Below are 227189 nucleotides of genomic sequence, written 5' to 3'. Positions count from 1 at the left end.
GGAAGCGGACCCCGCGTGGGATCAGCGCCACATGGCCCGGCTCCGCGTGCAGCAGCCCGAACTCCGTGCGCAGCAGCAGCCCGCCGCGCTCCGGGACGATCAGCAGCTCGCCGTCGGCGTCGCTGAAGACGCGGTCCATGTCCGCGTTGGCGTGGTAGAGGTGCACGGCCATGCCGGTGCGCTGGGTCGCGTCGCCGTTGCCGCCGAGGGTCCACAGACCGGCGAGGAAGTCGGTACCGGGGGCGGGCTCGGGCAGGGGGTTCCAGCGCAGCCGGTTGGGGTCGGGCACCGACTCCGTGAAGGGCGCGGTGCGCAGGGCGCCGTTGTCGGTGCGGGTGAACGCCGGGTGGGCCGCCGAGGGGCGGATCCGGTACAGCCAGGAGCGGCGGTTGTGGGCCCGCGGCTCGGTGAAGGCGGTGCCGCTCAGCTGCTCCGCGTACAGCCCGAGGGGCGCGCGCTGCGGTGAGTTGCGGCCCTCGGGGAGGGCGCCGGGCACCGCCTCGGACTGGTGCTCGTTGCCGAACCCGGAGAGATACGACAGCCCCTCCGCGGTCTTCCGCGCGTCCCCGCTCATGATCGCTCCCTTGCGACTGGAATCCTATGCATCACCGTAGGATTCTGTTCCGGCAGGCGCAAGAGGTCCCCCGCCCCCATCCCTTCTCCTCCCTTCTCCTCCCTCCTCCTCCCTTCCTCATCACTGCGGACGATCTGAACCCGACTCCAGGGGGATTCGAGTGTCGGACCCGTGTTCTAGGCTCCGGGGCATGTCGTGGACGCGGGGGCCTCTCGCCGCGCTCGCGGTCTGTGTCCTGCTGCTGACCGGATCCGCGGGCTGTGGCGCCAAGGGCACACAGGACGAGAAGAACGGCGGGTCGCCCTCGCCGGTCGGTGAGCTGCTCGACGACTCCGACGAGCAGGGCCGGCTCTACCGCGAGGTGGACGAGGACCAGGCGCCGGAGGTCCGCGTCGAGGTGCAGCCCAACGCCGACGACAGCTGGGACGTCCGCCTGACCGTCCGCGACTTCCGCTTCTCGCCCGCCGGTACGAAGGAGTCCCCGGTGGCGGGGCGGGGCCTGGCGCACCTCTACCTGGACGGCCGGCTGATCGCCCGGCTGCGCGGCCCCGAGTACCGTCTCCCGGCCGAGCTCGTGCCGCGCGGTACGCACCATGTCACCGCCCGGCTGTACGCCGACGACGGCACGGTGTGGGCGGCGGACGGCGAACCGATCGAGAGCACGGCCGACCTCACGGCATCGCAGGCATCGGGCTCCACGGCGCCCTCGGGGGGCGGCGGCACGGGCTCCACGGCGCCCTCGGGAGGCGGCGGCACGGGCTCGGCCGCGCCCACCGAGGCCGGCGGCACGGGCTCCGCCGCGCTCTCCGAGGTCGGCGCGACGATGAGTGCAGGGGCCACCGGTGTCCGTACTGGAGGGCAAGGTTCACCGGACCGCGCCGGAAAGGCATCATGAAGCCCGTGCCCCACCCGAACTCGCTCCGCCGCGCGCCCGTACAGCGGCGCAGCGCCGAACGGCTGACCAGGATCCTCGACGCCTGCGCCGCCCTCCTCGACGAGGTCGGCTACGACGCGCTGAGCACCCGCGCCGTCGCCCAGCGCGCGGGCGTCCCGATCGGCTCGGTCTACCGTTTCTTCGGCAACAAGCGCCAGATGGCCGACGCCCTGGCGCAACGCAACCTCGACCGCTACGCCGAGCGCGTCACCGAGCGCCTGGCGGTGGGCGGCGTACGGGACTGGCGTACCGCCATGGACGCCGTACTCGACGAGTACCTGCACATGAAGCGGACCGCGCCCGGCTTCTCCCTCGTCGACTTCGGCAACCAGATACCCGTGGGCGCCCGCCGGGCGGAACCCAACCACCGGGTCGCCGACCGCCTCACCGAGCTGCTGTCCGGCTACCTCGACCGCACCCCCGACGAGGATCTGCGCCGCGTCTTCCTCGTCGCCGTGGAGACCGCCGACACCCTGGTCCACCTCGCCTTCCGCGTCTCCCCGGAGGGCGACGAACGGATCATCGAGGAGGCACGGGAACTGCTGCGGGCCTATCTCGCACGCGTCCTGGACTGAACGGCTCCCCGGCGGCGGCCCGTTCGTTGATCGTCGGCACCCGCAACGGCCCCATCCTCTTCGACCGGCTCTGACCCCTCGCCAGCATCCATACCGGTCGGTATGCTCCCCGAAGACAGGCACCGCTGCCCCCGGGAGGACCCGTGTCCCGCACCGCTCTGCGAATCTGCCCCCTGTGCGAGGCCACCTGCGGGCTCACGCTCTCCATCGAGGGGACCCGGGTCACCAGTGCCCGAGGTGACCGTGACGATGTGTTCAGCAAGGGGTTCATCTGCCCCAAGGGCGCCTCCTTCGGGGCCGTCGACGGGGATCCCGACCGGCTGCGCACACCCCTCGTGCGCAAGGACGGCGTGCTGCGCGAGGCGACCTGGGACGAGGCCTTCGACGCCGTCGCCCAGGGCATCCGGGGCGTCGTCGAGCGGTACGGGGCCAACGCCGTGGGGGTCGTCCTCGGCAACCCCAACGTGCACACCATGGCCGGCGCCCTCTACCCGCCCGTCCTGCTCGCCGGCCTCGGCACCCGCAGCGTCTTCTCCGCCTCCACCGTCGACCAGATGCCCAAGCACGTCTCCAGCGGGCTCCTCTTCGGTGACGCCAACGCCATCCCCGTCCCGGATCTCGACCGGACCGATCACCTCCTGCTCATCGGCGCCAACCCCCTCGAGTCCAACGGCAGTCTGTGCACCGCCCCCGACTTCCCCGGCAAGCTCAAGGCGCTCAAGGCCCGCGGCGGCACCCTTACCGTCGTCGACCCCCGCCGCACCCGCACCGCCAAGCTCGCCGACCGGCACATCCCGATCCGCCCCGGTGCCGACGCGCTCCTGCTCGCGGCCATGGCCCACGTCCTGTTCGAGGAAGGGCTCGTCGCGCCGAAAGAGCTGACTCAGCACGTCCAAGGGCTCGACGAACTCCGCGCAGAGCTGGAGGACTTCACTCCCGAGGCCGTACAACGAGCCTGCGACGTCGACGCCGCCACCATCCGCACCCTCGCCCGCGACCTCGCCGCCGCCCCCACCGCCGCCGTCTACGCCCGCATCGGCAGCTGCACCGTCCCGCACGGCACCCTCGCCAGCTGGCTGGTGGACGTGCTCAACATCCTCACCGGCAATCTCGACCGGCCCGGCGGCGCCCTCTTCCCGCAGGCCGCCACCGACCGCACCCCCCGGCCCGCCGGACCCAGCCACGGCTTCGCGCTCGGCCGCTGGCACTCCCGGGTGAGCCGGCACCCGGAGGCCAAGTCGGAGCTGCCGATCTCCGCGCTCGCCGAGGAGATCGACACCGCCACAGACGAGGGCGAGCCCGTCCGCGCGCTCATCGCCATCGCCGCCAACCCCGTCCTCTCCGTGCCCGACGGCGACCGGCTCGACAAGGCCCTCGACGCGCTCGACTTCATGGTCAGCGTCGACCCCTACCTCAACGAGACCGCCCGCCACGCCCACGTCGTCCTGCCGCCGCCCCCGCCCTCCCAGAGCCCGCACCACGACTTCGCCTTCAACACGCTCGCCGTGCGCAACCAGGTCCGCTACTCCCGCCCCGCGGTCCCGCTGGAGCCCGGCCGGATGGCCGAGACCGAGATCCTCGCCCGGCTGATCCTCGCCGCGACCGGAATGCACGGCGCCGAGCCGTCCGCCGTCGACGACATGGTCATCGGCCAGACCCTCGGCAAGGCGGTGAAGGAGGCGCACTCCCCGGTCCACGGCCGCGACCCGCGCGAACTCGCCGCGCTGCTCTCCGGCGACACCGGCCCCGAGCGGCGGCTCGACATGATGCTGCGCCTCGGCCCGTACGGCGACGGCTTCGGCGTACGACCCGACGGGCTGACCCTCGACAAGCTGCTCGCGCATCCGCACGGCATCGATCTCGGGCCCCTGGAGTCGAGGCTGCCTCAGCCGCTCAAGACCAGGAGCGGCAAGGTCGAGTTGCTGCCCGCCCCCATCGCCGAGGACCTGCCCCGGCTGCGGGAGGCCCTGCGGGAGCGTCCCGAGGGGCTCGTCCTCGTCGGGCGCCGCCATCTGCGCTCCAACAACAGCTGGATGCACAACGTGCCCGCCCTCACCGGCGGCACCAACCGCTGCACGCTGCACATCCACCCCGACGACGCGGAACGCCTCGGCGTCCGGAACGGGTCGGCCGTACGGCTCAAGGGGGACGGCGGCGAGGTCGTCGCGCCCGCGGAGGTCACCGACGCCGTGCGCCCCGGGGTCGTCAGCCTGCCGCACGGCTGGGGCCACGACCGGCCCGGGACCCGGATGAGCCACGCCCTGAAGGACCCCGGCGTCAACGTCAACCAGCTCCTCGACGGCAGCCTGCTGGACCCCCTCTCGGGCAACGCCGTCCTCAACGGATTCCCCGTCCAGCTCACCCCCGTGACCTGAGCAAAGCTCTGACCTGGAGTTTTGCGCTTATTGCTCGCATGTCAACGTCTTGTTAACGCGGTTTGAGGGGACCTAACGTCAACGCACCGCCGTCCCTGGTGGGATGTTCAAGGGCGAACGTTAGGTATCCACTCATGCTGACCATCCTCGGCTTCGCCATGATCGCGACCTTCCTGGTCCTGATCATGATGAAGAAGATGTCGCCGATCGCGGCGCTGGTGCTGATCCCGGCACTGTTCTGCGTCTTCGTCGGAAAGGGCGCCCACCTCGGTGACTACGTCATCGAAGGCGTCACCAGCCTCGCCCCCACCGCGGCGATGCTCATGTTCGCGATCGTCTACTTCGGTGTGATGATCGATGTCGGCCTCTTCGACCCGATCGTGCGCGGGATCCTGAAGTTCGCGAAGGCCGACCCGATGCGCATCGTCGTCGGTACGGCCGTCCTCGCGGCGATCGTCTCCCTCGACGGCGACGGCTCCACCACCTTCATGATCACCGTCTCGGCGATGTACCCGCTGTACAAGCGCCTGAAGATGAGCCTGGTCGTGATGACCGGTGTCGCCGCCATGGCCAACGGCGTGATGAACACCCTGCCGTGGGGCGGCCCCACCGCCCGTGCCGCCACCGCGCTGAAGCTCGACGCCAGCGACATCTTCGTCCCGATGATCCCGGCGCTCCTGGTCGGCCTGCTCTTCGTGTTCGTCCTCTCGTACGTCCTCGGCCTGCGCGAGCGCAAGCGGCTCGGCACGCTGACGCTGGACGAGGTGCTGGAGCCGCGGGAGGCCGAGCCGGTGCTCGTCGGGGCCGGTGGCTCCGGCGAGGCCAAGGTCTCCATGACCAAGGCGGCCGGCGGCTCCGGTACCGACGCCGAGACCGGGGCCGACGACTTCCAGGGCCTCGACCCGAACCGCGACACCCTGCGCCCCAAGCTGTACTGGTTCAACGCGCTGCTCACGGTCTCCCTCCTGACCGCCATGATCATGGAGTGGCTGCCGATCCCGGTGCTGTTCCTGCTCGGCGCCGCGCTCGCCCTCACCGTCAACTTCCCGCGCATCCCCGACCAGCGGGCCCGGCTCGCCGCCCACGCCGACAACGTCCTCAACGTCTCCGGCATGGTCTTCGCCGCCGCCGTCTTCACCGGCGTCCTCCAGGGCACCGGCATGGTCGACAGCATGGCCAAGTGGATGGTGGACGTCATCCCCGAGGGCATGGGCCCGCACATGGCCCTGGTCACCGGTCTGCTGAGCCTCCCGCTCACCTACTTCATGTCCAATGACGGCTTCTACTTCGGCGTCCTGCCAGTCCTCGCCGAGGCCGGTGCCGCCCACGGCGTCTCCCCGCTGGAGATGGCCCGCGCCTCGCTCGTCGGCCAGCCGCTGCACATGTCGAGCCCGCTGGTCCCGGCCGTCTACGTCCTCGTCGGCATGGCCAAGGTCGAATTCGGCGACCACACGCGGTTCGTGGTCAAGTGGGCCGCGGCCACCTGTCTCGTCATCCTCGCTGCGGGCATCCTCTTCGGCATCATCTGACCCACGTTCTCGGAGGACTTGAACCATGACGCCCGGTGGGAACCGCGGCTGGCTGCTCCGCCTCGTCATCGCCTTCAGCTTCGCGCAGGGGGCGGTGTCGATGGCCCGGCCCGCCGTCTCCTACCGGGCCCTCGGCCTGGGCGCCGACGAGGCGGCGGTCGGTGTCATCGCCGGTGTGTACGCGCTGCTTCCGCTGTTCGCGGCCGTGCCCCTCGGCCGCCGTACCGACCACGGCCGCTGCGCGCCGCTGCTGCCCGTCGGAGTGGTCCTGATCTCCGGCGGCTGCGCGCTGAGCGGCCTGGCCGACTCCCTGTGGACGATGGCCCTGTGGAGCGGGGTGATGGGCCTCGGCCACCTCTCCTTCGTCATCGGCGCCCAGTCCCTCGTCGCCCGACAGTCCGCCCCGCACGAACAGGACCGCAACTTCGGCCACTTCACCATCGGCGCCTCGCTCGGCCAGCTCATCGGCCCTGTCGCGGCGGGCGCGTTGATCGGCGGCCATGACATGGCGGGCAGCAGCGCGCTGGCCCTGCTGGTCGCGGGGGCGGTCGCGGCGGTGGCGGTCACCTCGCTGTGGCGCATAGAGGACCGTCGTACGACGCCCAAGTCCCGTACCGGACAGGGCGACCGCGTCCCCGTGCACCGCATCCTGCGCACCCGGGGCGTGCCCGCCGGCATGCTCATCAGCCTCTCCGTGCTGTCCGCGACCGACGTGCTCACCGCCTACCTCCCGGTGGTCGGCGAGCACCGGGGCATCGCGCCCTCGGTGATCGGCCTGCTGCTGAGCCTGCGCGCGGCGGCCACCATTGCCTGCCGGCTGGTGCTGACCCCGCTGCTGCGGCTGCTCAGCCGCCCCGCCCTGCTGACCGTCACCTGTCTGCTGGCGGCCCTGCTGTGCGCCGCCGTCGCGCTGCCCGTACCGGTGTGGGCGCTGGCCGTGATGCTCGCCGCGCTCGGCTTCTGCCTCGGTGTGGGCCAGCCGCTGTCCATGACGACGGTCGTCCAGGCCGCCCCCGACGGCGCCCGCTCCACCGCGCTCGCCCTGCGCCTGACCGGCAACCGCCTGGGCCAGGTCGCGGCGCCCGCCACGGCGGGACTGGTCGCGGGGGTCGCGGGCGTGGCGGCGCCGTTCGTGATGCTGGGCGTGTTGTTGCTGGCCTCGGCGGGGGTGGCGGTGCGTTCACCGGCGAAGCCGGACGCGGGCGGCGGCGACACGGGCGCGCCCCGCCGCCGGTCCCGGGCGGGTGTGAGCCGTAGGAGGGTGTGAGCCGGGCGGCCGTACGACGCTGTGAGCCGTAAGAGCGATGGCTGACGGGTCGTAGGGCGCGGCTTCGCGTGTTCGCGGCGGACATGTGACAAAGAGTCAGATCAAGTGCGATTTGTACGACAATCTGACTCGGAGGATCTCGCATGCCCGCCACCACACTCCCACGTCGCGCCGCAGCCCTCGCGGCCCTGACCCTCGCCGGCACCGCCGCCGGGGCGCCCGCCGCCTTCGCCCAGCCCGACAACGGGGACGTCCGGATCCACTCGGTGGGCACGCCGTTCGACGACGCGCGCCACGAGCGCAGGGTCTGCGACTTCTACCTCTCGGCGTTCAACTTCGCCCCCGCGGAACGGGTCATCTGGACCATCAGGACCCAGCCCGTGGTCCCGGGCGGCACCGAACTGCCCGGCGAAGGCGGGCGCGACAACATCATCACCATCGAGGCGGACGGTACGGCCCACAGCATCCCGCTCGCCCTGCCCAACGGGCAGTACCGGCTCACCTGGACCACCTCCCTGGGGCATGGCGCGGGCAAGTTCAAGGACTTCACCATCAACTGTCCCGTGTCGCGGGCGCCCCACGGCGGTCCGCCCGCGGGCGGCGGCGGTATCGCGCGCGACGACGCCTTCGCGCCGGTCGCCGGGGCCGCGGCGGTGGGCCTCGCGGCCGTGACCGGGGTGGTGTGGTTCCGGCTGCGTCGGCGTGAAGCGTAGGCGCTCCGCTGGGTTGGCCGAGTCCGGTAGTGCCGGTTCGGGTAGGCGGTCGGGTGCGGCGTCGCGGGGGCTGGTCGCGCAGTTCCCCGCGCCCCTGGAGGGAGTTGACCGGCCCAGGGTTGCTTCGCAGCGTTCGTCCACGCGTCGTCGGCCCTGGTATCGGACTCGGGGTTATCGGCTGGCCAGGACTGCTCTGGCCGTCGTCGCGCTCGTGAGTGGTGGGGTGTGGTGGGGGCAGGACGAGGAGTCCGGTGGGGCGGTCGAGGCCGCCCCGCCGGGTTCCCCGGTGACTTCCGGGGCGGCGGTGGGCGGGGCCGGGGGGACGGATGTGCACGGAGTCGGTCTTCCGGAGTTCGACCAGGTCGCCGCCGTACGTCCCGCCCCCAAGCCCACCCCGGCCGACAAGCGCCCGTCCCCGCAGCGGCCGTCTCCACAGCGCCCGTCCCCGCAGCGCCCCTCCCCGAAAGCGAGCCACGCACCCGCGCCGCCCCTCCCGCGTTCCCGGGCCACCCGGCTCGCCGTCGACTACCTCGAAGTCGACGCGCCGGTCATGGATCTCCGGCTCGACCGGGAGGGGAAGCTGCCCGCGCCGCCCGACGACGATCCGAACCTGGTCGGCTGGTACGCCGAGGGGCCGTCGCCCGGCGAGCCGGGCACCGCGGTCGCCGTGGGGCATCTCGACACCGACTCCGGGCCCGCCGTCTTCGCCGGGCTCACCGAGCTGGACCGCGGGCGCCGGGTCGAGGTCCGGCGTGCCGACGGGCGGACCGCCGTCTACGCCGTCGACGCGGTCAAGAAGTACGAGAAGGACCGGTTCCCCAACCGGGAGGTGTACGGCGCCCGGGGGCGCCCCGAGCTGCGGCTCATCACCTGCGGCGGAAGCTACGACCGCAGAACCGGCTACTCGGGCAACGTCGTGGTCTTCGCCCACCTCGTGGAGGTGCGCGAGGCGTCGGCCACCGGCCGTCGGCGCTGAATTCGGGCGTCCGCTTTCTCACCTGCTGGACGGCGGCGGCAGATCCCGCCCATTCCCTTCCCTCGCCCGCACACATTCCGTTAACTTCCGTGACTCACAGGCCCCGTGCGACCCGGACGGGGCATCCAGCCGCGGAGCACCCTGGCCGCCGACGTAGCCCCCGGGGGCACCCCTCATGACACGCGCCATCTCTCTGCACGACGTGAGCAAGTGCTACACCAAGGGCGTCCGCGTGGTGGACCGGCTCACGTTGGACATCGAGCCCGGTGAGTTCCTCGTCCTGCTCGGTCCCTCGGGGTGCGGCAAGTCGACCGTGCTGAGGATGATCGCCGGACTCGAGGAGATCGACGAGGGCGAGCTGCGGCTCGACGGCGAGTTCGCCAACGATCTGCCGCCGTCCGGCCGGGACATGGCGATGGTCTTCCAGAACTTCGCCCTGTACCCGAGCATGACCAGCCGCGGCAACATCGGCTTCCCGCTGCGGATCGAGGCACCCGACGAGGACCCCGGCCCGCGCGTCGACGCCACCGCCCGGATGCTGGGCATCGAGGACCTCCTCGACCGGCTGCCCGCGCAGCTCTCCGGCGGTGAGCGCCAGCGCGTCGCCATGGGCCGGGCCATCGCCCGCCACCCCTCCGCCTTCCTGATGGACGAGCCGCTGTCCAACCTCGACGCCAAGCTCCGCAACCACCTGCGGGCCGAGATCACCAAGCTCACCCGCGAACTGGGCGTCACCACGGTCTACGTCACCCATGACCAGGCCGAGGCCATGTCGCTCGGCGACCGGGTCGCCGTCCTGCGCGGCGGGGTGCTCCAGCAGATAGGCACCCCGCGCGAGGTCTACGCCCTGCCCCGCAACGTCTTCGTCGCCGCCTTCATCGGCATCCCGCGCATCAACCTGCTGCGCGGGCTCGTACGCGCCCCGCTCGACGGGGCGATGACCATCAGCCTCGGCAAGCAGTACCTCCGGCTGCCCGAACCGCTCTCCCAGGACCACCAGTTGCTCCGGGTGCAGCAGGGCCGCGAGGTCATCGTGGGCCTGCGCTCGGAGTCGGTGCGGATCGGTAAACCGGCCTCGGCCCGGCCGGGAGAGGTGCTGATCACCGGTCTCGTGGAGCACGTCGAGTTCCAGGGGCACGAGGTGCTCGTGCACTTCAACACCGGCTCCCGCCCCGCCTTCGTGCCCGAGCTGGAGGCGCCGCGCCCGCTGCGCCGGGTGCGTCGCCGCAGGCGCGAGGGCGGCACGGTCCTGGACCGGCTCCGGGAACGGGCGGGCGCGCTGCGGGCGGGACCGGTCGTGGTGATGGAGGACCCCGAGCCCGCGTCGGAACCCGCCCCGCCCGAGGGGCGGCTCCCCGGCGACCTGATCGTGCGCACCACCCCCGACATCGACCTCCGGCACGGGATGCAGGTGCCGCTCCTGGTCGACATCGCCCATCTGTTCGTCTTCGACCAGCACGGCGAACGGATCTGCCCGGCCCCGGCGCGGCTGCCGGATCTGGAGGAGTGACCGCCGTCATGGGTGGGGCATGAAGCTGCCACCCTCGACGACGGCGAGGAAGGAGCGGTCCTACGAGCTGATCCCGCTGTACCCGGTCGCGGCGGCGAAGAGCGCCGACGACCGGGCCAGGGTCGACTTCTGAGCGGCTTCGGGGGAGGGTGAGCTGTGCCATGCGGGCGGTGGCTGGTGCCGTAAAACTAACGGCGCTAGTTTAAGGGGGCCCGCAGACGCAGGACGCCCGGAAGGAACCCGATGAAGGCACACGACGGCTTCTACATCGATGGCGCATGGCACCCCGCCGCCGACCGAGACATGATCGACGTCGTGAACCCGGCCGACGAGCAGGTGATCGGCCGGGTGCCCGCCGGTACGGCCGCGGACGTCGACACCGCCGTACGCGCCGCGCGCGCCGCGCTCCCCGGCTGGGCCGCCACCCCGCCCGCCGAACGCGCCGCCCGGCTGACCGCCCTGCGGGACGTCCTCGCCGCCCGCAAGGACGAGATCGCCGAGACGGTCACCGCGGAGCTGGGCTCACCCCTCAACTTCTCCCAGGCCGTCCACGCCTCCGTACCGATCGCGGTCGCCGGCTCCTACGCCGAGCTGGCCGGGACGTACGCCTTCGAGGAGAAGGTCGGCAACTCCACCGTCGTGCACGAGCCGATCGGCGTGGTGGGGGCCATCACCCCCTGGAACTACCCGCTCCACCAGATCGTCGCCAAGGCCGGTCCCGCGCTCGCGGCAGGCTGCACGATCGTGCTGAAGCCCGCCGAGGACACCCCCCTGACCGCCCAGCTCTTCGCCGAGGTGGTCCACGAGGCCGGGATCCCGGCGGGCGTCTTCAACCTCGTCACCGGCCTCGGGCCGGTCGCGGGGCAGGCCCTCGTCGAGCACCCGGGCGTCGACCTGGTCTCGTTCACCGGCTCCACGGCCGTCGGCCGGCGGATCGCCGCCACGGCGGGTGCCGCGATCAAGAAGGTCGCCCTCGAACTCGGCGGCAAGTCCGCCAACGTGATCCTGCCGAGCGCCGACCTCGCCAAGGCCGTCAACGTCGGCGTCGCCAACGTCATGTCCAACTCCGGCCAGACGTGCAGCGCCTGGACCCGGATGCTCGTCCACCGGGAGCAGTACGACGAGGCCGTCGCGCTGGCCGCGACCGCCGCCGCCAAGTACGGCGACCGCATCGGCCCGGTCGTCAACGCCAAGCAGCAGGAGCGGGTGCGGGGTTACATCGACAAGGGCGTCGAAGAGGGCGCCCGGTTGGTCGCGGGCGGCACCGAAAGCCCGCGCGAGCGGGGCTGGTACGTCAGCCCGACGGTCTTCGCCGACGTCACCCCCGAGATGACGATCGCGCAGGAGGAGATCTTCGGCCCGGTCCTGTCGATCCTCCGCTACGACGACGAGGACGACGCCCTGCGCATCGCCAACGGCACGGTCTACGGCCTCGCCGGCGCGGTGTGGGGCGACGAGCCGGACGCCGTGGCCTTCGCGCGCCGGATGGAGACCGGCCAGGTCGACATCAACGGAGGCCGCTTCAACCCCCTCGCCCCCTTCGGCGGCTACAAGCAGTCCGGCGTCGGCCGGGAACTCGGCGCGCACGGACTCGCCGAGTACCTCCAGACCAAGTCCCTCCAGTTCTAGAGGAGTTCATTCCCATGGTTCGCGCCGCCGTCCTGCCCGCCGTGGGCGCTCCGCTGGAGATCGCCGACATCGAACTCCCGGACCCGGGCCCCGGCCAGGTCCGCGTCCGGCTCGCCGCAGCGGGCGTCTGCCACTCCGACCTGTCCCTGTCCAACGGCACCATGCGAGTACCGGTCCCCGCGGTCCTCGGCCACGAGGGCGCGGGCACCGTGGTCGCCGTGGGCGAAGGGGTCGGGCACATCGCGCCCGGCGCCGAGGTCGTCCTCAACTGGGCCCCCTCCTGCGGCGGTTGCCCCGCCTGCGCGCTGGGCGAGGTGTGGCTGTGCGCCAACGCCCTGAACGGCTCCGCCGAGGTGTACGCCCGTACCGCGGACGGCACCGACCTCCACCCCGGCCTGAACGTGGCCGCGTTCGCCGAGGAGACGGTCGTCCCGGCGTCCTGCGTCCTGCCCGCCCCGGACGGCGTCCCGCTCGCCGAGGCGGCCCTGCTGGGCTGCGCGGTCCTCACCGGCTACGGCGCGGTCCACCACTCGGCGCGGGTGCGCGAGGGCGAGACGGTGGCCGTGTACGGCGTCGGGGGAGTGGGTCTCGCCGCCCTCCAGTCGGCCCGGATCGCGGGCGCGTCGAGGATCGTCGCGGTGGACGTGTCCCCCGCCAAGGAGGAGCTGGCCCGCGCGGCCGGCGCCACCGACTACGTCATCGCCTCGGAGAACACCGCCCGCGAGATCCGCGCGCTGACCGGCAAGCAGGGTGTGGACGTGGCGATCGAGTGCGTGGGCCGCGCCTCGACGATCCGCACGGCCTGGGACTCCACCCGCCGCGGCGGCCGTACGACGGTGGTCGGCATCGGCGGCAAGGACCAGCAGGTCACCTTCAACGCCCTGGAGCTCTTCCACTGGGGCCGCACCCTCTCCGGCTGCGTCTACGGCAACACCGACCCCGCCCGCGACGTCCCGGTCCTCGCCGACCACGTCCGCGCGGGCCGCCTGGACCTCGGCATGCTGGTGACGGAACGGATCGGCCTGGAGGGCATCCCGGCCGCGTTCGAGAACATGCTGGCGGGGAAGGGCGGGCGGGCCCTGGTGACGTTCTAGTCGGCCCGTCCGGCGGTCGGGGACGCGGCCTGTCCGGCGGTCGGGGACGGCGCCCGTCCGGCGGTCGGGGTGGCCGCCTGTTCCGCGGTCGAGGGCGACGCCCCTTCCGGGCCGAGCGGGGTGCTGGGGACGGAGCCCCCGGCACCACCCGCACCCGCGCTCGCACCCGCGCTCGCACCCGCACCCGCGCTCGCACCCGCACCGGCGCTCGCACCCGCACCCGCACCCGGAGCCGTCGGCCGCGACCGCGACACCGCCACCCCCAGCAGACACAGCGCCCCGCCCGCCAGGGTGAGCACCCCCGGAACCTCACCCAGCGCCAGCCACGACATCAGGACGACCAGAGCGGGCACGGCGTACGTCGTCGCCCCCATCCGGCTCGCGGTCGTACGGGCGAGGGCGTACGCCCATGTCGTGAAGGCCAGCGCGGTCGGAAAGACGCCCAGGTAGACCATGTTGAGCGTGGCCGACGCCGGCGCGTCCGCGGCCTCCGTCACCAGCTGCCCGGCGAACGGCAGACAGGCCACCGCGCCCACCAGGCACCCGAACGTCGTCACCTGCAGCGCGCTCGCTCCCGCCAGCGCGGGCTTCTGCGCGACCACACCCCCGGCGTACCCGACCGCCGCCAGCAGGCACAGGACCACACCGAGCAGCGAGGAGCCGCCCCCGCTCGACATCGACAACCCCACGGTCACCGCTCCCGCGAACGACACCGCCATCCCCGCCAGCAGCCGCGGCGGCATCGTGTCACCGAGCAGCCTGGCGCCCAGCAGCGCGACGAGGATCGGCCCGATGTTCACCACCAGCGCCGCCGTGCCCGCGTCCACCTGCTGCTCGCCCCAGTTCAGGGCCACCATGTAGAACCCGAACCACAGCAGCCCGGATATCAGGATCCCGCGCCAGGACGACCGTGGCGGCCACCCCTCCCGCCGTACGAGACAGATGGTCCCGAGGACCAGCACCCCGGCCAGCAGCCGCCCTAGCGCCAGCGCGCCCGGCGAGTACACGGCACCCGCGCTGCGGATCGAGACGAAGGCGGAGGCCCACAGCACCACGGTGACCGTGGCGGCCCCGGCGGCGAGCAGCTCCGTACGACGGACGGCGGCATTCATCATGCTCCAGAGGCTAGGAAGGAAGAGGTCGGAAAGCTCGCGGATTTCGGACGGCGGCCGGGGGAGAGGTCAGCGCAGGGAATCGGCGGGCACACCGAGCAGCTCCGACAGCGCCCGCTCCCCGGCGGCCGTCACCTTCACCGCCCGCTCGGACCCGATCCGCACACACCATCCGGAGTCCAGCGCGTGCCGACAGATCGCCGCCCCCGCGACGCCGGCCAGATGCGGCCGCCGCTCGGTCCAGTCCAGACAGGCCCGCGCCAACGGCCGCCGGCCCGCCCGCTCCAGCGGAATCCCGAGCGAGTCGAACCACGAGAGCCCCGCGTCGGTGAGCGCGAACCCGGTGTCCTGGCGCAACAGCCCGCGCGCGGTGAACGCGTCGGTCACCGCGATCCCGAGCCGCCCCGCCAGATGGTCGTAGCAGGTCCGCCCGCGCGCCATCGCCGACCCGGCACTGGACTGCCGCAGACTCCGCGGCCGTACGACGGTCACGGGAGCGATGTGAGCCGCCAGGTCCTCGACCAGCTGCGCGGCCCGCGCGTCGGCGAGCCGGACGTACCGATGCCGCCCCTGCCGCTCCTCGGCGAGCAGTCCACCGGCCACGAGCTTCCCCAGATGCTCACTGACGGTGGAAGCGGCAACCCCCGCATGCCGAGCCAACTCCCCAGCGGTCCAGGCCCGCCCGTCGAGCAGAGCCAGCAGACAGGCGGCCCGAGTCTCGTCGGCGATGAGCGAGGCGAGCTGGGCGAGGTGGAGTGCGCGGGGGTCGCGATCGGACATAAGGACCAGCATGGGCCAAGGAAACTTCGGTCACGGCCGAAGAATGGAGGACGGCAGCGAACCTCAGGGGCGCGTGGCTCCGGCCCGCAGACTCAAGACGACCGGAGAACCCCTTCGTACTGCCGCTCCAACCCGTCCAGCAGCGCGGCGAGCCCCGTCTCAAACGCCCGCTCGTCGATCTTCTCCTGCCGCTCGGCAAGCAAATGCGCCTGCCCCAGATGGGGATAGTCGGCAGGATCGTACGCACTGACGTCATCGACAAATCCCCCCGCGAACGACCCCAACGCCGACCCCATGATGAAGTACCGCATCAAGGCCCCGATGGACGTCGCCTGCGCAGGCGGCCACCCCGCGGACACCATCGCCCCGTACACCGCGTCGGCGAGCCGCAGCGCGGCCGGCCGCCGCCCGGGCCCGCGCGCGAGGACCGGGACGATGTTCGGATGGTCCCGCAGGGCCGCCCGGTACGAGACCGCCCAGTCGTGCAGCGCGGTCCGCCAGTCCCGGCCGTCCTCGAACATCGACAGATCGACCTGCGCGCTCACCGAGTCGGCGACCGCCTCCAGGATCTGGTCCTTCGTACGGAAGTGGTTGTAGAGCGACGGCCCGCTGACCCCCAGCTCCGCGGCGAGCCGCCGGGTGGAGACGGCCGCGAGGCCCTCCGTGTCCACGAGCACCCGCGCCGTCTCGACGATCCGGTCGGTGCTCAGCAGGGGCTTGCGCGGTCGGGCCATGGCGCACATAGTAGGGCTGCGACCAGAAACTAGCAGTGCTAATTTAAATGTACGGCATTCAAATGGGGTGACTCGGTATGAACCTGGAGCTCAGCGAGGAGCAGACCGCCGTACGGCAGCTGGCCCGGGACTTCGTGGCCGGAGAGGTCGCCCCGCACGTCGTCGCCTGGGACCGCGCCGAGGAGGTCGACCGGGGCATCGTCAAGAAGCTCGGCGAGGTCGGCTTCCTGGGGCTGACGATCGATGAGGAGTACGGCGGCTCCGGCGGCGACCATCTCGCGTACTGCCTGGTGACGGAGGAGCTCGGCCGCGGTGACTCCTCGGTGCGCGGCATCGTCTCCGTCTCCCTCGGCCTGGTCGCCAAGACCATCGCCTCCTGGGGGAGCGAGGAGCAGAAGCGGCAGTGGCTGCCGGGGCTGACCTCGGGGGAGCAGGTCGGCTGCTTCGGGCTCACCGAGCCGGGCACCGGCTCCGACGCGGGCAGCCTCGCCACCCGGGCGGTCCGGGACGGCGGTGACTACGTCATCAACGGCACCAAGATGTTCATCACGAACGGCACCTGGGCCGACGTCGTGCTGCTTTTCGCCCGCTCCACCGACGCCCCCGGCCACAAGGGCGTCTCCGCCTTCCTGGTCCCCACGGACACCCCGGGCCTGACCCGCCGGACGATCCACGGCAAGCTCGGCCTGCGCGGCCAGGCCACCGCCGAGCTGGTCCTGGAGGACGTGCGCGTGCCCGCCTCCGCGCTGCTGGGCGAGGAGGGCAAGGGCTTCTCGGTCGCCATGTCGGCGCTGGCCAAGGGGCGGATGTCGGTGGCGGCGGGCTGCGTGGGCCTCGCCCAGGCCGCGCTGGACGTCGCCGTGAAGTACGCGGGGGAGCGGGAGCAGTTCGGTAAGACCATCGCCCACCACCAGCTCGTCCAGGAGCTGATCAGCGACATCGCGGTGGACGTGGACGCGGCCAGGCTGCTGACCTGGCGGGTGGCCGACCTGATCGACAGAGGGCAGCCCTTCACCACCGAGTCGTCCAAGGCCAAGCTCTTCGCCTCCGAGGCAGCGGTGCGGGCCGCCAACAACGCCCTCCAGGTCTTCGGCGGTTACGGCTACATCGACGAGTACCCGGCGGGCAAGCTGCTGCGCGACGCCCGCGTGATGACCCTGTACGAGGGCACGAGCCAGATCCAGAAGCTGGTGATCGGGCGTGCGCTGACCGGGGTCTCGGCCTTCTGAGTACGACGCCTGAGTACTTCGGCGGATGTGGCGCGGCCCACGTCCGCCGAAGCTTGTCCCCATGAGTGACACACCGGGCAAGCAGCAGAACACGGCCGCCTTCTACGGCCAGTCCGTCGCCTCCTTCGCGGTCGCCATGGCGGCGACCGCCATCGGCATCTATCAACTGGAGGCCGACCCCTGGGTCCGCGCCTTCCTCGGCGTCGCCGTCCTGTACCTGGTCACCAGCGCCTTCACGCTCGCCAAGGTGATCCGGGACCGCCAGGAGGCGGCGACGGCACGCTCGTACAGCCCCTTCGAGAAGCTCTGAACGGCTGCTCTAAGCGCCCGCTCACTGTCGGCGGTATGGTGGTGACCCTGTCAGCGAGAGGGGCGAGCGAGCGATGAGTACGGCGGAGGAGACGGCCGGCGACGAAGGGACGGCGTGGGGCGAGGTCACGCCCGACGCGGCCCGGCGGCTGCTGATCGCCGCGGTGGAGGCCTTCGCCGAGCGTGGCTACCACGCCACGACGACCCGTGACATCGCGGGCCGGGCCGGGATGAGCCCGGCCGCGCTCTACATCCACTACAAGACCAAGGAAGAACTCCTTCACCGGATCAGCCGGATCGGCCACGAGAAGGCGGTGGAGATCCTGCGCACGGCGTCCCGGCGGGAGGGCACCGCGCCCGAGCGGCTCGCGGACGCGGTCAGCTCCTTCGTCCGCTGGCACGCGGGGGGCCGTACGACCGCCCGCGTGGTGCAGTACGAGCTGGACTCCCTCGGTCCCGAGGCCCGGGCGGAGATCGTCGGGCTGCGACGGCAGGTCGACGCGGAGGTCCGCGGGATCATCGAGGACGGGGTGGCGACCGGCGAGTTCGAGGTGCCGGACGTCAAGGGCACGACGCTGGCGGTGCTGTCGCTGTGCGTGGACGTGGCCCGCTGGTTCGACGTCTCGGGTCCGTGGACGCCGGACGAGGTCGGCGAACTGTACGCCGACCTCGTGCTGCGGATGGTGGGCGCGAAGTAGCGCCGGCCCGCTAGAGGTAGTAGCGGGAGACGGACTCCGCGACGCATACGGGCTTGTCGCCGCCCTCGCGCTCCACGGTGAACGCGACGGTCACCTGGACACCACCGGTGACGTCGTCGACGCCGGTGATCGTGCCGGTGGCGCGCAGCCGGGAGCCGACGGGCACGGGAGCGGGGAAGCGCACCTTGTTGGTGCCGTAGTTGACGCCCATCTTCACGCCTTCGACCCGGATCAGCTGGGGTCCGAAGAGCGGGAGGAGGGAGAGGGTCAGATACCCGTGGGCGATGGTGGTCTTGAACGGCCCCTGGGCGGCCTTCTCGGGATCCACGTGGATCCACTGGTGATCCCCGGTCGCCTCGGCGAAGAGATCGATCCGCTTCTGGTCGACCTCCACCCAGTCGGTGTGGCCCAGCTGCTCTCCGACGGCTGCCTTGAGGTCGTCGACGGAGGTGAAGCTCCTAGGTTCTGCCATGTCCGAGGCCTCCCAAATGATGGCTAAGCGACTGCTTAGCATGCTAGGCGGAAAGGCCCCTGTCAACGGATCGGGCACGTTGCGGGGTGGGTAGTCTTCGAGGGGTGCCCAAGATTCCTGAGAAGATCCACGAGCTGTCGGTAGGCCAGTTGGCCGCGCGCAGCGGCGCCGCCGTCTCCGCCCTGCACTTCTACGAGTCCAAGGGCCTGATCAGCAGCAGCCGTACGGCCGGCAATCAGCGCCGGTACGGCAGGGACACACTGCGCAGGGTGGCCTTCATCCGGGCCGCCCAGCGAGTGGGGATCCCGCTGGCGACGATCCGTGACGCCCTGGCGGAGCTCCCGGAGGAGCGCACGCCCACGCACGAGGACTGGGCCCGGTTGTCGGAGGCGTGGCGGGCGGAGCTGGACGAGAGAATCACCCAGCTCAACCGACTGCGGGACCACCTGACCGACTGCATCGGCTGCGGCTGCCTCTCCCTGTCCACGTGCGTCCTGTCCAACCCGGACGACACCTTCGGCGAACACCGCACGGGCTCCCGCCTGTTGGTGGAACACCGCCGGCCCAAATCCAAGAACGAGTAGCGCCCCGGCTGTTTTTCAGCCCGTCCGGCGTTTGAGGACGAGGCCGTTCAGGCCGAAGCGGGGGTCTGGGGGCGCAGCCCCCAGGGACGGGACGGGCAGGGGCGGCGGGGGCGAGAAACACGCCACGCCCGCCCCCGCGCACCGGTCACTCGTACTCCGTGCCACCCTTCCGCGTCAGATACGCCGGACTCACCGCCTTCGCGATCGCCCGACCTCCTGTCACGGCGCTGTACCGCTCCACCGCCGGCCGGATGACCACGCCCTCCCGCAGATGCAGCTCCCGCCCGGACACGGTCTCCCGCCCCGTCGCCAGCTCCAGCACCCGCTCACTGTCGTAAGGGCCCGCATACAGCCGAGGCACCAACGGCAGCGCGGACTCCAGCACCTCGGCCGCGTCCAGCCACCGCACGGAGCCGTCGATCTCCGCCGACACGTCGAACACGGCGTACCCCAGCGTCTCCCGCCGGCCGTCCGCTCCGTATGTCAGGTCCTGAACCCCCGCGCCGTACACCTCCCCGAAGATCCCGACCCGCCGCGCCCCGAGCCGCTCGGCGACCCGCGCCGCCACTTCCGCGACCCCGTGCCCCCGCACCGCCCGCCAGTACAGATTCCGCGGATCCTCCCGCAGCGCCAGCGACTTCGAGCCGAAGCCCTTGGAGGAGACGAACACCCGGTCGCCCTCGGCGACATACGTCACCAAGCACGCCGAACCGTGCAGCTTCTCCGTCACCACGACCGGCTCACCCGCCGTGAAGATCCCCGGGTACCGCTGGATGTTCTCGATGTCCACCCACGGCAGCAGATCCGGCGCCGCCTCCACGTCCCCGGACATCGTCGGCGGTATCGGCGGCACCCACTTGGTGATCCCCAGCCGCTCCGCGAAGTCCGTCCCGTCCGACGCCGCCCGGGCCAGGTCCACGCCTGCCAGCTCCGCCGGCCTGCACACGATCCCCTGCGACAGCTCGCCCCGCAGCCGGACCGCCTTCACCCGGTCGGAGTTGCTCCCCGCCAGCCGCCCGGTCAGCCCCAGCTCCTCGACCAGCGCGGCCGGCAGCACGGACTGCTCGGGGATGTAGACGGCGACATCGCCGGTGCGGTACGCACCCTTCGCCACCACCGCCCGGTACAGGCCCACTTGGGCCAGTTCGAGGGCGTCGGCATTCGGATGCTCATGGACGGTCAGCACTTCGGCGGTGACGCGCAGCGTCGACATGGGTGACTCCCGGATCGTTCGTCAGCTCGGTTTCATCACCGCCAACTGTCCGGACGGGAAACGGGTGGAGCGACCCGATTAGTGACTGCTACCGTCACCAACTGCGCGTTCGACAGCGCCCGTTCGCCATCGGGCAGCAGCAGGGTGTCCTCGAGCCCGATCCGGGTCGCGAGCCCCAGATGCCCCGCCAGCCGCAGCACCGGCCACGCCCCGCCGTCCTCGCCGTGCAGCAGCACCGGGCGGTCGGCGGCGGACCCCAGCTCGGCCAGCAACGCGCGCGCCTCGGCCTCCGCCGTGTCCGGCGAGGTGTCCGTCACCTCCGCCAGCACCCGCAGCACCTTCGGGGCGAGCGGCGACCGGGTGAAGCGCGCCGCCCCGTCCGTGCCGGACCAGATTCCGGCCTCCACCCCGACGCCCCGCTCGATCAGGGCCGCGGCCACTTCCTCCGCCCCCGGCTCGTGCCAGTTGACCGAGGCGTGATCCGGCAGCACGCTCCACGACCGGATCCGGGCGGCCCGTGCCGCGGGATCCGGCTCCGCCCACGCGCCCGTCGTCACCCCGACCGGCACGGACACCCGTGCCCGGATCGCCTCCAGCGTGGCCGCCACCACCCGCGGGGACAGACTGTCCCGGCCGCAGGGTGTCTTGGGATGGACATGCACATCCGTGGCACCGGCCGCCACGGCCTCGGACGCCGAGTCGGCCATGGCCCGCGGCGTCAGCGGGACCATCGCCCCGTCGGCGGCTCCCCGGGGCCCGTTCAGACACACCTGCACCATGGCTCGATGGTGCCAGTCGCCACTGACAACGCCGTGCCGAGCGTCATGTGGGGGGTGCGGCATCCCCGGCGCACCCCCGTCGTACTAGGCCGACACCAGCAGCCGGTATTCGCGCCGGGAAGCCGCCAGGGCCTCCGGTGTCAGGACGGGGCGCGGCACCACGATCCCGCACTCCGTGCAGACCGGGCCGGAGGAGGGTTCATGGGCCAGGTCGTACTTCCAGGTCAGCCGCTCCCCGCCGCACACCGGGCACTCGGCGCCCGGCTCTCGTTCCAGCGCGGAGATCAGCTTGCGCAGTACTTCGGCCAGCGGCTCACGGGGGTGTACCCGCGGGTCGTCGCACCACGCCACTCCGAAACCGCCCCAGGTCAGCCGGTGCCAGTCGTCGACACTTCCCGGCCTGCGCAGTCCGTCGTGCTTCTCCCGCTTGCGCCGACGGGCGAACTCGACCTCGTAGGCGAGCCAGACCGACCGCGCCTCCTCCAACTCCTCCAACGCGGCCACGAGCCGCGCCGGATCAGGGGACCGGTCCTCCGGACCGAATCCCGCCCGGGAGCACAAGTGGTCCCAGGTCGCCCTGTGCCCGTATGGGGCGAACCGCTCAAGGCACTTGCGCAGCGAGTAGCGCCGTAGCGCCAGATCGCAGCGTGGGTCTCGCACCTGTCTCGCCAGACTCCGGAAACCGGCCATCGCCCTGCACCTCCGTCACACCTGCACCTGTACTTCGGTCACTTCGGCGTCGTCGTACATGGACTTCGTACGGCGTTGACGAATAGACGTATCGACACGTGATTCGGCTCCCTCTCCGACTCCATCCGATCCATTCGATTTCCGATGTCGTCCATCAGCCGGCCCGCGACCGGTCCGCGCACCGGCCCCCAACCTCCTTGAAAGTGACGCATGTTCACCTTCGATCCCGGGGATACCGGCGGTAACGTCCGGCTCACCCCCGTCGGCAGGAGCTGCCATGCCTCGGCGCATCCCCCGCACCGCGCTCGACAGACAGAGAACTCCCGGCAGGTTCCCCGGGTTCCTGAAGACAGCATCCGTATGCGTGCTCATTGCCGGTCTTTTGTCCCCGCTTTCCCATGCGGTCGCGGCCGGGGAGGCGGACGCGGACGTCACGGCGGTGACCGACCACTGCGGGAGCCAGTGCTCCGACATCCTCCCGCCCGGCGAGAACGGCAACGCAACCCTGGCCCAGATCCTGCTCAACCAGGCCTTCGGGACGATGCCCGCGCACGCCTCCGACCAGCTCGGTCCGTACGCCGGTCTCGCCACCGGCTACCCGACCCTCACCAACGCCACACTCACGAACTTCTTCAACGACGCCTCCTTCGGTGTCCCCGCCGACCAGGTCGCCTCCACCGTCAGACCCGCCGGACGCACCGACGTGACGATCGTCCGGGACAGGAAGACGGGTGTGCCGCACATCACCGGTACCACCAGATACGGCACCGAGTTCGGAGCGGGCTATGCGGCCGCCGAGGACCGGCTGTGGCTCATGGACGTCTTCCGGCACGTCGGCCGCGGTCAACTGACCTCCTTCGCCGGCGGCGACCCCGCCAACCAGGGCCTGGAGCAGGAGTTCTGGCGCCAGGCGCCCTACACCGAGGCCGAACTCCAGGCCCAGATCGACAACGCCGCGGCGAACAACGGCGCTCGCGGGCAGCAGGCCCTCGCCGACGTGAACGCCTACGTCGCCGGCATCAACGCCTACATCGACGCCTCCGACAGCGGCCGCTACTTCCCCGGCGAGTACGTCCTGACCGGCCACAAGGACTCGATCACCAACGCCGGCACGATCGAGCACTTCAAGCCGACCGACCTGGTCGCGCTGGCCTCCGTCATCGGCTCCCTCTTCGGCTCCGGCGGTGGCGGCGAGGTCGACAACGCCATCTCCCTGCTGGCCGCCCAGGAGAAGTACGGCGTCGTCGAGGGCACCAAGGTGTGGGAGTCCTTCCGCGAGCGCAACGACCCCGAGGCCGTCGTCACCGTCCACGACAAGAGCTTCCCCTACGCCGGGAAGCCCGCGGACCCGCAGGGCACGGCGCTGCCCGCCGCCGGTTCCGTGACCACCGAACCCCTCGTGCACGACCGTACGGGCAGCGCGGCCGGCGCAACCGCCGCCGACACCTCGGCCACGGCCACGAAGGCGGCGATGAGCTCGGCCAGGCGCGGAATGTCCAACGCCCTGGTGGTGAGCGGCGAACACACCGCGAGCGGCCACCCGGTCGCCGTCTTCGGCCCGCAGACCGGCTACTTCGCCCCCCAGCTCCTGCTCCTCCAGGAGATCCAGGGCCCGGGCATCAGCGCCCGAGGCGCCTCCTTCGCCGGCCTGAGCATGTACGTCGAACTGGGCCGCGGTCAGGACTACTCATGGAGCGCGACCACCTCCGGCCAGGACATCATCGACACCTACGCCGTCGAGCTCTGCCAGGACGATCACCACTATCTCCACCGCGGCACCTGCACCGCGATGGAGAAGGTCGAGCGGAAGAACGCCTGGAAGCCGACCACCGCCGACGACACCCCCGCGGGCTCCTACACCCTGCGTGTCTGGCGCACGAAGTATGGACCCGTCACGCACCGCGCCACCGTCGACGGCAAGCGGGTCGCCTACACCACGCTGCGCTCGTCGTTCTTCCACGAGGCCGACTCGATCATCGGCTTCCAGATGCTCAACGACCCCGACTACCTCAAGAGCCCCGAGACCTTCCAGACGGCGGTGCGGCACATCAACTTCACCTTCAACTGGTTCTACGTCGACTCCGAGCACACCGCCTACTACAACAGCGGCGACAACCCGGTCCGCGCGACCGGCGTCGACGCCGAGTTCCCGGTCTGGGCGCGGCCGTCGTACGAGTGGCGGAACTGGAACCCGACGACCAACACCGCCGACTACACCCCGCCCTCGGCCCACCCGAACTCCATCGATCAGGACTACTACATCTCCTGGAACAACAAGCAGGCCGCCGACTACACCACCGCCCCCTGGGGCGACGGCTCGGTCCACCGCGGCAATCTCCTCGACGACCGGGTGCGGAAACTGGTCACCCAGGGCGGGGTGACCCGCGCGGCCCTGGTGAAGGCGATGGCCGAGGCGGGGCTCGCCGACCTGCGGGCCGAGGACGTCCTGCCGGACCTGCTGAAGGTCGTGGGCAGCTCACCGGTGACCGACACGGCGGCGAAGGCGGCCGTCGACAAGCTGTCCGCGTGGGTCACGGCGGGCTCACGGCGCACCGAGACCTCGGCCGGATCCAAGACGTACGCCCACGCCGACGCGATCCGCATCCTGGACGCCTGGTGGCCACTGCTGGTGCGGGCCGAGTTCGAACCGGGGCTGGGCAGTGGGCTGTTCACCGCCTTCACGAACAACCTGCCCGTCGACGAAGCTCCCTCGGCCGCCCACGGCCCGACCGGCGCCCACGCCGGAAGCTCTTTCCAGTACGGCTGGTGGAGCTACGTCGACAAGGACCTGCGGTCGGTCCTCGGTGAGCCGGTGCGGGGACCGCTGGCCCGCCAGTACTGCGGCGGCGGCAGCCTGAGTGCCTGCCGGGACGCCCTGATCAGCACCCTGAAGACGGCGGCGGGCAGGACCGCGGCCCAGGTCTACCCAGGCGACGCGGGCTGCTCGGCGGGCGACCAGTGGTGCGCCGACTCGATCGTGCAGCGCCCGCTCGGCGGCATCAACCACGGCCGGATCAGCTGGCAGAACCGGCCCACCTACCAGCAGGTCGTGGAGTTCACCTCGCACCGGTGACCACGGGGTTGGCGGCGGGTCAGCGGACGCGGCCCGCCGCCAGCACCAGCCGGGCCAGCTCCCGGTGCACGATGTCGCTGTGCGCCCCGGCAGGCGGTCCGCCCCGCCGTACGACCGACGCGGCGTCGACGTTCACACAGCCCGCCGCGGGCAGCGGCCCGCGCAGAGCGTCGGCGAGCTCCAGTCGTCTGGTGCCGGGCACCGCCTGCACCCCGTCGAAGCCCATCGCGCCCCACTTCGCGCCCAGCGCCCGGCCGATGCCGAACTCCTGGAACTCCCGGTCGTGGCCGGCCATCCTGGAGGCCAGCGGGTAGATCGTGCCCAGGGCGTCGTCGTGCTTCGAGAAACAGCACACCAAGGGTCCGTCGATCCGGTTGTGCTGCCCCTGGAGCACGCCTCCCGCGCGCGGGTCGTGCGGCAGCCGGGCCGCGAACGCGTAGTGCGAGAAGGCCCCTTGGAGCAGCGTCACGGACTTCACGGTGTGCACGCCCTTCGGCAGACCGCGCAGCGCGAACGAGACCAGCCGTCCGCCGAAGCTGTGCCCGACCAGGTGCACCCGCACCCCGGGCGACCGCGTCGCGAGCTGCCCGATCACCCGCCCGAGCCCTCGCTCGCCCACCGTGCCGGCCCGCCGCTTCATCGCGTAGTACGTCGCCTGGCGCAGCAGTTCGTGCGCCCCCTCCCAGGGGTTCGGCAGCGAGAAGGAGGCGGGCTCCCCGGAGACGACCTCCTCGGGGGACCGCGGCCGGGCCAGCGCCCGCCCGAACTCCTCGCAGATCACTGCCGCCGGACCCCGGAACATGGCGGGGTCGTCCTGCGGTACGCCCTCCGCCAGGGTGTCCGCCGCGAACAGCGCCTGCGGACCCGGCGGCACCAGATCCACCAGCAGCCCCACCAGCCGTCCGAACTCCTCCAACTCGGCCTCTTCGCGGGACTGCTGGTCCAGGAGCCGGGCGAGCTGGTCGACGACCGTGGCCCGTCCCGGGAACGTCTCCAGCAGCGCGTGCCGGGTGTCCTTGTCCAGCGCCGGACGCGGCGGCGCCTCGTCGGCGACGGCGCGCGGGAAGTCGGGGATCTCCTCGTCCGAGAACCGCATCGACGGCCATACGACGCCCACGTACCCGATCCGGGCCTTTGGGGCCAGCTCCGGCATCGGCGCGAAGAAGCGGTCGTAGAGGCGGGTCGCCCCGGACCGGTCGTTGTTCCAGCCGTGCGCGAAGACCAGCAGATCACGCACCTCGTGGTGGGCCACCCCGGTCAGCAGCCGGTCCCGGGCCCGGGCGTCGGGGTCGCCGTCCGCGTCGAAGGTCAGCTCCCAGTAGGGACTCACGCTGACTGCCGGTCGTGCCATGACGGACCCCTCCGTCCCCCGTAGCGGTGCGATGTGCGCGTATCGTCCCGCCACGGGGCAGAGTTGGCCATACAGTGCGGCTCATCGGTAGAGGAGGTATTCCTTTCGAATCCGCCGGAACGCCGCCAGCTCGTCCTGCCAGCCGGCCACCACCTCGTCGGTGCTCGCTCCCGCGTCGATCGCCGTACGGACCTGGGTGGATCCGGTGAGCTTGTCGATCCAGTTGTCCGCGCGCCAGGTGAAGCCGCCGTACGTCCGCTTGGCGGTGACGAGGAGGGCGATCCCGGTGCGGACGGGGTCGTAGGCGGCCCGGTCGTGGACGTGGACCTGCACACCGCCGACCGTCTTGCCCTGGAACTTGGAGAAGGTGGGCGTGAAGTACGCCTCCCTGAAGTGCACGCCCGGCAGGCCGAGCCGGTTCGCCTCGGCGGCCCAGCGGCGGTCGACGCCCTCGGCGCCGAGCAGCTCGAAGGGGCGCGTGGTGCCACGGCCCTCGGAGAGGTTCGTGCCCTCGAAGAGACAGGTGCCCGAGTACACGAGAGCCGTCTCGGGGGTCGGCATGTTGGGGCTCGGCGGTACCCAGGGCAGCTTCGAGGCGTCGTAGAACTCCGAGCGCCGCCAGCCCGTCATCGTCACGGTGTCCAGGGGGGCGGGGGTCTGCAGGAACTCGCCGTTGAACAGCAGGGCCAGTTCGGCGACCGTCATCCCGTGCGCCTGCGAGATCGGCTGCCTGCCGACGAAGGTGGCGAACTCCCTGTGCAGGACCGGGCCGTTCGCCGCGCGGCCCGTCACCGGGTTGGGCCGGTCCAGCACGACGAAGCGCTTGCCGGCGAGCTGGGCCGCCTCCATGCAGTCGTACAGCGTCCAGATGTAGGTGTAGAAGCGGGCGCCCACGTCCTGGATGTCGAAGACGACCGTGTCGACGCCGGACGCGGTGAAGATGTCGGCGAGCGGCTGTCCGCTCTTGAGGTAGGTGTCGTAGACGGGGAGCCCGGTCGCCGGGTCGTCGTAGCGGCCCTCGGAGCCGCCGGCCTGGGCGGTGCCCCGGAAGCCGTGCTCCGGGCCGAAGACGGCGGTGAGGTCGACGCGGGGGTCTTCGTGCATCACGTCGACGATGTGGCGGACGGTTCGGGTCACTCCGGTGGGGTTGGTGACGATGCCGACTCGTTGGCCGTCCAGGGCGGAGTAGCCGGTGGCGACGAGGCGTTCGAAGCCGGTTTGGAGGCGGCGGCCGGTGTCGTTGTCTGCGGCCGCCGCGGAGGTTGTGGTGGCTGCGAGGGCCGGGGTTGCAGCTAGGAGAGTTCTTCTCGTCAAGCGCATGGAGGGCACGGTAGGGGGTGGTTGGGGTGGTTCGTAAGCTGCCGGTCGAGTGTGGCTGGTCGCGCAGTTCCCCGCGCCCCTACCGGCGCGTCCCTGACTCTTCTCTCTTACATACCGACCGGTTAGTCTGGCCGTCGCAGTGCCGTTTTGCCGAGCCGCGATCGAAGGAGACCGATGGTGGAAGCCTTGCAGGGTGCGTCTGTGGTTGTCACGGGGGCCGGGGGTGGAATCGGGGCCGCGTTGGCTCGGCGGTTCGCCTCTGCGGGAGCCAGAGTCGTCGTGAACGATCTCGACGCCGCCAAGGCCGAAGCCGTCGCCTCCGAGATCGGGGGGATCGCCCTGCCCGGGGACGCCTCCGGGGTCGTCGGGCCCGCTCGGGACGCGCTCGGTGGGGACATCGACGTGTACTGCGCCAATGCCGGGGTCGGGTCCGGGGGGTCCGAGGCCGCTGGGGAGGACGTCTGGGCGCTGGCCTGGGACGTCAACGTCATGGCTCATGTGCGGGCCGCCCAGGAGCTCATCCCGGGGTGGGTCGAGCGGGGGCGCGGGCGGTTCGTCTCCACCGTGTCCGCCGCCGGGCTGCTCACCATGATCGGGGCCGCGCCCTACAGCGTCACCAAGCACGGGGCGTACGCCTTCGCCGAGTGGCTGTCGCTCACGTACCGGCACCGGGGGATCCAGGTGCACGCGATCTGCCCGCAGGGCGTGCGGACGGACATGCTCGCCGCCACCGGGAGCGCGGGCGACCTGGTGCTGCAGCCGACCGCCATCGAGCCGGACGACGTGGCCGCCGCCCTGTTCAAGGGGATGGCGGAGGACCGGTTCCTGATCCTGCCGCACCCCGAGGTCGCCGGGTTCTACGAGCACCGCGCGGCGGATCCCGACCGCTGGCTCGGCACCATGAACCACATCCAGCAGAAGTGGGAGGCCGCGCGGTGAGCGCCGGGTACGCGGACAAGCCCTGGCTCGCCCTGCTCGACGACGCCCAGCGCGCCCCGATCGACCCCGCCGACTCCCTGGTGCACGCCCTGCGCAGGGCCGCCGCCGAGGTGCCGGAGCGGGACTTCCTCGCCTACTTCGACGGGCGGCTCAGCTACCGCGAGGTCGACGAGCTGAGCGACTCGGTCGCCGGACACCTGGCGGAGCGAGGGCTCCAGCGCGGGGAGCGGGTGGCCGTGCTGCTGCAGAACTCCCCGCTCTTCGTGCTCGCCGTGCTCGGGGCCTGGAAGGCGGGGGCGACCGTCGTGCCGGTGAACCCCATGTACAAGTCGGGGGAGATGGCGCACGTCCTGCGGGACGGCGACGTCGCCGCGCTGATCTGCTCAGACCGGGCCTGGGAGTCGTACCTGCGCGAGACGGCCGCCGACTCGCCGGTGCGGATCGTGCTCACCGGCTGTGAGCTGGAGTTCCAGACGCGCGGCGACGCGCGCGTGCTCGCCTTTGAACGGCTGCCGCAGGCCGGCGACGCCGGTGACCTGGGGGCCGTCGCCCGCGCGGGGCACCCGGCGCCCGAGGGGTGTGACCCGCTGCCGTCGGACATCGCGCTGATCAGCTACACCTCCGGGACCAGCGGCACGCCCAAGGGCGCCACCAACACGCACGGCAACATCATGCACAACGCCGAGCGGCAGCGGACCGGGCTGCCGCTGCCCGAGGCGCCGGTGTACTTCGCGATGGCCCCGCTGTTCCACATCACCGGCATGGTCTGCCAGCTCGGCGCCTGTCTGAACAGCGCGGGCACACTGGTGCTGGCGTACCGCTTCGAGGCCGGGGTCGTGCTCGACGCGTTCGCCGAGCACCAGCCGCACTACACCGTCGGACCGTCCACCGCCTTCATGGCGCTGGCCGCCCATCCGTCCGTCACCCGGGAGCACTTCGCCTCCTTCCGGATCATCTCCTCCGGCGGCGCCCCGCTGCCGCCCGCGCTCGTGGAGAAGTTCCGGGCCGGCTTCGGGCCGTACATCCGCAACGGCTACGGGCTGACCGAGTGCACCGCGCCCTGCGCCGCCGTGCCGCCCGCCAGGGAGGCGCCCGTCGACCCGGTCTCGGGGACGCTGGCCGTGGGCGTGCCGGGTCCCGACACGGTCGTGCGGATCCTCGACGACGAGGGCGCCGAGGTGCCCTTCGGGGAGCAGGGCGAGATCGTGGTGAGCGGGCCGCAGGTCGTGCCCGGCTACTGGCGGCGCCCGGAGGCCACCGAGGAGACCTTCCCGGGTGGCGAGCTGCGCACCGGCGACATCGGGTTCATGGACTCCGAGGGCTGGCTGTACGTCGTCGACCGCAAGAAGGACATGATCAACGCGTCCGGGTTCAAGGTGTGGCCGCGCGAGGTCGAGGACGTGCTGTACACCCATCCGGCGGTGCGCGAGGCGGCCGTCGTCGGGGTGCCCGACGGGTACCGCGGGGAGACCGTGAAGGCGTACATCAGCCTGCGTCCGGGCGCCGAGCCGGACCCGGATGAACTCGCGGTGTACTGCAAGGAGAGACTGGCCGCCTACAAATACCCGCGCCAGGTGGAGATCCTGCCCGACCTGCCGAAGACGGCGAGTGGGAAGATCCTCCGGCGGGAACTTCGTTCCCGCGCGCAGAACAGCAAATGAGAACCTCGGAAGGCAGGTGGCGGCACAGTGCCCAGGACGACGGACGGAGACGGCACCCCCGTCCCGCAGCGGCTGCTGGCCGCCGCCACCCGGCTCTTCGCCGAGCGGGGCTACGACCGCACGTCGGTGCAGGAGATCGTGGAGGCGGCCGGCGTCACCAAGGGGGCGCTGTACCACTACTTCGGCTCCAAGGACGACCTGCTGCACGAGGTGTACGCGCGCGTGCTCCGCGTCCAGCAGGAGCGCCTGGACGCCTTCGCGGACGCCGACGAGCCGGTGGAGAAGCGGCTGCGGGCCGCGGCGGCCGATGTCGTCGTCACCACCATCGACAACCTCGACGACGCCTCGATCTTCTTCCGCTCGATGCACCATCTGAGCCCCGAGAAGAACAAGCAGGTGCGCGCCGAGCGCAGGCGCTACCACGAGCGCTTCCGCGCGCTCATCGAGGAGGGCCAGCAGGCCGGGGTGTTCTCCACCGCGACCCCGGCCGACCTGGTGGTGGACTACCACTTCGGCTCGGTCCACCACCTGTCGACCTGGTACCGCCCCGACGGCCCGATGAGCCCCCAGGAACTCGCCGGCCACCTGGCCGACCTGCTCCTGAGGGCCCTGCGTCCCTGAGGCGCCTACAGGTACTTCTTCAGCTCCCGCCGCGCCAGCGACCGCTGGTGCACCTCGTCCGGGCCGTCCGCGATCATCAGCGTGCGGGCGCTCGCGTACAGCTCGGCGAGCGGGAAGTCCTGGCTCACCCCGCCGGCGCCGTGCAGCTGGATCGCGCGGTCGATGATGTCGACGACCGCGCGCGGGGTGGCGATCTTGATGGACTGGATCTCGGTGTGGGCGCCGCGGTTGCCCACGGTGTCCATCAGCCAGGCCGTCTTCAGCACCAGCAGCCGGAGCTGCTCCACGGTCACCCGCGCGTCGGCGATCCAGTTGTGCACCACGCCCTGCTGGGCCAGCGCCTTGCCGAAAGCCGTACGGGACACCGCCCGGCGGCACATCAGCTCGATCGCCCGCTCGGCCATGCCGATCAGTCGCATGCAGTGGTGGATCCGGCCGGGGCCGAGCCGGGCCTGCGCGATGGCGAAGCCGCCGCCCTCCTCGCCGACGAGGTTCGCGACCGGCACGCGCGCGTGGTCGAAGACCACCTCGGCGTGGCCGCCGTGGGAGTGGTCCTCGTAGCCGAAGACCTGCATCGCGCGGCTGACCGTCACGCCCGGGGTGTCGCGGGGGACCAGGACCATCGACTGCTGACGGCGGATGTCCTCGCCGTCCGGGTCCGTCTTGCCCATCACGATGAAGATCTTGCAGTCCGGGTTCATCGCCCCGGAGATGTACCACTTGCGGCCGGTGATGACGTACTCGTCCGTGCCGTCCGAGGACCGCTCGATGAGCGTGGTGATGTTGGTGGCGTCCGAGGAGGCCACCTCGGGCTCGGTCATCGCGAACGCCGAGCGGATCTCACCGGCCAGCAGCGGCTCCAGCCACTGCTTCTTCTGCTGCTCGTCGCCGAACTGCGCCAGCACCTCCATGTTGCCGGTGTCCGGCGCGGCGCAGTTCAGCGCGGTCGGCGCCAGGTGCGGGGAGCGGCCGGTGATCTCGGCGAGGGGCGCGTACTGGAGGTTGGTGAGCCCGGCGCCGTACTCGGAGTCCGGCAGGAAGAGGTTCCACAGGCCCTGCCTGCGCGCCTCGGCCTTCAACTCCTCCACGACCGCGGGGGTGTCCCACGGGGACGCCAGCGCGGCCCGCTGCTCCTCCGCCACCGCCTCGGCCGGATAGACGTACTCGTCCATGAAGGCGAGCAGCTTGCCGCGCAGCTCCTCCGTGCGCGCGTCGAACGCGAAGTCCATGGTGGGTCAGCCTTCCTGAAGAGTGGTCAGACCGTGGTCGATGAAGACCGGGACCAGATCGCCGATGCGGTCGAAGCCGCGGCCGACGGTCTGGCCCAGCGTGTAGCGGTAGTGGATGCCCTCCAGGATCACGGCGAGCTTGAACCAGGCGAACGCCGTGTACCAGGAGACCGCGGAGACGTCGCGCCCCGAGCGCGCGGCGTACCGCTCGATCAGCTCGGCCGGGTCCGGGTGGCCCGGTGCCTCGGCGGTGGTGGAGACGGGGGAGTCGGGCATGCCCAGCGGCAGGCTGTACATCACCAGCAGGCCGAGGTCGGTGAGCGGGTCGCCGAGCGTCGACATCTCCCAGTCGAGGATGGCCTCGATCCGGTCGTCGTCGCCGATCAGGACGTTGTCCAGCCGGTAGTCGCCGTGGATGACCGTCGGCGCGGGGGACGTCGGCAGCCGCCGGCCCAGGGTGGCGTGCAGTTCGTCGATTCCGGCCAGCTCGCGGTTGCGGGAGGCGTCCAGCTGCTTGCCCCAGCGCCGCAGTTGGCGGTCGAGGAAGCCCTCCGGGCGGCCGAAGTCGGCGAGGCCGACCGATGCCGGGTCCACCGCGTGCAGGTCCACCAGGGTGTCCACGAGCGAGAGCACCGCCTGCCGGGTGCGCTCGGCGCCGAGCGGGACCAGCTGGTCGGCGGTGCGGTACGGGGTGCCCTCGACGAACTCCATGACGTAGAAGGACGCCCCGATGACCTCTTCGTCCTCGCACAGCAGGATCGGACGGGGGACGGGCACGTTCGTCGGGTGCAGCGCGCTGATCACCCGGTGCTCGCGCTTCATGTCGTGCGCGGTGGCGAGGACATGGCCGAGCGGAGGCCGCCGTACGACCCAGCGGGCCGTGCCGTCGGAGACGGCGTAGGTGAGGTTCGACCGTCCACCCTCGATCAGCCGACCGGTCAGCGGGCCGTGCACCAGGCCGGGGCGCTCACGGTCCAGCAGGGCGCGCAGCCGGTCGAGATCGAGTCCGGGCGGGTGGTCGGGGCTCATCGATGCTCCTACGGGCAGGTGAACAAGTCCCGACCAATGATGCCGACCGGTCGGTATGTCGTCCAGTGCGCGAGCCCAACGTGATCGGAGCCACGATAGGCCGACAGCTCCCCGCGCGGGGCGCGAGGAGCTGTCTTTCCGGTCGTGGCCAAGGTCGTGGCCGGGGTCTGCGTCAGTGGTCGTCCCAGTGGCCGTCGTGGGCCGCGTGCCGATGGCCGTCGTGGAGGTAGTCGACGTGGTCGCCGTGCAGGACGCTCTCGTGGCCGCAGGCCTCGCCGTGCTGGTGGTCGTGGCCCGCGTGGGTGGTGTGGTCGCCCGGCTCGCACTCGTCCCAGTGGCCGCCGTGCTCGCGGTGCAGATGCCCGCCGTGCGCGTAGTCGACGTGGTCGCCGTGCGGCACCTCGGTGTGCCCGCAGCCGGGGCCGTGGGTGTGGGCGTGGGAGGCGTGTTCCTGGTGGTAGGTGGTCATATTGCTCACCTTCGAACGTCCGGGTGATGACGACGGACAGGCTGCCACGCGAAGCGGACATATTCCTTCATTCGGGCTGCGTGGCGTTCCGGGTACCCCTGCGCCGCCCGGTCCGCGTGCCGTTCCGGCCTCAGAGGATCAGCGCCGCCCCGCACACCGCGAGCCCCACCGTGCACAGCACCGCCGCCGTCGCGTGCCGGGGTGCGAGAGGCCGGGGTTCCGGTCCCGCGGCGAGGGACTGGATACGGCGGTTGGCGACCGCCAGGAAGCCCAGCCACAGCACGACGATCAGGGCGCACACGACGATCCGGGGCGCCGAGACCCCGCCGTGCAGGGCCGCCCGCACGGCGAGCACCGCGGCGACCGTGCCCGCCAGCGTCGTACGGCGCCACGCGAGCCGGGTCCGCTCGGGCTGGAGCCCCGGGTCCCGGGCCGGCACCGGCTCGGGGTTCACCCCTCCCACCCGACGAGCACGACCACGACCATCGCCAGCGCCACGACCGCGATCACCACGCTCAGCAGCGCCGGGAACCGGGAGAGCGGCAGATCCTCGCCCCGGCGCATCGCCCGCTCGCAGCGCACCCAGTGGTTGACCGCGCGCAGGGAACACAGCACGCCCGCCGCGAGCAGGGCGAGGGCGAGCCCGACCCGCCAGCCCCAGCGCAGGTCCGGCAGGAACTGGTCCACCGCGAAACCCCCGCCGACCAGCGCCATCGCGGTGCGCAGCCAGGCCAGGAAGGTGCGCTCGTTGGCCAGCGAGAACCGGTAGTCCGGTGTGCTGCCCTCGCGCCGGACCTCCTCGGGCGCGAACCACAGCCGGGCGTTCCGTACGAATTCGATCACGTCCCGGACATTACCCGGCCCTACCGGGGGCCCTCCGCCGCCCGGTACGCGCGCAGCCGCTCGTAGGCGGCGAGCCCGTCCGGTACCCACTCCCAGTCGGCGAGGCGGTCCCGGATCTCCTCCTCGGGCAGGAAGGCGTGCCAGGCCACCTCCTCCACCTGCGGGCTGACCGGCAGCTCGCAGCGCACCTCGTACACGGCCGACCACCAGCCGTGCCCGGCGCCGTCCTCGTAGAGGAACTTGAACAGGAACTCCGGCGCCGGCAGCCCGGACACCCCCAGCTCCTCCTCGGCCTCCCGCAGGGCGGCCACGTCATAGGACTCGCCCGCGCCGACGACTCCGCCGACGAACATGTCGTACAAGGAGGGGAAGACCAGCTTGGTCGGCGTGCGGCGGTGGACGAAGAGGCGGCCCCGCGCGTCCCGGGCCTGGACGAACACGCACCGGTGCCGCATGCCCTCGGCGTAGACCCGGCCGCGGGGCGCCCGGCCGATGACACGGTCGTTCTCGTCGACGACGTCGAGGATCTCGTCAGCTGCGCTCATACGGGCCATCCAAGCAGGCCCGGAGGGTCAGCTCGGCTGGAGCGCGCGGGCCGGTTCGCGGACCGTGGCGCCGCACGGCATCGCCGGGTGCATGCCGAGCACGATGATGCCGACCACGATCGCGGCGAGCCCCGCGGACTCCCAGGCCAGGGCGCCCACGTCGGTGCGCAGCCGGTCGCCGAGGAAGCCGACGCCGCAGAGGATGCCGGCCAGCGGCTGGGCGGCGGTCAGGGCGGGCAGCGACATGCGCAGCGACGCGGTCTCGAAGGCGCTCTGCACCAGCACCAGACCGGTCACACCGAGAGCCAGCACGGCGTACGGCTGCCAGCCGGTCAGCACCTCGCCGAGGCCGCCCTCGCTGAAGCGCTCCCCGGTCACCCGGGTCAGGGCGTCCTGGACGCCGTAGAGGAGACCGGCCGCGGTGGCCAGCAGGGCCGGGCCCGCGCTCAGCCGGGAGCGCTTGGCGTACGCCGTGAGCAGCAGGGCCGTACCGACCATGGCGCCGATGATCAGCCACTGCCGGAAGGGGTCGCTGAGGGCCTCGCCGCCGGTCGGCTGCCCGGCCACGATGAACGCGGTCACACCGCCCGCGAGCAGCAGCAGACCCGTCCAGCCCTGGCGGCCGAGTGGCTGCTTGGTCTGGCGCCGGGACAGGGCCATGGCGAAGAGCAGGTTGGTCGCCAGCAGGGGTTCGACCAGGGACAGCTCGCCCTGGCCGAGGGCGACGGCGCCCAGCGCCATGCCCGCCACCATCAGCGCGATACCGCCGAGCCAGCGCGGCACCCGCACCAGGTCCAGCAGGATCCGGGGGGACAGAAAGTCACTGAGGGGCGCCTTCTGAGCGGCGTTCTGCTGCAGGACGAATCCGAAGCCCAGGCAGCAGGCGGCGCTCACGGCGAGTATCAGAACCTGAAGCGACACGCGACGTTCCTCGATCGTTCGGCCGGGGCTCGGGGGGCGTACTGCGTAAGGGCCGACTGTAGCGGCCCGGGGCCCGACGCGCCTCCGGGAGAGCCGAGGGCGATGGGCTTCATGCCATGGTCCGTGCCCGGTGCCATCGACGCCATGGCGTACGCCACAGGTACGGTCCAATGTGCCATACCGACTCCGACAACATGCCACAAGTGCCCCACCAGTCACAGGAGTTGACGCGTGTAACGCTCGGGCGGCCCTTGACGCGAAGCATTGGCGGGGGGTTGGCTGTGCGTGATCGCTCGATGGCAAACCGAAACCGGACGACGACTCGCGTCGCGTGAGGATGTACCCGAGGTGTCCCCACCCCCGCCACCCCTCGGTCGTGGCCGCAAGCGCGCGGACCGGACCCTAGATGGCGCCCTCGACGACCTCGACCTCGCCGCCGCCCGTGCGGCCCTGGCGCAGGGGCGGTGGCAGGCGGCCCGTTCCCTGCTGGCCCACACCGGCGACGACTGGGACCGGCGCGGCCACCGGATCACCGTCCTCGCCCAGGAGCCCTACAGCGCCCCCTGGGCCCGGGAGTGGCTGCTCGCCGAGCCCGAGTCCGCCGACGCCCGCGTCCTGCTCGCCCTGGCCCAGGTCCAGCGCGTCCTGCGCGGCAAGGAGAAGCCGGACCGCGCCCGCGAGGCCTGCCGTACGGCCGCCGTGCACGCCCCCGCCGACCCCACCCCGTGGCTCGGCCTGCTCATGCTCACCCGGGGGACGGGCACCGAGGACGAGGCGCTGAAGCACTTCGAGGAGCTGGGCCACCGGCACCCCGACCACCACCACGCCCACCACCTGATGGTCGCCCGGCTCGCCGAGCGCCACCCGGCCGTCGGCCCGGACCCGCTGCACGAGGTCTACGACTTCGCCAACGGCGCCGCCGAGCGGGCCCCCGCCGACTCCCCGCTGGCGATCCTGCCGGTCATCGCGCACGCCGAGCGCTACCGCGTGCTGGCCGCCGCCGGGCACGAGCCGCCCGACCCGGCCGCCTCCGGGCACTGGGTCGGACGGCGGGCCCGCCAGGTGCTGAAGGCGGCCTTCGACTGGTGGCTGGAGTGGGAGCAGGAGGGCCATCCGCGCCGCCTGGTCGACCTGAACTTCCTCGCCCACGCCAAGTTCTGCGAGGGCCGGGGCGCCGAGGCCGCCGCCCTGTTCCACCGCATCGGCGAACACGCCACCCCCGCGCCCTGGTCCTACCCGGACCGCGACCCGTACCCCGCCTTCCGTGCGGCCCGCGACAGCGCGCTCGGCACGGTCTGAAGCACGCCCGCCTCACCTGGCACGACCCGCCTCACCTGGCACGACCCGCAACACCCGGCTCCACCCCGCAGCACCCCGCTCCACCGGGCGGGACGCCGTAGCACCCGCAGCACCCCGCTTCACCGGGCGGGACGCCGCAGCACCCCGCTTCACCGGGCGGGACGCCGTAGCACCCGCAGCACCCCGCTTCACCGGGCGGGACGCCGTAGCACCCGCAGCACCCCGCAGCACCCCGCTCCACCAGGCGGACCCCGCAGCACCCGGCGCCACCTGGCAGGACCCCGAACCACCTGGCAGTACCCCGCACCACCCGTCAGGACCCCGCACCGCGAAGCACCCCCGAGCACTCCCGAGCACCCCCGAGTACTGAGAAAGGACGCCCCGCGATGACGATGGGCAGCTCCAGAACCGTCGGCGACGCCGCCGGCATCAGCACCTTCAAGGGCCAGGACCGCGCCCTGCGCGCCGACCGGCTCGGCACGGTCGGCCTGTTGCTGTCCGTGCTCGCCGCGACGGCACCCCTGATGGTCGTCGCCGGTGTCATGCCCACGACCTTCGGGGTGATGGGCATCGTCGGACAGCCGCTGCTCTTCGTGATCCTCGGCGTCGTGCTCGCCCTCTTCAGCGTCGGGTACGCCGAGATGAGCCGGCACGTGCACAACGCCGGCGCCTTCTACGCCTACATCTCCCGCGGCCTCGGCGGCACCGCCGGCGCCGGCGCGGCGCTGGTCGCGCTCGTCGCCTACAACGCCCTCCAGGTCGGCATCTACGGCATCTTCGGCTTCGAGGTCTCCACCCTCTTCGCCACCTATCTGGAGATCGAGCTCGCCTGGTGGATCCCGGCACTGCTGGCCGTGCTGTTCGTCGGCGCGCTCGGCTGGCTGAAGATCGACCTCAACGCGCGCGTGCTCGGCGTCCTGCTCCTCATCGAGGTGGCGCTCGTCGTGATCTTCGACGTGGCCGCCCTCGGCGACCCCGGCCCCGAGGGCCTTTCTCTGCACGCCTTCAACCTGGACACCCTGAGCGGCGCCGGCATCGGCACCGCCCTGTGCTTCTGCGTCGCGGCCTTCCTCGGCTTCGAGCAGGCCCCCGTCTACGCCGAGGAGACCAGCCGCCCGCACGTCCTCGTGCCCCGCGTGATGTTCCTGGCCATCGGCGGCATCGCCGTCTTCTACACCATCAGCTGCTGGGCGATCACCGTCGCCACCGGCCCGGACGCCGTCGTCGGCACCGCCCAGGAACAGAGCGCCGGAATGCTGTTCTTCCTCACCGAGGGCCTGGTCGGGGAGACCTTCACCGACGTTCTGCACGTGCTCTTCGTGACCGGTATGTTCGCCGCGATGGTCAGCTTCCACAACGTGGTCGCCCGGTACGCCTTCGCCATGGGCCGCGAGGGCCTGCTGCCCTCCGCCTTCGGCCGTACCACCAGCGCCAGCGGCGCCCCCGGCACCGGCTCCCTGCTCCAGACCGTGATCGCCCTGGTGGTCGTGGCCGCCTTCGCGCTCACCGACGACAAGCCGACCGGCGACCCGACCGCGCCGGTGCTGCACCTGTTCACCTGGATGGGCAACGTCGGCGCGCTCGGCGTCACCCTGCTGATGTCCGTCGCCTCGGTGTCCGTGGTGGTCTTCTTCGTCCGCCGGGGCGCGGCGGCCACCCAGTTCTGGCGCCTGGCCGCGGCGGGCCTGGCCACCGTCGCCCTGCTCTTCATCGTCGTCTACACCGTCAAGGACTTCGACGTCCTGGTCGGCTCGGGCCCCGGCTCGTCCCTGAACTGGATCCTGCCCGGCATCATCGCCCTCGCCCTCGTCGGCGGCCTGGTCCAGGGCCTGGTCCTGCGCGCCCGCGACCCCGAGGCGTACGCCCGCATCGGCCTGGGCAACGAGGCTTTCCAGCTGGAGAAGGCGGCGGAGACGTCGCACTGAGATTACGGAACTCTGACGGGCACCCGCGGCCCCTGGCCTACCCCGGGTCGCGGGTGCTCGAATGAAGACGTGAACCCCGAACAGCCCGAACAGCCCGAACAGCCCGAACAGCGCGGAACGCCGATCGGCCGCCGCGTCTTCCTCGGCACCCTGGGCCTGGGCGCCCTCGGCGTGGCCACCGCGCCGGTCCTCCAGCGCGGAATGGAGTCGTTCCTCGCCGGCGCCGCCGAGAAGGACCCCACGGGCCTGACCGGACTGCTCCCCAACGGCGGCGGCTTCCGCTACTACTCGGTCGCCTCCTCCGTGCCGCGCAAGAACGCCGGGAACTACCGCCTCACCGTCGACGGCCTGGTAGACCGCCCCGGCTCGTACACGCTCGCCGATCTGCGGGCGCTGCCCCAGACCCGCATGGTCCGCGACGTCCAGTGCGTCACCGGCTGGCGGGTGCCCGGCACCCCCTTCGAGGGTGTGCGCCTGTCCCGGCTCCTGGACGCGGCGGGAGTGCGCCCCTCGGCCGGGGCGGTGCGCTTCACCTGCTTCGACGGCGTCTACACCGAGAGCCTCACCCTGGACCAGGCCCGCCGCTCCGACGTCCTGGTCGCGCTGCGCATGCAGGACAAGGACCTGGGCCACAGCCACGGCGGCCCGGTCCGCCTGTACGTGGCGCCGATGTACTTCTACAAGTCCGCGAAGTGGCTCTCGGGCATCACCGTCACCGAGGACGTGCGCCCGGGCTACTGGGAGGAGCGCGGCTACGACGTCGACGCCTGGGTCGGCCGGTCGAACGGACGTGACGATGAGCCTACGAGCTGAGGCCCCGCCGACGGCCCGGCTGCGCCGCTTCGGCCGCGCGACGAGGTGGGTCCACCGCACGACGGCGCTCCTGATGGGCGTCTGCGTGGTGACGGCGGCCTGTCTGTACGTCCCCCAGCTCGCGGAACTGGTCGGGCGCCGCGAGCTGATGGTCCGGATCCACGAATGGGCGGGCCTGGCCCTGCCGGTCCCGCTCCTCGCGGGCCTCGCCTCCCGCGCTCTGCGGGCGGACCTGGGCCAGGTGAACCGCTTCGGCCCGCACGACCGGCGCTGGCTGCGGGCGGCGCTGCGGCGGGACAGGAGACCGTCGTCCCGTCCGGCGGCCAAGTTCAACGCCGGCCAGAAGATCTACGCGTCCTGGATCGCCGGCGCCACGCTGGTCATGCTCGGCACCGGCCTGATGATGTGGTTCACCCACCTCACCCCGCTGATGTGGCGTACCAGCGCGACCTTCGTCCATGACTGGCTGGCCCTGACCATCGGCATCGTGCTGGCCGGCCACATCGGCATGGCCCTGGCGGACCCGGAGGCACGACGCGGGATGCGCACGGGTTCGGTGAGCCGGGAGTGGGCGGAACGCGAGCATCCACTCTGGCGGCCGTGAGGGTCAGCGCGGCCCCGGGTACCTTGGGCCCGCCCTCTCCTCGGGGCGAGGACAGGACGGGCCCAGGGGTGTCGTACGACCGCTACATCAACAGCGACAGCAGCAGCACGATGCCGCCCGCGACCACCGAGATGATCGTCTCCATCACGGACCAGGTCTTGATGGTCTGGCCGACGCTGAGGCCGAAGTACTCCTTCACCAGCCAGAAACCGGCGTCGTTGACATGGCTGAAGAAGAGCGAGCCGGCGCCGATGGCGAGGACCAGCAGGGCCGTCTCACCGGTGGACATGCCTGCCGCGAGCGGCGCGACCAGGCCCGCCGCCGACACCGTCGCCACCGTCGCCGAACCGGTCGCGAGCCGGATCACCACCGCGATCAGCCACGCCAGCAGCAGCGCCGGGATCGACCAGTCCTCGGAGATCTCCAGCACCATCTGACCCACACCGGAGTCGATCAGCGTCTGCTTGAAGCCACCGCCCGCGCCGACGATCAGCAGGATGCCGGCGATGGGGGCGAGCCCCTTCTCGACCAGACCGGAGACGCGCTCCTTGCCGAACCCGGCGGGGCGCAGCAGCGTGAAGATGCCGAGCAGGACCGAGGCCAGCAGTGCGATCAGCGGGGAGCCGATGACGTCGAAGACGCGCTGCGTGGTGTTCTCGGGGTCGTCGATGACGATGTCGACCAGGGCCTTCGCCAGCATCAGGACCACGGGCAGGAGGATCGTGGCCAGCGTGGCGCCGAAGCTCGGGCGCTTCTCCAGGTCGTCCGAGACGCGCTGCGGAATCATCCGCTCCGGCGCCGGCACGTCCACCCAGCGCGCGGCGAAGCGCGAGAACACCGGACCGGCGATGATCACCGTCGGTATGGCGACCAGGACGCCGAGCGCCAGCGTGACGCCCAGGTTGGCCTGCACCGCGTCGATCGCGACCAGCGGACCGGGGTGCGGCGGAACCAGACCGTGCATCACCGACAGGCCGGCGAGCGCCGGGATGCCGATGCGCATCAGCGAGTAGTTGCCGCGCTTGGCGACCATCAGCACGACCGGGATCAGCAGCACCACGCCGACCTCGAAGAACAGCGGCAGACCGATCACCGAGGCGATCAGCACCATCGCCCACGGCATCGAGCGGCCGCCGGCCCTGGCGAGGATCGTGTCGACGATCTCGTCCGCGCCGCCCGAGTCGGCGAGCATCTTGCCGAGGATCGCGCCGAGGGCGATGAGCACGCCCACACCGGCCACGGTGGTGCCGAGCCCGGTGGTGAAGCTGGCGATGACCTTGTCCAGCGGCGCGCCGGCGAACGCGCCCAGCGCCAGCGACCCGATGGTCAGCGCCAGGAAGGCGTGCAGCTTGAACTTGGTGATGAGCAGGACGATGACGGCGATGCCCGCCAGCACGGCGATGCCCAGCTGGGCATGACCGGCCGAGGTGATGGGCTCGACGGTGTCCGCTGCCAGCAGCTCGACATTGAGTCTGGTCACGGGGGGTTTCCCTTGCGGTTACGGGGGGGGGTGGGGAGGGGGGTGCGTGGGGGGTTACGGCGTCGGGGCCGACGGCGTGTCGAGGGCGTCCAGCGCGGCCGCGGCGCGCGCGGTGATCTCCTCGGGCGAGCCCGAGACGTCCACCACGACGCCCGCCTCGTCCGCCTGGAGCGGCTGGAGCGTGGCGAACTGCGAGTCCAGCAGGGCCGTCGGCATGAAGTGGCCCTGCCGCTGCCGCATCCGGTTCTCGATCAGCTCGCGGTCGCCGGAGAGGTGGACGAAGACCACCCCGGGCGCGGCGGCCCGGAGCCGGTCGCGGTACGACCGCTTCAGCGCGGAGCTGCTGACCACCCCACCGAGCCCGGCCCGCCCGTGCGCCCAGGTGCCGATGGCGTCGAGCCAGGGCCACCGGTCCTCGTCCTCGAGCGGGGTACCGGCCGACATCTTGGCGATGTTGGCCTGCGGGTGGAAGTCGTCGCCCTCGGCGTACGGGACACCGAGCCGGGCGGCGAGCAGGGGACCGATCGTGGTCTTGCCCGTTCCGGCGACGCCCATCACGACGACGACGTGGGGGGTACGCATCACTGCCTCGCTGTCTTCCTCGACATACGACGTCGACATCTGACGTCGGCCACACTGAAACTCATTAGGTACGACGAATTCAAGAGTCTGTGACAAATAAGTCTGACTTTTTCTTCGCGTGAGCTCCCCCGTACGCTGTGTGCATGAGCACCACGGGCCGAGGGCTGCACGGACATGTACTCGAAACCCTCGGCCCCGCGATCACCGCGGGCGAGTACCCCCCGGGGAGCGTCCTGCGCACCGATGAACTCGCCCAGCAGTTCGACGTCTCGCGCTCCGTGATGCGCGAGGCCGTGCGCGTCCTGGAGTCGATGTACCTCGTCGAGTCCCGCCGCCGGGTGGGCGTGACGGTCCGCCCGAAGTCCGAGTGGAACGTCTACGACCCCCAGGTCATCCGCTGGCGCCTGGCCGGCGCCGACCGGCCTCACCAGCTGCGCTCCCTCACCGTGCTGCGCTCCGCGATCGAGCCGGTCGCCGCGGGCCTCGCCGCGAAGAACGCCACCGCCGCCCAGTGCGCGGAACTCACCGAGTGCGCCCTGGGCATGGTGGCCAACTCCCGAGGCCACCAGCTGGAGGGGTACCTCTTCCACGACGTCGCCTTCCACCGGGTCATCCTCAACGCCTCCGGCAACGAGATGTTCGCCCGGCTCGGGGACGTCGTCGCCGAGGTCCTCACCGGCCGCACCCAGCACGAGGTCATGTTCGAGGACCCCGACCCGGCCGCCGTCACCCTGCACGTCCAGGTCGCCGAGGCGGTCCGCGCCCGCGACGCGGCCCGCGCCGAGCGACTGGTCCGCGAGATCACGGTCGGCGCCCTCCAGGAGCTGGACATCCTCGCGCCCTGAAATCCCTTCGCGGCGGCCCGGCCGCCGGCGGTACCGTCCCCGAGTGCTTGATGAAGACGGCTACTTCGGAGAGAAGATCGCGTCCGGCTACGACGACGACTCCGCGGAGATGTTCCAACCGCAGGTCGTGCAACCGGTGGTTGACGTCCTGTCAGAACTGGCCGGTGACGGCCCCGCGCTCGAACTCGGCATCGGCACCGGCCGTATCGCCCTGCCGCTGGCCGCCCGCGGAGTCCCCGTGCACGGCATCGACATGTCCCGCGCCATGGTCGCCCGACTGCGCGAGAAGCCCGGCGGGGACACCGTCGGCGTGACCATCGGCGACTTCGCGACGACCCGGGTGGAGGGTGAATTCACCCTCGCCTACCTGGTGTTCAACACCATCAACAACCTGACCACCCAGGACGCCCAGGTCGACTGCTTCGGCAACGCGGCCGCCCATCTGGCCCAGGGCGGCTACTTCGTCGTCGAGGTGGGCGTACCGGAGCTGCGCAGACTCCCGCCGGGACAGAGCGCCGTGCCGTTCCGCATCACCCCGACCCAGTGGGCGTTCGACACGTACGACCCCGCCACCCAGGCGATGAGCAGCAACTACGTCACGATCGTCGACGGACGCGCCGAGCACTGGTCGCTGCCGTTCCGGTACGTGTGGCCGTCCGAGCTGGACCTGATGGCGCGGCTCGCCGGACTGCGCCTGCGCAGTCGCTGGGAGGACTGGAACCGGGCGCCCTTCACCGGCGAGAGCACCCGCCACGTGTCGGTGTGGGAGAAGCCTGCCCCCTAGGGCTGCCCTAGTCCAGGAACTCCCCGTCCACGTACACCCACGCCCCGTCCACCCGCTCGAACCGGCTCCGCTCGTGCAGCGAGCCGCCCCGGAAGGACGCCCGGAAGGTCACGGTCCCGGTGGAGTGGAACGCGGAGCCGTCGCAGGTCGCCAGGACCTCCAGGCCCGTCCAGCGCATTGCCGGATCCAGGTCGAGCCGCGCCGGCCTGGTCCGCGGATGCCAGGTCCGCAGCAGATAGGGCACGTCGCCCTTCACGAACGCGCTGTACCGGGACCGCATCAGCGCCTCCGCGGTCGGCGCGGCGGCGGCACCGATGGGGGTCCCCCCGGTCGAGCTTGTTCGAGACTGGGGGAGGTAGCGGCCGCAGCACTTCTCGTACGGCTCATCAAGGCCGCAGGGGCAGTTCCTCATGCCGACGCCCCCGCGCTCGGCGGGTACGGCGGCTTCACCGGCAGCGCGGTCACCTGGCTCGGCAGCGGCGGCAGCGCCGTGCCGTACAGCCAGGCGTCGAACAGGTCCTCCAGCGGCTCGCTCGCGAACCGGGCCACGTGCGCGGTGAACGTCGTCGTGGTCACCGCCCCGCCCCGGTGCAGCCCGGTCCAGCCGCGCAGCATCCGGAAGAAGGCGTCGTCGCCGAGCGCGCAGCGCAGGGCGTGCACGGTCAGTCCGCCGCGCTGGTAGAGGCGATCGTCGAACATCAGCTTGCGGCCGGGGTCGGCGAGCTTCAGATCCTGCGGCTGCCCGGACAGCAAGCGGTGCGCGGTGGCGGCGAGTTGCTGCGCCGTCCGGCCGCCGGACCGCTCCGACCACAGCCACTCGGCGTACTTCGCGAGCCCCTCGTTGAGCCAGATGTGCCGCCAGTCGGCGATCGAGACGCTGTTGCCGAACCACTGGTGGGCCAGCTCGTGCGCGACCAGCCGCTCCGAACCCCGGGCCCCGTCCACGTGGTTGGCGCCGAACAGCGACAACCCCTGTGCCTCCACGGGCACATCGAGTTCCTCCTCGGTCACCACCACCGCGTACTCGTCGAACGGGTAGGGCCCGAAGACCTCCTGGAACAGCTCCATCATCTGCGGCTGACGGGCGAAGTCCCGGGAGAACTGGGGGAGCAGATGCGCCGGGATGTGCCCGTGCTGCGGCACCCCGCCCGGGCCGGGGTCGCCCAGCAGCACCGTCTGGTACTTGCCGATCGACAGCCCGACGAGATAGCTGGAGGTCGGCGCGGACTGCTCGTACACCCAGGTCGTCGTCGACGCCTTCGTCGTACGCGTGAGCAGCCGGCCACCCGCCACCACCGCGTACGAGGACGGGGTGGTGATCGAGATCTGGTACGACGCCTTGTCCGCCGGGCGGTCGTTGCACGGATACCAGGAGGGGGCCCCGACCGGCTGGCTCGCCACCAGCGCCCCGTCCTCCAGCTCCTCCCAGCCGAGCCCGCCCCACGGGCTGTTCACCGGCTTGGGGTTGCCCGACCAGTGCACCTCGACGGTGAAGGCGGCCCCGGGCCGGATCGGCTTGGCGGGCTTGATCCGCAGCCGTCCGCCGCGATGCGTGTAGTGCGGCTGGCGCCCGTCCAGCCGGACCCGGCCGATCTTGAAGTCCGCGAGGTTCAGCTGGAACTCGGCGAGCGGCGACCGGCCCGCGATGGCGTTGATCCGGGCCGTCCCCGACAGCCGGTTGGGGCCCGGGCGGTAGTCCAGCGCGAGTTCGTACCGGTGCACCCGGTAACGGGGATCACCGTTGTCGGGAAAGTACGGGTCCGCACCCGCGGACTGCTGAACTGCCACTGCTGCGTCTGCTCCTTGCGCTGCGCTCGTACGACGTGCTCCGTCCCCCGACGTCGTCCGGGCGGTCAACGCCGCCATGCCTCGATCGGGTTGCCCAGCCAGCGCGTGTCGTCGGGAACGGACTCAGCGGCCATCACCAGCGACGCGGGACCCAGCGTGGTGCGGGCCCCGACCGTGCTGCCGGGCAGGACGATTCCGCCAGGACCCAGCGTCGCGCCCTCACGGAGGACCACAGTATCCGTCCGCAAGATCCGGTCGTGGAAGAGGTGCGTCTGGAGCACACAGCCCCGGTTCACCGTGGCCGCGTCCTCCAGGGTCACCAGATCCGTCTCCGGAAGCCAGTAGCTCTCGACCCACACGCCCTTGCCGATCCGTGCGCCGAGCCCGCGCAGCCACGCCGTCATCAGCGGCGTGCCCGGCACGGATCCGGCCAGCCACGGCACGGCAAGCACCTCGACGAAGGTGTCGGCCAGCTCGTTGCGCCACACGAACCCGCTCCACAGCGGGTGCTCCCCGCTGCGGTGCCGCCCCACGAGTACCCACTTGGCGAGGATCGAGACCAGCCCCGCGACCCCACCCGCCGTGAGCAGCACGATTCCGGCCAGCGGCCAGGCCCAGCCGCCCAGCGCGGCCAGCGCCGCCACCGTCAGCGCGGCCAGCGCCGCCGAGCAGAACACCGGAAGGAGCCGGCACAGCTCCACCAGACCGCGCGCCCACAGCAGCCGGGCCGGCGGGTCGTACGTCCGGCTCCGGTCGCCGTCGCTCGCGCTGCGCGGCAGCTTCACCGGCGGCAGGCCCAGGTACGAGGTGCCCTTCTTCGCCTTCTTCGGCGTCGCCGAGAGCACCCCGACCAGACCGTCGTCCGGCACGCTCCGCCCCGGCCCGGTCATCCCCGAGTTCCCGAGGAACGCCCGCCGCCCGATCTCCGCGCGTCCGATCCGCACCCAGCCGCCGCCCAGCTCGTACGGCGCGGTCAGCGTGTCGTCGGCGAGGAAGGCGCCCTCGCCGACCGTGGTCAGACTGGGCAGCGCCAGCACGGTGGACACTTCGGCGCCCCTGCCGATCCGCATCCCGAGCAGCCGCAGCCACAGCGGGGTGACCAGTCCGGCGTACAGCGGGAACAGCGTCTCCCGGGAGCGGTCCATGAGCTGCGTGACCGTCCAGGCCTGCCAGCCGACGCGGCTGTGCGTGGCGTACGTGCCCTCGGCGAGGCCGAGGCTGAGCAGCCGTACGGCGATCAGGATCAGCAGCGCGTAGCCGAGACCGAAGGCCAGCGTCGCCGGGACCAGCGCGAGCGCGGCGCCCGTGAGGGGCGCGCCGCCGTCCACGAAGGGGTACGCCACCGCCAGCGCCGCCGCCCCGGACAGCACCGGAAGCGCGCTGAGCGCGAGGCCGCTCACGCCGTACATCCCGCGCCAGAGGGCGCTCCGGACCGGTCGTTCCTTCGGCCAGTTCCGCTTGGCCTTGCCCAGCTTCACCGCGGGCGCGCCCGCCCAGCGCTGACCGGTCGGGATCTGCCCGGTGACCGCGGAGCCCGGCGCCACCTCGGCCCGCTTGCCGACCCGGGCGCCCGGGAAGAGCAGGCTGCGGGTGCCGACGACGGCGTGCGCGCCCACCTTGACCGGGCCGATCTCCAGCCGGTCGCCGTCCAGCCAGTACCCGGACAGGTCCACCTCGGACTCGACGGCCGCGCCCCGGCCCAGCTTGAGCATGCCGGTGACCGGCGGCAGCGAGTGCAGATCGACGTCCTGCCCGACCTTGGCGCCCAGCGCCCGGGCGTACCGCTCCAGCCAGGACCCGGTCAGCGAGGTCGCGCCGCTGAACTCCGCCAGCCGCTCGGCGGTCCACAGCCGCAGGTGGACGCTGCCCCCGCGCGGGTACCGGCCCGGCCGTACGCCCCGCAGCAGCAGCCGGGCGCCGCCCGCCGCGATCCCGAGCCGCCCCGGCGGGCTGAAGAACACCAGCGCCGCGGCGCCGAGGAGCCACCAAGGGGCGGTCGGCAGCCAGGACAGCGGCAGGACATTGCCCGCCGCGGCCAGCGGCACCATCCAGCGCAGCCCGAGCAGGGTGAACAGCGGCAGCAGCACCAGGAGCTGGACCGCCTGCGCGCGCCTGGGCACCGGGGAGATCGTCCGCTCGGCGCCGTCGTCCTGCGCGGACCGCTCCAGGTGCCGGGCGAGCTTGCGCAGCGTGGGCTGCTGGTAGATGTCGAGGACGGCGGCGCTCGGATAGCGGGTGCGCAGCCGCGTGGTGAGCTGGGCGGCGCCCAGACTGCTGCCGCCGATCGCGAAGAAGTCGTCGGAGGCACTGGTCACCGGGATGCCGAGGACTTCCGTCCACTGCTCGGCGAGCCAGGCCTCGGTGCCGTACAGCTGCTCGGCCTCGGGGGTCTCCAGGTTCTCCAGCGGCCAGGGGAGCGCGTTGCGGTCGACCTTGCCGGAGGTGCGTGTCGGCAGGTCCGCCACCGGTGCCAGCAGCGGCACCAGTGCGGCCGGCAGCTCGGCGCGCAGCTTCTCGACGGCGGCCGCGTGGTCCCAGCCGTCCTGGGTGACGACGTACCCGACGAGGAGCTGGTTCCCGCTGCGCGCGGTCCGTACGGCGGCGGCCGCGCCCGCGACGCCGGGCAGCGCCTGGAGCGCCGCGTCCACCTCGCCCAGCTCGATCCGCCGCCCGCCGAGCTTGATCTGCTCGTCGGCCCGCCCGAGGAAGATCAGCCCCTCCGGCTCCGCCTTGACCAGGTCACCACTGCGGTACGCCCGCTCCCAGCCCAGGGAGTCGAGGGGCGCGTACTTCTCCGCGTCCTTCTCGGCGTCCAGGTACCGGGCGAGCCCGACCCCGCCGATCACCAGCTGGCCGCTGTCGCCCATCTTCACGGGCTGCCCGGCCTCGTCGACGACGGCGAGCTCCCAGCCGTTGAGCGGCAGCCCGATCCGGATCGGCTCCTCGCCGGACATCAGGGAGGCACAGGCCACGACGGTCGCCTCGGTGGGCCCGTAGGTGTTCCAGACCTCACGGCCCTCGGTCACCAGCCGCTGCGCCAGCTCCGGCGGGCAGGCCTCACCACCGAAGATCAGCAGACGGACGTCGTTGAGGGTGTCCGGCTCCCACAGCGCGGCCAGGGTGGGCACGGTCGAGACGACGGTGATCTCCTGCTCGACCAGCCACGGCCCCAGATCGGCGCCGCTTCTGACCTGCGAGCGGGGCACGGGCACCAGACAGGCGCCGTACCGCCAGGCGAGCCACATCTCCTCGCAGGACGCGTCGAAGGCGACCGACAGACCGGCCATGACCCGGTCACCGGGCCCGATCGGGTCCTCGGTGAGGAACAGTGCCGCCTCGGCGTCCACGAACGCGGCGGCACTCTCGTGGCTGACGGCGACGCCCTTGGGCCTGCCGGTCGAACCGGAGGTGAAGATGATCCAGGCGTCGTGCTCGACTCCGGGCCGCCCCGCCGGGGCCCCGGACCCGTCGCCGTGGACGGTGATCTCGTGCCCGGCCCCGACGACGGCCCGGACGTCCGCCTCGCCGAACACCAGCTCGGCCCGTTCGTCCGGGTCCTCCGCGTCCACCGGCACGTAGGCGGCACCGGCGGCGAGCACGGCCAGAACGGCGACGTACAGATCGTTGGTCCCGGAGGGCACCCGCACGCCCACCCGGTCACCGAGCCCGACGCCCGCGTCGGCGAGCCGCCGCCGCACCCGCGCCACCTCGGCGGCGAGCGCACGGTAGGTCAGCCGGGTCGTGCCGTCGTCCAGGGCGAGCTCGTCGGGGAACGACCGTACGGACGCGTCGAGGATGTCGACGAGCGTGCGCGGAGAGGCCGCCGGGCCCCCGGAGAAACGTGCCGTATCGCCGAACCGCTCGCGGATCTCTTCGTCGAGCAGACCGAGAGCGCTGCTCTCGTGTATGGCTGCCATCGGGTCCTCGCGTCTCGATCCCGGAAGCCTCCGGGGCGCCGGCGGGCCCGCAGGGTTGCCTGGGGTTGTCCGGTCCAGCTCCGTAACAAGCCGGAAATTTTAGTACGACGCTAGGTCCGCCCCCTTCGAACTGCCACCCGGAACGGATCTTGCGGGCCGTCCGGGTGACATGAGCACCGCGATGACCTGGCGTTTTGCCGGGGCGGGAGAGATGCCCCACACAGAGCGCCAGGACGACTGCGCAGCGTGTTACTCGGCGAACCGCCGGATGAACGTCAGGGCGGTGTCGGCGACTTCACGCCAGCCGCTGTCGATGGTGAGGGCGTGCCCCCGGCCCGGCATCTCGACGATCTCCGTCACCGCGTGCTCGTTGTGCAGCTGCTTCTTGTACGAGGCGTTGGCGATGGCCCACGGGACCGTGTTGTCCTTCTCGCCGGAGATGATCAGCAGCGGGCCCCGGCCCTTCGCGGTGGTGTCGACCTTCACCTCGGTCCACGGGTTGAGGTTGGCCACGGCCGCCTGGAACAGCGGCTCGCCCGGCGCCGGGACGGCGAAGGTGTCGTACAGCTCGCGCGCCTCCTCCTCGGTCACCGCGTTGGCGAACGAGTAGCGGAACTGCTCGAACGTCAACGGCACCGCCCGGTGGAAGTTGGCCGGGTTGCCGAGGACCGGCCGCGCCGCGCGCAGCGAGGACAGCGGCAGCGGCAGCACTCCGCGGAACGGCGCCGGGTCGATGGCGACGGACGCCCGGGACAGCTCGCGCCCGGCGATGATCTGGGTGATCAGACCGCCGAAGGAATGCCCGACGACGACCGGCTTGCGCTCCAGCTTGCCGATCAGGTCGCAGAAGTGGTCGGCGACCTGTCCGACGCTCTTGCCCGCGAACACCTCGGGATGCGCCTGGGCCTCCTCGACGGTCGCCGGGTCGTCGGGCCAGCCGGGGGTGACCGGGGCGAACCCGGCCTCCTCGAAGACGGTCGCCCAGCGGTCCCAGCTGGTGGGCAGCAGCCACAGCCCGTGCACGAACACGGCGGGGGTGCGACCGGTGGCGTTGGCCCGCTCGATCCGTTCGAGATCGCGGGCGTAGGAGGTGGAGTCGGGCGATGACATGGGCGTGCTCCTGCTCGTCGACGGGGCTGCTCCCGGGACCGTAGGACGGGCCGCCGGGACCGAGTTGACCCGCAGCGCACACCCGCCTGCCCCCGAGCGCACGGCCGGAAGAGCCGAGACGGGCAAACGCGAAGTGCCGACCGGGATCGCTCCCGGCCGGCACTCGATGCTGTAACAGCTGGTGTCCGAGGGGGGACTTGAACCCCCACGCCCGATAAAGGGCACTAGCACCTCAAGCTAGCGCGTCTGCCATTCCGCCACCCGGACAAGGTGTCCGTCGCGCGGGGTTTCCCTCGCGGCGACAGAGAAAACATTACCAGGCTTTCGAGGGTGGCCGATCACCCCCCGTCCCCGCGTGAACGGCGTGTGACCGGCCGGGGGGCGGTCTTGGGCGCGGGCCGCCCGCGGGAGGAGGATGAGGGGGACCACCAGCAGTGACAGTGGGAGGAACCAGCGTGAGCGGGACGGACACGACCAGGAGCGTCACCGGCGAGGACGAGGTCGTGGACCTCTGCCGCGAGCTGATCCAGATCGACACCAGCAACTACGGCGACCACTCGGGCCCGGGAGAGCGCAAGGCCGCCGAGTACGTGGCCGAGAAGCTCGCCGAGGTGGGCCTGGAACCGCGGATCATCGAGTCGCACAAGGGGCGCGCCTCCACGGTGGCCCGGATCGCGGGCGAGGACCCCTCGCGGCCCGCGCTCCTCATCCACGGCCACACCGACGTGGTCCCGGCCAACGCCGCCGACTGGACCCACCACCCGTTCTCCGGCGAGATCGCGGACGGCTGTGTGTGGGGGCGGGGGGCCGTCGACATGAAGGACATGGACGCGATGACGCTGGCCGTCGTGCGCGACCGGCTGCGCAGCGGCCGCAAGCCGCCGCGCGACATCGTGCTCGCCTTCCTCGCCGACGAGGAGGCGGGCGGCACCTACGGCGCCAAGTACCTGGTCCAGAAGCACCCCGAGCTCTTCGAGGGCGTCACCGAGGCGATCGGCGAGGTCGGCGGGTTCTCCTTCACCGTCAACGAGAAGCTGCGCCTGTACCTGGTGGAGACCGCCCAGAAGGGCATGCACTGGATGCGGCTCACCGTGGACGGCACCGCGGGCCACGGCTCGATGACCAACGACGACAACGCCATCACCGAGCTGTGCGAGGCCGTCGGCCGGCTCGGACGGCACACCTGGCCGGTGCGCGTGACGAAGACCGTACGGTCCTTCCTCGACGAGCTCTCCGACGCGCTCGGCACCGAACTCGACCCCGAGAACATGGACGAGACGCTCGCCAAGCTCGGCGGCATCGCCAAGATGGTCGGCGCGACCCTGCGCAACTCGGCCGCGCCCACCATGCTCGGTGCCGGCTACAAGGTCAACGTCATCCCCGGCCAGGCCACCGCCCACGTCGACGGGCGCTTCCTGCCCGGCCACGAGGAGGAGTTCCTCGCCGACCTCGACCGGCTGCTCGGACCGCGGGTGAGGCGGGAGGACGTGCACGCCGACAAGGCCCTGGAGACCGACTTCGACGGAAAGCTCGTCGACGCCATGCAGAGCGCGCTGAGCGCCGAGGACCCGATCGCGCGGGCCGTGCCGTACATGCTCTCCGGCGGCACCGACGCCAAGTCCTTCGACGACCTCGGCATCCGCTGCTTCGGCTTCGCGCCGTTGCGGCTGCCGCCCGAGCTGGACTTCGCGGGCATGTTCCACGGCGTCGACGAACGGGTGCCGGTGGACGGTCTCAAGTTCGGTGTGCGGGTGCTCGACCGATTCCTGGACGCGTCCTGACGCCGTCCTGAATTGGCCCACTGAAACGAAACTTCAACAATCGCCCGCCTGTGCGGAATTGACTGAGAAGAGTGAATGCGACGATAAGCTCGTAGCTCCATTACTCCCTCCTCGTTACTGGTGATGCGATCCGCTACCTGGGATCGCATTGCCAACAAGGAGGAATAATGATCAAGAAGATCGTCGCCGCTGCGGCTGCCACCGGTGGTCTGGTTCTCGCGGGTGCGGGCATGGCCGTCGCCGACTCCGGCGCCCAGGGTGCCGCCGTGCACTCCCCGGGTGTCCTGTCCGGCAACGTCATTCAGGTTCCCGTGCACGTCCCGGTGAACGTGTGCGGCAACACGATCTCCGTGATCGGGCTGCTGAACCCCGCCTTCGGCAACACCTGCGTGAACAAGTGACGCTGCCTTTCTGAGGTTTCGGCCTTTAGGGGTTTCGTTCGACACCGTCGGTCCCGGAGCGCGTGCCATGCGCTCCGGGACCGACCGGTCTTTTCGCGTGGGTCACGAGGGGGAAGGCAGGAATTCAGCAATGCGACAGGTCACCCGCAAGGGCCTGATGACCGTGGCGGCCGCGACCGGCGTGATCGCCGCCGCGGGAGGGACCGCCCAGGCCGACTCGGGCGCGAGCGGTTCCGGCTCGCACTCGCCGGGAGTGCTCTCGGGCAACACGGTCCAGGCACCGGTGCACGCACCGGTCAACGCCTGCGGCAACACGGTCGACGTCGTCGGGGTCCTGAACCCGGCGGTCGGCAACACGTGCGTCAACCACGGGGGCGGCCCGTCCTCGCACGGGGGGTACGGCGACTCCGGCGGCCACGGAGGCTCCGGGGGCGCGCACTCCGGGGGGCACGCCTCGCACTCGCCCGGAGTGGGCTCCGGCAACCATGTCGAGGTGCCGGTCCACGCGCCGGTCAATGTCTGCGGCAACAGCGTCAATGTCATCGGCATCGGCAACGGCGTCACGGGCAACGACTGTGCGAACGGGGGCGGCTCCGGCGGACCGGGTGTACCCGGAGGGCCGGGCGGACCCGGTGGACCGGGTGGTCCCGGTGGCGTCCACCAGCCGCCCGGGGGCGGGCAGGAGAACCCTGGCAACCCGAACGGTCCCGGCAACCCCGGCAACCCGGACAACCCGGGCAATCCAGGCAACCCCGATGAGCCCCCGCGCCACGGGAGCCCCACCAGCCCCACCGCACCCAGCGGCACACCTGGCACCACCCCCGGCACCCCGCCCGCCTCGGGCACCGTGACGCCGGACGGTTCCCCGCAGGTCGGCCTGCCGGGAGCCGGATCCGTCGCCCAGCCCCAGGGAAGTGGCCGACTCGCGGCCACGGGCAGCGAACTGCCGCTCGGCTACGCCCTCCCCATGGGCGCGGGCGCGCTGCTGGCGGGCGCCGTGCTGTACCGCAAGGCGCGGGCCTCGGCCTGAAACCCCCGCGCACAACGGAGCGGGCCCCGCCCTTCAGGCGGGGCCCGCTCCGTCTCCGTCCGCTCTCACCACGTGGCGCGCACCTGGCGGATGATCCTCCGGCGCAGCCGCACCCTGCGGCTTCCGTCGCGCAGCAGGCTCAGGCGGTCCAACTCCCAGTGTCCGTACTCGGCATGGTCGGTCAGCAGACGTGTGGCGTCCTTGCGGGAAACCCCGCGCGGTACGTACACGTCGACAAATTCGTATTCCGGCATCGCATCTATTGTGCGGGCTGGGGCTTGGTACGGATAGCGTCTGCACTATGTCTGATGCTGCGCAGCCCACCGCTGCCGAGGTACGCGCCGCCGCCGAGGCGGTCAAGACCGCGCTCGACCGCCATCTCGCCGCGGTCGAACGCAGGTCGGGTGAGGACGACCCGGCCGTCTACGAGGCGTTCAACCAGCTGGCCACGGCCGCGGAGGCGTACGACGAGCTGCTGTACGACCGCTACGACGAGGTCACGCCCTTCGAGATCCCCGGCACGGACGACGGACTGCCCCCGTACACCGGGCCGGAGGAGCCGAACGCGCTCAGCGTGCTGATCCGCCGCGACTACACCGTGGTGGAGCAGCAGCGGCTGCTGGCGCAGGCGCAGCGGGTCGAGGCGGCGGACTACGACGCGGACGCGGACTCGGAGGCCTCCGGCACGGTCCACGGAGCACTGGGCATCCTCTTCGGCGAGTTCGAACCGGACGAGATCGCCTCCCGGCACAAGGAGTTCGGTCTGGAGGAGGGCGACTCCACGCTGTGGGTGACCGCCGCCGACGAACCGGCCGACCCCGGTGACTGGCTGGAGGCGCCGTTCGAGCAGGTCGACCCGCAGACGGTGGTCTGCCGCTTCGACGTCAGCGCGGTGTTCGACGACGAGGCGGACGACGACCTCGATGCGGAGCTGGAGGACGACGAGGACCTGGAGCCGCTGGACGCGGAACGCTAGCGCCGGCCGAAGCGGGAACGGCGGCGGTCACGGAATGTTGCGTGACCGCCGCCGTTCTGTGCCGACGCTGACCGGCGCCCTCAGACGGGCCGGCCCGGCTGTGGGCTGATCAGTGCCGAGAGCCGGGTCGTGCGAGGCTTGGCCTGCACCTCGGCGACGGCGCGGGGGAGGGCCTGCTCGACGCCGTGGACCACGGACAGGTGCCGCTCCGCCCGGCCGAACGCCGTGTAGACCCAGGGGCGGCTGAGCGCCTGTGCCGCGTCGCCGGGCAGGACGACCACGACCGCGGGCCACTGACCGCCCGCCGCCTGGTGCGCGGTGAGTGCCCAGCCGTGCCGTACGGACTGCTCCACCCGCTCCTTCGGTACGACGACGTCCTCGCCGGCGCAGGACAGGTGCAGCCCGTCGGCGTCGGCCTTCACCACGCGGCCCGGCAGCGTACGTCCCGGTGCGGGGGTGTAGGCGATCCGGTCACCGGGGTCGAAGCCGCCGAAGCGGCCGGGGCCGGGGTTGAGCCGCTCCTTGAGCGCGACGTTCAGCGCGCGGGTGCCGGCCGCACCGCCGTGGCCCGGAGTGATCACCTGGGTGTCCTCCGGCGGCACCCCGATGGCCCGCGGCACGGAGTCGGCGACGAGCTGCACGGTCCGGTGCACGGCCTCACCGGCGTCCCGGACCGGCACGATCACGACCTCCTTGCCGGGCGCCTCGACCTGGTTCAGCTCGCCGATGCCGATGCCCGAGACCAGCTCACCGAGCGGACCGGGATCGGGCCGCCGCGAGGCGACCTGCGGACACACCCGCGCGGCCAGCAGATCCGCGAACACCCGCCCCGGACCAACGGACCACAGCACTCCCGGGTCCCCGGCCAGCACCAGCCGGGCCCCGTCCGGCAACGACTCCGCGACCAGCGCGGCCGCCTCGACGTCCAGCTGAGGGGCGTCGAGCACGACGAGCAGGTCGAGATCCAGCGCCCCCTCGGCGTCCCGCCCGGGCCCCTCGGCCCCGGCGAGCAGTCCGGCCAGGGTGGCGACACCGGGCCCGCCCTCCTCCAGCAGTGCCCCGAACCGCCCCCGGCCCAGGGGACTGTGAGCGGCGGCCCAGGCGCGCAGGCCCATGGCGTGTGCCGCGCGGAGCAGGGCCGCCGGTTCGGCGAGCGATGCCGTTCCGCCGGTGTGCAGGACCAGGGCGTGACCGGCGACCGCGCGGATCAGCTCGCCCGCGGAGCCTCCGGCAGCGGCGGCGGCCTCCTCCCAGGCCTGCGTCGAACCGTCCTGCTTGGGAACGGAGTTGATCAACCGGCCGAGACCGTCGGCGAGGCTCTCCTCGGCGAGGGCGTACCGCTCCAGTCCGACCAGCACCCGGACCGGTCGCTCCTCCTCGCCCTCCCCGTCGTCCGCCGCCGTCGCCGGAGCCTCGTCGAGGGCGTCCTGGAAGGCCAGCGCCTCGCCCTCGGCGAGGGTGTTCTGTACGGCGGTGTCGGCGTGGGGCACCCCCTGGCGGGCCAGCGCCGCGGTGAGGGCCGGCAGCTCCAGTGCCGTGTGCCCCGCCACGGCCGCCTGTTCCAGCAGCCAGACGGTCAGCGCCCGTCCCCGCCGCTCGTCGTCCGGTCCGCACTCCGCGCCGAGCAGCGCCCGCGCGAACCCGTCGGCCTGCTCGGGCCGTACCCCGGAGACCCGCAGCAACTGCCAGGGGTCCGTCCGCAACTGTTCGTCCGCGCCCTCCCCGAGCACGGCCGCGACCTGCGCCGCGAGCGTGTCCGGGGCGCCTCCCTCGGCCAGCACCTGCCGCGCGCCCGCCACGGCCTCGGCCGCGGGTGCCGCAGGTGTTCCGGCCACCACCGGCTGCGTCCGCCGTGCCGGTTCCGGGGCCGGCCGCCGGCGCTCGGGCTCGGGCTCGGCGAAGACGGTGGCCGCGGGCTTCGCGCCGCCCTCGACGGCCCGCACCGCCGCCAGCAGATCCGCGGCCGTCCCGCTGAGCTTGGCCCCGGCCTCGATGGGCCCCGCCTTCTCCGCCTTGCGCCGCGCGATCCGCTCCCGCTCGACCCGCTGCGCGGCCAACTCGGCCTCGGCCTCGGACGGCTGAGCGGCACCCTCGGCGGCCCCGCCACCCGCACCGCCCTCGGCACCCGCACCGCCCTCGGCCGCCCCCGCGCCGTCCTCGGCACCCGCACCATCCTCGGCCGCCCCCGGGCCGTTCGCCGCGGCCTCGCCGCTCGTGGTGGTGTCGGCGGTGCCCTCGGGCTCGGTCCGGCCCCCCTCCGCCACCGACTCCCCGTCCTCCGGCGTGGTCTCGGGCTCCGTGCTCACAGCGTGCTCCAGTCGTGATCGGGATAGCGGTGCACGGGCGCCGACACATCGTCGAGCGCCCGGCAGATCTCGTCAGGAAGACTAAGGGCCTCCACTGACAATGCCGCCGTGAGCTGCTGCGCGTTGCGCGCGCCGACGATCGGCGCGCTCACTCCGGGGCGGTCCCGGACCCAGGCGAGGGCCACCTGGAGCGGGGTCACCGCGAGTCCGTCCGCCGCGGTCCGCACCGCGTCCACGATCCGGCTCGCGGTGTCGTCGAGGTAGGGCGCGACGAAGGGCGCCAAGTGCTCCGAGGCGCCCCGGGAGTCGGGCGGCGGCGCGGCGCCCCGGTACTTGGCGGTGAGCACCCCGCGGCCGAGCGGCGAGGAGGGCAGCAGCCCGATGCCGAGATCCAGCGCGGCTGGCAGCACCTCGCGCTCCACGCCCCGCTGCAGCAGGGAGTACTCCAGCTGCGTACTGGCCAGCCGGGTCCGTGTGCCCGGCGCCGCCAGCTGCCAGGTCGCGGCCTTGGCGAGCTGCCAGCCGCAGAAGTTGGAGACGCCCGCGTACCGCGCGCGGCCGCTGCTGACCGCGATGTCGAGGGCCTGGAGGGTCTCCTCCAGCGGGGTGTCGGGGTCGAAGGCGTGGATGTGCCACAGGTCGACGTAGTCCGTGCCGAGCCGGGCCAGCGAGGCGTCCAGCGCGGCGAGCAGATGTCCGCGGGAGCCGTCGAACCGGCGGTCCGGGTCCGGCACGCTGCCGGCCTTGGTCGAGATGACCAGCTCCCGGCGCGGCACCAGGCCTTCTATGAGCTGTCCGAGCAGATATTCGGCCTCCCCGTCGCCGTACACGTCCGCCGTGTCGACGAGCGTGCCCCCGGCCTCCCAGAACGTCTTCAAGAGGTCCGCGGCGTCGTGCTCGTCGGTGTCCCTGCCCCAGGTGAGGGTGCCGAGTCCGATACGGGACACACGAAGGCCGGTGCGGCCGAGATGCCTCTGCTCCATGGACGCCGAGATTACTGGCCAGAACCTGCCGCGTGGGTGCCTGTGGATAACCAGTTTGCCGCTCAACGAAAACAGCCCCGGGCCGCACCCGGGAGAGCCCCTCCCCGCCGCACGCCTCCCCGCGCTAAGGTCTCGGCAACAGGGACGTTACTGATCAGTAAGGGGATCGGCCATGCAGCTCGGGATCAACCTCGGCTACTGGGGTGCCGGAATGGACGGCGACAACCTCGCCGTCGCCCAGGAGGCCGACCGCCTCGGCTACGCCGTCTGCTGGGCCGCCGAGGCCTACGGCTCGGACGCCGCCACCGTGCTCAGCTGGGTCGCCGCCAAGACCGAGCGCATCGACGTCGGCTCGGCCATCTTCCAGATCCCGGCCCGCCAGCCGGCGATGACCGCCATGACGGCCGCCACCCTCGACTCGCTCTCCGGCGGCCGCTTCCGCCTCGGCCTCGGCGTCTCCGGACCTCAGGTCTCCGAGGGCTGGTACGGCGTCAAGTTCGACAAGCCGCTCTCCCGCACCCGCGAGTATGTCGACATCGTCCGCAAGGCGATGAGCCGCGAGCGGCTGACCCACGAGGGCGAGCACTGGACGCTGCCGCTGCCCGGCGGCCCCGGCAAGCCCATCAAGCTCACCGTGCACCCCACCCGTGAGCACATCCCGCTGTACATCGCGGCGATCGGCCCGAAGAACCTGGAGCAGACCGGTGAGATCGCCGACGGCGCGCTGCTGATCTTCCCCGCCGCCGAGCACCTCGAGGACACCGCGATCCAGTACCTGCGCGCGGGCCGCGAGAAGGCCGGCAAGACGCTCGACGGCTTCGACGTCTGCCCGACCCTCCCGCTCGCGGTCGGCGACGACAAGGACGTGGCGTCCCTCGCCGACACCTTCCGCCCCTACACCGCCCTGTACGTCGGCGGCATGGGCAGCCGCAAGCAGAACTTCTACAACCAGCTCGCCCAGCGCATGGGTTACGAGAAGGAAGCCGCCGAGATCCAGGACAAGTACCTGTCCGGCGACAAGCAGGGCGCCGCCACCGCCGTACCGCACGACCTGATCGACAAGACGACGCTGCTCGGTTCGGTGGACCGGATCGCGGACCGGATGAAGGCCTACGCGGCGGCCGGGGTCACCACCCTCACGCTCGCCCCCGCGGGCTTCACCCTCGACGAGCGCCTGGCCTCGCTGCGGGCCGGCACCGAGGCCCTGGAGCGGGCCGGACTCGCGTAACAACCGGCCGGGGGAAGTTTCCGCGGCCGTGGTGGGGGCTCGGGGGTCTTCCCCGCCACGGCCGTCACGCAGAACAACGCGCTCGCGCCCGTGCGGTTACGCCCCCGTCGCGAGCCCGTGGGTCCTCCTTTTGGCGGAGTTGTCCGACACAACTGTTGCAGCACCCCTCGCGCCGCATTTGACTCGTTCTTTGCGGAGTCCCGCGGAGGCCCGCAGAGAGGTGCTCACGATGCTTTCGGCCAAGAGTCTGTTCCAGGAGATCCTCGACAACGACGAGTCCTTCGCCCTGTTCTGCTCCATCGCCGCGAGCGGGGAGTCCCAGGGCGGCTGGGAGAACGCCCGCATCGCCGCGCTCGTCCCGGACGGCGAGCGCGATCTGGCCCCCAAGATCACCCGCCACGGCGCCGACGAGGACAAGCACGGGCGGATCTTCAACGCCCTGATGAGGAAGCGCGGTCTGGAACCCGTCCCCGTCCCGCCCGAGACCGACTACACGATGCTGCTGGAGCAGCACGGCATCGGCCTGGCCCACGAGAAGCTCAAGGGGGAGGAGCGGCTGACGGTGCAGGACATCGTCACCTACCTCGCCCACAGCCGGGTGACCGAACAGCGCGCCTCGGAGGAGATGGAGCTGCTGCGCAAGCACTTCGCCGACCACCCCGACCTGGGGCGCGCGGTGAAGATGATCTCCAACGACGAGGACAACCACCTCGCCTACTGCCACGAGGAACTGCTGCGCTTCGCCTACGCCGGACACGGCCACGCGATCCAGCGGACCCTCAGGGAGTGCGCCTTGGCCGAGATCCGGATCTACCGGGACGTCAGCCTCGCCGTCATGGCTCACATGGGTCGCATCCTCGGCTGGCCGCGCGCCAAGTCCGCGGCGCTCGCCGCCGGCATCCACGGCGTGTACGCCTGGGAGCGGGCCGCGGGCTGGCGCCGGATGGTGTCCCTGAAGATGCCCGAACGCCGGGACGCGCTCGGCGGCCCCGCGACCTCGGCCCCCGAGTTCGCCTGATCACAGCCACCCGCGGCGCTTGAAGAGCCGGTAGAGCAGGACCTCAAGGGCGGCCATGATCGCGATCAGCGCCGGATACGACCACTCCCAGCGCAGCTCGGGCATGTGGTCGAAGTTCATGCCGTAGATCCCCGCGATCATGGTGGGGACCGCGGCCATGGCCGCCCACGCGGAGATCTTCCGCATGTCGTCGTTCTGCCGGACGCTCATCTGCGCCAGATGCGCCGAGAGGATGTCCGACACCAGCCGGTCCAGGCCCTCCACCGACTCGTTGACCCGCGTGAGGTGGTCGCTCACGTCCCGGAAGAACGGCCGCGCCTTGTCGTTCACGAACGGCACCGCGGCCCCGCCGCCCGACTCCGTGAGCCGCGCGAGCGGCATCGCCAGCGGCCCGGTCGCCCGCCGGAACTCCAGGATCTGCCGCTTGAAGGTGTAGATGCGGGACGCGGCGTCCCGGGAGCCGCCGCTCGGCGAGAACACGTCCGCCTCCAGCTCCTCCAGGTCGGTCTGGAGCTCGGTCGCCACGTCCACGTAGTGGTCTACGGCCGCGTCCGCGATGGCGTACAGCACCGCGGTCGGCCCCTTGTTGAGCAGTTTCGGCTCCTGCTCCAGACGACGTCGTACGGCCTTCAGCGGGGAACCCTCGCCATGGCGCACCGTCACCACGAAGCCGTCGCCCAGGAAGATCATGATCTCGCCGGTGGAGACCTCGTCGCTCCTGGGCTCGTAGACGACCGGCTTGAGCACCACGAACAGCGAGTCGTCGTAGACCTCGAGCTTGGGCCGCTGATGGGCCTTGAGGGCGTCCTCGACGGCCAGCGGATGCAGCCCGAACTCCTGGGTGACCAGCTCGAACTCCTGCTCTGACGGCGCGTGCAGGCCGATCCAGACGAACCCGCCGGAGGCCCGCGCGTCGTCGAGCGCGTCGGACAGGTCCTCGGGGCCTTCCGCCCGCCGCCCGTCCCGGTAGATGGCGCAGTCGACGATCACGGAGCGTATTCTCCCGTCCGCCCCCGACCGACGCACGTGGACGGACGCCTACGCTGGGCCGCATGCCCACCCTCATCCTGGTCCGGCACGGACGTTCCACCGCCAACACCGAGGGGCTGCTCGCCGGCCGGATGCCCGGCGTCGCCCTCGACGAACGCGGCGCCGCGCAGGCCGCCGCCCTGCCCGGACGCCTCGCCGGGGTGCCGATCTCCGAGGTCGTCACCAGCCCCCTGCAACGCTGCGAGGAGACGGTCCGGCCGCTCCTCGACGCCCGGCCCGGCCTGCGGGCGCACACCGAGGACCGGATCGCGGAGTGCGACTACGGCGACTGGTCCGGCCGCAAGCTCGCCGAGCTCAAGGACGAGCCGTTGATGGACATCGTCCAGGCCCATCCGTCGGCCGCCGCGTTCCCCGGCGGCGAGTCGATGCGCGCGATGCAGACCCGCGCGGCCGAGGCCGTACGGGAGTGGAACGCGCGCGTGGAGCGCGAGCACGGCGCCGACGCTGTGTACTTGATGTGTTCGCACGGCGACATCATCAAGTCGCTCGTCGCCGAAGCACTTGGACTTCATCTCGACCTCTTCCAGCGGATTGCTGTCGAACCGTGTTCCATCACCGCGATCAGTTACACCCGGCTGAGGCCGTTTCTCCTCCGCCTCGGTGACACCGGCGACTTCGCCTCCCTCGTGCCGCGCGAGGAACCGCCGGCCGGCGACGCCCCGGTCGGGGGCGGTGCGGGCGCACCGTGATCGCCGGGAGCAGTAGGGTGAAGCGGTCGCGGTAGCGGCCCCCGATCACGAGTCCGTTCACGATTCCCATGGAGACAGGACGTGTCCCGTCAGGTGTTCCTCTACGACCCGCCGGAGCGTTTCGTGGCCGGCACGGTCGGACTGCCCGGACGCCGTACGTTCTTCCTCCAGGCGTCCGCCGGCTCCCGGGTGACCAGCGTGGCCCTGGAGAAGACACAGGTGGCGGCGCTCGCCGAGCGCATGGACGAACTGCTCGACGAGGTCGTACGACGCAGTGGCGGCAGTGCCGCCGTGCCCGCCATGGCGCCCACCGAGGTCGCCGACACCGCGCCCCTCGACACCCCGATCGAGGAGGAGTTCCGGGTCGGCACCATGGCCCTCGCCTGGGACGGCGAGGAGCAGCGCATGATCGTCGAGGCCCAGGCGCTCGTCGAGCTGGAGGCGGAGTCCGAGGAGGACCTCGCCGAGGCCGAGGAGCGGCTGCTGCAGGACGAGGAGAACGGCCCCCCGATGCTGCGGGTCCGGCTCACCGGCGCACAGGCGAGGGCCTTCGCCAAGCGCGCCCTGGACGTCGTCAACGCCGGGCGGCCGCCGTGCCCGCTGTGCAGCCTGCCCCTGGACCCGGAGGGACACGTATGTCCGCGCCAGAACGGATACCGCCGCGGAGCGTGACCGGCCTGGAACTGCTCACCGAGGGCGAGCTGACGGTACGCGGCCGGATCCGTGAGGCCTCCAACGCGGCCCTGTTCTGCTCGGTGGCGTACGAGGGCCGGGAAGCCTCCTGCGTCTACAAGCCGATCGCCGGGGAGCGCCCGCTGTGGGACTTCCCCGACGGCACCCTCGCCGAGCGGGAGGTCGCCGCGTACGCCGTGTCCGAGGCGACCGGCTGGGGCCTCGTCCCGCCCACCGTGCTGCGGGACGGGCCGTACGGCGAGGGCATGTGCCAGCTGTGGATCGACGTCGTGCCCGGCACGGAGCTGCTCGCCCTGGTGGACCGCGAGGAACCGGAGCCGGGCTGGAAGGCCATCGGGTTCGCCGAGGTGGGGGAGGGGCGCACCGCGCTCCTGGTGCACGCCGACGACGAGCGGCTGCGCCGGCTCGCCGTCCTGGACGCGGTCGTCAACAACGCCGACCGCAAGGGTGGTCACCTGCTGCCCGCCGCCGAGGAGCGGCTCTACGGCATCGACCACGGGGTCACCTTCCACGTCGAGAACAAGCTGCGCACCCTGCTGTGGGGCTGGGCGGGCGAGGCCCTGACCGGCGAGGCGGTCGAGGTGCTGAGGGGCCTGAGCAAGGCCCTGGAGGCCGACGGCACCCTGACGGCCGCACTCGCCTCCCTGATCACCGCCGCCGAGATCGACGCCACACGCGCGCGTGTCGAGGCGCTGCTCAGCTCCGGCGTCCACCCCGAGCCGAGCGGGGAGTGGCCGGCGATCCCGTGGCCGCCTGTGTAGCCGTAGCGGTGGAAGGCAGATGAGCTGGTGACGCGCAAGAGCGCCTTACCGGCCATCCGGGTCGGTCCGGTTCGTATATGGAACCGCGGTCCGGTTACGCTCATGACATGTATGCCTGGCCCGCTTCTGAGGTCCCCGCCCTGCCCGGCAAGGGCCGCGACCTCCGGATCCACGACACCGCGACCGGTGGACTCGTCACCCTCGAGCCCGGTCCCGTCGCCCGTCTCTATGTCTGCGGCATCACCCCGTACGACGCGACCCACATGGGACACGCGGCGACCTACAACGCGTTCGACCTCGTGCAGCGCGTGTGGCTCGACACCAAGCGGCAGGTCCACTACGTCCAGAACGTCACCGACGTCGACGATCCGCTCCTGGAGCGGGCCGAGCGCGACGGCATCGACTGGGTGGCCCTCGCCGAGAAGGAGACCGTCCTTTTCCGCGAGGACATGACCGCCCTGCGCATGCTGCCGCCCCGGCACTACATCGGCGCGGTGGAGGCGATACCCGGCATCGTCCCGCTCGTCGAACGGCTGCGTGAGGCGGGTGCCGCCTACGAACTCGAGGGCGACATCTACTTCTCCGTCGAGGCCGACGCGAACTTCGGCAAGGTCTCGAACCTCGACGCCGCCGCCATGCGGCTGCTGTCCGCCGAGCGCGGTGGTGACCCGGACCGCCCGGGCAAGAAGAACCCGCTCGACCCGATGCTGTGGATGGCCGCCCGCGAGGGCGAGCCGAGCTGGGACGGCGCCTCGCTCGGCCGCGGCCGTCCCGGCTGGCACATCGAGTGCGTCGCCATCGCCCTGGACCACCTGGGCATGGGCTTCGACGTCCAGGGCGGCGGCTCCGACCTCGCCTTCCCGCACCACGAGATGGGCGCCTCGCACGCCCAGGTGCTCACCGGCGAGTTCCCCATGGCCAAGGCCTATGTGCACGCCGGCATGGTCGCGCTGCACGGCGAGAAGATGTCCAAGTCCAAGGGCAACCTGGTCTTCGTCTCCGCGCTGCGCCGCGACGGCGTCGACCCGGCCACCATCCGGCTCGCGCTCCTCGCCCACCACTACCGGGCGGACTGGGAGTGGACCGACCAGGTGCTCCAGGACGCCGTGGACCGCCTCGGCCGCTGGCGCGCGGCCGTGTCCCGGCCCGACGGCCCGTCCGCCGACACGCTCGTCGAGGAGATCCGCGAGGCGCTCGCGAACGACCTCGACGCCCCGGCCGCGCTCGCCGCGGTCGACCGCTGGGCGGCGCTCCAGGAGGAGCGGGGCGGCGCGGACGAGGGCGCCCCGGGCGTGGTGACGCGGGCCGTGGACGCGCTGCTGGGCGTGGCCCTGTAGGACACCTCCGGCACCTCCGCAGGACGCGGAAGAGGCGCTTCCCCCACCGAGGGGGAAGCGCCTCCGTCATTTCAAGGGCCCGTCACAGGCGCTGGATCCGCACACTGCGCAGGACGTTCGGCGACTGGGTGTCCCAGATGCCGACGACCTGGTGGCCGAAGGCGAACGCCTGCTGGATCTGCTGGTGGATCTGCGGGTTCGGGTTGTTGAGCACCCGGAACTGGCCGTTGATGCGCAGGAAGATCTGGTGCGGCTGCCCCTGGAGCGGGTGGACGAAGTCGATGAAGCCGTTCGCCACACCGGAGGCGAGGGCCTGCGCCTGCACCTGCTGGACCAGTTGCTGCACGGCGGTCAGCGCGATCTGCTGGAGCTGCTGCTGCATCCGTTGCTCGGCCTGCCGCGCCTGCTGGTCCTGCTGGTCCTGCGGCGGTGTCATCTGCTGCAACAGCTGCTGGTACGGCTGCTGCTGACCGAGGTTCTGGAGCTGCTCGAGCGAGCCGAACTGCTGTTCCTGGTAGGGCGACGTGCTCGGGTACTGCTGACCCATTTGCGGGGTGGTGCTCATACGGGTGTCACCTTCCCTTGCTGTCATGGGTGGTTCGCCGTCGTCGGTTCCTCTGTCGTGGGTTTCGCTGTCGTGGGCCGGCCGTCAGCCCGTGATCACCAGGCCGACGATCTCGTCGTCCGAGAACCACACCCGGACGTCGGGCCGTCCCCCCGCGAAGGCGGTGTGCACCGCCTGGCGGATCTCGGGGGACGGGTTGTTCAGGTTCCGCCAGCCGCCGGCCACGAACAGCCGGAGCCTCGGCGGGAGTTCACGCGGGTACGGCAGCAGTTCGTCCCAGTACCGCTCGGCCTGGCCCGAGCCGACCGCGTGCGGCAGCAGACGCGTGACCGCCGCCTTGATGTCGGGCCGGTTGCCGATCCGCTGCGAGGCGGGCCGGCCCGGTGCGTCCTGCTGCGGCGAACCGCAGGCCCGCAGGACCGCGCGGGCCCGTTCCGGGGACATCGGGCTCTGGCCGGCCGCCTTGAGCATGCCCTGCAACGCGGCCAGCGCGCCGACCACCACCGGCGCGGCGGCGGAGGTACCCGAGAACGTGTCGGTGTACCAGGCGATCTCCTCGGGCCCGCCCTGGAGATCGCCGGGCCGGTCCCAGAAGCCGCCCGCGGTCGTGACCTCGTGCCCCCAGCCCTGCGCGTCCACCCGCGAGCCGTAGTTGGAGAACGCGAGCCTCGACCGGTCCGGGCCGTGATCCCGGCCGTGCGTGCCGGGCGGCGGAGCGCCCGCGCCGACCAGGACGGCACCGGAGGACTGGTTGGACGGGTTGAACGGGTTGCGCCACCCGTGCGGGAACTCGTCCGGGCGGCGCTCGTAGACCGCGTCGTCGAGCGACTCGGCGCCGTTGCCCGCGGCCGCCACCACGAGCACGCCCTTGGCGGTGGCGTGCCGCACGGCCGCGAAGTCGTCCGGCCACCACTCCAGCGCGATGCAGCCGCGCTGGTCGTCGCGCTCGGCGTACTCGCACCGCGGTCCCGGCCGCTGGAGTTCGACCAGCACGATGTCCCCGGGCCCGAGCCGTTCCGCCGCCGCGTGGATCGCGGCCGCGGTGCCGAGGCTCCGGAAGGACGCGGCCGCGGTCACCGCGTCCGGTACGGCGCCCCGGACGCCGTAGGCGTTGCCGTCGCCGCCGAGCACGCCGATCACGGCCGTGCCGTGGTTGCGCCAGGCGAGATCGTCGACCGGGGTGCCGACGACGACACCGGCCAGCTTGGCCGCCAGGTCCTCGTGGCCCAGCTGCCAGGCGCCCTCCACATCGATCACCGTCACGCCCTGCCCCGTCCCGCCGGGCCGCTGCCAGGCCCAGTGGGCGTCGATGCCCTCGGGCGCCGGCCGCAGATAGCCCTGGCGGCTGCTGAAGTCGGGGGTGACGGTCGCGCCTTCCTTCAGGCGGGGGTTCTCCTCGCTCCGCAGGGTCGCGGGCACGGCGCCCGGCTTCATGTACGCCGTGTCCACGCCCGGCAGCGCGGCGATCCGCGAGCACAGCTCCGCCGCGCGGCTCTCCCCGCCGCGCACCCGGTAGAACAGGGCGAGGTCGGGCAGGTGCTCGGCGTCCGGCGCCGCGGACTGCCGATGGCGCTCCTCGCCGCCGAACAGCGGTTCCAGGGTGAGCTGTTCGTCGTCGAGGAACATGTTCAGCGCCGACACATCGGCGCCCCCCGCCGACCGTACGCCCTCGGGCTCGGCCCGCAGCCTGGCCTCCGGGCGGGCGACGACGATCAGTTCCCGCTCCGCTCCTCGGTAGGTGAATCCCGCTCCGTCGGGACCGGGTCCGGACGCCCCCGGGCCCTGCGCCGGCTGTACCTGGTCGGTCATGAGATACCGCTCCCTTCGGTCCGCACGGCGTCTTCGGGGGACAACCAAGCACCGACTCGGCGAGCCGTCCAGACCGCTTTCCTCAACTCGGTTTGAATTCAAGTTGATTGGGCAACCTGTGCAATCCGTCCTGAAACCGATGTCACGCCCCGTACCGGCCGGATGCTGTCGGGACGCTGTCGAACACCTGATGGATGCTGTGGTGGACGCGGCCCGTGTGATGGGGTGGAGCGGTCAGTTGACCGCTGGACCGGGCAACTGCCGGTCCCTCTCGTGGAAGGGCTCCCCGTGGCTCCCACACACGGTTCCTTCGCACATCCCCTCAGCCGCCGCAGACTGCTGACCGTCGGCGCGGTCGCGACCGGCGCCGCGCTGGTCGGCGCGCCCGCCCGGGCCACCGCCGGCCCCACCCTGATCCCGCTGCCCAACGGCTTCCGCCCGGAGGGCATCACCGTCGGCGGACCCTACGCCTACCTCGGCTCGCTCGGCGACGGTTCGATCTACCGCACCGATCTGCGCACCGGCACCGGATCCATCGTCTCGGCCGGACCCGGCACGCCCTCGGTCGGGCTCAAACTCGACGGCCGCGGACGGCTGTTCGTCGCCGGGCGCGGTGCGGGCGCCCGCGTGGTGGACGCCCGCAGCGGCGAGATCCTCGCCTCGTACGTGCTGAGCACCACGACCCCCACCTTCACCAACGACGTGTTCCTGACCCCGCGGGCGGCCTGGTTCACCGACTCCTACCAGCCCGCCCTGTACGCCCTCCCGCTCGGCCGGCACGGCCAACTGCCGGGCGCGGACCAGGTCGTACGGATCACCCTGGGCGGCGCCTGGAGCCAGCGGCCCGGCGAGGTCGTCAACGCCAACGGCATCACCCGCACCCCCGACGGCTCGGCGCTGCTCGTGGTGCAGTCCGGGGTCGGCGCCCTGCACCGGGTGAACCCGCGCACCGGCGTGACCGAACTGGTCGACCTCGGGGACGCGGCACCGCTCGTGAACGGCGACGGGCTGCTGCTGATCGGGCGGACGCTGTACGTCGTGCAGAACCGGCAGAACGCCGTGGACGTCTTCACCCTGGCCGCCGACGGCCGCAGCGGTGTCTTCCGGCGCCGGATCACCGACCCGGCGTTCGACGTGCCGACGACGGTGGCCGCGTACCGGGGGCGGCTCTACCTGCCGAACGCCCGGTTCACCACGACGCCGACGCCGGAGACGACGTACGCGATCGTGTCGGTGCCGAAGTAGCCGTACACCGCCCGTGCGGAACGGCCGAGGGCGGTGCGCAGCCGGCGCACCGCCCTCGGTCAGGGACTCAGTCCTCCGACGACTCGTCGTCCTCGGGGTTCGGCTTCGGCGGCTTGGGCGGCCGGGACAGACCACTGGGGTTGTCCCGCAGATAGGTGCCGTCGGAGCCGTCCGTGGCGTGTCCGCCGGCCGACGGGCCGCCGTCCCGGCGCCGCAGATACCGCTCGAACTCCCGCGCGATGGCCTCGCCCGAGGCCTCCGGCAGCTCCGCGGTGTCGCGGGCCTCCTCCAGCGTCTGCACGTACTCGGCGACCTCGCTGTCCTCGGCGGCCAGCTGGTCCACGCCCACCTGCCAGGCGCGCGCGTCCTCGGGCAGTTCGCCCAGCGGGATGCGCACGTCGATCAGGTCCTCCAGCCGGTTCAGCAGGGCCAGCGTCGCCTTCGGGTTCGGCGGCTGCGACACGTAGTGCGGCACGGCAGCCCAGAGGCTGACGGCCGGGACGCCCGCGTGCGTGCACGCCTCCTGGAGGACCCCGACGATGCCCGTCGGACCCTCGTACTTGGTCTCCTCCAGGTCCATCCGGCGGGCCAGGTCCGAGTCGGACGTGGTCCCGCTGATCGGGACCGGACGCGTGTGCGGGGTGTCGCCGAGCAGGGCGCCCAGGATGACCACCAGCTCCACGCCGAGTTCGTGCGCGAAGCCCAGCAGCTCGTTGCAGAACGAGCGCCAGCGCATGGACGGCTCGATACCCCGGACGAGCACGAGATCACGCGGCTTCTCGCCGCCGACCCGGACCACCGACAACCGTGTCGTGGGCCAGGTGATCTTGCGTACACCGGCGTCCATCCACACCGTGGGGCGGTTGACCTGGAAGTCGTAGTAGTCCTCGGCGTCCAGCGCCGCGAACACCTCGCCCTTCCACTCCCTGTCCAGATGCGCGACCGCGGTGGAGGCGGCGTCGCCGGCGTCGTTCCAGCCCTCGAACGCGGCCACCATGACCGGGTCGATCAGCTCGGGAACCCCCTCGAGCTCGATCACCCAGCGCCTCCTTCCGACGTGCCCTCGCCTGACGACCCAACCTTACGGCGTGCGGCGGGGGCGCCCGCAGCCCCCTTGCACGGGGGAGTGAACGGATCACTGCCCCGATCGCCACCCCGGAACACCCCCCGTCCGGAGGTCCTCACAGGCTGGCCCGCAGCCACTGTTCGACGCTCGCGATGTGCACGGTCGCCCACGACCGCGCCGCCTCCGCGTCCCGGTCGCGCAGGGCGGCGAGGATCGCGCGGTGCTCGTGCAGAGTGCGGCTGACGGCGTCCTCCTGGGTCAGCCCGCGCCAGATCCGGGCCCGGGTGGTGGGCCCGGACAGCCCGTCGAGCAGGGAGCAGAGCACCGAGTTGCCGGCGGCGCCCACGACGGCCCGGTGGAATTGAAGGTCGCAGGCGACGAGTTCCTCCACCGAGGGTGACGGGCCGAGCCGGTCCAACTGCCCGGCCAGTTCGTCCAGTTCCCGCTCGCTGATCAGAGCGGCCGCCATGGCCGTCGCGGCCGGCTCCAGGATGCGCCGTACGGCCAGGAACTCCAGGACGGTGTCGTCGCGGTGGAAGTCGACGACGAAGCTCATCGCCTCCAGCAGCAGTTGCGGATCGAGGCTCGTCACATAGGTGCCGTCGCCCTGGCGCACGTCCAGGATCCGGATCAGCGACAGGGCGCGCACGGCCTCGCGCAGGGAGTTGCGGGACAGGCCCAGCTCGGCGGCGAGTTCGCTCTCCTTGGGCAGCCGGTCGCCAGGGCGCAGCGCACCGGCGACGATCATGCCCTTGATCTTCTCGATCGCCTCGTCGGTGACTGCCACGACGCCCTCCAGTGCGCTCAGACATCCGATGTCTCAGCCACATTATGGCCGCAGGTACGGAAGGGGCGGCCCCCATCGGCGGGGGGCCGCCCTCCTCCCGGGACCCGGCCCTACTTCTTGTCGAGCAGGTCCTGGACCTTGGCGCGCACCTCGTCCGTGGCCAGGCCCCGGATCGTCAGCGTCGTACGGCGGCGCAGCACGTCGTCGGCCGTCTCGGCCCACTCGTTGTCGCGGGCGTAGACGACCTGGGCCCAGATCTCCGGGGCGTCGGGGTGGACGCGCTCGGCGAGCCCGGGGTCGTCGTTGGCCAGGCGGGCGATGTCGAAGGCCAGCGAGCCGTAGTGGGTGGCCAGGTGCCGGGCGGTGTCGGCGCCCATGCGCGGGCCCGGTGCCGGACGGTCCACCAGCAGGCGGTGGGCGACCGCGCGCGGGTTGGCGACACCCGGCAGCGGCAGCTTCTTCGGCAGCGAGTTGATCGGCTCGAAGTCGTCGCCCAGCGGGTGGCCCGGCAGCGCCTCCAGCTTCTTCATGATGGTGCGGCCGATGTGCCGGAAGGTCGTCCACTTGCCGCCCGCGACCGACAGCATGCCGCCGCGGCCTTCGGTGACGACCGTCTCGCGCTTGGCCTTCGCGGTGTCGCCGGGCCCGCCGGGGAGCACCCGAAGACCCGCGAAGGAGTAGGTGATCAGATCCCGGGACAGCTGCTGGTCGCGGATGGAGAACGCGGCCTCGTCCAGGATCTGGGATATGTCCTTCTCGGTGACCGAGACGTCCGCCGGGTCGCCCTCGAACTCCTCGTCCGTGGTGCCGAGCAGGAGCATGTCCTCCCACGGCAGGGCGAAGGTGATGCGGTACTTGTCGATCGGGGTGGCGAGAGCGGCCTTCCAGGGCGAGGTCCGCTTCAGGACCAGATGCGCGCCCTTCGACAGCCGGATGGACGGCGCTGCATTGGGGTCCTCCATCTTGCGCAGGTGATCCACCCACGGTCCGGTGGCGTTCAGCACCAGTCGGGCGCTGACGCCGAACTCGTCGCCGGTCGTACGGTCCTTGAGCTCCGCGCCCGTCACCCGGCCCTGGGTGAAGCGCAGGCCGGTGACCTCGGCGTGGTTGAGGACGACCGCGCCCGCCTCGACGGCCGCGCGGACCGTCATCAGCGCCATGCGGGCGTCGTTCATCTGGTCGTCGCCGTACACGGCCACGGCCTTGAGGTTCTCGGTGCGCAGCTCGGGCACGTCCTGCGCGGCCTTGGCCGGGGAGAGCAGGTGGCCGACGCCGTCACCGAACGCGGAGAGCGCGGAGTAGGCGAAGACGCCCGCGCCGAGCTTCGCCGCGCCGTGCGGCCCGCCCTTGTACACGGGGAGGTAGAAGGTGAGCGGGTTGGCCAGGTGGGGGGCCACCTGGCGGGAGACCGCACGGCGCTCGAAGTGGTTCTCCGCCACCAGCTTCACCGCGCCGGTCTGCAGGTAGCGCAGACCGCCGTGGAGCAGCTTGGAGGAGGCGGAGGAGGTGGCGCCGGCGAAGTCGCCGGCGTCGACCAGAGCCACCCTGAGGCCGGACTGCGCGGCGTGCCAGGCGGTGGAGATGCCCAGGATGCCGCCGCCGATCACGAGAAGGTCGTACGACGCCTTGGAGAGCTGCTCCCGGGTCTCGGCGCGGCTCGGGCTTACGCCGAAGGCCGGGCGCGTGCCGAGGGCAGGCACGGACTGCAGGGTGGTCTGACTGGTCATTTCGGGTTCTTACTCCTCATCAGAGCGTGTCGCTGAGCTCGCCGGGGAGCTCAGCGCCGAGCTCCCCGCGGGCCCTGGTCAGCTTTCGTCGTCGTCGATCCAGCCCATGGTCCGGTCGACGGCCTTGAGCCAGTTCTTGTATTCGCGGTCGCGGGTCTCCGCGTCCATGTGCGGGGTCCACTCGGCGGCCCGGCGCCAGTTGGCGCGCAGTTCGTCGGTGCTGGACCAGAAGCCGACGGCCAGGCCGGCGGCGTAGGCCGCGCCGAGGCAGGTGGTCTCGGCGACCATCGGGCGCACCACCGGTGCGTCCAGGACGTCCGAGAGCGTCTGCATCAGGAGGTTGTTGGAGGTCATGCCGCCGTCGACCTTCAGGGCCACCAGCTCGTCGCCGGAGTCCTTGACCATGGCGTCGGCGATCTCCCGCGTCTGCCAGGCGGTCGCCTCCAGGACGGCGCGCGCGAGGTGCGCCTTGGTGACGTACCGGGTCAGGCCGGCGATCACACCGCGGGCGTCGGAGCGCCAGTGCGGGGCGAACAGACCGGAGAAGGCCGGTACGAAGTAGGCGCCGCCGTTGTCCTCGACCGAGAGCGCGAGCGTCTCGATCTCGGCGGCGGTGGAGACCAGGCCCATCTGGTCGCGCATCCACTGCACCAGCGAGCCGGTGACGGCGATCGAGCCCTCGAGCGCGTAGACCGTCGGCTGGTCGCCGATCTTGTAGCCGACCGTGGTCAGCAGGCCCGCGTAGGAGTTGATGATCTTGTCACCGGTGTTCATCACCATGAAGGTGCCGGTGCCGTAGGTCGACTTGGTCTCGCCCTCGGAGAAGCAGGTCTGGCCGAACAGGGCCGCCTGCTGGTCGCCGAGCGCGGAGGCGACCGGGATGCCGCCGAGCAGCTCGCCCAGCTTGCCGCCGGTGACCTCGCCGTAGACCTCGGCGGAGGAACGGATCTCCGGCAGGATCGTCAGCGGGACGCCGATGGACTCGGCGATCTTGTCGTCCCACGCCATGGTGTGCAGGTTCATCAGCATGGTGCGGGAGGCGTTGGTGACGTCGGTGACGTGCTTGCCGCCGTTGACACCGCCGGTCAGGTTCCAGATGACCCAGGTGTCCATGGTGCCGAAGAGGATGTCGCCGGCCTCGGCGCGCTCGCGCAGGCCCTCGACGTTGTCGAGCAGCCAGCGGGCCTTCGGGCCGGAGAAGTACGACGCGAGCGGCAGACCGGTCTCACGGCGGAACCGGTCCTGGCCGACGTTGCGGCCGAGTTCCTTGCAGAGCGAGTCGGTGCGGGTGTCCTGCCAGACGAGGGCGTTGTGGACGGGCTCACCGGTGTTCTTGTCCCACAGCACGGTGGTCTCGCGCTGGTTGGTGATGCCGATGGCCTTGATGTCGTCGCGGGTGATGCCCGCCTTCTGGATGGCGCCGGCGACGACTTCCTGGACGTTGGTCCAGATCTCGTTGGCGTTGTGCTCGACCCAGCCCGGCTTCGGGAAGATCTGCTCGTGCTCCTTCTGGTCGACGGAGACGATCCGGCCGTCGCGGTCGAAGACGATGCAGCGGGACGAGGTGGTGCCCTGGTCGATTGCGGCGATGAAGGGGCCGGCGGTGTGGGCGTCGGTCACTGTGTGCTCCTGGAAGTCCGTGGTTGTAAGACGTGTCTACGAGTGCTTTACGTGTCTGCCGGGCTTTTATTTATTACCGGTGATCTAGACGAAAGCGACGTTGTAGATGCCTGCCGCGATGGCCGCGCCGAGCAGCGGACCGACCACCGGGACCCAGGCGTAGCCCCAGTCGGAGCCGCCCTTGTTGGGCAGCGGGAGGAGGGCGTGCACGATGCGCGGGCCGAGGTCACGGGCCGGGTTGATGGCGTAGCCGGTCGGGCCGCCCAGGGACAGACCGATCCCGACCACCACGAGCGCCGTGATGAGTCCGCCCAGGATGCCGAGGCCGTCACCGGCCGCGTTCAGGCCCTGCGTGAGGACGGCGAGGACCAGCACGACCGTGCCGATGACCTCCGTGGCCACGTTCTGCCAGGCGACCCGGATCTCCGGGCCGGTGGAGAAGACGCCGAGGACCGGGCCCGCGCCCTGCTCCCGGGCCTCCACGGCCTTGGCGGAGGTGGCCTGGGCGCCCGGACCGCCGACGATCTCCTTGTCGGTGAGGTGGGCCTGGAACTGGCCGTAGTAGGCGATCCAGACCAGAGCCGCACCGATCATGGCGCCGAGGAGCTGGCCGCCCATGTAGACCGGGACGTCACTCCACTCGATGCCGTTGTCCTTGATCGCGAGCGCGAGCGTCACGGCCGGGTTCAGGTGGGCGCCGGACAGGGGCGCCGAGGTGTAGACCGCCGTGAGCACGGCGAAACCCCACCCGAAGGTGATGGCGAGCCAGCCGGCGTTGCGGGCCTTGGAGGCCTTCAGCGTGACAGCGGCGCAGACGCCGCCGCCCAGCAGGATGAGTATGGCGGTACCGATGGTCTCGCCGAGGAAGATGTCGGAGCTGGACACCCGCGACTCCTTTGTCATTCGTCCAGGGGAAGCCGAACCCCGGGTCCCACCGGTGGTTCGCGCCCTCGGGGGTGAGAGCGATACCGGCCCTTGGCGTTGTCACACTCTAGCGCGTATTGCCGGTAGGTGTTCGACAATGCCGACCGATGGACGGGAGTCTTGCTCCGGCGTTACGCGTGCGTCAAGGGTTCTGTTATCGAAAGCGCGATCGTTATTGATCGACATGAGCTATCTATGGGCGATGGCGTTACGTACCTGATCATCCCTGTTCGGCCATGTCAGGGCATGACGAAGACCGGAGCGCCGTCCGGCACTCCGGTGAGGGTGGGGGGTGCGGTCAGAAGCGCCCGGCGCCCAGATCCCGCGACACCGCGCGGGCGCAGTCCCGTACCGCGGCGATCACCTCGGGGCGCACCTCGCCGTCCTGGCACAGCCGCTCCACGGCGCCCGTGACGCCCACCGCGCCGACCGGCATCCGGCGCCGGTCGTGGATGGGGGCGGCGAGGGAGGCCACGCCCTCCCAGGTCTCCTCGACGTCGGCGGCGTAGCCACGCGCGCGGGTGACGTCGAGGATGCGCTCGAAGTCCTCCAGCTCGCACACGGTCCGGTCGGTGAAGGCCTTGCGGTCGGCCTCCAGGGCCTCGCTGTGCGCGACCGGGTCGTACGACGACAGGACCTTGCCGAGCGCCGTGGAGTGCAGCGGCTGCATGGCGCCGATCTCCAGCACCTGTCGGCTGTCGTCGGGCCGGAAGACGTGGTGCACGATCAGCACGCCCTGCTGGTGCAGGACGCCCAGATAGACGCTCTCGCCGCTGGAGCGGGCCAGGTCGTCGGTCCACACCAGGGCGCGCGCCCGCAGCTCGTGCACGTCCAGATAGGTCGTGCCCAGGCGCAGCAGCTCCGCGCCCAGCTGGTAGCGCCCGGACGCCTCGTCCTGCTCGACGAACCCCTCCTGCTGCAGGGTGCGCAGAATGCCGTGCGCCGTGCCCTTGGCGAGCCCCAGCGAGGAGGCGATGTCCGACAGGCCGAGCCGGCGCTCGCCGCCCGCGAGAAGCCGCAGCATCGCGGCCGCCCGTTCGAGCGACTGGATGTTCCGTGCCATCGCCGTCCTGCCCTCCGTCCCGATCCGCCGACCTCGACGATGCCGCTGCCGCTGTTCGGATGTTGTTGCCGTTGTTCGGCAATGTCGAACACTACCGGTCCATGCCGACCAACCGCCAATGGTCGGCAGGGATCTGTTGCGTCACTCGTATCCCGTAGGCGACCTGCCCGTCATCCTCGTCCGTCCCGTGGACGCCCTGACCATCAGGTCCCGGTCCCGGCTACGCTGACGAGGTGCGCCACACCGCGGAGCCGACCGCAAGGGCGCAAAGCCGACAGCCGTCGCACCTCAGGGAGCCCTTTCATGGCCTCGTTGCCACAGACCCCTTCCGCCGACAGCCGGACCCGCGTGTCCGCGCTCCGCGAGGCACTCGCCACCCGAGTGGTGGTCGCCGACGGAGCCATGGGCACCATGCTCCAGGCCCAGGACCCCACTCTCGAGGACTTCGAGAATCTCGAGGGCTGCAACGAGATTCTGAACCTGACCCGGCCGGACATCGTCCGTTCGGTCCACGACGCGTACTTCGCGGTGGGCGTGGACTGCGTCGAGACCAACACCTTCGGCGCCAACCACACCGCCGCGGCGGAGTACGAGATCGCCGATCGGGTGCACGAGCTGTCCGAGGCGGGCGCCCGTATCGCCCGCGAGGTGGCCGACGAGTACGCCGCCCGCGACGGCCGTACCCGCTGGGTCCTGGGCTCGGTCGGCCCCGGCACCAAGCTGCCCACCCTCGGCCACGTCGGTTACGCCACCATCCGCGACGGCTACCAGGCCAACGCCGAGGGCCTGCTGGCCGGCGGCTCCGACGCGCTGATCGTGGAGACCACCCAGGACCTCCTGCAGACCAAGGCCTCCGTGCTGGGCGCCCGCCGCGCCATGGAGGCGACCGGCGTCGAGGTCCCGCTGCTGGTCTCGATGGCCTTCGAGACCACCGGCACCATGCTCCTCGGCTCCGAGATCGGCGCCGCGCTCACCGCGCTGGAGCCGCTCGGCATCGACATGATCGGCCTGAACTGCTCCACCGGCCCCGCCGAGATGAGCGAACACCTGCGCTATCTCACCCGGCACTCCCGGATCCCGCTGCTGTGCATGCCGAACGCCGGTCTGCCGATCCTCACCAAAGACGGCGCCCACTTCCCGCTCGGCCCCGAGGGCCTCGCGGACGCCCAGGAGAACTTCGTCCTCGACTACGGCCTGTCCCTGATCGGCGGCTGCTGCGGCACCACGCCCGAGCATCTGCGCCAGGTCGTCGAGCGGGCCCGCACCCTCACCCCCGGCGAGCGCGACCCGCGCCCGGAGCCGGGTGCGGCCTCCCTCTACCAGACGGTTCCCTTCCGGCAGGACACCGCCTACCTCGCGATCGGCGAGCGGACGAACGCCAACGGCTCCAAGAAGTTCCGCGAGGCCATGCTGGAGGCCCGCTGGGACGACTGCGTGGAGATGGCCCGCGAGCAGATCCGCGAGGGCGCGCACATGCTCGACCTGTGCGTGGACTACGTCGGCCGGGACGGCGTCGCCGACATGGAGGAACTGGCCGGACGCTTCGCCACCGCCTCCACCCTGCCGATCGTCCTGGACTCCACCGAGGTCGACGTCATCCGGGCGGGCCTGGAGAAGCTCGGCGGCCGCGCGGTCATCAACTCCGTCAACTACGAGGACGGCGACGGCCCCGAGTCCCGCTTCGCGAAGGTCACCAAGCTCGCCCAGGAGCACGGCGCCGCGCTGATCGCGCTGACCATCGACGAGGAGGGCCAGGCCCGCACCCCCGAGAAGAAGGTCGAGATCGCCGAGCGGCTGATCGAGGACCTGACCGGGAACTGGGGCATCCACGAGTCCGACATCCTCATCGACACCCTGACCTTCACCATCTGCACCGGTCAGGAGGAGTCCCGCGGGGACGGCATCGCCACCATCGAGGCGATCCGCGAGCTCAAGCGCCGCCACCCGGACGTCCAGACCACCCTCGGCCTGTCCAACATCTCCTTCGGCCTCAACCCGGCCGCCCGCATCCTGCTGAACTCCGTCTTCCTCGACGAGTGCGTCAAGGCGGGCCTGGACTCGGCGATCGTGCACGCCTCCAAGATCCTGCCGATCGCCCGCTTCGACGAGGAACAGGTGACCACGGCCCTGGACCTCATCTACGACCGCCGCGCCGAGGGCTACGACCCGCTGCAGAAGCTGATGGCCCTGTTCGAGGGCGCCACCGCCAAGTCCCTGAAGGCGGGCAAGGCCGAGGAGCTGGCCGCTCTCCCGCTGGAGGAGCGCCTCAAGCGCCGCATCATCGACGGCGAGCGCAACGGCCTGGAGGCCGACCTCGACGAGGCCCTCCAGGAGCGTCCGGCCCTCGACATCGTCAACGAGACCCTGCTGGACGGCATGAAGGTCGTCGGCGAGCTCTTCGGCTCCGGCCAGATGCAGCTGCCCTTCGTCCTGCAGTCCGCCGAGGTGATGAAGGCCGCCGTCGCCTACCTCGAACCGCACATGGAGAAGACGGACGCCGACGGCAAGGGCACCATCGTGCTGGCCACGGTCCGCGGCGACGTGCACGACATCGGCAAGAACCTCGTCGACATCATCCTGTCCAACAACGGCTACAACGTCGTCAACCTCGGCATCAAGCAGCCGGTCTCCGCGATCCTGGAAGCCGCCGAGGAGCACCGGGCCGACGTCATCGGCATGTCCGGGCTCCTGGTCAAGTCCACGGTGATCATGAAGGAGAACCTGGAGGAGCTCAACCAGCGCGGCCTCGCGGCGAACTTCCCCGTCATCCTCGGTGGCGCCGCCCTGACCCGGGCCTACGTCGAGCAGGACCTGCACGAGCTGTACGAGGGCGAGGTCCGCTACGCCCGGGACGCCTTCGAGGGCCTGCGCCTGATGGACGCCCTCATCGGCGTCAAGCGGGGTGTGCCCGGCGCGAAGCTGCCCGAGCTCAAGCAGCGCAGGGTGCGCGCCGGCGCCGTACCGGTCCCGGAGGATCGGCCGGAGGAGGGGCACGTCCGCTCCGACGTCGCCACCGACAACCCCGTGCCCACCCCGCCGTTCTGGGGCACCCGGGTCATCAAGGGCATCCAGCTCAAGGAGTACGCCTCCTGGCTGGACGAGGGCGCGCTGTTCAAGGGGCAGTGGGGCCTGAAGCAGGCCCGCACCGGTGACGGCCCGACCTACGAGGAGCTCGTCGAGACCGAGGGCCGCCCGCGGCTGCGCGGTCTGCTGGACCAGCTGCAGACCGAGAACCTCCTCGAGGCGGCCGTCGTCTACGGCTACTTCCCGTGCGTGTCCAAGGACGACGACCTGATCATCCTGGACGAGCAGGGCAACGAGCGGACCCGCTTCACCTTCCCCCGCCAGCGCCGCGGCCGCAGGCTGTGCCTGGCCGACTTCTTCCGCCCGGAGGAGTCGGGTGAGACCGACGTCGTCGGCCTCCAGGTCGTCACCGTCGGCTCCCGCATCGGGGAGCAGACGGCGAAGCTCTTCGAGGCCAACTCCTACCGGGACTACCTGGAACTGCACGGTCTGTCCGTGCAGCTGGCCGAGGCGCTCGCCGAGTACTGGCACGCGCGCGTCCGCTCGGAGCTGGGCTTCTCCGGTGAGGACCCGGGGGACATCGAGGACATGTTCGCCCTGAAGTACCGGGGCGCCCGCTTCTCCCTCGGCTACGGCGCCTGCCCCGACCTGGAGGACCGCGCCAAGATCGCCGAACTGCTCCAGCCGGAGCGCATCGGCGTCCACCTGTCCGAGGAGTTCCAGCTGCACCCCGAGCAGTCCACGGACGCCATCGTGATCCACCACCCGGAGGCGAAGTACTTCAACGCCCGCTGAGACTCCCCTCGACCGTTCCTCCGCCGTGCCCCGGGCCACAGCGGATAAAAAGAGCGTCGCAGCGACGCACGACGTACACTGGTCGGTCCACTGCAGGCCGGTTCCCCGTGTGGGAACCGGCCTGATCGTCCCTCAAGGAGGTGCGCCCGGATGACCAGCACGGTCCCCGCGCCAGTAACCCGTACGGCGGAAGGCTCGGCCCTGCAGGCCGTACTCCTCGACATGGACGGCACCCTCGTGGACACGGAGGGGTTCTGGTGGGACGTCGAGGTCGAGATCTTCGCCCGCCTCGGTCACACCCTCGACGACTCCTGGCGCCATGTCGTGGTCGGCGGCCCCATGAGCCGCAGCGCGGGCTTCCTGATCGAGGCCACCGGCGCCGACATCACCCTCGCCGAGCTCAGCGTCCTGCTCAACCAGGGGTTCGAGGAGCGCATCGGGCTGGCCCTGCCGCTGATGCCGGGCGCCGCCCGGCTGCTGGCCGAGCTCTCCGAGTACGAGATTCCCACCGCCCTGGTCTCCGCCTCGCACCGGCGCATCATCGACCGTGTGCTGGCCTCGCTGGGCCCGCAGCACTTCGCGCTGACGGTGGCCGGCGACGAGGTGCCGCGCACCAAGCCGCACCCCGACCCCTATCTGACCGCCGCGGCCGGGCTCGGCGTGGATCCGGCCAGATGCGCGGTCGTCGAGGACACCGCGACCGGTGTCGCTGCGGCCGAGGCGGCCGGCTGCCATGTGGTGGCGGTGCCCTCGGTCGCCCCCATCACCCCGGCCCACCGGCGGACCGTCGTCGGCTCGCTGGAAGAGGTGGACCTGGCATTTCTGCGCGGTCTGATGACGGAAATGCGCTAGCCGTTCACCGAGCGTGCAACCGCGATACAGGGAAATTCCCACGGGGGTGGCGCGAGCGGAATTGATACCCACCGGATGGCCGAATTCCGCCCAGCGCCCCGACTTCTCAGGGGTGTGACGTTCCCCACCCCGAGCGGCCTCGACAGGTCGCGCGCCATGTGCTGTTCACCCCCTTTGGGGCCCCAACTGGGCGCCTTTGTGTCCTGATTGGGGAGATGCTGCACGAATCCTTCCGCTGTCGGTTTTTCGGTGCGTCCACGCCCGGTTTCGTAGCGTGATGGGGGCCCAACTCCGGTGGCCGCGAGGGGTCCTCGGGACGCCGACTAATCTCATCGCGAGAACATCGCCCTTATCGCCGTGATCCGCCGCGACACCCCTGCATGCCGGGTACACGGACGTGACAGCTCTGGAGAAACTCGAGCATGAACCGCAAGACTTTGGTGCTGCCGGCCGTCATCGGTCTGCTGGCCCCGGTCCTCGCCGCGTGCGGCGGATCGGAGAGCGGCAGCGGCGGTGGGGACGCGATCGTCGTCGGTACCACGGACGAGTTCACGGCCTCGAGTGACGCCCCGGCGCCGCTGGACCCGGCGGCCGCCTACGACGTCGGCACCTGGAACATCCTGCGTCAGACCGTGCAGACGCTGATGATCCAGCCGCGCGGCGAGGGCGAGCCCGTGCCCGAGGCCGCCGAGCGCTGCGGCTTCACCGACACCGGCAACGAGCGCTACGCCTGCACCCTGCGCGAGGGCCTGAAGTTCGCCAACGGTGACGCGATCACCGCGGCCGATGTGAAGTACTCCATCGACCGCGCGCTCAGGATCAAGGACGCCGGCGGTGTCTTCGCCCTGCTCTCCACCGTCGACACCGTCGAGACCAAGGGCGACCGCGAGGTCATCTTCCACCTGAAGACCGCCGACGCCACCTTCCCGTACAAGCTGTCCACGCCGGTCGCGGGCATCGTCGACCAGGACGAGTACGCCAAGGACAAGCTCCGCGAGGGCTTCGCGGTGGACGGCTCCGGCCCGTACACCTTCCAGGCCGAGGAGAGCGACGGCAAGCTGGTCAAGGCCGTGTTCACCAAGAACCCCGACTACAAGGGGGCCTTGACGGTGAACAACGACAAGGTCGAGCTGCGCTCCTTCGCCGACGCCGACGCCATGAGCGCCGCCATCGACAAGGGCGACATCGACCTGATGACCCGCACCATGTCACCCGAGCAGATCCAGAAGCTGTCCACGGCCTCCGACAGCGAGGTCGACCTCGTCGAGATGTCCGGCCTGGAGATCCGCTACCTCGGCTTCAACACCGAGGCCCCGAGCGTCAAGAGCAAGGCCGTCCGCCAGGCGATGGCCCAGGTCATCAACCGCAGCGAACTGGTCAGCAAGGTCTACGGCACCCAGGCCGAGCCGCTGTACTCGCTGGTCCCGGCCAGCCTCACCGGCCACTCCAACGCGTTCTTCAACACCTACGGCGAGCCCAGCACCGCCAAGGCCAAGGCCCTGCTCGCCGAGGCGAACATCACCACCCCGGTGAAGCTGACGCTGCACTACACCACCGACCACTACGGCGCGGGCACCGAGAAGGAGTTCGAGCTGCTGAAGGAACAGCTCAACTCCAGCGGCCTGTTCGACGTCACCGTCAAGGGCACCCCCTGGGAGACCTTCCGTCCCGCCGAGCAGAAGGGCGAGTACGACGTCTACGGCATGGGCTGGTTCCCCGACTTCCCGGACGCCGACAACTACCTCGCCCCGTTCCTGGACAAGGACAACTTCCTCGGCTCGCCGTACGCGAACAGCGAGATCCGCAACTCCCTGATCCCGGACTCCCGGCGCGAGGCCGACCGCCAGTCCGCGGTCGGCAGCCTGACGGAGATCCAGGACATCGTCGCCGAGGACGTCCCCCTGCTCCCGCTGTGGCAGGGCAAGCAGTACGTCGCCGCCCGCGACGACGTCACGGGTACCGCGTACGCGCTCAACTCGTCCTCCACCCTTCAGTTGTGGGAGCTCGGCCGTGGCGTGAGCGGCTGACGTCTCCCGTGCCAGGGCCGCCGGGACGGCGGCCCCGAATACCGATACCGACGACAAGGCACCTGCACGTGAACATGCGCAACCAGTGGCCGGTCCTGCCCGTAGTGGCGGGGCTGGCCTCCGGCCTGCTGACCGGCTGCGGCACGGAGACCGGCGGCTCCGCGAGCGACGGCTCCGCCGTGGTCGTGGGGATGTCCGACGACGTCCTGGCCACCGACCCGGCCTCCGGATACGACCCGGGCTCGTGGCTGTTGTTCAACAACGTCTTCCAGTCCCTGCTCAGCTTCCCCAAGGGCGGCACCGACCCCGAGCCCGACGCGGCCGAGTCGTGTGCGTTCACCGACGCCTCGACGAAGGTGTACAAGTGCACGCTGAAGGACGGTCTGAAGTTCAGCAACGGTGACTCGCTCACCTCGGAGGACGTGAAGTTCTCCTTCGACCGCATGCTGAAGATCAACGACGACGCCGGTCCCGCGATCATGTTCCCGATGCTGGACAAGGTCGAGACCCCGGACGAGAAGACGGTCGTCTTCCGGCTGAACACCCCGGACGCCACCTTCCCGAGCAAGATCGCCTCCGGCGCCGGCTCCATCGTCGACCACCGCCAGTACGACGCGGACGGGCTGCGCGAGGACGGCGAGGCGGTCGGCTCCGGCCCCTACAAGCTCGACTCGTTCAGCGATGACGAGGCCGTCTTCTCGGTCAACGAGCACTACACGGGCAGCGCCGCCGAGGTGAAGAACTCCGGCGTCACCATGAAGTTCTTCAAGGGCGACCGCACGGCGCTGAAGACCGCGCTGGTCGACGGCGAGGTCGACATCGCCTACCGAGGCCTGAGCGCCGCCGACATCGCCGAGACCGAGAAGGCCGACGACAGCTCCAGCTCCGGCATCGAGCTCGTCGACGGCACCGGCGCCGAGGTGCAGCACCTGGTCTTCAACATGGACGACCCGGTGACCGGAAAGCTCGGGGTCCGCAAGGCCATCGCCTACCTGCTCGACCGCGACGCCCTCATCGAGGACGTCTACCAGGGCACCGCCACCCCGCTGTACTCGATCATCCCGGCGGGCATCGGCGGCCACAACACCGCCTTCTTCGACACCTACGGCGAGCGGCCCTCCAAGGCCAAGGCCGCGGCGGCGCTGGCCTCCGACGGCATCACCGACAAGGTGAAGCTGACGCTCTGGTCGACCCCGTCGCGCTACGGCCCGGCCACCGACCAGGAGTTGAAGGCCATCGCCGGCCAGCTCAACGCCAGCGGCCTGTTCGACGCCGACGTGAAGTCCGTCGAGTACGAGCAGTACGAGCAGGACATCGAGGCCGGCAAGTACGGCGTGTACGTGAAGGGCTGGATCCCGGACTACCCGGACGCCGACAACTTCACGTCGCCGTTCTTCGGTGAGGGCAACGTGCTGGGCAACAACTACAGCAACGACACCATCACCGGCACGCTGATCCCGCGCACGGGCGCCCAGAGCGACCGCACCGCGACGGACGACGACTACGGCCGCCTCCAGGACATCGTGGCCGCGGAACTGCCCATCCTGCCGGTCTGGCAGGCCAAGCAGTACGCCGTCGTCCGGGACAACGTCTACGGCCTCGAGTCCTGCCTCGACGCCTCGACGGTGTTCCGCTTCTGGGAGCTCAGCAAGAGCAGCGACTGACCCGACGCACAGGGCGCCCGCTTCCCTTCGGGGAAGTCGGGCGCCCTTCGCGTGTCTCGCTGCCGGACTCCTACTGCGCGCCGGGTCGCACGAGCCCGCTCTCGTACGCGTACACGGCCGCCTGCACCCGGTCGCGCAGCCCCAGCTTGGTGAGGACGTGCCCGACGTGCGTCTTGACGGTGGTCTCGCTGACGAACAGATCCGCGGCGATCTCGGCGTTCGACAGTCCGCGCGCCACCAGCTTCAGCACCTCCACCTCGCGGTCGGTGAGGGTGTGCAGGGTGTCCGGGACGGGCTCGTCGCCGGAGGGCAGATGCGTGGCGTACTTGTCGAGCAGGCGGCGGGTGATGCTGGGCGCGAGCATCGCCTCTCCGGCGGCCACGACCCGAATCGCCTGCACCAGCTCGTTCGCCGGCGCGTCCTTGAGCAGGAAGCCGCTGGCGCCGGCCCGCAACGCCTCCACGACGTACTCGTCGAGGTCGAAGGTGGTGAGCACCAGCACCTTCGCCGGGCCGTCCCGCCCGGGGCCGGTGATCTGCCGGGTCGCCTCGACTCCGTCCATCCGAGGCATGCGGATGTCCATCAGAACCACATCGGGCTGCAGGGCCCGCACCTGGTCGAGAGCCTGAAGGCCGTCTCCGGCCTCGCCCACGACCGCGATGTCCTGCTCCGCCTCCAGGATCATCCGGAAGCCGGTACGCAGCAGCGGCTGGTCGTCGACCAGTAGGACGCGGATGGCCACGTAAGTCTCCTTCGCTAGTCCGGCCCCATTCTGCCCTGCGCCGCCACGCCCGACTCGACTGCCCTGACGATCTCTTGGCCACCCGCGTCCGGGCCGGCTTCCGGATCCGTGGCGGCCTCGGCTTCGGGGCCTCGTACCGACAGCGGCAGCGGGTAGGGCGGGGGAGTGCCGCCGAACTCCGGGCAGTGGGCCTGGTGGTCGCACCAGCCGCACAGCTTGGTCGGCCGCGGGCGCCAGTCGCCCGTCTCGGTCGCGAGCCTGATCGCCTCCCACAGCGCGAGCAGCTTGCGCTCGACCCGCTCCAGATCGGCGATGACGGGGTCGTACGTCAGGACGTCACCGCTGCCGAGATAGACGAGCTGGAGCCGGCGCGGCACGACGTGCTTCAGCCGCCAGACCACGAGCGCGTAGAACTTCATCTGGAACAGCGCGCCCTCGGCGTACTCGGGCCGGGGCGCCTTGCCCGTCTTGTAGTCGACGATCCGCACCTCGCCGGTCGGCGCCACGTCGACCCGGTCGATGATCCCGCGCAGCCGCAGCCCCGAGTCCAGCTCGGTCTCCACGAACAGCTCGCGCTCGGCCGGTTCCAGCCGGGTCGGGTCCTCCAGCGTGAACCACCGCTCCACGAGCTGCTCGGCCTCACCGAGCCACCGCGAGAGCCGCGCGCCCTCCGGATCGTCGGCGAACAGCTCCTGGACCTCCGGCCGCGACTCGCGCAGCCGGTCCCACTGCCCGGGGATCAGCGACTTGGCGCGGGGGGCGGTGCGCTCGGCCGCCGGAGCGTCGAACAGCCGCTCCAGCACGGCGTGCACCAGGGTGCCCCGGGTCGCCGCCTCGCTGGGCTTCTCCGGCAGCCGGTCGATCACCCGGAACCGGTACAGCAACGGGCACTGCATGAAGTCACCGGCGCGCGAGGGCGACAGCGAGGCGGGCGCTATGGCGGTGGGCACCGCCCGCCGCTCCGTCGCCCCGTCCCCCGCCGTCGAGGTGGCCTCGCCCGCCACCGACGGCTCCACGTCCTCCGTGCTCGTCTCCATGCTCCAGACCTTACGGCCCGCCACTGACAGTCACCCGACCGTCGTCGGACGAACACAGGGGGTGCCGGGGCGGAACGCGCCGCGACGGCCGCATACCATCGACCCGAGACCCTTCCGCACGGCAGGCGCGGAAGACGCTTCGAACGAGGGGACACCGTGGACGAGAGCGGCGGGAGCGGGCAGCCGCGGTCCGGCACCGAGCAGCCGACCCAGCACCACGCACCACGATCGACCCCGCCCACGCCACCCCCAGACCCCGCCCCCTCGGCGACCCCACGCAACGAACACCGCCCGGAGAACGGCCCATCGGGCGCCGGCGAGGCACCGCCCGGTGGCGAACGGCCGGACGAGGCGCCACACGGCACCGCGCAGTCCGGCGGCTCCGAGACGCCCGGCCGGGACCAGGCGCCGGCCGGTGAAGAGCAGCCCGACCGGGCCCACGAGGATCGCCCCTCGGTCTGGGGCGAGGCGTCCGGGCGGAACGAGGAGCGGGGCTGGGCCGGGACGCCGCGGCAGGGCGAGGACCGGGCGCCGGACGTCGACGGCGGGCAGCGGAAGGCCGACGGCGGAGCCGAGACCACCGGAGCGCACCCCCGGCCTCCGAAGCCCCCGGAGCCGCGTGGCGGACTGCTCATGGGCCGCCCCTTCGGCGTACCCGTCTACGTCGCCCCCAGCTGGTTCCTCGTCGCCGCCCTGATCACCTGGGTCTTCGGCGGCCAGCTGGACCGCGTGCTCCCCGAACTCGGCGCCGCCCGCTATCTCGTCTCCCTCTTCTTCGCGGTCGCCTTCTACGCCTCCGTCCTCGTCCACGAACTCGCCCACACCGTCGCCGCCCTCCGCTTCAAGCTCCCCGTCCGCCGCATCCAGCTCCAGTTCTTCGGCGGCGTCTCGGAGATCGAGAAGGAGTCCGACACCCCGGGCCGCGAGTTCGTCCTGGCCTTCGTGGGCCCGCTGCTCTCCCTCGTCCTCGCCGGCGTCTTCTACGCCGCCATGCAGACCGTGGAACCCGGCACCGTCCCCGGAGTCCTGCTGGCCGGCCTGATGATCTCCAACCTCATCGTCGCCGCCTTCAACCTCCTGCCCGGCCTCCCGCTCGACGGCGGCCGTATGCTCCGCGCCGTCGTGTGGAAGATCACCGGCAAGCCCATGAGCGGCACCGTCGCCGCCGCCTGGGTCGGCCGCGCCCTCGCCGTCTCCGTCCTCATCGGGCTCCCGCTGCTGACCCAGTCCGGGGTCCTCGGCGCCGACGCCGAGGACAACGTCGGCATGGACACCGTCATGGACGCCCTGCTGGCCGCCATCCTCGCCGCGATCATCTGGACCGGCGCCGGCAACAGCCTCCGCATGGCCCGCCTGCGCGAACACCTGCCCGAGCTGCGCGCCCGCACGCTCACCCGCCGCGCGGTCCCCGTGGAGGCGGACACCCCGCTCTCCGAGGCGCTGCGCCGCGCCAACGCCGCCGGCGCCCGCGCCCTGGTCGTCGTCGACGCCGACGGCGCACCCCTCTCCCTCGTCCGCGAGGCCGCCATCGTCGGTGTCCCCGAGCACCGCCGCCCCTGGGTCGCCGTCAGCGGCCTCGCCCAGGAGCTCACGGACGGCATGCGCGTCTCGGCGGAACTGGCGGGGGAGGACCTCCTGGACGCCCTGAGGGCCGCTCCGGCCACCGAGTACCTGGTGGTGGAGGAGACCGGCGAGATCTACGGCGTCCTGTCCGCCGCGGACGTGGAGCGCGCCTTCGTCAAGGCCATGGCCCGCCCCTCCTAGTGGTCGGCGGCCCCGGTAAACCCCGGTAGGCTGTTCACATGTCCGAACCGACCGGTGCCGCCCGCAGGCGCGGGCCCTTCAAGGTCGGGGACCAGGTTCAGCTGACCGACCCCAAGGGCCGCCACTACACGTTCACGCTCGAGGCCGGGAAGAACTTCCACACCCACAAGGGTTCCTTCCCGCACGACGAACTGATCGGCGCTCCCGAGGGCAGCGTTGTCCGCACCACCGGGAACGTCGCCTACCTCGCGCTGCGCCCCCTGCTCCCCGACTACGTCCTGTCCATGCCCCGCGGGGCAGCCGTCGTCTACCCGAAGGACGCGGGGCAGATCCTCGCCTTCGCCGACATCTTCCCCGGCGCGCGCGTAGTCGAGGCCGGCGTCGGCTCCGGCTCGCTCAGCAGCTTCCTGCTGCGCGCCATCGGCGACCAGGGCATGCTGCACTCCTACGAGCGCCGCGAGGACTTCGCGGAGATCGCGCAAGCGAACGTGGAGCGCTACTTCGGCGGCCCGCACCCCGCCTGGCAGCTCACCGTCGGCGACCTGCAGGACAACCTGAGCGACACGGACGTCGACCGCGTCATCCTCGACATGCTCGCCCCGTGGGAGTGCCTGGAGGCCGTCTCCAAGGCGCTGGTCCCCGGCGGCATCCTGTGCTGCTACGTCGCCACCACCACCCAGCTCGCCCGGACCGTGGAGTCCATCCGCGAGATCGGCTCCTTCAACGAGCCGACCGCCTGGGAGACGATGATCCGCAACTGGCACATCGAGGGCCTGGCCGTGCGCCCGGACCACCGGATGATCGGCCACACCGGCTTCCTGCTCACCGCCCGCCGTCTCGCCGACGGGGTCGAGCCGCCGATGCGCCGCCGACGCCCCGCCAAGGGCGCCTACGGCGAGGACTACGCGGGACCCAACGCCGACGGAGGCTCCGGCCGCTGAGGCGGCCCCGTGCCGCGTACAACGCAACGGCGCCGTGGCCGAGTTCCCCAGGACCACCGGGAACTCGGCCACGGCGCCGTTGCGCTGACGGCGTGCCACCTGCCCGGCCCTTCGGCACCGGAACTGCACACCCCCGCCGTTCCCCCGCGGTGTGACGTGTGGCACGATGCCTGGCACCCCCACCGGCACAGCCCTCACGGGAGACACTCCTAGTGCAGCACTCCGCCGTCCCGGAACTGGCACACACGCACACCCGTCCGATCCACTGGGTCGCGACCGCCACCGCGCTGGCCGGCGTCGTGGCACTCTCCTCGGTCCTGCAACCGGACGCGGCCAACGCGGTCCAGGCCTCGGGCACGGCGCCGAGGAGTGCGCCCGCCGCCGTCGCGCCGCCCGACACCAAGGGCGTGGACTTCGGCCTCGAATGCGGCCCCGTGAAGGCGGTCGTGGTGAAGAAGGCGTCCGGGGACCTCGACGGCGACGGCCGGCCGGAGACCGTGGCCGTCGTGCACTGCGACGCCCCCATGGGCACCCCGCCGGACGGCGTGTACGTCCTCACGCGCGGGAGCGACACCGAGCGCCCCCGGGTCGTGGCCACGCTGGTCGACCCGAAGGACCGCCAGACCGTCAGCGAGTTCGCCGTGCGGGACGGTGCCGTCGTGGCGACCCTGCTCGGCTACTCGTCGTCCGAGGTGCCCAGTTGCTGCCCCGACGTCACCGACCGCGCGAAATGGCAGTGGGACAACGGTACGTTCGTCCGCTCGACCCCCGCTGGAGCGCAGAGCGTCTGACGACGCTCCGCGCCCGCGGTGTCACTGGGCGTCGGGCCCGTACACCTCGACCTGGTCCGAGACCCGGCGCACATGGATGCAGTCGCCGGGGCACTCCTTGGCGGAGTCCACGACATCGGTGAGCAGCGGCAGCGGTACGGGGGTCGTGGCGCCCTTGTCCTGAAGAAGCTCGTCGTCCGCGCTCTTCACGTAGGCGAGTCCGTCGATGTCCAGCTCGAACACCTCGGGCGCGTACTGGGCGCAGATGCCGTCGCCGGTACAGAGGTCCTGGTCGATCCAGACCTCGAGCGCCTCGCCGACCCCGGCCGCCTGCTCCACGTCCATCTCTCCTGCCGTTCTCCGTGTGGGACATCTCGACCCTACCTCCGCCCCGGCACCGGGCGAGCGCCGACCGCCGGTGACGCGATCCGCCCGCGCGGGCACCGTGCGTCACCGCCTACGCCCGCCCCCGTCCGCCCCCGGCATCAGCGGTTACGACCCCTGTGCGGCCCCGCTCTCGACGTACCGATGACCGCAACTCCAGCCAAACTCGACGGTGTTTGACTACTCCGGCCAGGAACAGCCCGCTTCCGAAAGACGTTGAGTGGGTATCCAGACGGCGTGAGAACAGCTCAGGGTGTGGCCGACGACACACCTTGACAGTCTTTGTGATCTAGGGGTTTCAATCGAGACCCACCCAGGTAGGGTCTGGAAGCGTCCAGCTCCCCTTGGAGGAGGTGAGGACCGTGGCAGCCCACGACGACGACATGAACCGCGGCATCCGCCCGGGACGAGGGTCCGAAGACCCTGCCGGGCAGATTGCCTACCTTGAGCAGGAGATCGCCGTCCTGCGACGTAAGCTCGCCGACTCTCCGCGACACACGAGGATTCTCGAAGAGCGGATCGTCGAGCTGCAGACCAACCTGGCCGGCGTGTCCGCCCAGAACGAGCGGCTCGCCAACACGCTCCGTGAGGCCCGCGACCAGATCGTGGCCCTCAAAGAGGAGGTCGACCGGCTCGCGCAGCCGCCGGCCGGCTTCGGTGTCTTCCTCACGGCGAACGAGGACGGCACGGCCGACATCTTCACCGGAGGACGCAAACTCCGGGTGAACGTCAGCCCAAGCGTGGAACTCGACGACCTGCGCCGCGGCCAGGAAGTCATGCTCAACGAAGCGCTCAACGTGGTCGAGGCCATGGAGTTCGAGCGCGTCGGGGACATCGTCACCCTCAAGGAGATCCTCGAGGACGGCGAGCGGGCCCTGGTGCTCGGGCACACCGACGAGGAACGGGTGGTGCGGCTCGCCGAGCCGCTGCTGGACGTCACCATCCGTCCCGGCGACGCCCTGCTGCTCGAACCCCGCTCCGGCTACGTCTACGAGATCGTGCCCAAGAGCGAGGTCGAGGAACTCGTCCTCGAAGAGGTCCCGGACATCGGCTACGAGCAGATCGGCGGTCTGGGCAACCAGATCGAGATGATCCGCGACGCGGTCGAGCTCCCCTACCTCTACCCGGACCTGTTCAAGGAGCACGAACTGCGCCCGCCCAAGGGCGTCCTGCTCTACGGACCCCCCGGATGCGGAAAGACGCTCATCGCCAAGGCTGTCGCCAACTCGCTGGCCAAGAAGGTCGCCGAGGTCACCGGCCAGGCCCAGGGCAAGAGCTTCTTCCTCAACATCAAGGGTCCCGAGCTGCTCAACAAGTACGTCGGCGAGACCGAGCGGCAGATCCGCCTCGTCTTCCAGCGTGCTCGTGAGAAGGCCTCCGAGGGCACGCCCGTCATCGTCTTCTTCGACGAGATGGAGTCCCTCTTCCGCACCCGTGGCTCCGGAGTCAGCTCGGACGTCGAGAACACGATCGTCCCGCAGCTGCTCGCCGAGATCGACGGTGTGGAGGGCCTGCAGAACGTGGTCGTGATCGGTGCCTCCAACCGCGAGGACATGATCGACCCCGCCATCCTGCGCCCCGGCCGGCTGGACGTGAAGATCAAGATCGAGCGTCCGGACGCCGAGGCCGCGAAGGACATCTTCGGCAAGTACCTCACCGAGCGCCTCCCGCTGCACCCCGAGGACGTCGGTGAGCACGGCGGCGACAAGGGTTCCACGGTCCAGGGCATGATCCAGACCGCGGTGGAACAGATGTACGCCGAATCCGAGGAGAACCGCTTCCTGGAAGTCACCTACGCCAATGGAGACAAGGAAGTCCTGTATTTCAAGGACTTCAACTCCGGCGCCATGATCGAGAACATCGTCGGGCGCGCCAAGAAAATGGCGATCAAGGACTTCCTGGAGCACAACCAGAAGGGTCTGCGCGTCTCCCACCTCCTCCAGGCTTGCGTGGACGAGTTCAAGGAGAACGAGGACCTGCCGAACACCACCAACCCGGACGACTGGGCCCGGATCTCCGGAAAGAAGGGCGAGCGGATTGTCTACATCCGCACCCTGATCACCGGAAAGCAGGGCGCGGACACCGGACGCTCCATCGACACGGTGGCGAACACCGGTCAGTACCTGTAAAAGACAGGGCGGCTGCGGGTGCCCTCAGCGGGTACCCGCAGCCGACTGTTTTTGCGGCGATGACCGGAGCAAGGCAATGACGCAAATGATCTCCCCACCAGCGCAAAGGCGTTCTAGGCTCTTCCGTACCGCCGAGTCGCGCAGTGCGGGGACGGGCACCGCACACGCACCGGAGCGCCAGCGGTACTTGAGCAGCGTCCCCGACCGAGGACGCCGCCGGGCAAGGAGGGCCGCATGACCGTACGGCGAGTAATGGGCATCGAGACGGAGTACGGGATCTCCGTCCCCGGTCACCCCAACGCCAATGCCATGCTCACCTCATCCCAGATCGTCAACGCCTACGCGGCGGCGATGCACCGGGCCCGCCGGGCCCGCTGGGACTTCGAGGAGGAGAACCCGCTGCGCGACGCGCGAGGCTTCGACCTCGCCCGCGAGGCCGCCGACTCCAGTCAGCTCACGGACGAGGACATCGGCCTGGCCAATGTCATCCTCACCAACGGCGCACGGCTCTACGTCGACCACGCCCACCCCGAGTACAGCGCCCCCGAGGTGACCAACCCGCGGGACGCCGTCCTCTGGGACAAGGCCGGCGAACGGATCATGGCAGAGGCCGCGGAACGCGCCGCCCAGCTGCCCGGCGCCCAGCCGATCCACCTCTACAAGAACAACACCGACAACAAGGGCGCCTCCTACGGGACGCACGAGAACTACCTGATGAAGCGGGAGACCCCCTTCTCGGACATCGTGCGCCACCTGACGCCCTTCTTCGTCTCCCGCCAGGTCTTCGCCGGAGCGGGCCGCGTCGGCATCGGCCAGGACGGCCACGAGCACGGCTTCCAGCTCAGCCAGCGCGCCGACTACTTCGAGGTCGAGGTCGGCCTCGAGACCACGCTGAAGCGCCCGATCATCAACACCCGCGACGAGCCGCACGCGGACGCGGAGAAGTACCGCCGCCTGCACGTGATCATCGGCGACGCGAACCTCTCCGAGATCTCCACGTACCTCAAGCTCGGCACGACGGCCCTGGTGCTGTCGATGATCGAGGACGGCTTCATCGCGGTCGACCTGGCCGTCGACCAGCCCGTCCGCACGCTCCACCAGGTCTCCCACGACCCGACCCTGAAGCGCCTGGTCACGCTCCGCAGTGGCCGGACACTCACCGCGGTCCAGCTCCAGATGGAGTACTACGAGCTGAGCCGCAAGTACGTCGAGGAGCGCTTCGGCGCCGACGCCGACGACCAGACCAAGGACGTCCTGAGCCGCTGGGAGGACACCCTCAACCGGCTGGAGAACGATCCGATGAGCCTGGCCGGCGAGCTGGACTGGGTGGCCAAGCGGGAGCTGATGGAGGGCTACCGGCGCCGCGACGACCTCGACTGGGACGCCGCCCGGCTGCATCTGGTGGACCTCCAGTACGCCGACGTACGCGCCGAGAAGGGCCTGTACAACCGTCTCGCGGCCCGCGGGCGCATCAAGCGCCTGCTGGACGAGACGGAGGTCGAGAGGGCCAGGACGAAGCCGCCGGAGGACACGCGCGCGTACTTCCGCGGGCGGTGCCTGGAGCAGTACGCCGACGACGTCGCGGCCGCCTCCTGGGACTCCGTGATCTTCGATCTGCCGGGCCGGGACTCCCTCCAGCGCGTTCCAACCCTCGAACCGCTTCGCGGAACGCGAAATCACGTCAAGGAGCTCCTGGACCGCTGCCGTACCGCGGAAGACCTGGTCAAGGTGCTTTCCGGCGGCTGAACGGGTACCTGGGGGCACAAGTCCCGGCAGGGTGGAAAACCCGCCGTCCGGGAATCATCGAGGTGGTCCCCGCACGTTGAGGAAAGTGCGGGGCCGATGTCAGACCGGGCTTGTAGGGTCTGATCATCACCGATCGGCAGGAATGTCGACCTGGCGACCATGTCGGGCGAACTGAGCGGGGTGAGGGTTATGGCAACCAAGGACACCGGCGGCGGGCAGCAGAAGGCCACGCGCTCCACGGAGGAGGTCGAGGAGCAGGCGACCGACGCGCAGGCTTCGGAGGACCTCAAGGAGCGCCAGGAGAAGCTGAGCGACGACGTGGACTCCGTCCTGGACGAGATTGACGACGTACTCGAGGAGAATGCCGAGGACTTCGTGCGGTCCTTCGTTCAAAAGGGTGGACAGTAGGTCACCTTCGCCTTTGAATCCAAGGTCTCCAGCAGGCTCTCAGGGTTCGGGGTGGCGTGTGGCCGGGGAGCAGACGGCGAGGTGCTGCTCGCGGTTCCGGTGGGTCGGGCCGCGGGCAGTCTTCATCGGCGGCGAAGCGGCCTGTGAACGGCACGGGCTCAGATGTGGATCACTCCCCCGAGACGGGTAGGGTCCGTGGCATACCGTGCTTCAACTGCTCTTACGTGGAAGGAAACTCGTGGAAGCCAACACTCGTGGCGCCGGGCGTCTACCAGCTGCCTTCCTGACGCCTGGATCCTCGTCCTTCATGGACTTTCTCTCCGAGCACCAGCCGGAGATGCTGCCCGGCAAGCGTCAACTGCCGCCGGTGCAGGGCGTGATCGAGGCGCCGCACGGCACGACCATCGTGGCCGTGACCTTCCCCGGGGGCGTCGTCCTCGCCGGTGACCGCCGGGCCACCATGGGCAACGTCATCGCCCAGCGGGACATCGAGAAGGTCTTCCCGGCCGACGAGTACTCGGCCGTCGGCATCGCCGGCACGGCGGGTCTGGCCGTGGAGATGGTGAAGCTCTTCCAGCTGGAGCTGGAGCACTTCGAGAAGGTCGAGGGCGCCCAGCTGTCGCTGGAGGGCAAGGCGAACCGGCTGTCCACCATGATCCGCTCCAACCTGGGCATGGCCATGCAGGGCCTGGCCGTGGTGCCGCTCTTCGCGGGCTACGACGTGGACCGGGACAAGGGCCGGATCTTCTCCTACGACGTCACCGGCGGCCGTTCCGAGGAGCAGGGCTACGCGGCCACGGGCTCCGGTTCGATCTTCGCGCGCGGCGCCATGAAGAAGCTCTTCCGTGCCGACCTGAGCGAGGCCGAGGCCACCACGCTGGTGGTGCAGGCCCTGTACGACGCGGCTGACGACGACTCGGCGACCGGTGGTCCCGATGTCGCCCGCCGGATCTACCCGATCGTCACCGTGATCACCGATGACGGCTTCCGCCGGCTCACCGACGAGGAGTCCTCCGAGATCGCCCGCTCGATCCTGGAGCGGCGCCTGGAGCAGCCGGACGGCCCGCGGGCCGCGCTGCTGTAACCGACGGCCCCTCTTGCTAGGTGATCCAGTGACTTCCACAGAAAGGGACGGATAACCGGTGTCGACGCCGTTCTATGTCTCCCCCCAGCAGGCCATGGCCGACCGGGCGGAGTACGCCCGCAAGGGCATCGCCCGCGGCCGCAGCCTGGTCGTGCTGCAGTACGCCGACGGCATCGTGTTCGTCGGCGAGAACCCGTCCCGCGCGCTGCACAAGTTCAGCGAGATCTACGACCGGATCGGCTTCGCGGCCGCCGGCAAGTACAACGAGTACGAGAACCTGCGGATCGGCGGCGTGCGCTACGCCGACCTGCGGGGTTACACCTACGACCGTGACGACGTCACCGCCCGCGGTCTGGCCAACGTCTACGCCCAGACGCTGGGCACGATCTTCTCCTCCGCGGCGGAGAAGCCGTACGAGGTGGAGCTGGTCGTCGCCGAGGTCGGGGAGACCCCCGAGGGCGACCAGATCTACCGGCTGCCGCACGACGGTTCGATCGTGGACGAGCACGGCTCGGTCGCGGTCGGCGGCAATGCCGAGCTGATCAGCAACTACCTGGATCAGCGCCATCAGGACGGCATGACCCTCGCCGAGGCCCTGAAGCTGGCCGTGCAGGCGCTGTCCCGTGAGTCCAACGGCTCCCAGCGGGAGATCCCCGCCGAGCGTCTCGAGGTCGCGGTGCTGGACCGTACGCGTCCGCAGCAGCGCAAGTTCAAGCGGATCGTCGGCCGTCAGCTCGCCCGGCTGCTGGAGGCCGGCGGCGCGGCCACGGAGGCCGAGAGCGCCGACGAGGGCACCGAGGGCACCGAGGGCTCCGACGAGGAGTAGCCCGCCCCCAGCTCATCCCCTGCGCCCCGGCCGACCGCTCGGCCGGGGCGCAGGGCGTTCAGGAGGGGTCTGGCGGGGCCGTGGAGCCCCGGACGACCAGTTCGACGGGGATGTCTCCGCCGTCCGGCTCCCGGCCGTCCAGGACGGCCAGCAGGGCCCGCATGCCGCGTTCGCCGAAGAGCTCGGCGTTGAGCCGTACGGTCGTCAGCTCGGGGTCGATGGCGGTCGCGAGGGCGAGGTCGTCGAGGCCGGTGACGGAGAGGTCCTCGGGGATGCTCAGGCCCAGACGCCGGGCGGCTTTGTAGGCGCCGGCCGCGAGTTTGTCGTCGTCGCAGATCAGGGCGGTGGGGCGGGGTCCGGGCGCGGAGAGGGCGGCCTCGGCGGCTCGCTGGGCGCCCTCGATGGAGATCGACGCGCGGGCCGTCCGCAGTGAGGTGTCCGGGACGGCGGCCACGCGCGCGTGCAGCTCGCGGGCGCGGACCTCGAAGGTCCAGGAGGCGACGTCCGCCGCCAGGTGCAGGAAGCGGCGGTGGCCGAGGCCCAGCAGGTGCTCGGCGATCTGGCGCACGCCGTCGGCGATGTCGAGGTTGACGGTGGCCGCGCCGTGGCTGCCCGCCGGATCGCTGTCGAGCATGACCAGCGGGAGCTGGTCGCCGCGGATGGCGGTGAGGGCGTCGGCGGCCATGGAGGAGGCGATGACGCCGTCCAGGGCCGCCTGGGCGGAGGCGAAGGGGTCGCGGGCGGGTCCGATGCCCTCGGGGGAGGGGTAGAGGACGACGCCGAAGCCGTTCTCGGCCGCCACGCGCGCGGCGCCGGTGTAGACGCCCGCGAAGAACTCGGTGGTCAGGGCCGGGACGACGAGCAGCACCGTACGGGTGCGGCCGAGCCGGAGGTTGCGGGCGGCCAGGTTGGGCCGGTAGCCGAGCGCGCGGGCGGCCTCGCGGACCCGCTCGGCGGTGGCCTCGGAGACCCGGCCGCGCCACTTGTCGCCCAGCACCAGGGAGACCGCGGCCTGGGACACCCCGGCCGCCTGGGCGACGTCACGGCTCGTGGGGCGGGTGCTGCCTCGTGCCACCGTCTCCCCGCTCTTTCGTCTGGACTCCCGAACAGCGCACATGGTACGTATGACGAAGGAAGTTATACGTAAAACGTCATCCGTCTCGGCGAGGAGTGGTCGTTCATGGCCGCCGGATACCTGCAGATCCTCAGGGCGAGGCACGCCACCCGGCTGCTCGTCGGCACGCTGGTGGGCCGGCTGCCGAACGCCACCGCCGCCATCGCGATCGTGCTGTTCGTCCGCGCCGAGGGCGGCACCTACAGCCTCGCCGGGGTGCTCGCGGCCGTCTACGGCGTCGCCAACGCCGTAGGACAGCCGCTGCTCGGCAGGCTCGTCGACCTGCACGGGCAGCCGCGGGTGCAGCTGCCCGCCGCGGTGGTGTCCGCGCTCGCGATGGCCGCCTTCGCCGTCGTGGGCATCGGACAGCTGCCGCTCGCGTACGCGGCCGTGGCGGCCGCCGGGCTGTTCACGCCGCCCCTGGAGGGCGGCCTGCGGGCGCTGTGGCCCTCGGTCCTCGGCAAGGAGGACCAGGTGCACACGGCGTACGCCATGGACGCGGTGGCGCAGGAAGTCATGTTCACCGTCGGGCCGTTGCTGGTGACGCTGTGCACCGCCCTGTGGTCGGCGCAGGCGGCGCTGCTCGTCCTGAACGTCATAGGCGTCCTCGGCGCGCTCTCCGTGGTGCTCTCGCCGCCCTCGCGCGCGTGGCGCTCGGCGCCGCGCGAGGCGCACTGGCTGGGCGCGCTGCGGTCGCCCGGACTGCTGGCGCTGCTGGGCGCGTTCCTGTTCGTGGGGATCGCGCTCGGCTCGATCACGGTCGCCTCGGTGCCCTACGCGGACGACAACGGCGGTGACGCGGTCTACGGCTGGCTGATGGCGGGCCTGGGGCTCGGTGCGCTGATCGGCGGCACGGTGTACGGGGCGCGGCAGTGGGCGGGTGAGCCCGGGCGGCGACTGACCGTGCTGACGGCCCTTCTGGCGGTGTGTTACCTCCCGCTGATGCTGATGCCGGGCGCGGTGCCCATGGTGCTGCTGGCCGTGCTGTCCGGTGTCTTCCTGGCCCCCTGCATCGCTTGTGCGTTCGTGCTCGTCGACCGGCACGCCCCGCGCGGGACGGTCACCGAGGCCTTCTCCTGGCTTGTGACGACGTTCACGGTCGGCGCGTCGGTCGGAACAGGGCTCACCGGCCCGGTCGTCGAGGCGGGCGGGGCCCTGTGGGGCTTCGCCGTTCCGGGTGTCGCGGGCGGCGTGTCCCTGCTGGTCCTGCTGGCCACGGGACGGGTCCTCGCAGCGCCCGCGCGGACGGCGGTCGTTGCGGCTTCATCGGAAAATGATCCAAACCGTGCCGTCGAACCCCGTTTCAGCTCGGGGGATCGGGCGTAATGTTCAGTCATGGACCGCCGCATTTTCGGGCTGGAGAACGAGTACGGCGTCACGTGCACGTTCAGGGGACAGCGCCGCCTGTCGCCTGACGAGGTGGCGCGGTACCTCTTCCGCCGTGTCGTGTCATGGGGCCGCAGCAGCAATGTCTTTCTGCGGAACGGCGCCCGCCTCTATCTCGACGTGGGGTCACATCCGGAATACGCGACACCCGAATGTGACAACGTGACCGAGCTGGTCACGCACGACAAGGCAGGCGAGCGCATTCTGGAAGGGCTGTTGGTGGACGCCGAACGACGCCTGCACGAGGAAGGAATCGCGGGCGACGTCTACCTCTTCAAGAACAACACCGACTCGGCGGGCAACTCCTACGGTTGCCACGAGAACTATCTGGTGGCGCGGCACGGGGAGTTCTCCCGGCTCGCGGACATTCTCATTCCGTTCCTCGTCACCCGGCAGCTGCTGTGCGGTGCGGGCAAGGTGCTGCAGACCCCGCGCGGAGCGGTGTACTGCGTGAGCCAGCGGGCGGAGCACATCTGGGAGGGCGTCTCCTCGGCGACGACCCGCTCCCGGCCCATCATCAACACCCGCGACGAACCGCACGCGGACGCCGAGCGCTACCGCCGCCTGCATGTCATCGTGGGCGACTCCAACATGTCCGAGACGACCATGCTGCTCAAGGTCGGCGCCACCGACCTGGTGCTGCGCATGATCGAGGCGGGCACGGTGATGCGGGACCTGACCCTGGAGAACCCCATCCGGGCCATCCGCGAGGTCAGCCACGACATCACCGGCCGGCGCAAGGTGCGTCTGGCCAGCGGCCGGGAGGCCTCCGCGCTGGAGGTGCAGCGGGAGTACTACGAGAAGGCCGTGGACTTCTGCGAGCGCCGCGGGATCCGCACCGGCACCGTCGAGCAGGTGCTGGAGCTGTGGGGCCGCACGCTGGACGCGATCGAGTCCGAGGACCTCGACCGCATCGGCACCGAGATCGACTGGGTCATGAAGTACAAGCTCATCGAGCGCTACCGCGCCAAGCACAACATGACGATGTCGCATCCGCGGGTCGCTCAGATAGACCTCGCCTACCACGACATCCACCGCCGTCGTGGCCTGTACTACCTGCTGGAGAAGAAGGGTCAAGCAGCGCGGATCTGCAACGACTTGAAGATCTTCGAAGGCAAGTCCGTTCCGCCGCAGACCACTCGGGCCCGGCTGCGCGGCGACTTCATCCGCAGGGCCCAGGAACAGCGCCGGGACTTCACCGTCGACTGGGTTCACCTCAAGCTCAACGACCAGGCCCAGCGCACTGTGTTGTGCAAGGACCCGTTCCGTTCCGTGGACGACCGGGTGGAGAAACTGATCGCCGGTATGTGAGCGACGCGTTTCGGACGCGAACTCCGGAACGCAACACGGGCGCCGTACGTTTGCCGTACGGCGCCCTTCTCACGCCGTAGAGTTGCGCGCACGCCATCTACAAGATCGACCGATTACGAGGCCCCCACCGTGCGCCGACGCTCACTTCTCATTGCCGTACCCGCCGGACTGGCCACGCTCGCCGCGTGCGGCGACGACGACGGAGCCGATTCGGCCGAGTCCTCCGAAAGCCCGTCGCCCTCGGCCGGCCAGACGTCGGCCGCGCCGTCGCCGAAGATCGTGGACGGCCCGCTGCCGGCGATCACCGCGGGCACGAAGTTCGACGAGAAGCCGACCGTCGCCAAGGGCAGCGGCGACCCCTCGAAGGATCTCGCCGTGAAGACGGTGATCGCGGGCAACGGCCAGACGATCGCGGAGAACGACTACATCCAGGCCAACTACCTCGGCCAGGTCTGGGCCACGGCGAAGGTCTTCGACAACTCCTACGACCGCAAGACCCCGCTGGTCATCCAGCTCGCCCAGGGCAGCATCATCGACGGCTGGCGCTACGCCCTGCCCGGCAAGAAGGTCGGCAGCCGCGTCCAGATGGCGGTGCCCCCGACCTGGGGCTACGGCACGCAGGGCAACAGCCAGGCGGGCATCAAGGGCACCGACACGCTGGTGTTCGTGGTGGACGTGCAGGGCACGTTCAACACCAAGAGCTCCGCCAAGGGCACCGAGGTCGCGCAGGACAACGTCGACCTGCCCAAGGTCGGCACCAACACCGACGGCAAGGCGCCCTCCATCGAGATCCCGGACGCGGACGCCCCGACCAAGCTGGTGGCGAACTACGTCCTGGAGGGCGACGGCGCCGAGGTCGGCGCGGAGGACAGCGTGCTGGTGCAGTACAAGGGTGTGCTGTGGGACGGCGGCAAGGAGTTCGACGCCACCTACACCAACAAGCAGCTCGCCTCCTTCTCGCTCCAGCAGGTCGTCAAGGGCTGGGCGCAGGGCCTGACCGGCAAGAAGGTCGGCAGCCGCGTCCTCATCGTCATCCCGCCGGACCTCGGTTACGGCGACAACCCCCCGCAGGGCAGCGGCATCAAGAAGGACTCCACGCTGGTCTTCTCGGTGGACATCCTCGCGAAGATGTGACGCCGTGCGGGATGTAAGACTGTGACCGCTGCCTTTTCACAACAAAGCATGGAGCTGAACACGTGAGCATCGACAAGCCCGAGATCGACTTCCCCGAGGGCGCTCCGCCGGCGGATCTCGAGATCAAGGACATCTGGGAGGGCGACGGCGAGGTGGCGCAGGCGGGCCAGACCGTCACCGTGCACTACGTGGGCGTGGCCTTCAGCACCGGCGAGGAGTTCGACGCCAGCTGGAACCGCGGTACGCCGTTCCGCTTCCCGCTCGGTGGCGGGCGCGTCATCAAGGGCTGGGACCAGGGCGTGCAGGGCATGAAGGTCGGCGGCCGCCGCCAGCTGACCATCCCCGCGCACCTCGCCTACGGCAACCAGAGCCCGACGCCGGCGATCCAGCCGGGCGAGACCCTGATCTTCGTGGTCGACCTGCTGGGCGTCTGAGCCCGCGCCGTCCGGTCACTTGGCTCCGACCCCCTGGGCCTGTCCGCTCGAGCCCGCCCGCTCGAGCCCGCCCGCTCGAGCCCGCCTTCTGGGGTCTGATCACTTGATCTGATCACTTGGGGTCTGATCGTCGTACGACCGATCGTCGCGCGACCGGACCCGATCACCTGGGGCCCATGCCTGTCCGGGCATGGGCCCTCGGCTTTTGCCGCGCCACCTGGGAGCGGTACGGTCATCGCTCGTAAGCACCATAGGGAGGCGAAGGGCGTCGATGGCCATTGCCAAGGCCGAGCGGCTCATGAATCTGGCGCTGTGTCTGCTCGGGACGCGGCGGCCGCTGAGCAAGCGCGAGCTGCGTGAGTCCATCGAGGCCTACCTGGAAGCCGGCTCCGACGACTCCTTCAACCGCATGTTCGAGCGGGACAAGGACGACCTGCGCGAGCTGGGCCTGGTCATCGAGACCGTCGAGAGCCTCGACGGCGAGATCGGCTATCTCGCCCGCCGCGACAGCAACCGGCTGCCCCCCATCACCCTCGACGCGGAAGAGGCCGCTGCCCTGGGCCTGGCCGCCAAGGTGTGGCAGCAGGCCCGGCTCGCCGGGGCGGCCAGCGGAGCCCTGCAGAAGCTGCGCGCGGCCGGCCTGCCCGAGGACGTCGACCCGTACGAGGCCCACGGCGCGCTGGAGCCGCGGATCCCGGTGCACGAGGCCGCCTTCGAACCGCTGATGCTGGCCTGCCGGGACCGTCGGCCGGTCGTCTTCGACTACCGCAAGGCCACCGCCGCCCGCCCCGAGCCCCGCCATGTGGAGCCGTGGGCGCTGGAGTGCTGGCGCGGCCACTGGTACCTGGCGGGCTGGGACCGCGACCGGGGCGCCGAGCGGGTCTTCCGGCTCTCCCGGATCACCGGCAAGGTGCGCTCGCGCGGCGGCAAGTTCAGCGCGCCGGTGCCGGACGTCGTCACGGTCCGGGAGACGGTCGCGAGCTGGGCGGGGGAGACCGCCGACCGGTCGGCGCTGATCCGGCTGCGCACCGGCGCCGGGTACCCCCTGCGGGCGAAAGCCACCTGGGTGCGGGAACTCGGTGACGGCTGGGACGAGTTGGAGATTCCGTACGGGCACGGCCTGGACGCCTGGCTGGTGGAGTTCGGCCCGGACGTGGTCGTGCTGGAGCCCGCAGAGCTGCGGGCCGATGTGATGGACCGGCTGCGTGCCGTGGCCAAGGGCTGAGGGGGAGCGGACGAAGACAGTGGCAGGCAAACCGGTCAGGCCCGTGAACGCCATCGACCAGACCCGGCGGATGCTCTCCCTGGTGACCTACCTGAAGGAGCGTCCCGGGGCCCGGGTCGAGGACGTCGCGCGCGCCTTCGGCATCACCGAGGACGAGCTGGTCTCGGACCTCGACGTGCTGCCCATGTGCGGCACCAGCTTCCGCGGCGGCGACCTGCTCGACATCGACACCGACGGCGAGCGCATCTGGTGGCACAATCCCGACGACGTCGCCGAGCCGCTGCGGCTGGCCTCCGACGAGGCCACGGCCCTGCTGGTGGCCGCCCGCGCGGTCTCCACGCTGCCGGGGCTGCGCGAGGGCGACCGGCAGGCGCTGCTGCGGGCCACCGCGAAGGTGGAGACGGCGGCCGGTGAGGCGGCCGGGGCGAGCGCGCGGCTCTCGGTGACCTTCGAGTCCGAGGGCGGGGTCTTCGCCGACGTCGACCGGGCCATCTCCGAGCGCCGCAGACTGTGGATCCGCTACTACTCCCCGGCCCGCGACGAGGTCACCGAGCGCGAGATCGACCCCATCCGGCTGGTCAGCGTCGGCCACACCTATGTGGAGGCCTGGTGCCGCCGCTCCGAGGCGCGCCGCACCTTCCGGCTCGACCGCGTCGCCGAGATCAAGATCCTCGACGAGCCCTCGGCGCCGCCTGAGGTCGAGCTGCGGGACCTGTCCGAAGGGCTGGTGCAACCGGCCGCCGAGGACCCCGAGGTGATCGTCGAGGTCGGTCCGGGCGGGCGCTGGGTCGCCGAGTACTACCCGCACGACAGTGCGGATGAGCTTCCCGACGGCGGGCTGCGTATCTCTTTGCGCACGCCCGATCCGGCGTCGCTGCGGCGGCTCGCGCTCCGGCTCGGTCGTGACGGCCGTATCGTCGCGCCGCCCGAGCTGGCCGAGAGCGCCCGCACGGCGGCCCGGGAGGCGCTCGCGGCCTACGACGGAATCGAGGCGCAGGGCGCGGGGGAAGACGGCGACCGGGCGTGAGCCGGCAGGCGCGCCGGGGGTGAGGACGCGAGCGCGCGGCGGCCGGAAGGGCTGAGCGCGGTCGCGCTCCCGTCACCGGCACAGGGCGCCCGCGGGTACGACCAATCGAAGGGGTGGATGGGCTTGAGTGATTCCGCGTTGTCCGGGGTGTCCGTGGCGTCGGCGTTCGCGGGGATGAGAGGCGTGTCCCCCGTGGTGTTCAAGGCGGGCTGCCCGGACTGCCGGGGCCGGTTCGAACTCGCCGCCGGCGCTCTGCGCCTGGCCATCGGTGCCACGAGCCGCACCACCTTCTACTCCTTCACCTGCCCGGAGTGCGGAGCGTCCGTGCGCAAGCCGGCCGGGGAGCGGATCATCGAGCTGCTCACCGGAGGTGGGGTCCGCACCTTGAGACTCCACTCGACCCTCTAGGCTCGGCGTCATGTTCTGGCCGATGTTCGCGGTAGCTGTCGGGTTTCTGAGTCTTGTCGTTCTTGGTGTGCTCGCGGTGCGGGTCTTCCTGGAGGCGCAGCGCCTCGGGAGGCAGGTCTCCGAGTCCGCGCGGCGCATCAACAGGGCGGCGGAGGACCTGGAGCGGGCGGCCGTGAGCACGGCGCGGACTGTGGACTCCCTGTGAGTCCGGCTGAGAACCAGGTGTGAGTCCTGCGCCGCATGCGTTTTGGGCCACTTCGCCCTGTCAACTTGGCGCCTGTGCCAGGTACGCTGCTGGTCGCGGCTCGGAGAACGAGGCCCGGACCGCGGACCGGGAGTACGCACGGGGATTGCCTCGCGTTCACCCCTGAGCGTTACGATCGCTGGCAACACGATCGTTCGGACACTTGTCCGACCGGTCGGACAGCACCCAACCCAAGCCGCCTCGGTGAGAAGGTAAAGACTTATGTTCGGAAGGCTCGGAGCCCCCGAGATCATTCTCATCCTCGTCGTCATCATCCTGCTGTTCGGCGCGAAGAAGCTTCCGGACATGGCTCGGTCGCTCGGCAAGTCCGCCCGCATCCTCAAGAGCGAGGCCAAGGCGATGAAGGACGACGGCAAGACCGCCGCCCCGGCCGACCCGCCGAACAACACCGACGAGCAGCCCCCGGCCCAGCGCATCATCCAGGCGGCCCCCGGCGACGTGACGAGCTCGCGCCCGGTCAACGAGCCGACGGACACGACCAAGCGCTGACGCAGGGCCGGTGACCTCCGGCCCGCCGCACGAGATGGGAACGTGGGTTGCTGAAGCCTGCCCGCACCAAGGAGAAGGATCCCGAGGGGCGCATGCCCCTCGCGGAGCACCTTCGCGAGCTCCGCAACCGGCTCGCCAAGGCGCTGCTGGCCATCGTCGCCGTGACGATCGTCGCCGCCTTCTTCTACATGGACATCATCAGCTTCTTCACCAAGCCGATCCTGGAGTCGGTCGGTTGTGCGAAGAGCTTCGAGGAACTGGCGAAGACCAGCACCGATGAGCAGTGCGCGCAGATCACGATCAACGGTCTGCTCACCCCCTTCACCCTCGCGCTGAAGGTGTCGTTGATGGCCGGCGTCGTCCTGGCCTCGCCGATCTGGCTCTACCAGCTGTGGGCCTTCGTCGCCCCGGGTCTGCACAAGCATGAGAAGAAGTACGCCTACGCCTTCGTGGCCACGGGCTTCCCGCTGTTCCTCATGGGCGCCTTCTTCGCGTACAAGGTGCTGCCCACCACCGCCAAGGTGCTGATCGAGTTCACACCGTTCGGCGTGGACAACCTGCTGCCGCTGGACGACCTGCTCGACCTCGTCACGCGCATGGTCGTCGTCTTCGGTCTCTCCTTCGAGCTGCCGCTGCTGCTGGTCATGCTGAACTTCAGCGGCGCCATCACGGGCAAGCGCATGCTCGGCTGGTGGCGCGGCATGATCATGGGCATCACCGTGTTCGCGGCCATCGCGACGCCGAGCACCGACCCGCTGACCATGCTGGCGCTCGCCGGACCGATCTGGGTCCTGTACTTCGCCGCGGTCCTGGTCTCGCTGGTCAACGACCGCCGCAGGCGCCGCCGTGACGCCCTCGGCCCCGCCGACGACGAGGCCTCCGACCTCGATCTCACTCCCGAGGAGATCGGCCAGGTCGAGACCGTCTCCGCCAGCCGGGCCCTGCCCGAGCAGGCGACGACGGAGCGCATCAACGGTTATGACGACGTGACCTGAAGATCTCCGGGCAGCTCATAGGGTCTCTTCCGTGAGCAGCGAGATCACCCTCTTCGTCAACCCCACCGCGGGTCGCGGCCGGGGCGCCAGTGCGGCGCAGCCGGCCGCTTCCGCTTTGCGGGCGGCCGGATTCAGCGTGCGGACCGTCATCGGCGAGGACGCCGAGGACGCCCTCGTCCGCGCCCGGGCCGCCGTCGCGGACGGCACCGGCGCGCTGGTCGCCGTCGGCGGCGACGGCATGGCGAACCTCGCGCTCCAGGCCGTCGCCGGCACCCGGGTCCCGCTCGGCCTGGTCGCCGTCGGCACCGGCAACGACTTCGCCCGCGCGCTCGGCCTGCCCGTCCGGGACCCGGCCGCCGCGGGCCGGACGATCGCCGAGGGGCTCAAGGGCGCCCGGCTGCGCGACATCGACCTCGGGCAGGTCGGCGACCGCTGGTTCGGCACCGTCCTCGCCTCCGGCTTCGACTCGCGGGTCAACGACCGGGGCAACCGGATGCGGTGGCCCACCGGCCGCCTCAAGTACGACCTCGCGATGCTCGCCGAGCTGGCCGCCTTCCGGCCCTTCCCGTACCGGATCACGCTCGACGGCGGCGAGGTCCGCGAGATCGAGGCCACGCTGGTCGCCGTCGGGAACGGATCCTCGTACGGCGGCGGCATGCGGATCTGTCCCGGCGCGGACCTCACCGACGGACTGTTCGACATCACGGTCGTCGGGGACTGCTCCCGTGCCACCCTGCTCAGGGTCTTCCCCAGCGTCTACCGGGGCGGGCACGTCAGCCATCCCAAGGTCACCGTGGTCCGGGCCGCCCAGGTCGAGATCGCCGCCGAGGCCATCACCGGGTACGCCGACGGCGAGCCCCTCGGGCCGCTGCCGCTGACCGCACGCTGTGTGCCCGGAGCGGTACGGGTCGTAGGGCCGTGAGCTGCGCGGATCCAGGGTTTACGGAGCCTGGATCCGGATAATGATCGTCCTGTTGTCAGTGGGGCCCGGTACGCTCGAAAGCACGATGACAGAGGATCTCTCACCGGCCGAGCGGTATGCGGCTGCCCGTCTGCGGGCCGCCGAGCAGGCCACCGCGCTCGCCTCCTTCCGCGAGATGTACGACTTCGGCCTCGACCCCTTCCAGATCGAGGCCTGTCAGGCACTCGAAGCGGGGAAGGGCGTGCTGGTGGCCGCCCCCACCGGCTCCGGCAAGACGATCGTGGGCGAGTTCGCCGTCCACCTCGCCCTGCAGCAGGGCAAGAAGTGCTTCTACACGACGCCCATCAAGGCGCTGTCGAACCAGAAGTACTCCGACCTGTGCCGTCGCTACGGCGCAGACAAGGTCGGTCTGCTCACCGGCGACAACAGCGTCAACTCCGACGCCCCCGTGGTCGTGATGACCACCGAGGTGCTGCGGAACATGCTGTACGCGGGCTCGCAGACCCTCATCGGCCTGGGCCATGTGGTCATGGACGAGGTGCACTACCTCTCCGACCGCTTCCGGGGCGCCGTATGGGAAGAGGTGATCATCCACCTCCCCGAGTCGGTGACCCTGGTGTCCCTCTCGGCCACCGTGTCCAACGCCGAGGAGTTCGGCGACTGGCTCGACACCGTCCGCGGGGACACCGAGGTGATCGTCTCCGAGCACCGGCCCGTCCCGCTGTTCCAGCACGTGCTGGCCGGACGCCGGATGTACGACCTGTTCGAGGAGGGGGAGGGCCACAAGAAGGCCGTCAACCCCGATCTGACGCGGCTGGCACGCATGGAGGCGACCCGGCCCTCGTACCAGGACCGCCGGCGCGGGCGGGCCATGCGCGAGGCCGACCGGGAGCGGGAGCGCAGACAGCGCTCCCGGGTGTGGACACCGGGCCGGCCCGAGGTCATCGAACGGCTGGACGCCGAGGGCCTGCTGCCCGCCATCACCTTCATCTTCAGCCGCGCCGCCTGCGAGGCCGCCGTACAGCAGTGCCTGTACGCCGGGCTGCGGCTCAACGACGACGAGGCGCGGGAGCGGGTGCGCGCCCTGGTCGAGGAGCGCACGGCGTCGATCCCGACCGAGGATCTGCACGTCCTCGGGTACTACGAGTGGCTGGAGGGCCTCGAGCGCGGCATCGCCGCCCACCACGCGGGGATGCTGCCGACCTTCAAGGAGGTCGTGGAGGAGCTGTTCGTACGCGGTCTGGTGAAGGCCGTGTTCGCCACGGAGACGCTGGCGCTGGGCATCAACATGCCCGCCAGGTCAGTGGTGTTGGAGAAGCTCGTCAAGTGGAACGGCGAGCAGCACGCCGACATCACGCCCGGTGAGTACACACAGTTGACCGGGCGCGCGGGCCGGCGCGGTATCGACGTCGAGGGCCACGCGGTGGTGCTGTGGCAGCGGGGCATGAGCCCCGAGCACCTCGCCGGGCTCGCCGGCACCCGTACGTATCCGCTGCGCTCCAGCTTCAAGCCGTCGTACAACATGGCGGTCAACCTCGTCGAGCAGTTCGGGCGGCATCGTTCGCGCGAGCTGCTGGAGACCTCGTTCGCGCAGTTCCAGGCCGACAAGTCGGTCGTCGGGATCTCCCGGCAGGTGCAGCGCAACGAGGAGGGGCTGGAGGGCTACAAGGAGTCAATGACCTGCCACCTCGGCGATTTCGAGGAGTACGCGCAGCTGCGGCGCGAACTGAAGGACCGGGAGAACGAGCTGGCCCGGCAGGGCGCGAACCAGCGGCGCGCCGAGGCCGCGGTCGCGCTGGAGAAGCTCAAGCCGGGCGATGTCATCCACGTCCCGACCGGCAAATACGCCGGTCTCGCGCTGGTGCTGGACCCGGGGCTGCCCGCCGGGCGGTCCAACGGCCACCGGGGCTTCGAGCACCACGACGGTCCGCGGCCGCTGGTGCTCACCGCCGAGCGGCAGGTCAAACGGCTGGCGTCGATGGACTTCCCGGTGCCGGTCGAGGCGCTGGAGCGGATGCGGATCCCGAAGTCCTTCAACCCCCGTTCCCCGCAGTCCCGTCGGGACCTCGCCTCCGCGCTGCGCACCAAGGCCGGGCACATCCCGCCGGAGCGGGCCCGCAAGAAGCGGTCGCAGGCCGCCGACGACCGGGAGATCAACCGACTGCGCACCGCGCTGCGCTCCCACCCCTGCCACGGGTGCAACGACCGTGAGGACCACGCGCGTTGGGCCGAGCGGTACCACCGCCTGCTGCGGGACACCTCGCAGCTGGAGCGCCGCATCGAGGGGCGCACGAACACCATCGCGCGCACCTTCGACCGGATCGTCGCGCTGCTGACCGAGCTGGACTATCTCCGGGGTGACGAGGTCACCGAGCACGGCAAGCGGCTGGCGCGGCTGTACGGCGAGCTGGACCTGCTGGCCAGTGAGTGTCTGCGGGCGAAGGTCTGGGAGGGGCTCGGGCCGGCCGAACTCGCCGCGTGCGTCTCCGCCTTGGTGTACGAGGCGCGGGTCGGGGACGACGCCATGGCGCCGAAGCTGCCGTCGGGCAACGCCAAGGCCGCGCTGGGGGAGATGGTCCGGATCTGGGGGCGGCTGGACGCCCTGGAGGAGGACTTCCGGATCAATCAGACCGAGGGGGTCGGGCAGCGGGAGCCCGATCTGGGGTTTGCCTGGGCCGCGTACATGTGGGCCGGCGGCAAGGGGCTGGACGAGGTGCTCCGCGAGGCGGAGATGCCCGCCGGTGACTTCGTGCGGTGGTGCAAGCAGGTCATCGACGTGCTGGGCCAGATTTCCGCGGCCGCTCCTGTGGAGGGATCCTCCGTGGCCAAGACCGCGCGCAAGGCTGTCGATCAGCTGTTGCGGGGGGTTGTGGCGTACTCGTCGGTGGGGTGACGGCCCGGACGACGGGCAGCAGGAGACGGGGTCGGGCCATTGGGGTCCGGCCCCTTTCGTATGGGGTGCGACATTCACTCGGGACGGTGAGTGTTCTCGCACCGGTGTGCGCCGTGACGGGCCGTGTGCGAGTGATTCCCCTGTGTGTAAAAGGAGTTGAGCGTACTCCTGCACACGGGGTGATTTCAGGTGCTTGCTGAATATGACACGGCGATGATCCGGTCGGACTAAGCTCGCCCGCAGCGCACCGAGTTGAGGCGTATTCGTGTGCTTGTTCCCAAACCTCCCCTTGGTGCAGAACCTTCCGTCGCCCCAGAACGTTCCATGACGTACCCCCCTGCAAGTCCCCCGACTCCCAGCCGATTCCTTTCAGAGGGCCCACATGGTGAGTGTTCAACCCCCTCCCGCCGCCCAGCCTCGACGCCGTGAACTGCCGTACGCGCGCGTGCTGTTGCCGCCCGCCATACTGATGGCCGCGGCGACCGGAGCCGCAGCCGCCCTGGTGACGGGGCCTGCTCGGGCGGCCGTCGGCTGGTGCGGCGCCGTCGCCACGGTCCTGGTGATCGCCACAGCGGCCCAAGTCGTGCGCCGTGGCCGCGAGCTGCGCGCCGCGCGCGAGGAGCACGCCCGTGCCACCGCGTACCTGGAGCGGCGGGTCGCCGTCCACGAGCAGGAGATGGAGCGGCTCGCCCGGGAGATCATGCCCGCGGCGATCGACTACCTGCACTGCGGCAATTCCCCCAGAGAGGTGATTCGCGACCTCGGGGACCTGGACCCCTCGTACCGCGAACTCACCGCGCCGCAGCTGAAGATGATCGAGCGGGTGCTCCAGATCATCGACCACGAGGAAGCCCTGCGGGACTCCGCCCAGCGCTCCTTCGTCAGCATCGCCCGCCGCGTCCAGGCGATCGTGCACCAGCAGAACAACGAACTGTTGGAGATGGAGTACGACCACGGCAACAACCCGGACGTCTTCGACGACCTGCTGCGCCTCGACCACGGCACCGCGCTGATCGGCCGGCTCGCCGACTCCATCTCCGTCCTCGGCGGTGGCCGGCCCGGCCGCCAGTGGCCCAAGCCGGTCGTGTTGTACAGCGTGCTGCGCGGCGCCATGTCGCGCATCCTGCAGTACCGGCGCATCAAGCTGGAGAACATCGCCAAGGTCAACATCCGCGGCATCTCGGTCGAACCGGTCATCCACGCCGTCGCCGAGCTCCTCGACAACGCCACCCGCTACTCGCCGCCCGAGTCCAAGGTCCACGTCACCGCCACCGAGGTGCAGACCGGTGTCGCCATCGAGATCGAGGACGCCGGCGTCAGCCTCAGCGAGGAGGCCCGGGCCAAGGTCGAGGGCATGATCGAGGACGCCAAGCGGGGCGTCGACATCCAGGACCTCGGCACCACCCCCCGCCTGGGCCTCGCCGTCGTGGGCCGCCTGTGCACCGCCTTCGACATGCAGGTCTCGCTGCGCACCTCGGCGTACGGCGGAGTCCGCGCCGTCCTCGTCATCCCGCGCGAGATGATCACCAGCGACCCCGGTGTCGGTCTCGCCCACGGCATCGGCGTCAGCGGCACGCCCATGCCGGAACTCGGCGCCGTCCCGGGCCCCGAGCGGAAGCCCAAGACCCGCCGCCCCACCAACCCGAAGCTGCCCGCCGGGGTCTCCATGGAGGACGACGTCCCGATCGTCACCGAGTGGACGGCGAACGGCCTGCCGCAGCGCCGCAGCCGGGTCAAGACCCCGCTCAGCGAGCGGATCGCGGCGCAGGCCGCGGCCGAACGCGAGGACGCCGAGCGCATCGCCCGCGGCGAGAAGCCCCTGTGGGGCGACGCGATCAAGCCCAAGCCCGCCACCCCCGCCCCCGAGCCGGCGAAGAAGGACGACACCCCGCCCGGCATGTGGGTCGAGGCCTTCTGGGAGGGCCTCAAGCGCGACCCCGATCCCAACGCGTTTCCCAACGCCTACCGCACCGACAAACCGACCGACGAACCGGCCCGCGCCTCGGCCGATGACGAGGGGGACCTCAAGTGATCCAGCAGCGAGCCAACTTGGACTGGATCCTCAAGGATCTTGCCGATGGCGTACCCGGCATCGAGATGATCGTCGTGCTCTCCGCCGACGGTCTGCGCATCGCCCGGCACGGCGGCGACCCCGACGCCGCCGACCGGGTCGCCGCGGCCTGCGCGGGCATGCAGAGCCTGGCGACCGCCGTCGCCCAGGAGATCCCGAACAGCGACGGCTCGATGAAGCTCGTCATCATCGAGATCGACAACGGCTATTTCTATCTGATGGCCGCGGGGCCCAACGCCTACCTCTCGGTGCTCTCCGACACGTTCGCCGAACCCGGACTGATGAGCAACCGCATGCGGGACCTGGTGGACCGCATCGGACCGCATCTGACCAGCCCGCCGCGGCGCAACGGGCAGACCGTATGACTCCTCCGCAACGCCAGAGGCGCTACCCCGTACCACAGCCAGTCCCGCCGCCCGATCCCGAGACGCCCGCCAAGGAAGGCGACCGCCCGAACCCCGAGCGGATGTTCGTGTTCGGCGGGGACGGCACACCGCGTTCCGAACTCGACCTGGTCACCTTAATCGTGGCGCGCGCCGAACCACCGCCTTCCGCCACGCCCGAGCAGACGGCGCTGCTCGAGCTCTGCACGGCTCCCCTGTCGGTGGCCGAGCTGTCCGCTTACCTCAGCCTTCCGTTCAGCGTGGTGTCCGTCGTGCTCACCGAGATGCTGGCGGACAACCTGGTGAAGGCGCACCAGCCGCTCGCGCGGCAGTCGGTCGCCGACCGTTCACTCCTCGAAGCGGTGATGCATGGACTTCAAAAGCTCTGACACCATCCCCGGCCCACGGGCCGAGGACCGGCTGCCGCAGACGGCACAGGCCGCGGTGAAGATCGTGATCGTGGGGGGCTTCGGCGTCGGGAAGACCACCATGGTCGGTTCGGTCAGCGAGATCCGGCCGCTGACCACCGAGGAGACCATGACGCAGGCCGGGATCGGCGTCGACGACAACTTCGGTTCCGACACCAAGACCGCCACCACCGTCGCGATGGACTTCGGCCGGATCAGCATCACCGAGAAACTGGTCCTGTACCTCTTCGGCACCCCTGGCCAGGAGCGCTTCTGGTTCCTGTGGAACGGCCTGTTCGAGGGCGCGCTGGGCGCGGTCGTGCTGATCGACACCCGCCGTCTGGAGGTCAGCTTCGACGTCATAGGGCGTCTCGAGGAGCGCGGTGTGCCCTTCGTCGTCGCCGTCAACTCCTTCCCCGACGCGCCGCGTTACCCCATCGAGGAGCTGCGCCAGGCGCTCGACCTGCCGCCCGAGATCCCCATCGTGGAGTGCGACGCCCGGCGCCGCGCCTCCAGCCGGGACACCCTCATGACCCTGATGCGCTTCCTGCACTCGCTCGCCATGTCGGGCGCGCTCACCTGACCGCCGTATCCCCGAATACCCCTGACACCGGATCCACCGCGGAGCGACCACGTGACGTCTGAATCCCACTCCCTGACCGGCACCGACGACCCGCGCTCCGGACCGCCTCCGGGCTGCCCCGCCCACGACATCGGGCCCGGCGGACTGCGCCGGCTCTACGGCCCCGGCGCGGCGGAGCTGGACCGGCTCTACGAGGAACTGCGCGACGAGCACGGCCCGGTGGCGCCCGTGCTGCTCCACGACGACGTGCCGATGTGGGTGGTCCTCGGACACGCCGAGAACCTGCACATGATCCGCAGCTCCTCGCAGTACTGCCGGGACAGCCGCATCTGGAACCCGCTGCTGGAGGGCATGGTCAAGCCCGACCACCCGCTGATGCCGCACATCGCCTGGGAGCCGATCTGCTCCTACGCCGAGGGCGACGAGCACCTCAGGCTGCGCGCCGCGGTCACCGCCGCCATGGCGACCATCGACCAGCGCGCCCTGCGCCGGTACATCAACCGCTCCAGCCAGCGCCTGGTCAACCAGTTCTGCGAGCAGGGCACGGCGGATCTGGTCGGCCAGTTCGCCGAGCATCTGCCGATGGCGGTGCTGTGCGAGATCCTCGGCATGCCCGAGGAGTACAGCGACCGGATGGTGCAGGCCACCCGGGACATGCTGCGCGGCACCGAGACCGCCATCGCCAGCCACGCCTTCGTCATGAACACCTTGCAGCGGCTCACCGAGCGCCGCCGGGCCGAGCCCGGCGAGGACTTCACCAGCCAGCTGATGAGCCACCCGGCCCGGCTCACCGACGACGAGGTGACCAAGCACATCTGGGTCGTCCTCATGGCGGCCTACGAGGCGACCGCCAACCTCATCGCCAACGTGCTGCGGGTGGTCCTCACCAACCCCGGCTTCCGCGCCCGGCTCAACGGCGGCACGATGACGGTGCCGGAGGCGGTCGAGCAGTCCCTGTGGGACGAGCCGCCGTTCAGCACCGTCTTCGCCTACTACGCCAAGCAGGACACGGAGCTCGGCGGCAAGCGCATCCGCAAGGGCGACGGGCTGCTGTTCGGGATCGCGCCGGGCAACGTCGACCCGCGGATCCGGCCCGACCTCGCCGTCAACATGCAGGGCAACCGCTCGCACCTGGCCTTCGGCGGCGGTCCGCACGAGTGCCCCGGCCAGGACATCGCCCGTGGCATCGCCGACGTCGGCGTCGACGCGCTGCTGCTGCGGCTGCCGGACATCCGGCTCGACTGCCCCGAGGAGGACCTGAGCTGGCGTCAGTCCATCGCCTCCCGGCACCTGGTGGAACTCCCGGTCACCTTCGAGCCGAGGGCCCAGCAGGACGTGACGCACAAGCCGAGCCTCAATCCGTTGCCGCAGCAGCGCCCGACGTGGTCGGCCGGCACGGCACCGAGCCCCCAGCCGGTTCCGCAGGCCGAGCCGACGCCCGCGCCGACCCCGGAACCCGTCCGCGGGCCCAGCGCCTGGCGCCGCTTCGTACGCTGGTGGAGGGGTTACTGAGCGTCCCGGGCCGCGCGACCGGCTCGCCGTCAGCCGAGCCAGCTGTCGTACGACGCCCAGGCGCCGAGCACCCGCCCGCTCCGGAACCGGTGCTCCGCCCCCGTGACCGGATCGGTGAACTCCAGCGCCCGCGCCAGCAGTTGCAGCGGCCGCCGGAAGTCACCGGCCGGCACGGCGTCGGTCACCACGGGATAGAGCGGATCACCGAGGATCGGGACGCCGAGGGCGTTCATGTGGACCCGCAGCTGATGGGTCTGCCCGGTGGCGGGCGTGAGCCGATACCGCCCGAGCCCGTCGAGCCGGTGCTGCCCGGACCCATCGCGGCGGTGCTGCTCTGCCTCGTCGCGCCGGTGCTGCCCGGACCCGTCGCGCCGGTGCTCGACGAGCTCGACCCGGCTCACGGCGTTGACCTCTCCCGCCACCTCCCGCGCGGCCAGCTCCCCCCGCTCCTTGACGATCCGGCTCCGCACGGTCGTGGGCAGGGGGAGCGAGGGCTCGTACGGCGCGACCGCCTCGTACTCCTTGCGCACCAGCCGGTCCCGGAAGAGCGTCTGATAGGCGCCCCGCTCCTCGGGCCGCACGGTGAAGAGCACCAGGCCCGCGGTGAGCCGGTCGAGCCGGTGCGCGGCCCCGAGCGTGGGCAGCCCGAGCTCCCGGCGCAGCCGGGCCAGCGCGGTCTCCTTCACATGGCTGCCGCGCGGAGTGGTGGCCAGGAAGTGCGGTTTGTCGACGACGACGATGTGCTCGTCGCGGTACACCACGTCCAGCGCGAACGGCACGGGCACCTCGTCGGCGAGCTCCCGGTGGAACCACACGAACATCCCCGGCACATAGGCCGTCTCCCCGCTGAGGGCACGCCCGTCGGCCCCGACGAACAGCCCCTCGGCGAACATCCGCTCGACCACGCCGTCCCCGGCGGCGAGCCGCTCGACGAGATGCTCCCGGACGGTGGCCCACCGCCCGTCCCCCGGCAGCCGTACCCGCACCGGGTCGACCCCGTCGCGCTGCGGCAGGGGCGAGGGCGGGGGCGGGGTCCGGCGTCTCATCACGATCAAGGGTACGGGGGCCGGGAACGACCCCCGGGGAGGTTAAGATCACGCTCTCCAGCAAAAACGATCATGGGGGGGCCATGGCCAGGAGTGTGACGCGGGGGATGGCGGCGGTGCTCGTCGTCGCGACCCTCGCCGCTGTCGCCGGGTGTTCGGCGAGCCAGGAACTGCCCGATCTGACCGGCGCGCAGCTTCAGTCGGCGCAGGACCGGGCGCAGAGTGCCGGGTTCGGGAACCTCAGCTCCGAGGACGCGACCGGACAGGGGCGGGCGCAGGTGTGGGACCGCAACTGGCGGGTGTGCTCGCAGGAGCCGAAGGCGGGGGAGGCGGACCCCGAGACGCTCGTGGTCCTCTCCGTGGTCAAGGAGGGCGAGTCCTGTCCCGCGTCCACCGAGGGCTATCTGGCCATGCCCGGTGACGAGATGCCCAGCTACGTCGGGCGCAACCTCATGGACGCGGTGAACCAGATGGCGGCCCTCACCGGCGAGGTGACCGCGACGGACGCCACGGGCCAGGGGCGGAGCACCGACAACGAGAACGACTGGCGGGTGTGCTCCAGCACTCCGGCGGTGGGCGAGATCATCGACGAGGACGTGGAGTTCGAGGCCGTGCCCACCGAGGAGAAGTGCCCCGAGTAGTGCTGTGAGGGCCCGCTCGCGCGGGCCCCGCTCCTCACGCCGCCGGCGCGCCCTCCTGCTCGGCCTCGATCCGGGCGTTCCACTCCCGCTTGGAGGCCTGCCAGCCGTCCTCGTTGTGGCCGAGGCGCCAGTAGCCGGAGATCGACAGGTCCTCGCGGGGGATCTCGCGCTCGACGCGCAGCAGCCGGCGCAGGTCCTTCACGAAGCCCGCCTCGCCGTGCACGAAGGCGTGCATCCGGCCCTCGGGGAAGTCGAGCGCACGGACCGTCTCGGTCAGCGCCTCGCCCACCGGGCGGTTTCCGCGGTGCAGCCAGGTCACGTCCACATCGGAGTCGATCTTCTGCTCCTCCTCCGGGCCCGAGACCTCCACGAAGGCGTAGGCCTTGGCACCGGCCGGCAGGGCCTCCAGGGAGCGCGCGATGGCGGGCAGGGCGCTCTCGTCGCCGACGAGCAGATGCCAGTCGGCGGTGGGGTCGGGGGCGTAGGCGCCGCCCGGGCCCATGAACCGCACGGTCTCGCCCGGCCGGGCTCGCAGGGACCAGGGGCCCGCGAGGCCCTCGTCGCCGTGGACGACGAAGTCCAGCGTCAGCTCCAGGTGCTCGGGGTCCCAGGCCCGCACGGTGTAGGTCCGGGTGACCGGCCACTGCTCGCGGGGGAACTCCTCCCGGATCCGCTCCAGGTCGAAGGGCTCGGGGTAGGTGACACCCTCGGGGCCGAAGAGCAGCTTCACATAGTGGTCCGTGCAGGTGTCCGCCGTGAAGTCGGCCAGTCCCTCCCCGCCGAGCACCACGCGCTGCATGTGCGGGGTCAGCCGTTCGGTACGGACGACCTGCGCGGAGCGGGGCGTACGCGGCTTGCGGGCAGGGCGTTCTGCCATGACGGCCTCCCTCGTCATAAGCTTAGGTTTACCTAAGTTAGCACCTTCGCCCGATGATGGCCCCTGTGGCAAAGCGCGTGAAGGAGAATTTAAGGGACGAATTCCCCACCCACCGAACCTCATTCACTCGATGGGGAACGTCTTTCACACAGCCAGCGTCGCCAGCAGCCGTTGCAAGGATCCGCCGAGCCCCCACCGCTCCGCCAGCCCCTGGAGTGCAGCCTGATCCTGCGGAACGCGGGGCAGTGCCGTCTCCACGTCCGGCAGGGGCACGTCGTCGGCGACCTTGACGACCGTCGGCGCCACCGCGATGTACGGCCGTGACTCGTCCAGGCGCTTGCGCTGACTCGGGGTGAGCTTCGCCTTCGGGTCGTCCACCGCCGCCATGATCCCGGCCAGGTCCCCGAACTCGGCCAGCAGCTTCGCCGCCGTCTTCTCCCCGATGCCCGGCACGCCCGGCAGCCCGTCGCTCGGGTCGCCGCGCAGCGTCGCCAGGTCCGCGTACCCCCGGCCGTCGACGCCGTACTTCTCGCGCAGCCACGCCTCGTCGGTCAGCTGGAGCGTGCCGACGCCCTTGAGCGGGTACAGCACCCGGATCCCGCGCGCGTCGTCCACCAGCTGGTACAGGTCGCGGTCGCCGGTGACGATGTCCACCGGGCCCTTCGCCCGCGCGGTGAACGTGCCGATCACATCGTCGGCCTCGTAGCCCTCGACGCCGACGCGCGCGATGCCGAGCGCGTCCAGGACCGCCTCGATGACCGGCACCTGCGGGGAGAGCGTGTCGGGCACCTCCTCCTCGTCCGGGCCGGTCTCGCGCTCCTCGGCCACCCGGTGCGCCTTGTAGGAGGGGATCAGCTCCACCCGCCACTGCGGGCGCCAGTCGGCGTCCATGCAGGCCACCAGGGCGTCCGGCCGGTGGTCCTTCACCAGGCGGTCGATGAACTCCAGCAGTCCGCGCACGGCGTTCACCGGGGTGCCGTCCGGTGCCTTCACGGAGTCCGGCACGCCGAAGTAGGCGCGGAAGTAGAGCGAGGCGGTGTCGAGCAGCATCAGTCGTCCGGTCACGCCTCGCATCATGCCGTACGCCACTGACAGCGGCCCGCGATGTGGCCTGGACCACTTGCGCGTTTGGGTCCGGCGATCGGGGGCAGGTGCCGCGTCGGAGCGATGCCGCCACGTGCGCCGCGTCGCTCCCTCTTTATTGAGGTTCGCCCTCGGTATCGGGGTTCTTGCCGTCGAGACGAGAAGGTACGTGTGTCAGCCAGGCTAGAGGCCGAACATCTCTACAAGGTGTTCGGCAGACGACAGGACGAAGCCGTGGAGCGGCTCCGTGACGGAGCCGACCGGGAGGAACTGCGCGCCGACGGGACCACCGCGGCCGTCATCGACGCCTCCTTCACCGTGGAACCGGGCCAGATCTTCGTCGTCATGGGCCTGTCCGGCTCGGGCAAGTCCACGCTGCTGCGCATGCTCAACGGCCTGCTGGAACCGACCGCCGGACACGTCCGCTTCGACGGCCAGGACTTGACCGCGCTCAGCGCCCGCGACCTGCGCGAGGTCCGCGCCCACAAGATCAGCATGGTCTTCCAGCACTTCGCGCTCTTCCCGCACCGCAGTGTCCTGGAGAACGCCGCCTACGGGCTGGAGGTCCAGGGCGTCGCCAAGGCCGAGCGCCTGGAGCGGGCCACCGAGGCCCTCGACCTGTGCGGCCTCAAGGGCTGGGAGAAGTCCTGGCCCGACGAGCTGTCCGGCGGTATGCAGCAGCGCGTGGGTCTCGCCCGCGCTCTCGCCACCGACGCCGACCTGCTGCTCATGGACGAGTCCTTCAGCGCGCTCGACCCGCTGATCCGCCGTGACATGCAGGACCAGCTGCTCGAGCTCCAGACCGAGCTGAAGAAGACCATCGTCTTCATCACCCACGACCTCAACGAGGCCATGCGCCTCGGCGACCGGATCGCCGTCATGCGCGACGGCCGGATCGTCCAGATCGGCACCGCCGAGGACATCCTGGTCCGCCCCGCCGACGACTACGTCGCCTCCTTCACCCAGGACGTCGACCGCTCGCGCGTGCTGACCGCGGCCTCCGTCATGGACCGTGACGTCCGCGGCGACGAGGCCGACTGCGGCTGCGAGAGCGGCTGCGAGACCGCGCGCCCGGACACGCCGTTCACCGAACTCTGCGCGATCAGCGCCCGGATGACGCACCCCGTGGCGGTGCTGGACGACAGCCGCAAGCTCGTCGGAGTGGTCCCGAGCAGCCGCCTCGTCGGCTTCCTCGGCGAGGGCATGCCGGAGGTGGCCCGTGCCTAGGATCGAGTTCGGTTCGTGGGTCAACGACGCGGTCGAGTGGCTCACCACCCACATGGGCTGGCTGTTCGACTTCTTCGAGCAGGTCTTCCGCGGCGCCTACGACGGTGTCGACGCCGTCCTCCAGGCCCCTGAGCCGCTGCTGCTCGTCGGCATCTTCGCGGTGATCGCGTTCTGGCTGCGCGGCACGCTCGCCGGTGTGCTCACCTTCGTGGGCTTCGCCTTCGTGATCTCCCTCGACCTGTGGGAGGACGCGATGGTGACGCTGTCGCTGGTCCTCGTCGCCACGGTCATCGCGCTGGTGATCTCGGTGCCGGTCGGCATCTGGGCGGCGCGCTCCAGCCGGGTCAGCGCGATCGTGCGGCCGGGCCTGGACCTGATGCAGACGCTGCCGGCGATGGTCTACCTCATCCCGGCGATCCTCTTCTTCGGCTCCGGTGCCGCCGCCGGCATCGTCGCCACCCTCGTCTTCGCGCTCGCCCCCGGTGTGCGCATGACCGAGCTGGGCATCCGCCAGGTCGACAAGGAACTGGTCGAGGCCGCCGAGGCCTTCGGCACCACCCCGCGCGACACCCTGCTGCGGGTCCAGCTCCCGCTGGCGCTGCCCACCGTCATGGCCGGCGTCAACCAGGTCATCATGCTCGGCCTGTCCATGGCGGCCATCGCCGGCATGGTCGGCACCGGCGGCCTCGGCGGCGACGTCAACGAGGCCATCGGCCAGCTCAACATCGGCCTCGGCGCCGAGGCGGGCATCGCCATCGTGATCCTCGCGATCTACCTGGACCGCATGACCAGTGCCCTGGGCACCCAGGTGTCCCCGCTCGGCCGCCGCGCCGCCGCCCGGGTGCGCGCCGCCCAGGGCCTGAAGATCTGGTCCTACCGCCCCCGCGCCGCCGTCGCCGTGGTCGGCGTCGTCGTGCTCGCCCTCGTCGCGGGCGGCATGGGCGTCTTCGCCGGCGACAGGACCGAGACCGTCGCGAGCGGCGACGACATCGGCCAGGGCAAGAAGATCAGCATTGGCTACATCCCCTGGGACGAGGGCGTCGCCTCCACCTTCCTGTGGAAGGAGATCCTGGAGCAGCGCGGCTACGAGGTCGAGGTCAAGCAGTTCGACGCGGGCCCCCTCTACACCTCGCTCGCCCAGGGCGACATCGACTTCCAGACCGACTCCTGGCTGCCCGTCACCCACGAGCAGTACTGGAAGAAGTACGGCTCCCAGCTCGACGACCTCGGCTCCTGGTACGGCCCGACCTCCCTCGAACTGAGCGTGCCCGCCTACATGAAGGACGTCGACTCCCTCGACGACCTCAAGGGCAAGGCGGCCGAGTTCGACGGGAAGATCACCGGCATCGAGTCCAGCGCCGGCATGATGAGCCTGCTCAAGACCAAGGTGCTCAAGGCGTACGGCCTGGACCAGGAGTACAAGGTCGTCGACAGCTCCACCCCGGCGATGCTGGCCGAGCTGAAGCGGGCGTACGACAAGAAGGAACCGATCGTCACCACGCTCTGGTCGCCGCACTGGGCGTACAGCGACTACCAGTTGAAGAAGCTCAAGGACCCGAAGGGCGCCTGGGGCAAGGGCGACGGGGTGCACACCCTGTCCCGCAAGGGCTTCGCCGAGGAGAACCCGGTCGTCGGCAAGTGGCTGAAGGACTTCCAGCTCACCGAGGAACAGCTCACGAGCCTGGAGTCGCAGATCAACAAGGCCGGCAAGGGCAGGCAGCAGGACGCCGTGCGCGCCTGGCTGGAGGACCAGCCCGGTCTCGTCGACAAGCTGGCGCCGGTGAAGAACACCGGGACTCCGGCCGAGGCGAAGCGTCCGCTGGACGTGGCCTGGTTCCCCTGGGACGAGGACATCGCCGTCACCTACCTGTGGAAGAACGTCCTCGAACGGCGCGGCTACCAGCTGAACCTGAAGCAGATGGACGTCGGCCCGGTCTACACCGGCCTGGCCTCCGGCGACCTGGATCTCAACTTCGACGCCTGGCTGCCGTACGCGCAGAAGAACTACTGGGACAAGAGCAAGGACAAGCTCCACGACCTCGGGACCTGGTACGAGCCGACCTCCCTGGAGCTCGCCGTGCCGTCCTACGTGAAGGGCGTCGACTCGCTCGAGGACCTCAAGGGCAAGGGCGGCACCTTCGACGGGAAGATCGTCGGCATCGAGCCCGGCACCGGCGAGATGAACCTGCTCAAGACCAAGGTGCTGCCCGGGTACGGCCTGGAGGACGAGTACGAGGTCGTCGACGGCTCCACTCCGGCGATGCTGGCCGAGCTCAAGCGCGCCTACGCCAAGAAGGAGCCGATCGCGGCCGTGCTGTGGTCGCCGCACTGGGCGTACAGCGAGTACGAGCTGACCAAGCTGAAGGACCCGCGGAAGTTCTTCGGTGAGGGCAACACGATCCGGACGATCTCCAACAAGGACTTCCCCGGGCAGTACCCGCAGCTCACGAAGTGGATCAAGAACTTCAAGATGAGCGAGGACGAGCTCGGCACCCTCGAGCAGGAGATCAAGGACCGCGGCCAGGGCCACGAGGAGGAGGCCGTCGCCGCCTGGCTCGAGGAGCACCCGGAGATGGTGGACCGGATGACTCCGGCGGCCTGAGAACCACGCGGCACCCCGATTCCGGCGGGCGTTCGGCACACCTGACAGTGCCGGACGCCCGCCTTGTCGTCGGGTACGAAATCCGGCCAACCGGGCCGGCCCCGCCCAGCTCTCGGTCCGACCTGGACGTTCGCCCTCCGTGGTCGCGCCCGCACGCAGGGGAACCGCCCGCGGTCCGGTGGCGGTCCGCTCCGGTGGTGGCGCGAACTGTGAGGTCGCCGCCCCCTTCCTGTGTCGTCGATGTGGCGGGCGCATGAAACGGTTTGCCGAACCTGCGTAGGGTGCAGAGAACTCATCAGAGACGCGGTACCCGGACGACGAGCGAAGGAGGGAGCCGGAGCGATGGGCGACCACAAAGAGCAGCCCCTGCGGGTGGGCGCGGCCGTGCGGCGGCGCCGTCGCGCGCTGGAGCTCACCCTCGCCGTCGTGGCCGAGCGCAGCGGCCTGTCGGTGCCCTTCCTGAGCCAGGTCGAGAACGACCGCGCCCGCCCCTCCAGGAGCTCCCTGGAGAAGCTCGCCGACGCCCTGCGCACCACGGCCGTCGAACTGCTCGCCGCGGCCGATCCGGCGTGCAGCGTGGACGTCGTACGGGCCGAGTGCGCCGAGCAGCCCCCGGACCCCCGCGTGCGCTCCCTGGTGCGCGGCCACCATCAGATGCACGCCTCGGAGTTCACCGGGGACCACGAGGCCGGCCGCGAGATCCAGTACCGCAACGACCAGTTGATGTACGTCGCCGACGGCGCCGTGGAGATCGAGGCCGAGGGACGCGCCTACCGGCTCGGCCGCGGGGACACCCTGTACCTCACCGGCGGGGTCCGACACCGCTGGCGCGCGACCGTGCCGGACACCCGGGTGGTGGTCGTGGCGGTGGCCGAGCACATCGAGGCGGTCCAGGACCGGCCGCGCTGATGCGGGTCGTCTCCCTGGTGCCGTCCCTGACGGAGGCCGTGGCCGTCTCGGCGCCCGGTGTCCTGGCCGGTGTCACGGACTGGTGCACGCACCCGGCCGGTCTCGACGTGGCCCGGATCGGCGGCACCAAGAACCCCGAGGTCGACCGGATCCTCGACCTCGCCCCCGACCTGGTGATCGCCAACGAGGAGGAGAACCGCGCCCCCGACCTCGCGGCCCTGCGCGCGGCGGGCGTCGAGGTGCTGGTGACCGAGGTCAGGGACGTCCCGCAGGCCTTCCGGGAACTGGACCGCGTGCTCACCGCGTGCGGGACGCCGTCCCGCCCCCGCTGGCTGGACGAGGCGGAGGCGGCCTGGTCCGCGCTGCCCGCACCCGGCCGCCGTACGACTGCCGTCGTGCCGATCTGGCGCCGGCCCTGGATGGTCCTGGGCCGGGACACCTTCGCCGGGGACGTCCTGGCCCGCCTCGGCGTGGACCACCTGCACGCCAGGCACGAGGACCGCTACCCGCGCGTCCCCCTGGAGGAGCTGCGGGCGGCGGCCCCCGACGTGGTCGTCCTGCCGGACGAGCCCTACCGCTTCACCGCCGACGACGGCCCGGAGGCCTTCCCCGGACTGCCCTGCGCGCTCGTCAGCGGACGGCACCTGACGTGGTACGGACCGTCACTGGCCGAGGCGCCGGAAGTGCTGGGCGCGGCCCTGCGAGCAGCGCTCCGCTGACCAGTCCGCGCACGGTCTGCGCGGCGGCGACCAGCCAGGCGGCGACGAGCAGGGCGTAGAGACCGACCGCGAGCCCCTCGTAGACCACGAGGCCGGTGTGCCGGGCCAGCGCCTCGGCGCCGGTGACACAGGTCCCGACCGGGAAGGTGAACGCCCACCAGGCCATCGTGAACCGCATGCCCTGCCGCCGGGCCCGCACCACATGGGCGCCGGCGAACCCCAGCCACAGCAGCGCGAAGCCCATCACCGGCACGCCGTACAGCACCGCCAGCACGTCGAAGCCCTGGCTGTAGGGGGCCGGGACGACTCCCGGCGCGAACTCCGCGAACTTGCCGACGGCGGTGGTCGACTGGCCGAGCGGACCCAGCACCAGGAACAGGGTCGGGGTCAGCGCGAGCGGCAGCGGTCCGCCGGTGAGCAGCCGGGCGAACACCAGCGGCAGCATCAGCAGGGTCGCGAGCAGACTCAGCCCGAACATCGCGAAGCAGGCGAGCAGCAGCGTCTCCTGGGCCTGTCCGGCGGGCAGATGCGGGACCAGCAGCGGTCCGACGGCGGCGGACACCATGGGTGCGACGAGCGGCAGCAGCCAGACGGGCGTGGCCTGACCGGGCTCCACCCGGTGGCGTACGGCCATCAGGTACGGGACGGTCACCGCCGCCGCGAGTCCGATGGCCGTACCGGCCGTGAACAGCACCACGTCGAGCGCGACCGCCGCCTCGGTGCCGATCCAGTCCCGGCCGACCGTCACCGCGCCGCCGCCGACCGCGAGCAGGGCCATGGACAGACAGCCGTAGAAGGGGGCCGTCGCCGGGTCCAGCAGATGGGCGCGGGCCTGGTCGCGGTGGTGGGTCCAGTGCAGGGCGCGGGCGACGAGGAGCGCGGCCAGCAGGAGCGCGGACAGCGCCCACACGGCGACGCAGAGGATGCGGGGCACGGGGAGCGCGGCGCCGGCGGTGGCGACGATGGCGGTTCCCATGACGGAGGCGTACCAGTTCGGTCCGAGGTGACGGACGGCCCGGGCACGGGGGAGGGGCTGGGCGGCGGTGACCATGCGTCCACGGTCGCGTGGCCGGACGCCCACCACCAGGGAGTACGGCTCTATGAGGACATAAGCTGAGCTTATGAGCGTCGTTCCCAGTTCCCTGGCCCATCGTGTACCGGACCTCGGCGCGCTGGAGTTGCTGCTGGCCGTGGCCCGGCTCGGCAGTCTCGGCGGGGCGGCGCGGGAGCTGGGCATCACCCAGCCCGCGGCCAGCAGCCGGATCCGGTCGATGGAACGGCAGCTCGGGGTGGCGCTGGTGGACCGTTCACCGCGCGGTTCGCGGCTGACCGACGCCGGTGCGCTGGTCACCGACTGGGCACGGCGGATCGTGGAGGCGGCGGAGGCCTTCGACGTGGGCGCGCAGGCGCTGCGGGACCGCCGGGACTCACGGCTGCGGGTCGCGGCGAGCATGACGATCGCCGAGTATCTGCTGCCCGGCTGGCTGCTGGCGCTGCGCGCGGGGCGCCCGGACACCGCCGTGTCACTGCTCGCGGGCAACTCGACGGCGGTGGCGGAACGCCTGCTCGCCGACGAGGCGGACCTGGGCTTCGTGGAGGGCCTGACAATCCCCACGGGCCTGGACTCGGTGGTGATCGCCCACGACCGGCTGATCGTGGTGACGGCCCCCGGCCACCCCTGGTCCCGCCGCCGACGCCCGCTGACGGCCGAGGAGTTGGCGGTCACCCCCCTCATCCTCCGCGAGAAGGGCTCGGGCACCCGCCAGGTCCTGGACACGGCCCTGGGCGGCCTGGCCCGCCCGCTCATCGAACTCTCCTCCACCACGGCCGTGAAGGCGGCGGCGGTGAGCGGCGCGGGCCCGGCGGTCCTGAGCGAACTGGCCGTGCGCGAGGAACTGTCCCTGCGCCGCCTGGTGAGCATCCCCGTGGCGGACGTGTCCCTGGCCCGCGACCTCAGAGCCGTCTGGCCGACGGGCCACCGTCCGGTGGGACCGGCCCGGGACCTGCTGCAGCTGACGCGCGGCTAGGCGCGCCGCTGGGAGCCGGGAGTGTCGCGGTAGGCCGGTCGCGGCGCCGTCGTGGCTGGTCGCGCGGTTCCCCGCGCCCCTCAGGGGCGCTGCCGAGCCGGAGTCGAAGCGTCCCGGCCTGCCTCCACCAGCGCCCGCATCACCCGTACGTCCTCGCCCATCTCCGGGTGCCACTGCACGCCCAGCACCCAGTGGTCGCCGGGCAGTTCCACCGCCTCCACGGTGCCGTCCGCCGCGTAGGCCGAGGGAACCAGACCGTTTCCCAGCCGGTCCACCGCCTGGTGGTGGTACGTCGGGACAGTCGTCTCCTCCGGGGCGATCCGGGCGTACAGCGTGCCCGGGACCGGCTTGACCGGGTGCCGTCCGAAGACGCCGACCACCTCGGCGTGGCCCTCCATGTGCTGGACGAGGGTGCCGCCGAGGGCGACGTTCAGCAGCTGCATGCCCCGGCAGACCCCGAGCAGGGGGAGGCGGGCGGCCAACGCGGCCTCGATCAGGGCCAGTTCCCACGCGTCCCGCTCCCGCGCCGGGGGCCCCGTCCGCGGCTCGCGCTCGGCGCCGTACCGTACCGGCTCCACGTCGGGGCCGCCCGCGATCACCAGCCCGTCCAGCCGGGCCACCGTCGCCGCCGCGTGCTCCGGCGCGTCCGGCGGCAGCATCGCGGCGAGTCCGCCGGCCCGCTGCACCAGACGCGGATACCCGGCGGGCAGCAAGGCCGCGTCCAGCTCCCACACGCCCCAGCGCACCTGGGCCTCCAAATACGTACTGACCCCGATCAACGGTCTGCCCGGCATACCCTGCCCCTCCAATGGGTCGTTCCCATACCTTTCCCGGGGATCATGCGATGAACCCGTCACGTGAGGAACCCCCTGAGCAGCGCCGCCGTCCCCGCGCAGTGCTCGCGCGCGATCTCCCGCGCCGCGTCCGCGTCCCCGTCCAGCACCGCCTCCACCAGTGCCGTGTGCTGGCGCTGGGAGTGCTCCAGATTGCGGACCAGGATCGGGATGCAGTCCAGCAGTTCGTTCACCGTCGCCCGCACCCCCGCGTAACTCGCGGTCAGCGAAGGCGAGCCGCACAGCTCCGCCAGGGTCAGATGGAGCAAGGTGTCCCGTCGCCGGTAGTCGGCCAGCGGCGCGTCCTGGGTGCGGGCCAGCGCCTCCCGCAGCCGGTCCCGCCGCTCCCCGGCCAGCCCGTGCGCCGCGCACAGCCCCGCCGCGCCCACCTCCAGCACCTCCCGGAAGCGCAGCACGTCCTCGATGTCCACCGCGGCGATCCGGCGGCGCAGCTCGTCCTCGCCGCCGGCGTCCGCGCGCGGCAGCACGAACGTTCCGCCGTACCGCCCCCGCCGGGACTCCACCAGGCCCTGGTCCTGGAGCACCCGCAGCACCTCGCGCAGCGTCACCCGGCTGATCCCGAGCCGCTCCGCCAGCTCCCGTTCCGCGGGCAGCCGCTCGCCGCCCGGCACCAGACCGAGCCGGACCACCTGGAGGATCTGCTCCAGCGCCTCCTCGAAGCCGTTGCCCGCCCGCACCGGCCGCAGCACCGGGGTCAGCCGGTCGTCCGGGCCCGGATCAGCGTCCACCGACATCCGGCCGTGCCCCCTTCCCAAGCAATGGTTCTCGGCAATACCTTATGGCTCCCGGCTGACCCAAGAGGCCTTGAGGAGGCTTTCCCGTGGCAGACCGCACACCGCCGCTCGGCGTCGAGGAGCTGCACGCCCTCGTCGCCGGCGGTGAGATCGACACTGTCGTCCTGGCCTTCCCGGACATGCAAGGGCGGCTCCAGGGCAAGCGGTTCGCCGCCCGCTTCTTCCTCGACGAGGTACTCCACCACGGCACCGAGGGCTGCAACTACCTGCTCGCCGTCGACACCGAGATGAACACGGTCGACGGCTACGCCATGTCCTCCTGGGACCGCGGCTACGGCGACTTCGCGATGCGCCCCGACCTGTCCACCCTGCGCCGCGTCCCGTGGAACGACGGCACCGCCATGGTCGTCGCCGACCTCGCCTGGGAGGACGGCTCCCCGGTCCTCGCCGCCCCGCGCCAGATCCTGCGCCGCCAGCTGGAGCGCCTGGCCGAACTCGGGCTGACCGCCCAGGTCGGCACCGAGCTGGAGTTCATCGTCTTCAAGGACACCTACGAACAGGCCTGGGACGCGGGCTACCGGGGCCTGACCCCGGCGAACCAGTACAACATCGACTATTCGGTGCTCGGGACCGGCCGCATCGAGCCACTGCTCCGCCGTATCCGCAACGAGATGGCGGGCGCCGGGCTCACCGTCGAGTCCGCCAAGGGCGAGTGCAACCCCGGCCAGCACGAGATCGCCTTCCGCTACGACGAGGCCCTCGTCACCTGCGACCAGCACGCGATCTACAAGACCGGCGCCAAGGAGATCGCCGCGCAGGAGGGCGTGTCGATCACCTTCATGGCGAAGTACAACGAGCGCGAGGGCAACTCCTGCCACATCCACCTCTCGCTCGCGGACGCGGCCGGGACCAACGCGATGGCCGGGCCCGACGGGATGTCCGACGTCATGCGCCACTTCCTCGCCGGACAGCTGGCGGCCCTGCGGGACTTCTCCCTGCTCTACGCCCCCCACATCAACTCCTACAAGCGGTTCCAGCCGGGCTCCTTCGCCCCGACCGCCGTCGCCTGGGGCCACGACAACCGCACCTGCGCCCTGCGCGTCGTCGGCCACGGCCGCTCCCTGCGCTTCGAGAACCGCCTCCCCGGCGGTGACGTCAACCCGTACCTGGCGGTGGCGGGCATGGTGGCAGCGGGCCTGCACGGCATCGAGCAGAAGCTCCAGCTGCCCGAGGCCTGCCCCGGCAACGCCTACACCGCCGAGTACGCGCACGTACCCACCACCCTGCGCGAGGCCGCCGAGCTGTGGGAGAACAGCCCCCTGGCCAAGGCCGCCTTCGGCGACGAGGTCGTCGCGCACTACCGCAACATGGCGCGCGTCGAGGTCGACGCCTACGACGCCGCGGTCACCGACTGGGAGCTCCGCCGCTCCTTCGAACGCATGTGAGGCCCGTGTTGTCCGAGCAGCTCCGGGTGCTGAACCCGGCCACCGAAGAGATCGTCGCCACGGTCCCGGCCGCGACCGCCGCCGACGTCGACGCGGCGGTCGTACGGGCCGCCCGCGCCCAGTCCGAATGGGCCGCCCTGGCCCCCGCCGACCGCGCCCGCCTGCTGCGCCGGTTCGCCGTCGCCGTGGACGAACACCTCGAAGAACTCGCCCGGTTGGAAGTCCGGGAGGCGGGCCACACCATCGGCAACGCCCGCTGGGAGGCGGGCAACGTCCGGGACCTGCTCGACTACGCGGCGGGCGGCGTCGAGCGGCTCACCGGGCGCCAGATCCCCGTCCCCGGCGGCCTCGACATCACGATCCTCGAACCGCTCGGCGTGGTCGGCGTCATCGCGCCCTGGAACTTCCCGATGCCGATCGCGGCCTGGGGCACGGCACCGGCGCTCGCGGCGGGCAACGCCGTCCTCCTCAAGCCCGCCGAGACGACCCCGCTGACGGCTCTGCGGCTGGCGGAGCTGGCCCTGGAGGCGGGACTGCCGGAAGGACTCTTCCAGGTCCTGCCCGGCCACGGTCCCGTCGCGGGCAACGCCCTCGTCGAGCACCCGGGAGTCGCGAAGATCGTGTTCACCGGGTCCACCGCCGTGGGCAAACAGGTGCTCGCGAAGGGCTCCGCGCTCCTCAAGCGCGTCACCCTCGAACTCGGCGGCAAGAGCCCCAACATCGTCTTCGCCGACGCCGACCTCGAAGCCGCCGCCCAGGCCGCCCCCATGTCCTTCCTCGACAACTCGGGACAGGACTGCTGCGCCCGCACCCGCGTCCTCGTCCAGCGCACGGCGTACGACCGCTTCCTGGAACTGCTGGCCCCGGCGATCGAGGCGGTCCGCGTCGGCGACCCCTCGGACGAGGCCACGGACATGGGTCCGCTGATCTCCAGGTCCCAGCTGGAACGCGTCCGTTCGTACGTCACCGACGATCTCGACGGCATCCGCGGCAAGGTCCCCGAAGGACCGGGGTTCTGGTTCCCGCCCACCGTCCTCACCGGCGTCGAGCCGCACGCGCGCGTGGCCGTCGAGGAGGTCTTCGGACCGGTCGCCGTGATCCTGCCCTTCGAGGACGAGGCGGACGCGATCCGCCTCGCCAACGCCACCGACTACGGCCTGTCCGGCTCGATCTGGACCCGGGACGTCGGCCGCGCGCTGCGCGTCTCCCAGGCCGTCCGGGCCGGCAACCTGTCCGTCAACTCCCACTCCAGCGTCCGCTACTGGACCCCGTTCGGCGGCTTCAAGCAGTCCGGCATCGGCCGGGAGCTCGGCCCGGACGCCCTGACCGCCTTCACCGAGACCAAGAACGTCTTCATCAGCACGGAGGGCCCCGCACAGTGACCTCTTCCACGACCCCTTCCACCGAGGAAAACATCTGCCGCCGGCTGGTCGGCCGTACCGCCGTCGTCACCGGAGCCGGCAGCGGCATCGGCCTCGCCACCACCCGCCGCCTCGCCGCCGAGGGCGCCCACGTCGTCTGCGGCGACGTCGACGAGCAGCGCGGCAAGGCGGCCGCCGAGGAGGTCGGCGGGACCTTCGTGAAGGTCGACGTCACCGACCCCGAGCAGGTCGAGGAGCTGTTCAAGACGGCGTACGACACCTACGGCAGCGTCGACATCGCCTTCAACAACGCCGGGATCTCGCCGCCCGACGACGACTCCATCCTGGAGACCGGACTCGAGGCCTGGAAGCGCGTCCAGGAGGTCAACCTCACCTCCGTCTACCTGTGCTGCAAGGCCGCGATCCCCTACATGCGGCGCCAGGGCAAGGGCTCCATCATCAACACCGCGTCCTTCGTGGCGCGGATGGGCGCGGCGACCTCCCAGATCTCGTACACGGCCTCCAAGGGCGGTGTCCTCGCGATGTCCCGGGAGCTGGGCGTGCAGTTCGCGCGCGAGGGCATCCGCGTGAACGCGCTAAGCCCCGGGCCGGTGAACACCCCGCTGCTCCAGGAGCTGTTCGCGAAGGACCCCGAGCGCGCCGCGCGCCGCCTGGTGCACATTCCGGTCGGCCGGTTCGCCGAGGCGGAGGAGATCGCCGCCGCCGTCGCCTTCCTGGCCAGCGACGACTCCTCGTTCGTCAACGCCACCGACTTCCTGGTGGACGGCGGAATCTCGGGAGCGTACGTCACCCCGCTGTAGAGCTCGCTCTAGAGTGCCCGCATGAGCATGACGCCCCCGCCCGGCTGGTACCCCGACCCCAACGCCCCGCATCTGGAGCGCTGGTGGGACGGCACGGCCTGGACCGACCACCGGCGCACCCCCGAGGTGACCGTGCCGATGCGCACGGCCGCGGCGGGGCCGTCCGGGCGGGCCAAGGCCGTCGCCGTCACCACGGCGGCGGCCGTGCTCGTGGCGGCGATCGTCACGGGCGCGGTGGTGCTGGGGCAGGGGGACGACGAGGAGGGCGTGGACGTCGGGACCGGACCGACGTACTACACGCAGGCACCCGAGAGCGAGACCCCGTCGCCGCCGCCCACCGAGAGCGAGCCCCCGGCCGAGGACCCGTCCGTCGTGGTGGACGAACTCAACGGCATCACGCTGCCGTTGCTCGACGGCTGGGTCCGGCCGAAGTACGTCGCCGAGGACGACGTCGTCATGACCACGGACGGCACCTACGACTGCCCCGCCGACGGGGGCGTCTGCCGCCGGGGCCGCGTGATGTCGCGGACCGTGACCGGCAGCGACGCCCGCTCGCCCGAGAAGCTGGCGAAGCAGGACATCAAGGAGGCGGTGGACGAGGCGTACGACCGCGACCCCGCGGGCGGGCGCCCCTACGGCGGTGTGGAGTCGCACGAGGTCGTGAAGTCGGGGCCGGTCGCGGTGGCCGGACGGGCCGGGTACTTCGTGCGCTGGCGGGTCAGAACGGCCGAGGGACCCGGCGGCTACGTCCAGTCCACGGTCTTCCTCTCCCGCGTCGGCACCGAGTCACCGGTCTGCGTCCGCTACGTCTTCGACGCGGGCGCGGACGGTCCGCCACTGGCCGACATGGACCGGATCACCAAGGGCATCCGGTCCGTCGACGACCCCGACGGGGGCGGGGGAGTGGGCAGCAGCGTGGGGCCGGGCAGCGCGGGCTAGAGGAAGGTGTGGCCCTCTCCCCGGTACGTCGGGACGGTCGCCGTGACCTCGTCGCCCTCGATCAGGTGCAGTTGCTCGAAGCGCTCGCACAGTTCGCCGGCCTTGGCGTGCCGGAACCACACCTTGTCGCCGAGCAGCAGATCGTCGGCGGGGGAGCCGAGCAGCGGGGTCTGCACCTCGCCGGGGCCCTCCTGGGGGTCGTAGCGCAGTCCCTCGGGGAGGTACGGCACCGGCAGCCGGTCGGGTCCGGCCGCACCGGAGGCGGGGTAGCCGCCGCCGAGCACGGTCACCACGCCGACGCCCGGACGCCGTACGACGGGCTGGGCGAACAGCGCGGCGGGGCGGCCGGTGAAGGAGGTGTAGTTGTCGAACAGGCGCGGTACGTAGAGTCCCGACCCGGCGCCGATCTCGGTGACGCAGTCCTCGGCGGCGGTGTGCTGGACGCTGCCCGTGCCGCCGCCGTTGACGAACTCGAGACCCGGCGCGACGGCCCGCAGCGCCCGCACCGCCTCGGCCCGGCGCTCGGCGAGCTCCCGGCGGGCGGTGGCCTGCATCAGCCGCACGGCACGCGAGCGCAGGGGCCGTCCGGCGATGGAGTCCCCGACACCGGCGATGTGTCCCTCGTACGCCATGATTCCGACGACCTCGAACCCCGGCCGCCGGGCGACGATCCGGGCGAGGTCGGCGACCTGGGCGGGGGAGTGCAGCGGGGAGCGCCGGGCGCCGACGCGCAGGCGCCCGCCGAGGAGGCGGAGCGAGGTGTCCAACTCCAGGCAGACGCGGACGACTTCCCGTCCCCCCTCGCGGGACTCGTCGATGAGCCGGAGCTGGGCCGGGTCGTCGATCATCACGGTGACGGCGGAGGCGAGCTTGGGGTCGCCGGCGAGCTCGGCGAATCCGGCGCGGTCGGCTGAGGGGTAGGCGAGCAGGACGTCGTCGAATCCGGAGCGGGCCAGCCACAGCGACTCGGCGAGGGTGAAGGACATGATCCCCGCGAAGCCGTCGCGGGCGAGGACGCGTTCGAGGAGGGCCCGGCAGCGGACGGACTTGCTGGCGACGCGGATCGGCTTGCCGCCGGCGCGGCGGACGAGATCGGCCGCGTTGGCGTCGAAGGCGTCCAGGTCCACGATCGCGAGAGGGGCGTCGAGATGGGCGGTGGCCCGGTCGTAACGGGCCCGGTCGGCGGCGCGCGCAGTCATGAACGAAGCCTGCCAGACTGGATTACCGCAGGGTAGGGGGACGTTCCGGGCTAAAGCCCCGGGCTCGTGGACTGGTTCCCGCCGGGCCGGGGTCAACCCGTAGAGTGACGCGCACGCACGTGGGGACCGTGGATGCGGGCCCACCCGTGCGGGTAGTTGTAGCCCGGAACCCCGGGCCCGGGCGAACAGACCCTGCCCGAGTACGACGAAGGCCCGGGCAACAGGAAACGGGGGGCGCATGAACACGGAAGCGCAACGCGCCCCGGTCCCCCCGCGCCCACCCCACCCCCCGAAGCCGCAGCGCGCCCCGGAGGCGGAGGCGGACGGGACGGGCACGCGGGGAGAACCCACGGACCGGACCCAGCCCGCCGACGGGGACCGGTCGCAGGGCTCGGTCGGCTCCCGTCGGACAGCGGACACGCAGGGCTCCACCGGGGAGCGCGTGGCGGCGAGCGGCGGCACCGCGAACGGCCGGCGCCCCATGGGCCTGCGCGTCCCGCCCCCCACCACGGGCGACGCACCCCCCGCCACCGACGCGGCCCACGCCCCGCGCGCAGCCGCTCCACCACGCTTCCCGAACCTCACCACCCCGTCCGAGGCCCCACCCCCACCCAGGGCTTCGGCCCGCTTCCCGGACACCGCACCGGGCTCCACCACCGCACCGCCCCGCCCGGAGCCCCCGGGTGGCGTGCCTCCGCGCCCCCTCGGCGTGCCCGGTGTCGCGGCCCCGCGCGCCGCCGAGTCTCCGGCCCGTCAGCCGCTGCCCTCCCTCGGCCGGCCTGCCGCGCCCGCGGAAGGGGCGTCCGAGACCACCAGACGGCTGCGGCCCGTTCCCGCGGAGGAGGAGCCGCCGGGGGCGGTGCGGCGTACGCCCGATCCCGCCTTTTCCTGGAGCGCCCCCATGAATCCCGCCGCCGGGCGGCCCGTGGTGTCGTTCGCGGAGCCCGAGGGGTACGACGGGGACGCGCGGCCCAGGGCGATCGGGGTGCGGTTCGGAGGGCGGGCGGTGGCCGCCACCGCTTGCCTGGTGCTGGGGCTCGGCCTGGTCGGAGGCGCCGTGACCGGGAGCTGGCTGGTCGGGGACTCCGAGGCCGCCGGGGCCCGGGACAGTTTCGTCGCCGCCGGAAGTCTCTGGCACAGCGTGCCCGTCGATCAGCTGTTCCCGCCCACCGTGGCCGGCCAGGGTGCCGGGCCCGGCGGCGCCGACCGGACCTGGACGCGGACCGCCGTCGCGCCGGACAGCGGCTGCGCCGACGCCTTCGACCCGCTGCTGCGCAAGGTCCTCGCCCCCGTCGGCTGCCAGCGGCTCCTGCGCGCCACCTACACCGACGCCACCCAGACCTATGTCACCACCGTCGGCATGCTCTTCACCAAGGCCGACGCCACCGCCATGACCTCCCTTGCCAAGCGCTTCACCGACGAGGGCCTGGACCGCCGTCCCGACCTCATGCCCCGCCCGTACGGACCCGGCTTCGGCAAGACCATGCGCGCCGCCTGGACCGTCTCCGTCCTCACCGACGCCCCCGTCGTCGTCTACGCCGTCTCCGGCTGGGCCGACGGCCGCGCCGTCGACGACCCGCAGCCCGCCGAGGAGGCCATGGAGTCCGGCGCCACCTCGGCCCCCGCCCAGGCCGGCCTCGGCCACGAGGCGAAGGGACTCGCCGACCGCGTCGAACGCGCCCTGCGCAAGCAGGTGGGCCCGTACGCCACGGAGCAGGCCTCGTGACCGCCGCGCTCACCCGCCGTAGCGGCCTGCTCGGCGTCCTCCTCGCCGCCTCCCTCGCCCTCGTCCCGGCCACCGCGGCGCACGCCGACGGCATACGTGCCAAGCAGTGGGCCCTGGAAGCCATGCACGCCGAGGAGGCCTGGCGGACCACCAAGGGCGAGGGGATCACCGTCGCCGTCCTCGACACCGGCGTCGACGACCAGCACCCCGACCTCGTGGGCAACGTCCTCACCGGCAAGGACATGGTCGGCTTCGGAGCCGGGCGCGGCGACCGGTCCTGGGCCCGCCACGGCACCGCGATGGCCGGCATCATCGCGGGCCACGGACACGGCTACGGCAACGGCGACGGCGTCATGGGCATCGCCCCCGAGGCCAAGGTCCTCCCGGTCCGCGTGATCCTGGAGGACGGCGACGACGCCCGCGCCAAGGCCCGCACCACCCGCGGCAACGCCCTCGCCGAGGGCATCCGCTGGGCCGCCGACCACGGCGCCGACGTCATCAACCTCTCCCTGGGCGACGACTCCAAGTCCGCCCACCCCGAACCGGCCGAGGACGAGGCCGTCCAGTACGCCCTGAAGAAGGGCGCCGTCGTCGTCGCGTCGGCCGGCAACGGCGGCGAGAAGGGCGACCACATCTCCTACCCGGCCGCCTATCCGGGCGTCATAGCCGCCACCGCCGTGGACAAGTACGGCACCCGTGCCTCCTTCTCCACCCGGCGCTGGTACGCCACGGTCAGCGCCCCCGGTGTCGACGTCGTCATCGCCGACCCGGACCGCAAGTACTACGAGGGCTGGGGCACCAGCGCCGCCGCGGCCTTCGTCTCCGGAGCCGTGGCCCTGGTCAAGTCCGCCCACCCGGGCCTGACCCCGGCCCAGATCAAGAAGCTCCTGGAGGACACGGCCCGCAACTCCCCTTCGGGCGGCCGTGACGAGTCCCGCGGGTACGGCTTCGTGGACCCCGCCGCCGCGATCGAGAAGGCCGCGAGCCTCAAGCCGGAGGGGCTGCGGTCGAAGGCGTACGGCGACCGCTACTTCGGCTCGGGCCCCGACGCCACGAAGGCCGACGACGACGCGACCGGCTGGGCCGCCCCGCTCGCGGGCGGCACCGGAGGAGTCCTGCTGGTCGCCGCGGTCGTCCTGTGGCGCGGCCGGCGCGCGGGACGCCACGAGGATTTCTAGGCACCCTCAGGACGCGATCAGTTCTCGGCGAACACCGACACCGCCGCCCGCGCCGCGGCCTCCACCAGCGACACCCCGTCCGCCTTCGTGGCGTTCCCGTCCGACAGCACGGCGACCAGGTAGTCCCGCCCGTCCACGGTCACCCGCCCGACGCTGTTGATGTCCCACAGCCCGGTCGTGCTCCGCGGCAGCCACCCGTTCTTCAGCGCCCACGCCGAACCGTCGGCGGCCGCCGAGACACCCCACTGCTGACCGGCGGCGATCCGCCCCATCAGGGTCCGGACGTAGGACCGCGAGGCCTCGCTCAGCTCCGAATCCTCCCCGAACACCTGCTGAAGCAGCGTCAGTTGGTCCGTCGCCGTGGTCTGGGTCAGCCCCCACAGCATCCCGTCGCCGCCCTCCGTGGCCGTGAGCCCGAGGCGCTCGTTCGCCGCGGCGAGCCCCTCCGCCCGGCCGATGGTCTCCCACAGCGCGGAGGTGGAGGCGTTGTCGCTGTTCTCGATCATCGCGGTGGCGTACGTCTGCTCCGTCGCCGTCAGTGACCGCCCCTCGTCCTGCGCCTGGAGCAGCAGCGCCGCCAGGACGTCGACCTTGACGACGCTCGCGGTGTCGAAGGTCCGGTCCCCGTACGCGGCGCTCTCGCCCGACTCCAGGTCCAGCACCGCCACCGACACCTCCGCGCCCTTCGGCACGGTCACCGCCTCCATGGCGTCCGCCAGCAGCGCGTCCGGATCCACCGTGGGCTGTGCCACCGGTTCCACGGATGCCTCCCCGTTCACCGAGACCGTCGAGGGCGTCGCCGCAGACGATACGGCCGGCTGCGCCCGCGCCTGCACGTAGACCGTCCCGGCGGCCGTACCGCCCACGACGACCACCGACGCGAGGGCGACGGACAGCAGGGGAACACGGCGCCTGCGCGCTCCGGAGGACTCCATGCCCGCGATGCTCGGGCCGGTGACTGTGGCTGACGTGAGGCGGATGTTAGATCTGGGTCAGGGAAAGCTGAGATTCCGGTGAAGGGGGTCACGGGCGCGTTTCCGGGCCCGCACAAGCGCAGCTGCATCCCCCCGATAGGGTCGGGGACCGTGGCGAACAAGAACATTCCCGACTCCCCCTTCCCCGACGACGAGGGCTCGGCCGACCCCCGGCTGAGCGCGGCGCTCGCGGCCTGGGCCGAGGACCGCTCCGCTCTGGGGCCGGTTCTTCAGGCGCTGAAGGACGCCCGGCTGCTGGTCCCGGTCGTGGCCGTCCTCGGTGAGGTCGAGGAGGACGAGAACGGGCTGCGCCGCGAGAAGACCAGCGACATGGCCGTACCGACCCTGAAGGCCGGCGAGCGCAAGGCTCTGCCCGCCTTCACCTCCACCGACTCCCTCGCCCGCTGGGACGCGACGGCCCGCCCCGTCGCCGTACGCCTGAACCAGGCTTTGGAGGCCGCCGCGCACGAGAAGGCGGACACGGTCGTGCTGGACCTGGCGGGGCCGGTGCCGTTCGAGCTGACCGGACCGGCGCTGCTCGCGCTCGCCGAAGGACGTACGACGGCCGATCCGCTCGCCGATCCGGCCGTGGTCGAGGCGGTACGGGCCGCGGTCGCCGCCGAGCCCGCCGTGCTCCGCGCCCACCTCGGGCCCGGGCAGGCCGACGGCACCCTGGCGCTCGTCCTGGACCCGGCCGCCGCCCCCGCCGTGGCCGCCCGCGCGGTCGCCGAGCGCCTCGCCGCCGACGAGACACTGAGGGCCCGCCTGGTGCGCGGCCTCGACCTGGCACTGCTGCCGGCCGAGGCGACGCCCCCGGGCGAGCCCCTGTACGTGCGAGGGTGATCCAGCGGTGGACCGGGGGTGAGCCGGCCGTGGACCGAGGGTGACCTAGCCGTAGACCGGGCCCGTGTACTTCTCGCCCGGGCCCTGGCCCGGCTCGTCCGGGACCAGGGAGGCCTCGCGGAAGGCCAGCTGGAGCGACTTCAGGCCGTCGCGCAGCGGGGCCGCGTGGAACGAGCTGATCTCGGTCGCGCTCGCGTCGAGCAGTCCGGCGAGGGCGCTGACCAGCTTGCGGGCCTCGTCCAGGTCCTTGTACTTGTCGCCCTCCTCGGTCAGACCGAGCTTCACGGCGGCGGCGCTCATCAGGTTCACGGCGACCGTCACGATCACCTCGACGGCGGGGACCTCGGCGATGTCGCGGGTCATCTCGTCGAAGTCGGGCGTCTCGGGGGAGCCGGAGGGGGAGGTGTCACTCATGCGGGACACGATATGCGTCGCGCAACTGTTCGCCGAAGTTCGCCTCGGTTCGCCCTTCCCCGTCCTTGCTGCTAACCTTTAGTGACGACCGGCCGGACACGCATGTGCTCGGCCCACAAGTGGAGGCTCCGAACTCCCACCTGACCGTCCCCCGGGACGGCGGGTCACCGGTCAGGCGGCCACCACCGTTCCGTACGGACGGTGGAGTCGCCCGAGATTGCGCCCCGCGGTTGACCCGCGGCGGTGTTCCGGCATTTCAGGAGCCCCGCCTGTGTCCCGTCCGGGGCATTTTTTATGGCTCCCGATGGTTGGTCCCTATGTCAATCAGACATACGCGGCTGTCCGCCAGACCGCCGTGTGGTGCTACCGAGGAGGATCCATCAGCGCCGAGCCCCGCATCAACGACCGGATTCGCGTTCCCGAGGTGCGACTTGTCGGTCCCAGTGGCGAGCAGGTGGGCATTGTCCCGCTCGCTAAGGCACTGGAGCTTGCGCAGGAGTACGACCTGGACCTGGTCGAGGTCGCGGCGAACGCCCGTCCGCCCGTGTGCAAGCTCATGGACTACGGGAAGTTCAAGTACGAGTCGGCCATGAAGGCCCGTGAGGCGCGCAAGAACCAGGCGCACACGGTCATCAAGGAGATGAAGCTCCGGCCGAAGATCGACCCGCACGACTATGACACCAAGAAGGGTCACGTCGTCCGGTTCCTCAAGCAGGGCGACAAGGTCAAGATCACGATCATGTTCCGTGGTCGCGAGCAGTCCCGGCCGGAACTCGGCTACCGACTGCTGCAGCGTCTCGCGGAGGACGTCCAGGACCTCGGTTTCGTCGAGTCGAACCCGAAGCAGGACGGCCGGAACATGATCATGGTTCTCGGTCCGCACAAGAAGAAGACCGAGGCGATGGCCGAGGCTCGCCAGGCGCAGGAAGCCCGCAAGGCGGATGCGAAGGCCAACCCCGGCAAGTCGCAGAACGCCGCGGAGGCCGAGAGCGCCGAGGCCCCTGCCGAGGCATCCGCCGAGGCGTGATCCCGGGGGACGCGAGTCCCCAGGACGTAACCGATACAACAGCGACGTTCCACCGTGCCCGGTTTCACGACCGGGCATCGGAACGCCACCGACGAGGAGAGAACGGCGCTATGCCGAAGAACAAGTCGCACAGCGGTGCCAGCAAGCGCTTCAAGATCACCGGCTCCGGCAAGGTGCTCCGCGAGCGTGCCGGCAAGCGCCACCTGCTCGAGCACAAGTCGTCCCGCGTGACGCGTCGCCTCACCGGCAACGCCGAGATGGCCCCGGGCGACGCCGCGAAGATCAAGAAGCTTCTCGGCAAGTGACGTACGCGGCGCGCTGAGCGCCGTACGTCAGGACCGGGACCCAATCGAATTCGGGCCGTGTGAGGACACCCACGGCCCCGCTACAAGGAGTTAACAAGTGGCACGCGTCAAGCGGGCAGTCAACGCCCACAAGAAGCGCCGGGCGATCCTCGAGCAGGCCTCCGGCTACCGCGGTCAGCGTTCGCGCCTGTACCGCAAGGCCAAGGAGCAGGTCACCCACTCGCTGGTCTACAACTACAACGACCGCAAGAAGCGCAAGGGCGACTTCCGTCAGCTGTGGATCCAGCGCATCAACGCCGCTGCCCGCGCCAACGGCATCACGTACAACCGCTTCATCCAGGGCCTGAAGGCCGCCAACGTCGAGGTCGACCGCAAGATCCTCGCCGAGCTGGCCGTCAACGACGCCACCGCGTTCGCCGCGCTGGTCGAGGTCGCGCAGAAGGCCCTGCCGGCTGACGTCAACGCCCCGAAGGCGGCGTGACGCTGCGCTCGGCTTGAGCCGACGTGATTCGGACCCGTGGGCTGCGGCCTGCGGGTCCGTCGCATGTTGTGGTGCGGGCGGATGCGGCACCCCCCACTGCCTCAAGGGCGTGGGGGACCCCCAGGCCCGCCGTCGTGGTTGACCGCCGGTGCGGCGGACAGTACTTCTGAAGGTGAGTTGCATGGTCGCGGCCAGCCCCGAGCTGATCTCCCCCCGTTCCCCCCGCGTCTCCGCCGCCCGGCGGCTGGCGAAGCGGAACTTCCGGGGGAAGGACCGGCTGTTTCTCGCCGAGGGGCCGCAGGCGGTGCGGGAGGCCGCCGGGCAGGGACTCGTCGAGCTGTTCGCCACCGTCGAGGCCGCGGAGCGGTACGCCGACATCATCGGCGAGGCCCGCGCGGTCGGGGCCCGCGTCCACCTCGCCTCCGACGAGGTCATCGCCGACATCTCCACCACCGTCACCCCGCAGGGCCTCGTCGGGGTCTGCCGGTTCCTCGACACGCCCTTCGAGGAGATCCTCGCCGCCCGCCCCCGGCTCGTCGCCGTGCTCGCGCATGTGCGGGACCCCGGGAACGCCGGGACCGTGCTGCGGTGCGCCGACGCCGCCGGCGCCGAGGCCGTCGTACTGACCGACGCGTCCGTCGACCTGTACAACCCCAAGGCCGTACGCGCCTCCGTCGGTTCGCTGTTCCATCTGCCCGTGGCCGTGGGCGTGCCGGTCGAGCGGGCCGTCGCCGGGCTCAAGGAGGCCGGGGTGCGGATCCTCGCCGCGGACGGCGCCGGGGACCGGGATCTCGACGACGAGCTCGACAAGGGCACCATGGGCGGACCGACCGCCTGGGTGTTCGGCAACGAGGCCTGGGGGCTCCCGGAGGAGACCCGCGCGCTCGCGGACGCCGTCGTGCGCGTCCCGATCCACGGAAAGGCCGAGAGCCTGAACCTCGCCACCGCCGCCGCCGTATGTCTCTATGCGTCGGCCCGTGCGCAGCGCGCCTCCGGAGGGTGCCGCTCCGTCGCCGAGAGCTGAGCCCCTGCCGCCGGATTCCCGCCTGCCCCGGGCGGACGACGGGAATCCGGCGGCAGGGGCTAGTAGGGTGACCAGCTCGGGGCCCCTCAGCCGTCGTGAGAGGTGGGGTACGGGGATGAGTGTCGGCACGAGCAGCGCACCGGGAGCACGGGACGTGCGACGCCCGCCCGCGCCCCGGTCCGGTGAGCTCGCCGAGCTCGGTCTCGACCCCGACGATCTCCCCGACGGCCTCGTCGTGGCCGACGAGCACGGCCGTGTCGTCTGCTTCAACGCCGCCGCCGCGCGCATCACCGCCGTCCCCGCCGCCGAGGCCCTCGGGCAACGGCTGGAGAAGGCGCTGCCGTTAGAGGATCTGGAGGGCCGCCGCTGGTGGCAGCTCACCGATCCCTACGGCGGACTCGCCATCCGGGTCCGCCAGCCCGAGCGGAACCTGCTGCTGCCGGGCGGCCGCGAGGTCCTCGTCTCGGTGAAGTACGTCCGCGCCGAGCCCACCGGCCCCGTCCGCCGCGTCGTCGTCTCCCTGCGGGACACCGAGGCCCGCCGCCGCACCGAGCGCAGCCACGCCGAGCTGATCGCCACCGTCGCGCACGAGCTGCGTTCGCCGCTCACCTCCGTCAAGGGCTTCACCGCCACCCTGCTCGCCAAGTGGGAGAGGTTCACCGACGACCAGAAGCGGCTGATGCTGGAGACCGTCGACGCCGACGCCGACCGGGTCACCCGGCTCATCGCCGAGCTGCTCGACATCTCGCGGATCGACAGCGGGCGCCTGGAGGTGCGGCGCCAGCCGGTGGACATCGGCGCCGCCGTCGGCCGGCACATCCAGGCGTACGTCGCCGCGGGGCAGCCCGCCGACCGCTTCCTGCTCCGCCTGCAGCAGCCGCTGCCCGACCTGTGGGCCGACCCCGACAAGATCGATCAGGTGCTCAGCAACCTGCTGGAAAATGCGGTGCGGCACGGCGAGGGAACCGTCACGATTGACGTCACGCCCACGGCGTCCCCCCGGGAGGGCGAGGACGCCGGCACGTCGGTCACCGTGAGCGACGAGGGGTCCGGCATCCCGGAGGAGTCCATGAACCGCGTCTTCACCCGCTTCTGGCGGGGCAGCAAGCGCGGTGGCACCGGCCTCGGGCTCTACATCGTCAAGGGCATCGTCGAGGCCCACGGCGGCACCATCACGGTCGGCCGCGCCACCGGTGGCGGCGCCGAGTTCCGATTTACGTTGCCCGTGGCCGCTCCGGCGTATCTCGCCTGACGGCCGCGGGCGCATTCGTACACCCTCACCCCGTTAGACTCGGCCTTTGGCACCTTTGTGTCCTGCACACGGCTGAAGAGCGCCGGTCACGGGGACCATCCGCCAGCCAAACGGAAGCACGGGAAGAGATGTCGGCACCCAATAAGTCGTACGACCCTGTCGAGGTCGAGGCGTTGAAACCGGAAGAGATCGAGCGCATGCGGGACGAGGCGCTCGCCGCCTTCGCCGCCGCAGGCTCCCTCGACGCGCTCCAGGAGGCCAAGGTCGCCCACACCGGCGGCACCTCCCCGCTGGCCCTCGCCAACCGCGAGATCGGCGCCCTGCCCCCGCACGCCAAGGCCGCCGCCGGAAAGCTGGTCGGCCAGGCCCGCGGCGCCGTGAACAAGGCCCTGGCCGCCCGCCAGGCCGAGCTGGAGGCCGAGCGCGACCAGCGCGTGCTCGTCGAGGAGGCGGTGGACGTCACGCTGCCGTACGACCGCGTGCCGGCCGGCGCCCGCCACCCGCTGACCACGCTCTCGGAGCGCATCGAGGACATCTTCGTGGCCATGGGCTACGAGGTCGCCGAGGGCCCCCAGGTCGAGGCCGAGTGGTTCAACTTCGACGCCCTCAACATCGGCCCGGACCACCCGGCGCGCGGTGAGGCGGACACCTTCTTCGTCGAGGGCCCGCGGGGCGGCACCGAGTCCGGTGTCGTGCTGCGCACCCACACCTCGCCGGTACAGATCCGCTCGCTGCTCGACCGTGAGCTGCCGGTCTACGTGATCTGCCCCGGCCGCGTGTACCGCACCGACGAGCTGGACGCCACCCACACCCCGGTCTTCCACCAGGTCGAGCTGCTCGCGGTGGACGAGGGCCTCACGATGGCGGACCTCAAGGGCACCCTGGACCACATGGTGCAGTCCCTGTTCGGCGAGGGCATGAAGACCCGGCTGCGGCCCAACTTCTTCCCCTTCACCGAGCCGTCCGCCGAGATGGACATGGTGTGCTACGTCTGCCGCGGCGAGTCCGTCGGCAACCCCGACCGGCCCTGCCGTACCTGCTCCAGCGAGGGCTGGATCGAGCTGGGCGGCTGCGGCATGGTCAACCCGCGGGTGCTCACCGCCTGCGGCGTCGACCCGGAGAAGTACAGCGGCTTCGCCTTCGGGTTCGGCATCGAGCGGATGCTGATGTTCCGCCACAACGTCGAGGACATGCGAGACATGGTCGAGGGTGACGTCCGGTTCACCCGGCCGTTCGGGATGGAGATCTGATGCGGGTCCCGCTTTCTTGGCTGCGGGAGTACGTCGACCTGCCGGCCACCGAGACCGGCCGCGACGTCCAGGCCAAGCTCATCGCGGCCGGCCTCGAGGTCGAGACGGTCGAGCAGCTCGGCGACGGCCTCAAGGGCCCCCTGGTCGTCGGCCAGGTGCTGACCATCGAGGAGCTGGAGGGCTTCAAGAAGCCGATCCGCTTCTGCACCGTCGACGTCGGCACGGCCAACGGCACCGGTGAGCCCCAGGAGATCGTCTGCGGCGCCCGGAACTTCCAGGTCGGCGACAAGGTCGTGGTCGTGCTCCCGGGCGCCGAGCTGCCCGGCGGCTTCGCGATCTCCGCGCGCAAGACCTACGGCCGCAACTCGCACGGCATGATCTGCTCCAGCGACGAGCTGGGCATGGGCGACGACGGCACCAAGGGCATCATCGTGCTGCCCCCGGAGACCGAGGTCGGCAAGGACGCCGTCGAACTGCTCGAACTGGTCGACGAGGTCCTGGACATCGCCGTCACCGCGAACCGCGGCGACTGCCTGTCCATCCGCGGTGTGGCCCGCGAGACCGCCATCGCCTACGGGCTGCCGCTGCGCGACCCGGCACTGCTCGACGTACCGGGCCCGAACGCCTTCGGCTACCCGGTCCAGGTCTCCGACCCGGTCGGCTGCGACCGCTTCACGGCCCGTACGGTCACCGGTCTGAGCCCCGAGGCGCGCTCCCCGATCTGGCTGAAGCGCCGGCTGCAGAAGGTCGGCATGCGCCCGATCTCGCTCGCCGTCGACGTCACCAACTACGTGATGATGGAGCTCGGCCAGCCGCTGCACGCCTACGACCGAAGCCTGGTGCAGGGCACCATCGGCGTCCGCCGGGCGGCCGAGGGCGAGAAGATCGTCACCCTCGACGGCGTCGAGCGGAAGCTGCACGCCGAGGACCTCGTCATCACCGACGACCGCGGTCCCATCGGCCTCGCCGGTGTCATGGGCGGCGCCAACACCGAGATCGCCGACCACGAGGACCTGGAGAACGCCACCTCCGACGTCGTGATCGAGGCGGCCCACTTCGACCAGGTCGCCATCGCGCGCACCGCGCGCCGGCACAAGCTGTCCTCGGAGGCGTCCCGTCGCTTCGAGCGCGGTGTCGACCCGGCGGCCGCCGCCGCGGCGGCGCAGCGCACGGTCGACCTGCTGGTGCTGCTCGCGGGCGGCACCGCCGAGGCCGGGGTCACCGAGGTCGTCGCGCCCTCCGCGCCGCACACCATCACGGTCCCGGCGAACCACCCCGACAAGGTCGCGGGCGTCGACTACGGCCGGGAGACCGTCGTCCGCCGCCTCCAGGAAGTCGGCTGCGACGTGTACGGGCAGGACGAGCTGATCGTCACCGTCCCGTCCTGGCGGCCCGACCTGCTGGAGCAGAACGACCTGGCCGAGGAGGTCATCCGGCTCGAGGGCTACGAGAACCTGCCCTCCACGCTGCCCAAGCCGCCGTCCGGCCGCGGTCTGACGCACCGCCAGCGGCTGCACCGCCGGGTCGGCCGCGCGCTGGCCGGCGCCGGGTACGTCGAGGCGCCGAACTACCCCTTCATCGGCGAGCAGGTCTTCGACCAGCTGGGCCTCGACGCCGACGACCCCGCCCGCCGGGTCGTGAAGCTCACCAACCCGCTCAACGACGAGGAGCCCGCGCTCCGTACGTCGCTGCTGCCGGGTCTGCTGGGCGCCCTGCGCCGCAACGACGGCCGGGGCTCGCACGACCTCGCGCTGTTCGAGACCGGCCTGGTCTTCCTTCCGCGTGAGGAGCAGCGGACCGCCGTCCACCTGCCCGTGGACCGGCGTCCGACGGACGAGGAGATCGCCGAGCTCAACTCCGTGCTGCCCGAGCAGCCGCGCCATGTCGCCGTCGTCCTCGCGGGCGCCCGCGAGCAGACCGGCTGGTGGGGCGCGGGCCGTCCGGCGGGCTGGGCCGACGCGGTGCAGGCCGCGCGGGCCGTCGCCGCGGAGGCGGGCGCCGAGCTGATCGTGCGGTCCGGACAGTACGGGCCGTGGCACCCGGGCCGGTGCGCCGAGCTGGCGGTCGTCGTCGACGGCGCCGAGCGGGTCGTGGGCCACGCCGGTGAGCTGCACCCGCGGGTGCTCAAGGCGCTGAGTCTGCCCGCGCGCACCTGCGCGATGGAGCTGGACCTGGACGCCCTGGAGCAGGTCGGCGACGGTGTGCCGCAGGCGCCGAGCATCTCCTCCTTCCCGGTCGCCACGCAGGACGTCGCCCTCGTGGTCGACAAGCCGGTGCCGGCGGCCGAGGTCGAGGCGGCGCTGCGGGACGGCGCGGGTGAACTCCTGGAGGCCATCCGCCTGTTCGACGTCTACGAGAACGAGGAGCAGCTGGGCGACGGCAGGAAGTCGCTGGCGTACGCGCTTCGCTTCCGGGCGTCGGACCGCACGCTGACCGTCGACGAGGCCTCGGCGGCCCGCGATGCGGCGGTCGCCCTGGCGGGCGAGCGTACGGGCGCGGTGCTCCGGGGGTAGGCCGGGTCGCCCTACGGGGCGGCGGGTTGCTGTTCGTCGGCGGCTGCGCATTCGTCGTGGCTTGTCGCGCAGGTCCCCGCGCCCTGTGGGGCGGGCTTCGCCGCCCCACCCTCGTGGGTCACCTCACTCGATGGGGTGAGATTTCTGGGCGACGTGGTTCTTCCGGGTCATTGGTCGACAGAATCGGACCGGCCTTTCGGGGTCGGTCCGATTCCGCGTCGACGGGGCCTAATGGGGGGCCATCGGCATGATCCGCATCAAGGCTGTGTTTCCCCGTCGGCTGCTCGCGCTGGGGCTGCCCACCGCCTGGGGCGCGATGGCGATCACGTACAAGCTCACCTGTCCGCTCGCCCAGCAGGACGGCATCGGGGCACGCGCGGTCACCAGTGCCGTCTTCTTCGCCGTCGGCACCGGCCTGATACTCCATGTCCGGCAGGCCCTCGTGCGTGAGCTGCGGCAGATCCGCCGGGTCGCCGGAGTCGCGCAGAGCGCGCTGCTACGGCCGCTGCCGCCACGGATCGACGGGCTGAACGTCGCCGCCGCCCAGCTCTCCGCCGACCGCGGCGCCTGTGTGGGCGGCGACCTGTACGAGGTCATCGCCACCGAACACGGCGTACGGGTGGTGATGGGCGACGTCCGAGGCCACGGCATCGCCGCCGTCGGCACGGCGGCGGCCCTCCTCGGCAGCTTCCGCGAGGCGGTCCATGACGAACCGGATCTGGGGCGGGTGCTGCGGCGCCTGGAGCGGGCGTTGGACCGGCATCTGCGGGAGCGGTCGCGGGACGAGTACCCCGTGGCCGAGGAGTTCGCGACGGTTCTGTTGCTGGAGATCCGCGCTGACGGAGATCTGCACGTCCTCAACTGCGGTCACCCCTGGCCGTACTTGATCAGCGGATCGAAGGTGGAACAGTTGGCTCGGGAGGATCCGCTTCCGCCGCTGGGTCCCTTTCCCCTGCCGCCTGAACTGACGGCCACCTCCCGCGGCCCTTTGCTCCCGGGCGAGTCCCTGGCGTTGTACACGGACGGTGCGGAAGACGCCCGTGACGCGCGTGGCCGATTCTTTTCGCTGCGCGCGGCCTTGGAGGGCGCCGTGCACTCTCAGCCCTGCTCTCCACAGCAGGTTCTGCGTACGGTCATGAGCGCGCTGATGCGCCATGCGGGAGGCACGCCAGCGGACGACATCGCGCTTCTGGTCCTACGGAACGACAGAACCCACCTCATAGGGGCGCGAGGCTCTGACATAGGCGGCTCCGCCGCCGGGGCGCGACCGGCCACCATGAACCCGCAGCCGACAACGCACCTTTGATGCCCCAGCGACGACTCGCACCGGCTCAGCCCCCGGCGGGGCCGCCGCACTGTACGAGGGGGAGCCGGCGGCCCGGCCGGCCTCTTGCGAGGCATTTCAGTCAACCGGTTGGGAACTCTCCGCGACAGTGCGCGCACAGCCCGGATTCGAGCACTCCGTTCACACCCCGTGTGAAGGCGGAACCACTACTCTGACGGCACCGAGCCACCCGGGGGGCACCCATGCAGCCCAACACTCTGCTCGACGCGATTCTGGACGAGGCCGGGATCTCGCACGCGGGGCTTGCGGCACACGTGAACCAGGCGGGCCGGGCGCGCGGCCTGACGCTGAGGTACGAACACACCGCCGTGGCGCGGTGGTTGAAGGGCCAGCGGCCGCGCGGCCAAGTCCCCGACCTGATCTGCGAGGTGCTGGCGGGACGGCTCCAACGACCCGTCACCCTCGACGACATCGGACTCGGCGTCCCCGGTGAGCCCTCCGCCCCGCACGGCACCTCGCTGTCCGGGTTCGTCGAGCGGGCCACGGCCCTGTGGCGCTCCGACGAACAGCAGCGCCCGCACATACTCGGCGCCCCCGCCGTCACCGGCACCCCCGCCGTGATGCCGGTGTGGGAGTGGGAGAACCCGCCCGAGGACGTGGACGTCTCCCGCGGCGGGCGGCACCGGGTGACCTCCGCCGACATCGACATGCTGCGCGCCGCCCGCACCCATTACGAGCAGATGTACCGCAAGGCGGGCGGCATGGCGACCCGCACCCGGATCGTCGGCTTCCTCAACGCCGAGGCGGCCCCGCTGCTGCGCGGCAGCTACACCGACGCCACCGGGCGTCAACTGCACCGGGCCACGGGCGGGTTGGTGGCGATCGCGGGCATCTGCGCGTACGACTCGGACGCGCACGGCCTCGCCCAGCGCTACTTCCACCAGGCGCTGCGCCTCGCGAAGGCCAGCGGCGACCGGGGTCTCGGCGCCTACGTGATCGCCCTGCTCGTCAACCAGGCCCTGTTCATGCGGGAGTTCCGGCAGGCCGTCGCCTTCGCGGAGGCCGCGCTGCGGGCCGCGGGCAAGCACATCACCCCGGCGCTCGCCTCCGACCTGTACGCGATGCAGGCGAAGGCGTACGCCCACCTCGGCGACGGCACGAGCGCGCTGTCCTGCATCCGGCGGGCCGAGCAGGCCGCCGAACGCATCCGGCGCGGATACGAGCCCGACGAGACGGGCTATGTCCAGCCGGGCCTCGTCAATGTCCAGGTGGCGGAGGCACTGCTCAGCCTGGGCGAACTGGCGGCGGCCGGCGAGCACGCCGCGGCGGCCGTCGACAATCCCGCCCACGACCGGGGCCGGGTGCACCGGCTCGCCATGCTCAGCACGATCGAGCTGCGGCAGGGCCATGCCGACAAGGCGGTGGCCACCGCCGTGCAGATGGCCGAACAGGCCAGAGGGATGGAGTCCCAGCGCCTGCGCGACAGACTCCGCGCGGTACGCGAGCATCTCGTGCGCAGCGGCGGCGCGGGCACCTCCGAGGCCGCCGAACTCATCGACGGAGCGCTGCGCGTACCGCTCTGAGCCGGTGCGGGGAGGTACCCGAACACCGACACCTCATAGTCCCTGCTGCGATATTGCCACTTACTCGACGGAAGGTGGCAGAACCGTGCAGTGGACGAAACAGAACGAACAAACTGTGTATGAAAACCGCTGGTTCACCGTCAACCTGGCAGACGTGGAGCTGCCCGACGGCCGGCACCTGGATCACTTCCTGATAAGGCTGCGGCCGGTCGCCGTGGCCACGGTGGTCAACGAGGCGAACGAGGTCCTGCTTCTGTGGCGCCACCGGTTCATCACCGACAGCTGGGGGTGGGAACTCGCGGCCGGAGTGGTCGAGGACGGCGAGGACATCGCCGTAGCGGCCGCCAGGGAACTGGAGGAGGAGACCGGCTGGCGGCCGGGACCCCTGCATCACCTCATGAGCGTGGAGCCGTCCAACGGACTCACCGACGCCCGGCACCACATCTACTGGGCCGACGAGGGTGAGTACGTCGGGCACCCCGTGGACGACTTCGAGTCGGACCGCCGGGAATGGGTCCCCCTCAAGCTCGTCCCCGACATGGTCGCCCGTGGGGAGGTCCCGGCCGCCAACATGGCGGCCGCGTTACTCCTGCTGCACCACCTCAGGCTCGGGCAGGACGCTTTGCCCTGATCCCCCCCATCGCGCCCGGTGAGCTAGTGGCCGAAGGCCTGCCAGATCGCCACGACGAGTGCGCCCAGCGCGGTCAGTGCGGCGACCGCGGGCAGGGGCCAGCGTGAGTGTTCCAGGGCGACGATCCGTGCGGCCAGATCGTCGAGTTCCTTGTCGGTTTCCTCGGTTCGGTGACTGAGCAGGGCCAGACCGCCCTCGACGCGGGCATAGGCCACGTCGAGGCGTCGGCGTAACTCTGCGAGTTCTCCATGGACCACGGGATGCTCGGGGTCGGCGGTCACGAGTCCGCTCCTTTCCGTAGTCGTCACATCCCTTGCGAGCGCTCTTGCATGCGCGTGACGAGTCAACTCGCCTGGTGGGCACGTGGGGAGAGTGTGCGACGGGCATATGCGAGCCCGGCGCGCACACGGTGTGTGAATGACGCGGGCCCGGCACCCAAGGGGTGCCGGGCCCGTGCGCTTGGCCGAAATCTGACCGTGCGTAATCAGCCGTAGGTGTAGAAGCCCGAACCGGACTTACGGCCCAGACGGCCGGCGTCGACCATGCGCTGCAGCAGCGGGGGAGCGGCGTACAGCGGCTCCTTGTACTCCTCGTACATGGAGAACGCCACCGAGGCGACCGTGTCCAGGCCGATCAGGTCGGCCAGCTTCAGCGGGCCCATCGGGTGGGCGCAGCCGAGCTCCATGCCGTTGTCGATGTCCTCGCGGCTCGCGATGCCCGACTCGAACATCCGGATCGCGGAGAGCAGGTAGGGGATCAGCAGCGCGTTCACCACGAAGCCCGAGCGGTCCTGGGCGCGGATGGCGTGCTTGCCGAGCAGCTTCTCGGCGAAGGCCTGGGCGCGGCTGATCGTGCCCTCGGAGGTGGTGAGGGCCGGGATCAGCTCGACGAGCTGCTGCACCGGGGCGGGGTTGAAGAAGTGGATGCCGATGACCTGGTCGGGGCGCGAGGTGGCGACCGCGAGCTTCACCAGCGGGATGGAGGAGGTGTTGGAGGCCAGGATCGCGTCCGGCCGGGTCACGACCTGGTCCAGCACCTGGAAGATCTCGGTCTTGACCTGCTCGTTCTCCACGACGGCCTCGATCACCAGATCGCGGTCGGCGAACTCCCCGAGGTCGGTGGTGAAGCTCAGGCGCGCCTGCGTCGACGCCAGCTCCGCGTCGGTGATCTTGCCGCGTTCAGCGGCCTTGGTCAGGGAGTTGAACAGCCGGGTACGGCCGATCTCCAGGGCCTCGCCGGTGGTCTCGGCGACCTTCACGTCCAGGCCGGCCCGCGCGCACACCTCGGCGATGCCCGCTCCCATCTGGCCGCAGCCCACCACTCCGACGCGTGCAATATCTCCCGCGGGGTACGTCACATCGTCCCTTTCGCTGAACTTCGGCTGGGGGCAGGATCCCGGGTTCCGGTGCCTGCTCCGTTCGTGCACGTTACCCCCAAGTATCGATGATCGATCGCCGGGGTCGGGCATCCTGGGGCCCGAAGACGGTCCGTGACGGCGCGGATCCGCAGGGCGACAGGGGGTGCAGAGGATGGGGCGAGTCACGCGTCGGGCCTTCGCCGTGGCGGCACTGGCGACCCTGACGACGGGGTCGGGGGCGTCCGCCGCGCCGAGGCGGCGGAAACCGCCCGGCGAGATGCGGGGCATGTGGCTGGCCACGGTGATGAACCGGGACTGGCCGTCCCGGCCGGGGCTGACCGCGGCGGCGCAGCGGGCCGAACTGATCGCGCACCTCGACACGGCGGTACGGCAGCGGCTGAACACGGTGATCTTCCAGGTGCGGCCCGCCGCGGACGCGCTCTGGCCCTCTCCGCACGAGCCCTGGTCGGAGGTGCTGACCGGCACCCAGGGCAGGGCGCCCGGCTGGGACCCGCTCGGCACGGCGGTCCGGGAGGCGCACGCGCGCGGTCTGGAGCTGCACGCCTGGTTCAACCCGTACCGGATCGCCGACCACACGGATCCGGCCAGGCTCGCCGCCTCGCACCCGGCCCGGCGCCGTCCCGACTGGGTGGTGCGCTTCGGCGGGAGGCTCTACTACAACCCGGGCCTGCCCGAGGTCCGCGCCTTCGTGCAGCAGGCGATGCTGGACGCGGTGGGCAAGTACGCCGTGGACGCCGTGCACTTCGACGACTACTTCTATCCGTATCCGGCGGCGGGCCAGACCTTCGACGACGACGCGGCCTACGACCGCTACGGCGGCGGCTTCGCGAGCCGGGCGGCCTGGCGGCGCGACAACACCGACCGCCTGGTGTCCGGGATGAGGGCCGGGATCGAGAAGGTCCGCCCGGGCACCCGGTTCGGGATCAGCCCCTTCGGGGTGTGGCGCAACGCGAGCACCGACGCACGCGGCTCCGACACCGGGGCGCTCCAGGCGTACGACGATCTCTACGCGGACACCCGGAAGTGGGTCAGGGAGAACTGGGTCGACTACATCTGCCCCCAGCTGTACTGGCACATCGGCCACTCCGCCGCCGACTACGCCGTACTCCTGCCCTGGTGGGCGCAGACAGTACGGGGCACGGCGACACAGCTCTGCCTCGGGGAGGGGCTGTACCGGGCGGGCGACCCGGCGCAGGCCGCCGCCTGGCAGGACCCGGCCGAGCTGTCCCGGCATCTGAGCCTGGCCGCGCGGCACCCGGAGGCGCGCGGGCATGTGTTCTTCTCCGCCCGGGAGGTGGCGGCGGATCCCATCGGGGCCATGGCGCGGGTGGTCGCCGACCACTACCGGTGACCGGCGTCGCCCCCGCGCGGACCTACATGGGGCTGGTGTTCCGGTGCTTGATCTCGGTGTCCGGGCCCGGTGAGCAGATGCCCTCGTGCCCGTCGTCGAAGCGGACGCGGTAGGGCGGGTTGCCCTTGTCGCCCAGAACTTCGACGATCTCGCCGACCTTGTCGTGCTGTCCGACCACCCTGCCGTGCTGAACAAGCTGGTCGCCCACGGTTGCACGCATCTGGAGGCCTCCTCAGCGAAAGCGGGAGCAGCGGTCCGTGGCCTTGAGTCTACGGCCCGGGGCGGCGCTGGGAAGTGGGTCGTACGGGGGTCGTAAGGCCCACTCAGCCGCGTGCCCGTTGGGTGACGGCGATGCACACGAGCACCGCCGCGGCCGTCAGGGGAGCGGCCACTGTCAGATGCTCGCCCAGCAGCAGCACCGACCACACCAGTGTGAGCAGCGGCTGGGCCAACTGCAACTGGCTGGCCTTGGGGATGCCGATGGCGGCCATGCCCCGGTACCAGACGACGAGGCCGAGGAACTGCGATCCGGCGGCCACCCACAGCACTCCGGTCACGCTGTGCGCGGTGAGCGCGACGGGCTCCTGCGTGAGCGCGAACGCGGCGGCGGGCACGGACAGCGGGAGGCACAGCACCAGCGCCCAGCCGATGACCTGCCAGCCCGGCATGACCCGGGCCAGCCGGCCGCCCTCGGTGTAGCCGGCCGCGCACACCAGCAGGGCCGCGAAGAGATACAGATCGGCGGTGGTCAGGGCGCCACCGCTCTGCTGCACGGTGAAGGCCACCACCGCGGCGGCACCCGCGAGGGCCGCGGCCCAGAAGGTGCGCGAGGGCCGGGTGCCCATGCGCAGGGCGGAGAACAGGGCGGTGGTCAGCGGGAGGAGACCCACCACGACGGCCGCGTGCGCGGTCGTGGACGTCTGGAGCGCGAGCGTGGTCAGCAGCGGGAAGCCGACCACCACTCCGGCCGCCACGACCCCGATCCCCGCCCAGTGCGCACGGTCCGGCAGCGGTACGCGCAGCGCCAGCAGACAGCCACCGGCGAGCAGCGCGGCGAGGACAACGCGCACGGCCACCAGCGACCAGGGGCCGAAGCCCTCCAGGCCCCAGGCGGTGGCGGGGAAGGTGAGGGAGAAGGCGATCACGCCGAGCGCGGCGAGGAGGGTGCCGGCCGCTGCCGGGGTCGTCCCGGCCGGGGTGCTGACCGCTATCCGGTTCTCTGCGATAGCGCTACTCTTTGCTGTCATGCAAGAGCGTAGCAGTGTGGGTGAGCTGGCGGATCAATTGCGGCGGGAGTTGGACCGCTACTCGTTCGGTGGAAAGCTCCCGTCGAGCCGGGCCCTCGTCGAGCGGTTCCGGGTGAGCCCGGTGACCGTCTCGCGGGCCCTCGCCCAGCTGGCGGCCGAGGGTCTGGTGGTGACCCGGCCCGGCGCCGGAGCCTTCCGGGCCCGGCCGCGCGCCGAGGCCGCGCCCGCCGGGGACACCTCCTGGCAGGAGGTCTCGCTCAGCGCGGACGGGGCCGCGGAACTGGTGCCGCGCTCGGTGGACGCCTCCGGCGTCCTGGTCTCGCTCGCCGCGCCCCCGCCGGGCGTGATCGAGTTCAACGGCGGCTATCTGCACCCCTCCCTGCAGCCGGAACGGGCCATGGCGGCGGCGCTCTCCCGGGCCGGACGCCGCCCCGGGGCCTGGGGTCGGCCGCCCATGGAGGGGCTGCCGGAGCTGCGCGAGTGGTTCGCCCGTAGCATCGGCGGCGCGGTCACGGCGGCCGAGGTGCTGGTCACCTCCGGCGGCCAGTCGGCGCTCACCACCGCCCTGCGCGCGCTCGCGCCGCCCGGCGCCCCGGTCCTGGTGGAGTCGCCCACCTACCCCGGCATGCTGGCCATCGCACGGGCCGCGGGCCTGCGTCCCGTGCCGGTGCCGGTCGACGCCGACGGGGTACGTCCCGCGCTGCTCGCCGACGCGTTCCGGGCCACCGGCGCCCGGGTCTTCGTCTGCCAGCCGCTCTTCCAGAACCCCACCGGCGCCGTGCTCGCCCCCGAGCGGCGCGCCGAGGTGCTGCGCATCGCCCGAGAGGCCGGCGCCTTCGTCGTGGAGGACGACTTCGTACGACGGCTGGTGCACGAGGACGCGGGGCCGTTGCCCAGGCCGCTGGCCGCCGACGATCCCGACGGCGTCGTCGTGCACGTCGGCTCCCTGACCAAGGCGACCTCGCCGAGCTTCCGGGTCAGCGCGCTGGCCGCACGGGGACCGGTGCTGGAGCGGCTGCGCGCGATCCAGGTCGTCGACACCTTCTTCGTGCCCCGGCCGCTGCAGGAGGCGGCCCTGGAACTGGTCGGATCGCCCGCCTGGCCCCGCCATCTGCGCACGATCTCCAGTGAGCTGAGGCTCCGCCGGGACGCGATGACGGCGGCCCTCCTGAGCGAGCTGCCCGAACTGGCCCTGCCGCACATCCCCTCCGGCGGCTACCACCTCTGGCCCCGCCTGCCCGACGGGACCGACGAGGCGGCGCTGACCGCGGCCGCCCTGCGCACAGGCGTCGCGATCACCCCCGGCCGCCCGTACTTCAGCGCCGAACCCCCCGCCGCCCATCTGCGCCTGAGCTTCGCGGCGGTCGCCGGGACGGGGGAGATCGCCGAAGGGGTACGACGGCTGCGGGTGGCCTGCGCCGAGGTCGGTGCCGTCGGCGGCGGAAAACGCTGAGTTGTCCGGGTCGTCCTGACCGCGAGGTAAGGGTTCGCCCACCCTCGGTAACTCCGAGGCAACGCCTCTTGACCTGCGCACTTTCGCGAATCACCATCGCGGCATGTCACTTCGGGTCACGTTCGTCGCCGCCGCGCGCAGCTCCTCGCTGCTCACCGAGCGGTTCCAGGACGACCGTCCGCTGGACCAGGCCGGCTGGGACGAGGTGCAGCGCGTCGCCCACGATCTGGTCCCGCTGTCGGCCGCCGAGCTGCGCTACTGCTCGCCCACCCCGCGCTGCCGCGCCACCGGCGACGCCCTGGGCTACGCGCCACTGGTGCAACTCGCCCTGCGGGACTGCGACATGGGTCGCTGGGGTGGGCTGACGCTGGGTGAGGCGATGGCCCGCGAGCCGGAGGCGGTCGACGCCTGGCTCGCGGACCCGCGCTCCACCCCGCACGGCGGTGAGTCCCTGCTGGCCTTCATCGGCCGGGTCGGGGGCTGGCTCGACACCCGGCCGGTCGGCGACGGCGGCCGGATCGTCGCCGTCGCCGAGCCCTCGGTGATCCGCGCCGCCCTGGTGTACGCCCTGAAGGCGCCGCCCGCGACCTACTGGAACCTCGACGTCCGACCGTTGTCGACGACGACCGTCACCGGCCGGGCGGGCCGCTGGAACCTGCGGTTCGACGGGGCGTCGGCCGAGGCCTCACGGACGTAGCTCCGCGGGCAGCCCGAAGTGCTCCGCGACGATCCGGCGGGTGTGGGCGCCGTCGGCGTTGAAGTCCGGGTCGGCGTCGTAGCGCGCGGTGTCCCGGCCGACGATGCCCGCGGCCAGCAGTTCGGGCAGCAGATGGTCGGACCGGCCGCCGCCGCGCCGCGACTCACGGCGTCCGCCCACGTTCAGATACAGCTGCTCGAAGCCGCCCCGGCTGTGGCTGACCTGGAACGGGTGCTCGGGGCAGTGCGGAACCAGGTAGTGCTGCCCGTGCGGGCAGGCGCAGGCGGGGGTGGAGGCGAGGAACACCGTTTCCACCCGGTCCGGTCCGCCCGCCAGGTCCACGTACCGGTAGCCGGTGAGGTCCCGCGCCAGGGTCCGCACGTCGTCTCCCGTGACGTTCTGGTGGGTCAGCCAGGCCCAGCCGGACGAGGTGCCCTCGGCGGCGGCGGGCAGCCCGGCCCGGGTGAAGACGTCGGACAGGGCGGGCCGGTCCAGGCCCCTGCAGAAGGTGGCGAAGGTGTTCGGGGGCAGCCGGGTCATCGTGCCGTCACCTCCGCGGCGAGCGGCGGCGAGGGCAGCGTGAAGAAGTCGGACAGCGTCCGCATGAGGCGTATCCGGTCCTCGCTCGCGTGCTCCCAGCAGGCGTGGGTCTCGTCGTCCTCGTGCGGGCAGTACGCGTCGGGGCCGATGATCTTCGCCGCCAGCAGTTCGGGGGAGAGGTGGTCGGGGTTGTCGCCCACACGCTGGCCGGGGTCCTCGAAGCTGAAGTGCACGACGAGTCGGCCGTCCCGGTAGTACGAGAAGTCCGGCGGGAACGCCTTGGCGCTGCACGGCTCGGTGACCAGGACGACCAGTTCGCTGCCGGCCGGGCACACGCGCCGGTAGTCCACGGGGTCGAAGTCCTCGATCTCCGCGTTGAGCATGTCGTGCACCGCCCAGGTCCAGCCGTTCCCCTCGCCCTGGTCGAGCGGCTCCCGGTCGAGGGCGCGCAGCCCCGAGGCGAGCGCGTCGGGTGAAGTGCCGCGCGCGAAGACGACGTTCACCTCGTGGTGGTCGTAGGAATCCCTGGTCCAGTTGGTCATGCCGGGCACTCTAGGGCGCGGCACCGACAATCGGTTCGCGGGTGTAGTCGGTGGTCAGGACGAGGTCCTTCGCGGGACCGCGCACCCGCCAGACCGTCCGCCAGTGGCCGGCGTCGAGGACGGTGAACTCGCCCCGGTACAGGTCGGCCGCGCAGGGGTGGTCGGCGATGTGCCGCCCGGCGGTGAGGTCCAGATCGTGGAAGGGGCGGCCGTCGGCGAAGCGGACGTCGGCGGTGCCGGGGGCGCTCCCGGGCAGGAAGCGCAGCGTCCGCTCCGCGGGCCGGGCCACGCCCCGCCACACGAACGTGCCGGTCTCCTCGTGCAGCAGCCCGCCGCTCTCCAACGGGCCGAAAACCGTCGTACCGCCGAACTCGCCGCGCTCACCGCTCGCGTGGTCCCGCACGGAGCGGCGCACGCGCCAGGAGCCCGCCAGATACTCCAGCGCATCCCGCACTGGCCAGAACTCGCCCATGGTGCCCGCGACCCCGTCCCGTCCGTTCCTGCGCGACCCATTGACGCGCTCCTGCCCCCTCCCTATCTTGCCGTTCGAGCTACTGGTCAATGTCTGATATTTCGAACAGTGAAGCCACATCGAGCCGCGGAGCATCCATGTCACGCACCCGCACCCGCTGGAGACTCGGTCTCGGCGCCACCGCCTTCCTGGTGGCGTCCGCAGGCCTGGTCCCGGTACCCGCGCACGCCGAGGACGTCACCGACTACGCGATCACCGTCGACCCGACCGCCCGGGGCGCGAAGATCGACGACACCATGTACGGCGTCTTCTTCGAGGACATCAACCGGGCCGCCGACGGCGGTCTGTACGCCGAGCTCGTGCAGAACCGGTCCTTCGAGTACTCCACCGCCGACAACGGCTCGTACACCCCGCTCACCTCCTGGGCGGTCTCCGGCACCGCCGAGGTCCGCGACGACTCCGGACGGCTGAACGAGCGCAACCGCAACTACCTCTCGCTGGGCGCCGGTTCGGCCGTCACCAACGCGGGCTACAACACCGGCGTCCGCGTCGAGCAGGGCAAGCGGTACGACTTCTCCGTGTGGGCCCGCGCCGAAGCCGGCAGCACCCTCACCGTCGGCCTGAAGGACGCGGCGGGCACCCTCGCGACCGCCCGGCAGGTCGCCGTCTCCGGCGGCTGGCGGAAGTACACGGCCACCTTCACCGCGAACCGCACCAGCTCCCACGGCCGCCTCGCCGTCGCCTCCTCGGGCGCGGCGGCGCTCGACATGGTCTCCCTCTTCCCGCGCGACACCTACAAGGGCCAGGCCAACGGCCTGCGCAAGGACCTCGCCCAGAAGATCGAGGCCCTGAACCCGGGGTTCGTCCGCTTCCCCGGCGGATGCCTGGTCAACACCGGCTCCATGCAGGACTACAGCGAGTCCTCCGGCTGGCAGCGCAAGCGCTCCTACCAGTGGAAGGACACCATCGGCCCGGTGGAGGAGCGCGCCACCAACGCCAACTTCTGGGGCTACAACCAGAGTTACGGCCTCGGCTACTACGAGTACTTCCGCTTCGCCGAGGACATCGGCGCCATGCCGCTGCCCGTCGTCCCCGCGCTCGTCACCGGCTGCGGCCAGAACCGGGCCACCGACGACGAGCACTGCTCCAGCGGCACATCCAGGACACCCTGGACCTCATCGAGTTCGCCAACGGCCCGGTGACCAGCACCTGGGGCAAGAAGCGCGCCCAGATGGGCCACCCGAAGCCCTTCGGCCTGACCCACCTCGGCGTCGGCAACGAGGAGAACCTGCCGGTCGAGTTCTTCGCCAACTTCGTGAAGTTCCGCGCGGCCGTCGAGGCCGAGTACCCGGACATCACCGTGGTCTCCAACTCCGGCCCCGACGACACCGGTTCGACCTTCGACAGCCTCTGGAAGATGAACCGCGAGGCCGGCGTCGACCTGGTCGACGAGCACTACTACAACAGCCCACAGTGGTTCCTGCAGAACAACGACCGCTACGACACCTACGACCGGAACGGCCCCAAGGTCTTCCTCGGCGAGTACGCCTCCCAGGGCAACGCCCTCAAGAACGCCCTCGCCGAAGCCGCTTTCATGACCGGCCTGGAGCGCAACGCCGACGTCGTCAAGCTCGCCTCGTACGCCCCGCTGCTCGCCAACGAGGACTACGTCCAGTGGCGGCCCGACCTGATCTGGTTCAACAACCACGCCTCCTGGAACTCCGCCAACTACGAGGTCCAGAAGCTGTTCATGAACAACGTCGGCGACCGCGTCGTCCCCTCCACCGCGACGGGCACCCCCACCGTCAGCGGCCCGATCACCGGCGCCGTCGGCCTCTCGACCTGGGCGACCAGTGCGGCGTACGATGATGTGAAGGTGACCGCGGCCGACGGGACGTCGCTCCTGAGCGACGACTTCTCCGGTGACGCCTCGCGGTGGACGCACAACGGCACCGGCAGCTGGAGCATCCAGGACGGGGCCTACGTCCAGAGCGACGCCGCCGCCGAGAACACCCTGGTCACCGCCGGCGACCCGGGCTGGCAGGACTACGACCTGCATGTGAAGGCCACCAAGAAGTCCGGCAAGGAGGGCTTCCTCGTCGCCTTCGGCGTCAAGGACACCGGCAACTACTACTGGTGGAACCTGGGCGGCTGGAACAACACCTCCTCCGCGGTCGAACAGGCCGTGGACGGCGGGAAGTCGACGCTGATCTCCAAGGCCGGATCGATCGAGACCGGCCGCGCCTACGACATCGACATCAAGGTGCGCGGCCGCCAGGTGACCCTCTACCTCGACGGCCAGGAGTGGGGCAGCTTCACCGACGACAAGCCGGCCGAGCCGTTCCGCCAGGTCGTCACCAAGGACGCCCGGACCGGTGACCTCATCGTCAAGGTCGTCAACGCCCAGTCCGCGGACGCCCGTACGGCCGTCGACCTCGGCGGCGCCAAGGTCGCCTCCCGGGCCCGGGTGACCACGCTGGCGGGCGAGCCGGACTCGGTGAACTCCGAGACGAACACGCCGGTCACGCCGGTGACGTCCACCCTCACGGGGGTCGCGGCGAAGTTCACGTACACCTTCCCGGCCAACTCGGTCACCTTCCTGAGGATCCCGCCGAGGTAGCCGTACGTCAGTCCGGGCCCTGCCCCGCGAGCAGGGCCCGGCACCGCTCCGCCAACGACTCCATGCCGTGCGACTCCGCGGTCGTCAGGGCCGCCCGGAGCAAGGCGACCGGATCCGTGTCCCGGCGGCCGGGCGGCAGCCGCAGCAGGGCCCGTGCCTGTTCGGCGCGGGCCCTTGCCGTGTGCGGCGGAGAGGAGCCGACGACCAGCCGCTCCGCCTGCCGGAACCGGCCGAGGGCGGCGACCGCATCACCCGCCACCAGCTCCAGCAGGCCCACCGCCCGGTCCGTCGGCCCCAGCAGCACCACCGGCCAGCCCGCGAGCGCGATCCCCTGCGGCACCCGGACAAGACGCCGGCGCAGCGCGGGCACCACCTCGGCGAGCGTCGCCTCGTGACCGCCCCGGGTGTCCAGCGCCGCGCACACCTCGGCGAGCAGGAACAGCGCCGGCACGGTCCAGCCGTCCGGCGGCACGCGGGTGAACCCGTCGCTCTCCCGGGCCAGCGCCAGCAGCCGGTCCGCCGCCTCCCCGTGCTCGCCCACCTCGCACAGCGCGAACGCCAGCCCCGCCCGCCAGACGGGGAAGTAGCCGTGCCGCTCCACCCCTTGGGCCAGCTCGGAGCTGAACAGCTCCGCCATCCGGCCGCGCTCGCGCAGCAGCCAGTACGCCTGGCCCAGCCGGGTCTGAAGCAGCGTGTCCGCCGGAACCGAGAGGTCGGCCTCCAGACCGGCCACGACGGTCCGGGACTCACCGAAGATCCAGTCGCTCGCCGAGTCGAAACGGCCGTACCAGAGGTCGAACAGGGTTCCGAGGGTGCACTGCTGCCAGCCGGCCAGGGTGGAGCGGGTGCGGGCCGCGTGCCGGGCGTGCTGGGCGCGGGTCCCGGCGGCGCCGTGCACCCGGCCGACCCGCAACTGGTCGATGGCCAGCGCGATCAGGGCCTCGCCGCGGAAGTACGGCGAGCCGCCGCGCATCGCGCAGTCCAGCAGCCGTAAGGACAGCGCCAGTGACTCGGTGGCGGGCAGGAAGTCGTACAGGCCCCAGCGGCACTCGGTCAGCACCTCGCAGCGGGTGTCGTCGTCGAGGCCGGCGGCGGCGAGTCCGTCCAGCGTCTGGCGGGCGAGCTCGGCGGCGCGGCCCGGTCCCGCGGGCGGCCACGCGGTGTCCTCGCTGATGCCCATGGACAGCTTCTTGGCGAGGTGGGCGTTGAGCTGGAGGCGCAGTCCGACGGCGGCCGGTCCCTCGGCGCCGGCCAGCGCGGCGAGACCGCTGCGCAGCAGATGCAGCAGCTCGTGGTCGACGCGGCCCGGATCCGACCACCGCCGCGCCAGCCGTACCGTCGCCGTCGCGCGGGCCTCGGGATCGCCCTCGGCCAGCCGGTACGCCTCCCGGTAGTGCTCGTCCGCCTCCTCCATGCGGCCCGCCAGATAGCGGCGGTCGCCGCGCTCCAGGAGCCGTTCGAACTCCGTGCCCCCGCCGGCGACTCGGCGTTTCGGAGCGGTCGCCGGAGGCCGCCTGCGGGCCGCGTCCCGGGGCTTGCGGGCGGTCTCCGGCTCCGGATCCGTCACCAGGTCCGCCAGTTCGCCGTGGGCGTCCAGCACGGTGTCGCACAGCTCGGCCAGCTCGCGGGAGACCCGGCGGTGGCCGTTCTCGATGCGGCTGAGGAAGCCGCGGCTGCAGTGCACCAGGCCCGCCAGGTCGGCCAGGGAGAGACCCGCGTCCACCCGGCGCCGCCGTAACGCCCGGCCGAAGACCTGCGCGTCCTCCTCCACCCCGCTCATGGTGCCCCCCAAGCCCGCTGCGTTCGTCGGCTGTTGCCAAATATGCCCTGGCAACACCTCATCGCTCCCGGCCTGTGCCGGATCGGAGGAACCTGGCTGGAAAGGCGCACGGACCGCGCCGAGAGGATGTACGGGGGCGGGCAATGGGGTTCAGGGACGGACAAGGCGGGCCGGCGAGCCGGGTACAGCGGGGGCTGCCGGCGGACCGGTCGGCCGAGAAAGGGGAAGCCTGTTCCCCGGACCCCATTGCCCCGTCTATTCAGCGAGTGAACGGAGTTTCTCCACGCCCGCGCGGCGAACTCAAATTCGCCGACCTCTCACTCCGGGAACAGAAGCGTTGTCTGCGTATTCTGACGGCGGAAGTCGACGCGAGTAGGTTCCGTAAAGCAAATGATTTCACTCATTACGGCTATGTGTTGTGGGGGCCGTATTTCTTCATGTCCTACGACGCCTCCGTCATGGCCCGCGCGGCGCTGACCGGCCTGCGCAAGGCCTGGTTCCTGCGCCGGGTCGCGGCACGCCACGGCGGAACCCGCCTGGCCTGGCCGCCCGACCTCGACGGCTAGGGCGCTGCTAGGCCGACGTGAGCGCATCGGCCAGGGCCCGGGAGACCGGCGCCCCGGTGAGCTGCTCGACGAAGAGGAACGAACCCTGCGGGTTGATCTCCAGGAAGACGTACTCGCCCTCGGGCGTCAGGCGCAGATCGGCGGCGCCGTAGACCAGGCCCAGGCGCTCGCGCAGGCGGTGCAGCGCGGTCAGGACCTCGGGCGGGAGGTCGTACGGCGTGAAGCGGACCGTCTGGTCGAGCCGCCAGTCGAGCGGGCTCGTGCCCTCCTGGCTGTGGACGGCGGTGGCGAACGTCCGCGGGCCGACCATCGTGACGCGTAGGTCGAGGCGGGCCGGGACCAGCCGCTGGAACAGCGTCGGCACGGGCACGCCCGTTTCCAGGGCCGTCAGATCGGCGCGCCGCACCCGGCGGGTGGGCAGCGGGGTGCCGAGGGTGAGCGCGGGGCGGGCCGCGATCGCCTTCACGATCACCTGCCCGTCCTGCCGCTCCCAGAACTCGGCCAGCTCCCGCGGATCGCTGCTCACCAGGGTGGGCGGCACGGTCAGTCCGGCCGTGTGGGCGAGTGCGAGCTGGCGCATCTTGTGGTCGGCGGCGGCCTCGGCGACGGGGGAGTTGACCCAGCGCGCGGAGCTGCCGAGCAGGGAGCCCAGCAGCGGGGCCTCCGCCTCGGCCTGTCCGAAGTCGGCGTAGCGGTCGCCGAGCGCCTCGGGCGGCCGTAGCAGCGTCTCGACGATCCGGCCGTCCGGTGTCCGGCGCATCCCCGGCCGGTACAGCACCCCGCCGATGTCCCGCACCGCGAAGCGGGTGTCGCCCCAGGCCAGCCAGGGGTCGCCGGGATCGGCCAGGTCCCAGGTCAGGCGGAGCCCGCGGCGCAGGCCGTCGTCGTCGACGAAGACCACGCGGTCCTCGGGGAGATGCCGCAGGACCGCCCGCGCCTCGGCGTGGTCGCTGCGGCTGAGGATCAGAATGCGGGCCATGCCCCCTCACTTCTCCGGGCCTTGGGCCACTTCTCCGGGACTCCGGCGTGCGCACCCCCGTCGAGCCGCACGCCGGAGCCCCGGGTGTGGTGCCCGGATCGTCTCCGGCTCAGAAGGTCGGGCCCTCGAAGGTGAGGCCCGACGCGCCGTCGACGAGCGCGGCGTCCGTCAGCTCCGCCACGTCGACCTCGGTGCCGGCGTACCGGGACTGCACGCCCTCGGGCAGCCGGACCGTCGGCGAACCTGCCAGCAGCACCACGAAGGGCTGCTCCTGAAGCGGCTCGTTCATCTCTCCGTACCTCCTCTCCCCTGCTGGGTGTCCTGCTTCTTCAGCCACCCGGACGACAGCACCATGCGCTCTCCCCGGGTGACTTCCGTGACCGCGTGCCAGGCGTCCCAGGGGAAGAGGACGACGTCCCCCGGGAGCGCGCTCACGGTCTGCTCGGTGGGTGTGCGGACGACGAACGCGCCGCCCTCGAAGTCGATCCCGCGCCGCGACAGGTGCAGTACGGCGATGACGGGCGGCGCGCCCGGACCCGTGTCCGTGTGCCAGTCGATGCGGCGCCCGCGCGGGATGCTGATCAGTGAGGTGCACAGCCGCTCCCGCGAACCCCGCTGGGCCGCTCCCCCCGGCAGGCTCCCGGCCACCCGGCCGCGGAACTCGGTGAACCTGCGCACCAGCGGCGCGTGCGGCATCACGTCATGGCAGCGCGCGACGTAGGTCAGCGTGCGCACGCCCGCGCTCGGTCCCGTCGCCTCCCTGTAGAAGACGGGGCTGCCCGACCACACGGTCGTGCCCTCCGGCGCGGGCGCGCGCTCCTGGGAGATCTCCCGCTCCAGCGCCTGCCGCAGGACGGCCGTCTCCTCCTCCGAGAAGAGACCCCTCACGACACTGAATCCGCGCCGGTCCCAGGAGTGCAGAGTTTCCTCGATTTTGCTCGCGTAAAGATCCATGGAATCGATCCCCCCTATTGCCAGACGACGGTATCGCCGGAAATTCCGGCCCACAAGCCCTCTCCGGAATATGGCGTCCAGAACATTCCAGGGGTTAATCTGAGCGTGCCGATTGCGGAGCCGTGGGGGGAAATCATGCGCTGTCCGGTGAGGCATCCGATCGTTCTGCTGCCGGGCCTTCTGGGCAGCGTGTTGGAGGGGCCCGCGGGGCCTTTGTGGGCGCCGGGGCTGCCGGTGCTCAGGGCGCTGGGCGCGCTGCGCGATCCGGAGGCCGCCGGACACCCGTTGACGCCCGCCCCGGAAGGGCCGCCGGTCACCGCGTCAAGACTCTTTCCCGACGTGGCGGTGCTGCCCGGCCTGATGCGGATCAGGGGCTACTCCCAGACCGAGGCCTGGGTGCGCCGGCACTTCGCGGTGCACGAGGGGCCGGGCGGCGGACTGCTGACGTTCCCTTACGACTGGCGGCTGGACAACCGCGTGCACGCCCACCGGCTCGCCAAGGAGATCGACGCCCACCTGCGCGCGTTCAAGGAGCGCACCGGGGCCGAGGAGGCGCAGGTCGTCATCGTGGCCCACAGCATGGGCGGGCTCATCGCCCGGTACTACCTCGACGTGCTCCAGGGCTGGCGGGACTGCCGGGCCCTGATCACCCTCGGCACCCCGCACCGCGGGTCCCTGCGCGCCCTGGACGCGCTGGCCAACGGCTTCCGGCTGCTGCCCGGGGTGAGCGCCCTGACCCGGCGGCTGCCCTCGGTGCACCAACTCCTGCCGGTCTACCCGGTGCTGGACTCCGGCGCGGGCCACGTACGGCTCGCGGAGACGGGCCCGCTGCCGGGGCTGAACCCCGAACTGGTCGCGGACGGGCTGGAGTTCCACCGCGAGCTCCAGGCGTCCTTCGACGCCCACCGGGTGATCGTGCCCGTCGTCGGCACCCGCCAGCGCACGACACTCCAGTCCGCCCGGCTCGACGGCACGTCGGTGCTCTGCTCCACCGATCCGCCGGGCCCCCGGATCCCCGCCGAACTGGCCGACGGCGACGGCACGGTACCCCGGGTATCCGCCATCCCCGCACACCTCCCCGAACACCGGTGCCGGTTCGTCGCGGAGGCCCACAGCGCCCTGCAACTGCCGCGCGTCCTGACCGGACAGCTCCTGGAACTGCTGCGCCACCTTCAACTGCCGGGTCTGAAGGACGTCCTGGGCCCCGAGAGCCCGGCACCCGCGCCGGTACCGGCGGCGATCAGCAGTGACCTGGACGACGCCTACCCCGGCACGGCGCCGGTCCGGCTGCGGGCCCGCGCGGTGGGCGGCACCCGGCCGCCCGCCCGGGTGCGCGCGTCGCTGACGGGGGACGACGGCGCGACGTACGAGGTCGAACTGACTCCGGCCCGGGGTGACGGCAAGCAGAGCGACGGCAACCAGGGTGGCGGCAACCAGGGTGGCGGCAACCAGGGTGGCGGCTGCCAGAGCGCCGGCTACGAGGGCGCCGGCTACGAGGGCGCCGGCTACGAGGGCGAGCGACTCCTCCCGCCGGGCCTGTACGACGTACGCCTCAGCGCCGACTCGGGCGCGCCGGTGCCGGAGCCGGTCCAGGACTGCTTCGCGGTGCTCACCGACGGCAAGGTCCGCTAGGCGGCGCCATGCAAGACCTGGTCTGGAACCGGGCGTCGGACACCGCGCTCGCCACGCTGGTCAGCGCCGACGCCCGCCACCTCCTCGGCGACCTCGGCACCGGGCCCGACTCCGGGTCGGTGGACGAGATCCTGCCGCTGGTGCGCGCGGTGTACGAGAAGCTGGCCGGGCACGGCGTGAGCTGGTCGCCCAAGCCGTACCGGATCTCGGACGCCGAACACGGCGTGCGCTCCGCGGAGGCGATCCTGCACGGCGAGCGCCGGGCGTCCTGCCTCGACATCTCCCTGCTCTTCGCGGGCTGTTGCCTGGGCTACGGCCTGGTGCCGGTGCTGATCGTCCTGGACGGACACGCGCTGGTGGCGGTCTCGCTGCGGTACCGGATCAGCCTGACCTCCCTGGAGGAGCGGACCGGCCGCAATCTCCGGGGCCACTGGCGGGACCACCAGAAGGCCGCCCTCCTCTCGGAGCTGGGGGGCGCGGACGCCGGTCGCTACCTCGTCGTCGAGTGCACCGGTGCCGTCCGGATGACCGAACGGGAGGCTCTCGGGCGGCCGGAGACGCGGGAGCGCCGGGACGGACTGCTGTCCTTCGAGGCCGCGCTGCTGGCCGGACGGGCCCAACTGGACGTGCCCGACCGGCCGTTCCAGTTCGCCCTCGACCTCTTCGTGCTGCGCGACTACTGGCGCTGGGGCGACCGGCCGTTTCTCGGTGTCTACCCGGGCGAGTCACCGGTGCTCACCGAGGCGGTCCGCGCGCTGGCCGGTTCCGGCGAGTCCGGCCTCGCGTCCGGACAACTGGACTCCCTCGCCCACCAGCACGCCACCACGATCCCCGGCTACCAGGCGTACGGCTACGCCGAGTGGCGCGTGCACCGGGCCGCGCGCTTCGACCCCGCCCTGCCCCGGATGACCGTCACCTCGGAGAGCGAGTGCGGCGCCCGGCTCGGCGCGGCGCCGGCGCGGACCTTCCACAGCCTGATCGACGTACTCGACGACGATCCCGCCGACGCCTTCGTCCTGCTCGGCCCGCCCGGCAGCGGAAAGACGACCCTGTTGCGCCACGCGCTCGCCGAGTACGGGCTGCGCGCCCTGCGCCGGCACGACAGCGCGGTGGCCGTTCTCGGCCCGCTCAAGAGCCACAGGTCCGCCGAGCCCCCGCTCGACTGGCTCGACGCTGAACTGCACCGAGGCCACCCCGGACTGCCCCCGCTCACCGAACTGCTCGCCCAGGGAAAGGTCCTGGTCCTCCTCGACGGGCTGAACGAACTGGCGGGCACGGCGGCCGTCCCCCGCGACGAGTCGCTGCTGCGCTGGCGGGACGCGGTCGAGGAGATCGTCTGCGGCGGCCCGGGCAACCGGGTCGTCGCCTCCTGCCGCACCCTCGACTACGACCTGGGCCTGGGCGGCGAGGACCACCGCACCGACCACCTGATCCTGCATCCGCCCGCCCCCGAGGACGTCGTCAGGGCCCTCGGGGAGGCGGTGCCCGGACTCGGCCTCACCGAGCCGTGGCTGCGCCAGGCGGTCGGCCTGGTCGGGACGCCGTACACCTTGGGCCTGCTGGCCGAACTCCTGCGCGACGGCGAGGGGATGGTGTCCGACCGGACCCAGCTGTTCAGCGGCATGCTGCGGGCCGCGGTGCGCCGCGAGTACCGGCGCAAGAACCGGGAGCGGCTCCTCGGCAGCCTGGTCACGGACGTGGAGCGCCGCCGTCTGGCCCGGCCCGGGCCGTACGAACTGCCCGGCCGCCTGTTTCCCGCCTACGAGGATCTCGCCCTCGCCATGCAGCGGAACACGGCCGGCGCCCCCGCCGTCGAGGTGGACCGGGCCCAGGCCCACCGGCTGCTCGGTCCGGGGGCGCGCCAGCTCGTCCGGCTCGGCTTCGACCTGGGCGTCCTCGACGAGGACCTGGACACCGGCCACCTCGCCTTCACCCACCCCGCGCTCCAGGACTACTTCGCCGCCCGCGCGCTCGTCCGGCACGGAGACGTGCCCGGCGTGCTGGGCGGCAGCAGGGCCGCGGACCCGGGCGCCGCGGCCGAGGCCGCGCCCTGGGAACCGCTCGGCCCGCTCCCGGCCGACCCGTGGAGCGAGCCGGTCGTCCTGGCGACGGTCATGAGCGAGGGACAGGACGAGCTCGTCGCCCGGATCATGGACGCGGACCTGCTCACGGCGGCCCGCTGCGTCCTCGAACCCGGCGTGCGGGCGGGCGAGCCCCTCAAGGACGAACTCCGCCGACGGCTGCTCGCCACGATGACCTCCGACGCCGAGCTGCGCCTGCGCCTCACGGCGGGCGGCCTCCTCGGGCGGATCGGTGACCCCCGGCTGCGGCGGCGCCAGGGTCCGCTGGGCCCGTACATCGAGCCGGCGATGGTGCCGGTGCCGGGCGGGCCGTACGAGATCGGCTGGCCCGGCGAGGCGGAGTCCAGCCCGGTCGCGACCGTCGAGGTGGCGCCCTTCGCGCTGGGCCGCCACGCCGTGACCAACGCCGAGTACGCCTGCTTCCTCGACTCCGGGGGCTACGACGACCCACGCTGGTGGCCGGCGCGGGCGGCCCGCCGCTGGCTGCGCGGCCGTGACACCCGGCACGGGCACCGCGCCCACCTGGAGATCCTGGGCCGCATGCTGACCGAGGAGGATCTCCTCGACCGGCAGCGACTCGGCATGCTCTCGCCGGCCGAGCGGGACGAACTCCTCGAGTACTGCCGCGCCGACTCCGGCGGACGGGCCCGGCTCGCCGCCCTGCGCTACCCCGACGTGATCCTGCGCGCCCCCGAGCACTGGGACGACCCGCGCCTGAACGGCGCCAACCAGCCCGTCGTCGGCCTCTCCTTCTACGAGGCCACCGCCTACACGCTGTGGCTGGCCGCGCAGACCGGCGTCGCCTACCGGCTGCCCACCGAGGCCGAGTGGGAGGCCGCCGCGCGCGGCCCCGAGGGCCGGGAACGCCCCTGTCCCGATCACACCCTGCCCGGCCACGCCAACACCCTCGACCTGCGCCTTCGCCGCACCTCCCCGGTCGGCATGTTCCCCCGGAGCGCGGCCCCCTCCGGCGCGCTCGACATGTGCGGCAACACCAACGACAGGACGAGCAGCCTCTACGGCCCCCTCTTCAGCGACCCGCCCTGGAGCGGCTACGCCTACCCCTACGACGCGCACGACGGCCGGGAGGACCCGGACACACCGGTCGCACTCTGGCGCGTGGTGCGGGGCAGCAACTGGCGCCACGCGGACCTCGTCGCGGGCTACCGGGTCGCCGGAAACCCGTCCAGCCGGGGCTCGGAGACGGGCATGCGCCTCGCGGGACCTCCGGAGGCAGCGCTATGAACGGGTGCGGGTGCGGGTGCGGGTGCGGGTGGGGGTGCGGGTGCGGGTGCGGCGAGGCGGTGCATTGAGCGGGCTCCGGTGCGGCGAGGCCTGCGGTAAGCGGGTTCCGGTGGGGCGGGGCGTGCGAGAGCGGGTCTGGTGGGGCGGGGCGTGCGAGAGCGGGTCTGGTGGGGCGGGGCGTGCGAGAGCGGGTTTCGGTGGGCCGGGCGATGCGATGAGCGGGTTCCGGTGGGCCGAGGCGGTGCGATGAGTGGGTCCCCGTGCGGCGAGGCGGTGCGATGAGCGAGTTCGACTCCCTGGCCTGGTTCTACGACCGCCACTGGGGCCCCGAGTACGCCGGGGCCGTGATCCGGCCCCTGCGGGGGTTCCTGCTGGAGCACCTGCCCCGTGACCGCCCGGTCCTCGACGCCTGCTGCGGCACCGGGCACGTCACCGCGCTGCTCGCCGCGTGGGGCCGGCGCACCGCCGGTTTCGACCTGTCCCCGGCCATGCTGGCGCACGCCCGCCGCAACGCCCCCTCGGCCCGGCTCTGGATCGCCGACGTGCGGCGTTGCGGGGCGCGGACCGGGACCTTCGGTGCCGTGGTGTCGACGTACAACAGCCTCGACCACCTGCCCCGCGCCGGCGGCCACCTGGACCGGGCGCTCGCCGGGCTGGCCCGTGCCCTGGAACCCGGTGGGGTGCTCTTCTTCGACCTCAACACCGTCGAGTCCGCCGCCCGGACCTGGCGCGGCTCCTTCCTGGACCGCCGGGCCGACGCCGTCTGCCGTACGGACTCCGACTTCGACCTCGCCACCGGCACCGGCCGGGCCCGCCTGCGGATCACCCGGGCCGGGCGGTGCGAGGAGGCGACCGTCACCCTCACCGTGCATCCCGTCGCCGAGGTGATCGCGGCGCTGGAGCGATCGGGCCTGCGTTGCCGCCGTGTTCACACGGGCGCCGAGCTGGGTTTGCCCGCCGTGCAGGGGCGGATCTTCGTCTTGGCCGAACGGGTCTGAGCCCCCTGGGCCCCGAATGCACAAGTGATTGCATAAACGTGCATGGAAACGTATAGTCATGCCATCGAGGAGGAGGTTTCCATGGCGGTACGTGCGGCGGTGGCCGGAGCGAGCGGATACGCGGGCGGGGAACTGCTGCGTCTGCTCCTGGCACACCCGCAGGTCGAGATTGGTGCCCTGACCGGCAACTCCAACGCGGGTCAGCGGCTCGGCGCGCTGCAGCCGCATCTGCTGCCGCTGGCCGACCGCGTCCTGGAGCCCACGACCCCCGAGGTGCTCGCCGGTCACGACGTGGTCTTCCTGGCGCTGCCCCACGGCCAGTCCGCCGCCGTCGCCGAACAGCTCGGCCCGGACGTCCTCGTCGTCGACATGGGCGCCGACTTCCGGCTGACGGACCCGGCCGACTGGGAGAAGTTCTACGGCTCCCCGCACGCCGGCACCTGGCCGTACGGCCTGCCCGAACTGCCGGGTGCCCGCGCCGCGCTGGAGGGGGCCAAGCGCGTCGCGGTGCCCGGTTGCTACCCGACCGCCGTCTCGCTCGCCCTCTTCCCGGCCTACACGGCCGGACTCGCCGAGCCCGAAGCCGTGATCGTCGCCGCCTCCGGCACCTCCGGCGCGGGCAAGGCGCCCAAGCCGCATCTGCTGGGCAGCGAGGTCATGGGCTCCATGACGCCGTACGGCGTCGGCGGCGGCCACCGGCACACGCCCGAGATGAGCCAGAACCTCAGCGCGGCGGCGGGGGAGCGGGTGAGCGTCTCCTTCACGCCGACCCTCGCTCCGATGCCCCGCGGCATCCTCGCCACGTGCAGCGCCAAGGCCCGTGAAGGCGTCACCGCCGAGTCCGTCCGCGCCGCCTACGCCAAGGCCCTCGCCGACGAACCCTTCGTCCATCTGCTCCCCGAGGGCCAGTGGCCGGCGACGGCGTCCGTCTACGGTTCCAACGCCGTTCAGGTGCAGGTCGCGTACGACGAGGCGGCCGGCCGCATCATCGCGATCAGCGCCATCGACAACCTGACCAAGGGCACCGCGGGCGGTGCCCTCCAGAGCATGAACATCGCCCTCGGGCTCGACGAGAGCACCGGGCTGACCACGATCGGAGTTGCGCCGTGAGCGTGACGGCAGCCAAGGGATTCACGGCGGCGGGCATCGCCGCCGGGATCAAGGAGAACGGCAACCCTGACCTGGCCCTGGTGGTCAGCGCCGGGCCGCGCCGCGCCGCCGCGGGCGTCTTCACCTCCAACCGCGTGAAGGCCGCCCCGGTGCTCTGGTCCGAGCAGGTCCTCAAGAGCGGCGAGCTGACCGCGGTCGTCCTCAACTCCGGTGGCGCCAACGCCTGTACCGGGCCGAAGGGCTTCCAGGACACGCACGCCACCGCCGAGAAAGTGGCCGAGGCGCTGAACATCGGCGCGGGCGAGGTCGCCGTCTGCTCGACCGGCCTCATCGGCGTCCTGCTCCCCATGGACAAGCTGCTGCCCGGCGTCGAGTCGGCCGCCGCCCAGCTATCCGAGCACGGCGGCGAGAAGGCCGCCATCGCCATCAAGACCACCGACACCGTGCACAAGACCTCCGTCGTCACCAAGGACGGCTGGACCGTCGGCGGCATGGCCAAGGGCGCGGGGATGCTCGCGCCGGGCCTCGCCACGATGCTCGTCGTCCTCACCACCGACGCGGACCTGCCGAGCGACGTCCTGGACCAGGCCCTGCGGGCCGCCACGCGGACGACCTTCGACCGCGTCGACTCCGACGGCTGCATGTCCACCAACGACACGGTGCTCCTGCTGGCCTCCGGAGCCTCCGAAGTCACCCCGGACCAGGCCGAGTTCGCCGAGGCCGTACGGGCCGTCTGCGACGACCTCGGGCAGCAGCTGATCCGGGACGCCGAGGGCGCCAGCAAGGACATCAAGGTCGAGGTGATCAACGCGGCCTCCGAGGACGACGCCGTGGAGGTGGGGCGCTCCATCGCCCGCAACAACCTCCTCAAGTGCGCCATCCACGGCGAGGACCCCAACTGGGGCCGGGTGCTCTCCGCCATCGGCACCACCAAGGCGGCCTTCGAGCCCGACCAGCTGAACGTCGCCATCAACGGCGTCTGGGTCTGCAAGAACGGCGGGGTCGGAGAGGACCGCGACAAGGTCGATATGCGCTACCGCGAGGTGCACATCGTCGCCGACCTCGCCGCCGGGTCCGAGACCGCCACGATCTGGACCAACGACCTCACCGCCGACTACGTCCACGAGAACAGCGCCTACTCCTCATGACGAACACGACGCGCAAGCACACCGCGCTGCCCAAGGCCCAGATCCTCATCGAGGCGCTGCCCTGGCTGGTCCGGCACAACGGCAAGACCGTCGTCATCAAGTTCGGCGGCAACGCCATGATCGACGAGGATCTGAAGGCCGCCTTCGCCCAGGACGTCGTCTTCCTGCACCACGCCGGGCTCAAGCCGGTCGTCGTGCACGGCGGCGGCCCGCAGATCAGCGCCGCCCTCGACAAGCACGGCATCGTCAGCGAGTTCAAGGCGGGCCTGCGGGTCACCACCGAGGACGCCATGGACGTCGTACGGATGGTGCTCGCCGGGCAGGTGCAGCGGGAGCTGGTCAACCTGCTCAACGAGCACGGACCGCTGGCCGTCGGCCTCACCGGCGAGGACGCGCACACCATCAGCGCAACCAAGCACCAGCCCGAGATCGACGGCGAGTTGGTCGACATCGGGCGGGTGGGCGAGATCACCGCGATCGACACGGGCGCGATCGAGGCCCTGCTGGCCGACGGCCGCATCCCGGTCGTCTCGTCGATCGCCCGCAGTGAGGACGACGGACATGTCTACAACGTCAATGCTGATACGGCGGCTGCGGCACTCGCTGCCGCGCTGGGCGCCGAGACTCTCATGGTCCTCACCGACGTCGAGGGCCTCTACGAGGACTGGCCGCACTCCGACGAGGTGATCAGCCGCCTCACCGCCGCCCAACTGGAGAAGCTGCTGCCGGAGTTGTCCTCCGGGATGGTGCCGAAGATGGAGGGCTGCCTGCACGCCGTCCGCAACGGCGTGCACACCGCCCGCGTCATCGACGGCCGGGTCCAGCACTCGATCCTGCTGGAGATCTTCACGGACTCGGGCATCGGCACGATGGTCGTGCCCGACGGATTCGATCAGGGGGAGTCATGAGCAACCAGGAGCTGACCGCCCGCTGGCAGGGCGCGCTCATGAACAACTACGGCACGCCCAAGCTGGCCCTCGTCAAGGGCGAGGGTGCCAAGGTCTGGGACGCCGACGGCACGCGGTACCTCGACTTCGTCGGCGGGATCGCGGTCAACGCGCTCGGCCACGCCCACCCGGCGGTCGTCGAGGCCGTGAGCCGGCAGATCGCCTCGCTCGGCCATGTCTCCAACCTCTTCGTCGCCGAACCCCCGGTCGCCCTCGCCGAACGGCTCCTGCAGCACTTCGGCCGCGACGGCAAGGTCTACTTCTGCAACTCCGGGGCCGAGGCCAACGAGGGCGCCTTCAAGATCGGCCGGCTGACCGGGCGGGGGCACGTCGTCGCCACCCATGGCGGGTTCCACGGCCGCACCATGGGCGCCCTGGCGCTGACCGGCCAGCCCGCCAAGCAGACGCCGTTCCTGCCCCTGCCGGGCGAGGTCACGCATGTGCCCTACGGCGACGCACAGGCGCTCGCGGCGGCGGTCACCGAGGACACGGCGTTGGTCGTGATCGAGCCCATCCAGGGCGAGAACGGCGTGGTCGTGCCGCCGGCCGGCTATCTCAAGGCGGCCCGGGCGATCACCGCGGCGACCGGATCGCTGCTCGTGCTCGACGAGGTGCAGACCGGGATCGGGCGTACCGGGCACTGGTTCGAGTACCAGGCCCACGAGGGTGTGCTGCCCGATGTGGTCACCCTGGCCAAGGGGCTCGGCGGCGGGCTGCCGCTCGGCGCCACGGTCGCCTTCGGACGGGCGGCGGAGCTGCTGCAGCCGGGGCACCACGGGACGACCTTCGGCGGCAACCCCGTCGCGTGCGCGGCCGGACTCGCGGTGCTGGACACCATCGCGAACGAGGGATTGCTGGAGAACGTCAAGCGGCAGAGCGAGAAGTTGCGGGACGGAATCGAGTCACTCGGCCATCCGCTGGTCTCCCATGTCCGGGGTGCGGGGCTCCTGCTGGGTATCGTGCTCACCGAGCCGCTCGCACCTCGGGTGCAGCAGGCGGCTCAGGACGCCGGCTTCCTGATGAACGCGCCCGCCCCCGATGTCGTACGGCTGATGCCGCCGCTGAATCTCGGCGACGACGAGGTGGACGCCTTCCTCCGGGCGCTGCCCGGTGTTGTGAACCAGTCCCAAGGGGAGGACGGATGACCCGGAGAATGAGACGACGATGAGTCAGGCGCAGGACCACGAGCACGCGGGAGGCCCCGGGCCTGCCGTGCCGCAGACCAGGACCGCCCGCCACCGCCGGATCGTGGACATCCTCAACCGGCAACCGGTGCGGTCGCAGAGCCAGCTGGCGAAACTGCTGGCGGACGACGGGCTGACGGTGACGCAGGCGACGCTGTCCCGGGACCTGGACGAGCTGAACGCGGTGAAGATCCGCAACACCGACGGTGACTTGATCTACGCGGTGCCGAGCGAGGGCGGTTTCCGCACCCCGCGCGCGCCGCTGGGGGAGTCGGCGAAGGAAGAGCGGATGCGGCGCCTGTCGCAGGAGCTGCTGATCTCCGCGGAGGCCTCGGCGAACCTGGTGGTCCTGCGGACCCCTCCGGGGGCGGCGCAGTTCCTGGCGTCGGCGATCGACCAGGCGGAACTGCACGACATCCTGGGCACGATCGCGGGCGACGACACGTTGCTGCTGATCAGCAGGGAGCCGACGGGGGGTCAGGCGCTGGCGGAACATCTGCTGAGGCTGGCGCAGAACGGCCACTGAGGTTTTGGGCGGCGGCGGCCACTGAGGGGGCGCCTGGGGCTGTCTGCCGTCTGCCGTCTGCGGGCGCGTGGGGGCTGGTCGCGCAGTTCCCCGCGCCCCTGGGTGGGAACAGCCGGCGCCCGCCTACATGGCTCGCGCCGCTGCGGGACCGTGCGTCTCGCGCAGCGGCACCCCGTCGGCGCGGGAGCGAAACCCACCCCCCCCGGCTCAGCCCAGGCGGGCCGCCAAGCCGCCCGTGCAGCGCACCTCGTCGCCCGCCGTGATCAGCAGGGCCTCCACCCCCGGCAGCGCCTCCAGCCAGCGCAAGCCGTCTCGCGAACCCATCGCGAACGCCGCCGTCGCCCAGCAGTCCGCCCACGTCACCGTGGGGGCCACCACCGTCACCGCCACCAGGTCCGTGACCGCCGACTTGCCGGTCCGGGGGTCGACGATGTGGGAGCCGCGCTCCGCCGTCCCGGACGTCGCCACCGCCAGTTCCGACGCGCCCGCCGCCGAGATCACCGCCGCCAGGCCACCGGGGCGCAGAGGGTCCGACACCCCGACCCGCCAAGGCCGTTCAGGGCCCGGCACTCCCAACAGCTGCACATCTCCGCCGCCGTTGACGCTCACCCCCGTCGCCCCCGCCGACGCCAGACAGCGCGCCGCCCGCTCGACCGCCCACCCCTTCACGATCCCGGTCGGATCGAGCCGCCCCCCGTACGACGTACTGAACCAGCCGTCGCTGACCCGGGCCGCCTCCTCGCCCAGCGCCAGCACCGCGGACACCTCGGCGGAACACTCCTCGACCGTCAGCTCCCCCCGCCCCAGCCGCGAGATCTCGCTGTCGTCCCGGTACGTGCTGAACACCTCGTCCGCCCGGTGCAACCCGTCCACCGCCTCGGCCAGCGCCGCCCGCACCGCCTCCGGATCCCCGCCGCGGACGTCGAAGGAGAAGACGGTCCCCATGACCTCCTCCACGTGACGCACCGCGACGGGAGCCTGCGCCGGCCCGGCCACCGACTCAGCCACCGGCCTGGTCCAGGGCGGACTGCAGCGACTGCTTGTAGCCGGTGCTCGTGTACGTCGCCCCGGACACCGCGTCGATGTCCGCGCTCCCCGCCGCCACCGCCGCCGCGTTCAGCTTCGGCACCGCGTTGCCGTTGATCTGCGTGCTCTGACCACCGCTCGGCGCCTGCACGGCCTCCGCCGCCGTGATCTTCCCGCCCTGGACGGTGATCCGCACCTGCACGGGCCCGTACTGCGTGTCCACGGCCTCACCGGTGACCGTACGCGGGGCGGCCTCGGCCGAATCGCCGGAACCGGCCCCCGCCTCGGCCCCCGCCCCGCCCTCCGGCTTCTCCATCTTGTCCAGGGCGGACTGCAGCGACTGCTTGTAGCCGCTGCTCGTGTACGTGGCCCCCGACACCGCGTCGATCTCCGCGCTCCCCGTGGCGAGCGCCGCCTGGTTCAGGCGGGGCACCGCCATCTCGGTGACCTGCGTACTGCGACCGCCGCTCGGCGCCTGCACGGCCTCCACCTTGGTGATCTTCCCGGCGCTGACGGTCAGCCGTACCTGCACCGGCCCGTACTGCGTCTGCACCGCGTCCCCGGTGACCGCCCCGGTCTCCCCGGAGTTGCCGCCCTGCGCCGACTCCTGCGCCGCCGCGGTCTGTTGCGGCGCGGCGCCGGCCGCCTGCGCGGACCCGGGGTCCGACGCCGGCTTCAGCGACAGCAGCAGCACGATCCCGGACACGGTGGCGGCGCCCGCCAGCACGACACGCCGGATGGGGTGAGTCTTCCTCATCGCTCCTACAGCTCCTGAAGTCCCGTCGCTCACATCTCGAACGACTCGTGATGGATGCGGCGGGCGGGCACTCCCGCGCCGCGCAGTGCTTCGTACACGGACTGCGCGAAACCGGGCGGCCCGCACAGGAAGACGTCGTGCTTGTCGATGTCCGGCAGCTTCTGCTGAAGCCGCTCCGCCGAGATGTCCGGCCGTTCCCCGTCGGGGCTGTTGACCGCGTACATCAGCCGCGCGCCCCGCTCGTCGGCGATGGCGGCCAGCTCGTCCCACAGCGCCAGGTCCTGGGTGCTGTTGGCCCGGTACAGCAGGGTGATGTCACCGGAGGCGCCCGGCAGCGTCTCGAACAGCGCCCGCATCGGGGTGATCCCGACCCCGCCCGCCACCAGCAGCACCTTGCCCCGGCTGCGGCGCTGCGCGGTGAGCGCGCCGTACGGGCCCTCCGCCCAGACCTTGGTCCCGGGCTCCAGCTCGCGCAGCCGTTCGCTGTGGTCGCCGATCGCCTTGACGGTGATCCGCAGCATGTCGGGGCGGGGCGCCGCCGACAGCGAGTAGGGGTGGGAGCTGAACCGCATGCCCGGTGCCAGGAACCGCCACCGGAAGAACTGCCCGGCCTCCGCGCCCATCCGGTGCAGCTTGCGCCCGCCGATCAGCACCGAGACCACGCCCGGCGTCTCCTCGATGACCGCCTCGACGTACATCCGGTGCTTGAGGTTCAGCCGGATCGGGGTGAGGATCCGGTACCAGACCACCAGCGCGGTGACCACGCCGTACAGGCCGTACCAGAAGGTCTTCGCGGAGGGCTCGACCGCGAACTCGTTGCCGGTGGTGATCTGGTGCCAGAACGTCAGGTACACCGCCGCGTACGTCAACAGGTGCACGTGGTACCAGGTGTCGTACGGGATCCGGCGGCGCACGCCCCCGATCGACAGGAACGCGATCAGGAACAGCAGCCCGGTGCCGATGGCCGCCTTGCCCATGTCCGGCAGGGTGTTGATGGAGTCGATCGTCTGCTGGACGATGTCGCCGAGCGTCTTGCCCGCCTGCAGCGCGTACGCCCACATGATCAGGAAGACGTGCGCGATGACCAGGCAGATCGTGTACCGGCCGCTCATCGCGTGCCAGCGCGCCACCCGGTCGGAGCCCACCCGCCGCTCCAGCGCGGGCACCCGGGCCATCTGGAGCACGACGAGCGCCATCAGATAGCCGGCGAGCAGACCGGTGATCCGGCCGGCGGCGAGGATCCTGGCGGTGTTGTCCGCGAGCGACGGCGTGTTGTCCCACCACAGCCACAGCACCGCCGCCGCGCCGGCCCACAGGGCGATCACCAGCGGGACGGCCGGGGAGCGGCGCGGACGGATGCGGCGCATCGTCTGGCGGCGGGCGGCACGGCCGCCGGCGAGCGTGGTGGTCACGGTTCCTCCGGGAACGGACAAGGGGGAGTGGCGTGGTCCCTCGGCCCAGAGGTACGTGCGGGGCGGCCGGAGTGTTCAGTACCGCGTGACGGCTGTTGCGCCGCCCGTCGTGCCGATGGCGATGTGCGGCTTTCGGGCGGGATCGGCCCACCGCAGGATCCGCCGCATGTCCGACGCGGGCACCGATACACAACCGGCCGTCGCGCCGCGCCCGTTCACGTGCAGGAAGATCCCGGCACCCCGGCCGCGCACCGGCTCGGCGTAGTTGAAGCCGATGACGAGCGCGTGGGCGTACTGGGTGCCGTAGGAGATCAGATGCTCGGACTCGGCGGCCCGGCAGTCCGCCGCGCGCGGCTCGGTCCAGCGGTTGTAGGAGCGCGAGTCGTTGTCCTGACACCACCACGAGTCCTGGCGCACCGGACGGTACTTGTACGTGGTCCCGCGCGGCGCCGCCGCGATGCCGAAGGCGTACGGCAGACCGTAGAGCCCGGTCGGCGTGGTGCTGGTGCCCTGGCGGCGGGCGGAGCCCTCGACGAGGCCGTTCGCCCCGAAGCGGGCGGCGGCGGAACCGGCCTTCACCCAGCGGCCGTCGCGCAGGTCCCACCAGGTGACCGTGCCGGTGGTTGCGCCGGTCCGCGCGGCGACCGCGGTGAGCAACTGGGTGCCGCCGCCGGTGTCCGCCATCCGCGCGGGCAGCGGCGGCTCACCGGCGGGTGCGGCACCGAGCACGAGGAGGGAGGCGGAGACGAGGGCGACGACACCGGGGCGCATGGCTCAGACCGTAGACGGCGGCAGCGGCAACGGCAGCCCGGGTAGGCCATCCAGGCTGGTCGCGATGTGCTCCTTCTTGGCGAAATAGGCGTTGAGCGACTCGTCGTCCTCGCGCGCGAACCGCTTCTGGTGCAGATCGCGGTCCTCGTCGTACGACATGAAGGGCACCGCGTACCCGCAGGTGTCCCGGACGAGGTCGGCCGTCACGACGATGATCGCGCGCAGCCCGTGCGGGGCGGGGTCGATGTCGGGGAAGTGCGTGAGCAGTTCCGGGAAGCGCGGGTCGTCCCGGAAGACCGGCTCACCGCGGCCGTGCACCCGGACGATGTTCGGGGGACCCTGGAAGGCGGTCCACATCAGGGTGATCCGGCCGTTCTCCCGCAGATGCGCGATGGTCTCGGCGTTGGATCCGGCGAAGTCCAGGTAGGCCACGGTCAGTTCGTCGAGGACCGCGAAGGAGCCCTTGAGGCCCTTGGGGGAGAGATTGATCGTGCCGTCACCGGACAGGGGCGCCGTCGCGGTGAAGAAGAGGGGCTGTGCCTCGATGAAGGTGCGGAGGCGGCCGTCTATGCGCTCATACGTCTTTCCCATGGTTCATGATTATGCGGGAAGTTAGTTTGGCTGTCTAATGAATTCGCGGAGTGCTCCGCTCACCGCCATGGCCGCCCCGGCCGGCGTGCAACGGGGCGGCCATGGCTGCCTGTCACGTCACTCGTCGAGCGTGCAGGCGGCCAGGGCGCCAAGGCCCTGGGGCTTCTCCGCGGTGCGGCCGATGGAGATCGCGATGCGGTCGATGGCGGCGGTGCGCTTGCCCGCGAGCGGGCCGAGGATGGCGTTCTGCACGAAGTTCGGGCCGCCCTGGCCGACCGTGTCGACCAGCCGCTTGTTCGCCTCGTCGATCTGGGTCTGGAGGAGGGCGAGGTTGCGGTCGACCTCGGCCTGGGCGGTGGCGGGGATCGCGGGGAGCCGGGAGGCGACGTCGGGGCAGCTGATGGTGCCGACCCCGGTGTTGCCCTGCTCTTCCTCGGGGGCCTCGGGGCTGGGCGAGGCCCCCGCCCCGGTGTCCTCCCCGGCGCCCGCTTCCCCGTCGGCCCCAGTGTCGGCCGCCCCGTCGGCGTTCAGCGCGCAGGTCGCCAGCGCCTCCAGCCCCTGCGGCCGTTCCGCCGTACGCCCGATGGCGGTGGCGATCCGGTTCACCGTCGCGATCCGCTTGTCCTCCAGCGGGCCGAGGATGGCGTTCTGCACGAAGTTCGGCCCGCCCTGCCCCACGGTCTGGACCAGGCGCTTGTTCGCCTCGTCGACCTGGGTCTGGAGGAGGGCGAGATTGCGGTCGACCTCGGCCCGCGCCGTCGCCGGGATCGCGGGGAGCCGCGAGGCGACATCGGGGCAGCTGATCGTGCCGGGGCCGGCCAGTGTGCGGGCGTCGGTGCTCCTGGGCGTCTCCCCGGCGAGCGCGGAGTTGACGACCACCGCCCCGGACAGCGCCAGCGCGGCGGCGCCGCCGATCAGCGCGACACGACGCTTGTTGTACTTCGGAAGAGCCCTGGACATGCGGAAGCCTCACTCGGGTCTGGGTGTTCGCGGTGTGCTTGCTGTGGACGAACGCGGCGCCTGCGTCTGGTGAGAGATACGGGAAAGCGGTTTCCCGCGTTCAAGGCGGACCCAGATTGACGATCCATGCAGAGTTCTGCATACTCATGCATGTCAGCGCAGCGCAGGAGAGGAGCAGGCCGTGACCGAGCGCGTCGTACTCGCCTACTCGGGCGGTCTGGACACCTCCGTCGCCATCGGCTGGATCGCGGAGGAGACCGGCGCCGAGGTGATCGCCGTCGCCGTGGACGTCGGCCAGGGCGGCGAGGACCTGGACGTCATCCGCAAGCGCGCCCTGGCCTGCGGTGCCGTGGCGGCCGAGGTCGTGGACGCCAAGGACGAGTTCGCCGAGGAGTACTGCCTCCCGGCGATCAAGGCCAACGCCCTCTACATGGACCGCTACCCGCTGGTCTCCGCGCTGTCCCGGCCGGCCATCGTCAAGCACCTCGTCGCCGCCGCGCGCAAGCACGGCGCCACCACGGTGGCCCACGGCTGCACCGGCAAGGGCAACGACCAGGTCCGCTTCGAGGCCGGCATCGCGGCCCTCGCCCCCGACCTCACGTGCATCGCCCCGGTCCGCGACTACGCGATGACCCGGGACAAGGCGATCGCGTTCTGCGAGGCCAAGAACCTCCCGATCGCCACCAGCAAGAAGTCCCCCTACTCCATCGACCAGAACGTCTTCGGACGCGCGGTCGAGACGGGCTTCCTGGAGGACATCTGGAACGCGCCGATCGAGGACATCTACGAGTACACCCGGAACCCGGCGCTCCCGCGCGAGCCCGACGAGGTGGTCATCACGTTCGAGGCGGGCGTCCCGGTCGCGATCGACGGCCTTCCCGTCACGGTCCTCCAGGCGATCCAGCGGCTCAACGAGCGCGCCGGCGCCCACGGTGTCGGCCGGATCGACATGGTCGAGGACCGTCTCGTCGGCATCAAGTCCCGCGAGGTGTACGAGGCCCCGGGCGCCATCGCGCTCATCACGGCCCACCAGGAGCTGGAGAACGTCACCGTCGAGCGCGAACTCGCCCGCCACAAGCGGCAGACCGAGCAGCGCTGGGGCGAACTCGTCTACGACGGCCAGTGGTTCTCCCCGCTCAAGCGCGCCCTGGACGCCTTCCTCGACGAGGCGAGCCGGCCCGTCACCGGCGACATCCGGATGACCCTGCACGGCGGCCGCGCGGTCGTGACCGGCAGGCGCTCGCAGTCCTCGCTGTACGACTTCGGCCTCGCCACCTACGACACCGGCGACACCTTCGACCAGGCCGCCGCGAAGGGCTTCATCGACATCTACAGTCTGTCGTCGAAGATCGCGGCCCGGCGCGACCTCGCGTAACCGGGGCCACCCAGACAACCGCCTCCCCGTTCACGCCACGGGGAGGCGGTGCCCATCCAGATCCTCTGAGGAGCACACCAAGTGAGCAGCAACAGCGGAGACGTCCGGCTCTGGGGCGCACGTTTCGCCGACGGACCCGCCGAGGCGCTGGCCAGGCTGTCCGCGTCGGTCCACTTCGACTGGCGGCTCGCGCCGTACGACATCGCCGGCTCCCGCGCCCACGCGCGCGTGCTGCACAAGGCGGGCCTGCTCACGGACGACGAGCTGTCGCGGATGACCGCCGGGCTCGACCAGCTGGCCGCGGACGTCGCCGCCGGGACCTTCACCGGCACGATCGCCGACGAGGACGTGCACACCGCCCTGGAGCGGGGGCTGCTGGAGCGCCTCGGCCCGGACCTCGGCGGCAAGCTGCGCGCGGGACGCTCCAGGAACGACCAGGTGGCGACCCTCTTCCGGATGTACCTGCGGGACCAGGCCCGCAACATCGCCGGTCTCATCGCCGACCTCCAGGACGCCCTGATCGGCCTGGCCGAGGCGCACCCGGACGTCGCGATGCCCGGCCGCACCCACCTCCAGCACGCCCAGCCGGTGCTGTTCGCGCACCACGTCCTGGCGCACGTCCAGTCCCTGTCGCGGGACGCGGAACGGCTGCGCCAGTGGGACGCGCGCACCGCGGTGTCGCCGTACGGCTCGGGCGCGCTGGCCGGTTCCTCCCTCGGCCTGGATCCGGAGGCGGTGGCGAAGGACCTCGGCTTCGAGCACGGCAGCTCCGCCAACTCCATCGACGGGACCGCCTCCCGTGACTTCGTCGCGGAGTTCGCCTTCATCACCGCGATGATCGGCGTGAACCTCTCCCGGATCGCCGAGGAGATCATCATCTGGAACACGAAGGAGTTCTCCTTCGTGACCCTGCACGACGCGTTCTCGACCGGCTCGTCGATCATGCCGCAGAAGAAGAACCCGGACATCGCCGAGCTGGCCCGGGGCAAGTCGGGCCGGCTGATCGGCAATCTGACGGGCCTGATGGCGACCCTCAAGGCGCTCCCGCTCGCCTACAACCGGGACCTCCAGGAGGACAAGGAGCCGGTGTTCGACTCCTGCGACCAGCTGGACGTCCTGCTCCCCGCCTTCACCGGCATGATCGCCACCCTCACCGTCCACCGCGAGCGCATGGAGGAACTGGCCCCGGCCGGCTTTTCCCTCGCCACCGACGTCGCCGAGTGGCTGGTCAAGCAGGGCGTCCCGTTCCGGGTGGCCCACGAGGTGGCCGGCGCCTGCGTGAAGGCGGCGGAGGCGGAGGGCAAGGAGCTGGACGACCTGACGGACGAGCAGTTCGCCAAGATCTCCGAGCATCTGACGCCCGAGGTGCGCACGGTCCTGAACGTCCCCGGGGCGCTCGCGTCGCGGAACGGCCGCGGCGGCACGGCCCCCAGCGCGGTCGCCGTCCAGCTGGCCGAGGTCAAGGCGGACGTGGCGGCCCAGCACGAGTGGGCGAACGCCAAGAAGTGACGTGCGGGCATCGCGAGTTACGTTGGTGGCAAGTCTGCCGACCGAACGGAGCCCGCGATGCCCTTCGCCCGCCTCGCGACCGCCACCACGCCCACCTGCCACATCGGACTGGGCCTCGCCGCCGTCGGGCGCCCCGGCTACATCAACCTGGGCCGGGACCAGGACCTGGGGGAGAACCGCAGCGTCGAGGCCCTGCGCACCCGGACGCACGAACTCCTGGACGCCGCCTACGCCCAGGGCGTCCGCTACTTCGACGTAGCCCGCTCCTACGGCCGCTCCGAGGAGTTCCTCGCCGACTGGCTGAACGCCCGCCCCGACATCGAGGACATCGTCGTCGGCAGCAAGTGGGGCTACACCTACACGGCCGGCTGGTCGGCGGAGGCCGAGACGCACGAGGTCAAGGACCACAGCCGGGAGACGTACGAGCGCCAGCGCGCCGAGACCGCGGAACTGCTCGGCGACCGGCTCGACCTCTACCAGATCCACTCGGTGACCCCGGACAGCCCCGCCCTCACCGACAAGGACCTCCACACGAGGCTCGCCGAGGCCGCGGCCGGCGGCCTCACCGTCGGCTTCTCCACCAGCGGCCCCGCCCAGGCCGAGGCGATCCGCGCCGCCCTCGCGGTCACCGTCGACGGCGAGCCCCTCTTCCGTACCGTCCAGTCGACGTACAACGCCCTGGAGACCTCAGCCGCCCCCGCCCTCGCCGAGGCCCATGACGCGGGGCTGACGGTGATCGTCAAGGAGGGCATGGCCAACGGCCGGCTCGCCGGGCCCCACGCCCCGGACGTCCTGAAGGCCGTGGCCGCCGAGACCTCCCTGGGCGCCGACGCGGTGGCCCTCGCCCTGGTGCTGCGCCAGCCCTGGGCCGGTGTCGTCCTCTCCGGCGCCGCCACCGCCGTCCAGCTCGCCTCCAACCTGCACGCGGCCGTCGTGGACCTGGACGAGGACCAGCTGACCCGCCTCGCGACCCTGGTGGAGGAGCCGGCGGTGTACTGGGAGCGGCGCGGCCGGTTGCCCTGGCACTGAGAGAGCTGAAGCCGTCGTACATGAGACGTGCGTGCCCACTGTGAGACAAAGATGTCTCACATGGGCTATCCTTGTCTCATGGCTGTCGATCGTGACCACGTGCTGCGCAGCGCAGCCGCCCTGCTCACCCGGAAATCCACGTCCACCATGGACGAGGTCGCCAAGGCGGCCGGGATCAGCAGGGCCACGCTGCACCGCCACTTCGCCGGGCGCGACGCGCTCGTGCGGGCGCTGGAGGCGCTCGGCATCGCGGAGTGCGAGGCCGCGCTGGACGCGGCCCGCCTGGACGAGGGCAGCGCGGGCGAGGCGGTACGCCGGCTGGTCCGCGAGATCGAGCCCGCGGCCGCGCTGCTCGCGTTCCTCTACACCGAGAACCAGCTGTTCGAAGGCGAGGAGCAGAACCAGGGCTGGGCCCGGCTCGACGCCCGGATCGCCGCGCTGTTCCGGCGCGGCCAGCGGTCCGGCGAGTTCCGCATCGACCTCACCCCGGTCTGGCTCACCGAGGCGCTGTACGGCCTGATGGCCTCCGGCGCCTGGGCGGTCCAGGAGGGCAGGGTCGCGGCCAACGACTTCACCCACATGATCACCGAGCTGTTGCTCGGTGGCGCGACTCGGAGAGAGGAATCATGACCAGCACCCTGCAGCCGGCGAACACCACCGAGGCGGTGAAGCGCCCGGGCCGCTGGCTCGCGCTGTCCGTCCTGGTGCTCGCCGTGCTGCTGGTGGCCGTCGACGCGACCGTGCTCGGTCTCGCGACCCCCTACATCAGCGAGGACCTCAACCCCTCCGGCACCCAGTTGCTGTGGATCGGTGACGTCTACTCCTTCGTCATCGCCGGTCTGCTGGTCTCCATGGGCAGCCTCGGCGACCGCATAGGCCGCAAGAAGATCCTCCTCGTGGGCGCGACGGCGTTCGGCGCGATATCCGTGCTGAACGCGTACGCGACCACCCCCGAGATGATGATCCTGGCCCGCGCGCTGCTCGGTGTCGCCGGTGCCACCCTGATGCCGGCCACGCTCGCCCTGATCCGCAACCTCTTCCACGACCCCCGCGAGCGCAGCCTCGCCGTCGGCATCTGGGGCGCGACCGCCTCCGCCGGTACGGCCGTCGGCCCGATCGTGGGCGGCTTCCTGCTTGAGCACTTCTGGTGGGGCTCGGTCTTCCTCATCAACCTGCCCGTGATGGCGGTCCTGGTCGTGGTCGGCATCAAGATGCTGCCGGAGTCCAAGAACCCGAACCCGGGCCCGTGGGACATGCTGAGCGTCACGCTCTCCCTGATCGGCATGGTCGGCGTCGTCTACGCCGTCAAGGAGATCGCCGCACATGGCCTGACCTGGGAATCCCTCGCCGTAGGCCTGCTGGGCGCCGCCGCGCTGTACGGCTTCGTCCGCCGCCAGCTGACGCTTCCGGCCCCGCTGCTGGACATGCGTCTGTTCCGCAACCGCGGTTTCAGCGGCGCGGTCCTGGCCGACCTGCTGACCATCCTCGGCCTGTCCGGCCTGGTGTTCTTCCTCTCCCAGTACCTGCAACTCGTCCAGGGCCGCGGTCCCTTCGAGGCGGGCCTGGCCGAACTCCCCGCCGCGGTGGGCGCGGTGGCGGCCGGTCTGGTCGCGGGCCGGGCGGCGCGCCGCTTCTCGGTGCGCGCGGTGGTCTCCGGCGGTCTGGCCGCGGTGGGCGTGTCGCTGGCCGCCCTGACGGTCCTGGACCAGTCGACGGGCTACCCGCTCCTCGGCGCCGCCCTGCTGGTGGTCGGCATCGGCGCCGGCTTCTCCTTCACGGTCACGGCGGACGTCATCCTGTCCTCCGTACCGAAGGAGCAGGCGGGCGCGGCCTCGGCCGTGTCGGAAACGGCGTACGAGTTGGGCGCGGCCCTGGGTATCGCGGTCCTGGGCTCGATCGTGACCGGCGTCTACCGAGACTTCACCGGCCCGGCGGGCACCCCGGAGGGCGCCCACGAATCCCTGGGCGGAGCGGTCGAGGCAGCGGCAGGCATGCCGACGGCGACGGCCGAGAGCATGCTGGACGCGGCACGCCAGTCCTTCGTGGACGGCCTGGCCTTGGCGGCGGGAGCAGGAGCGGCAGTCCTGCTCGCGGCGGCGGTCGCGGCATGGTTCATGCTGCGAAACCAACGGCTGGAAAGCGGACAGTAAGGGGCGCGGGGCTGTGTCAATTTGCGGCTCCGCCGCGTGGGCGCGATCGGCCACGACGGACCCGCTGCCGCGAACGACCGCAGTCCCCCTCCGCTACGCGGCCTTCGCCTTCGTGGCGTACATGTCCACGTACTCCTGCCCCGACAGCCGCATGACCTCAGCCATCACGGAGTCGGTCACGGCCCGCAGGACATACCGGTCCCGGTCCATCCCCTCGTACCGGGAGAACTCCATCGCCTCACCGAAGCGAACCGTCACGCGGCCGGGCCGCGGAATCCCCGCCCCGCCCGGCTGCAACTTGTCCGTGCCGATCATCGCGAACGGCACGACCGGCGCGCCGGTCATGAGCGTCAGCCGGGCGATACCCGTACGCCCCCGGTACAGCCGCCCGTCGGGCGACCTCGTGCCCTCGGGATAGATCCCGAAGACCCTGCCCTCCTCCAGGATCCGCCGCCCGGTCATCAGCGCGGCCACTCCGCCGCTCGCGCCGTCCCGGTCCACCGGGATCATGCCGACGCCGGTGAAGAACCAGGCCATCAGCCGGCCCTTGAAGCCCTTGCCGGTGACGTACTCGTCCTTGCCGATGAAGAAGACCTGGCGGTCGCAGACCAGCGGCAGCACGATCGAGTCGATGAACGTGAGGTGGTTGCCCGCGAGGATGACGGGGCCGTCGCCCGGGATGTGCTCCGCGCCCTCCACCCGTGGGCGGAACATCAGGCGCATGATCGGTCCGAGCACTGCCTTGATGAGCGCGAAGCGGGACAACGTGCCCTCCGGTGTCAAGGTGTTCCTATAAGTCTGTGCAGGTGAGGACGATACTCGCGGTCCCCGGGGTCGCGCACATCGGGTTCACCGAGGTCTTACGTACTGTTGACGCAGGTTTACCTGCGGTGCTGTGCCGTCGCCCGCCGGAAACCCGCGCGGAACGGTGTGACGGACGTCGCGCCGAACCGCTCCGGGGCGTCCGCCCTCCGGGTACCCCACGGGCACCCGTCCGATGCCGACGGGCCGTCAGAACTCTGCCCCCACAAGACATCAGGTATCACCCGCGTGTTCGATCCGGGGTCTCCCTCCGGTCATGCGCGGCGCCCTACGATCGGCCCGCACGAATGGCCGAGGGCGGGAGGGTGCTCATGGGAACGCAGGAGTCGGACGAGCAGGCGCTTGGAACCGGGCGCCGGGCGCTGCTGGGCGCCGCCGTGCTGGGCGCGGGCGGCGCGGTCCTCGGACTGTCCGGGACGGCCCGGGCCGCGGGCGGCGGATACGGGGGCGGCGGTGTGCGCAGCCTGCCCAAGCCGACGATCATCGGCCACCGCGGGGCCAGCGGCTACCGCCCCGAGCACACCCTCGGCGCCTACCAGCTCGCCCTGGACATGGGTGCCCATGTCGTCGAGGCCGGTGACCTGGTGCCCACCAAGGACGGCCATCTGGTCTGCCGGCACGAGCCGGAGATCGGTGGCACCACGGACGTCGCGGACCACCCCGAGTTCGCCGGCCGCAGGACCACCAAGACGCTGGACGGCGTCGCCACCACCGGCTGGTTCACCGAGGACTTCACGCTCGCCGAGCTCAAGACGCTCCGCGCGATCGAGCGCATCCCGGCGAACCGACCGCACAACACCCTCTACAACGGCCGCTGGGAGATCCCCACCTTCGAAGAGGTGCTCCAGTGGCAGGAGGAGCAGACCCGCAAGCGCGGCAAGCAGGTCTGGATCTACCCCGAGCTCAAGCACCCCACCTACTTCCGCAAGCTGGGCCTCGGCCTGGAGGAGCGGATCGCCAAGGTGCTGCGCAAGTACGGCAAGCACAAGTGGAACTCGCCGGTCATCGTCCAGTCGTTCGAGCCGACCAGCATCCAGCGCCTGAACAAGCTCATCGACAACCCGCTGGTGGTGCTGCTGTCCGGCGCGAGCACGCGGCCGTACGACTTCGTGGACAGCGGTGACCCGCGGACCGTCGCCGATCTGATCAAGCCGGCCGGGCTGCGCGAGATCGCCTCCTACGCCCAGGGCATCGGCCCCACCCTCGACCTGATCATCCCGAGGGACGCGAGCGGCAACCTCACCCAGCCGACCACGCTGGTCGCCGACGCCCACAAGGTGGGCCTGGTCCTGCACCCCTGGACGCTGCGCAACGAGAACCCCTTCCTGCCCGCGAACTTCCGCAAGGGCACGGACGCGGACGCCTACGGCGACGTCTTCGGCGCGTACAAGGCGTACTTCGCCACCGGCATCGACGGCGTCTTCACCGACCAGCCGGACACCGGTCTGCTGGCCCGCGAGGACTTCGTCAACGGCTGAGCCGAAACGCCCCGGTTGGGGTGACAAACGGCCGCCCGGGCAACCCGCTGCCCGGGCGGCCGCGTCGTGCCGCATATGACGCATGAATTTGATCTCGAGGTGCTCGCGCTGCGCCCGCTGCTCACCGCCGAGGTCTCCGCCGAGGCGCACGCCTCCGGAACCGAGCCCGGCGATCTGGAGCAGGCCGTCTGGCTGCGCCTCCTGGAGCTCCTCGACGCCCAGGGCCCGCCGCCCGACCCCCAGCGCTGGCTCCGCTCGGCCGTCCGCTCCGAGGTCCGCCGCAGCCGCCGTACCCACCGCCTCGAACGACCGTACGACGTCGAGCCCGTGGACGAGTCCGAGCGCGGCCCCGAGCACCTCGCCCTGCGGGCCGCCCGTCATCGCGCCCTGCGCGACGCGATCCGCCGGCTGCCCGGCCGGTGCCCCCGGCTCGTCGAGGCGTTGCTGTCCCCGAAAGACCTGACATACCGGGAGATCGCGGGGGAGTTGGGTATCTCACAGGGCAGTCTTGGCCCGGAACGTTCCAGATGCCTGGGTTGTCTTCGGCGATTGCTTGCGCCGGAGGTTGCGGCTCACACGGCGCGGGGATAGGAGTGAGGGACGACAGGTGATCAGGTGAGCGGGAGGCGTGCGCACATGGGCATGAGCGTGACCATCTCTGCGGCGACCGAGCAGGACGCGGAGCAGATCTTCAAGTTGCAGTACCTGTGCTTCCAGAGCGAGGCGGCGCTGTACGGCAACTACCGCATCGACCCGCTCGTCCAGACCCTGGACTCGGTGTGTGAGGAGGTCGCCGAGGACTGCGTCTTCGTGGCCCGCCTCGGCGACGAAGTGGTCGGCTCGGTCCGCGGCTCGGTCACCGAGGACGGCGCCGCCGCCATCGGCAAGCTCTGCGTCCACCCCCGCCTCCAGGGCCACGGCATCGGCGCCCGCCTCCTCCGCGCGGCCGAATCCGCCCTCGCCGAGGAGCGCGGCGCCAAGCGGTTCCGCCTCCACACCGGCCACCGCAGCGAGACCAGCCTCCGCCTGTACCGCAAGGTCGGCTACACGGCGGTGGGCACCTCTCAGGGCACGGACGGCGTACCGATGATCGTCCTGGAGAAGGCGGCCGGGACGTACGCGGCTACGGCCTGACCGGGCCCGCCTTGCGCAGCCAGTAGATGGCCGTGAGCGGCAGCAGTACGGGGATGAACAGGTACCCCATGCCGTAGTCGGACCAGACCGTCGCGTCGGGGAACGCCGAGGGCTCCACCAGGGTCCACGTGCCGACGACCAGCACGCCCGCGAGTTCGGCGGCGCAGCAGTACAGCGCCGCCTTACGGGCCGTCTCGCCACCCCTGACCAGCGTGTACGTGATGAAGCCGTAGACCAGCCCCGCCACCGCCGACAGTGAGTAGGCGAGCGGGGCGTGGTCGAACTCGGTGGAGATCTGGACCGCCGAGCGCGACACCGCGCCGACGACCATCACGCCGTACAGCCACACCAGCAGCATTCCGGGCCCACTGATGAGCCGCGTGCGCTTGCCTTCCACGGCCGTCATGTCAGCCTCCCCAGATGTCATAGAGCCGCACCTCCAGTACGGCGAGGACGACACCGCCGGCGGCGACGGTGAGCGAACCCCATTTGGTGCGCTCGGCCAGCGACATGAACCCGGCGGCCGGTACGCAGAAGAACGCCCCGATCAGATAGGCCACGAAGATCGTCGTCCCCTGGTCCGGCTCCTCGCCGCGGGCCAGCTGCACGATCCCGACCACCAGCTGGACCAGCGCCAGCAGGGTCACCACGGCCATCCCGATGAAGTGCCAGTCCTTCGTCGGCTCGTCGCGGTACGCGGCGAAGCCGCACCACGCGGCGAGGAGCAGGGCGGCGACGCCGGTCACGAGCGTCAGGGCATCAAGCATGCAGCGACCCTATTACGGGCCAAAAGGCCTGGTGCGGCCGACCCCGGCGGGCACCGTAGGGTCGAGGGCATGCACATCCACGCCGAAGCCCTGCTGTTCGACAACGACGGCACCCTCGTCTCCTCGCTCGCCTCCGTCGACCGCTGCTGGACGCGGTGGGCGGGGGAGTACGGCATCACCGCGGAACAGTTCGGCCGCGTCGAACTGCACGGGCGCCCGGCCGTGGAGATAGCCGCCGACCTGCTGCCCGCCGCCGTCGTGCCGGAGGCCGTCGCGCGGATCGAGACGCTGGAGGTGGAGGACGTGCCGAACGGAGGCGTGGAACTGCTGCCCGGCACCCGGGCCTTCCTCGACTCCCTGCCCGCCGAGCGCTGGGCCGTCGTCACCTCCGCCACCCGCCGGCTCGCCGAGGCCCGCCTCGACGCCGTCGGCATCCTGCCCAAGACCCTGATCAGCGCCGACGACATCACCCGCGGCAAGCCCGACCCCGAGCCCTATCTGCTGGCCGCCCGTGAGCTGGGCGTCGACCCGGCCCGCTGCGTCGTCTTCGAGGACGCCCCCGCCGGTCTCCAGGCCGGCCGCGCCGCCGGGATGACCACCGTGGCCTTGGCCACAACCCACCAGGCCCACGAGCTCGACGCCGACCTGGTGGTGAAGGACCTCTCGGCCCTGTCCGCACTGGTCACCGCCGGGGGCATCGAGATCTCCGTCCGCGCCTGACCACCGTCCACCGCTGTCCGCATTGCGGACAGCGGTTCCTGGTCCACGTACACCGTCTGCTTTACTGATCGCATGACCACGACGAGCACCCGCACCCTTGCGACCGAGGCGACCATGACGCCCGGTGCTCGCTGTATGTGTCGAATGTGCGCCTTCTAGAGGGCCCCCGCACCACGTTCTGAGCCTCGCGCCCCGAAGCGAGCCTGCCTCGGCCTGTCCGTACGCCTGCTGCCGTACGCGACCCAGCTGCCCCGCGCACACATTCCCTCCCGTACCAGGGCACACCCACGCCCGCGTACTCGACAGTGACGGAAACCCCAGTGATCACCACATCGGGCCTGACGAAAATCTACCGGGCTCACCGCACCCACGGTCGAGAGGTCACCGCCCTCGACGGCGTCGATCTGCACGTCCGCGAAGGCGAGGTGTACGGCGTCATCGGCCAGTCCGGCGCCGGCAAGTCCTCCCTCATCCGCTGCGTCAACCTCCTGGAGCGCCCCACCTCCGGCACGGTCACCGTCGCCGGCCAGGACCTCACCGCCCTCGCCGGACGCGGACCGCGCGCCGGCAAGGAGCTGCGGCAGGCGCGCAGCCGGATCGGCATGGTCTTCCAGCACTTCAACCTGCTGTCCTCGCGGACCGTGCAGGACAACGTCGAGCTGCCGCTGGAGATCCTCGGCAAGTCCGGCAAGGAGCGCTCCCGCAAGGCGCTCGAACTGCTCGACCTGGTCGGACTCGCCGACAAGGCCGGGGCCTACCCCGCCCAGCTGTCCGGCGGCCAGAAGCAGCGCGTCGGCATCGCCCGCGCCCTGGCCGGCGACCCCAAGGTGCTGCTCTCCGACGAGGCCACCAGCGCCCTCGACCCCGAGACCACCCGCTCCATCCTCCAGCTGCTGCGCGACCTCAACCGGCAGCTGGGCCTCACGGTCCTGCTCATCACGCACGAGATGGACGTCGTGAAGCAGATCTGCGACTCGGCCGCGCTCATGGACAAGGGCCGCATCGTGGAGTCCGGCACCGTCTCCGAGCTGCTCGCCACCCCCGGCTCCGAGCTGGCGACCGCGCTGTTCCCGGTGGGCGGCGAGGCCACCGACGCCGACCGCACCGTCGTCGACGTCACCTTCCACGGCGAGGCCGCCACCCAGCCCGTCATCTCCCAGCTGGCGCGCACCTACAACGTCGACATCTCGATCCTCGGCGCCGCCATCGACACCGTCGGCGGCCTCCAGGTCGGCCGGATGCGCATCGAACTGCCCGGCCGCTACGAGGACAACGTGGTGCCGATCGGCTTCCTGCGCGAACAGGGCCTGCAGATCGACGTGGTGGGCCAGGAGCCCACGTCCGTGCTGGTGAAGGAAGGTGCCAAGTGACCTGGTCCGAGATGCAGCCGCTGCTGGAGCAGGCGTGTTGGGACACCCTCTACATGGTCGGCTGGTCCACGCTGATCGCCGTCGTCGGCGGACTCCCGCTCGGCATCCTGCTCGTCCTCACGGACAAGGGCGAACTGCTCCAGAACGTCGTCGCCAACAAGGTGATCGGGCAGGTCGTGAACGTCGCCCGCTCGATGCCGTTCATCATCCTGATGGTCGCGCTGATGGGCTTCACCCGTTCCATCACCGGCACCACCATCGGGCGTGAGGCCGCCATCGTGCCGCTCGCCATCGGCGCGATCCCGTTCTTCGCGCGCCTGGTCGAGACGGCTGTCCGCGAAGTGGACGGCGGGCTCGTCGAGGCCGTGCAGTCGATGGGCGGCAACACCTGGACCGTCGTGCGCAAGGTCCTCGTACCGGAGTCGCTGCCCTCGCTGATCGCCTCCACCACCACGACGATCGTGGCCCTCATCGGCTACTCCGCGATGGCCGGCACGGTCGGCGCCGGCGGCCTCGGCGACATCGCCATCCGCTACGGCTACCAGCGCTTCGAGACCGAGCTGATGTGGATCACCGTGGCGATCCTCGCCGTGGTCATCTCCCTCATCCAGTTCGCCGGCGACTACGCGGCCCGCTCCCTGCACCGCCGCGGCGGCCGCTCGGGCGCCGCGCCGAAGCTCCGGCTGCTGAAGGCGTCGACGGCCACCAGCAAGACCGTCTGAGCACCCCAGAACTCCCCGTCCCACCCATGACGGGGTCGCACCACCCCTTTAGGAAAGGCACTTTTCGTGCGTAACACCGCCAAGATCACCACCGCCGTCCTCGCCGCCGGAGCCCTCACCTTCGGGCTCACCGCCTGCGGCTCCTCCGACAGCGACTCCGCCTCCGACACCAGCGGCCCGCTGGTCGTCGCCGCGAGCCCCGTCCCGCACGCCGAGATCCTCACCTACGTCAAGGACAACCTGGCGAAGGACGCGGGCCTGGACCTGGAGGTCAAGGAGTTCACCGACTACGTCACGCCGAACACGGCGACGGAGGACGGATCGGTCGGCGCCAACTACTTCCAGAACCAGCCGTACCTCGACGACTTCAACAAGAAGAACGGCACGCACATCGTGCCCGTCGTGACGGTCCACCTGGAGCCGCTCGGCCTGTACTCGAACAAGGTCAAGAGCGCCGACGACCTCAAGAGCGGTGCCACCGTCGCCGTCCCGAACGACAGCGTCAACGAGGCCCGTGCCCTCAAGCTGCTCGACGCCAACGGGATCATCACGCTCAAGGACGGCGTGGGCAACGAAGCGACCCCGGCCGACATCACCAAGAACCCCAAGAACCTCAAGTTCAAGGAGCTGGAGGCGGCCCAGACCCCGCGCTCCCTGGACGACGTGGACGCCGCGGTCATCAACGGCAACTACGCCATCGAGGCCGACCTCAAGCCCGCCCAGGACGCCCTGGTCCTGGAGTCCGCCTCGGACAACCCCTACGGCAACTTCCTCGCCGTGAAGGAGGGCAACGAGGACGACCCGCGCGTCAAGAAGCTCGCGAAGCTCCTGACCTCCCCCGAGGTCAAGAAGTTCATCGAGGACAAGTACGCGGGCTCCGTCATCGCCTCCTTCTGACGGACGTCACGGCTGTCAGCTGCGCCTTCCCGCACCGCACCGCACCACGGGTGGACCCCCGTGGTGCGGTGCGGTGGTTTCATGCTGCATGCTGGGCAGTTCAGCAGGCCTGACGGTTTCAAAGGTTACGGAGCGGCGCATGACGAGCACCTTCCCCAACATCTCCATCAGCACGGAGCGGTTGGTGCTGCGTCCCCTCGACGAGGACGACGTGCCCGCCCTGACCGAGATGATGAACGACGAGCAGGTCGCCGCCTGGACCGATGTCCCGCAGCCCTTCACCGAGGCCGGCGCCCGCGGTTGGATCACCGACTACGCGCCCACCCAGCGCACCGGAGGCCATGGACTCGACCTCGCCGTCACCGAGTTCCTCACCCAGCGCCTGGTCGGCGTCGTGCAGCTCGGCAAGACCAACTGGCACGTCCGCTCCACCGAGTTGTCGTACATCATCGCCCCCTGGGCCCGCGGCGAGGGCTACGCCTCCGAGGCCGCCCTCGCCACCGCCCAATGGCTGTTCGGCGACCAGAAGTTCGAGCGCATCGAGCTGCGCACCGCCGCCGACAACACCGCCTCCCAGCAGGTCGCGCAGAAGATCGGCTGCATCAGCGAGGGCGTCCTGCGCAACGCCTGCATAGCGCACGTCCGGGCCGACGACGGCACCTGGGCCGACGTCCGCACCGACTTCATCGTCTGGAGCCTGCTCCCGGAGGACCTGGAGGGCACGGGGGAGCAGCTGGCCGACAGCGGCGGCTTCACGTCGTACTCCGACTGGAACTGACCCCGGCCGGTCCGTATACGCTCGGGCTGCTTCGTCCACCTGCGCAAACCTGGAGACTGACGACGATGGCCGACCGGGTCACGGTGATCGGCTGGGACGGTTCCCCCCTGACCGCCGCGGCACGCGCCGCCCTCGCTGCCGCGACGCTCGTGGCCGGGGCCGCCCACCACCTGGCGCTGCCCGAACTGCCACCCGCCGCCGAGCGCATCCGCCTCGGCAGCGTCGCCCTCGCCGCCCGCCGGATCACCGGGCACCGGGGCACCGCGGTGGTGCTCGCGGACGGCGACCCCGGCTTCTTCGGAGTCGTACGGACCCTGCGCGCGCCCGAGTTCGGCCTGGAGGTCGAGGTCGTCCCCGCGGTCTCCTCGGTCGCCGCCGCCTTCGCGCGGGCCGGAATGCCCTGGGACGACGCACAAGTGGTCGTCGCACACCCTCGCACCCTGCGACGCGCGGTGAATGTGTGCCGAGCCCACACCAAGGTCGCCGTCCTCACCTCGCCCGGCGCCGGCCCCGCCGAACTCGGCCTGCTCCTGGAGGGCGTCCACCGCACCTTCGTCATCTGCGAGGAACTGGGCACGGACCGCGAACAGGTCACCGTCGTCACCTCCGACAAGGCCGCCGACCACACCTGGCGCGACCCCAACGTCGTCATCGTCATCGGTGGGACCTCCGGAACGGGCGTCGTGACGGACGGCGGCGGCTGGATCGCGGGCCGCGACCCGTCCGCGACGCCGCGCGGCTGGACCCTGCCCGCCGAGTCCTACGGCGGACTCATGGGCGAAGGGGAGCTGGAACCGCTGCGCGCGGCCCAACTCGCCCGGCTCGGCCCGCGCGTCGGTGACCTGGTGTGGGACATCGGCTGCGGCAGCGGCGCCTTCGCCACCGAGGCGGCCCGGGCCGGGGCCGCCGTCATCGCCGTCGACCGCGACCCGCGGGCCTGCGACCGCACCGAGTCCAACGCGCGCGCCCTCGGCGTCCAGCTGCAGGTCGTGGAGGGCTCCGCCCCGCACGTCCTGGAGAACCTCCCCGAACCCGATGTCGTCCGCGTCGGCGGAGGGGGAGCGGCGGTCGTCTCCGCGGTCGCCGACCGCCGCCCGCAACGCATCGTCACCCACGCGGCCACCCGCGACGAGGCCGAGATCGTCGGCCGGGACCTGACCGAACACGGCTACCGCGTCGAGTGCTCCCTGCTGCAGTCCGTCGAACTCGACACGCGGGCCTGGACGGAGCGGGAGCGGAGCGTCGCGTTCCTGCTCAGCGGCCTGCTGCCGGACCGTACGGGCTGATCCCGATCCCGTCCCCGTGATCCTGTTGTCGTACCGCGCGCGGTAGGCTGGCCGATCGTTGCACCGCACCAGGACGCCGGACGCTTCGTAGGTCAATGTCCGGAAAACGCGCCCGTTTTGGGGTGGGTGTGGTACGGCAGAACCGGAGGACGCGCAACGTGGCGCAGTCCACAGCGGGATCGTCGCGGATGATGCTGTCGTGACGGGGGAACGGCCGCGACAATGCCAGTTAATGGCTTTGTCGTCTTTGTGGACGGGTCGTTCGTGCCGCTGGGCACACACGCTCGTTCTTCACTACGGGGCGGTCGGTGCGCCGTTCCGGGTGAGCTGGTCGTAGAAGCACTAACCGATGGGCGAGGGGTACGCATGACCGACACCGGCCAGGTCCCGGGCGAGGGACTGCCGGAGAACGCAGGCATGGTGGAGCAGCCGGGCGTCCCCGCGCCCGGTGCGTACACCTACCTCTCCGAGACCACCGCCGAGGACGAAGACCTGTTGCTGCTGCCCGGTGCCCAGAGCGCCTGGGGCAACGAGGTCGCCCCGCCCGCGCCGGAACCGGTCGTGGAGGCCCTGCACGAACCCGGTGCGCACGAGATGTCCGGCCGCGACAGCGGTTCCGTCGACGTCAGCGCGGTCCGTATGCCGCCTACGACGCCGATCCCGCCGACCACTCCGCGGCGCCCCCTGCACCTCGGCCCGCCGACCCCCGACGCCTCCGCGAGCCCGGTCCGCTCCCTGGCCGACCGCGGCGCGGTGGGCGCGCCGGTACGCCAGCCCGGGCCGCCCGCGACGGCGGGCCCGGAGTACCTGGACGTGCCCCAGCCGCAGCCCGCGGCGCCGTGGGGCAGCCCGGTACCGGCCCCGGCGGCCGTGCAGGCTCCCGCGCCGATCAGCACCGAGGTGTCGGCTGCCGAAACGGTTGTTCCGCAGCCCGCGCAGGCTCCCGTCCCCGCCCAGGCCCAGGCTCCCGCTCCAGAACAGGCGGACGCGGCCCAGGCGGCCATGGCCCGCCTCACGACCGAGGCGACCGCCGCGACACAGCCCGTGGAGGCCCCGGAGGCCGCCCACGCGGGCGCCGAACCCCAGAGCGTCGAGCCGACGCCGGTCACCGGGCCGGAAGGGACGGCCCTTCCGGTCGCGTCCGCTGCCGGGGAGCCCGTCGAGCCCGTCGAGCAGCTTCCGGTGACCGGGGGCGACGCGTCGGCCGCCGAGCCGGGGCCGGGTGGTGAGGACGAGGGGGCGCGTGAGGGCGCCCCGGGTCCTGAGCCGGTCGCGGGCGTGGTGGAGACCGAGGGCGCCGAGGCCGTACCGGCGCCGGAGGACGCGAGCGTGGCCACGGATGTCCCGGTGGATGTGACCGAGGCGGCCGAGGCTCCGGCCGAGCCGGTCGCGCCCGAGTCTGCGCCGCTCGCCGAGCCGGAGGCCCCGGTGGCCGAGGTGACGGCGCAGGAGGAGACCGAGGCCGGCGGGCCTGTAGTGCCTGAGGCTGGCGGGCCCGTAGTGCCTGAGGCCCTTGCGCCCGTAGTGCCCGAGGCCGTCGCCCCCGTATCGCCCGAGGCCGTCGCCCCCGTATCGCCCGAGGCCGTCGCCCCCGGAGTGCCCGACGACGGCGTGGCGGCTGCGCCCGAAACCGACGTGTCCGCTGCCCCCGAGGTCGCGGGCCCCGAGTTCGCGGTACCCGCAGCCCCCGAGCCCGCCGCGGCCCCCGAGCCCCTCGCGGCCCCCGAGCCCGCCGCCGACGCCCCGCCGCTCGCCGACGGCCCCGAGGCCGTCGTGGCCGAGCCCGCCCAGGCCGTGGCCCCCGAGCCGGTGGCCGCTGCCGCCGACGAGCCCGCTCCCGAGGCTCAACTGCCCGAACCGGCACCCGCTCCCGAGCCCCCCGCGCCCGCGCCGAGCCCCGCCGCGACGCCGGACCCGGCTGCTCCGGACGCCGTTCAGGCACCCGGCGACGGGGCCGTCCCGGAGGCGCTGCAGGCGCCCGACGCGGCGGCGACGACCGAGCCGCAGACCCCCGTCGAAGCCATCCCGGAGGCCCAGACGGCCGGCGCCCCAGCCCAGGAAGCCATGACGGCGCCCGCCGCTCCCGAGGCCGACGCCACCGTCGTACCGGACGCGCCGGACGTCACCCCCGAGCCCGTGCCGATGCCGATGCCGCAGCCCGAGATGCTCGGCGCGCCGCTGGCCACGCCCCCGGGCCTGGCCGAGTCGGCGCCCGCGCCCCAGGCCTACGTCGCCGACCCCGCCGGCCCCCAGATGCAGCCGTCGGACGGCGCCACACCCGGCGCGGGATTCTCGCTGGAGCCGCACCCGGAGCAGCCGCTCGGCCAGTTCGTGCCGGTGGAGGGCCAGGTGCCGACCACTCCGCACCTCGCGCCGACCCCGCCCCAGCCGATCGTCCTGCCCACCGAGGAGCCGGCCCCGGTGCCCGCTCCCCGCGCAGCAGACCCCGAACCCGTACAGCACGCGGAGGACCTGGACACCAGGGCCGCCGACCAGGAAGAGAGCACGGCCGCAGTGGCAGAAGCACGACAGCCCAGCGGACCGGCCGCGCCCGCCTATGACGACGCCGAGCGCGAGGCCGTACTGAAGGTCATGCGTGAGCGCCGCGACATCCGCAACGGCTTCCGCAGCGACCCCATCCCGCACGAGGTGCTGCTCCGGGTCCTGGAGGCCGCGCACACGGCCCCGTCCGTCGGCCACTCGCAGCCCTGGGACTTCGTCGTCATCCGCTCCGCCGAGACCCGGCGCACGATGCACGAACTGGCGATGCGCCAGCGCGACGCCTACGCCAAGTCGCTGCCCAAGGGCCGGGCGAAGCAGTTCAAGGAACTGAAGATCGAGGCCATCCTCGACACCCCGGTGAACATCGTGGTCACCGCCGACCCGACCCGCGGCGGCCGCCACACCCTGGGCCGGCACACCCAGCCGCAGATGGCGCCGTACTCCTCCGCACTCGCCGTCGAGAACCTCTGGCTCGCCGCCCGCGCCGAGGGCCTCGGCGTCGGCTGGGTCAGTTTCTTCGACGAGCGCGAGATGGTCCGCACCCTCGGCCTGCCCGAGCACCTGGAAGTCGTCGCCTACCTGTGCGTCGGATACGTCGACGAGTTCCCGGACGAGCCCGAGCTGATGCAGGCCGGCTGGTCCAAGCGCCGCCCGCTGTCGTGGGTCGTGCACGAGGAGACGTACGGCCGTCGCGCCCTGCCCGGAGAGGACCCGCACGACCTGCTCGGCGAGACCGTCGCCCAGATCCGCCCGCTGGACGCCAAGGCGCTCGGCGAGGCGTGGGAGCGGCAGAAGCGCATGACCAAGCCGGCCGGCGCGCTCGGCATGCTGGAGATCATCTCCGCGCAGCTGTCCGGGCTGTCCCGGCAGTGCCCGCCGCCGATCCCGGAGCCCGCGGCCGTCGCGATCTTCGCGGGCGACCACGGCGTCCACGCCCAGGGCGTCACCCCCTGGCCGCAGGAGGTGACGGCCCAGATGGTGGCCAACTTCCTCGGCGGCGGCGCGGTCTGCAACGCGTTCGCCGGACAGGTGGGCGCGGAGGTGTGCGTGGTCGACGTGGGCGTGGCGACCGACCTGCCCGCGACCCCCGGACTCCTGCCCCGCAAGATCCGCGCGGGCACGTCCGACATGACCACCGGCGCGGCGATGACCCGCGAGGAGGCCAAGCAGGCCATCGAGGTCGGCATCGAGACGGCCCGCGACCTGGTGGCTGCGGGCAACAAGGCCCTGCTGACGGGTGAGATGGGCATCGCGAACACGACCGCGTCCGCCGCCCTGATCTCGGTCTTCACCGGCGCCGACCCGGCCGAGGTGACGGGCCGTGGTACCGGCATCAACGACGAGACCCTCGCCCGCAAGACCGAGGTCGTCCGCCGGGCCCTGGAACTCCACCAGCCGGACCCGGCCGACCCCATCGGCGTCCTGGCGGCGATCGGCGGCTTCGAACACGCGGCGATGGTCGGCCTCCTGCTGGGCGGCGCGTCCCTGCGCACCCCGGTCATCCTGGACGGGGTGAGCGCGGGAGCGGCGGCCCTGGTCGCCCGGGCGATCGCCCCCGAGGTCCTCGCGGCCTGCATCGCCGGCCACCGCAGCGCCGAACCGGGCCACGTGGCGGCCCTGAACAAGCTCGGTCTGCGCCCCCTGGTCGACCTGGACCTCCGCCTCGGCGAGGGCACGGGCGCGCTGCTGGCACTGCCCCTGGTCCAGAGCACGGCGAGGGCCATGCACGAGGTGGCGACCTTCGACTCGGCCGGGGTCACGGAGAAGTAGGCGAACCAGGCGAGCCCGGGCCGGCCACCCCGGCCTCGCCTGACCGCCCGGCCCCCTTGTCCAGCCGCCCGGCCGGTCTCTCCCGAGCGCTCGTCGGGCCTCGTGCAGTCGCCCGCCGAGCGCCCGCCGGACCCGGTGCAACCGTCCACCGGGCTCTCCTGAGGGCCCGTAGGGCTCGGGGCAGCCGTCCGACCGGGCGTTCCTGAGCTGCCCATCCCGGCCTTGTGCAGTCGCCCGCCGAGCGCCCTCCTGAGCGCCTGTCGGGCTCGGTGCAGCTGTTCACCGGGCTCTCCTGAGCGCCTGTTGGGGCCGGTGCAACCGTCCACCAGGCTCTCCTGAGCCGTCCGTCGGGCCACGTGCAGTCCTCCGCATGCCCGTGGGGCTGTGGGCAGTCGTTCCGCAGGGCGGAACGGGTGGGCACAGCCCCACGCACCCGCACCCGGCATCGACGCCCAACCACCGGACACCTGAACCGCCCCCACCATCCGACCCGTAAAATCCGCACGTCAGGGCATCGCACCCCCCGCCGCGAAAGGGAGCCGCACCCCTCATGGCCGAAAACCCCGCCTACCCCGTAGGCCTCCGCCTCACCGGCCGCCGGGTCGTCGTCCTCGGCGGCGGCCAGGTCGCCCAGCGCCGCCTCCCGGCCCTCATCGCGGCGGGCGCCGAGATCCACCTGATCTCCCCCGAGGCGACCCCCTCCGTAGAGGCGATGGTGGACGCGGGCGAGCTCACCTGGACGAAGCGGCCGTACGCAGAAGGCGACCTCGCGGACGCCTGGTACGCCCTCATCGCCACCGGCGACAAGGCGGCCAACACCGCGGCCTCCGCCGAGGCGGAACGCCATCGTGTCTTCTGCGTCCGCTCCGACGACGCCGAGGCCGCCACCGCCTGGACCCCGGCCACCGGCCACAGCGAGGGCGTCACCGTCGCGATCCTCACCACCGACACCAAGTCCCGCGACCCCCGCCACACCGCCGCCATCCGCGACGCGGTCGTCGAGGGCCTGCGCGACGGCACGCTCGTCGCCCCCCACCACCGCACCCGCACCCCCGGCGTCGCCCTGGTCGGCGGCGGACCCGGCGACCCGGACCTCATCACCGTCCGAGGCCGCCGCCTCCTCGCCGAGGCCGACGTCGTCATCACCGACCACCTCGGCCCGCGCGACCTCCTCGCCGAACTGCCCAGCGGCGTCGAGGTGATCGACGCGGCCAAGCTGCCGTACGGCCGTTTCATGGCCCAGGAGGCCATCAACAACGCCCTGATCGAACACGCCAAGCAGGGCAAGTCCGTCGTCCGCCTCAAGGGCGGCGACCCGTTCGTCTACGGCCGTGGCATGGAGGAGGTCCAGGCGCTGGCCGAGGCCGGCATCCCGTGCACGGTCGTCCCCGGCATCTCCAGCTCGATCTCGGTCCCCGGCGCCGCGGGCATCCCGGTCACCCACCGGGGCATCGCCCACGAGTTCACGGTGGTCAGCGGTCACATCGCGCCCGACGACGAGCGCTCCCTGGTCGACTGGCCCTCCCTCGCCAAGCTGACCGGCACGCTGGTGATCCTCATGGGCGTCGGCACCCTCGGGAAGGTCGCCGAGACGCTCATCGCGCACGGCAAGTCCCCGGACACCCCCGTCGCCCTCATCCAGGAGGGCACCACCGCCGCCCAGCGCCGGGTGGACGCGACCCTCGCCACGGCCGCCGAGGCCGTCGTCGCCGAGGAGGTCAAGCCGCCGGCGGTGATCGTCATCGGCGAGGTCGTGAAGGTCGGCCCGACGACCTTGGCGTAACCCGAGGTAACTCACCCACTCCCGAGCCGTTGGCACCGCACGCACGACAAGGCAGTATCACTCTGTGGCCGATCTCATCACCGTCGAGGATCCCGACGACCCGCGCCTGCGCGACTACACGGGCCTGACCGACGTAGAACTGCGCCGCAAGCGCGAACCCGCCGAGGGCCTGTTCATCGCCGAGGGCGAGAAGGTCATCCGCCGGGCGAAGGACGCCGGCTACGAGATGCGCTCGATGCTGCTGTCCGCCAAGTGGGTCGACGTCATGCGCGATGTCATCGACGAACTCCCGGCCCCCGTCTACGCGGTGAGCCCCGAGCTCGCCGAACAGGTCACCGGCTACCACGTGCACCGTGGCGCGCTCGCCTCCATGCAGCGCAAGCCGCTGCCCACGGCGGCCGATCTGCTCCGCACCACCCGCCGGGTGGTCGTCATGGAGTCGGTCAACGACCACACCAACATCGGTGCGATCTTCCGCTCCGCCGCGGCCCTCGGCATGGACGCGGTCCTGCTCTCGCCGGACTGCGCGGACCCGCTGTACCGCCGGAGCGTCAAGGTCTCCATGGGCGCGGTCTTCTCCGTCCCGTACGCCCGTCTCGACACCTGGCCCAAGGGCCTGGAGTCGGTACGAGAGGCCGGGTTCAACCTCCTCGCGCTCACCCCGGACGAGAAGGCCAAGTCCCTCGACGAGGCCGCCCCGCACAAGATGGACCGGGTCGCCCTGATGCTCGGCGCCGAGGGCGACGGCCTCTCCCGTCAGGCCCTGGTGGCCGCGGACGAGTGGGTCCGCATCCCCATGGCCCACGGCGTCGACTCCCTCAACGTGGGCGCGGCGGCAGCGGTCGCCTTCTACGCGGTGGCGACGGGCCGCCCGGAGGCGTAGCGGTCGTCCGATCGCGCTCCCGCCTTCGCCGTACGACGACTTCGAGACGCACTACGACCGGTGCGGCGCCCCGTACCCCGGCGCCGCCTGCTCCTGCCGCACTTCCTGCCGTACGACGTCCCGCTGGTCGCCCATGCCCCGGCTCGGGCCCTGGCAGCCCTGGGCGGCGGCGATGCCGAGCGCGACCAGCAGGGTCACCACGACGAACACGAACAGCCGCTGACGCAGCAACTGCGGGTTGGCGGGCCGGCGGCCCGTGCCCGTGGTGCGCGGTGCCGGACGCCCGGTGCCGCTGCGCGGACCGGGCCGGTTGCCGCCGCCGGTGCGGCCGGTGTTGCGCGAGGCGGGCGTGGGCCTCGCCGCCCCGGAACGGCCGGACGACGAGGCGGGACCGCCGCCGCGGGAGGTGCTGCCGCCGCGCGAGGGAGCGGGGCCGCGCGAGGAGGGACCGGTGGCGCGGGGCGCGGGCGTTCCCGGGGCGCCCTGCGGGCGGCGCTGGACGCGGTCCGGGTAGGTGTCCGCGAGCCGTCCGGTCGGGCGGTCCGCGTCACCCGAGCGCGGCGCGGGCGGGCGCAGCTCCGCGATCCCCTGCGCCTCACGCGCCGCGATCTCCTTCAGCCGCAGCGACAGCTGAAGCGTGGTCGGCCGCTCCTCGGGATCCTTGGCGAGACAGGCCCGGACGAGCGGGGCCAGCGCGTCGGGCACGCCGTGCAGCATCGGCTCCTCGTGCACCACGCGGTACAGCATCACCTCGGAACTGCCGTGCCCGAAGGGCGAGTCGCCCATCGAGGCGTACGCCAGCGTCGCCCCGAGCGAGAACACGTCCGTGGCCGGGGTGACGGCGGCGCCGCGCACCTGCTCGGGCGCGAGGAACCCGGGCGACCCGACGGCCGTACCGACGTGGGTGAGCGTCGAGGCCCCGGTGGCCCAGGCGATGCCGAAGTCGATGATCCGCGGGCCCTTGGGGGAGAGCAGGATGTTGGACGGCTTGAGGTCCCGGTGCACGACCCCGGCCTCGTGAACGGCGACGAGCCCCTCCGACAGCGCGGCCCCGATCGCGGCGACCTCGGCCGCGACCAGCGACCCCTCGTCGGCGACCTTGTCGTGCAGGGACGGCCCGGGCACGTACTGGGTGGCGAACCAGGGCCGGTCGGCGTCGAGATCGGCGGCGACGAGCCGTGCGGTGCAGCCGCCCCGGATCCGCCGCGCCGCGGAGACCTCGCGCGCGAACCGCGAACGGAACTCCTGGTCCTCGGCCAGATCAGGTCGGATGACCTTCAGCGCGACCCGCTGCCCCTTCTTGTCGGAGCCCAGGTAGACCACGCCCATCCCGCCCGCGCCGAGCCGCCTGTGAAGCCTGAACGAGCCGACGACGCGCGGGTCCTCGCGCCTCAGGCGCATCATCGCCATGTTCATCCCCGCTGCCCGGTCCCTGTGACGAGCCACAGCTTACGTTTCCCCGGCCGCCTGCGCGCAGAGGCCGCGCCCTCTCGTCCGGACGGATTGTCAGTGCCCGGTGCGAGAATTGAGGAGTGGTCAGGGAGCCGACGAACAGGCGCACTTCGTGTTGCGTCGACTCCCAACCGCCCACCGAAGAAGGGGGATTGAACCCGTGAAGGGTGATCGCGTGGAGATAGTCGTGGACGCGGGGGACACGACCCGCACGTACGAGGTGGTGGCGAGCAGGGCGGGCCGCCGGGTGGAGACGGCGGTGCGCCGAGGTGTGGTGGAAGTGAGCGAAGTCACCCGCAGCGGATCTGTCGTGCGTACGGCACGGTTCATGGCGAACCGGGTCCTGGCGCTGGTCGAGCAGCCGGTGCCGCGCGAGGACGCCTCGGAGAAAGCGGGGCACACCGGGCGCCCCCTCCGGGAAGACCCCGAGACCTAGGACTCCGTCTCCACCCAGGGGAGTACTCCGCAGGTGACGGCTCATCCTCCGGGAGGCCCGGCAATCGGTACGAGGGCATGACGTGCGACGAGGGCCGCGCCCGTAGATTTGAGGTCAAGCGGCGGGTGCAGCACTCGTCCCCCGAGGTCAGACACCCGCCGCTGCCAAGGACAACAGAACGGTCAGGAGAGGGACCATGGCCCAGACGGCTCCGCGGACACTGCTCCGCACACAGACGCGCCGCCAGGGCCGTCGCCACCCGCTGGTGGCGACGCTGATGGCCCTTCCCCTGGCGGCCCTGCTCCTCCTCGTCTTCGACGGCTGGGAGACAGTGGCCACACAAGCGTCGTCCGTGGGAGTGATGCTGGGGCGCTGAGCGGCGACCCCAGGCCCGGAAGAGCGGTCCGGGCGGGGACATCCACCCATGAAACCCCGTGGGGACGGGGGTGCGGCGGACGGCAACAATGCCGGCGCAGCTGGGGAGCTGCGCCGGCATTACCTTTTGCCCGGACGGCTGCGCCGCTGCCGTGCCTGCCGCCGCTGCGGGCAGTCGTGCCGCTGGGCAGAGGCCCACCCGGGCAACGCCCCCCAATCCGGCCTGGCTGCGGGCAGTCCCCCCACGAAGCCGCGGGCAGTCGTGCCGCAGGGCGGCACGGGTGGGCGCGGCGGCACCCCGCAAGCGCGGGCAAGCGAACCCACCCCCCGCCTCAGCGCACCCGCACTCACCCCCACCGCAAGCCCAGACGCACCCGCACTCCCGCACGCCCCCACCCCCTGCGTACCCTCACCACAGCCACACCCCCGCAGGGAGCCACGTGACCGCCAACCTCCTCGTGCCGGACCTGACCCGCGCCGCCACAGCCGCCGCCCACGCACGAACCCCCGCCTGCCCCTGCGGCACCCCCGAAACCCTCGCCGACCGCCCCGACGCCACCGTCGTCCGTCACGCGCACACCGTCGCGAAGGCCCACGCCCCGGACGCCGACCCCGCCCACCTCACCGTCCGCCTGGCCACCGCCACAGCCCTCCCCGACGTCCTCCTCCCACCCCTCACCCCGCACCCCACCCCCCTCCACGACCGCCTGACGACCTGCTGGCCGTACGGCACCCCCGTGGACCCCCACGCCCCCGACGCCGCCCCTTGGGAAGCCGCCGCCACCCTCCTCGCCCGCCTCCACCGGCATCCGCCCCTCCCGCACACGCCCCCCATGCGCGGCCCGGAGAAGGCGGCCCGAGCCATCGACCGGATGAGAGCCTCGGCCACCCGTCACCAGGCCACCACCCCGCACCAGACCGCTGCCACCGTCGTCCTCCGCGCCTGGCACACCCTCCCTGCCTGGGCCCGGGCAGAGGCCCCGATGCCGCACGGCACCACCGGCACCCCCACCCCCACCCTCTGCCACGGCGACTTCCACCTCGGCCAGCTCGTCCGCCACCCCGCACAGGACGGCCCCTGGCGCCTCATCGACGTCGACGACCTCGGCACCGGCGTACCCGCCTGGGACCTCGCCCGCCCCGCCGCCTGGTACGCCTGCGGACTCCTCACGCCCGACGAGTGGACCCGCTTCCTCACGGCGTACCGCACCGCCCACGGCCCCGCCCTCGCCCCGCACGGCGACCCCTGGCCGGCCCTCGACATCCCGGCCCGCGCCCTGACCGTCCAGACGGCCGCCACGGCGATCGCCAAGGCGACGGAGGCCGGCCGCCCCCTCGACGAGGTCGAGCGGTCACTGATCGACGCCTGCGACCGAATGGCCTCGACCCCGCCCGAGTTGACGTACGAATCAGCCAAGTAGGGTGCAACCGACCGCAGCCGGACAGAGTCTGTCCTGGCGATACGCGAAGCAGGACCGACCGGCGAGGAGTTGAGCCGACATGCAATGTCCGAAGTGCCGTGCCCCGATGCACACCTACAACCGCAACGGCGTCCAGATCGAGCAGTGCAGCGGCTGCCGCGGGATATTTCTCGACTACGGCGAGCTGGAGGCCCTGACCCGCCTGGAGTCCCAGTGGTCCCAGCCGGCCCCACCGGCGCCCCCGGCCCCCCAGGCGTACCCGGCCGCGCCCGCCCCCGCGGCCCCCGCGTGGGGCGCCCCGCAGCACGGCGGCGGCCACTACGGCCACAAGCGCCACAAGAGCTTCGGCCACATGCTGTTCTCCAGCTGAGGGCCGAGCGGCACCGCGCACGACGAAGCCCCGGTCGCCGAGAGGCGGCCGGGGCTAGTCGGTGTGTGGACGATACTGGGATTGAACCAGTGACCTCTTCCGTGTCAGGGAAGCGCTCTCCCGCTGAGCTAATCGTCCTCGGGATCACGACCCGAGGGCCGTGGATCTTGCGTGCGCGATACTGGGATTGAACCAGTGACCTCTTCCGTGTCAGGGAAGCGCTCTCCCGCTGAGCTAATCGCGCGGGAGGATCCGAAGATCCAGTGGACGATACTGGGATTGAACCAGTGACCTCTTCCGTGTCAGGGAAGCGCTCTCCCGCTGAGCTAATCGTCCTTGGAGGTGGAGACGGGATTTGAACCCGTGTAGACGGCTTTGCAGGCCGTTGCCTCGCCTCTCGGCCACTCCACCAGGAGTGTGGGGGTTCGGGATGATCCCCCTTGCTCTTCCGAGCGAACGACGAGGTTCGAACTCGCGACCTCAACCTTGGCAAGGTTGCGCTCTACCAACTGAGCTACGTTCGCCTGTCTTTCCGTTCCGCTTGCGCGTCCCGGCGACGTGTTGAACTCTAGCGGATTCCTGGGCCAGTACAAAAACGCGTTTGTGCAGCGTGCTGCGCCGCACCCCGGCTCGACCTGCTGTCCGACGTGGTCAGAGCCCCCGCGAGGACATGCCCAGGTCACCGGGGTGACACCCGCCATAGACTCGACAACGTGCTCGACCTCCCTCCTCTGGCCCGTTTCGGCGACCGTCTCGCCACCGGCCTCCTCGACGTCACCAGCGATCCAGCGGCTCTGGACTCCACCGGCTTCTGGGCCGTCGCCGCGGACTTCGAGGGCCGGCTGACCTGCGCCCGCTTCCGGGACGTACGGGACGCACCCGTGCCCGCCCCGGTGCCGGGGGCCTGGCGCGGCCCGGCGCCGGCGGACTGGACGTCCTCCCTCGACCGCGCCGCCTACACCGCGGGCGTCCGGCGCATCCGCGAGTACATCGCCGCGGGCGAGGTCTACCAGGCGAACCTCTGCCGGGTGCTCTCCGCGCCCGTCGCGCCCGACGCCGACGTGGACGCCCTCACCGCGCTGCTGGCCCGCGGCAACCCGGCGCCGTACGCAGGAACGATCCGGCTGCCGGGGTACGGCGTGGAGATCGCCACCGCCTCCCCGGAGCTGTTCCTGCGCCGGGACGGCCGGATCGTGGAGTCCGGACCGATCAAGGGCACCGGTCGCACCGAGGCGGACCTCCTGGAGAAGGACTACGGCGAGAACGTGATGATCGTGGACCTGGTCCGCAACGACATCGGCCGCGTCTGCGCCACCGGCTCCGTCAGCGTTCCCGACCTGTGCGCCGTCGAGAAGCACCCCGGCCTGGTCCACCTCGTCTCCACCGTGCGCGGCGCACTGCGCCCCGACGCCGGCTGGCCCGAGCTGCTCGCCGCCGCCTTCCCGCCCGGCTCGGTCACCGGCGCCCCCAAGTCGAGCGCGCTGCGGATCATCGACGCGCTGGAGACGGCGCCCCGGGGCCCGTACTGCGGGGGCATCGGATGGGTCGACGCGGACCGGGGCACCGGCGAGCTCGCGGTCGGCATCCGCACCTTCTGGATCGACCGCGCGGCAGGCGCGCTGCGCTTCGGCACCGGCGCCGGCATCACCTGGGGCTCGGACCCCGAGGGCGAGTGGCGCGAGACCGAACTGAAAGCCTCCCGGCTGCTCGCGGTAGCGTCGGGACAGTACGAGGCAAGTGGAGAGGCACTGCAGTGACGATCTGGCTCGACGGCGGGCTCCAGGACATCGAGTCCGCCCGCGTCTCCGTCTTCGACCACGGGCTGACCGTGGGCGACGGCATCTTCGAGACGGTGAAGGCGACCGACGGCAAGCCGTTCGCGCTGACCCGGCATCTGAACCGGCTGACCCGCTCCGCGCGCGGCCTCGGCCTGCCCGACCCCGACCACGACGAGGTCCGCCGCGCCTGTACGGCCGTGATCGAGGCCAATCCGATGCCGCTCGGCCGGCTGCGCATCACCTACACCGGCGGCCACGGCCCCCTCGGCTCCGACCGCGGCGAGCACGGCCCGACCCTCGTCGTCGCCCTCGGCGAGACCACCCGCCGCCCCGACACGACCGCCGTGATCACGGTCCCCTGGACCCGGAACGAGCGCGGCGCCCTCACCGGCCTGAAGACGACCTCGTACGCGGAGAACGTCGTCGCCCTGGCCCGCGCCCACCAACACGGCGGTTCCGAGGCGCTGTTCGCCAACACCGTCGGACAGCTCTGCGAGGGCACGGGCTCGAACGTCTTCGTCGTCCTGGACGGCGAGATCCACACTCCGCCGCTCGCCTCGGGCTGCCTCGCCGGCATCACCCGTGAGCTGGTCGTGGAGTGGACCGGCGCCAAGGAGACCGACCTGCCGCTGGACGTGCTGGAGCGGGCCGACGAGATCTTCCTGACGTCGACGCTCAGGGACGTGCAGGCCGTGCGCCGCGTCGACGAGCGCGAACTGTCCGCGGCCCCGGGCCCGGTGACCGCCAAGGCCATGCGGATCTTCGACGAGCGGTCCGGCCAGGACCAAGATCCGTGAGCCGGGGGAAAAGAAGCTGACGTGGGCCTCCATCGCGGGTAGAACACCCGTGATGACCACGACCCTGCGGCCGACCGAGCCGCTCCAGCGCGATGCCGACGGGGCGCTGTCCCGCCACTTCCAGGTGTGCGTGAACAGCCGTCCCGTCGGCGCGATACGCCTCGCCACGCACCCCGTCTTCGGGCCGACCGTCGCCGAGATCAGCGATCTGAGCATCGCGGAGCCCGACCGGGGGCGCGGCCGGGGCACCGTGGCCGCGCTCGCCGCCGAGGAGGTGGCCCGCGGCTGGGGCTGCACGCGCGTCGAGATCCGGGTGCCGGGCGACGCCGGGCCCGCGCTGCGGCTGGCCACCGCGCTGGGCTACGTCCACCGCAACCGCGGCATGGAGAAGCGGCTCACGGCCACCCCGCCCGAACTGCCCGAGGGCAGCCGGGGCCGCCCCATGACGGAGGCCGAGTACGGGCCTTGGGTGGAGCACGGCAACGCGCACTACGCGCAGAGCTGGATCGACCGCGGGGTGCCCGAGAGCGAGGCGTGGGCCAAGTCCCTGACCGACTTCGCCAGGCTGCTCCCGCAGGGCCTGGACACCGAGGACGTGCTGATCAGCGTCCTGGAGCACGAGGGGACTCCCGTCGGCACCCTGTGGGTGTCGACGGCGGGGGAGAAGGCGTTCGTCTTCGACGTCGAGGCCGACGAGCGCTTCCGCGGCCGGGGCCACGGCCGCTCGCTGATGCTGCTGGCCGAGGCCCAGGCGGTGGCCGCCGGCAAGCCGGTGATCGGCCTCAACGTCTTCGCGGACAACACCCCGGCCGAGCGCCTCTACGAGTCCCTGGGCTATGTGCCGGTGGGCTACTCGATGTACAAGAACCTGCTCTGAGGGCCGGGCTCGCGCTCGGCTCAGGCCTGGCCGGACTCGGCCGCCAGCAGTCGGTCGGCGATCTCCTCGATCCGCTCGCGCAGGCCCTCCTGGCCCTTGCCGCCGTCGAGGCGCTCGCCGCCGATGACGTACGTCGGGGTGCCGGTGACGCCGATCGCCTTGCCCTCGGCCTGGTCGGCGTCCACGATCAGGATGTGCCGGCCGTCGATCAGCGCGGTGTCGAACTCCTCGGCGTCCAGCCCGAGTTCCCGGGCCACCTCGACCAGGAAGGGTTCTCCCTTACGGTCCAGCTCCTCGACCCGGCCCAGCACCGCCTCGACGTACGGCCATCCCTGCCCCTGTTCGAGGGCTTCCTCGGCGGCCTGCGCGGCGGCGAAGGAGTGCTTGTGCTTCTCCAGCGGGAAGTGCCGCAGCCGCAGCTCCAGCCGGTCGCCGTAGCGGGCGCGCAAAGCCCTCAGGTCGTCGAGGGCGGTACGGCAGTCGGGGCACTGGAGTTCGCACCACACGTCGAGAACGGGGGCGGTGGGACGGACGGGGGAGGAGTCGCTCATGGGCCCAGTCTCCCAGTCCGGGGCCTGTGCGACCCAATTGCGTCCCCATCAGGGATGCACCCCCGATCACCCCCGACCGGCACCTTCGGAGGAGCCGACCCGGAGATGTCCCTGATGTCCGCCCGGACCATGGCCCGGCGGGGTCCCGCAGGTGCAGGATGGAAGGGACGCAGTGCCGGGCGCAGCGTGCCTGACCGAATCCTGTCTGGAGGACCGGATGATTGCCGAGACCGTCTGTTCCGCCGTCGCCGCGGCCGGCCTGGGCATCGCGGCGGTCACGGCGTACCGCAAGCGTTACCTGTCCGCCGCTCGCATCGCCGCGTACGCGCTGGTCCCGCTGGGGCTGGTGATGACCGGGGTGGTCGAGTGGCTGGCGGACACCGCGTTCAGTCCCACCGCCTGGGCGGGCTTCGGCGTGCTCGGTGCCTCCTGGATGCTCTTCGCGAGCACCCGTGCCGTGGAGCGCCGCCGTGGGGGCGGCGGCAGCCGCAAGGAGCGCAAGCAGGCGCGGGCCGCTCAGCCCGGAGCGGTGGCCCCGGCGGCCTCGGCGCCCTCGCTGGGCTCCGGCTCGCGGTCGGCGGGCAAGCCCGCGGCGGCGCCCCAGGAGGACTTCAGCGACATTGAGGCCATCCTCAAGAAGCACGGCATATGACGGCCGCACGTCGGCTGAAACGACACAGTGGGTCGCCGCCCGTCCGTAACCGATCAAGACCTGGAACGGACATCGCGGATTAAGGCGAACTCCCGCTTCTTCCGGGCGTGTTGATCGCGCCGGGCGGGTCGGCTGCGCCATCATCGCCGCGAGATGCTGGACACACAGAGCGAGGCCGCGCCGCCGCAGGACGAGCCGCGCGGATGCCTTTTCGCCCTTTCCCAGCCACCGCTGATGATCTTCCTTGCGGTGATCGGGTGTCTGCTGCTCATGGCTGCGCTGCACGACCTGCTGCTGCTCTGAGCCGTACCCGCGGCCCCCGGCGCCACCCGCCGGGGCCCGCGACGACACCGAGACATACGGCGCCATCAAGATCCTTGGGCACTGGCCGCTCTTCGCTGGCAGCCCGCGCTCCGGGGGGTGCGGCGCCCCTGCGCTCTGCGACACTCCCAAGCCCCGGTGACCGCTTCGCGCTCCCGCGCCGGGCCTGGGCTCCGGTGTCCGCCCGGGGCTTGCGTGCCGGCTTCTGCATCGGGGCCCGTCGAGGGCTTCGGTGATCGCCCCTTGGCTCCCGCGGTGGCCGCTTCGCGCTCCGGAGTCCGCCTCATGCCTCAGCGCGGGCCCGCGCGTCTGTGACCCCCGCCTCGGGCTCCGCGGCCCCTGCCTCGGTGACCGCCCCGCGCTCCCGCGCCCGCCTCGGCTTCAATGCCCAGCCAGTGCCTCGGCGCCCTGCCCGCGTTCTGTGAGCGCTTCGCGCCTCTGTGTCGCGCTGCCCGGCCTCGAGCCTTGGCGTCCGCCAAAGTCAACGGCCGACCTCGACCTGATCCTCGACCGCCGACCCCAGCGCCCCTCTGCTCGGCACAGGCCCTCGTCGGCCCGGCCTCAGTTCTTGTCGGCCCCGGCCCCGGCCCCGGACCCCGTAGGCCCGGCGCCAGCCTTTGTCCGCTTGGCCCAGACCCCGTCGGGCCGGCCTCAGCCCGCTGCTTCCTTGCGGCGGGCTCGGTATGCGGCTACGTGCAGGCGGTTTCCGCAGGTGCGGCTGTCGCAGTAGCGGCGGGAGCGGTTGCGGGAGAGGTCGACGAAGGCGCGGCGGCAGTCGGGTGCCTCGCAGCGGCGCAGCCGCTCCTGCTCACCGGCGACCACGAAGAACGCGAGAGCCATGCCGCAGTCGGCCGCGAGGTGATCCGCCACGGACGCGCCCGGCGCGAAGTAGTGCACATGCCAGTCGTAGCCGTCGTGATCGGTCAGCCGCGGAGTGGTGCCGGCCGTCGCGACCAGCTCGTTGATCAGGCCGGAGGCCGTCCGCGCGTCCGGCGACGCGAAGACCCGGGCGAACTTCCCCCGCACCGTGCGCACCGCGGACAGGTCCAGCTCCGAGAGCACCCCGACATCGCTGATCTCGTGCCTGCGCACGAAGTCCGCGAGCGCCGTGACGTCCGGCAACGCCTCGGTCGTCGGGTCGTCGTCCTCCGGCGCGGTGTTCACCAGATCCACCACGGCGTCGAGGGCGCACCGGGTGTCGTGGGTGATCAGCACGTTTCGCTCCCTGGCCTGAGGGGCGGGCGCGGGCGCCCGCCGATGCTGGCCGATGGTAGTAGCTTCCCCCACAACGGCACGGCCGCGCCAGGGACGTGGTAGCCGGGGGCAACCGAACAGGCCCGCGAACCGCGAGATCAGGCCTCTGTCGCCGGGAGTACACGCACGCCGACGCCGTCACCGTGAGTGACTCACGGCGACGGCGTCGGCGCATACCGTATGCGATTGTTTGTCGTGGCCCGAGCCGTCACCCCGAGTCGACGGCGTCGGGCGGCTTCGTGGCGGCCCGCCTCAGCTCTCCGCCAGGATGTGTGAGAGCTCCTGATCGAGATCGAAGTGCCGATGTTCCGTGCCGGGTGGCACGGCGGCGTCTGTTCGCTTCAGGAAGGACTCGAGGGCCCGTGCCGGGGCCTCGAGGAGGGCCTCGCCCTCCGGAGAGCTCAGGGCGATGCACACGACCCCCTGACCGTGACTGCGCGACGGCCAGACTCGGACGTCTCCGGTGCCCGTGGGCCGGTGCAGGCCCTCCGCGAGAAGGTCGCGGGCGAACACCCACTCGACGGTTTCCTCGGCTCCGGTGTGGAAGGTGGCGTGCACGGCGTAGGGGTCGGCCGTGTCGTACCGCAGGCCTGCGGGGACAGGCAGGGAGGACTCGCTCGACACAACGAGGCGCAGGTGCAGCTCGCAGCTGACCGTGGTGTTCATAAGCGCCAGGGCCTTTCGCTCAGTGTGCGCTCGGGGATTCGCACGTCGGCGAAATCGACATGCCACCTACGGTGCCGTTGTAAACCCCTCTGAGTGTTTTGCGTGCCTTTACGTAACTCTTCCGGCCGACGTCCCGTTCGAGAGGTACGACCATTCCGGTGACTGGTTTCTCTCCGGTAGGGTTTGGCCGTATGAATACGGGGAGTAGCGAGCCTGGCGAGGTGGCCATGGCGACGAACGAGGCCGAAGTGGACGGTGCGAAGAGCGAGCAGGGGCTCGGTTCCCGAGCGCCCGAGTTCGTCAAGGCGCGCCGTCTGTTGCACCTCAGCTGGCAGGTGGGTGTCTTCGTCATCGGCCTGGCGGTCGTGGCGCTCGGCATCGTGATGCTGCCGCTGCCCGGCCCGGGCTGGGTCGTGATCTTCGGGGGCATGGCGATCTGGGCGACCGAGTTCGTCTGGGCCCAGCTGGTGCTGCGCTGGACCAAGCGCAAGGTCACCGAGGCCGCCCAGCGTGCTCTCGATCCCAAGGTGCGCCGCCGCAACATCATCCTGACCGCGACCGGGCTCGTGATCGTGGCCGTCCTGGGCGGCATCTACCTGTGGAAGTTCGGCGTCGTGATGCCCTGGAAGATCGAGGACCAGTGATCCGCCGAGGGGGTGCGGGTGCCGGCCGGGCCACGTCCGCGCTGGTCACAAGCACCCCCTGACATGGGGTAATGTTCTTCCTGCGCCCGGGCGATTAGCTCAGTGGGAGAGCGCTTCGTTCACACCGAAGAGGTCACTGGTTCGAACCCAGTATCGCCCACCCGGGACCGCGGCCCGTCTGCTTCGAGCAGACGGGCCGCGGTCGTTCTCTGGGGTCCGACGCGCCGCGAGGCAACGTCTCGCCAGGCCCCGAGCGAACCCGGCCGGCAGGACCAAGCGGGCTCGATCAGCAGGACCCGGGCTAACCTGGCCAGCAGGACCAAGCGGACTCGATCAGCAGGACCCGAGCGAACTCGACCAGCAGGCCCTGAGCGAGCCTGACCTGCAGACCCCCCCCCGAGCGAATTCGGCAGCAGCGGTCGAATGAGCTCGACAGCGGTGGTCGAGTGCGCTCGACAGCAGGGCTCGAACGTCGGCGACGGCCCTCGCCGTACCCGCCGGCCCGATCTCCTCAGGAGCGACCCTTACTGAGGCGCCCCCGACCCACCCCGCCTGCGCGACCCTCACCGAGGCGCCCCCCGACCCACCCCACCTGCACGCGCCCGGCCCGTCCGACCTTCGCCCGACCCGTACCCCGTCGGCCTGCCCGCCCCGTCGACCCGGACGCCCCGTCGGCCCACACGACCCTCGGCCCGTCCGACCCGCACGACCCGTCAACCCGCACCACCCCTCGGCCCGCACGCCCCCCGCCCCGCACGACTTTCGGCCGAAGCACCCCCACATCCGACGCCCCACATCACGTTCGACCAGCCGACCCCGCCCTCCCCACCTGCGAAAACACCCCGCCGCCCGCGTCGGTCCGCCGCCCCTTCCGCCCGCCCCGCCCACCCGCGCCCCAAGAAATTCCTGTCCGAATCATTGACGCACCCCGAGGCCCTCCGTAACTTGTGCCAGCAAGCGCTTACTTGAAACGATTCATGCAACCGGCGACGACGCCGCGGGGAGGGCCCGACTGTGGGAACCAGCAGGAATGTTGAGAGGCGTACGATCCTCAAGGTGGCCGGCGCTTCGGCCGCCACGCTCGGGTTGGCCGCGACGACCGGATGCGGCGGGGACAGCGGCTCCGGCGACGGCACCGTGACGCTCCGTTACGCATGGTGGGGTGGCGAGCCGCGCACCATCGCCATCAAGAAGACGATCGCGCTCTTCGAGAAGAAGTACCCGAAGATCAAGATCAAGCCGGAATTCACCGACTACGCCGCGTTCTGGGAGAAGTTCCAGACGCAGGCCTCCGGAGGAAATCCGCCGGACGTTTTCCAGAATGCCGTCGGGTTCCTGCGCAAGTACGACAAGCGCGGAGTTCTGATGGATCTCAAGACCCAGGCGGACGCCGGGAATCTGAGCCTGGAGAACTTCCGCAACGGCGTTCTGGCGAACGGTCAGGTCGACGACAAGCAGCTCGGCATCCCCGTCGGCGCCAACACGATGGCCCTCGTCATCGACCTCAAGGCCTTCAAGAAGGCAGGCGTGGAGGCGAAGTTCGGCTGGACCTGGGACGAGTACTTCGACGCGCTCCAGACCGTGCAGGACAAACTGAAGATCGCCGGTGACACGGGCTACTTCGGCATCATGTACCTCTACGACCTGTATCTCCGTCAGAACGGCAAGGCCTTCTTCACCGACTCCGATCTCGGCTTCACCGAGGACGATCTGACGCAGTGGTGGGAGGACGGCTACAAGCGGGTCAGGTCCGGACTCGTCGCCGACCCCAAGAAGATCGAGCAGGTCGCCCCCAAGTCCGGTCTCTCCGCGGGGCTCGCCGCCTCCGAGTTCACCTGGGACAACTTCTCCATCCGCTACGAGGGCGAGGGCGAGTCGGACTACGGGCTCGCGCCGATCCCCACCACGGACGGCAAGGACACCGGCCAGTACCTCGGCTCGCTGATGCTCAGCGCCTTCTCCGGAACCAAGCACCCGAAGGAGGTCGCCCAGTTCATCGACTTCATGGTCCACGACCCCGAGGTCGGCAAGATCATGGGTTACGACCGCGGCATCCTCGCCACCACCGAGCAGTACGAGGCGTTCACGCCCACCGACGACAACAACAAGGGCGTCAAGGCGTACGAGGAGGAGGTCGCCGACGCCGGAGTGCTCGGGAAGATCACCCCGCACCCGTCCGGCGCCGATGTCATCGAGGCCGCGTTCCTGCGCTTGGGCGGTGAGGTGGCCCAGGGCAAGACCAAGCCGGCCGATGCCGCCAAGGCGCTGTTCAGCGAGGCCAAGGCCGCGTTCGCGGGCTGAGGGGACGTACCACCATGACGCTCGTCAAGGAAGCGCCCGCGCGCCCGGCCGGGAAGCGGCCCGCCGCGCCCCCCGCCGGGCGGCGCGGGCGGCGCCGCGAGAACCTCGCCGGCTATCTCTTCATGTCGCCGTGGATCGCGGGGTTCCTGCTGCTCACGGCGGGGCCGATGATCGCGTCGCTGTACTACGCGTTCACCAGCTACAACCTGTTCACGCCGCCCCAGTGGGTGGGCCTCGACAACTTCACGACGATGTTCCAGGACCCGCGCTGGCAGAAGTCGGTCGAGGTCACGCTGAAGTACGTCGTCGTGGCCACCCCGCTGAAGCTGCTGCTCGCGCTCGGCGTCGCGCTGCTGCTCGCGCAGAGCCGGCGCGGACAGGGCCTGTACCGAGCCGCGTTCTACATGCCCTCGCTGATCGGCGCCAGCGTCTCCGTCGGCTTCGTCTGGCGGGCGCTGTTCTCGGACGACGCGGTCGTGGACCGGACGCAGAAGATCTTCGGTATGGACGTGGGCGGCTGGATCGGCAACCCGGACTACGTCATCTACGCCCTGGTGGCCCTCAGCATCTGGCAGTTCGGCGCGCCGATGGTCATCTTCCTGGCCGGCCTCAAGCAGGTCCCGCGGGAGCTGTACGAGGCCGCCGAGGTCGACGGGGCCGGCCCCTTCCGCCGGTTCTGGAACATCACGCTGCCGATGATCTCGCCGGTGCTGTTCTTCAACGTGCTCCTGGAGTCCATCCACGCCTTCCAGGTGTTCGGCTCCGCCTACGTCGTCTCCGACACCCGGTGCGGACCGGCCGACGCCACGCTCGTCTACACCTGCTACCTCTACCAGAAGGGCTTCAAGGAGGCCCAGATGGGCTTCGCCTCCGCGATGGCCTGGACGCTGGTGGTCGCGGTGGGGCTCGTCACGGCGGTCCTGTTCTGGTCGCAGAAGAAGTGGGTGCACTACGAGGAGGCCGCCAAGTGACCACCGCCACCAGTCCCGACGTACGCGCCAAGGCCGTACGCACCGAGAACGAGCGTCGGCGCACCGGTTCGATCGCCTGGCACGTGGGCGCGCTCGCCATCCTCGCGGTCGTCCTCTATCCCGTGATCTGGGTCGTCGGCGCCTCGTTCAAGCCGAGCAAGGACATCATCGCCAGCCTCGACCTGCTGCCCACCGAGCCGGTCTGGGCGAACTTCTCCGGGCTCGCCGACGGCATCTCCGGCATCTCCATCAGCACCTTCTTCATGAACTCGCTGATGTACGCCGTCCTGGCCGTGGTCGGTGTCGTGGTGTCCAGCTCGCTGACCGCGTACGCCTTCGCCAAGATCGGCTTCGCCGGGCGGAACCTGCTGTTCACGCTGATGATCGGCACCCTGCTGCTGCCGTACCACGTGCTGCTCATCCCGCAGTACGTGCTGTTCCGCAACCTGGAGCTCGTCGACACGCTGGTGCCGCTGGTCGCGGGCAAGTTCCTGGCCACGGAGGCGTTCTTCGTCTTCCTGATGGTGCAGTTCATGCGCGGGCTGCCGCGCGAGCTGGACGAGGCCGCCAAGCTCGACGGCTGCGGGCACCTGCGGACGTACTGGTCCATCGTGCTCCCGCTGTGCCGCCCCGCGCTCATCACCAGCGCCATCTTCACCTTCATCAACGCCTGGAACGACTTCATGGGGCCGCTGATCTACCTCAACACCCCGGACAAGTACACGGTCTCGCTGGGCCTGATGATGTTCCGCGACCAGGAGGGCATCTCCAACTACGGCAGCATGATCGCCATGTCGCTGGTGGCGCTGGTGCCGGTCATCGCCTTCTTCATGGCCTTCCAGCGCTACCTGATCGACGGCATGGCGACCTCCGGTCTGAAGGGCTGACCACCATGGCCGAGGCGCGTGTGAAAGCCCGCAAGGAGTCCGTGTTCGGCGAGCGCTTCGCGGTGTTCGCCGAGTGCCTGCTCACCGGTGTGTGGATCGCCGTGGCCTGTCTGGGCCTGGTCACCTACCCCGCCGCCTTCGCGGCCGGCGCCCGGCATCTGCGGCGCCGTACCGGCCATGAGGCCGGCGGGTGGCGGGAGTTCGTCGCGGACTTCCGGGCGGCCGTGCGCGGTGGGTGGGTCGTCGGGCTCGCCGGTGGGGCGGCGGGCGCGGCGGTCTGGGTGGACGTCCAGGCCGCGCGGGCCGGGCTGCCCGGCGGGCCTGTCGTCGGGGCCGTCGGTCTCGTCGCGCTGATCGGGCTGACCGTGGCCCTGCTGCGGGCGGCGGCCGTGTGGACGCCGGACGCCTCCTGGCGGGCGCTGCTCGCGGACGCCGGACGGCGGACCGTGCTCGACCCCGCCGGGTCTTTCCTGATCATCACCGGTCTCGCCGTGGTGGCCCTGTCCGCCGCGTTCATCGCGCCGCTCGCGGTCCCCGTCCTCGGGGCCGTGGCCGCGGCGGCCGTCGCCGTGGAGGCGCGGTACCGGCACCGCTGACCCGGCGGTGCCCTCGCACCGGGTCGGCGCCCCCTGGGCGTCGTACCTCTTTCTGTCATGCCCCTGTCCAATCCACCCGCACGGAAGGAAAGGTCATGTCCCCCATTCCTCGCAGGTCCCTGCTCAAGGCGGCCGCCCTCGCCGGAGCCGCCGCGCAGTTCAGCTGGGCACTGGGGGCGAAGGACGCGCAGGCCGCGCCCAGAGCCGCCGCCGGTGACGGCGACCCCGTGACCCTGGACTGGCTGGAGGACGGCGGCCTCGGTGCCGCGCCCGGCTCGACCGTCGGTGTGCCCTGGCCGAAGGGCGCCTTCCAGGAGGACCAGACGTTCGCGCTGACCGACGCGGACGGCAAGGCCGTGCCCGTACAGACCTGGCCGCTCGCCTACTGGCCCGACGGCTCCCTCAAGTGGACCGCGCACGCCGTCGGTTCGGGCGGCGCGGGCAAGCTGACCCTCGCCGCCGGTGACCCCGCCGCCCCCGAGAAGAAGGTCACCGTCGACAAGAGCGGCGGCACGATCGACATCTCGACCGGTGTCATCACCGCGAAGATCGGCAAGTCCGGAGCCACGCTGATCAAGTCGGTGACCCGTGGCTCGACGGAGATCGCCCGCGACGGCCGGCTCGTCCTGATCCGCCAGCCCGAGATCGAGGACGAGGACCAGGGCGCGGTGAAGACCGAGCGGTTCGACGGCGCGATCTCCGAGGTCACCGTCGAACAGGACGGCCCCGTCCGCGCGGTCGTCCGCATCGACGGCAAGCACCGCAAGGGCAACCGCAGTTGGCTGCCGTTCTCCATCCGCCTGTACTTCTACGCGGGCGCCGACTCCTTCCGCATGGTGCACACCATCACCTACGACGGCACCCAGGAACCCGGCAAGGCGAGCGGCGACTTCATCCGCGGCCTCGGCGTCCGCTTCACCGTCCCGATGCGCGATCAGTCGTACGACCGCCACATCCGCATCGGCGGCGAGGGCACCGGCATGCTCCGTGAGGCCGTCAAGGGCATCACCGGACTGCGCCGCGACCCGGGCGCGGCCGTTCAGGCGGCCCAGTTCGCCGGGCAGAAACTGCCCGACCCGGCCACCTGGGACCAGCGGGTCACCACCCGCCTGCAGTACATCCCCGAGTGGGGCGACTACACCCTCTCCCAGCTCTCCGCCGACGGCTTCACCCTGCGCAAGCGGACGAAGAAGGGATACGGCTGGATCGGCGCCGGCGGTGGCGGCCGCGCGAACGGCTTCGGTTACGTCGGAGGCGTCAGCGGCGGACTCTCCTTCGGCCTGCGGGACTTCTGGGAGAAGTTCCCCGCCCAGCTCGACATCCGCGACGCCCACACCGAGGCCGCCGAGGTCACCCTCTGGCTCTGGTCGCCCGAGGCCCAGCCCATGGACCTGCGCTTCTACCACGACGGCATGGGCCAGGACACCTTCCCCGAACAGCTCGAAGGCCTCAACATCACCTACGAGGACTACGAACCGGGGTTCGGGACGCCGTACGGCATCGCCCGCACCTCCGAACTCCTCTTCTGGGCCAACGAGTCGACCCCCTCGGCGGACGCCCTGGCGCAGCAGGTCGAGGCCGTACGCGTGCTGCCGCAGCTCGCCGCGCCGCCCAAGCAGCTCATCAAGGCCGGCGTGTTCGGCCCCGGCCTGTACTCCGAGCCCGACCGTTCCACCCCCGCCAAGGCGAAGATCGAGGACCACCTCGACTTCCTCTTCAGCTATTACAAGGACCAGGTGGAGATGCGCCGTTGGTACGGTTTCTGGGACTACGGCGACATCATGCACACCTACGACACCGTCCGGCACCAGTGGCGGTACGACATCGGCGGCTACGCCTGGGACAACTCCGAGCTGTCGCCGGACCTGTGGCTCTGGTTCGCGTATCTGCGCTCCGGGCGCGCGGACGTCTTCCGGTTCGCGGAGGCGATGACCCGGCACACCGGCGAGGTGGACGTCTACCACCTGGGCGAATGGGCGGGCCTCGGCACGCGGCACGGCGTCCAGCACTATGCCGACAGCGCCAAGCAGCAGCGCATCGCCAACACCACTTATCGGCGCTACTACTACTTCCTCACCGGTGACGAACGCGTCGGCGACCTCATGCACGCCAACGTCGACTCCGACGAGACGTTCCTCGTCCTCGACCCGATCCGCAAGATCCGCACCGAGCCGTACACCCCCGACCGGCACGCGCTCTCGATCGGCTTCGGCACGGACTGGAGCGGCCTGGTGTCCGCCTGGCTGACCGAGTGGGAGCGCAAGGGGCCCAAGTGGGAGAAGGCCAGGGCGCGCGTACTGTCGACCATGGAGACGATCGCCGCGCAGCCGAACGGATTCGTGCAGGGGACCGGGCTGTACGACCTGGACACCGGTAAGTTCGCCGTCGCCGACAAGCCGGTGGTGGGGGTCTCGCATCTGTCCGCCGTCTTCGGGCTCAACGAGCTGTGCGCCGAGCTCATCGACCTCGTCGACATGCCGGAGTTCAACGAGGCCTACTTCGACTACTGCCGGTACTTCAACGCCACGAAGGCCGAGCAGGCGGCCCGGTACGGCTCCAACTTCGGGACCCTGCTGCTGTTCCAGGGGCACTCCCGGCTGGACGCCTACGCGGCCGTCCAGACCGGGGACGAGAAGCTGGCCAAGCGGGCCTGGGAGAAGTTCTACAACTCCGACGGGTACAAGGAGTCGGCGCCCTGGAAGACGGAGCGGCTGAGCGGGCCCCTCACGCTGGTCCCCGGCAGCGAGGCCGCCTGGGTGTCCACGAACGACACCGCGCTGTACGGCCTCGCCGCCATCGAGAACCTGGCGCTGCTGGGGGACAGGATGCCGTAGCGCTCCGCCGGGCCGTCTGTACGGTGCGGCGCCGTCATGGCTGGTCGCGCGGTTCCCCGCGCCCCTTGGGGAGTTCGTGAACTGCAGCTTCTAGTTCATCCTCCCCAGAGCGTCCCGCACTCGTCGGACATCCCGGATGCGCTGCTCATACGTCGCCCCCAACAGGAGCAGCAGGAGACCGGCGAGTGCGGGCAGCGCCCAGCGGGGGAGGGCGTCAGTCACCTGGACGATGTACGGGGCCAGTTCGTGCAGGGCGTCCAGGACCAGCACCCCGCCGCCGAGCAGCAGCGGCGCCTGGAGCTGGTGGCCGCCGCCCAGCAGGGTGAGGGACAGGGCCGCCAGGCCCAGCAGGAGCGGGCGCGTCCAGTGCGGGTCGGCCCAGGCCGCGGCCAGGCTCGGCAGCAGGGTCGCGGCCAGGCCCGCTCCGTACGCCGACCAGGACGAGGTCCCCGGATCCCGGCGCCTGCGCAGGGCTCCGACCAGCAGGGCCGGGATCGTCACCGGGAGCGTGTAGGCCTCGGGCGTGCCGATCTCCCAGGCGGCCAGGCGGACCCAGGTGGCCAGGACGAAGAGGGCGGCGGAGGCGTAGGCGACGGGGCGGCGGTCCGGTCGGATCGCCGCTCCCGCGGTGATCACGCCGGACAGGGCCAGGACCAGGGCCAGCATGGGCGGATCGGTGAGGGTCAGGCCGATGGCGAGCAGTCCCGCCAAGGCGCCGGTGATCTCGACCGGGAGCCTGGCCCCGGAGTCGAGGCGTGCGGCGAGCAGGACAGCGGCGACCGGCACCGTCAGCACGAGCAGAGCCGTGTGCTGCGGTGCCCAGTCCGCCGCCGCGCCGATCGCGCAGGCCAGGGCGGTGGCGTGGGCGAGAGCGGCCGGGGCGCCCGTAAGGGCCCGGCGCCGGGAGGCCACCGCGAAGAGGAGCGTCAGTGCCGTCAGCACGGTCAGGGTCGCCGACTGCGCGGCCAGGGCGAGGAGCGCCGCGTGGGCGGAGGCGAGCAGCGCCAACACCGGCATCGAGGTCACGGTCAGCGCGGCCACCGCCACCGCCGTCAACAGACCCACCTCGTACGGCAGTTCCAGCACCGGCGGGAGCACCAGAACCGTCGCCCACGCCAGGACCAGCGCCGCCGGCCTCGCCCCGGGGCGGGCGGTGCGGGCCAGCACCGCGGCCACGGCGGCCAGCACGAGCGGAGCCGTCTGCGCCGCCGGAGGCCAGGGCACCTCGGCCGTCACCGCGGCCCGGCTGTCCGAGGGGGCGCCCGACCACGGGTGGAGGATCCAGGCGAGCGGGCCGAAGAGGGTGACGGCCACGATCTGCGCCGCCCACAGCAGGGCCAGGGCCTGGACGGCGGCGGAGGCCTGGGCCAGGCCCTGCCGGACCGGTTCCGGGACACGGGAGACGCGGAGCGTCGCCAACAGGGCGATGGCGAACAGCAGATACGCCGGGACCGTCCATGGCTCCGGCAGCACCACGCGCGGGACACCGCCCAGCGCCGCGACCAGCAGCAGCCCGCCGATGGGGGCGGCCCACGTCGCGGTACGCCAGGCCGCCGTCAGCGCGATCGCCGCCGCCAGGAGGAGGAGCGCCGCCGCACGGGCGGCGGCGCTCGGACCGGTGGCCGTCCAGGACAGACCCCCGGCCGTCAGTACGCCCCCGGCGCCCATGCCGTACGCGCCGACGACCGCGGTGATCCGTACGGCACGGGCGGACGCCCGGAGCGCCACAGCCGTGTCGAGACCGGCCGTGAGCAGCAGGGCGGTGGCGATGCCGTACCACCCGGCGCCGGTGGCCAGCGCCCAGAGCGGCAGCGGGAGTTGGGCCGCCATCAGTGCGGCGGGCATCGGCAGGCGCAGCTCGGCCGTCCTCGGCAGCAGGCCGTACGCCGTCCACATGACGGTCAGCACCGCCGCCGCGACCGCCGTGTAACCGAGGCCGTCCACCCCGCCCAGCGCGACCTCGTGCAGCGCGTAGGCGTCCAGCACCGTCAGCGCCAGGCCGAGCCCCGCCACCGTCTCCGCCGTCGAGCGCAGGCCGCGCGTCAGGAGCGTGAGCGGCGCCGCGAGCGTCGCCAGCGTGATCGCGCCCAGCACCGCGGAGCGGCCCACGATGCCCAGGTGTCCCCAGCCGACCAGCGTGAACGCGATCGCGGCGATGGTGAGCAGGGCGCCGCCGAGCACCAGCAGGACGTTCTGCACGCGCGGAGGAGAGGCCTCGGGGCGCCGGGGAGCGACGACCGGCGCGGGGCGGGCCACGTCCAGAGCGGCCATCAGCCAGCCGCGGCGGGCGAGCAACTGGGACCTGCGGGCGTCCAGTTGCCGCAACTCGGCGTCTAGGAGCCGCAACTCCTCGGCGGGGGACGGAATGTGCGTCATGCATCGGAGTGTGGTCCGGGTCACGCCGTACGACATGAGTGCGGGTACTCAGTACGTACTCAGATCCGGTGCCACACTCGGCCCATGGACTGGTCCCATTACCGTTTCCGCAGCCTGTGGACCCTGCCCGCGTCGCCCGACGTGGTCTACGACGCCCTGGAGCGCGCCGAGGAGTACCCGCTCTGGTGGCCCCAGGTGCGGGAGGTGAACCGGCTCGACGACGTCAGCGCGGTGATCCGCATCCGCTCGCTGCTGCCGTACGACATGACCTTCACCGCGCGGGAGGTGCGGCGCGACCCGGTGGCCGGGGTGCTGGAGATCGCCATGTCCGGTGACATGGACGGCTGGGCGCGCTGGACGATCACCCCGGCCGGCAGGGGCAGCCTCGCCCGCTACGACCAGGAGGTCCGCGTCAACAAGCCGCTGCTCCGGCGCTTCGCCGTTCCCGGGCGGCCGGTCTTCCGCGGCAACCACCGGCTGATGATGCGGGACGGGCGGCGGGGACTGACCGCGCACTTGGAAGCGGTTTGAAGGAAACCCGCGAGGGCCTGTATTGTTCAGTCCGTTCCCGGGCGATTAGCTCAGTGGGAGAGCGCTTCGTTCACACCGAAGAGGTCACTGGTTCGAACCCAGTATCGCCCACCGGGTAAGGCCGGTCCGCAGCAGTGCGGACCGGCCTTCTTCATGCCGTGCCTCATGCCGCCGCCGGAAGATCCGGACGCAGCGGCCACGCCGGGTCCACCGCCTCCTCGCTGCCGCTGCGCGCGAACCAGGCCTGCAGACCCCGGGCCTGCGCCGCGTGCCACACCGCCTGGAGCGTGTGCAGTTCGGCGGGGGAGAGGCGTTCGAGCCGGGCCGCGAACCGGCGCCCCACCGCCCGTACGACATCCAGCGCGGCCAGCGCGTCCGCGCCCGCGTCATGGGCGCCGTCCAGCGTGACGCCGTAGTGCGCGCACAGATCGGTCAGGGTGCGCCGGCCCTTGCGGTAGCGGTCCAGATGCTTGTCCAGGACCCTCGGATCGAGCACCAGCAGCGGGGCCGTCTCGAACCAGTGGTCCAGGGACGACGCCCGATGGCGGCGCAGCTCACGATCGAGCATTGTCAGGTCGAACGGCGCGTTCATCACCACCAGCGGGCGGCCCGCGGCGGCCTGTTCGCCCAGTTCCTCGGCTATCTCGTGCATCACAGGCGCCGGCCAGCGGCCGTTGCGCTGCAGATGCTCCTCCGTCAGTCCGTGCACCGCCGTCGCCGACTCCGGCACCGGCACGCCCGGGTTCACCAGCCACCGGGTGACCCGCGGCCGGGTCCCGGGGGCGTCCTGAATCACGACGGCCGCCGAGACGATCCGGTCGGTCTCGACGTCCACGCCGGTCGTCTCCGTGTCGAATGCCGCCAGCGGGCCCTCATACCAGCTCGCCATATCTGCACAACCCCTCGTTCACCCACGGCAGCTGACGCACCGTCTTCTGCCTGTTTGGTGATACCCGGGCTGTTTGCGCCGTACGCCGGAAGGACACAACAGGAGTGCGGGTCTTTGCAGTTCAGCGGCCCGCGACGGGGATTCACCTTGCGGGGAAGGCTGTTGGTCATGGCGATAGCGCAGCCCGAGCGGGGCGGGCTGCTGCCCGAACGCACGGGCCCCCATCGCGGCACACTCGCCACCACCGCCTGCATGGAGACACTGCAGGTGGGCTATCTGCACGCCGTCGCGGCTGCGGCCGGCTGCTCGCTGTCGCAGCCGTTCCCGGACAACGGCATCGACTGGCACGTCAGCCACAGCGCGCCCGGGCACACGGTCGACGACGAGGTCACCATCAAGGTGCAGCTCAAGGCCACCTACCAGGTCCCGCCCAACCCGCCGGGCCGCACCTTCTCCTTCACGCTGGACAACGACCATCTGCGCAAGCTCGCCCGCACCCCGGTCTCCGTGCACAAGATCCTCGTCGTGATGCTCGTCCCGCGCTCGCAGGACGACTGGCTGCG

General features: G+C 71.6%; 207 protein-coding genes, 8 tRNA genes and 3 pseudogenes (2 of these 218 running past the window's edge). 137 read left to right on the top strand and 81 right to left on the bottom strand.

Going from position 1 to position 227189, the window contains the following annotated elements:
* Window positions 1-574, bottom strand: partial view of a homogentisate 1,2-dioxygenase gene (hmgA, locus tag AC068Z_RS25030; protein ID WP_478559611.1) — the start only. Its footprint begins 743 nt before the window's first position; 574 of the gene's 1317 nt are visible here — the first part of the coding sequence; it begins with the start codon at window positions 572-574; its stop codon lies off the left edge, out of view.
* A 190-nt stretch (window positions 575-764) separates the two neighbouring features.
* Here hmgA and AC068Z_RS25025 point away from each other — a divergent pair, with 190 nt between their 5' ends.
* The 10 genes from AC068Z_RS25025 (at window position 765) to AC068Z_RS24980 (ending at window position 13176) form a co-directional block, all read left to right on the top strand.
* Window positions 765-1469 (top strand): hypothetical protein, encoded by a 705-nt coding sequence (locus AC068Z_RS25025; protein ID WP_478559608.1) that lies wholly within the window; start codon window positions 765-767, stop codon window positions 1467-1469.
* Complete coding sequence (locus AC068Z_RS25020; RefSeq protein WP_478559605.1) at window positions 1466-2083, top strand: TetR/AcrR family transcriptional regulator; 618 nt, start codon at window positions 1466-1468, stop codon at window positions 2081-2083. The genes AC068Z_RS25025 and AC068Z_RS25020 overlap by 4 nt, the downstream gene beginning before the upstream one ends.
* 143 nt (window positions 2084-2226) lie before the next feature.
* Window positions 2227-4458 (top strand): molybdopterin oxidoreductase family protein, encoded by a 2232-nt coding sequence (locus AC068Z_RS25015; RefSeq protein WP_478559602.1) that lies wholly within the window; start codon window positions 2227-2229, stop codon window positions 4456-4458.
* A gap of 134 nt (window positions 4459-4592) precedes the next feature.
* Window positions 4593-5987, top strand: coding sequence for a CitMHS family transporter (locus AC068Z_RS25010; protein WP_478559599.1), 1395 nt, complete (start codon window positions 4593-4595; stop codon window positions 5985-5987).
* Between the two features lie 25 nt (window positions 5988-6012).
* Window positions 6013-7254, top strand: coding sequence for an MFS transporter (locus AC068Z_RS25005; RefSeq protein WP_478559596.1), 1242 nt, complete (start codon window positions 6013-6015; stop codon window positions 7252-7254).
* Window positions 7255-7397: 143 nt separating this feature from the next.
* Entirely contained in the window at window positions 7398-7967 is a 570-nt protein-coding gene (locus AC068Z_RS25000) for a hypothetical protein (protein WP_478559593.1), read from the top strand.
* A 211-nt stretch (window positions 7968-8178) separates the two neighbouring features.
* Window positions 8179-8943, top strand: a complete 765-nt coding sequence (locus AC068Z_RS24995) for a class F sortase (protein ID WP_478559590.1) — start codon at window positions 8179-8181, stop codon at window positions 8941-8943.
* A gap of 175 nt (window positions 8944-9118) precedes the next feature.
* Window positions 9119-10453 carry an ABC transporter ATP-binding protein gene (locus AC068Z_RS24990; RefSeq protein WP_478559587.1) on the top strand — a complete coding sequence of 445 codons (1335 nt, stop codon included), beginning with the start codon at window positions 9119-9121 and terminating at the stop codon, window positions 10451-10453.
* Window positions 10454-10696: 243 nt separating this feature from the next.
* Window positions 10697-12082: an aldehyde dehydrogenase family protein gene (locus AC068Z_RS24985; protein ID WP_478559584.1), complete on the top strand. Its 1386-nt coding sequence runs from the start codon at window positions 10697-10699 to the stop codon at window positions 12080-12082.
* Between the two features lie 14 nt (window positions 12083-12096).
* Window positions 12097-13176, top strand: a complete 1080-nt coding sequence (locus AC068Z_RS24980) for a Zn-dependent alcohol dehydrogenase (protein WP_478559581.1) — start codon at window positions 12097-12099, stop codon at window positions 13174-13176.
* On the opposite strand, the gene AC068Z_RS24975 is transcribed toward AC068Z_RS24980, so the two are convergent.
* From AC068Z_RS24975 to AC068Z_RS24965, 3 genes are all read right to left on the bottom strand, one after another.
* Window positions 13173-14291, bottom strand: coding sequence for a DMT family transporter (locus AC068Z_RS24975; RefSeq protein WP_478559578.1), 1119 nt, complete (start codon window positions 14289-14291; stop codon window positions 13173-13175). The two genes, AC068Z_RS24980 and AC068Z_RS24975, sit on opposite strands and share 4 nt — an antisense overlap.
* 66 nt (window positions 14292-14357) lie before the next feature.
* Complete coding sequence (locus AC068Z_RS24970) at window positions 14358-15080, bottom strand: ArsR/SmtB family transcription factor (RefSeq protein ID WP_478559575.1); 723 nt, start codon at window positions 15078-15080, stop codon at window positions 14358-14360.
* Window positions 15081-15160: 80 nt separating this feature from the next.
* Window positions 15161-15802: a TetR/AcrR family transcriptional regulator gene (locus tag AC068Z_RS24965; RefSeq protein ID WP_478559572.1), complete on the bottom strand. Its 642-nt coding sequence runs from the start codon at window positions 15800-15802 to the stop codon at window positions 15161-15163.
* A 77-nt stretch (window positions 15803-15879) separates the two neighbouring features.
* Between AC068Z_RS24965 and AC068Z_RS24960 the strand changes: the two genes are divergently transcribed.
* From AC068Z_RS24960 to AC068Z_RS24950, 3 genes are all read left to right on the top strand, one after another.
* Window positions 15880-17031 carry an acyl-CoA dehydrogenase family protein gene (locus AC068Z_RS24960; protein WP_478559569.1) on the top strand — a complete coding sequence of 384 codons (1152 nt, stop codon included), beginning with the start codon at window positions 15880-15882 and terminating at the stop codon, window positions 17029-17031.
* 61 nt (window positions 17032-17092) lie between these two features.
* Window positions 17093-17341, top strand: a complete 249-nt coding sequence (locus AC068Z_RS24955; protein WP_478559566.1) for a YiaA/YiaB family inner membrane protein — start codon at window positions 17093-17095, stop codon at window positions 17339-17341.
* 73 nt (window positions 17342-17414) lie between these two features.
* Complete coding sequence (locus tag AC068Z_RS24950) at window positions 17415-18038, top strand: TetR/AcrR family transcriptional regulator (protein WP_478559563.1); 624 nt, start codon at window positions 17415-17417, stop codon at window positions 18036-18038.
* A gap of 10 nt (window positions 18039-18048) precedes the next feature.
* Here the strand turns inward: AC068Z_RS24950 and AC068Z_RS24945 are convergent, their stop codons facing one another.
* Window positions 18049-18510, bottom strand: a complete 462-nt coding sequence (locus tag AC068Z_RS24945) for a MaoC family dehydratase (protein ID WP_478559560.1) — start codon at window positions 18508-18510, stop codon at window positions 18049-18051.
* Between the two features lie 104 nt (window positions 18511-18614).
* Between AC068Z_RS24945 and soxR the strand changes: the two genes are divergently transcribed.
* On the top strand, window positions 18615-19094 hold the full coding sequence (gene soxR / locus AC068Z_RS24940; RefSeq protein WP_478559557.1) for a redox-sensitive transcriptional activator SoxR: 480 nt from the start codon (window positions 18615-18617) through the stop codon (window positions 19092-19094).
* A gap of 13 nt (window positions 19095-19107) precedes the next feature.
* Here the strand turns inward: soxR and AC068Z_RS24935 are convergent.
* The 4 genes and pseudogenes from AC068Z_RS24935 to AC068Z_RS24920 form a co-directional block, all read right to left on the bottom strand.
* Window positions 19108-19259, bottom strand: a pseudogene (locus AC068Z_RS24935) (cobyrinate a,c-diamide synthase); the annotation flags it as partial.
* Window positions 19240-20307 carry an RNA ligase (ATP) gene (locus tag AC068Z_RS24930; protein ID WP_478559554.1) on the bottom strand — a complete coding sequence of 356 codons (1068 nt, stop codon included), beginning with the start codon at window positions 20305-20307 and terminating at the stop codon, window positions 19240-19242. The gene AC068Z_RS24930 and the pseudogene AC068Z_RS24935, both read right to left, overlap by 20 nt.
* Window positions 20308-20342: 35 nt before the next feature.
* Window positions 20343-21086, bottom strand: coding sequence for a 3-keto-5-aminohexanoate cleavage protein (locus AC068Z_RS24925; protein WP_478559551.1), 744 nt, complete (start codon window positions 21084-21086; stop codon window positions 20343-20345).
* Window positions 21087-21170: 84 nt separating this feature from the next.
* Complete coding sequence (locus AC068Z_RS24920; protein WP_478559549.1) at window positions 21171-21776, bottom strand: hypothetical protein; 606 nt, start codon at window positions 21774-21776, stop codon at window positions 21171-21173.
* Between the two features lie 277 nt (window positions 21777-22053).
* On the opposite strand from AC068Z_RS24920, the gene AC068Z_RS24915 reads away from it, so the two are divergent.
* The gene (locus AC068Z_RS24915; RefSeq protein ID WP_478559546.1) at window positions 22054-24849 is read left to right on the top strand and encodes a penicillin acylase family protein; all 2796 of its coding nucleotides are present in this window, start codon (window positions 22054-22056) and stop codon (window positions 24847-24849) included.
* A 19-nt stretch (window positions 24850-24868) separates the two neighbouring features.
* Here the strand turns inward: AC068Z_RS24915 and AC068Z_RS24910 are convergent, their stop codons facing one another.
* The gene (locus tag AC068Z_RS24910) at window positions 24869-26200 is read right to left on the bottom strand and encodes a serine-threonine protein kinase (protein WP_478559543.1); all 1332 of its coding nucleotides are present in this window, start codon (window positions 26198-26200) and stop codon (window positions 24869-24871) included.
* A gap of 81 nt (window positions 26201-26281) precedes the next feature.
* Complete coding sequence (locus tag AC068Z_RS24905) at window positions 26282-27520, bottom strand: exo-beta-N-acetylmuramidase NamZ family protein (RefSeq protein WP_478559540.1); 1239 nt, start codon at window positions 27518-27520, stop codon at window positions 26282-26284.
* 174 nt (window positions 27521-27694) lie between these two features.
* Here AC068Z_RS24905 and AC068Z_RS24900 point away from each other — a divergent pair, with 174 nt between their 5' ends.
* From AC068Z_RS24900 to AC068Z_RS24890, 3 genes are read left to right on the top strand one after another with little or no spacing between them, the layout of a single operon-like run.
* Window positions 27695-28459: an SDR family oxidoreductase gene (locus AC068Z_RS24900; RefSeq protein WP_478559537.1), complete on the top strand. Its 765-nt coding sequence runs from the start codon at window positions 27695-27697 to the stop codon at window positions 28457-28459.
* Window positions 28456-30120: a class I adenylate-forming enzyme family protein gene (locus tag AC068Z_RS24895; RefSeq protein ID WP_478559534.1), complete on the top strand. Its 1665-nt coding sequence runs from the start codon at window positions 28456-28458 to the stop codon at window positions 30118-30120. Before AC068Z_RS24900 ends, AC068Z_RS24895 begins: the two co-directional genes overlap by 4 nt.
* 27 nt (window positions 30121-30147) lie before the next feature.
* A complete protein-coding gene (locus AC068Z_RS24890) occupies window positions 30148-30741 on the top strand; it encodes a TetR/AcrR family transcriptional regulator (protein ID WP_478559531.1) in 594 nt (197 codons plus the stop codon).
* Between the two features lie 5 nt (window positions 30742-30746).
* Here AC068Z_RS24890 and AC068Z_RS24885 read toward each other — a convergent pair whose 3' ends face one another.
* From AC068Z_RS24885 to AC068Z_RS24855, 7 genes are all read right to left on the bottom strand, one after another.
* Complete coding sequence (locus AC068Z_RS24885; protein WP_478559528.1) at window positions 30747-31970, bottom strand: acyl-CoA dehydrogenase family protein; 1224 nt, start codon at window positions 31968-31970, stop codon at window positions 30747-30749.
* 6 nt (window positions 31971-31976) lie between these two features.
* Complete coding sequence (locus tag AC068Z_RS24880; RefSeq protein ID WP_478559525.1) at window positions 31977-32999, bottom strand: phosphotransferase family protein; 1023 nt, start codon at window positions 32997-32999, stop codon at window positions 31977-31979.
* A gap of 172 nt (window positions 33000-33171) precedes the next feature.
* Window positions 33172-33468, bottom strand: a complete 297-nt coding sequence (locus tag AC068Z_RS24875) for a hypothetical protein (RefSeq protein WP_451729105.1) — start codon at window positions 33466-33468, stop codon at window positions 33172-33174.
* 130 nt (window positions 33469-33598) lie between these two features.
* On the bottom strand, window positions 33599-33922 hold the full coding sequence (locus tag AC068Z_RS24870) for a DUF202 domain-containing protein (RefSeq protein ID WP_478559520.1): 324 nt from the start codon (window positions 33920-33922) through the stop codon (window positions 33599-33601).
* Entirely contained in the window at window positions 33919-34311 is a 393-nt protein-coding gene (locus AC068Z_RS24865; protein WP_478559517.1) for a YidH family protein, read from the bottom strand. Before AC068Z_RS24865 ends, AC068Z_RS24870 begins: the two co-directional genes overlap by 4 nt.
* A 20-nt stretch (window positions 34312-34331) precedes the next feature.
* Window positions 34332-34856, bottom strand: coding sequence for an NUDIX hydrolase (locus AC068Z_RS24860; RefSeq protein ID WP_478559514.1), 525 nt, complete (start codon window positions 34854-34856; stop codon window positions 34332-34334).
* A 27-nt stretch (window positions 34857-34883) separates the two neighbouring features.
* Entirely contained in the window at window positions 34884-35777 is an 894-nt protein-coding gene (locus AC068Z_RS24855) for a DMT family transporter (RefSeq protein WP_478559511.1), read from the bottom strand.
* A 348-nt stretch (window positions 35778-36125) separates the two neighbouring features.
* On the opposite strand from AC068Z_RS24855, the gene AC068Z_RS24850 reads away from it, so the two are divergent.
* The 4 genes from AC068Z_RS24850 to AC068Z_RS24835 all read left to right on the top strand — a co-directional run bounded on the left by AC068Z_RS24850 (window position 36126) and on the right by AC068Z_RS24835 (window position 40418).
* Entirely contained in the window at window positions 36126-37076 is a 951-nt protein-coding gene (locus tag AC068Z_RS24850) for a hypothetical protein (protein ID WP_478559508.1), read from the top strand.
* Between the two features lie 386 nt (window positions 37077-37462).
* On the top strand, window positions 37463-39001 hold the full coding sequence (locus tag AC068Z_RS24845) for an APC family permease (RefSeq protein WP_478559505.1): 1539 nt from the start codon (window positions 37463-37465) through the stop codon (window positions 38999-39001).
* Window positions 39002-39070: 69 nt separating this feature from the next.
* Window positions 39071-39814: a molybdopterin-dependent oxidoreductase gene (locus AC068Z_RS24840; protein ID WP_478559502.1), complete on the top strand. Its 744-nt coding sequence runs from the start codon at window positions 39071-39073 to the stop codon at window positions 39812-39814.
* Window positions 39798-40418: a cytochrome b/b6 domain-containing protein gene (locus AC068Z_RS24835; RefSeq protein WP_478559499.1), complete on the top strand. Its 621-nt coding sequence runs from the start codon at window positions 39798-39800 to the stop codon at window positions 40416-40418. Before AC068Z_RS24840 ends, AC068Z_RS24835 begins: the two co-directional genes overlap by 17 nt.
* 82 nt (window positions 40419-40500) lie before the next feature.
* On the opposite strand, the gene AC068Z_RS24830 is transcribed toward AC068Z_RS24835, so the two are convergent.
* On the bottom strand, window positions 40501-41898 hold the full coding sequence (locus tag AC068Z_RS24830; RefSeq protein ID WP_478559496.1) for a GntP family permease: 1398 nt from the start codon (window positions 41896-41898) through the stop codon (window positions 40501-40503).
* A 54-nt stretch (window positions 41899-41952) separates the two neighbouring features.
* Window positions 41953-42480: a gluconokinase gene (locus AC068Z_RS24825; protein ID WP_478559493.1), complete on the bottom strand. Its 528-nt coding sequence runs from the start codon at window positions 42478-42480 to the stop codon at window positions 41953-41955.
* Window positions 42481-42623: 143 nt separating this feature from the next.
* Here AC068Z_RS24825 and AC068Z_RS24820 point away from each other — a divergent pair, with 143 nt between their 5' ends.
* Together AC068Z_RS24820 and AC068Z_RS24815 are read left to right on the top strand one after the other, a co-directional pair.
* A complete protein-coding gene (locus AC068Z_RS24820; protein WP_478559490.1) occupies window positions 42624-43325 on the top strand; it encodes a FadR/GntR family transcriptional regulator in 702 nt (233 codons plus the stop codon).
* 43 nt (window positions 43326-43368) lie between these two features.
* Complete coding sequence (locus tag AC068Z_RS24815) at window positions 43369-44109, top strand: class I SAM-dependent DNA methyltransferase (RefSeq protein WP_478559487.1); 741 nt, start codon at window positions 43369-43371, stop codon at window positions 44107-44109.
* A gap of 7 nt (window positions 44110-44116) precedes the next feature.
* Here AC068Z_RS24815 and AC068Z_RS24810 read toward each other — a convergent pair whose 3' ends face one another.
* From AC068Z_RS24810 to AC068Z_RS24790, 5 genes are all read right to left on the bottom strand, one after another.
* Complete coding sequence (locus AC068Z_RS24810; protein ID WP_478559484.1) at window positions 44117-44521, bottom strand: YchJ family protein; 405 nt, start codon at window positions 44519-44521, stop codon at window positions 44117-44119.
* Window positions 44518-45897 carry a M1 family metallopeptidase gene (locus AC068Z_RS24805; protein WP_478559481.1) on the bottom strand — a complete coding sequence of 460 codons (1380 nt, stop codon included), beginning with the start codon at window positions 45895-45897 and terminating at the stop codon, window positions 44518-44520. The genes AC068Z_RS24810 and AC068Z_RS24805 overlap by 4 nt, the downstream gene beginning before the upstream one ends.
* 65 nt (window positions 45898-45962) lie before the next feature.
* Window positions 45963-49814 carry a Pls/PosA family non-ribosomal peptide synthetase gene (locus AC068Z_RS24800; RefSeq protein WP_478559478.1) on the bottom strand — a complete coding sequence of 1284 codons (3852 nt, stop codon included), beginning with the start codon at window positions 49812-49814 and terminating at the stop codon, window positions 45963-45965.
* A gap of 249 nt (window positions 49815-50063) precedes the next feature.
* Entirely contained in the window at window positions 50064-50924 is an 861-nt protein-coding gene (locus AC068Z_RS24795; RefSeq protein WP_478559475.1) for an alpha/beta hydrolase, read from the bottom strand.
* A 179-nt stretch (window positions 50925-51103) separates the two neighbouring features.
* Window positions 51104-51191, bottom strand: a tRNA-Leu gene (locus tag AC068Z_RS24790).
* A gap of 188 nt (window positions 51192-51379) precedes the next feature.
* Here AC068Z_RS24790 and AC068Z_RS24785 point away from each other — a divergent pair.
* The 3 genes from AC068Z_RS24785 to AC068Z_RS24775 all read left to right on the top strand — a co-directional run bounded on the left by AC068Z_RS24785 (window position 51380) and on the right by AC068Z_RS24775 (window position 54136).
* On the top strand, window positions 51380-52705 hold the full coding sequence (locus AC068Z_RS24785) for a M20/M25/M40 family metallo-hydrolase (RefSeq protein WP_478559472.1): 1326 nt from the start codon (window positions 51380-51382) through the stop codon (window positions 52703-52705).
* Window positions 52706-52872: 167 nt separating this feature from the next.
* Window positions 52873-53106, top strand: coding sequence for a chaplin ChpH (gene chpH, locus AC068Z_RS24780; protein WP_478559469.1), 234 nt, complete (start codon window positions 52873-52875; stop codon window positions 53104-53106).
* Between the two features lie 130 nt (window positions 53107-53236).
* Entirely contained in the window at window positions 53237-54136 is a 900-nt protein-coding gene (locus AC068Z_RS24775) for a chaplin (protein ID WP_478559466.1), read from the top strand.
* Window positions 54137-54201: 65 nt separating this feature from the next.
* Here the strand turns inward: AC068Z_RS24775 and AC068Z_RS24770 are convergent, their stop codons facing one another.
* On the bottom strand, window positions 54202-54390 hold the full coding sequence (locus AC068Z_RS24770; RefSeq protein ID WP_005485166.1) for a DUF5703 family protein: 189 nt from the start codon (window positions 54388-54390) through the stop codon (window positions 54202-54204).
* A 47-nt stretch (window positions 54391-54437) separates the two neighbouring features.
* Here AC068Z_RS24770 and AC068Z_RS24765 point away from each other — a divergent pair, with 47 nt between their 5' ends.
* Window positions 54438-55112: a hypothetical protein gene (locus AC068Z_RS24765; RefSeq protein WP_478559463.1), complete on the top strand. Its 675-nt coding sequence runs from the start codon at window positions 54438-54440 to the stop codon at window positions 55110-55112.
* Between the two features lie 80 nt (window positions 55113-55192).
* On the opposite strand, the gene AC068Z_RS24760 is transcribed toward AC068Z_RS24765, so the two are convergent.
* Window positions 55193-57418 carry a helix-hairpin-helix domain-containing protein gene (locus AC068Z_RS24760; RefSeq protein WP_478559460.1) on the bottom strand — a complete coding sequence of 742 codons (2226 nt, stop codon included), beginning with the start codon at window positions 57416-57418 and terminating at the stop codon, window positions 55193-55195.
* Window positions 57415-58401 carry an aldo/keto reductase gene (locus tag AC068Z_RS24755; RefSeq protein WP_478559457.1) on the bottom strand — a complete coding sequence of 329 codons (987 nt, stop codon included), beginning with the start codon at window positions 58399-58401 and terminating at the stop codon, window positions 57415-57417. The genes AC068Z_RS24760 and AC068Z_RS24755 overlap by 4 nt, the downstream gene beginning before the upstream one ends.
* 172 nt (window positions 58402-58573) lie before the next feature.
* Between AC068Z_RS24755 and AC068Z_RS24750 the strand changes: the two genes are divergently transcribed.
* Together AC068Z_RS24750 and AC068Z_RS24745 are read left to right on the top strand one after the other, a co-directional pair.
* Window positions 58574-59629 (top strand): LLM class F420-dependent oxidoreductase, encoded by a 1056-nt coding sequence (locus AC068Z_RS24750; protein WP_478559454.1) that lies wholly within the window; start codon window positions 58574-58576, stop codon window positions 59627-59629.
* Between the two features lie 229 nt (window positions 59630-59858).
* Entirely contained in the window at window positions 59859-60647 is a 789-nt protein-coding gene (locus AC068Z_RS24745) for a ferritin-like domain-containing protein (RefSeq protein WP_478559451.1), read from the top strand.
* Here the strand turns inward: AC068Z_RS24745 and corA are convergent, their stop codons facing one another.
* Complete coding sequence (corA, locus tag AC068Z_RS24740) at window positions 60648-61637, bottom strand: magnesium/cobalt transporter CorA (protein ID WP_478559448.1); 990 nt, start codon at window positions 61635-61637, stop codon at window positions 60648-60650.
* A 62-nt stretch (window positions 61638-61699) separates the two neighbouring features.
* Between corA and AC068Z_RS24735 the strand changes: the two genes are divergently transcribed.
* The 4 genes from AC068Z_RS24735 to mshC all read left to right on the top strand — a co-directional run bounded on the left by AC068Z_RS24735 (window position 61700) and on the right by mshC (window position 65177).
* On the top strand, window positions 61700-62386 hold the full coding sequence (locus tag AC068Z_RS24735; protein WP_478559445.1) for a histidine phosphatase family protein: 687 nt from the start codon (window positions 61700-61702) through the stop codon (window positions 62384-62386).
* Between the two features lie 81 nt (window positions 62387-62467).
* Entirely contained in the window at window positions 62468-63058 is a 591-nt protein-coding gene (locus AC068Z_RS24730) for a DUF3090 domain-containing protein (RefSeq protein ID WP_451723695.1), read from the top strand.
* Window positions 63022-63840 (top strand): SCO1664 family protein, encoded by an 819-nt coding sequence (locus AC068Z_RS24725; RefSeq protein WP_478559441.1) that lies wholly within the window; start codon window positions 63022-63024, stop codon window positions 63838-63840. The genes AC068Z_RS24730 and AC068Z_RS24725 overlap by 37 nt, the downstream gene beginning before the upstream one ends.
* Window positions 63841-63947: 107 nt before the next feature.
* Complete coding sequence (gene mshC, locus AC068Z_RS24720) at window positions 63948-65177, top strand: cysteine--1-D-myo-inosityl 2-amino-2-deoxy-alpha-D-glucopyranoside ligase (RefSeq protein ID WP_478559438.1); 1230 nt, start codon at window positions 63948-63950, stop codon at window positions 65175-65177.
* A gap of 82 nt (window positions 65178-65259) precedes the next feature.
* On the opposite strand, the gene AC068Z_RS24715 is transcribed toward mshC, so the two are convergent.
* Window positions 65260-65742 (bottom strand): hypothetical protein, encoded by a 483-nt coding sequence (locus AC068Z_RS24715; protein ID WP_478559435.1) that lies wholly within the window; start codon window positions 65740-65742, stop codon window positions 65260-65262.
* A gap of 84 nt (window positions 65743-65826) precedes the next feature.
* Window positions 65827-67551, bottom strand: a complete 1725-nt coding sequence (locus AC068Z_RS24710) for a S8 family peptidase (RefSeq protein WP_478559432.1) — start codon at window positions 67549-67551, stop codon at window positions 65827-65829.
* 288 nt (window positions 67552-67839) lie between these two features.
* On the opposite strand from AC068Z_RS24710, the gene AC068Z_RS24705 reads away from it, so the two are divergent.
* Window positions 67840-68796 carry an SMP-30/gluconolactonase/LRE family protein gene (locus tag AC068Z_RS24705; RefSeq protein ID WP_478559429.1) on the top strand — a complete coding sequence of 319 codons (957 nt, stop codon included), beginning with the start codon at window positions 67840-67842 and terminating at the stop codon, window positions 68794-68796.
* A gap of 67 nt (window positions 68797-68863) precedes the next feature.
* On the opposite strand, the gene AC068Z_RS24700 is transcribed toward AC068Z_RS24705, so the two are convergent.
* The 6 genes from AC068Z_RS24700 to AC068Z_RS24675 form a co-directional block, all read right to left on the bottom strand.
* Window positions 68864-69835, bottom strand: a complete 972-nt coding sequence (locus AC068Z_RS24700) for a PAC2 family protein (protein WP_478559426.1) — start codon at window positions 69833-69835, stop codon at window positions 68864-68866.
* Window positions 69836-69977: 142 nt separating this feature from the next.
* A complete protein-coding gene (locus tag AC068Z_RS24695) occupies window positions 69978-70649 on the bottom strand; it encodes a FadR/GntR family transcriptional regulator (RefSeq protein ID WP_478559423.1) in 672 nt (223 codons plus the stop codon).
* Between the two features lie 110 nt (window positions 70650-70759).
* Complete coding sequence (locus AC068Z_RS24690; protein ID WP_478559420.1) at window positions 70760-72376, bottom strand: glycerol-3-phosphate dehydrogenase/oxidase; 1617 nt, start codon at window positions 72374-72376, stop codon at window positions 70760-70762.
* A 78-nt stretch (window positions 72377-72454) separates the two neighbouring features.
* A complete protein-coding gene (gene glpK, locus AC068Z_RS24685) occupies window positions 72455-73996 on the bottom strand; it encodes a glycerol kinase GlpK (protein WP_478559417.1) in 1542 nt (513 codons plus the stop codon).
* 84 nt (window positions 73997-74080) lie between these two features.
* Window positions 74081-74881, bottom strand: a complete 801-nt coding sequence (locus AC068Z_RS24680; protein ID WP_478559414.1) for an MIP/aquaporin family protein — start codon at window positions 74879-74881, stop codon at window positions 74081-74083.
* Window positions 74882-75218: 337 nt separating this feature from the next.
* Window positions 75219-75983, bottom strand: coding sequence for an IclR family transcriptional regulator (locus tag AC068Z_RS24675; protein WP_478559411.1), 765 nt, complete (start codon window positions 75981-75983; stop codon window positions 75219-75221).
* 303 nt (window positions 75984-76286) lie between these two features.
* On the opposite strand from AC068Z_RS24675, the gene metH reads away from it, so the two are divergent.
* From metH to AC068Z_RS24655, 4 genes are all read left to right on the top strand, one after another.
* Window positions 76287-79802, top strand: coding sequence for a methionine synthase (metH, locus tag AC068Z_RS24670; protein ID WP_478559408.1), 3516 nt, complete (start codon window positions 76287-76289; stop codon window positions 79800-79802).
* A gap of 150 nt (window positions 79803-79952) precedes the next feature.
* Window positions 79953-80654 carry an HAD family hydrolase gene (locus AC068Z_RS24665; protein ID WP_478559405.1) on the top strand — a complete coding sequence of 234 codons (702 nt, stop codon included), beginning with the start codon at window positions 79953-79955 and terminating at the stop codon, window positions 80652-80654.
* A gap of 422 nt (window positions 80655-81076) precedes the next feature.
* Window positions 81077-82681: an ABC transporter substrate-binding protein gene (locus AC068Z_RS24660; protein WP_478559402.1), complete on the top strand. Its 1605-nt coding sequence runs from the start codon at window positions 81077-81079 to the stop codon at window positions 82679-82681.
* A 68-nt stretch (window positions 82682-82749) separates the two neighbouring features.
* Window positions 82750-84345 carry an ABC transporter substrate-binding protein gene (locus AC068Z_RS24655; RefSeq protein ID WP_478559399.1) on the top strand — a complete coding sequence of 532 codons (1596 nt, stop codon included), beginning with the start codon at window positions 82750-82752 and terminating at the stop codon, window positions 84343-84345.
* A gap of 70 nt (window positions 84346-84415) precedes the next feature.
* On the opposite strand, the gene AC068Z_RS24650 is transcribed toward AC068Z_RS24655, so the two are convergent.
* Complete coding sequence (locus AC068Z_RS24650) at window positions 84416-85087, bottom strand: response regulator (RefSeq protein WP_020141342.1); 672 nt, start codon at window positions 85085-85087, stop codon at window positions 84416-84418.
* 14 nt (window positions 85088-85101) lie between these two features.
* Window positions 85102-86124, bottom strand: coding sequence for a RecB family exonuclease (locus AC068Z_RS24645; RefSeq protein ID WP_478559392.1), 1023 nt, complete (start codon window positions 86122-86124; stop codon window positions 85102-85104).
* Window positions 86125-86280: 156 nt separating this feature from the next.
* Between AC068Z_RS24645 and AC068Z_RS24640 the strand changes: the two genes are divergently transcribed.
* From AC068Z_RS24640 to AC068Z_RS24630, 3 genes are all read left to right on the top strand, one after another.
* Window positions 86281-87888 carry a site-2 protease family protein gene (locus AC068Z_RS24640; protein WP_478559389.1) on the top strand — a complete coding sequence of 536 codons (1608 nt, stop codon included), beginning with the start codon at window positions 86281-86283 and terminating at the stop codon, window positions 87886-87888.
* A 38-nt stretch (window positions 87889-87926) separates the two neighbouring features.
* Entirely contained in the window at window positions 87927-88829 is a 903-nt protein-coding gene (locus tag AC068Z_RS24635) for a tRNA (adenine-N1)-methyltransferase (protein WP_451723665.1), read from the top strand.
* Between the two features lie 212 nt (window positions 88830-89041).
* Window positions 89042-89620: a hypothetical protein gene (locus tag AC068Z_RS24630; protein ID WP_478559386.1), complete on the top strand. Its 579-nt coding sequence runs from the start codon at window positions 89042-89044 to the stop codon at window positions 89618-89620.
* A gap of 21 nt (window positions 89621-89641) precedes the next feature.
* Here the strand turns inward: AC068Z_RS24630 and AC068Z_RS24625 are convergent, their stop codons facing one another.
* On the bottom strand, window positions 89642-89944 hold the full coding sequence (locus AC068Z_RS24625; protein WP_478559383.1) for a ferredoxin: 303 nt from the start codon (window positions 89942-89944) through the stop codon (window positions 89642-89644).
* Window positions 89945-90345: 401 nt separating this feature from the next.
* On the opposite strand from AC068Z_RS24625, the gene arc reads away from it, so the two are divergent.
* The 6 genes and pseudogenes from arc (at window position 90346) to prcA (ending at window position 96176) form a co-directional block, all read left to right on the top strand.
* Window positions 90346-92112, top strand: coding sequence for a proteasome ATPase (gene arc, locus AC068Z_RS24620; protein WP_451723661.1), 1767 nt, complete (start codon window positions 90346-90348; stop codon window positions 92110-92112).
* A gap of 234 nt (window positions 92113-92346) precedes the next feature.
* Window positions 92347-93858, top strand: a complete 1512-nt coding sequence (dop, locus tag AC068Z_RS24615) for a depupylase/deamidase Dop (protein ID WP_478559378.1) — start codon at window positions 92347-92349, stop codon at window positions 93856-93858.
* A 189-nt stretch (window positions 93859-94047) separates the two neighbouring features.
* Window positions 94048-94266, top strand: a complete 219-nt coding sequence (locus AC068Z_RS24610; protein ID WP_111665804.1) for a ubiquitin-like protein Pup — start codon at window positions 94048-94050, stop codon at window positions 94264-94266.
* 164 nt (window positions 94267-94430) lie between these two features.
* Window positions 94431-94553, top strand: a pseudogene (locus AC068Z_RS24605) (endonuclease VII domain-containing protein); the annotation flags it as partial.
* Window positions 94505-95350 (top strand): proteasome subunit beta, encoded by an 846-nt coding sequence (gene prcB / locus AC068Z_RS24600; protein WP_478559373.1) that lies wholly within the window; start codon window positions 94505-94507, stop codon window positions 95348-95350. The pseudogene AC068Z_RS24605 and the gene prcB, both read left to right, overlap by 49 nt.
* Window positions 95351-95408: 58 nt before the next feature.
* Window positions 95409-96176, top strand: a complete 768-nt coding sequence (gene prcA / locus AC068Z_RS24595; RefSeq protein ID WP_478559370.1) for a proteasome subunit alpha — start codon at window positions 95409-95411, stop codon at window positions 96174-96176.
* 58 nt (window positions 96177-96234) lie between these two features.
* Here prcA and AC068Z_RS24590 read toward each other — a convergent pair whose 3' ends face one another.
* Window positions 96235-97251, bottom strand: coding sequence for a LacI family DNA-binding transcriptional regulator (locus AC068Z_RS24590; protein ID WP_478559367.1), 1017 nt, complete (start codon window positions 97249-97251; stop codon window positions 96235-96237).
* Window positions 97252-97356: 105 nt separating this feature from the next.
* Between AC068Z_RS24590 and AC068Z_RS24585 the strand changes: the two genes are divergently transcribed.
* The 17 genes from AC068Z_RS24585 to AC068Z_RS24505 all read left to right on the top strand — a co-directional run bounded on the left by AC068Z_RS24585 (window position 97357) and on the right by AC068Z_RS24505 (window position 114735).
* Window positions 97357-98616, top strand: coding sequence for an MFS transporter (locus tag AC068Z_RS24585; protein ID WP_478559364.1), 1260 nt, complete (start codon window positions 97357-97359; stop codon window positions 98614-98616).
* Between the two features lie 9 nt (window positions 98617-98625).
* On the top strand, window positions 98626-99987 hold the full coding sequence (pafA, locus tag AC068Z_RS24580; protein WP_093722625.1) for a Pup--protein ligase: 1362 nt from the start codon (window positions 98626-98628) through the stop codon (window positions 99985-99987).
* Window positions 99988-100116: 129 nt separating this feature from the next.
* A complete protein-coding gene (locus tag AC068Z_RS24575; RefSeq protein WP_478559359.1) occupies window positions 100117-101121 on the top strand; it encodes an FKBP-type peptidyl-prolyl cis-trans isomerase in 1005 nt (334 codons plus the stop codon).
* Between the two features lie 62 nt (window positions 101122-101183).
* A complete protein-coding gene (locus tag AC068Z_RS24570; RefSeq protein WP_451723649.1) occupies window positions 101184-101555 on the top strand; it encodes an FKBP-type peptidyl-prolyl cis-trans isomerase in 372 nt (123 codons plus the stop codon).
* 271 nt (window positions 101556-101826) lie between these two features.
* Window positions 101827-102780, top strand: coding sequence for a helix-turn-helix transcriptional regulator (locus AC068Z_RS24565; RefSeq protein ID WP_478559355.1), 954 nt, complete (start codon window positions 101827-101829; stop codon window positions 102778-102780).
* Between the two features lie 19 nt (window positions 102781-102799).
* Window positions 102800-103807 (top strand): helix-turn-helix transcriptional regulator, encoded by a 1008-nt coding sequence (locus AC068Z_RS24560; protein WP_478559352.1) that lies wholly within the window; start codon window positions 102800-102802, stop codon window positions 103805-103807.
* Between the two features lie 117 nt (window positions 103808-103924).
* A complete protein-coding gene (locus AC068Z_RS24555; RefSeq protein WP_478559349.1) occupies window positions 103925-104215 on the top strand; it encodes a hypothetical protein in 291 nt (96 codons plus the stop codon).
* Window positions 104216-104225: 10 nt separating this feature from the next.
* Window positions 104226-104420, top strand: coding sequence for a hypothetical protein (locus AC068Z_RS24550; RefSeq protein WP_478559346.1), 195 nt, complete (start codon window positions 104226-104228; stop codon window positions 104418-104420).
* Window positions 104421-104681: 261 nt separating this feature from the next.
* Window positions 104682-104969: a Sec-independent protein translocase subunit TatA gene (tatA, locus tag AC068Z_RS24545; RefSeq protein ID WP_478559343.1), complete on the top strand. Its 288-nt coding sequence runs from the start codon at window positions 104682-104684 to the stop codon at window positions 104967-104969.
* Window positions 104970-105016: 47 nt separating this feature from the next.
* Window positions 105017-105964 carry a twin-arginine translocase subunit TatC gene (gene tatC, locus AC068Z_RS24540; RefSeq protein ID WP_478559340.1) on the top strand — a complete coding sequence of 316 codons (948 nt, stop codon included), beginning with the start codon at window positions 105017-105019 and terminating at the stop codon, window positions 105962-105964.
* Between the two features lie 31 nt (window positions 105965-105995).
* The gene (locus tag AC068Z_RS24535) at window positions 105996-106886 is read left to right on the top strand and encodes a diacylglycerol kinase (protein WP_478559337.1); all 891 of its coding nucleotides are present in this window, start codon (window positions 105996-105998) and stop codon (window positions 106884-106886) included.
* Between the two features lie 40 nt (window positions 106887-106926).
* Window positions 106927-109779 (top strand): DEAD/DEAH box helicase, encoded by a 2853-nt coding sequence (locus AC068Z_RS24530; protein WP_478559334.1) that lies wholly within the window; start codon window positions 106927-106929, stop codon window positions 109777-109779.
* Window positions 109780-110161: 382 nt separating this feature from the next.
* On the top strand, window positions 110162-111811 hold the full coding sequence (locus AC068Z_RS24525) for a sensor histidine kinase (RefSeq protein WP_478559331.1): 1650 nt from the start codon (window positions 110162-110164) through the stop codon (window positions 111809-111811).
* Window positions 111808-112215: a roadblock/LC7 domain-containing protein gene (locus tag AC068Z_RS24520; protein WP_451723629.1), complete on the top strand. Its 408-nt coding sequence runs from the start codon at window positions 111808-111810 to the stop codon at window positions 112213-112215. Before AC068Z_RS24525 ends, AC068Z_RS24520 begins: the two co-directional genes overlap by 4 nt.
* A complete protein-coding gene (locus AC068Z_RS24515; RefSeq protein ID WP_478559326.1) occupies window positions 112212-112622 on the top strand; it encodes a DUF742 domain-containing protein in 411 nt (136 codons plus the stop codon). The genes AC068Z_RS24520 and AC068Z_RS24515 overlap by 4 nt, the downstream gene beginning before the upstream one ends.
* The gene (locus AC068Z_RS24510) at window positions 112603-113223 is read left to right on the top strand and encodes a GTP-binding protein (protein ID WP_451723625.1); all 621 of its coding nucleotides are present in this window, start codon (window positions 112603-112605) and stop codon (window positions 113221-113223) included. The genes AC068Z_RS24515 and AC068Z_RS24510 overlap by 20 nt, the downstream gene beginning before the upstream one ends.
* Window positions 113224-113274: 51 nt before the next feature.
* Window positions 113275-114735 (top strand): cytochrome P450, encoded by a 1461-nt coding sequence (locus tag AC068Z_RS24505; protein WP_478559323.1) that lies wholly within the window; start codon window positions 113275-113277, stop codon window positions 114733-114735.
* 29 nt (window positions 114736-114764) lie between these two features.
* On the opposite strand, the gene AC068Z_RS24500 is transcribed toward AC068Z_RS24505, so the two are convergent.
* Window positions 114765-115781 (bottom strand): RluA family pseudouridine synthase, encoded by a 1017-nt coding sequence (locus tag AC068Z_RS24500; protein ID WP_478559320.1) that lies wholly within the window; start codon window positions 115779-115781, stop codon window positions 114765-114767.
* A gap of 83 nt (window positions 115782-115864) precedes the next feature.
* On the opposite strand from AC068Z_RS24500, the gene AC068Z_RS24495 reads away from it, so the two are divergent.
* Window positions 115865-116422, top strand: a complete 558-nt coding sequence (locus AC068Z_RS24495) for a hypothetical protein (RefSeq protein ID WP_478559317.1) — start codon at window positions 115865-115867, stop codon at window positions 116420-116422.
* A gap of 34 nt (window positions 116423-116456) precedes the next feature.
* Here AC068Z_RS24495 and AC068Z_RS24490 read toward each other — a convergent pair whose 3' ends face one another.
* Both AC068Z_RS24490 and AC068Z_RS24485 read right to left on the bottom strand, forming a co-directional pair.
* Window positions 116457-117299: a siderophore-interacting protein gene (locus AC068Z_RS24490; RefSeq protein WP_478559314.1), complete on the bottom strand. Its 843-nt coding sequence runs from the start codon at window positions 117297-117299 to the stop codon at window positions 116457-116459.
* 144 nt (window positions 117300-117443) lie between these two features.
* A complete protein-coding gene (locus tag AC068Z_RS24485) occupies window positions 117444-118373 on the bottom strand; it encodes a 5'-3' exonuclease (RefSeq protein ID WP_478559899.1) in 930 nt (309 codons plus the stop codon).
* Window positions 118374-118553: 180 nt separating this feature from the next.
* On the opposite strand from AC068Z_RS24485, the gene AC068Z_RS24480 reads away from it, so the two are divergent.
* The 4 genes from AC068Z_RS24480 (at window position 118554) to AC068Z_RS24465 (ending at window position 123839) form a co-directional block, all read left to right on the top strand.
* Window positions 118554-119609 (top strand): quaternary amine ABC transporter ATP-binding protein, encoded by a 1056-nt coding sequence (locus AC068Z_RS24480; RefSeq protein ID WP_478559311.1) that lies wholly within the window; start codon window positions 118554-118556, stop codon window positions 119607-119609.
* A complete protein-coding gene (locus tag AC068Z_RS24475; protein WP_478559308.1) occupies window positions 119602-122211 on the top strand; it encodes an ABC transporter permease/substrate binding protein in 2610 nt (869 codons plus the stop codon). Before AC068Z_RS24480 ends, AC068Z_RS24475 begins: the two co-directional genes overlap by 8 nt.
* Window positions 122212-122553: 342 nt before the next feature.
* On the top strand, window positions 122554-123120 hold the full coding sequence (locus tag AC068Z_RS24470) for a helix-turn-helix domain-containing protein (RefSeq protein WP_451723615.1): 567 nt from the start codon (window positions 122554-122556) through the stop codon (window positions 123118-123120).
* Complete coding sequence (locus AC068Z_RS24465) at window positions 123120-123839, top strand: helical backbone metal receptor (protein ID WP_478559303.1); 720 nt, start codon at window positions 123120-123122, stop codon at window positions 123837-123839. Before AC068Z_RS24470 ends, AC068Z_RS24465 begins: the two co-directional genes overlap by 1 nt.
* Here the strand turns inward: AC068Z_RS24465 and AC068Z_RS24460 are convergent.
* A complete protein-coding gene (locus tag AC068Z_RS24460) occupies window positions 123751-124890 on the bottom strand; it encodes a TDT family transporter (RefSeq protein WP_478559301.1) in 1140 nt (379 codons plus the stop codon). The genes AC068Z_RS24465 and AC068Z_RS24460 overlap by 89 nt on opposite strands.
* Before the next feature lie 70 nt (window positions 124891-124960).
* Here AC068Z_RS24460 and AC068Z_RS24455 point away from each other — a divergent pair, with 70 nt between their 5' ends.
* Entirely contained in the window at window positions 124961-125866 is a 906-nt protein-coding gene (locus tag AC068Z_RS24455) for a LysR family transcriptional regulator (protein ID WP_478559299.1), read from the top strand.
* Between the two features lie 80 nt (window positions 125867-125946).
* On the opposite strand, the gene AC068Z_RS24450 is transcribed toward AC068Z_RS24455, so the two are convergent.
* Together AC068Z_RS24450 and AC068Z_RS24445 are read right to left on the bottom strand one after the other, a co-directional pair.
* Window positions 125947-126660: a gamma-glutamyl-gamma-aminobutyrate hydrolase family protein gene (locus AC068Z_RS24450; RefSeq protein WP_478559297.1), complete on the bottom strand. Its 714-nt coding sequence runs from the start codon at window positions 126658-126660 to the stop codon at window positions 125947-125949.
* 59 nt (window positions 126661-126719) lie between these two features.
* Window positions 126720-127454: a FadR/GntR family transcriptional regulator gene (locus tag AC068Z_RS24445; protein WP_478559294.1), complete on the bottom strand. Its 735-nt coding sequence runs from the start codon at window positions 127452-127454 to the stop codon at window positions 126720-126722.
* A gap of 86 nt (window positions 127455-127540) precedes the next feature.
* Between AC068Z_RS24445 and AC068Z_RS24440 the strand changes: the two genes are divergently transcribed.
* The 4 genes from AC068Z_RS24440 to AC068Z_RS24425 are packed head-to-tail and all read left to right on the top strand — an operon-like array spanning window position 127541 to window position 132020.
* A complete protein-coding gene (locus AC068Z_RS24440) occupies window positions 127541-128899 on the top strand; it encodes a glutamine synthetase family protein (RefSeq protein WP_478559291.1) in 1359 nt (452 codons plus the stop codon).
* Between the two features lie 8 nt (window positions 128900-128907).
* Entirely contained in the window at window positions 128908-130281 is a 1374-nt protein-coding gene (locus AC068Z_RS24435) for an aldehyde dehydrogenase family protein (RefSeq protein ID WP_478559288.1), read from the top strand.
* Window positions 130278-131081 (top strand): 3-oxoacyl-ACP reductase, encoded by an 804-nt coding sequence (locus AC068Z_RS24430; RefSeq protein ID WP_478559285.1) that lies wholly within the window; start codon window positions 130278-130280, stop codon window positions 131079-131081. Before AC068Z_RS24435 ends, AC068Z_RS24430 begins: the two co-directional genes overlap by 4 nt.
* A gap of 27 nt (window positions 131082-131108) precedes the next feature.
* The gene (locus AC068Z_RS24425; protein ID WP_478559896.1) at window positions 131109-132020 is read left to right on the top strand and encodes a DUF2510 domain-containing protein; all 912 of its coding nucleotides are present in this window, start codon (window positions 131109-131111) and stop codon (window positions 132018-132020) included.
* Here the strand turns inward: AC068Z_RS24425 and AC068Z_RS24420 are convergent.
* A complete protein-coding gene (locus AC068Z_RS24420; RefSeq protein WP_478559282.1) occupies window positions 132017-133219 on the bottom strand; it encodes an amino acid deaminase/aldolase in 1203 nt (400 codons plus the stop codon). The genes AC068Z_RS24425 and AC068Z_RS24420 overlap by 4 nt on opposite strands.
* Before the next feature lie 238 nt (window positions 133220-133457).
* Here AC068Z_RS24420 and AC068Z_RS24415 point away from each other — a divergent pair, with 238 nt between their 5' ends.
* Together AC068Z_RS24415 and mycP are read left to right on the top strand one after the other, a co-directional pair.
* Window positions 133458-134945, top strand: a complete 1488-nt coding sequence (locus AC068Z_RS24415; protein ID WP_478559279.1) for a hypothetical protein — start codon at window positions 133458-133460, stop codon at window positions 134943-134945.
* Entirely contained in the window at window positions 134942-136123 is a 1182-nt protein-coding gene (gene mycP, locus AC068Z_RS24410) for a type VII secretion-associated serine protease mycosin (protein ID WP_478559276.1), read from the top strand. The genes AC068Z_RS24415 and mycP overlap by 4 nt, the downstream gene beginning before the upstream one ends.
* Before the next feature lie 17 nt (window positions 136124-136140).
* On the opposite strand, the gene AC068Z_RS24405 is transcribed toward mycP, so the two are convergent.
* A complete protein-coding gene (locus AC068Z_RS24405) occupies window positions 136141-137058 on the bottom strand; it encodes a serine hydrolase (protein ID WP_478559273.1) in 918 nt (305 codons plus the stop codon).
* Window positions 137059-137208: 150 nt separating this feature from the next.
* Here AC068Z_RS24405 and AC068Z_RS24400 point away from each other — a divergent pair, with 150 nt between their 5' ends.
* Window positions 137209-137940 (top strand): SseB family protein, encoded by a 732-nt coding sequence (locus AC068Z_RS24400; RefSeq protein ID WP_478559270.1) that lies wholly within the window; start codon window positions 137209-137211, stop codon window positions 137938-137940.
* 45 nt (window positions 137941-137985) lie between these two features.
* Here AC068Z_RS24400 and AC068Z_RS24395 read toward each other — a convergent pair whose 3' ends face one another.
* Complete coding sequence (locus tag AC068Z_RS24395; RefSeq protein ID WP_451723591.1) at window positions 137986-138354, bottom strand: DUF1844 domain-containing protein; 369 nt, start codon at window positions 138352-138354, stop codon at window positions 137986-137988.
* 355 nt (window positions 138355-138709) lie between these two features.
* On the opposite strand from AC068Z_RS24395, the gene infC reads away from it, so the two are divergent.
* From infC to AC068Z_RS24345, 10 genes are all read left to right on the top strand, one after another.
* Window positions 138710-139381: a translation initiation factor IF-3 gene (gene infC / locus AC068Z_RS24390; protein ID WP_478559893.1), complete on the top strand. Its 672-nt coding sequence runs from the start codon at window positions 138710-138712 to the stop codon at window positions 139379-139381.
* Window positions 139382-139491: 110 nt separating this feature from the next.
* Window positions 139492-139686: a 50S ribosomal protein L35 gene (rpmI, locus tag AC068Z_RS24385; protein ID WP_003977225.1), complete on the top strand. Its 195-nt coding sequence runs from the start codon at window positions 139492-139494 to the stop codon at window positions 139684-139686.
* A gap of 97 nt (window positions 139687-139783) precedes the next feature.
* Window positions 139784-140167, top strand: a complete 384-nt coding sequence (gene rplT / locus AC068Z_RS24380; RefSeq protein ID WP_004933571.1) for a 50S ribosomal protein L20 — start codon at window positions 139784-139786, stop codon at window positions 140165-140167.
* Between the two features lie 181 nt (window positions 140168-140348).
* The gene (locus AC068Z_RS24375; protein ID WP_478559267.1) at window positions 140349-141191 is read left to right on the top strand and encodes a TrmH family RNA methyltransferase; all 843 of its coding nucleotides are present in this window, start codon (window positions 140349-140351) and stop codon (window positions 141189-141191) included.
* A 115-nt stretch (window positions 141192-141306) separates the two neighbouring features.
* A complete protein-coding gene (locus AC068Z_RS24370) occupies window positions 141307-142443 on the top strand; it encodes a sensor histidine kinase (protein ID WP_478559264.1) in 1137 nt (378 codons plus the stop codon).
* 128 nt (window positions 142444-142571) lie between these two features.
* A complete protein-coding gene (pheS, locus tag AC068Z_RS24365; protein WP_478559261.1) occupies window positions 142572-143693 on the top strand; it encodes a phenylalanine--tRNA ligase subunit alpha in 1122 nt (373 codons plus the stop codon).
* Window positions 143693-146206, top strand: a complete 2514-nt coding sequence (gene pheT, locus AC068Z_RS24360; protein WP_478559258.1) for a phenylalanine--tRNA ligase subunit beta — start codon at window positions 143693-143695, stop codon at window positions 146204-146206. The genes pheS and pheT overlap by 1 nt, the downstream gene beginning before the upstream one ends.
* A gap of 247 nt (window positions 146207-146453) precedes the next feature.
* A complete protein-coding gene (locus AC068Z_RS24355; protein WP_478559255.1) occupies window positions 146454-147512 on the top strand; it encodes a PP2C family protein-serine/threonine phosphatase in 1059 nt (352 codons plus the stop codon).
* Between the two features lie 221 nt (window positions 147513-147733).
* A complete protein-coding gene (locus AC068Z_RS24350) occupies window positions 147734-149074 on the top strand; it encodes an NsdA family TPR-like regulatory protein (protein ID WP_451723580.1) in 1341 nt (446 codons plus the stop codon).
* 85 nt (window positions 149075-149159) lie between these two features.
* Complete coding sequence (locus AC068Z_RS24345; RefSeq protein WP_478559252.1) at window positions 149160-149705, top strand: NUDIX hydrolase; 546 nt, start codon at window positions 149160-149162, stop codon at window positions 149703-149705.
* Window positions 149706-149728: 23 nt separating this feature from the next.
* Here AC068Z_RS24345 and AC068Z_RS24340 read toward each other — a convergent pair whose 3' ends face one another.
* Together AC068Z_RS24340 and AC068Z_RS24335 are read right to left on the bottom strand one after the other, a co-directional pair.
* The gene (locus AC068Z_RS24340; RefSeq protein WP_451723577.1) at window positions 149729-149986 is read right to left on the bottom strand and encodes a hypothetical protein; all 258 of its coding nucleotides are present in this window, start codon (window positions 149984-149986) and stop codon (window positions 149729-149731) included.
* A gap of 203 nt (window positions 149987-150189) precedes the next feature.
* Entirely contained in the window at window positions 150190-151062 is an 873-nt protein-coding gene (locus tag AC068Z_RS24335; RefSeq protein WP_478559249.1) for a 3-hydroxybutyryl-CoA dehydrogenase, read from the bottom strand.
* Between the two features lie 172 nt (window positions 151063-151234).
* Here AC068Z_RS24335 and AC068Z_RS24330 point away from each other — a divergent pair, with 172 nt between their 5' ends.
* Complete coding sequence (locus AC068Z_RS24330) at window positions 151235-152434, top strand: glycoside hydrolase family 10-like protein (RefSeq protein ID WP_478559246.1); 1200 nt, start codon at window positions 151235-151237, stop codon at window positions 152432-152434.
* 22 nt (window positions 152435-152456) lie between these two features.
* On the opposite strand, the gene AC068Z_RS24325 is transcribed toward AC068Z_RS24330, so the two are convergent.
* Together AC068Z_RS24325 and AC068Z_RS24320 are read right to left on the bottom strand one after the other, a co-directional pair.
* Entirely contained in the window at window positions 152457-152654 is a 198-nt protein-coding gene (locus AC068Z_RS24325; RefSeq protein ID WP_478559243.1) for a DUF1918 domain-containing protein, read from the bottom strand.
* Between the two features lie 103 nt (window positions 152655-152757).
* Entirely contained in the window at window positions 152758-153681 is a 924-nt protein-coding gene (locus tag AC068Z_RS24320) for a DMT family transporter (RefSeq protein WP_478559240.1), read from the bottom strand.
* Here AC068Z_RS24320 and AC068Z_RS24315 point away from each other — a divergent pair.
* Together AC068Z_RS24315 and AC068Z_RS24310 are read left to right on the top strand one after the other, a co-directional pair.
* Window positions 153680-155134: an aminotransferase-like domain-containing protein gene (locus AC068Z_RS24315; RefSeq protein ID WP_478559237.1), complete on the top strand. Its 1455-nt coding sequence runs from the start codon at window positions 153680-153682 to the stop codon at window positions 155132-155134. The genes AC068Z_RS24320 and AC068Z_RS24315 overlap by 2 nt on opposite strands.
* Window positions 155135-155237: 103 nt before the next feature.
* Window positions 155238-155831 carry a histidine phosphatase family protein gene (locus tag AC068Z_RS24310; protein ID WP_478559234.1) on the top strand — a complete coding sequence of 198 codons (594 nt, stop codon included), beginning with the start codon at window positions 155238-155240 and terminating at the stop codon, window positions 155829-155831.
* On the opposite strand, the gene AC068Z_RS24305 is transcribed toward AC068Z_RS24310, so the two are convergent.
* From AC068Z_RS24305 to AC068Z_RS24295, 3 genes are read right to left on the bottom strand one after another with little or no spacing between them, the layout of a single operon-like run.
* Window positions 155820-156371, bottom strand: a complete 552-nt coding sequence (locus AC068Z_RS24305) for a hypothetical protein (RefSeq protein WP_478559231.1) — start codon at window positions 156369-156371, stop codon at window positions 155820-155822. The two genes, AC068Z_RS24310 and AC068Z_RS24305, sit on opposite strands and share 12 nt — an antisense overlap.
* Window positions 156368-156913 carry a DUF6461 domain-containing protein gene (locus AC068Z_RS24300; protein WP_478559228.1) on the bottom strand — a complete coding sequence of 182 codons (546 nt, stop codon included), beginning with the start codon at window positions 156911-156913 and terminating at the stop codon, window positions 156368-156370. The genes AC068Z_RS24305 and AC068Z_RS24300 overlap by 4 nt, the downstream gene beginning before the upstream one ends.
* 10 nt (window positions 156914-156923) lie before the next feature.
* Complete coding sequence (locus AC068Z_RS24295; RefSeq protein WP_478559225.1) at window positions 156924-157385, bottom strand: DUF6314 family protein; 462 nt, start codon at window positions 157383-157385, stop codon at window positions 156924-156926.
* Window positions 157386-157522: 137 nt separating this feature from the next.
* Between AC068Z_RS24295 and AC068Z_RS24290 the strand changes: the two are divergent.
* Window positions 157523-160005, top strand: a pseudogene (locus AC068Z_RS24290) (alpha-L-arabinofuranosidase C-terminal domain-containing protein).
* 7 nt (window positions 160006-160012) lie between these two features.
* Here AC068Z_RS24290 and AC068Z_RS24285 read toward each other — a convergent pair.
* Window positions 160013-161785: a helix-turn-helix domain-containing protein gene (locus AC068Z_RS24285; protein ID WP_478559222.1), complete on the bottom strand. Its 1773-nt coding sequence runs from the start codon at window positions 161783-161785 to the stop codon at window positions 160013-160015.
* 437 nt (window positions 161786-162222) lie between these two features.
* On the opposite strand from AC068Z_RS24285, the gene AC068Z_RS24280 reads away from it, so the two are divergent.
* The gene (locus AC068Z_RS24280; protein WP_478559219.1) at window positions 162223-162351 is read left to right on the top strand and encodes a hypothetical protein; all 129 of its coding nucleotides are present in this window, start codon (window positions 162223-162225) and stop codon (window positions 162349-162351) included.
* A gap of 7 nt (window positions 162352-162358) precedes the next feature.
* Here the strand turns inward: AC068Z_RS24280 and AC068Z_RS24275 are convergent, their stop codons facing one another.
* The 3 genes from AC068Z_RS24275 to AC068Z_RS24265 form a co-directional block, all read right to left on the bottom strand.
* Complete coding sequence (locus AC068Z_RS24275; protein WP_478559216.1) at window positions 162359-163330, bottom strand: MvdC/MvdD family ATP grasp protein; 972 nt, start codon at window positions 163328-163330, stop codon at window positions 162359-162361.
* A gap of 109 nt (window positions 163331-163439) precedes the next feature.
* Window positions 163440-163619, bottom strand: coding sequence for a hypothetical protein (locus AC068Z_RS24270; protein WP_451723557.1), 180 nt, complete (start codon window positions 163617-163619; stop codon window positions 163440-163442).
* Entirely contained in the window at window positions 163616-164284 is a 669-nt protein-coding gene (locus tag AC068Z_RS24265) for a 2OG-Fe(II) oxygenase (RefSeq protein ID WP_478559213.1), read from the bottom strand. The genes AC068Z_RS24270 and AC068Z_RS24265 overlap by 4 nt, the downstream gene beginning before the upstream one ends.
* Window positions 164285-164431: 147 nt before the next feature.
* Here AC068Z_RS24265 and AC068Z_RS24260 point away from each other — a divergent pair, with 147 nt between their 5' ends.
* The 8 genes from AC068Z_RS24260 to AC068Z_RS24225 all read left to right on the top strand — a co-directional run bounded on the left by AC068Z_RS24260 (window position 164432) and on the right by AC068Z_RS24225 (window position 175155).
* Window positions 164432-165916, top strand: coding sequence for an esterase/lipase family protein (locus tag AC068Z_RS24260; RefSeq protein ID WP_478559210.1), 1485 nt, complete (start codon window positions 164432-164434; stop codon window positions 165914-165916).
* Window positions 165917-165924: 8 nt separating this feature from the next.
* Window positions 165925-169242, top strand: a complete 3318-nt coding sequence (locus AC068Z_RS24255) for an SUMF1/EgtB/PvdO family nonheme iron enzyme (RefSeq protein WP_478559207.1) — start codon at window positions 165925-165927, stop codon at window positions 169240-169242.
* Between the two features lie 278 nt (window positions 169243-169520).
* On the top strand, window positions 169521-170240 hold the full coding sequence (locus tag AC068Z_RS24250) for a class I SAM-dependent DNA methyltransferase (protein ID WP_478559204.1): 720 nt from the start codon (window positions 169521-169523) through the stop codon (window positions 170238-170240).
* Between the two features lie 81 nt (window positions 170241-170321).
* A complete protein-coding gene (gene argC / locus AC068Z_RS24245) occupies window positions 170322-171350 on the top strand; it encodes an N-acetyl-gamma-glutamyl-phosphate reductase (protein WP_478559201.1) in 1029 nt (342 codons plus the stop codon).
* The gene (gene argJ, locus AC068Z_RS24240; protein ID WP_478559198.1) at window positions 171347-172498 is read left to right on the top strand and encodes a bifunctional glutamate N-acetyltransferase/amino-acid acetyltransferase ArgJ; all 1152 of its coding nucleotides are present in this window, start codon (window positions 171347-171349) and stop codon (window positions 172496-172498) included. Before argC ends, argJ begins: the two co-directional genes overlap by 4 nt.
* On the top strand, window positions 172495-173406 hold the full coding sequence (gene argB, locus AC068Z_RS24235) for an acetylglutamate kinase (RefSeq protein ID WP_478559195.1): 912 nt from the start codon (window positions 172495-172497) through the stop codon (window positions 173404-173406). The genes argJ and argB overlap by 4 nt, the downstream gene beginning before the upstream one ends.
* Window positions 173403-174590 (top strand): acetylornithine transaminase, encoded by a 1188-nt coding sequence (locus tag AC068Z_RS24230; RefSeq protein ID WP_478559192.1) that lies wholly within the window; start codon window positions 173403-173405, stop codon window positions 174588-174590. The genes argB and AC068Z_RS24230 overlap by 4 nt, the downstream gene beginning before the upstream one ends.
* Before the next feature lie 19 nt (window positions 174591-174609).
* Window positions 174610-175155, top strand: a complete 546-nt coding sequence (locus tag AC068Z_RS24225) for an arginine repressor (RefSeq protein ID WP_478559189.1) — start codon at window positions 174610-174612, stop codon at window positions 175153-175155.
* Between the two features lie 207 nt (window positions 175156-175362).
* Here AC068Z_RS24225 and AC068Z_RS24220 read toward each other — a convergent pair whose 3' ends face one another.
* The 6 genes from AC068Z_RS24220 to AC068Z_RS24195 all read right to left on the bottom strand — a co-directional run bounded on the left by AC068Z_RS24220 (window position 175363) and on the right by AC068Z_RS24195 (window position 180672).
* The gene (locus AC068Z_RS24220) at window positions 175363-176100 is read right to left on the bottom strand and encodes an FAD:protein FMN transferase (RefSeq protein WP_478559186.1); all 738 of its coding nucleotides are present in this window, start codon (window positions 176098-176100) and stop codon (window positions 175363-175365) included.
* 55 nt (window positions 176101-176155) lie between these two features.
* Window positions 176156-176938, bottom strand: coding sequence for an FMN-binding protein (locus AC068Z_RS24215; RefSeq protein WP_478559183.1), 783 nt, complete (start codon window positions 176936-176938; stop codon window positions 176156-176158).
* A gap of 29 nt (window positions 176939-176967) precedes the next feature.
* A complete protein-coding gene (locus tag AC068Z_RS24210; protein WP_478559180.1) occupies window positions 176968-178350 on the bottom strand; it encodes a ferredoxin reductase family protein in 1383 nt (460 codons plus the stop codon).
* Window positions 178351-178425: 75 nt separating this feature from the next.
* A complete protein-coding gene (locus tag AC068Z_RS24205) occupies window positions 178426-179121 on the bottom strand; it encodes a L,D-transpeptidase family protein (RefSeq protein ID WP_478559177.1) in 696 nt (231 codons plus the stop codon).
* 3 nt (window positions 179122-179124) lie between these two features.
* On the bottom strand, window positions 179125-179712 hold the full coding sequence (locus AC068Z_RS24200; protein WP_478559174.1) for a pyridoxamine 5'-phosphate oxidase family protein: 588 nt from the start codon (window positions 179710-179712) through the stop codon (window positions 179125-179127).
* A gap of 117 nt (window positions 179713-179829) precedes the next feature.
* Window positions 179830-180672: a hypothetical protein gene (locus AC068Z_RS24195; RefSeq protein ID WP_478559171.1), complete on the bottom strand. Its 843-nt coding sequence runs from the start codon at window positions 180670-180672 to the stop codon at window positions 179830-179832.
* Window positions 180673-180853: 181 nt separating this feature from the next.
* Here AC068Z_RS24195 and AC068Z_RS24190 point away from each other — a divergent pair, with 181 nt between their 5' ends.
* The 5 genes from AC068Z_RS24190 (at window position 180854) to AC068Z_RS24170 (ending at window position 186735) form a co-directional block, all read left to right on the top strand.
* Entirely contained in the window at window positions 180854-182047 is a 1194-nt protein-coding gene (locus tag AC068Z_RS24190; protein ID WP_478559168.1) for an argininosuccinate synthase, read from the top strand.
* 81 nt (window positions 182048-182128) lie between these two features.
* On the top strand, window positions 182129-183556 hold the full coding sequence (gene argH, locus AC068Z_RS24185; protein WP_478559165.1) for an argininosuccinate lyase: 1428 nt from the start codon (window positions 182129-182131) through the stop codon (window positions 183554-183556).
* A 57-nt stretch (window positions 183557-183613) separates the two neighbouring features.
* Entirely contained in the window at window positions 183614-184585 is a 972-nt protein-coding gene (locus AC068Z_RS24180; RefSeq protein WP_478559162.1) for an aldo/keto reductase, read from the top strand.
* Window positions 184586-184663: 78 nt separating this feature from the next.
* Window positions 184664-185215: a TetR/AcrR family transcriptional regulator gene (locus AC068Z_RS24175; protein ID WP_478559159.1), complete on the top strand. Its 552-nt coding sequence runs from the start codon at window positions 184664-184666 to the stop codon at window positions 185213-185215.
* Complete coding sequence (locus AC068Z_RS24170; RefSeq protein ID WP_478559156.1) at window positions 185212-186735, top strand: MFS transporter; 1524 nt, start codon at window positions 185212-185214, stop codon at window positions 186733-186735. The genes AC068Z_RS24175 and AC068Z_RS24170 overlap by 4 nt, the downstream gene beginning before the upstream one ends.
* A 93-nt stretch (window positions 186736-186828) precedes the next feature.
* On the opposite strand, the gene AC068Z_RS24165 is transcribed toward AC068Z_RS24170, so the two are convergent.
* Window positions 186829-187500 (bottom strand): lysophospholipid acyltransferase family protein, encoded by a 672-nt coding sequence (locus tag AC068Z_RS24165; RefSeq protein WP_478559153.1) that lies wholly within the window; start codon window positions 187498-187500, stop codon window positions 186829-186831.
* A 368-nt stretch (window positions 187501-187868) separates the two neighbouring features.
* Between AC068Z_RS24165 and AC068Z_RS24160 the strand changes: the two genes are divergently transcribed.
* The 3 genes from AC068Z_RS24160 to AC068Z_RS24150 all read left to right on the top strand — a co-directional run bounded on the left by AC068Z_RS24160 (window position 187869) and on the right by AC068Z_RS24150 (window position 190169).
* Window positions 187869-189035 (top strand): glycerophosphodiester phosphodiesterase, encoded by a 1167-nt coding sequence (locus AC068Z_RS24160; protein ID WP_478559150.1) that lies wholly within the window; start codon window positions 187869-187871, stop codon window positions 189033-189035.
* 75 nt (window positions 189036-189110) lie between these two features.
* Window positions 189111-189626, top strand: a complete 516-nt coding sequence (locus tag AC068Z_RS24155; protein WP_478559147.1) for a sigma-70 family RNA polymerase sigma factor — start codon at window positions 189111-189113, stop codon at window positions 189624-189626.
* 45 nt (window positions 189627-189671) lie between these two features.
* Window positions 189672-190169: a GNAT family N-acetyltransferase gene (locus AC068Z_RS24150; RefSeq protein WP_478559890.1), complete on the top strand. Its 498-nt coding sequence runs from the start codon at window positions 189672-189674 to the stop codon at window positions 190167-190169.
* On the opposite strand, the gene AC068Z_RS24145 is transcribed toward AC068Z_RS24150, so the two are convergent.
* Both AC068Z_RS24145 and AC068Z_RS24140 read right to left on the bottom strand, forming a co-directional pair.
* Window positions 190159-190575: a hypothetical protein gene (locus AC068Z_RS24145; protein WP_478559144.1), complete on the bottom strand. Its 417-nt coding sequence runs from the start codon at window positions 190573-190575 to the stop codon at window positions 190159-190161. The genes AC068Z_RS24150 and AC068Z_RS24145 overlap by 11 nt on opposite strands.
* Before the next feature lies 1 nt (window position 190576).
* Window positions 190577-190936: a hypothetical protein gene (locus AC068Z_RS24140; RefSeq protein WP_451723519.1), complete on the bottom strand. Its 360-nt coding sequence runs from the start codon at window positions 190934-190936 to the stop codon at window positions 190577-190579.
* A gap of 69 nt (window positions 190937-191005) precedes the next feature.
* Here AC068Z_RS24140 and AC068Z_RS24135 point away from each other — a divergent pair, with 69 nt between their 5' ends.
* From AC068Z_RS24135 to AC068Z_RS24095, 9 genes are all read left to right on the top strand, one after another.
* Entirely contained in the window at window positions 191006-191656 is a 651-nt protein-coding gene (locus AC068Z_RS24135; protein WP_451723518.1) for an HAD family hydrolase, read from the top strand.
* 320 nt (window positions 191657-191976) lie between these two features.
* The gene (locus AC068Z_RS24130) at window positions 191977-193026 is read left to right on the top strand and encodes a methionine ABC transporter ATP-binding protein (RefSeq protein ID WP_478559139.1); all 1050 of its coding nucleotides are present in this window, start codon (window positions 191977-191979) and stop codon (window positions 193024-193026) included.
* Window positions 193023-193748: a methionine ABC transporter permease gene (locus AC068Z_RS24125; protein WP_478559136.1), complete on the top strand. Its 726-nt coding sequence runs from the start codon at window positions 193023-193025 to the stop codon at window positions 193746-193748. The genes AC068Z_RS24130 and AC068Z_RS24125 overlap by 4 nt, the downstream gene beginning before the upstream one ends.
* Before the next feature lie 66 nt (window positions 193749-193814).
* Window positions 193815-194645 (top strand): MetQ/NlpA family ABC transporter substrate-binding protein, encoded by an 831-nt coding sequence (locus AC068Z_RS24120; RefSeq protein ID WP_478559133.1) that lies wholly within the window; start codon window positions 193815-193817, stop codon window positions 194643-194645.
* A gap of 139 nt (window positions 194646-194784) precedes the next feature.
* Window positions 194785-195423: a GNAT family N-acetyltransferase gene (locus AC068Z_RS24115; protein WP_478559130.1), complete on the top strand. Its 639-nt coding sequence runs from the start codon at window positions 194785-194787 to the stop codon at window positions 195421-195423.
* A 65-nt stretch (window positions 195424-195488) separates the two neighbouring features.
* Window positions 195489-196709 carry a precorrin-6y C5,15-methyltransferase (decarboxylating) subunit CbiE gene (cbiE, locus tag AC068Z_RS24110; protein WP_478559127.1) on the top strand — a complete coding sequence of 407 codons (1221 nt, stop codon included), beginning with the start codon at window positions 195489-195491 and terminating at the stop codon, window positions 196707-196709.
* Window positions 196710-197075: 366 nt separating this feature from the next.
* Entirely contained in the window at window positions 197076-200981 is a 3906-nt protein-coding gene (cobT, locus tag AC068Z_RS24105; protein ID WP_478559124.1) for a nicotinate-nucleotide--dimethylbenzimidazole phosphoribosyltransferase, read from the top strand.
* A 550-nt stretch (window positions 200982-201531) separates the two neighbouring features.
* Window positions 201532-202764 carry a uroporphyrinogen-III C-methyltransferase gene (cobA, locus tag AC068Z_RS24100; protein WP_478559121.1) on the top strand — a complete coding sequence of 411 codons (1233 nt, stop codon included), beginning with the start codon at window positions 201532-201534 and terminating at the stop codon, window positions 202762-202764.
* A gap of 64 nt (window positions 202765-202828) precedes the next feature.
* Window positions 202829-203647, top strand: coding sequence for a TrmH family RNA methyltransferase (locus AC068Z_RS24095; protein ID WP_478559118.1), 819 nt, complete (start codon window positions 202829-202831; stop codon window positions 203645-203647).
* Window positions 203648-203698: 51 nt separating this feature from the next.
* Here the strand turns inward: AC068Z_RS24095 and AC068Z_RS24090 are convergent, their stop codons facing one another.
* Window positions 203699-205063: a serine/threonine-protein kinase gene (locus AC068Z_RS24090; protein ID WP_478559887.1), complete on the bottom strand. Its 1365-nt coding sequence runs from the start codon at window positions 205061-205063 to the stop codon at window positions 203699-203701.
* A gap of 196 nt (window positions 205064-205259) precedes the next feature.
* On the opposite strand from AC068Z_RS24090, the gene AC068Z_RS24085 reads away from it, so the two are divergent.
* The 4 genes from AC068Z_RS24085 (at window position 205260) to AC068Z_RS24070 (ending at window position 207701) form a co-directional block, all read left to right on the top strand.
* Entirely contained in the window at window positions 205260-205535 is a 276-nt protein-coding gene (locus AC068Z_RS24085; RefSeq protein WP_451723502.1) for a hypothetical protein, read from the top strand.
* 196 nt (window positions 205536-205731) lie between these two features.
* Window positions 205732-205911, top strand: a complete 180-nt coding sequence (locus AC068Z_RS24080) for a hypothetical protein (RefSeq protein WP_315884701.1) — start codon at window positions 205732-205734, stop codon at window positions 205909-205911.
* Window positions 205912-206350: 439 nt separating this feature from the next.
* Window positions 206351-207331 carry a phosphotransferase family protein gene (locus AC068Z_RS24075; RefSeq protein ID WP_478559112.1) on the top strand — a complete coding sequence of 327 codons (981 nt, stop codon included), beginning with the start codon at window positions 206351-206353 and terminating at the stop codon, window positions 207329-207331.
* Window positions 207332-207410: 79 nt separating this feature from the next.
* Window positions 207411-207701 carry a TFIIB-type zinc ribbon-containing protein gene (locus AC068Z_RS24070; RefSeq protein WP_451119578.1) on the top strand — a complete coding sequence of 97 codons (291 nt, stop codon included), beginning with the start codon at window positions 207411-207413 and terminating at the stop codon, window positions 207699-207701.
* A 66-nt stretch (window positions 207702-207767) separates the two neighbouring features.
* On the opposite strand, the gene AC068Z_RS24065 is transcribed toward AC068Z_RS24070, so the two are convergent.
* The 5 genes from AC068Z_RS24065 to AC068Z_RS24045 form a co-directional block, all read right to left on the bottom strand.
* A tRNA-Val gene (locus AC068Z_RS24065) sits at window positions 207768-207839 on the bottom strand.
* A 34-nt stretch (window positions 207840-207873) separates the two neighbouring features.
* Window positions 207874-207945, bottom strand: a tRNA-Val gene (locus AC068Z_RS24060).
* Between the two features lie 20 nt (window positions 207946-207965).
* Window positions 207966-208037 (bottom strand) — tRNA-Val (locus tag AC068Z_RS24055).
* A 1-nt stretch (window position 208038) separates the two neighbouring features.
* A tRNA-Cys gene (locus AC068Z_RS24050) sits at window positions 208039-208112 on the bottom strand.
* 40 nt (window positions 208113-208152) lie between these two features.
* Window positions 208153-208225: transfer RNA gene (locus AC068Z_RS24045), tRNA-Gly, on the bottom strand.
* Window positions 208226-208414: 189 nt separating this feature from the next.
* Here AC068Z_RS24045 and AC068Z_RS24040 point away from each other — a divergent pair.
* From AC068Z_RS24040 to AC068Z_RS24030, 3 genes are read left to right on the top strand one after another with little or no spacing between them, the layout of a single operon-like run.
* Window positions 208415-209458 (top strand): chorismate-binding protein, encoded by a 1044-nt coding sequence (locus AC068Z_RS24040; RefSeq protein ID WP_478559107.1) that lies wholly within the window; start codon window positions 208415-208417, stop codon window positions 209456-209458.
* Window positions 209455-210276 (top strand): aminotransferase class IV, encoded by an 822-nt coding sequence (locus AC068Z_RS24035; RefSeq protein ID WP_478559104.1) that lies wholly within the window; start codon window positions 209455-209457, stop codon window positions 210274-210276. Before AC068Z_RS24040 ends, AC068Z_RS24035 begins: the two co-directional genes overlap by 4 nt.
* A 52-nt stretch (window positions 210277-210328) precedes the next feature.
* Window positions 210329-211153 carry a GNAT family N-acetyltransferase gene (locus AC068Z_RS24030; protein WP_478559101.1) on the top strand — a complete coding sequence of 275 codons (825 nt, stop codon included), beginning with the start codon at window positions 210329-210331 and terminating at the stop codon, window positions 211151-211153.
* Window positions 211154-211173: 20 nt separating this feature from the next.
* On the opposite strand, the gene AC068Z_RS24025 is transcribed toward AC068Z_RS24030, so the two are convergent.
* Window positions 211174-211704, bottom strand: coding sequence for a DsbA family protein (locus tag AC068Z_RS24025; RefSeq protein ID WP_478559098.1), 531 nt, complete (start codon window positions 211702-211704; stop codon window positions 211174-211176).
* A gap of 217 nt (window positions 211705-211921) precedes the next feature.
* Between AC068Z_RS24025 and AC068Z_RS24020 the strand changes: the two genes are divergently transcribed.
* Together AC068Z_RS24020 and AC068Z_RS24015 are read left to right on the top strand one after the other, a co-directional pair.
* The gene (locus AC068Z_RS24020; RefSeq protein WP_478559095.1) at window positions 211922-212356 is read left to right on the top strand and encodes a hypothetical protein; all 435 of its coding nucleotides are present in this window, start codon (window positions 211922-211924) and stop codon (window positions 212354-212356) included.
* Between the two features lie 153 nt (window positions 212357-212509).
* A complete protein-coding gene (locus AC068Z_RS24015) occupies window positions 212510-212659 on the top strand; it encodes a hypothetical protein (protein WP_478559092.1) in 150 nt (49 codons plus the stop codon).
* A 669-nt stretch (window positions 212660-213328) separates the two neighbouring features.
* Here the strand turns inward: AC068Z_RS24015 and AC068Z_RS24010 are convergent.
* Window positions 213329-213892 carry a CGNR zinc finger domain-containing protein gene (locus AC068Z_RS24010; RefSeq protein WP_478559089.1) on the bottom strand — a complete coding sequence of 188 codons (564 nt, stop codon included), beginning with the start codon at window positions 213890-213892 and terminating at the stop codon, window positions 213329-213331.
* Between the two features lie 291 nt (window positions 213893-214183).
* Window positions 214184-214597 carry an SsgA family sporulation/cell division regulator gene (locus tag AC068Z_RS24005; RefSeq protein WP_004002642.1) on the bottom strand — a complete coding sequence of 138 codons (414 nt, stop codon included), beginning with the start codon at window positions 214595-214597 and terminating at the stop codon, window positions 214184-214186.
* A 191-nt stretch (window positions 214598-214788) separates the two neighbouring features.
* Between AC068Z_RS24005 and AC068Z_RS24000 the strand changes: the two genes are divergently transcribed.
* From AC068Z_RS24000 to AC068Z_RS23970, 7 genes are all read left to right on the top strand, one after another.
* Entirely contained in the window at window positions 214789-215241 is a 453-nt protein-coding gene (locus AC068Z_RS24000; RefSeq protein WP_478559086.1) for a TIGR02611 family protein, read from the top strand.
* Between the two features lie 88 nt (window positions 215242-215329).
* Window positions 215330-215401 (top strand) — tRNA-Val (locus AC068Z_RS23995).
* Between the two features lie 854 nt (window positions 215402-216255).
* Entirely contained in the window at window positions 216256-217542 is a 1287-nt protein-coding gene (locus tag AC068Z_RS23990) for an ABC transporter substrate-binding protein (RefSeq protein WP_478559083.1), read from the top strand.
* A 14-nt stretch (window positions 217543-217556) separates the two neighbouring features.
* Window positions 217557-218513, top strand: coding sequence for a carbohydrate ABC transporter permease (locus AC068Z_RS23985; RefSeq protein WP_478559080.1), 957 nt, complete (start codon window positions 217557-217559; stop codon window positions 218511-218513).
* Window positions 218510-219400 (top strand): carbohydrate ABC transporter permease, encoded by an 891-nt coding sequence (locus AC068Z_RS23980; protein WP_478559077.1) that lies wholly within the window; start codon window positions 218510-218512, stop codon window positions 219398-219400. Before AC068Z_RS23985 ends, AC068Z_RS23980 begins: the two co-directional genes overlap by 4 nt.
* Before the next feature lie 5 nt (window positions 219401-219405).
* Window positions 219406-219996, top strand: coding sequence for a hypothetical protein (locus AC068Z_RS23975; RefSeq protein WP_478559074.1), 591 nt, complete (start codon window positions 219406-219408; stop codon window positions 219994-219996).
* Between the two features lie 95 nt (window positions 219997-220091).
* A complete protein-coding gene (locus AC068Z_RS23970; protein WP_478559071.1) occupies window positions 220092-222830 on the top strand; it encodes an exo-rhamnogalacturonan lyase family protein in 2739 nt (912 codons plus the stop codon).
* Window positions 222831-222920: 90 nt separating this feature from the next.
* Here the strand turns inward: AC068Z_RS23970 and AC068Z_RS23965 are convergent, their stop codons facing one another.
* On the bottom strand, window positions 222921-225242 hold the full coding sequence (locus tag AC068Z_RS23965) for an SCO7613 C-terminal domain-containing membrane protein (RefSeq protein WP_478559068.1): 2322 nt from the start codon (window positions 225240-225242) through the stop codon (window positions 222921-222923).
* A 48-nt stretch (window positions 225243-225290) separates the two neighbouring features.
* On the opposite strand from AC068Z_RS23965, the gene AC068Z_RS23960 reads away from it, so the two are divergent.
* Together AC068Z_RS23960 and AC068Z_RS23955 are read left to right on the top strand one after the other, a co-directional pair.
* Complete coding sequence (locus AC068Z_RS23960; RefSeq protein ID WP_478559065.1) at window positions 225291-225737, top strand: SRPBCC family protein; 447 nt, start codon at window positions 225291-225293, stop codon at window positions 225735-225737.
* A gap of 39 nt (window positions 225738-225776) precedes the next feature.
* Window positions 225777-225848, top strand: a tRNA-Val gene (locus AC068Z_RS23955).
* Between the two features lie 52 nt (window positions 225849-225900).
* Here AC068Z_RS23955 and AC068Z_RS23950 read toward each other — a convergent pair.
* A complete protein-coding gene (locus AC068Z_RS23950) occupies window positions 225901-226626 on the bottom strand; it encodes an exonuclease domain-containing protein (RefSeq protein ID WP_478559062.1) in 726 nt (241 codons plus the stop codon).
* Window positions 226627-226794: 168 nt separating this feature from the next.
* Between AC068Z_RS23950 and AC068Z_RS23945 the strand changes: the two genes are divergently transcribed.
* Window positions 226795-227189, top strand: partial view of a DUF4365 domain-containing protein gene (locus AC068Z_RS23945; protein ID WP_478559059.1) — the 5' portion only. The gene runs 172 nt beyond the window's last position; the window shows 395 of its 567 coding nt (coding positions 1-395); the start codon lies at window positions 226795-226797; its stop codon lies beyond the right edge, outside the window.

Source organism: Streptomyces sp. NPDC043726, assembly GCF_056436565.1.
This window is presented reverse-complemented; position numbering and strand designations above follow the sequence as displayed.

What these genes read in the sequence shown, in the direction of transcription:
- AC068Z_RS25025 (WP_478559608.1), top strand. Translation starts at nt 765, where the DNA reads ATGTCGTGGACGCGGGGGCCTCTCGCCGCGCTCGCGGTCTGTGTCCTG.
- AC068Z_RS25020 (WP_478559605.1), top strand. Translation starts at nt 1,466, where the DNA reads ATGAAGCCCGTGCCCCACCCGAACTCGCTCCGCCGCGCGCCCGTACAG.
- AC068Z_RS25010 (WP_478559599.1), top strand. Translation starts at nt 4,593, where the DNA reads ATGCTGACCATCCTCGGCTTCGCCATGATCGCGACCTTCCTGGTCCTG.
- AC068Z_RS25005 (WP_478559596.1), top strand. Translation starts at nt 6,013, where the DNA reads ATGACGCCCGGTGGGAACCGCGGCTGGCTGCTCCGCCTCGTCATCGCC.
- AC068Z_RS25000 (WP_478559593.1), top strand. Translation starts at nt 7,398, where the DNA reads ATGCCCGCCACCACACTCCCACGTCGCGCCGCAGCCCTCGCGGCCCTG.
- AC068Z_RS24990 (WP_478559587.1), top strand. Translation starts at nt 9,119, where the DNA reads ATGACACGCGCCATCTCTCTGCACGACGTGAGCAAGTGCTACACCAAG.
- AC068Z_RS24985 (WP_478559584.1), top strand. Translation starts at nt 10,697, where the DNA reads ATGAAGGCACACGACGGCTTCTACATCGATGGCGCATGGCACCCCGCC.
- AC068Z_RS24980 (WP_478559581.1), top strand. Translation starts at nt 12,097, where the DNA reads ATGGTTCGCGCCGCCGTCCTGCCCGCCGTGGGCGCTCCGCTGGAGATC.
- AC068Z_RS24975 (WP_478559578.1), bottom strand. Translation starts at nt 14,291, where the DNA reads ATGATGAATGCCGCCGTCCGTCGTACGGAGCTGCTCGCCGCCGGGGCC.
- AC068Z_RS24970 (WP_478559575.1), bottom strand. Translation starts at nt 15,080, where the DNA reads ATGCTGGTCCTTATGTCCGATCGCGACCCCCGCGCACTCCACCTCGCC.
- AC068Z_RS24965 (WP_478559572.1), bottom strand. Translation starts at nt 15,802, where the DNA reads ATGGCCCGACCGCGCAAGCCCCTGCTGAGCACCGACCGGATCGTCGAG.
- AC068Z_RS24960 (WP_478559569.1), top strand. Translation starts at nt 15,880, where the DNA reads ATGAACCTGGAGCTCAGCGAGGAGCAGACCGCCGTACGGCAGCTGGCC.
- AC068Z_RS24955 (WP_478559566.1), top strand. Translation starts at nt 17,093, where the DNA reads ATGAGTGACACACCGGGCAAGCAGCAGAACACGGCCGCCTTCTACGGC.
- AC068Z_RS24950 (WP_478559563.1), top strand. Translation starts at nt 17,415, where the DNA reads ATGAGTACGGCGGAGGAGACGGCCGGCGACGAAGGGACGGCGTGGGGC.
- AC068Z_RS24945 (WP_478559560.1), bottom strand. Translation starts at nt 18,510, where the DNA reads ATGGCAGAACCTAGGAGCTTCACCTCCGTCGACGACCTCAAGGCAGCC.
- AC068Z_RS24930 (WP_478559554.1), bottom strand. Translation starts at nt 20,307, where the DNA reads ATGTCGACGCTGCGCGTCACCGCCGAAGTGCTGACCGTCCATGAGCAT.
- AC068Z_RS24925 (WP_478559551.1), bottom strand. Translation starts at nt 21,086, where the DNA reads ATGGTGCAGGTGTGTCTGAACGGGCCCCGGGGAGCCGCCGACGGGGCG.
- AC068Z_RS24920 (WP_478559549.1), bottom strand. Translation starts at nt 21,776, where the DNA reads ATGGCCGGTTTCCGGAGTCTGGCGAGACAGGTGCGAGACCCACGCTGC.
- AC068Z_RS24915 (WP_478559546.1), top strand. Translation starts at nt 22,054, where the DNA reads ATGCCTCGGCGCATCCCCCGCACCGCGCTCGACAGACAGAGAACTCCC.
- AC068Z_RS24910 (WP_478559543.1), bottom strand. Translation starts at nt 26,200, where the DNA reads ATGGCACGACCGGCAGTCAGCGTGAGTCCCTACTGGGAGCTGACCTTC.
- AC068Z_RS24905 (WP_478559540.1), bottom strand. Translation starts at nt 27,520, where the DNA reads ATGCGCTTGACGAGAAGAACTCTCCTAGCTGCAACCCCGGCCCTCGCA.
- AC068Z_RS24900 (WP_478559537.1), top strand. Translation starts at nt 27,695, where the DNA reads ATGGTGGAAGCCTTGCAGGGTGCGTCTGTGGTTGTCACGGGGGCCGGG.
- AC068Z_RS24885 (WP_478559528.1), bottom strand. Translation starts at nt 31,970, where the DNA reads ATGGACTTCGCGTTCGACGCGCGCACGGAGGAGCTGCGCGGCAAGCTG.
- AC068Z_RS24880 (WP_478559525.1), bottom strand. Translation starts at nt 32,999, where the DNA reads ATGAGCCCCGACCACCCGCCCGGACTCGATCTCGACCGGCTGCGCGCC.
- AC068Z_RS24875 (WP_451729105.1), bottom strand. Translation starts at nt 33,468, where the DNA reads ATGACCACCTACCACCAGGAACACGCCTCCCACGCCCACACCCACGGC.
- AC068Z_RS24860 (WP_478559514.1), bottom strand. Translation starts at nt 34,856, where the DNA reads ATGAGCGCAGCTGACGAGATCCTCGACGTCGTCGACGAGAACGACCGT.
- AC068Z_RS24845 (WP_478559505.1), top strand. Translation starts at nt 37,463, where the DNA reads ATGACGATGGGCAGCTCCAGAACCGTCGGCGACGCCGCCGGCATCAGC.
- AC068Z_RS24835 (WP_478559499.1), top strand. Translation starts at nt 39,798, where the DNA reads ATGAGCCTACGAGCTGAGGCCCCGCCGACGGCCCGGCTGCGCCGCTTC.
- AC068Z_RS24825 (WP_478559493.1), bottom strand. Translation starts at nt 42,480, where the DNA reads ATGCGTACCCCCCACGTCGTCGTCGTGATGGGCGTCGCCGGAACGGGC.
- AC068Z_RS24820 (WP_478559490.1), top strand. Translation starts at nt 42,624, where the DNA reads ATGAGCACCACGGGCCGAGGGCTGCACGGACATGTACTCGAAACCCTC.
- AC068Z_RS24810 (WP_478559484.1), bottom strand. Translation starts at nt 44,521, where the DNA reads ATGAGGAACTGCCCCTGCGGCCTTGATGAGCCGTACGAGAAGTGCTGC.
- AC068Z_RS24800 (WP_478559478.1), bottom strand. Translation starts at nt 49,814, where the DNA reads ATGGCAGCCATACACGAGAGCAGCGCTCTCGGTCTGCTCGACGAAGAG.
- AC068Z_RS24795 (WP_478559475.1), bottom strand. Translation starts at nt 50,924, where the DNA reads ATGTCATCGCCCGACTCCACCTCCTACGCCCGCGATCTCGAACGGATC.
- chpH (WP_478559469.1), top strand. Translation starts at nt 52,873, where the DNA reads ATGATCAAGAAGATCGTCGCCGCTGCGGCTGCCACCGGTGGTCTGGTT.
- AC068Z_RS24775 (WP_478559466.1), top strand. Translation starts at nt 53,237, where the DNA reads ATGCGACAGGTCACCCGCAAGGGCCTGATGACCGTGGCGGCCGCGACC.
- AC068Z_RS24770 (WP_005485166.1), bottom strand. Translation starts at nt 54,390, where the DNA reads ATGCCGGAATACGAATTTGTCGACGTGTACGTACCGCGCGGGGTTTCC.
- AC068Z_RS24765 (WP_478559463.1), top strand. Translation starts at nt 54,438, where the DNA reads ATGTCTGATGCTGCGCAGCCCACCGCTGCCGAGGTACGCGCCGCCGCC.
- AC068Z_RS24755 (WP_478559457.1), bottom strand. Translation starts at nt 58,401, where the DNA reads ATGGAGCAGAGGCATCTCGGCCGCACCGGCCTTCGTGTGTCCCGTATC.
- AC068Z_RS24750 (WP_478559454.1), top strand. Translation starts at nt 58,574, where the DNA reads ATGCAGCTCGGGATCAACCTCGGCTACTGGGGTGCCGGAATGGACGGC.
- AC068Z_RS24745 (WP_478559451.1), top strand. Translation starts at nt 59,859, where the DNA reads ATGCTTTCGGCCAAGAGTCTGTTCCAGGAGATCCTCGACAACGACGAG.
- AC068Z_RS24735 (WP_478559445.1), top strand. Translation starts at nt 61,700, where the DNA reads ATGCCCACCCTCATCCTGGTCCGGCACGGACGTTCCACCGCCAACACC.
- AC068Z_RS24725 (WP_478559441.1), top strand. Translation starts at nt 63,022, where the DNA reads ATGTCCGCGCCAGAACGGATACCGCCGCGGAGCGTGACCGGCCTGGAA.
- mshC (WP_478559438.1), top strand. Translation starts at nt 63,948, where the DNA reads ATGTATGCCTGGCCCGCTTCTGAGGTCCCCGCCCTGCCCGGCAAGGGC.
- AC068Z_RS24715 (WP_478559435.1), bottom strand. Translation starts at nt 65,742, where the DNA reads ATGAGCACCACCCCGCAAATGGGTCAGCAGTACCCGAGCACGTCGCCC.
- AC068Z_RS24710 (WP_478559432.1), bottom strand. Translation starts at nt 67,551, where the DNA reads ATGACCGACCAGGTACAGCCGGCGCAGGGCCCGGGGGCGTCCGGACCC.
- AC068Z_RS24690 (WP_478559420.1), bottom strand. Translation starts at nt 72,376, where the DNA reads ATGACCAGTCAGACCACCCTGCAGTCCGTGCCTGCCCTCGGCACGCGC.
- AC068Z_RS24675 (WP_478559411.1), bottom strand. Translation starts at nt 75,983, where the DNA reads ATGGCACGGAACATCCAGTCGCTCGAACGGGCGGCCGCGATGCTGCGG.
- metH (WP_478559408.1), top strand. Translation starts at nt 76,287, where the DNA reads ATGGCCTCGTTGCCACAGACCCCTTCCGCCGACAGCCGGACCCGCGTG.
- AC068Z_RS24665 (WP_478559405.1), top strand. Translation starts at nt 79,953, where the DNA reads ATGACCAGCACGGTCCCCGCGCCAGTAACCCGTACGGCGGAAGGCTCG.
- AC068Z_RS24660 (WP_478559402.1), top strand. Translation starts at nt 81,077, where the DNA reads ATGAACCGCAAGACTTTGGTGCTGCCGGCCGTCATCGGTCTGCTGGCC.
- AC068Z_RS24645 (WP_478559392.1), bottom strand. Translation starts at nt 86,124, where the DNA reads ATGGAGACGAGCACGGAGGACGTGGAGCCGTCGGTGGCGGGCGAGGCC.
- AC068Z_RS24635 (WP_451723665.1), top strand. Translation starts at nt 87,927, where the DNA reads ATGTCCGAACCGACCGGTGCCGCCCGCAGGCGCGGGCCCTTCAAGGTC.
- AC068Z_RS24625 (WP_478559383.1), bottom strand. Translation starts at nt 89,944, where the DNA reads ATGGACGTGGAGCAGGCGGCCGGGGTCGGCGAGGCGCTCGAGGTCTGG.
- dop (WP_478559378.1), top strand. Translation starts at nt 92,347, where the DNA reads ATGACCGTACGGCGAGTAATGGGCATCGAGACGGAGTACGGGATCTCC.
- AC068Z_RS24610 (WP_111665804.1), top strand. Translation starts at nt 94,048, where the DNA reads ATGGCAACCAAGGACACCGGCGGCGGGCAGCAGAAGGCCACGCGCTCC.
- AC068Z_RS24585 (WP_478559364.1), top strand. Translation starts at nt 97,357, where the DNA reads ATGGCCGCCGGATACCTGCAGATCCTCAGGGCGAGGCACGCCACCCGG.
- pafA (WP_093722625.1), top strand. Translation starts at nt 98,626, where the DNA reads ATGGACCGCCGCATTTTCGGGCTGGAGAACGAGTACGGCGTCACGTGC.
- AC068Z_RS24565 (WP_478559355.1), top strand. Translation starts at nt 101,827, where the DNA reads ATGGCCATTGCCAAGGCCGAGCGGCTCATGAATCTGGCGCTGTGTCTG.
- AC068Z_RS24555 (WP_478559349.1), top strand. Translation starts at nt 103,925, where the DNA reads ATGGGCTTGAGTGATTCCGCGTTGTCCGGGGTGTCCGTGGCGTCGGCG.
- AC068Z_RS24550 (WP_478559346.1), top strand. Translation starts at nt 104,226, where the DNA reads ATGTTCTGGCCGATGTTCGCGGTAGCTGTCGGGTTTCTGAGTCTTGTC.
- tatA (WP_478559343.1), top strand. Translation starts at nt 104,682, where the DNA reads ATGTTCGGAAGGCTCGGAGCCCCCGAGATCATTCTCATCCTCGTCGTC.
- AC068Z_RS24530 (WP_478559334.1), top strand. Translation starts at nt 106,927, where the DNA reads ATGATCGTCCTGTTGTCAGTGGGGCCCGGTACGCTCGAAAGCACGATG.
- AC068Z_RS24525 (WP_478559331.1), top strand. Translation starts at nt 110,162, where the DNA reads ATGGTGAGTGTTCAACCCCCTCCCGCCGCCCAGCCTCGACGCCGTGAA.
- AC068Z_RS24515 (WP_478559326.1), top strand. Translation starts at nt 112,212, where the DNA reads ATGACTCCTCCGCAACGCCAGAGGCGCTACCCCGTACCACAGCCAGTC.
- AC068Z_RS24510 (WP_451723625.1), top strand. Translation starts at nt 112,603, where the DNA reads ATGGACTTCAAAAGCTCTGACACCATCCCCGGCCCACGGGCCGAGGAC.
- AC068Z_RS24500 (WP_478559320.1), bottom strand. Translation starts at nt 115,781, where the DNA reads ATGAGACGCCGGACCCCGCCCCCGCCCTCGCCCCTGCCGCAGCGCGAC.
- AC068Z_RS24495 (WP_478559317.1), top strand. Translation starts at nt 115,865, where the DNA reads ATGGCCAGGAGTGTGACGCGGGGGATGGCGGCGGTGCTCGTCGTCGCG.
- AC068Z_RS24490 (WP_478559314.1), bottom strand. Translation starts at nt 117,299, where the DNA reads ATGGCAGAACGCCCTGCCCGCAAGCCGCGTACGCCCCGCTCCGCGCAG.
- AC068Z_RS24485 (WP_478559899.1), bottom strand. Translation starts at nt 118,373, where the DNA reads ATGCGAGGCGTGACCGGACGACTGATGCTGCTCGACACCGCCTCGCTC.
- AC068Z_RS24470 (WP_451723615.1), top strand. Translation starts at nt 122,554, where the DNA reads ATGGGCGACCACAAAGAGCAGCCCCTGCGGGTGGGCGCGGCCGTGCGG.
- AC068Z_RS24465 (WP_478559303.1), top strand. Translation starts at nt 123,120, where the DNA reads ATGCGGGTCGTCTCCCTGGTGCCGTCCCTGACGGAGGCCGTGGCCGTC.
- AC068Z_RS24460 (WP_478559301.1), bottom strand. Translation starts at nt 124,890, where the DNA reads ATGGTCACCGCCGCCCAGCCCCTCCCCCGTGCCCGGGCCGTCCGTCAC.
- AC068Z_RS24455 (WP_478559299.1), top strand. Translation starts at nt 124,961, where the DNA reads ATGAGCGTCGTTCCCAGTTCCCTGGCCCATCGTGTACCGGACCTCGGC.
- AC068Z_RS24450 (WP_478559297.1), bottom strand. Translation starts at nt 126,660, where the DNA reads ATGCCGGGCAGACCGTTGATCGGGGTCAGTACGTATTTGGAGGCCCAG.
- AC068Z_RS24445 (WP_478559294.1), bottom strand. Translation starts at nt 127,454, where the DNA reads ATGTCGGTGGACGCTGATCCGGGCCCGGACGACCGGCTGACCCCGGTG.
- AC068Z_RS24425 (WP_478559896.1), top strand. Translation starts at nt 131,109, where the DNA reads ATGACGCCCCCGCCCGGCTGGTACCCCGACCCCAACGCCCCGCATCTG.
- AC068Z_RS24420 (WP_478559282.1), bottom strand. Translation starts at nt 133,219, where the DNA reads ATGACTGCGCGCGCCGCCGACCGGGCCCGTTACGACCGGGCCACCGCC.
- AC068Z_RS24415 (WP_478559279.1), top strand. Translation starts at nt 133,458, where the DNA reads ATGAACACGGAAGCGCAACGCGCCCCGGTCCCCCCGCGCCCACCCCAC.
- AC068Z_RS24405 (WP_478559273.1), bottom strand. Translation starts at nt 137,058, where the DNA reads ATGGAGTCCTCCGGAGCGCGCAGGCGCCGTGTTCCCCTGCTGTCCGTC.
- AC068Z_RS24395 (WP_451723591.1), bottom strand. Translation starts at nt 138,354, where the DNA reads ATGAGTGACACCTCCCCCTCCGGCTCCCCCGAGACGCCCGACTTCGAC.
- rpmI (WP_003977225.1), top strand. Translation starts at nt 139,492, where the DNA reads ATGCCGAAGAACAAGTCGCACAGCGGTGCCAGCAAGCGCTTCAAGATC.
- AC068Z_RS24375 (WP_478559267.1), top strand. Translation starts at nt 140,349, where the DNA reads ATGGTCGCGGCCAGCCCCGAGCTGATCTCCCCCCGTTCCCCCCGCGTC.
- AC068Z_RS24370 (WP_478559264.1), top strand. Translation starts at nt 141,307, where the DNA reads ATGAGTGTCGGCACGAGCAGCGCACCGGGAGCACGGGACGTGCGACGC.
- pheS (WP_478559261.1), top strand. Translation starts at nt 142,572, where the DNA reads ATGTCGGCACCCAATAAGTCGTACGACCCTGTCGAGGTCGAGGCGTTG.
- pheT (WP_478559258.1), top strand. Translation starts at nt 143,693, where the DNA reads ATGCGGGTCCCGCTTTCTTGGCTGCGGGAGTACGTCGACCTGCCGGCC.
- AC068Z_RS24355 (WP_478559255.1), top strand. Translation starts at nt 146,454, where the DNA reads ATGATCCGCATCAAGGCTGTGTTTCCCCGTCGGCTGCTCGCGCTGGGG.
- AC068Z_RS24350 (WP_451723580.1), top strand. Translation starts at nt 147,734, where the DNA reads ATGCAGCCCAACACTCTGCTCGACGCGATTCTGGACGAGGCCGGGATC.
- AC068Z_RS24330 (WP_478559246.1), top strand. Translation starts at nt 151,235, where the DNA reads ATGGGGCGAGTCACGCGTCGGGCCTTCGCCGTGGCGGCACTGGCGACC.
- AC068Z_RS24325 (WP_478559243.1), bottom strand. Translation starts at nt 152,654, where the DNA reads ATGCGTGCAACCGTGGGCGACCAGCTTGTTCAGCACGGCAGGGTGGTC.
- AC068Z_RS24315 (WP_478559237.1), top strand. Translation starts at nt 153,680, where the DNA reads ATGCAAGAGCGTAGCAGTGTGGGTGAGCTGGCGGATCAATTGCGGCGG.
- AC068Z_RS24320 (WP_478559240.1), bottom strand. Translation starts at nt 153,681, where the DNA reads ATGACAGCAAAGAGTAGCGCTATCGCAGAGAACCGGATAGCGGTCAGC.
- AC068Z_RS24310 (WP_478559234.1), top strand. Translation starts at nt 155,238, where the DNA reads ATGTCACTTCGGGTCACGTTCGTCGCCGCCGCGCGCAGCTCCTCGCTG.
- AC068Z_RS24305 (WP_478559231.1), bottom strand. Translation starts at nt 156,371, where the DNA reads ATGACCCGGCTGCCCCCGAACACCTTCGCCACCTTCTGCAGGGGCCTG.
- AC068Z_RS24300 (WP_478559228.1), bottom strand. Translation starts at nt 156,913, where the DNA reads ATGACCAACTGGACCAGGGATTCCTACGACCACCACGAGGTGAACGTC.
- AC068Z_RS24295 (WP_478559225.1), bottom strand. Translation starts at nt 157,385, where the DNA reads ATGGGCGAGTTCTGGCCAGTGCGGGATGCGCTGGAGTATCTGGCGGGC.
- AC068Z_RS24285 (WP_478559222.1), bottom strand. Translation starts at nt 161,785, where the DNA reads ATGAGCGGGGTGGAGGAGGACGCGCAGGTCTTCGGCCGGGCGTTACGG.
- AC068Z_RS24280 (WP_478559219.1), top strand. Translation starts at nt 162,223, where the DNA reads ATGTCCTACGACGCCTCCGTCATGGCCCGCGCGGCGCTGACCGGCCTG.
- AC068Z_RS24275 (WP_478559216.1), bottom strand. Translation starts at nt 163,330, where the DNA reads ATGGCCCGCATTCTGATCCTCAGCCGCAGCGACCACGCCGAGGCGCGG.
- AC068Z_RS24270 (WP_451723557.1), bottom strand. Translation starts at nt 163,619, where the DNA reads ATGAACGAGCCGCTTCAGGAGCAGCCCTTCGTGGTGCTGCTGGCAGGT.
- AC068Z_RS24265 (WP_478559213.1), bottom strand. Translation starts at nt 164,284, where the DNA reads ATGGATCTTTACGCGAGCAAAATCGAGGAAACTCTGCACTCCTGGGAC.
- AC068Z_RS24255 (WP_478559207.1), top strand. Translation starts at nt 165,925, where the DNA reads ATGCAAGACCTGGTCTGGAACCGGGCGTCGGACACCGCGCTCGCCACG.
- AC068Z_RS24250 (WP_478559204.1), top strand. Translation starts at nt 169,521, where the DNA reads ATGAGCGAGTTCGACTCCCTGGCCTGGTTCTACGACCGCCACTGGGGC.
- argC (WP_478559201.1), top strand. Translation starts at nt 170,322, where the DNA reads ATGGCGGTACGTGCGGCGGTGGCCGGAGCGAGCGGATACGCGGGCGGG.
- argB (WP_478559195.1), top strand. Translation starts at nt 172,495, where the DNA reads ATGACGAACACGACGCGCAAGCACACCGCGCTGCCCAAGGCCCAGATC.
- AC068Z_RS24230 (WP_478559192.1), top strand. Translation starts at nt 173,403, where the DNA reads ATGAGCAACCAGGAGCTGACCGCCCGCTGGCAGGGCGCGCTCATGAAC.
- AC068Z_RS24225 (WP_478559189.1), top strand. Translation starts at nt 174,610, where the DNA reads ATGAGTCAGGCGCAGGACCACGAGCACGCGGGAGGCCCCGGGCCTGCC.
- AC068Z_RS24220 (WP_478559186.1), bottom strand. Translation starts at nt 176,100, where the DNA reads ATGGGGACCGTCTTCTCCTTCGACGTCCGCGGCGGGGATCCGGAGGCG.
- AC068Z_RS24215 (WP_478559183.1), bottom strand. Translation starts at nt 176,938, where the DNA reads ATGAGGAAGACTCACCCCATCCGGCGTGTCGTGCTGGCGGGCGCCGCC.
- AC068Z_RS24205 (WP_478559177.1), bottom strand. Translation starts at nt 179,121, where the DNA reads ATGCGCCCCGGTGTCGTCGCCCTCGTCTCCGCCTCCCTCCTCGTGCTC.
- AC068Z_RS24200 (WP_478559174.1), bottom strand. Translation starts at nt 179,712, where the DNA reads ATGGGAAAGACGTATGAGCGCATAGACGGCCGCCTCCGCACCTTCATC.
- AC068Z_RS24195 (WP_478559171.1), bottom strand. Translation starts at nt 180,672, where the DNA reads ATGTCCAGGGCTCTTCCGAAGTACAACAAGCGTCGTGTCGCGCTGATC.
- AC068Z_RS24180 (WP_478559162.1), top strand. Translation starts at nt 183,614, where the DNA reads ATGCCCTTCGCCCGCCTCGCGACCGCCACCACGCCCACCTGCCACATC.
- AC068Z_RS24175 (WP_478559159.1), top strand. Translation starts at nt 184,664, where the DNA reads ATGGCTGTCGATCGTGACCACGTGCTGCGCAGCGCAGCCGCCCTGCTC.
- AC068Z_RS24170 (WP_478559156.1), top strand. Translation starts at nt 185,212, where the DNA reads ATGACCAGCACCCTGCAGCCGGCGAACACCACCGAGGCGGTGAAGCGC.
- AC068Z_RS24160 (WP_478559150.1), top strand. Translation starts at nt 187,869, where the DNA reads ATGGGAACGCAGGAGTCGGACGAGCAGGCGCTTGGAACCGGGCGCCGG.
- AC068Z_RS24155 (WP_478559147.1), top strand. Translation starts at nt 189,111, where the DNA reads ATGACGCATGAATTTGATCTCGAGGTGCTCGCGCTGCGCCCGCTGCTC.
- AC068Z_RS24150 (WP_478559890.1), top strand. Translation starts at nt 189,672, where the DNA reads ATGGGCATGAGCGTGACCATCTCTGCGGCGACCGAGCAGGACGCGGAG.
- AC068Z_RS24145 (WP_478559144.1), bottom strand. Translation starts at nt 190,575, where the DNA reads ATGACGGCCGTGGAAGGCAAGCGCACGCGGCTCATCAGTGGGCCCGGA.
- AC068Z_RS24140 (WP_451723519.1), bottom strand. Translation starts at nt 190,936, where the DNA reads ATGCTTGATGCCCTGACGCTCGTGACCGGCGTCGCCGCCCTGCTCCTC.
- AC068Z_RS24135 (WP_451723518.1), top strand. Translation starts at nt 191,006, where the DNA reads ATGCACATCCACGCCGAAGCCCTGCTGTTCGACAACGACGGCACCCTC.
- AC068Z_RS24115 (WP_478559130.1), top strand. Translation starts at nt 194,785, where the DNA reads ATGACGAGCACCTTCCCCAACATCTCCATCAGCACGGAGCGGTTGGTG.
- cbiE (WP_478559127.1), top strand. Translation starts at nt 195,489, where the DNA reads ATGGCCGACCGGGTCACGGTGATCGGCTGGGACGGTTCCCCCCTGACC.
- cobT (WP_478559124.1), top strand. Translation starts at nt 197,076, where the DNA reads ATGACCGACACCGGCCAGGTCCCGGGCGAGGGACTGCCGGAGAACGCA.
- cobA (WP_478559121.1), top strand. Translation starts at nt 201,532, where the DNA reads ATGGCCGAAAACCCCGCCTACCCCGTAGGCCTCCGCCTCACCGGCCGC.
- AC068Z_RS24090 (WP_478559887.1), bottom strand. Translation starts at nt 205,063, where the DNA reads ATGAACATGGCGATGATGCGCCTGAGGCGCGAGGACCCGCGCGTCGTC.
- AC068Z_RS24080 (WP_315884701.1), top strand. Translation starts at nt 205,732, where the DNA reads ATGGCCCAGACGGCTCCGCGGACACTGCTCCGCACACAGACGCGCCGC.
- AC068Z_RS24070 (WP_451119578.1), top strand. Translation starts at nt 207,411, where the DNA reads ATGCAATGTCCGAAGTGCCGTGCCCCGATGCACACCTACAACCGCAAC.
- AC068Z_RS24030 (WP_478559101.1), top strand. Translation starts at nt 210,329, where the DNA reads ATGACCACGACCCTGCGGCCGACCGAGCCGCTCCAGCGCGATGCCGAC.
- AC068Z_RS24025 (WP_478559098.1), bottom strand. Translation starts at nt 211,704, where the DNA reads ATGAGCGACTCCTCCCCCGTCCGTCCCACCGCCCCCGTTCTCGACGTG.
- AC068Z_RS24020 (WP_478559095.1), top strand. Translation starts at nt 211,922, where the DNA reads ATGATTGCCGAGACCGTCTGTTCCGCCGTCGCCGCGGCCGGCCTGGGC.
- AC068Z_RS24015 (WP_478559092.1), top strand. Translation starts at nt 212,510, where the DNA reads ATGCTGGACACACAGAGCGAGGCCGCGCCGCCGCAGGACGAGCCGCGC.
- AC068Z_RS24005 (WP_004002642.1), bottom strand. Translation starts at nt 214,597, where the DNA reads ATGAACACCACGGTCAGCTGCGAGCTGCACCTGCGCCTCGTTGTGTCG.
- AC068Z_RS24000 (WP_478559086.1), top strand. Translation starts at nt 214,789, where the DNA reads ATGAATACGGGGAGTAGCGAGCCTGGCGAGGTGGCCATGGCGACGAAC.
- AC068Z_RS23985 (WP_478559080.1), top strand. Translation starts at nt 217,557, where the DNA reads ATGACGCTCGTCAAGGAAGCGCCCGCGCGCCCGGCCGGGAAGCGGCCC.
- AC068Z_RS23975 (WP_478559074.1), top strand. Translation starts at nt 219,406, where the DNA reads ATGGCCGAGGCGCGTGTGAAAGCCCGCAAGGAGTCCGTGTTCGGCGAG.
- AC068Z_RS23970 (WP_478559071.1), top strand. Translation starts at nt 220,092, where the DNA reads ATGTCCCCCATTCCTCGCAGGTCCCTGCTCAAGGCGGCCGCCCTCGCC.
- AC068Z_RS23965 (WP_478559068.1), bottom strand. Translation starts at nt 225,242, where the DNA reads ATGTCGTACGGCGTGACCCGGACCACACTCCGATGCATGACGCACATT.
- AC068Z_RS23960 (WP_478559065.1), top strand. Translation starts at nt 225,291, where the DNA reads ATGGACTGGTCCCATTACCGTTTCCGCAGCCTGTGGACCCTGCCCGCG.
- AC068Z_RS23950 (WP_478559062.1), bottom strand. Translation starts at nt 226,626, where the DNA reads ATGGCGAGCTGGTATGAGGGCCCGCTGGCGGCATTCGACACGGAGACG.